Source organism: Streptomyces coacervatus, assembly GCF_029223485.1.
GTDB lineage: Bacteria > Actinomycetota > Actinomycetes > Streptomycetales > Streptomycetaceae > Streptomyces > Streptomyces coacervatus.
Window position 1 is genome coordinate 1 of sequence record NZ_JARHTP010000012.1, and the last position, 230686, is coordinate 230686.

189 protein-coding genes and 5 pseudogenes (1 of these 194 cut by a window edge) are annotated in these 230686 nt (G+C 68.3%); 111 read left to right on the top strand and 83 right to left on the bottom strand.

The window, feature by feature from the left end; translation table 11 throughout:
• The 4 genes and pseudogenes from P2Q00_RS28055 to P2Q00_RS28070 form a co-directional block, all read right to left on the bottom strand.
• Positions 1-459: pseudogene (locus tag P2Q00_RS28055) on the bottom strand (ISKra4 family transposase); the annotation flags it as partial.
• Positions 460-480: 21 nt separating this feature from the next.
• Entirely contained in the window at positions 481-1131 is a 651-nt protein-coding gene (locus P2Q00_RS28060) for a hypothetical protein (protein WP_439145904.1), read from the bottom strand.
• Positions 1132-1330: 199 nt separating this feature from the next.
• Positions 1331-1510: a hypothetical protein gene (locus P2Q00_RS28065; protein ID WP_275775697.1), complete on the bottom strand. Its 180-nt coding sequence runs from the start codon at positions 1508-1510 to the stop codon at positions 1331-1333.
• A gap of 107 nt (positions 1511-1617) precedes the next feature.
• A complete protein-coding gene (locus P2Q00_RS28070) occupies positions 1618-2349 on the bottom strand; it encodes a hypothetical protein (RefSeq protein WP_275775698.1) in 732 nt (243 codons plus the stop codon).
• 413 nt (positions 2350-2762) lie between these two features.
• Here P2Q00_RS28070 and P2Q00_RS28075 point away from each other — a divergent pair, with 413 nt between their 5' ends.
• The gene (locus tag P2Q00_RS28075; protein ID WP_275775699.1) at positions 2763-3443 is read left to right on the top strand and encodes a hypothetical protein; all 681 of its coding nucleotides are present in this window, start codon (positions 2763-2765) and stop codon (positions 3441-3443) included.
• A gap of 3473 nt (positions 3444-6916) precedes the next feature.
• Here the strand turns inward: P2Q00_RS28075 and P2Q00_RS28080 are convergent.
• Complete coding sequence (locus P2Q00_RS28080; protein ID WP_275775701.1) at positions 6917-10291, bottom strand: amino acid adenylation domain-containing protein; 3375 nt, start codon at positions 10289-10291, stop codon at positions 6917-6919.
• A gap of 171 nt (positions 10292-10462) precedes the next feature.
• Here P2Q00_RS28080 and P2Q00_RS28085 point away from each other — a divergent pair, with 171 nt between their 5' ends.
• The 10 genes from P2Q00_RS28085 (at position 10463) to P2Q00_RS28130 (ending at position 27506) form a co-directional block, all read left to right on the top strand.
• Positions 10463-10633 carry a hypothetical protein gene (locus tag P2Q00_RS28085; RefSeq protein WP_275775702.1) on the top strand — a complete coding sequence of 57 codons (171 nt, stop codon included), beginning with the start codon at positions 10463-10465 and terminating at the stop codon, positions 10631-10633.
• Positions 10634-11352: 719 nt separating this feature from the next.
• A complete protein-coding gene (locus P2Q00_RS28090) occupies positions 11353-12987 on the top strand; it encodes a type I-E CRISPR-associated protein Cse1/CasA (RefSeq protein ID WP_275775703.1) in 1635 nt (544 codons plus the stop codon).
• Positions 12984-13535 carry a type I-E CRISPR-associated protein Cse2/CasB gene (gene casB, locus P2Q00_RS28095; RefSeq protein WP_275775704.1) on the top strand — a complete coding sequence of 184 codons (552 nt, stop codon included), beginning with the start codon at positions 12984-12986 and terminating at the stop codon, positions 13533-13535. Before P2Q00_RS28090 ends, casB begins: the two co-directional genes overlap by 4 nt.
• Positions 13532-14869, top strand: coding sequence for a type I-E CRISPR-associated protein Cas7/Cse4/CasC (locus P2Q00_RS28100; RefSeq protein ID WP_275775705.1), 1338 nt, complete (start codon positions 13532-13534; stop codon positions 14867-14869). Before casB ends, P2Q00_RS28100 begins: the two co-directional genes overlap by 4 nt.
• The gene (locus P2Q00_RS28105; protein ID WP_275775706.1) at positions 14866-15771 is read left to right on the top strand and encodes a type I-E CRISPR-associated protein Cas5/CasD; all 906 of its coding nucleotides are present in this window, start codon (positions 14866-14868) and stop codon (positions 15769-15771) included. Before P2Q00_RS28100 ends, P2Q00_RS28105 begins: the two co-directional genes overlap by 4 nt.
• A 62-nt stretch (positions 15772-15833) precedes the next feature.
• Complete coding sequence (locus P2Q00_RS28110; protein WP_275775708.1) at positions 15834-16478, top strand: type I-E CRISPR-associated protein Cas6/Cse3/CasE; 645 nt, start codon at positions 15834-15836, stop codon at positions 16476-16478.
• Positions 16479-19116: 2638 nt separating this feature from the next.
• Positions 19117-19551, top strand: a complete 435-nt coding sequence (locus tag P2Q00_RS28115) for a hypothetical protein (RefSeq protein ID WP_275775709.1) — start codon at positions 19117-19119, stop codon at positions 19549-19551.
• A 5058-nt stretch (positions 19552-24609) separates the two neighbouring features.
• Entirely contained in the window at positions 24610-24984 is a 375-nt protein-coding gene (locus P2Q00_RS28120) for a hypothetical protein (protein ID WP_275775710.1), read from the top strand.
• A 1564-nt stretch (positions 24985-26548) separates the two neighbouring features.
• Positions 26549-27187 (top strand): transposase family protein, encoded by a 639-nt coding sequence (locus tag P2Q00_RS28125; RefSeq protein WP_275775711.1) that lies wholly within the window; start codon positions 26549-26551, stop codon positions 27185-27187.
• A complete protein-coding gene (locus P2Q00_RS28130) occupies positions 27153-27506 on the top strand; it encodes a site-specific integrase (RefSeq protein ID WP_275775712.1) in 354 nt (117 codons plus the stop codon). Before P2Q00_RS28125 ends, P2Q00_RS28130 begins: the two co-directional genes overlap by 35 nt.
• Positions 27507-27755: 249 nt before the next feature.
• Here P2Q00_RS28130 and mycP read toward each other — a convergent pair whose 3' ends face one another.
• The 3 genes and pseudogenes from mycP to P2Q00_RS50820 all read right to left on the bottom strand — a co-directional run.
• Positions 27756-29117 (bottom strand): type VII secretion-associated serine protease mycosin, encoded by a 1362-nt coding sequence (gene mycP, locus P2Q00_RS28135; RefSeq protein ID WP_275775714.1) that lies wholly within the window; start codon positions 29115-29117, stop codon positions 27756-27758.
• 91 nt (positions 29118-29208) lie between these two features.
• Positions 29209-29373: a hypothetical protein gene (locus P2Q00_RS28140; RefSeq protein WP_275775715.1), complete on the bottom strand. Its 165-nt coding sequence runs from the start codon at positions 29371-29373 to the stop codon at positions 29209-29211.
• 215 nt (positions 29374-29588) lie between these two features.
• Positions 29589-29711 (bottom strand): annotated as a pseudogene (locus P2Q00_RS50820) (IS630 family transposase); the annotation flags it as partial.
• 250 nt (positions 29712-29961) lie between these two features.
• On the opposite strand from P2Q00_RS50820, the gene P2Q00_RS28145 reads away from it, so the two are divergent.
• Positions 29962-30594 carry an SMI1/KNR4 family protein gene (locus tag P2Q00_RS28145; RefSeq protein WP_275775716.1) on the top strand — a complete coding sequence of 211 codons (633 nt, stop codon included), beginning with the start codon at positions 29962-29964 and terminating at the stop codon, positions 30592-30594.
• Between the two features lie 71 nt (positions 30595-30665).
• On the opposite strand, the gene P2Q00_RS28150 is transcribed toward P2Q00_RS28145, so the two are convergent.
• Complete coding sequence (locus P2Q00_RS28150) at positions 30666-32720, bottom strand: hypothetical protein (protein ID WP_275775717.1); 2055 nt, start codon at positions 32718-32720, stop codon at positions 30666-30668.
• A 735-nt stretch (positions 32721-33455) separates the two neighbouring features.
• Here P2Q00_RS28150 and P2Q00_RS28155 point away from each other — a divergent pair.
• The 3 genes from P2Q00_RS28155 to P2Q00_RS28165 all read left to right on the top strand — a co-directional run bounded on the left by P2Q00_RS28155 (position 33456) and on the right by P2Q00_RS28165 (position 36167).
• A complete protein-coding gene (locus P2Q00_RS28155) occupies positions 33456-34649 on the top strand; it encodes an alpha/beta hydrolase family protein (RefSeq protein WP_275775719.1) in 1194 nt (397 codons plus the stop codon).
• Positions 34650-34843: 194 nt separating this feature from the next.
• The gene (locus P2Q00_RS28160) at positions 34844-35308 is read left to right on the top strand and encodes an NUDIX hydrolase (protein WP_275775721.1); all 465 of its coding nucleotides are present in this window, start codon (positions 34844-34846) and stop codon (positions 35306-35308) included.
• 301 nt (positions 35309-35609) lie between these two features.
• Complete coding sequence (locus P2Q00_RS28165; protein WP_275775722.1) at positions 35610-36167, top strand: hypothetical protein; 558 nt, start codon at positions 35610-35612, stop codon at positions 36165-36167.
• A gap of 75 nt (positions 36168-36242) precedes the next feature.
• Here the strand turns inward: P2Q00_RS28165 and P2Q00_RS28170 are convergent, their stop codons facing one another.
• A complete protein-coding gene (locus tag P2Q00_RS28170) occupies positions 36243-43055 on the bottom strand; it encodes an RHS repeat domain-containing protein (protein WP_275775724.1) in 6813 nt (2270 codons plus the stop codon).
• A gap of 479 nt (positions 43056-43534) precedes the next feature.
• On the opposite strand from P2Q00_RS28170, the gene P2Q00_RS28175 reads away from it, so the two are divergent.
• Positions 43535-47059: a DNRLRE domain-containing protein gene (locus P2Q00_RS28175; protein ID WP_275775726.1), complete on the top strand. Its 3525-nt coding sequence runs from the start codon at positions 43535-43537 to the stop codon at positions 47057-47059.
• Between the two features lie 265 nt (positions 47060-47324).
• On the opposite strand, the gene P2Q00_RS28180 is transcribed toward P2Q00_RS28175, so the two are convergent.
• The 4 genes from P2Q00_RS28180 to P2Q00_RS28195 form a co-directional block, all read right to left on the bottom strand.
• Positions 47325-48029 (bottom strand): hypothetical protein, encoded by a 705-nt coding sequence (locus tag P2Q00_RS28180; protein WP_275775728.1) that lies wholly within the window; start codon positions 48027-48029, stop codon positions 47325-47327.
• 401 nt (positions 48030-48430) lie between these two features.
• Positions 48431-48877, bottom strand: coding sequence for a helix-turn-helix domain-containing protein (locus P2Q00_RS28185; protein ID WP_275775730.1), 447 nt, complete (start codon positions 48875-48877; stop codon positions 48431-48433).
• Between the two features lie 273 nt (positions 48878-49150).
• Positions 49151-49705, bottom strand: a complete 555-nt coding sequence (locus tag P2Q00_RS28190) for a flavoprotein (RefSeq protein ID WP_275776019.1) — start codon at positions 49703-49705, stop codon at positions 49151-49153.
• A 5-nt stretch (positions 49706-49710) separates the two neighbouring features.
• A complete protein-coding gene (locus P2Q00_RS28195) occupies positions 49711-51033 on the bottom strand; it encodes a helix-turn-helix domain-containing protein (RefSeq protein WP_275775731.1) in 1323 nt (440 codons plus the stop codon).
• On the opposite strand from P2Q00_RS28195, the gene P2Q00_RS28200 reads away from it, so the two are divergent.
• The 3 genes from P2Q00_RS28200 (at position 50923) to aspS (ending at position 54205) form a co-directional block, all read left to right on the top strand.
• A complete protein-coding gene (locus P2Q00_RS28200) occupies positions 50923-51507 on the top strand; it encodes a creatininase family protein (protein WP_275775733.1) in 585 nt (194 codons plus the stop codon). The two genes, P2Q00_RS28195 and P2Q00_RS28200, sit on opposite strands and share 111 nt — an antisense overlap.
• Positions 51462-52529, top strand: coding sequence for a DNA polymerase III subunit beta family protein (locus P2Q00_RS28205; RefSeq protein ID WP_275775734.1), 1068 nt, complete (start codon positions 51462-51464; stop codon positions 52527-52529). The genes P2Q00_RS28200 and P2Q00_RS28205 overlap by 46 nt, the downstream gene beginning before the upstream one ends.
• Before the next feature lie 353 nt (positions 52530-52882).
• Complete coding sequence (gene aspS, locus P2Q00_RS28210) at positions 52883-54205, top strand: aspartate--tRNA(Asn) ligase (protein ID WP_275775736.1); 1323 nt, start codon at positions 52883-52885, stop codon at positions 54203-54205.
• Between the two features lie 61 nt (positions 54206-54266).
• Here the strand turns inward: aspS and P2Q00_RS28215 are convergent, their stop codons facing one another.
• The 4 genes from P2Q00_RS28215 to P2Q00_RS28230 are packed head-to-tail and all read right to left on the bottom strand — an operon-like array spanning position 54267 to position 57623.
• Complete coding sequence (locus P2Q00_RS28215; RefSeq protein WP_275775737.1) at positions 54267-55052, bottom strand: cupin domain-containing protein; 786 nt, start codon at positions 55050-55052, stop codon at positions 54267-54269.
• 7 nt (positions 55053-55059) lie between these two features.
• Entirely contained in the window at positions 55060-55965 is a 906-nt protein-coding gene (locus P2Q00_RS28220) for a radical SAM protein (protein ID WP_275775739.1), read from the bottom strand.
• Complete coding sequence (locus P2Q00_RS28225; protein WP_275775741.1) at positions 55962-57263, bottom strand: radical SAM protein; 1302 nt, start codon at positions 57261-57263, stop codon at positions 55962-55964. Before P2Q00_RS28225 ends, P2Q00_RS28220 begins: the two co-directional genes overlap by 4 nt.
• 3 nt (positions 57264-57266) lie before the next feature.
• Positions 57267-57623 carry a hypothetical protein gene (locus tag P2Q00_RS28230; RefSeq protein ID WP_275775743.1) on the bottom strand — a complete coding sequence of 119 codons (357 nt, stop codon included), beginning with the start codon at positions 57621-57623 and terminating at the stop codon, positions 57267-57269.
• 548 nt (positions 57624-58171) lie between these two features.
• On the opposite strand from P2Q00_RS28230, the pseudogene P2Q00_RS28235 reads away from it, so the two are divergent.
• Positions 58172-58953: pseudogene (locus P2Q00_RS28235) on the top strand (IS5 family transposase).
• A gap of 63 nt (positions 58954-59016) precedes the next feature.
• On the opposite strand, the gene P2Q00_RS28240 reads toward P2Q00_RS28235, so the two are convergent.
• On the bottom strand, positions 59017-59334 hold the full coding sequence (locus tag P2Q00_RS28240; RefSeq protein ID WP_275775745.1) for a hypothetical protein: 318 nt from the start codon (positions 59332-59334) through the stop codon (positions 59017-59019).
• 637 nt (positions 59335-59971) lie between these two features.
• Here P2Q00_RS28240 and P2Q00_RS28245 point away from each other — a divergent pair.
• From P2Q00_RS28245 to P2Q00_RS28260, 4 genes are all read left to right on the top strand, one after another.
• Positions 59972-60442 carry a hypothetical protein gene (locus P2Q00_RS28245; RefSeq protein WP_275775746.1) on the top strand — a complete coding sequence of 157 codons (471 nt, stop codon included), beginning with the start codon at positions 59972-59974 and terminating at the stop codon, positions 60440-60442.
• A 203-nt stretch (positions 60443-60645) separates the two neighbouring features.
• On the top strand, positions 60646-61407 hold the full coding sequence (locus tag P2Q00_RS28250; protein WP_275775748.1) for a transposase family protein: 762 nt from the start codon (positions 60646-60648) through the stop codon (positions 61405-61407).
• Positions 61408-61898: 491 nt separating this feature from the next.
• Positions 61899-62300: a hypothetical protein gene (locus P2Q00_RS28255; RefSeq protein ID WP_275775749.1), complete on the top strand. Its 402-nt coding sequence runs from the start codon at positions 61899-61901 to the stop codon at positions 62298-62300.
• Positions 62301-62416: 116 nt separating this feature from the next.
• The gene (locus tag P2Q00_RS28260; RefSeq protein WP_275775751.1) at positions 62417-62740 is read left to right on the top strand and encodes a hypothetical protein; all 324 of its coding nucleotides are present in this window, start codon (positions 62417-62419) and stop codon (positions 62738-62740) included.
• Positions 62741-62890: 150 nt separating this feature from the next.
• Here the strand turns inward: P2Q00_RS28260 and P2Q00_RS28265 are convergent, their stop codons facing one another.
• The 4 genes from P2Q00_RS28265 to P2Q00_RS28280 form a co-directional block, all read right to left on the bottom strand.
• Positions 62891-63394 carry a hypothetical protein gene (locus P2Q00_RS28265; protein WP_275775752.1) on the bottom strand — a complete coding sequence of 168 codons (504 nt, stop codon included), beginning with the start codon at positions 63392-63394 and terminating at the stop codon, positions 62891-62893.
• A gap of 54 nt (positions 63395-63448) precedes the next feature.
• The gene (locus P2Q00_RS28270; protein ID WP_275775754.1) at positions 63449-63958 is read right to left on the bottom strand and encodes a hypothetical protein; all 510 of its coding nucleotides are present in this window, start codon (positions 63956-63958) and stop codon (positions 63449-63451) included.
• A 649-nt stretch (positions 63959-64607) separates the two neighbouring features.
• Positions 64608-65309, bottom strand: a complete 702-nt coding sequence (locus tag P2Q00_RS28275) for a 2'-5' RNA ligase family protein (RefSeq protein ID WP_275775756.1) — start codon at positions 65307-65309, stop codon at positions 64608-64610.
• On the bottom strand, positions 65251-66666 hold the full coding sequence (locus tag P2Q00_RS28280; protein ID WP_275775757.1) for a helix-turn-helix domain-containing protein: 1416 nt from the start codon (positions 66664-66666) through the stop codon (positions 65251-65253). The genes P2Q00_RS28275 and P2Q00_RS28280 overlap by 59 nt, the downstream gene beginning before the upstream one ends.
• A 427-nt stretch (positions 66667-67093) precedes the next feature.
• Here P2Q00_RS28280 and P2Q00_RS28285 point away from each other — a divergent pair, with 427 nt between their 5' ends.
• Together P2Q00_RS28285 and P2Q00_RS28290 are read left to right on the top strand one after the other, a co-directional pair.
• Positions 67094-67981 (top strand): phosphotransferase, encoded by an 888-nt coding sequence (locus P2Q00_RS28285; protein ID WP_275775759.1) that lies wholly within the window; start codon positions 67094-67096, stop codon positions 67979-67981.
• Between the two features lie 106 nt (positions 67982-68087).
• The gene (locus P2Q00_RS28290) at positions 68088-68969 is read left to right on the top strand and encodes a phosphotransferase enzyme family protein (protein ID WP_275775761.1); all 882 of its coding nucleotides are present in this window, start codon (positions 68088-68090) and stop codon (positions 68967-68969) included.
• 37 nt (positions 68970-69006) lie between these two features.
• On the opposite strand, the gene P2Q00_RS28295 is transcribed toward P2Q00_RS28290, so the two are convergent.
• From P2Q00_RS28295 to P2Q00_RS28310, 4 genes are all read right to left on the bottom strand, one after another.
• Complete coding sequence (locus P2Q00_RS28295) at positions 69007-69879, bottom strand: IS3 family transposase (RefSeq protein WP_275775763.1); 873 nt, start codon at positions 69877-69879, stop codon at positions 69007-69009.
• 94 nt (positions 69880-69973) lie between these two features.
• The gene (locus tag P2Q00_RS28300) at positions 69974-71299 is read right to left on the bottom strand and encodes an IS110 family RNA-guided transposase (protein ID WP_275775765.1); all 1326 of its coding nucleotides are present in this window, start codon (positions 71297-71299) and stop codon (positions 69974-69976) included.
• Between the two features lie 231 nt (positions 71300-71530).
• A complete protein-coding gene (locus P2Q00_RS28305; protein ID WP_275775767.1) occupies positions 71531-72595 on the bottom strand; it encodes an IS110 family RNA-guided transposase in 1065 nt (354 codons plus the stop codon).
• Between the two features lie 216 nt (positions 72596-72811).
• Positions 72812-73174: a transposase gene (locus P2Q00_RS28310; RefSeq protein ID WP_275775769.1), complete on the bottom strand. Its 363-nt coding sequence runs from the start codon at positions 73172-73174 to the stop codon at positions 72812-72814.
• A 364-nt stretch (positions 73175-73538) separates the two neighbouring features.
• On the opposite strand from P2Q00_RS28310, the gene fxlM reads away from it, so the two are divergent.
• On the top strand, positions 73539-75875 hold the full coding sequence (fxlM, locus tag P2Q00_RS28315; protein WP_275775770.1) for a methyltransferase, FxLD system: 2337 nt from the start codon (positions 73539-73541) through the stop codon (positions 75873-75875).
• Between the two features lie 94 nt (positions 75876-75969).
• Positions 75970-76515, top strand: a complete 546-nt coding sequence (locus P2Q00_RS28320) for an IS1096 element passenger TnpR family protein (protein WP_275775772.1) — start codon at positions 75970-75972, stop codon at positions 76513-76515.
• Positions 76516-77086: 571 nt separating this feature from the next.
• On the opposite strand, the gene P2Q00_RS28325 is transcribed toward P2Q00_RS28320, so the two are convergent.
• From P2Q00_RS28325 to P2Q00_RS28395, 16 genes are all read right to left on the bottom strand, one after another.
• The gene (locus tag P2Q00_RS28325) at positions 77087-77551 is read right to left on the bottom strand and encodes a hypothetical protein (RefSeq protein ID WP_275775774.1); all 465 of its coding nucleotides are present in this window, start codon (positions 77549-77551) and stop codon (positions 77087-77089) included.
• A gap of 37 nt (positions 77552-77588) precedes the next feature.
• Positions 77589-78140: a hypothetical protein gene (locus P2Q00_RS28330; RefSeq protein ID WP_275775776.1), complete on the bottom strand. Its 552-nt coding sequence runs from the start codon at positions 78138-78140 to the stop codon at positions 77589-77591.
• Positions 78141-78184: 44 nt separating this feature from the next.
• Complete coding sequence (locus P2Q00_RS28335; RefSeq protein WP_275775778.1) at positions 78185-78682, bottom strand: hypothetical protein; 498 nt, start codon at positions 78680-78682, stop codon at positions 78185-78187.
• Positions 78682-88170 (bottom strand): LamG-like jellyroll fold domain-containing protein, encoded by a 9489-nt coding sequence (locus P2Q00_RS28340; protein ID WP_275775779.1) that lies wholly within the window; start codon positions 88168-88170, stop codon positions 78682-78684. Before P2Q00_RS28340 ends, P2Q00_RS28335 begins: the two co-directional genes overlap by 1 nt.
• A gap of 242 nt (positions 88171-88412) precedes the next feature.
• Positions 88413-89045, bottom strand: a complete 633-nt coding sequence (locus P2Q00_RS50970; RefSeq protein ID WP_369293689.1) for an RICIN domain-containing protein — start codon at positions 89043-89045, stop codon at positions 88413-88415.
• Between the two features lie 152 nt (positions 89046-89197).
• Complete coding sequence (locus P2Q00_RS28345) at positions 89198-89416, bottom strand: hypothetical protein (protein ID WP_275775780.1); 219 nt, start codon at positions 89414-89416, stop codon at positions 89198-89200.
• A gap of 238 nt (positions 89417-89654) precedes the next feature.
• Positions 89655-91127: a DUF6177 family protein gene (locus P2Q00_RS28350; RefSeq protein ID WP_275775781.1), complete on the bottom strand. Its 1473-nt coding sequence runs from the start codon at positions 91125-91127 to the stop codon at positions 89655-89657.
• The gene (eccCa, locus tag P2Q00_RS28355; RefSeq protein ID WP_275775783.1) at positions 91124-95134 is read right to left on the bottom strand and encodes a type VII secretion protein EccCa; all 4011 of its coding nucleotides are present in this window, start codon (positions 95132-95134) and stop codon (positions 91124-91126) included. Before eccCa ends, P2Q00_RS28350 begins: the two co-directional genes overlap by 4 nt.
• The gene (locus P2Q00_RS28360; RefSeq protein WP_275775785.1) at positions 95131-96198 is read right to left on the bottom strand and encodes a MinD/ParA family ATP-binding protein; all 1068 of its coding nucleotides are present in this window, start codon (positions 96196-96198) and stop codon (positions 95131-95133) included. The genes eccCa and P2Q00_RS28360 overlap by 4 nt, the downstream gene beginning before the upstream one ends.
• Before the next feature lie 319 nt (positions 96199-96517).
• Complete coding sequence (gene eccD, locus P2Q00_RS28365; protein ID WP_425579647.1) at positions 96518-97867, bottom strand: type VII secretion integral membrane protein EccD; 1350 nt, start codon at positions 97865-97867, stop codon at positions 96518-96520.
• A gap of 13 nt (positions 97868-97880) precedes the next feature.
• Entirely contained in the window at positions 97881-98174 is a 294-nt protein-coding gene (locus tag P2Q00_RS28370) for a hypothetical protein (protein WP_275775788.1), read from the bottom strand.
• A 100-nt stretch (positions 98175-98274) separates the two neighbouring features.
• Positions 98275-99129 carry an immunity 49 family protein gene (locus P2Q00_RS28375; protein ID WP_275775789.1) on the bottom strand — a complete coding sequence of 285 codons (855 nt, stop codon included), beginning with the start codon at positions 99127-99129 and terminating at the stop codon, positions 98275-98277.
• Positions 99130-99134: 5 nt separating this feature from the next.
• Entirely contained in the window at positions 99135-101603 is a 2469-nt protein-coding gene (locus P2Q00_RS28380; protein ID WP_275775790.1) for a hypothetical protein, read from the bottom strand.
• A gap of 2 nt (positions 101604-101605) precedes the next feature.
• On the bottom strand, positions 101606-102004 hold the full coding sequence (locus tag P2Q00_RS28385; protein ID WP_275775791.1) for a DUF6507 family protein: 399 nt from the start codon (positions 102002-102004) through the stop codon (positions 101606-101608).
• A gap of 53 nt (positions 102005-102057) precedes the next feature.
• Positions 102058-102366, bottom strand: a complete 309-nt coding sequence (locus P2Q00_RS28390; RefSeq protein WP_275775792.1) for a pore-forming ESAT-6 family protein — start codon at positions 102364-102366, stop codon at positions 102058-102060.
• Positions 102367-102389: 23 nt separating this feature from the next.
• Positions 102390-102719 (bottom strand): hypothetical protein, encoded by a 330-nt coding sequence (locus P2Q00_RS28395; RefSeq protein ID WP_275775793.1) that lies wholly within the window; start codon positions 102717-102719, stop codon positions 102390-102392.
• Between the two features lie 740 nt (positions 102720-103459).
• Here P2Q00_RS28395 and P2Q00_RS28400 point away from each other — a divergent pair.
• From P2Q00_RS28400 to P2Q00_RS28425, 6 genes are all read left to right on the top strand, one after another.
• A complete protein-coding gene (locus P2Q00_RS28400; RefSeq protein ID WP_275775795.1) occupies positions 103460-104122 on the top strand; it encodes an HNH endonuclease family protein in 663 nt (220 codons plus the stop codon).
• A 44-nt stretch (positions 104123-104166) separates the two neighbouring features.
• Positions 104167-104385, top strand: coding sequence for a hypothetical protein (locus tag P2Q00_RS28405; protein WP_275776022.1), 219 nt, complete (start codon positions 104167-104169; stop codon positions 104383-104385).
• A gap of 646 nt (positions 104386-105031) precedes the next feature.
• The gene (locus tag P2Q00_RS28410) at positions 105032-105232 is read left to right on the top strand and encodes a hypothetical protein (RefSeq protein ID WP_275775796.1); all 201 of its coding nucleotides are present in this window, start codon (positions 105032-105034) and stop codon (positions 105230-105232) included.
• A complete protein-coding gene (locus tag P2Q00_RS28415; RefSeq protein ID WP_275775798.1) occupies positions 105229-105816 on the top strand; it encodes an RNA polymerase sigma factor in 588 nt (195 codons plus the stop codon). The genes P2Q00_RS28410 and P2Q00_RS28415 overlap by 4 nt, the downstream gene beginning before the upstream one ends.
• A gap of 6 nt (positions 105817-105822) precedes the next feature.
• Positions 105823-106563, top strand: coding sequence for a hypothetical protein (locus P2Q00_RS28420; protein ID WP_275775799.1), 741 nt, complete (start codon positions 105823-105825; stop codon positions 106561-106563).
• Positions 106564-107044: 481 nt separating this feature from the next.
• Positions 107045-107182, top strand: a complete 138-nt coding sequence (locus P2Q00_RS28425; protein WP_275775800.1) for a hypothetical protein — start codon at positions 107045-107047, stop codon at positions 107180-107182.
• A gap of 348 nt (positions 107183-107530) precedes the next feature.
• Here the strand turns inward: P2Q00_RS28425 and P2Q00_RS28430 are convergent, their stop codons facing one another.
• On the bottom strand, positions 107531-108022 hold the full coding sequence (locus P2Q00_RS28430; protein WP_275775802.1) for a universal stress protein: 492 nt from the start codon (positions 108020-108022) through the stop codon (positions 107531-107533).
• 27 nt (positions 108023-108049) lie between these two features.
• Complete coding sequence (locus P2Q00_RS28435) at positions 108050-109306, bottom strand: SLC13 family permease (protein ID WP_275776024.1); 1257 nt, start codon at positions 109304-109306, stop codon at positions 108050-108052.
• Positions 109307-109777: 471 nt separating this feature from the next.
• On the opposite strand from P2Q00_RS28435, the gene P2Q00_RS28440 reads away from it, so the two are divergent.
• From P2Q00_RS28440 to P2Q00_RS28455, 4 genes are all read left to right on the top strand, one after another.
• Entirely contained in the window at positions 109778-111208 is a 1431-nt protein-coding gene (locus P2Q00_RS28440; RefSeq protein ID WP_275775803.1) for a family 2B encapsulin nanocompartment shell protein, read from the top strand.
• 5 nt (positions 111209-111213) lie between these two features.
• Entirely contained in the window at positions 111214-112497 is a 1284-nt protein-coding gene (locus tag P2Q00_RS28445; RefSeq protein ID WP_275775804.1) for a family 2 encapsulin nanocompartment cargo protein terpene cyclase, read from the top strand.
• A 67-nt stretch (positions 112498-112564) separates the two neighbouring features.
• Positions 112565-113440 (top strand): geranyl diphosphate 2-C-methyltransferase, encoded by an 876-nt coding sequence (locus tag P2Q00_RS28450; protein WP_275775806.1) that lies wholly within the window; start codon positions 112565-112567, stop codon positions 113438-113440.
• A 436-nt stretch (positions 113441-113876) separates the two neighbouring features.
• Positions 113877-115229, top strand: coding sequence for an NAD(P)/FAD-dependent oxidoreductase (locus tag P2Q00_RS28455; protein WP_275775808.1), 1353 nt, complete (start codon positions 113877-113879; stop codon positions 115227-115229).
• Between the two features lie 1082 nt (positions 115230-116311).
• Here P2Q00_RS28455 and P2Q00_RS28460 read toward each other — a convergent pair.
• The 11 genes from P2Q00_RS28460 to P2Q00_RS28505 all read right to left on the bottom strand — a co-directional run bounded on the left by P2Q00_RS28460 (position 116312) and on the right by P2Q00_RS28505 (position 131302).
• Positions 116312-118009, bottom strand: a complete 1698-nt coding sequence (locus tag P2Q00_RS28460; RefSeq protein ID WP_275775810.1) for a hypothetical protein — start codon at positions 118007-118009, stop codon at positions 116312-116314.
• 178 nt (positions 118010-118187) lie between these two features.
• Positions 118188-119294 (bottom strand): glycosyltransferase family 4 protein, encoded by a 1107-nt coding sequence (locus P2Q00_RS28465; protein WP_275775812.1) that lies wholly within the window; start codon positions 119292-119294, stop codon positions 118188-118190.
• Positions 119295-119497: 203 nt separating this feature from the next.
• The gene (locus P2Q00_RS28470; RefSeq protein ID WP_275775814.1) at positions 119498-120994 is read right to left on the bottom strand and encodes an NHL repeat-containing protein; all 1497 of its coding nucleotides are present in this window, start codon (positions 120992-120994) and stop codon (positions 119498-119500) included.
• Positions 120995-121891: 897 nt separating this feature from the next.
• On the bottom strand, positions 121892-122941 hold the full coding sequence (locus P2Q00_RS28475) for a PLAT/LH2 domain-containing protein (protein WP_275775815.1): 1050 nt from the start codon (positions 122939-122941) through the stop codon (positions 121892-121894).
• Positions 122942-123610: 669 nt separating this feature from the next.
• Positions 123611-124438 carry a hypothetical protein gene (locus P2Q00_RS28480; RefSeq protein ID WP_275775817.1) on the bottom strand — a complete coding sequence of 276 codons (828 nt, stop codon included), beginning with the start codon at positions 124436-124438 and terminating at the stop codon, positions 123611-123613.
• A 1376-nt stretch (positions 124439-125814) separates the two neighbouring features.
• Positions 125815-127068: a glycosyltransferase family 4 protein gene (locus P2Q00_RS28485; protein ID WP_338059353.1), complete on the bottom strand. Its 1254-nt coding sequence runs from the start codon at positions 127066-127068 to the stop codon at positions 125815-125817.
• A gap of 626 nt (positions 127069-127694) precedes the next feature.
• Positions 127695-127946, bottom strand: coding sequence for an NUDIX hydrolase (locus P2Q00_RS28490; protein WP_275775819.1), 252 nt, complete (start codon positions 127944-127946; stop codon positions 127695-127697).
• 64 nt (positions 127947-128010) lie between these two features.
• On the bottom strand, positions 128011-128223 hold the full coding sequence (locus tag P2Q00_RS50975) for a ClpX C4-type zinc finger protein (RefSeq protein WP_369293690.1): 213 nt from the start codon (positions 128221-128223) through the stop codon (positions 128011-128013).
• A gap of 96 nt (positions 128224-128319) precedes the next feature.
• On the bottom strand, positions 128320-130194 hold the full coding sequence (locus tag P2Q00_RS28495; protein ID WP_275775821.1) for an AfsR/SARP family transcriptional regulator: 1875 nt from the start codon (positions 130192-130194) through the stop codon (positions 128320-128322).
• Positions 130191-130994 (bottom strand): trypsin-like serine protease, encoded by an 804-nt coding sequence (locus P2Q00_RS28500; RefSeq protein ID WP_275775822.1) that lies wholly within the window; start codon positions 130992-130994, stop codon positions 130191-130193. Before P2Q00_RS28500 ends, P2Q00_RS28495 begins: the two co-directional genes overlap by 4 nt.
• Positions 130991-131302 (bottom strand): CU044_2847 family protein, encoded by a 312-nt coding sequence (locus P2Q00_RS28505; RefSeq protein ID WP_275775824.1) that lies wholly within the window; start codon positions 131300-131302, stop codon positions 130991-130993. Before P2Q00_RS28505 ends, P2Q00_RS28500 begins: the two co-directional genes overlap by 4 nt.
• A 291-nt stretch (positions 131303-131593) precedes the next feature.
• Between P2Q00_RS28505 and P2Q00_RS28510 the strand changes: the two genes are divergently transcribed.
• From P2Q00_RS28510 to P2Q00_RS28530, 6 genes are all read left to right on the top strand, one after another.
• Complete coding sequence (locus tag P2Q00_RS28510; RefSeq protein ID WP_275775825.1) at positions 131594-131965, top strand: hypothetical protein; 372 nt, start codon at positions 131594-131596, stop codon at positions 131963-131965.
• Positions 131955-132374 (top strand): DUF6093 family protein, encoded by a 420-nt coding sequence (locus P2Q00_RS28515; RefSeq protein WP_275775826.1) that lies wholly within the window; start codon positions 131955-131957, stop codon positions 132372-132374. The genes P2Q00_RS28510 and P2Q00_RS28515 overlap by 11 nt, the downstream gene beginning before the upstream one ends.
• Before the next feature lie 8 nt (positions 132375-132382).
• Positions 132383-132772 (top strand): HK97 gp10 family phage protein, encoded by a 390-nt coding sequence (locus P2Q00_RS50980; RefSeq protein ID WP_369293691.1) that lies wholly within the window; start codon positions 132383-132385, stop codon positions 132770-132772.
• Entirely contained in the window at positions 132769-133008 is a 240-nt protein-coding gene (locus P2Q00_RS28520) for a hypothetical protein (protein ID WP_275775828.1), read from the top strand. The genes P2Q00_RS50980 and P2Q00_RS28520 overlap by 4 nt, the downstream gene beginning before the upstream one ends.
• Before the next feature lie 14 nt (positions 133009-133022).
• Positions 133023-133436: a hypothetical protein gene (locus P2Q00_RS28525; RefSeq protein WP_275775829.1), complete on the top strand. Its 414-nt coding sequence runs from the start codon at positions 133023-133025 to the stop codon at positions 133434-133436.
• A gap of 417 nt (positions 133437-133853) precedes the next feature.
• Positions 133854-134783 carry a hypothetical protein gene (locus tag P2Q00_RS28530; RefSeq protein ID WP_275775831.1) on the top strand — a complete coding sequence of 310 codons (930 nt, stop codon included), beginning with the start codon at positions 133854-133856 and terminating at the stop codon, positions 134781-134783.
• Between the two features lie 803 nt (positions 134784-135586).
• Here the strand turns inward: P2Q00_RS28530 and P2Q00_RS28540 are convergent.
• The 3 genes from P2Q00_RS28540 to P2Q00_RS28550 are packed head-to-tail and all read right to left on the bottom strand — an operon-like array spanning position 135587 to position 137996.
• Complete coding sequence (locus tag P2Q00_RS28540; protein ID WP_275775833.1) at positions 135587-136462, bottom strand: phosphatase PAP2 family protein; 876 nt, start codon at positions 136460-136462, stop codon at positions 135587-135589.
• A complete protein-coding gene (locus P2Q00_RS28545) occupies positions 136459-137319 on the bottom strand; it encodes a polyphosphate polymerase domain-containing protein (RefSeq protein WP_275775835.1) in 861 nt (286 codons plus the stop codon). Before P2Q00_RS28545 ends, P2Q00_RS28540 begins: the two co-directional genes overlap by 4 nt.
• Positions 137316-137996: a DUF4956 domain-containing protein gene (locus P2Q00_RS28550; RefSeq protein ID WP_275775837.1), complete on the bottom strand. Its 681-nt coding sequence runs from the start codon at positions 137994-137996 to the stop codon at positions 137316-137318. Before P2Q00_RS28550 ends, P2Q00_RS28545 begins: the two co-directional genes overlap by 4 nt.
• Before the next feature lie 147 nt (positions 137997-138143).
• Between P2Q00_RS28550 and P2Q00_RS28555 the strand changes: the two genes are divergently transcribed.
• The 6 genes from P2Q00_RS28555 (at position 138144) to P2Q00_RS28580 (ending at position 143431) form a co-directional block, all read left to right on the top strand.
• Positions 138144-138833 (top strand): response regulator transcription factor, encoded by a 690-nt coding sequence (locus tag P2Q00_RS28555; protein ID WP_275775839.1) that lies wholly within the window; start codon positions 138144-138146, stop codon positions 138831-138833.
• The gene (locus P2Q00_RS28560; protein ID WP_275775840.1) at positions 138830-140215 is read left to right on the top strand and encodes a HAMP domain-containing sensor histidine kinase; all 1386 of its coding nucleotides are present in this window, start codon (positions 138830-138832) and stop codon (positions 140213-140215) included. Before P2Q00_RS28555 ends, P2Q00_RS28560 begins: the two co-directional genes overlap by 4 nt.
• A 202-nt stretch (positions 140216-140417) precedes the next feature.
• Positions 140418-141107, top strand: coding sequence for a DedA family protein (locus P2Q00_RS28565; protein ID WP_275775841.1), 690 nt, complete (start codon positions 140418-140420; stop codon positions 141105-141107).
• Positions 141108-141176: 69 nt separating this feature from the next.
• Positions 141177-142013 (top strand): undecaprenyl-diphosphate phosphatase, encoded by an 837-nt coding sequence (locus P2Q00_RS28570; protein ID WP_275775843.1) that lies wholly within the window; start codon positions 141177-141179, stop codon positions 142011-142013.
• Positions 142014-142123: 110 nt separating this feature from the next.
• Positions 142124-142501, top strand: a complete 378-nt coding sequence (locus P2Q00_RS28575) for a BlaI/MecI/CopY family transcriptional regulator (protein WP_275775844.1) — start codon at positions 142124-142126, stop codon at positions 142499-142501.
• 3 nt (positions 142502-142504) lie between these two features.
• Positions 142505-143431 (top strand): M56 family metallopeptidase, encoded by a 927-nt coding sequence (locus P2Q00_RS28580; protein ID WP_275775846.1) that lies wholly within the window; start codon positions 142505-142507, stop codon positions 143429-143431.
• Positions 143432-143657: 226 nt separating this feature from the next.
• Here the strand turns inward: P2Q00_RS28580 and P2Q00_RS28585 are convergent, their stop codons facing one another.
• Complete coding sequence (locus P2Q00_RS28585) at positions 143658-143879, bottom strand: hypothetical protein (protein ID WP_275775847.1); 222 nt, start codon at positions 143877-143879, stop codon at positions 143658-143660.
• Positions 143880-144141: 262 nt separating this feature from the next.
• Entirely contained in the window at positions 144142-144318 is a 177-nt protein-coding gene (locus P2Q00_RS28590; RefSeq protein ID WP_275775849.1) for a hypothetical protein, read from the bottom strand.
• Between the two features lie 300 nt (positions 144319-144618).
• Between P2Q00_RS28590 and P2Q00_RS28595 the strand changes: the two genes are divergently transcribed.
• The 3 genes from P2Q00_RS28595 (at position 144619) to nicT (ending at position 146963) form a co-directional block, all read left to right on the top strand.
• Positions 144619-145203 (top strand): 2Fe-2S iron-sulfur cluster-binding protein, encoded by a 585-nt coding sequence (locus P2Q00_RS28595; protein ID WP_275775851.1) that lies wholly within the window; start codon positions 144619-144621, stop codon positions 145201-145203.
• On the top strand, positions 145182-145508 hold the full coding sequence (locus P2Q00_RS28600; RefSeq protein WP_275775852.1) for a DsbA family protein: 327 nt from the start codon (positions 145182-145184) through the stop codon (positions 145506-145508). Before P2Q00_RS28595 ends, P2Q00_RS28600 begins: the two co-directional genes overlap by 22 nt.
• Before the next feature lie 378 nt (positions 145509-145886).
• A complete protein-coding gene (gene nicT, locus P2Q00_RS28605) occupies positions 145887-146963 on the top strand; it encodes a Nickel transporter NicT (protein ID WP_275775853.1) in 1077 nt (358 codons plus the stop codon).
• A gap of 47 nt (positions 146964-147010) precedes the next feature.
• Here the strand turns inward: nicT and P2Q00_RS28610 are convergent.
• The 3 genes and pseudogenes from P2Q00_RS28610 to P2Q00_RS28620 all read right to left on the bottom strand — a co-directional run.
• Positions 147011-147412, bottom strand: a pseudogene (locus P2Q00_RS28610) (SAM-dependent methyltransferase); the annotation flags it as partial.
• A 232-nt stretch (positions 147413-147644) separates the two neighbouring features.
• Positions 147645-147902 (bottom strand): annotated as a pseudogene (locus tag P2Q00_RS51165) (Chromate resistance protein ChrB); the annotation flags it as partial.
• A gap of 56 nt (positions 147903-147958) precedes the next feature.
• Positions 147959-148747 carry a phosphatase PAP2 family protein gene (locus P2Q00_RS28620; RefSeq protein ID WP_275775855.1) on the bottom strand — a complete coding sequence of 263 codons (789 nt, stop codon included), beginning with the start codon at positions 148745-148747 and terminating at the stop codon, positions 147959-147961.
• Positions 148748-148928: 181 nt separating this feature from the next.
• Here P2Q00_RS28620 and P2Q00_RS28625 point away from each other — a divergent pair, with 181 nt between their 5' ends.
• The 4 genes from P2Q00_RS28625 (at position 148929) to P2Q00_RS28640 (ending at position 152247) form a co-directional block, all read left to right on the top strand.
• A complete protein-coding gene (locus tag P2Q00_RS28625; RefSeq protein ID WP_275775857.1) occupies positions 148929-149579 on the top strand; it encodes a DedA family protein in 651 nt (216 codons plus the stop codon).
• Positions 149580-149688: 109 nt separating this feature from the next.
• Positions 149689-149892, top strand: a complete 204-nt coding sequence (locus P2Q00_RS28630; RefSeq protein WP_275775859.1) for a hypothetical protein — start codon at positions 149689-149691, stop codon at positions 149890-149892.
• A gap of 211 nt (positions 149893-150103) precedes the next feature.
• A complete protein-coding gene (locus P2Q00_RS28635) occupies positions 150104-151438 on the top strand; it encodes an MGDG synthase family glycosyltransferase (RefSeq protein ID WP_338059354.1) in 1335 nt (444 codons plus the stop codon).
• Entirely contained in the window at positions 151438-152247 is an 810-nt protein-coding gene (locus P2Q00_RS28640; protein WP_275775861.1) for a polysaccharide deacetylase family protein, read from the top strand. The genes P2Q00_RS28635 and P2Q00_RS28640 overlap by 1 nt, the downstream gene beginning before the upstream one ends.
• Here the strand turns inward: P2Q00_RS28640 and P2Q00_RS28645 are convergent.
• On the bottom strand, positions 152204-152875 hold the full coding sequence (locus P2Q00_RS28645; protein ID WP_275775863.1) for a hypothetical protein: 672 nt from the start codon (positions 152873-152875) through the stop codon (positions 152204-152206). The genes P2Q00_RS28640 and P2Q00_RS28645 overlap by 44 nt on opposite strands.
• A 754-nt stretch (positions 152876-153629) precedes the next feature.
• Between P2Q00_RS28645 and P2Q00_RS28650 the strand changes: the two genes are divergently transcribed.
• The 14 genes from P2Q00_RS28650 (at position 153630) to P2Q00_RS28710 (ending at position 170484) form a co-directional block, all read left to right on the top strand.
• Positions 153630-154130 carry a phage tail tube protein gene (locus P2Q00_RS28650; protein ID WP_275775865.1) on the top strand — a complete coding sequence of 167 codons (501 nt, stop codon included), beginning with the start codon at positions 153630-153632 and terminating at the stop codon, positions 154128-154130.
• A gap of 136 nt (positions 154131-154266) precedes the next feature.
• The gene (locus P2Q00_RS28655; RefSeq protein ID WP_275775867.1) at positions 154267-154854 is read left to right on the top strand and encodes a hypothetical protein; all 588 of its coding nucleotides are present in this window, start codon (positions 154267-154269) and stop codon (positions 154852-154854) included.
• Between the two features lie 26 nt (positions 154855-154880).
• On the top strand, positions 154881-155201 hold the full coding sequence (locus P2Q00_RS28660) for a hypothetical protein (protein ID WP_275775869.1): 321 nt from the start codon (positions 154881-154883) through the stop codon (positions 155199-155201).
• A 37-nt stretch (positions 155202-155238) separates the two neighbouring features.
• Positions 155239-160206 carry a phage tail tape measure protein gene (locus tag P2Q00_RS28665; RefSeq protein ID WP_275775871.1) on the top strand — a complete coding sequence of 1656 codons (4968 nt, stop codon included), beginning with the start codon at positions 155239-155241 and terminating at the stop codon, positions 160204-160206.
• Complete coding sequence (locus P2Q00_RS28670) at positions 160203-161093, top strand: phage tail family protein (RefSeq protein ID WP_275775873.1); 891 nt, start codon at positions 160203-160205, stop codon at positions 161091-161093. The genes P2Q00_RS28665 and P2Q00_RS28670 overlap by 4 nt, the downstream gene beginning before the upstream one ends.
• A gap of 21 nt (positions 161094-161114) precedes the next feature.
• The gene (locus P2Q00_RS28675) at positions 161115-162047 is read left to right on the top strand and encodes a hypothetical protein (RefSeq protein ID WP_275775875.1); all 933 of its coding nucleotides are present in this window, start codon (positions 161115-161117) and stop codon (positions 162045-162047) included.
• Positions 162044-163135 (top strand): hypothetical protein, encoded by a 1092-nt coding sequence (locus P2Q00_RS28680; RefSeq protein WP_275775877.1) that lies wholly within the window; start codon positions 162044-162046, stop codon positions 163133-163135. The genes P2Q00_RS28675 and P2Q00_RS28680 overlap by 4 nt, the downstream gene beginning before the upstream one ends.
• A gap of 20 nt (positions 163136-163155) precedes the next feature.
• Positions 163156-165444, top strand: coding sequence for a phage tail protein (locus P2Q00_RS28685; RefSeq protein ID WP_275775878.1), 2289 nt, complete (start codon positions 163156-163158; stop codon positions 165442-165444).
• Positions 165445-165462: 18 nt separating this feature from the next.
• A complete protein-coding gene (locus tag P2Q00_RS28690) occupies positions 165463-166794 on the top strand; it encodes a glycoside hydrolase family 6 protein (RefSeq protein WP_275775880.1) in 1332 nt (443 codons plus the stop codon).
• A 6-nt stretch (positions 166795-166800) separates the two neighbouring features.
• Complete coding sequence (locus P2Q00_RS51170; protein WP_425579648.1) at positions 166801-167013, top strand: Mu transposase domain-containing protein; 213 nt, start codon at positions 166801-166803, stop codon at positions 167011-167013.
• A gap of 1325 nt (positions 167014-168338) precedes the next feature.
• A complete protein-coding gene (locus tag P2Q00_RS28695; protein WP_275775881.1) occupies positions 168339-168698 on the top strand; it encodes a hypothetical protein in 360 nt (119 codons plus the stop codon).
• A 60-nt stretch (positions 168699-168758) separates the two neighbouring features.
• Positions 168759-169697, top strand: coding sequence for an N-acetylmuramoyl-L-alanine amidase (locus P2Q00_RS28700; protein WP_275775883.1), 939 nt, complete (start codon positions 168759-168761; stop codon positions 169695-169697).
• A 122-nt stretch (positions 169698-169819) separates the two neighbouring features.
• The gene (locus P2Q00_RS28705; RefSeq protein WP_275775885.1) at positions 169820-170035 is read left to right on the top strand and encodes a hypothetical protein; all 216 of its coding nucleotides are present in this window, start codon (positions 169820-169822) and stop codon (positions 170033-170035) included.
• A 107-nt stretch (positions 170036-170142) separates the two neighbouring features.
• A complete protein-coding gene (locus tag P2Q00_RS28710) occupies positions 170143-170484 on the top strand; it encodes a histone-like nucleoid-structuring protein Lsr2 (protein WP_275775887.1) in 342 nt (113 codons plus the stop codon).
• Between the two features lie 605 nt (positions 170485-171089).
• Here the strand turns inward: P2Q00_RS28710 and P2Q00_RS28715 are convergent.
• Both P2Q00_RS28715 and P2Q00_RS28720 read right to left on the bottom strand, forming a co-directional pair.
• Entirely contained in the window at positions 171090-171614 is a 525-nt protein-coding gene (locus tag P2Q00_RS28715) for a hypothetical protein (protein ID WP_275775889.1), read from the bottom strand.
• A 32-nt stretch (positions 171615-171646) separates the two neighbouring features.
• Entirely contained in the window at positions 171647-177703 is a 6057-nt protein-coding gene (locus P2Q00_RS28720; RefSeq protein WP_275775891.1) for an RHS repeat-associated core domain-containing protein, read from the bottom strand.
• Positions 177704-178338: 635 nt separating this feature from the next.
• Between P2Q00_RS28720 and P2Q00_RS28725 the strand changes: the two genes are divergently transcribed.
• Positions 178339-178932: a helix-turn-helix domain-containing protein gene (locus P2Q00_RS28725; protein WP_275775892.1), complete on the top strand. Its 594-nt coding sequence runs from the start codon at positions 178339-178341 to the stop codon at positions 178930-178932.
• Positions 178933-179927: 995 nt separating this feature from the next.
• Here P2Q00_RS28725 and P2Q00_RS28730 read toward each other — a convergent pair.
• Entirely contained in the window at positions 179928-180827 is a 900-nt protein-coding gene (locus P2Q00_RS28730; protein WP_275775894.1) for an IS5 family transposase, read from the bottom strand.
• Between the two features lie 14 nt (positions 180828-180841).
• The gene (locus tag P2Q00_RS28735; RefSeq protein WP_275775896.1) at positions 180842-181693 is read right to left on the bottom strand and encodes a methyltransferase domain-containing protein; all 852 of its coding nucleotides are present in this window, start codon (positions 181691-181693) and stop codon (positions 180842-180844) included.
• 190 nt (positions 181694-181883) lie between these two features.
• On the opposite strand from P2Q00_RS28735, the gene P2Q00_RS28740 reads away from it, so the two are divergent.
• The 31 genes from P2Q00_RS28740 (at position 181884) to P2Q00_RS28890 (ending at position 205999) form a co-directional block, all read left to right on the top strand.
• Complete coding sequence (locus tag P2Q00_RS28740; protein ID WP_275775898.1) at positions 181884-182336, top strand: hypothetical protein; 453 nt, start codon at positions 181884-181886, stop codon at positions 182334-182336.
• A gap of 662 nt (positions 182337-182998) precedes the next feature.
• Positions 182999-183565, top strand: a complete 567-nt coding sequence (locus P2Q00_RS28745; protein ID WP_275775900.1) for a SigE family RNA polymerase sigma factor — start codon at positions 182999-183001, stop codon at positions 183563-183565.
• A gap of 495 nt (positions 183566-184060) precedes the next feature.
• Positions 184061-184624, top strand: a complete 564-nt coding sequence (locus P2Q00_RS28750; RefSeq protein ID WP_275775902.1) for a hypothetical protein — start codon at positions 184061-184063, stop codon at positions 184622-184624.
• Positions 184625-184783: 159 nt separating this feature from the next.
• Positions 184784-185122, top strand: coding sequence for a hypothetical protein (locus P2Q00_RS28755; RefSeq protein ID WP_275775904.1), 339 nt, complete (start codon positions 184784-184786; stop codon positions 185120-185122).
• Between the two features lie 55 nt (positions 185123-185177).
• Positions 185178-187022 carry an LAGLIDADG family homing endonuclease gene (locus P2Q00_RS28760; protein WP_275776028.1) on the top strand — a complete coding sequence of 615 codons (1845 nt, stop codon included), beginning with the start codon at positions 185178-185180 and terminating at the stop codon, positions 187020-187022.
• Positions 186985-187266, top strand: a complete 282-nt coding sequence (locus tag P2Q00_RS28765; RefSeq protein WP_275775907.1) for a hypothetical protein — start codon at positions 186985-186987, stop codon at positions 187264-187266. Before P2Q00_RS28760 ends, P2Q00_RS28765 begins: the two co-directional genes overlap by 38 nt.
• Positions 187267-187415: 149 nt before the next feature.
• Positions 187416-188477, top strand: a complete 1062-nt coding sequence (locus P2Q00_RS28770) for a hypothetical protein (RefSeq protein ID WP_275775909.1) — start codon at positions 187416-187418, stop codon at positions 188475-188477.
• Between the two features lie 91 nt (positions 188478-188568).
• Positions 188569-189438 (top strand): hypothetical protein, encoded by an 870-nt coding sequence (locus P2Q00_RS28775; RefSeq protein ID WP_275775911.1) that lies wholly within the window; start codon positions 188569-188571, stop codon positions 189436-189438.
• A gap of 106 nt (positions 189439-189544) precedes the next feature.
• Entirely contained in the window at positions 189545-189889 is a 345-nt protein-coding gene (locus P2Q00_RS28780) for a hypothetical protein (protein ID WP_275775913.1), read from the top strand.
• 65 nt (positions 189890-189954) lie between these two features.
• On the top strand, positions 189955-190383 hold the full coding sequence (locus tag P2Q00_RS28785; RefSeq protein WP_275775915.1) for a hypothetical protein: 429 nt from the start codon (positions 189955-189957) through the stop codon (positions 190381-190383).
• Positions 190384-190406: 23 nt separating this feature from the next.
• The gene (locus tag P2Q00_RS28790; protein WP_275775917.1) at positions 190407-190904 is read left to right on the top strand and encodes a hypothetical protein; all 498 of its coding nucleotides are present in this window, start codon (positions 190407-190409) and stop codon (positions 190902-190904) included.
• Between the two features lie 30 nt (positions 190905-190934).
• On the top strand, positions 190935-191399 hold the full coding sequence (locus P2Q00_RS28795) for a hypothetical protein (protein WP_275775919.1): 465 nt from the start codon (positions 190935-190937) through the stop codon (positions 191397-191399).
• Positions 191400-191545: 146 nt separating this feature from the next.
• On the top strand, positions 191546-191893 hold the full coding sequence (locus tag P2Q00_RS28800; protein ID WP_275775921.1) for a hypothetical protein: 348 nt from the start codon (positions 191546-191548) through the stop codon (positions 191891-191893).
• A gap of 80 nt (positions 191894-191973) precedes the next feature.
• A complete protein-coding gene (locus P2Q00_RS28805) occupies positions 191974-192282 on the top strand; it encodes a hypothetical protein (protein WP_275775923.1) in 309 nt (102 codons plus the stop codon).
• A gap of 77 nt (positions 192283-192359) precedes the next feature.
• Entirely contained in the window at positions 192360-192680 is a 321-nt protein-coding gene (locus P2Q00_RS28810; RefSeq protein ID WP_275775924.1) for a hypothetical protein, read from the top strand.
• A gap of 178 nt (positions 192681-192858) precedes the next feature.
• Positions 192859-193299: a hypothetical protein gene (locus tag P2Q00_RS28815; protein WP_275775926.1), complete on the top strand. Its 441-nt coding sequence runs from the start codon at positions 192859-192861 to the stop codon at positions 193297-193299.
• A gap of 79 nt (positions 193300-193378) precedes the next feature.
• Positions 193379-194071 (top strand): hypothetical protein, encoded by a 693-nt coding sequence (locus P2Q00_RS28820; RefSeq protein WP_275775928.1) that lies wholly within the window; start codon positions 193379-193381, stop codon positions 194069-194071.
• On the top strand, positions 194068-194304 hold the full coding sequence (locus tag P2Q00_RS28825) for a hypothetical protein (protein ID WP_275775930.1): 237 nt from the start codon (positions 194068-194070) through the stop codon (positions 194302-194304). Before P2Q00_RS28820 ends, P2Q00_RS28825 begins: the two co-directional genes overlap by 4 nt.
• The gene (locus P2Q00_RS28830) at positions 194301-195293 is read left to right on the top strand and encodes a DUF3560 domain-containing protein (protein WP_275775932.1); all 993 of its coding nucleotides are present in this window, start codon (positions 194301-194303) and stop codon (positions 195291-195293) included. Before P2Q00_RS28825 ends, P2Q00_RS28830 begins: the two co-directional genes overlap by 4 nt.
• A gap of 171 nt (positions 195294-195464) precedes the next feature.
• A complete protein-coding gene (locus P2Q00_RS28835; protein ID WP_275775934.1) occupies positions 195465-196259 on the top strand; it encodes a hypothetical protein in 795 nt (264 codons plus the stop codon).
• Positions 196256-196804: a hypothetical protein gene (locus tag P2Q00_RS28840; RefSeq protein ID WP_275775936.1), complete on the top strand. Its 549-nt coding sequence runs from the start codon at positions 196256-196258 to the stop codon at positions 196802-196804. The genes P2Q00_RS28835 and P2Q00_RS28840 overlap by 4 nt, the downstream gene beginning before the upstream one ends.
• Positions 196805-196830: 26 nt before the next feature.
• Positions 196831-197301, top strand: a complete 471-nt coding sequence (locus P2Q00_RS28845; RefSeq protein ID WP_275775937.1) for a hypothetical protein — start codon at positions 196831-196833, stop codon at positions 197299-197301.
• 62 nt (positions 197302-197363) lie between these two features.
• A complete protein-coding gene (locus P2Q00_RS28850; RefSeq protein ID WP_275775939.1) occupies positions 197364-197933 on the top strand; it encodes a hypothetical protein in 570 nt (189 codons plus the stop codon).
• Positions 197934-198111: 178 nt separating this feature from the next.
• Positions 198112-199191: an N-6 DNA methylase gene (locus P2Q00_RS28855; RefSeq protein WP_275775941.1), complete on the top strand. Its 1080-nt coding sequence runs from the start codon at positions 198112-198114 to the stop codon at positions 199189-199191.
• Between the two features lie 113 nt (positions 199192-199304).
• Positions 199305-199676 (top strand): hypothetical protein, encoded by a 372-nt coding sequence (locus P2Q00_RS28860; protein ID WP_275775943.1) that lies wholly within the window; start codon positions 199305-199307, stop codon positions 199674-199676.
• Positions 199677-199738: 62 nt separating this feature from the next.
• A complete protein-coding gene (locus P2Q00_RS28865) occupies positions 199739-200356 on the top strand; it encodes a hypothetical protein (protein ID WP_275775944.1) in 618 nt (205 codons plus the stop codon).
• A 72-nt stretch (positions 200357-200428) separates the two neighbouring features.
• On the top strand, positions 200429-202051 hold the full coding sequence (locus P2Q00_RS28870; protein ID WP_275775945.1) for a ParB/RepB/Spo0J family partition protein: 1623 nt from the start codon (positions 200429-200431) through the stop codon (positions 202049-202051).
• A gap of 90 nt (positions 202052-202141) precedes the next feature.
• On the top strand, positions 202142-202744 hold the full coding sequence (locus P2Q00_RS28875; protein ID WP_275775947.1) for a hypothetical protein: 603 nt from the start codon (positions 202142-202144) through the stop codon (positions 202742-202744).
• A 16-nt stretch (positions 202745-202760) separates the two neighbouring features.
• Positions 202761-203576, top strand: a complete 816-nt coding sequence (locus P2Q00_RS28880) for a hypothetical protein (RefSeq protein ID WP_275775948.1) — start codon at positions 202761-202763, stop codon at positions 203574-203576.
• A 31-nt stretch (positions 203577-203607) separates the two neighbouring features.
• Positions 203608-204153, top strand: a complete 546-nt coding sequence (locus P2Q00_RS28885; protein ID WP_275775951.1) for a hypothetical protein — start codon at positions 203608-203610, stop codon at positions 204151-204153.
• Between the two features lie 823 nt (positions 204154-204976).
• A complete protein-coding gene (locus P2Q00_RS28890; RefSeq protein WP_275775953.1) occupies positions 204977-205999 on the top strand; it encodes a Gfo/Idh/MocA family protein in 1023 nt (340 codons plus the stop codon).
• Between the two features lie 57 nt (positions 206000-206056).
• Here P2Q00_RS28890 and P2Q00_RS28895 read toward each other — a convergent pair whose 3' ends face one another.
• The 3 genes from P2Q00_RS28895 to P2Q00_RS28905 form a co-directional block, all read right to left on the bottom strand.
• Positions 206057-207241, bottom strand: coding sequence for a cytochrome P450 family protein (locus P2Q00_RS28895; RefSeq protein WP_275775955.1), 1185 nt, complete (start codon positions 207239-207241; stop codon positions 206057-206059).
• Positions 207242-207423: 182 nt separating this feature from the next.
• Positions 207424-208089, bottom strand: a complete 666-nt coding sequence (locus P2Q00_RS28900; RefSeq protein ID WP_275775956.1) for a response regulator transcription factor — start codon at positions 208087-208089, stop codon at positions 207424-207426.
• Positions 208090-208136: 47 nt separating this feature from the next.
• Positions 208137-209369 carry a histidine kinase gene (locus P2Q00_RS28905; RefSeq protein WP_275776029.1) on the bottom strand — a complete coding sequence of 411 codons (1233 nt, stop codon included), beginning with the start codon at positions 209367-209369 and terminating at the stop codon, positions 208137-208139.
• Positions 209370-209566: 197 nt separating this feature from the next.
• On the opposite strand from P2Q00_RS28905, the gene P2Q00_RS28910 reads away from it, so the two are divergent.
• Positions 209567-209767: a hypothetical protein gene (locus P2Q00_RS28910; RefSeq protein WP_275775958.1), complete on the top strand. Its 201-nt coding sequence runs from the start codon at positions 209567-209569 to the stop codon at positions 209765-209767.
• A gap of 57 nt (positions 209768-209824) precedes the next feature.
• Here the strand turns inward: P2Q00_RS28910 and P2Q00_RS28915 are convergent, their stop codons facing one another.
• From P2Q00_RS28915 to allB, 5 genes are all read right to left on the bottom strand, one after another.
• Positions 209825-210223 carry a ribonuclease gene (locus tag P2Q00_RS28915; protein ID WP_275775959.1) on the bottom strand — a complete coding sequence of 133 codons (399 nt, stop codon included), beginning with the start codon at positions 210221-210223 and terminating at the stop codon, positions 209825-209827.
• Between the two features lie 132 nt (positions 210224-210355).
• Entirely contained in the window at positions 210356-210982 is a 627-nt protein-coding gene (locus tag P2Q00_RS28920) for a dihydrofolate reductase family protein (RefSeq protein WP_275775961.1), read from the bottom strand.
• Between the two features lie 95 nt (positions 210983-211077).
• Positions 211078-211896, bottom strand: coding sequence for an AIM24 family protein (locus P2Q00_RS28925; protein WP_275775963.1), 819 nt, complete (start codon positions 211894-211896; stop codon positions 211078-211080).
• 226 nt (positions 211897-212122) lie between these two features.
• Complete coding sequence (gene alc, locus P2Q00_RS28930; protein ID WP_275775965.1) at positions 212123-213238, bottom strand: allantoicase; 1116 nt, start codon at positions 213236-213238, stop codon at positions 212123-212125.
• Positions 213239-213307: 69 nt separating this feature from the next.
• The gene (gene allB / locus P2Q00_RS28935) at positions 213308-214645 is read right to left on the bottom strand and encodes an allantoinase AllB (protein WP_275775966.1); all 1338 of its coding nucleotides are present in this window, start codon (positions 214643-214645) and stop codon (positions 213308-213310) included.
• Positions 214646-214898: 253 nt separating this feature from the next.
• Between allB and P2Q00_RS28940 the strand changes: the two genes are divergently transcribed.
• Positions 214899-215681, top strand: coding sequence for an IclR family transcriptional regulator (locus P2Q00_RS28940; protein ID WP_275775968.1), 783 nt, complete (start codon positions 214899-214901; stop codon positions 215679-215681).
• Between the two features lie 127 nt (positions 215682-215808).
• On the opposite strand, the gene P2Q00_RS28945 is transcribed toward P2Q00_RS28940, so the two are convergent.
• Complete coding sequence (locus P2Q00_RS28945; protein WP_275775970.1) at positions 215809-216096, bottom strand: DUF5955 family protein; 288 nt, start codon at positions 216094-216096, stop codon at positions 215809-215811.
• Between the two features lie 215 nt (positions 216097-216311).
• Between P2Q00_RS28945 and P2Q00_RS28950 the strand changes: the two genes are divergently transcribed.
• Entirely contained in the window at positions 216312-216911 is a 600-nt protein-coding gene (locus P2Q00_RS28950; protein WP_275775972.1) for a nucleotidyltransferase family protein, read from the top strand.
• 215 nt (positions 216912-217126) lie between these two features.
• Positions 217127-218752, top strand: a complete 1626-nt coding sequence (gene aceB, locus P2Q00_RS28955; protein ID WP_275775974.1) for a malate synthase A — start codon at positions 217127-217129, stop codon at positions 218750-218752.
• A 15-nt stretch (positions 218753-218767) separates the two neighbouring features.
• On the opposite strand, the gene P2Q00_RS28960 is transcribed toward aceB, so the two are convergent.
• From P2Q00_RS28960 to P2Q00_RS28975, 4 genes are all read right to left on the bottom strand, one after another.
• Positions 218768-219058, bottom strand: coding sequence for an Rdx family protein (locus tag P2Q00_RS28960; protein WP_275775977.1), 291 nt, complete (start codon positions 219056-219058; stop codon positions 218768-218770).
• Positions 219055-219969 (bottom strand): HipA family kinase, encoded by a 915-nt coding sequence (locus P2Q00_RS28965; protein ID WP_275776031.1) that lies wholly within the window; start codon positions 219967-219969, stop codon positions 219055-219057. Before P2Q00_RS28965 ends, P2Q00_RS28960 begins: the two co-directional genes overlap by 4 nt.
• Positions 219970-220097: 128 nt before the next feature.
• Positions 220098-221084 carry an agmatinase gene (gene speB / locus P2Q00_RS28970; protein ID WP_275775978.1) on the bottom strand — a complete coding sequence of 329 codons (987 nt, stop codon included), beginning with the start codon at positions 221082-221084 and terminating at the stop codon, positions 220098-220100.
• 72 nt (positions 221085-221156) lie between these two features.
• On the bottom strand, positions 221157-222758 hold the full coding sequence (locus P2Q00_RS28975; RefSeq protein ID WP_275775979.1) for an acyl-CoA carboxylase subunit beta: 1602 nt from the start codon (positions 222756-222758) through the stop codon (positions 221157-221159).
• A 576-nt stretch (positions 222759-223334) separates the two neighbouring features.
• Here P2Q00_RS28975 and P2Q00_RS28980 point away from each other — a divergent pair.
• The 4 genes from P2Q00_RS28980 to P2Q00_RS28995 all read left to right on the top strand — a co-directional run bounded on the left by P2Q00_RS28980 (position 223335) and on the right by P2Q00_RS28995 (position 229530).
• The gene (locus P2Q00_RS28980; protein ID WP_275775981.1) at positions 223335-226145 is read left to right on the top strand and encodes a helix-turn-helix transcriptional regulator; all 2811 of its coding nucleotides are present in this window, start codon (positions 223335-223337) and stop codon (positions 226143-226145) included.
• Entirely contained in the window at positions 226126-227058 is a 933-nt protein-coding gene (locus P2Q00_RS28985; protein WP_275775983.1) for a metallophosphoesterase family protein, read from the top strand. Before P2Q00_RS28980 ends, P2Q00_RS28985 begins: the two co-directional genes overlap by 20 nt.
• Positions 227055-227732, top strand: a complete 678-nt coding sequence (locus P2Q00_RS28990) for a 4'-phosphopantetheinyl transferase family protein (RefSeq protein WP_275775984.1) — start codon at positions 227055-227057, stop codon at positions 227730-227732. Before P2Q00_RS28985 ends, P2Q00_RS28990 begins: the two co-directional genes overlap by 4 nt.
• 139 nt (positions 227733-227871) lie before the next feature.
• Positions 227872-229530: a flavin monoamine oxidase family protein gene (locus P2Q00_RS28995; protein ID WP_275775985.1), complete on the top strand. Its 1659-nt coding sequence runs from the start codon at positions 227872-227874 to the stop codon at positions 229528-229530.
• A gap of 129 nt (positions 229531-229659) precedes the next feature.
• Here the strand turns inward: P2Q00_RS28995 and P2Q00_RS29000 are convergent, their stop codons facing one another.
• A protein-coding gene (locus P2Q00_RS29000; protein WP_275775987.1) for a class I adenylate-forming enzyme family protein crosses the window boundary here: on the bottom strand, positions 229660-230686 show its 3' portion. It continues 377 nt past the right edge of the window; the window shows 1027 of its 1404 coding nt (coding positions 378-1404); its start codon lies beyond the right edge, outside the window — the gene reads right to left on this strand; it ends in the stop codon at positions 229660-229662.

Genomic DNA, 230686 nt, shown 5'->3' on the forward strand with positions numbered 1-230686 from the left:
AGCCTCCAGCACGGCCAGCCGGCGCAGGCCCAGGCTGTGCCGCTCGTGCGGCAGGCCGAGTACCGCATCGGCCGGGTAGCAGTTGGACAGGCCCGGGGCGCGCAGGGCGCACCGGGTGACGGTCACCAGCCCCATCACGGTGGCCAGCATGCGGTGGTGGCCCTTCTCCAGCCGGGTGCGGCCCCCGGCCAGCGCGGCCCGCCCGCCGGCGTCGAGGGCGGCCAGTCGTTCTTCCTCCCGCCGGGCCCGCAGATCGAGTTGGCCCTGCAGAAGCAGTCGGCCCAACTCCCTCATGCCGCACTCGACTTCCGCCTCCGTCTTCTCGTGGGGCGCATCGAGCGCACCGGGGTCGCTGAGGCGGGCGACAAGGGAAGTGAGGAAAGAAAGTACGTGGTCAAAGGGGTCAGCCGTCGTGGTGGCCGCATACGCTCCGTTCATCGGGCTCTCGCTTCCGGGCACGAATGGGTGGCACCTTCGACGCTAGGGACGAGGGCCCGACCCCACACCGGCGCGGCGGCGCGCGGCGGAGGATTCCGCCTGCTCCGGCGCATCCCCGGCCGCTGTCAGGGCCTGGCACGGCGTGAACAGTCCCGGCCCCTCCTCCGCCAGCCAGCCCCGCTCGACCAGCCGCTTCAGCTTCGACCGGAAGCCTTCCACCTTGCTCTTGTCCGTCGACAACCCCAGCGCGGCACACAGGTGATGCGCCCGCATCGGATGCACCGCGTCCTGGAGAACCTCGACGATGTCCCGGTACGAACCCGGCAGCACCTTCACCGCCAGCCCGGGCGTCCACTGCGGCACCAGCCGCACCCCGACCGGCGATCCCGCCGCGGAGCGGTACTCCTCAACAGCCCCCGCCCCGCCGGCGTCCGCTTCCACCCCGCCAACCGTGACCGTCTCGTCACCGGACAGGATCTCGGTCATCGTCTCCCGCGTGATCTCCAGCCGGGACAGCACCTCCTCCCGCTCAGCAAGACGCCTGGTCAACTCCCCAATTCGGTCCCGCAGTTCGGCGATCTCCTCCCGCGCGGCAGCCGCCCGCCGATCGAGCTCCTCCAACCACGACACCATCGCCGCCTCCAAGACCGCGTCCTGGGACACGACGATCCGCCGTCCAACCACGAACGGCAACGGCGCACGGCATCACCAGCTCACGGCAGAAGAGCGGCACCCAGCCAAGATTCCGAAGCCTGCACGACGGTTCGAACCGAACAACGAATCGCTCTCGACCACTGCCAGGGGGACGTTGTGCGACAGCCTCCCGGTCTTCATGCGCACGTTCCCGAACCCCCTGCGAACGCGGGAGGGCGACAGAATGTGCAGCGAGAGACTAGGCAGAGACGCTCATCAGCAAGAGCACCACGGCAGACACCGCCGTGATCCCCGTACGCCTCGCCCGCAGTCCCACGCCCATGCAGGCAAGCAGCAAAAACCCGAGCCCGCCGGCCACCGAAGCAAGGGAACCCATCACCAGCGACAGAACGTGCTGCAACAGCTCAAGGACAATCATCGCGTCACCCCTTCGCGAGGATGCCCAGGGCAAGCCATGACCATCCGCCGTGCCGGCGCGAATCAGCCTGAGGTGCCGAAACCGCACGCTCGCTGTTACCAGCTTCGTCAGGTATACAGTCGCATGGATCGCCTTTCCGGCACGGAATCCCGCGTTCTGAGCGCCTCTAGATCCATGGCCTCGAGGAGATTCCGCCCGTCGGTGATCCAGTCGGGCCCCCTCTTCCCGCTCAGTTGCGTCAACGCCTCATCGAGTGCGATGGAGTTGGCGAATGCCCTCCGCCACAGTTCACCCAGCTCATCGATCTCTCCGGGCTGGAATTCCCTCACACGCCCTCGCGCGACAGGGAGCAGCCTGACCTGGACCTGCGTCAACTGCTCCGACTGAAGGGCGATGTCCTCAAGGATTGCCGCACTCTTGTCCGTCCCGGTCAGTAGAGCCGCCCACCTGGCCATGATTACGCGGATTCCATGAGAGCACCCTCGCAGCAGGTCGTATGCCGTCTGGGCCCACTCCGGATCGTTGGCGAGCACGCTGATCCGCGATGCCATCCCGGGCGGCACCGCCACCTCATTGATGGCATCGTTCTCCTTGATCTCAGGAAGACCGTGGCGAGTCAGAATCGCCCTGATCCGGTCCGCCGATTCACGATCGAGTCGGAAGTCGGCATCCTCAAGGAAGTGTCCGCCATTCAGTGCGAACCACATCACCCGCCGCTGAGCCAGAGGTGCTCGCGCCAACGCCCCACAAGCCACGAGTATGACCAGCCGCAGCCGAGCCTCGTCGCGGCGCGCAATCCACTCCTCGACGAGCGTCGCGCCAAGAGCCAGAAAGAGCACCGAGGATAGCGAACCAGCCAGAAAAGCATGCTGATTCCAAAAGCTCCGAAGACTCCCCTGGGGCCAATCGGTGGCGGTCAACCCCGCGATGACGACCACAAGCCCGCCACTGACAACGGCCCCCCGACGGCTCGGGGACAACCCTCCCCACAAGGACCCCACCTCCTTGCCCAGGGTGGCCGTCTGCATCCCTTACAGCACGGCATGCGCGCCCAGAGTACGGTCCTGCACATAAAGAGTGAGTGCAGTTCAGCGATCCGATCCCGTGAAGCCGTCTCCCGCCGCTCCAGTTCCTCCAGACACGACGCCATCGCCGCCTCTCAGCTCCGAACTCTGGACACTACGATCCGACAAACGACACCCGGCAGCAACAATCCACCACGACGATCTCACTCAAGGAGAGCTACACCCTTATGCGTTGCACCCGCCGTACCACGTCGTCCGTGGTGTTCACGTGCCTGCTGCTCGCCGGCTGCTCGCCTACATCGCTTGGCGGCTCGAGCTCGGGTGCGTCAGGGGGCGGGAGCCCGGCCGCCGGTCCGTCTGGCACGGGCTCTCAGGGCGGCAGTTCGGGATCTGCGATCGCGGTCGGGGCGGGTCCGCAGAAGCAGTACACGGTGCAGCAGCAACCGGCTGCGGGCTCCTGCCACTACCGCCACGAGCACGGCGAGCCTCTGGAGGACCCGAAGTGCACGCCGGGCGTGATCTCCCCGGCGGTCACCCAGGCGAATTTGAAGTCGACGATCTGCCGCACGGGCGGCTACACCTCCGGCATCCGCCCCTCCGCGTACGTGACGGGCAAGGAAAAGAAGCTGAACGCCGCCTCCTACGGCTACACCGGTCGCATGGGCGATGCCGAGTACGACCACCTCATCAGCCTGCAGCTGGGCGGCGACCCCAACGACTACCGCAATCTGTGGGTTGAACCCGCCGACCCCGGCCACCGCTCGGGTTCCGGGGTGAACAACAAGAAGGACCCGGTGGAAACGAAGCTGCACACCGCTGTCTGCAAGGGCCAAATCGCGCTCGCGGCCGCGCAGAAGGCAATCGCCACCGACTGGACCAGCGCCCTGACCACCCTCCACCTCGGCTGATGTGATGAAAAGGGGCGGGACCTCCCCGCCCCTGCCGGGTGCGCAAGGTGCTCGACTCAGGCAGAAGTGCGACTTCGGGCAGGCCTGGGTGGTGGGGGGACCATCCCCGCGGGTGCGGGAAGCAGCGCAGCACGTCCAGGCACTGCCGACGGATCTCGGGACCATCCCCGCGGGTGCGGGGAGCAGCGCGCCCTCCTCGCACCCGGCTGCCCCGCCCAGGGACCATCCCCGCAGATGCAGGAAGCAGAGGATTTTCCGTTTCTGCGGAGTGCTGCCGATGGGACCATCCCCGCGGATGCGGGGAGCAGCCGCCGAGCCAGCTCGCGCGCTTCTTGATGGCGGGACCATCCCCGCGGGTGCGGGGAGCAGGACATGCTCGCACCGGTCGTCGCGTGGGACCAGGGACCAATCCCGCGGGTGCGGGGAGCAGCCTCCCTCGGCCGCCCCGTTGTCCCAGGTGCCGGGACCAACCCCGCGGGTGCGGGGAGCACTTCTGCACGCCGTCGACTTGGAGCCAGAACTCGGGACCGTCCCTGCGGGTGCGGGGAACACGCCCCGACCGCGGACACGGTGACGGTCTCCTGGGGACCATCCCCGCGGGTACGGGGAGCAGTGGCCGGGCAGAGCCACCGGAACCGGCTCGTGGGGACCATCCCCGCGGGTGCGGGGAGCAGTCGACCCCGCGGGTGCGGACAGCACAGCACAGTGCTCTCGTTGGGAGGGCGTTCGGCGGGACCAACCCCGCGGGTGCGGGGAGCACCAGGCGATGGCGTCCTTGACCGAGCGGGGGTTGGGACCAGCCCCGCGGGTGCGGGGAGCACTTCGGCATGTCGGCGGAGAAGTACCACTGTGCGGGACCAACCCCGCGGGTGCAGGGAGCACTTCGCCACGAGTTCCTCGTCGACGTCCGCCTTGGGACCAACCCCGCTGGTGCGGGGAGCACTTGAAGTCGGCGCGGGTCACCGCTGCCGGGTGGGGACCAACCCCGCGGGTGCGGGGAGCAGGACACCGACCCGCAGGCCATCCCAGCTCTCGGGGGACCAACCCCACGGGTACGGGGAGCAGCCGATCCACTTCTCGGCCAGGCGGACGGTGTCGGGACCAACCCCGCGGGTGCGGGGAGCAGACGGTGTCGTAGTTGACCGGCTCGTTGAGCAGGGGACCATCCCCGCGGGTGCGGGAGCAGCCCGACGCGGTCTCAGACCAGCCCCGCTACGCGGGACCATCCCCGCGGGTGCGGGGAGCAGGCCGGCGGCGGGGTGGCCGGGCTGAAAGCCGCGGGACCAACCCCGCGGGTGCGGGGAGCACGCCATGACTGCCGCAGGCCAGACCATAGGCGTGGGACCATCTCCGCGGGTGCGGGGAGCAGGTCACCGCCTGGCAGAGCGGCACGGTCTTCCAGGGGTCGCCCCCGCGGCTGCGGGGAGCAGGACGGATTGACCTGGCTGCGCACCAGTTTGTAGGGACCATCCCCGCAGGTGCGGGGAGCAGCGCCCGGCCGGCTCCCAGGCACCGGTCTTCTCGGGACCAACCCCGCGGGTGCGGGGAGCAGACCACCCCGCTGGCGACCGCCCAGTCCGTCGGGGGACCATCCCCGCGAGTGCGGGGAGCAGCTCGGGCATGCCGTCGCGCTTGATCTTCGCGAGGGACCATCCCCGCGGGTGCGGAGAGCACATCGGCAGACACGTGACGAGCGCCCGATGGTGGGGACCATCTCCGCGGGTGCGGGGAGCAGGCGTCGGCAAGGTGGCGTGCGGCCGATGCCATGGGACCAACCCCGCGGGTACGGGGAGCAGTCGCGGTCGTCCCACTTACCCCACTTCTCCGCGGGACCAACCCCGTGGGTGCGGGGAGCAGGGACCTCGGCTCTGCGCAGGCGGCCGCGGCCAGGGACCAACCCCGCGGGTGCGGGGAGCACGCCGCATGCAACTCGCCCTCGTGGCGGGGGCTGGGACCAACCCCGCAGGTGCGGGGAGCACATCACCGACTAAGACCAGGCGGCCGTCGACTCGGGACCATCCCCGCGGGTGCGGGGAGCACGTGATCTTCGAGGAGATCTTGCCTGCGATGGTGGGGCCAACCCCGCGGGTGCGGGAGCACGGATGGACCGTCGACCCCACCGTGACGGCCGCGGGACCAACCCCGCGGGTGCAGGGAGCACATCAGCCAGCCCGCCGGGGCGCGCGAGGTCGAGGGACCACCCCCGGGTGCGGGGAGCACGTGTGCCGCCAGGCGCTGGCGTCCAGTCCGTGGGGACCAATCCCGCGGATGCGGGGAGCACACCTCGACGGGCGGCCCCCTCAGCACGGGCCAGGGACCAACCCCGCGGGTGCGGGGAGCACGCAATCATCATCGCGTTCCTGACGATGATGCCTGGACCAACCCCGCGGGTGCGGGGAGCAGGGCGCCCCGTTCCTCAGCCCGGTCTCCAGGTAGGGACCAACCCCGCGGGTGCGGGGAGCGGAGGTGGTCCAGCGAGACCGACACCACCGTGAAGGGGCCAACCCCGCAGGTGCGGGGAGCAGCCTTGTTCGCCACACGAGATCCCAAGGGTCTGGACCAACCCCGCGGGTGCGGGGACCCCCCGGTTGCCGCCGGCCGAACAGTTCAATCTTGGGGACCAACCGAGCGGGCGCGGGGACCACACGACGCACGCGTCGGCCGCGTCAATAACCGCGGGACCATCCTCGTCTGTGCGGGGTCCACTAGAGCTTGAGCAGGCCGGTCACCGTGCTCTCGGGACCAACCCCGCGGGCGCGGGGAGCAGTCCTCGGCCGGGACGAGGGGCGTTCCGGCGGCGGGACCATCCCCGCGGGTGCGGGGAGCAGTCCCCGGCGGCGCTGGCGACCGTGTCGCACGGAGGACCATCCCCGCGGGTGCAGGGAGCACTCGCCGAGCGGGACGGGACCCATGCAGTCGTCGGGACCAACCCCGCGGGCGCGGGGAGCAGAAGCCCGGCGTCCTCGGCGCGGACATCGACACGGGACCAACCCCGCGCGTGTGGGGAGCACAACTCATAGATCAGCATCCCCTGTTACTGGTGGGGACCATCCCCGCGGGTGCAGGGAGCACGGCGCGCTGCTGCCCCGCGGCCAGTACGTGAAGGGAGCATCCCCGCGGGTGCGGGGAGCAGCCCACCTCGTCCTGGTCCACCATCCACCGCTCGGGACCATCCCCACGGGTGCAGGGAGCAGACGGCGGTCGGCCAGTCCAGCGCGCCGACCCAGGGACCAACCCCGCGGGTGCGGGGAGCAGACTTTCGGGCCTGGCCCCAGACCGACCGGCTCGGGACCATCCCCGCGGGCGCGGGGAGCACAAGTGGTGGCCATAGGGCTGCTACTCGCCCTTGGGACCAATCCGGCGGGTGCGGGGGGGCACTTGCCGACTCCCTGTTCCTGCCAGCCGAGATAGGGAACACCACGGCATGCGCGGAGAGTGGGCGTTGAATACCGAGGCGACGGGACTGGAGGCGTTCACCATCTCAACTGCCGCGCCTGGTGATGCTGGTCGAGGATGTTGACGATTCTATGCAACGTTTCGGGGATCTCGCGGCTGAGCACCGGCAGGGCCCAGTACCAACTGCTGGTTCCGAGAGCTTCGTTGACGAGAGTTTGCACAGTCGCGTCGTGGCCAGGACCGGACGGATGGGCATGGTGGGCGAGGACTCGGAGTACGGACAGTGTCCAGAGATCCTCGTCGGCGGTCACGTCCAGGTACGCGGGGATGCCGGCCAGGTATCCGGCCAGGGTCGCTTGTGCCACTCCTCGGGCGGCAGCGTCCGGCAGTGCGGCGGTCAGGTCGGCGGCGCGCTCGGTGTCGCCGTGCACAGCGTAGAGCAGTGAGAGGCCAGTGGCGATCAGTGGCTCCGTGTCGAGTCGAGCGCGTGCGATGCCTTTCAGGGAGGTGATCTGAGCGTCTGTGTGGGCTCCGGCAACTATGCGGCTCAGGGCGGCCAATAACTCCTTTCCAGCTGCGCTGAATCCGATCAGCGACGGATTGTTGTTGAGGATTCTGGTCATGGTGGCATTCGGGGCGAGGCCCATTTCAACGGCCAGGGCCGTGCGCCGGTAGCAGATGCCTGCCTTACCGATTGGCCGACGCCCGTGGGGTGGGGACGCCCACTGGGCAGCCTGTTCGGCATCGCCCAGGTGCGCGAACACCTGGGCAATGGTTAACGTCTCGGGCGGCCCGGGAGCCGTCATGGGCTCCGCCATTTCCGCCGCCAATGCAGCGCACCGCAGTGCTTCGTCGTGCTGGCCCGCGTCCGCATGCACCAGGGCTGCCGAGGTCAGAACCCGTATATGCATGTCTGTGTCAGGCAGCATGCCTCGCAGGCGGGAGAGGAGATTGGTGTCAACGTCGTTGCAGGCATCCGCGAGGGCTTGCGACAGGAAGGGCAGCCAGTCTGTTGCGGGGCTCCGCCTCGCGGTCGCCTTCATGAACTGGTCAAGGCAGCTGTGCAGTTGGGCGCTGTCGCCAACGGCCGACAGACGCTCCATGTCCCTGATCAGTTGCTCTCTTTCATTCGCTTCAGTGAGCAGAGTGCGTATCTTCTCGGGCGCCTCCCCGACAGCAAGTAGCTCTTGTTCCACCCCGGTTGGCGTCCCGTGGAGTTCGTCAAGCAGAGCGTTCCCGGCCTCGGCTGCTGAGGCATCGGCAGGAAAGGCCTCGGGGAGCCCAGGGCCAGGAAGAGCGGAACCGTCTGATGCTTCCGGACTCGCGGATTCTTCGCCTGGCTCTCGGGAGAGTTCCCTGATCTTGCGGCGGGCCGACTCGGCACGTCCCGGGTCGGCTCCAGCGACGGCCGCCCAGATGTGCATCGCGAAGGCCGGGCTGCCCTCGCCGGATTCAGCCTGATATTCCGCCTCGGACGTCAACTCGTCGAGTAACCACGCCGCGAACTCCGGGGCGGACTCACCTAGCAGAGCCGCTACCTCGGCAGCTGACGAGACGTGTTCCGGTCGGCAGATGTCAACCGTCCTCAGCATGTGGATAGCTGGGACCGGCTGCCCCGTGGCGGCGAGTGCGACGGCGGTTCTGGAAACGACGGCCTCGGTGTCTGGCTCGGCCGAGGGCATAGTCACCAGGTTCTGCTGCCATGCCCGTTGGGCCCATACGGCGGCCTCACGCGCCAGATCCGCTGCCTGATCGGCGGCTTTCTGGGTCTTCATGGTCTTGAAGCCTTTGACGACTTCAAGGAGGCGCACGGCTTTGGAGGCAGCGTCCGTTGGTGCCAGCGCGAGCGCACGCGCACGCGTGACATCGCCGACCAAACACAGCATCCGCAGGACCTCGCGCGGCACCAGCGGGTTCCGTGGCGACAGGAGCGAGCGAGAAGCAGCTGCTGCCGCCAGGACAGATGGTGTGGGTGTCACCTGGGTGACGTGATCGAGCGAGGCCAGGGCGACGTCGGGACGGCCCCGCTCGGCGAGGCGCAGCAGACGACGGTGGTCGAGCGCGAAATGGGCCCAGCGGTCGAGTTCGCCAGTCTCCTTGAGGAACTCTGGGTAGTGGTGGAGCAGGTACACGGGAGTGGACTCTGGCCAGCCGTCGGCCCGGTAGCTGTCAGCCCACGTGTGCAGGCGCTGGGCCAGCGGGGTGAGTATCTCGGGGCCGAGCTCGTCCGTGACTGTTCTGTACAGCGCCTCGTGCGCCAGAACGAACGTGTCCGGCTCCAGGTCCTCAGGGCCGAGCACCCGGCCGGCCACACTGCGTAGCAGGTCCTCAAGATTGAAACGAATCGGCGCGTGTGCATGTCCGCCGATTCGCACCAGGTCGACCAGGTCCCGGTGGCTGAGCCCACCGTTGGCCAGGGCCAGCAAACCGATGATCTCGTGGACCCACGCCCGGGAATCGCGGAACAGTTCGGCCAGATCGTCGAGAGCGATGCTGCGTAACACGTCAGCTTGAGGGGAGGGCTGGAATCCGGGGATCTGCGTGGCTCGGCGTAAGGGGTGGTGGCCGGGCACGTCGCCGGGCAGGGGCGGGTGCCACCGACGGCTGACCAGGACCCTGAGGCCCGGATACAGCTGTGGCGGCAGTAGTGAGGCAATGCTCGGTTCTCTTCCGATGCCTGCCTCGGCGTCCTCGTCCAGGCCATCGATGATCAGGAGCAGGATCCGACCACGCCCGGCACTCTTCCGAGCTGCCTCCTCGTACAAAGCAAGAAGGGTGGCCGTGTCGGCTCGAACTGGCTTCCCACCGATGTGCTCATTCAGCTTGGACACCATGACCTTGGTGAAAGCCCTTGCGTTGTCCGTTCCGTGCCTCCACCGGACGAAGTACGCGATGAGGTCGATGTCTTCCGCGGCGTGATTCGTCGCGAAGGTGGCGAGGAAGGCGGTCTTCCCAGCCCAGGGCGGCGCGACAAGCGCCAGGTAGCCCGTCTCCTCCTTGCGGATCAGCGCCTGCAACTGCTCGGATTCGGCCTCCCTGCCGGTCAGCTCCTGAGGCCGGTACATCTCGGCGGTGTGGCTGAAGCGGAAGGGCGCCATGCGTCGGGGGCGAGACGTCTTGGGGGGCCGCCCCACACGCTGCTTGCTGTCGCTCTCCGCCATGGCGCTCGCGATGAGGCGATCCCACCCCCCAGTGCGTACAGGAGACCGTCCAGCACGCTCTTCCAGATAAGCGATCAGCGCGCGGTACTTGCAAAGTTTGTCCTCTGACGGCGCATAGACCCCATGCAGCCAGCCACCGAGCGTGCCTCTGGGGAGCTCAAATTCTTCGGCCATTCGCCTGTATGTGACCGATGCGGGTCTTGCCTTCTGTGCTTCGTCGTACAGCGACTTCAGGCAGGCGCCGAGTCGTTCGACGGCGCTCTGAGGTTCGTGGGTGTTCTCGGCGCTCAATCCGTCTCCTCGTCGGAAAGTCCCCGGACACTTTCTAAGCAGCCTACGAGCAGGGCGAACGCCGCTCGACCGGCATCGCGGAAGTCGCCGGAAACTCACCGGACGCGGGACAACTGCCTCACCCGCCGCCGGAGAACCCGCTGGCAGCCTGTCTGGGAGGAACCCCTCATCATGTCCGCACTGTTGACCAACGTCGCGGCGCTGGCCGCCGCATCCGGCCTCAGCTACTCGGTAGCCCTACTCAGCGTCGCCCTCGTCTCGGTCGTCTCGCGCACCCCCGCACGGCGCCGCGACGCACGGGCGACCCTGGCCCTCCTGCTGCGACGAGCACCCCGAGCATGACGCCCCGTCGACTCTGCCGAACTCGGTAGCGTGTGTTACGTGGAACGTGGAACTCGGTGGAGTTTGTGTCAGGCGGTTCCATCGAACCGAGGACGCGCCTCGGCGTGACGTGGCAGCCTTGGCTCTGGCGGTGCTCAGAAGACCTCCCGCTGTTCCGCTTTCTGGCACGGACCAGAGAGCGGAGCGCAGGAGGAAGGCGGACGGTGAGCGATCACTTACGGCGCTGGCTGGGGACCTGCCAGATCGACGCGAGGAGGTGGTTACGGAGACGCAGAGGCGACTTGGCCTGGCTGGTGATTGAGGCTGTCGTCGCGACGACGATCGCACGTCTCATGGCACTCAAGTAGAAGAGGTCTCTCCCGGCATTGGACCTGCCGGGAGAGACCGTCTGTGGCCACGGCCAGCCTGGCACTGCTGAAGAGTCAAGGCGTCCCAACCATGGCAGCTCGGGGTGCTACTCGGACGATACCGGAAGCCGTCGTCCGTGAGTTGGCATGCCTCCTGCACGAGCAGGGATGAACCGTCGGTGGCGTTCGTTGGCACACACGCCTCAACCGTTTCCCCGCGTTTGCGGGGATGGAAGTCCCGGTGGCCCGCGACCTGTCGTGAGTCCTTGTTGCAGACCAGCCGCGTTTACGGAGGCTTTTGATCAGAACACGCTGCTTCGCGCAACCCTTCGGCCCCCGCCCCGAACGCCTGCTACTTTCTTGCCCCTTCAGGTGGACATCCGCGAGACACCGAGGTCACACGCCATGCACCTGGCTGATTTACCCCCGTCCCACGGCACGAGCACGCGCCCTCGTTGGGACCCCCGCGAACACCAGTGCGCGCGGGCCCTGTCACTGGACGGCGAGGTGTTGGAACGGAACCTGGCGGAGCTATTCACCCAGGCCGAGAAGACGGCGGACATCGACGGCGACACCCCCGGAGAGAAGATCGCGCTCGTCGAGTTCCTGCTCGCCCTCTGCTACACCTCTGGTACTTACCCCACATCCACAGAGCAGTGGCAGCAATGGGTCGAGGAGCCCTACCCGTTGGGCGCGGTTGCGTCGTGGTTGGAAAGCCAACCGGACGAGGACTGGGACCTGTTCCACCCCGAAAAGCCCTTGGGGCAGAACGCCCTCCTCGCAACATTCCTCGAGGAGCACGGCACGGGGCCTGCTCAACTGGTCATTGAACGTGCCGGGGACTACAACCAGTTCGCCGATCACCACCATCTCGAACATCCCGATCCACTGCCAGCGGCCAAAGCCTTCCGAGCCATGTTGACCCAACACGCCTTCGGTCTCTCCGGCCGTGCCCGAATCTCGGGCAAGGCGACCCTCGGGCCCGCCATCACCAACCTGGCCACCGGACGCCTCGGCGGCCGGATCCGCGTCCTCGCCGTGGGCCGAACTCTGGGCGACACCCTGCGCCTGAATCTGGTGCCAACCACAGACGACCCTCGCGTCCTTAACCTGACCTGGACCCAGGGCCCGATTGAGCGCAGGGGTTTTAAGGCCAAGCCACCGGCCCGTGCTGTACGAGGCTTTGCGGACCTGCACAGCTACCTGGGCCGTTCCGTGCTGATGCGGCCGAGGGCCGGACTCGACGGCGATCAAGCCGTCGTCGACCGGGTGTTGATCGGGGCCGGTGAACTTCTGGACTTGGATGCGGAGGTGCACCTCCAGGACGCCGTCATGTCCGTCACGCGCACCGGGGAGAAGAAGCCCCTATGGCCGTCCGCCACCCGTGACCTGTGGCGCGAGGCGCATGCCCTCTATGCCGCGGTGGAGACGGAGTCGGGCGGGCTGTATGCGCGTCTGGCGAGACTGCCCAAGCAAAAAGGAGCCGATCGGCATCCCTTCGACCTGCTGGCGGTCGGACTCCTGTCCAACAAGACCACCCCCATCGGCTGGGTCACCAGCGTCTTCCCTTTCGCCCCGGGCCTGGCCCCGGTCCTCTACCAGACGTCACTGCGCGGTTCCCAGGTGGCGGAGCACATCGCGCGCAGCTTGGACCGGGCGGCGTATGCGGCCTGGGAGATCATGTATCCCAACCCCAAGCCCAGCGACAAGAAGGCGCAACTCGCCCGCTTCGACGCCCGCGGCGAGCAGTGGAAAGCGACCGAAGAGCCCTTCCACACCCTGCTGTTGGACGTGGTCGACGGAGCGATGGTCACCGACTGCATGCCCGGATATGTGGAGTGGCTCGTCGAGATGGCACGGGATTTCCTGGGGAAACGCCTGGACTCGCTGCCGAAGAACGGACAAGGCCTGCGCGCCCGCGCTGCTGCCCTGAGGCGTTTCACGAGCGAACTCACCAGCCCCCGGGCACCGGCCGACCTCACGGCGTTCAAGGACGGAGAATCATGACCAGCGTACCCGGGCGGCAGACCACGCAGGAAGGCGCAGCCCAACTGACGGACTGGCTCGCCTCGTTGGTGCACAACCGTCAGTACGGCGACCTCGCCCAGCTTCGCCGCGTCACGGCCGGTACCGCCACGAGCATCCAGGCAGGCTGGTACGCCCCACGCGAGGACAGCCGAGAGATCTACGAACAGGTCGCCTTCCTGTTCGCCGTGTACCACCGGGGGGTGGGACGGCCAACACGGGGCTTCGGCAGCCTCGGCTCAGCGGCCCGAAGAATCGGTCGGCCCGGCGGTCGAGGGCCCGAGGACCCTGGAGCAGTACGACTGGTAGACCGGATCGTGGCCAGCCGGCGCATCCCCTGGCGCCACCTCCAGCACGCCATCACCCGGCTCCGTGCCTGCGAACAGCAGCCTCCGTCCTGGACAGACCTCGTTATCGATCTTGACCTGTGGAACGACCGGAAGGCCCGCATCGCCTACAGCTGGGCGGTCGACTTCCACGCTCCGGCCGGCGAAGGCCGCAAGACCTCCCAGAAGGGCAGCAGCACGTGACCAAAAGCACCGCTGAACGCGGCCAGTTCCTGTCTCTCCACCTGTTGGAGACGCTTGTCGCGGTCTTGCCGGTACGCGATGAGAACGGTTCCCCGAAGACCATCGTGTATGGCGGCGCGGAACGGCACATGATCACGAGCCAGGCGCGGCGCCGGGCAGAACGGGTGCACACCCGTAACCGGGCCAACGCCGGGGTCGGCCCCCTGGCCGGGCGCACAACCGGGCTGCGCACCCGAGAGTGGGCGCTACTGACCGCGCGCGAGTTGGAAACCGCGCACGGCTGGGAGAAGGACGAGGCCCTCATCACGGCACGGGCCGTCCTGGAAGCGACAGGTCTGAAGTTCGGTGACCCGGCCAAGAAGACCGTCGCCAACCTCACCAAGGTCCTCCTGTTCGCCCCCGCCGACACCGGCGAGCGGATCGCCGCCCACATTGCGGCACAGGCCGAGCCGCTACGCGCATGGCGGGATGAATATCTCGCCGCACAAAGTGCCCTGGCGAAGCCGAAGCGGGGCGCTCGCACGGCGCCCGAAGATGCTGAGAACGCAGACGCCGAGGCCACCGACGCCAAGAGCCTGCCTCCGCTGCCCAAGGAGTCGCGCACCGCGGCTCTCACCGCACTTGCCCCACGCGACGCCATCGACATCGCACTGTACGGCAGGTTCCTCGCCGAGATCGCCGAGTCACCCAACGTGGACGGCGCCGTCCAGAGCGCACACGCCTTCACCATCCAAGAAGCCGAACAAGTCGACGACTTCTACGCCGCAGCCGACGACGCCAAGCTTGAGCGCAAGAAGAACGCGCTCGACTTCCTGGATGCCGCCGATGACGCCGGCGCAGGCATGACCGGCTACCAGTCCCTCATCTCCGGCACCTTCTACCGGCACGCCGTACTCGACCGCCGCCAGCTGAAGACCAACCTCCAAGCCGCCGGCATGACCCCGGAGGAAGCGGCAGAGGCCGCAATCGCCGCGGAAGAGGAGTTCGTCACCGCATTCGTCGAGGCGTTCCCCGAAGCGAAGAAGAACTCCACCGCCTCCACCGGCTCCCTGCCCGCCCTCGTCCTGGCCTTCGAAGGCGAACGCCCCTACAACTACGCGGCCGCATTCCAAAAACCCGTCGACGAAAACCCAGAAGACAAGGGCGGCGAAGGACCAGCCGGACCGGCCGGCGTAAAACGGCTGCTCCACCACCACGCGTTCATCGGCCAACGCCGCCCCGACATCCGCACGGCCCGCCTGCTCACCTACGACCCTCAGATCGACGTACTCCTCGACAGCCTGGACGTCCCCGAAGCGACCCGGGTGAACACCATCGAGGACCTGACGCCATGACGCACGTGCTGCTCATCCGGCTAGCTGGACCCCTGCAATCGTGGGGCACGGCCAGCCGTTTCCCTGCGCGCCGCGACTCACACAGCCGACCCACCAAATCGGCAGTAATCGGAATGTGCGCAGCCGCCCTCGGCCTGCCCAGAAGCATGGGCCTCAAGCAACCGGACAGGCTCACCGACGATAAGGACCAGGCGAAGCTGACTGTGCTGGGTGAACTGGCCCGGAGCCTCTTCGGAGTGCGCGCTGACCACCCCGGCGTCCCCGTCCGGGACTACCACACCGTCGGCGCCGGGACCTACCCACTGCGTCCCCGCGACCTCATCACAGACCACCGACGAGCCGCCGCCGTCTCAGCCGGCCTCGACGCCGCAACCGGCGACCACTTCGGCCACCACACGCTCACCGGCTGGTACGGCGCCCCCAAAAGAATCGCGACCGACCCCCGCTCCGGCGTGCTCGTCTCCGGCGAACTGACCCGCTCCGCACTCATCACCGAGCGGTGGTACCTCGCAGACGCCACCTTCCTGGTAGGGCTCCAGCACAATGACGCGGCCCTCCTGCAGTCCGTGGCCCGCGCGCTGGAACACCCGCAGCACCTGTTGTGGCTGGGCCGCAAGTCCTGTCCCCCATCCGGGACTCTGACCCTCAAGACCGTTGCCGGCGACCTCGATACAGCGTTCCGCAACCATCGGCTCCTGCCCGGCCCCGACGGCACCGCCGACCCCACACGCAAGCCCTGGGCCTGGCTCCAGACCCTGCCGTCGCAACACGGGGCCACACCCGTGCAGGACCAGCCGGTGAGTTTCGACGCACTCCAGCCCGAGCACACCACCCGCTGGGAGACCCGACGTCGGATCACGATCAGCCCCAACGCCTCCGACTGGGAAGACATCATCCCGTGAACCATCCCCCGCACACAGGCACGGCAACGGCCCGCTGCGTCGCGACGCACTCTGTACTGACCTTGGACGCGCGGCACCCCTACGTATCGAAGTCGCTGATCGACGCCCACGACATGCACCGCACCGTGATGAGCGGCTTCCAAGGATGGGTCGATGACGGCAGCCGCGACGCCCGTGCTCAGATGGGCGTGCTGTCGACGTGGGCTCTGGACCTCAAAGCGGCCGCCCTCGTCCTCGTCGTGCAATCAAAGGTGGCCGCAGACTGGGCACACATACCAAAGGCCGCCCTGCGGGAGGCACCCCACCTCATCACGGTCGACCGTACCTACCGTACCGGCGACACCGTCGGCTTCCGCACCGTCGTCAACCCCACCTACAGCAAGCCACGAACCGGGCCCGACGGACAGAAGATGCGCGGCCAACGGGTCGCGCACACCAAACCAGACGGCGTCCGGAAATGGTGCGCTCGCCTGTTCGGAACCTGGGAATCCCCGGGCCGCATTGGCGCCGCCGCAGAACCCGACACCATCTCGGTGCGCATGCTGCCCACCGTCTCTAGTCCCGCTCCCCACAAAGGTCTCAAAGTAGTCCGCGCCGAACTGCGGGGAACATTGACCGTCACCGACCCCACGGCGTTTGTCGCCGCGCTCTCCGACGGCATCGGCCACGCCCGAGCGTACAGCTGTGGACTCATCCTGACCCGATGACCCCGCTGTAGACGATCTATCGGTCTCGGCCGGGAACCGGACGAACGTCCGTGCATCCACGGGCTGCTCCCTCGACACATCCATGATGGCGACGAACGTCATGTAGTCCTGCGCCTACAGAGCTGTTCTTCCCGGCCGCAACGGTGGCACCGGGGGGGGGAGGCAGATAGCGGTCCCCCGCCCGTGGGGGCCGGTCCCGCCCAGAAGGAGATGGCGCCGGCCTGTCCCTGGACACCCGTCAGGATCGCGATGGTTTCGTCGTGCTCCCCGCACCCGCAGGGCTGATCCCCTCAACGCCAACCAGTGGAAGATGACCGTGAAGTGGTCCCCGCGCCCGCGGGAATGGTCCGCGACGGCGGCCAAGCCGCAGGACCTCGTACCCTGCTCCCCGCATCCGCGGTGGGGATGGCCCCGCCATCGCCAAGGCCGCGGCGATCGAGAACGACTGCTTCCGACACCCGAGGGGATGGTCCGCGGGCCACCTTCAGGGCGTCGCCCGTGATCTTCTGCTCCCCGCGCCCGCGGGGATGGTCCCGGGTCCGGCTCGGGTGCAGGGTGCTCATGATCCTACTCCCCGCGCCCGCGAGGATGGCTGTCGGCGTCGGCTGAACTCGGACCCACATTCGGCCCAGAACTCACGCGCCGTCAGAGGGGCAGCGTTCGGCCGTCGTCGAGAATGGCCCCTCATGCAGCTTGTCGATGACGGCGCCGTTCTCTGCTCCCCCGGCCCGTGGGGATGGTCCCTGCACACGTTCGGAAAGTGAATGTAGATTGCCCTGTTCCCCGCACCTGCGGGGATGGTCCCCGCGCCTGGCGCGAGGTGAGAGACGCCCTCCACTGCTCCCTGCACCCGCGGGGATGGTCCCAAGGGCGACATCGTCTACCTTGCCGGGACTCCCAACTGCCCGCGCCCGCGGGGATGGCCCCACGCTGATCCGAGCGGACATCGACCTGCTCCTCACCCCCGAGGGAATCCCCCTCAACGGGCCCACGAGACGGGCGTGTTGACACTGCCCCGCACCCGCAGGGATGGTCCTGCGGTACTCGGCCACAACGCCGAGGGCGCCGGTCTGCTAGGGAGTCCCACGGCCCACTTCAATCCGCTCAACACCACCCACTGCTCCCCGCACCCGCGGGGATGGTCCCCTGCGCGAGCCCTACCGCGTGTACGTCGAAAACTGCTCCCCGCACCCGCAGGGATATGGGCCCCGCAGTCACCCCGCGCCGCGAAGGAGCCGAAGCTATTCAATCGCCCCAGGGGGATGGTCCCTCGGCGAGGTAGACGCGAGAGTGGTGGGCGAGTTGCTCCCCGCGCCTGCGGGGTTGGTCCCCGGGCGTTCCCATCCGTGTTGGCCTCATTGGGGTGCTCCCCGCACCCGCTGGGATGGTCCCAACCTCGACGTGCTGGAGAAGAAGCAGGAGCAGTGCTCCCCGCACCCGTGGGGGATGGTCCCACCGACCGCAACTACCGGTCCCAGCGCGGCATGTGCTCCCCGCCCGCGAGGATGGTCCCAGCCGGCCGGTGGCCATGGCCGCGCTGTAGAGCTGCTCCCCGCGCCAGCGGGGATGGTCCCCAGGGCACGCCCGCGGACCGTAAGGAGTTCATCTGTTCCCCGCCCCCGCGGGGATGGTCCCCGTGCGAACGCGGTGACCGCGCAGGAGCACTTCTGCTCCCCGCGCCCGCGGGGATGATCCCGGGGTAGCGTCCTCGGGTTCGACGATCCGCTCCTGGTCCCCGCACCCGCGGGGATGGCCCCGACATCAAGGCCGCGGGTAGCGCCTTCACTGGTTGCGCCCCGCGCTCGTGGGGTGGTCCCGCCATACTGATCGTCCTGGTCTCCATGTTGCGTGCTCCCCGCACCTTCGGGGTTGGTCCCTACTCGGGAGCGACCGCCACGCTCGACGGCAACCGCTCCCCGCGCACGCGGGGTTGGTCCCAACGACGTTGCATACGACCGGACGAAGCGGTTCTGCTCCCCGAGCCCGCGGGGTTGGCCCACACGTCGTGCGAAGGAACTGGCGTCGCAGGAGTTCCGTACCCTGCTCCTGCGGGGTTGGTCCCTCGGCCTCGCTCTGCGCCGACAGGCGATCAGTGCGTTCCCCGCTCCCGCGGGTATGGTCCCTGGTCGTCCTACAGCAGGCCCGGGTTGACGGCGTGGTCCCCGCACCCGCGGGGTTGGTTCCCGGTGAGGGCCCGCGTTCCTCCGCGCGGCGTCGTGTTCCCCGCACCCGCGGGAATAGTCCTTGATGTTGACAGTGGCGAGCCCGTACCGGCCCTGCTCCCCGCGCCCGCGGGGATGGCCCCTACACCGACCCGGCCGGCGGGCCCGACCTCGTCTGCTCCCCGCACCAGCGGGGATGGTCCCAAGGCCGGCGTCGAAGGGTCCAAGACGGTCGTCTGCTTCCCGCACTCGCGGGGATGGTCCCGTTCCTGCGCGCCCCGTGTGAACCCGCACCGCCTGATCCCCGCGCCCGCGGGGATGGTCCCTGGGTTGACGGGCCGGGGTGGCGCTCCCTCGCCTGCTTCCTGCGCCCGCGGGGATGGTCCCGGCGCCTACTGCCTGGACCTTCTCTGCACCAAGCGGCGTTTCGCGAATCAAATAGGTAGCAAGCTGGCGATATGGAGTGGACAGCACCAGTGAGTACCGCGATCGGCGGTTTGATCGCTCTGGGATCTTCGTTTCTAGTGGATCGCCACCGATCGCGTAGAGACCGGGAGTTACACAAACGGAGCGAACTGCGGTCGGCTTACGCGGCCTTTCTGCAGGCGACGACAGAAGCGAGTGAGATCTTATGGAACATCAGCCAAGGCCACGACAACGATGAGACTGCACGAGCCCGCGCATTGACAGTGCTTCGGGACAGCAGTGTGCTTGCTCGGCGCTTCGAGCTCTCGTTGGTGACGAACGATGAAATGACGGCTTCGACGAGTCAATTGATTAAACTCTTGATCGCCTACCGTGACGCAGTAGGCCGGGGCATTCCGTACAACGACGAAGAGCTCAGCCGTCCGCGCAAGGAATTCAACCACGAACGCGAACGGCTGATACGCGTGATGCGGGAGACTCTCTGACCGCCACCAGGTTGAGCCAGCTGTTGGTGCAGTCAAGTGACCAGGCCTGGCACCACTGCTCCCCGCACTCGCGGGGATGGCCCCAACGCCTGGCGCCGAGCCGAAGCCGCGCTCGACTGCTCCCCGCGCCCGCGGGGATGGTCCCCGGCCCCGGCTGCGGCACCTGGACGGCACGTCCTGCTCTCCGCGCCCGCGGGGATGGTCCCGGCATCACTTGCAGCGTCGTGTTCGGTTCGTCCTGCTCCCCGCACTCGCGGGGGTGGCCCCGGCGCCGCCCTCGACCTCGACCTCGACCTGACGGACGTCTGCTCCCCGCGCCCGCGGGGATCGTCCCTCCGTCGCCGACACCTCCGCCGCCCTGCTTTTCGCGCCCACGGGGATGGTTCTCGACGACGGCCCCGGCCATCCCGAGTGATCGGGGTGCTCTCCGCGCCTGCGGGGATGGTCCCGAGATGGCGATGCTGGTCGCTCCCCTCGGCGTCTGCTCCCCGCGCCCGCGGGGATGGACCCACCTGCTGGTAGACGACACGGTCCTGAGCCGAGTGGTCCCCGCGCTGACGAAGTTGATCTCTGGCAGGCCCCGGACGGGCTTTCCCCTAGTGTGAGGTCCCCGTGCCCGCGAGGGTGGTCCCCAAGTGTCCGGCGCGGCTCACTGCGCCCGCGGGGTTGATCCCGGTCCGCCATAGGCCCGGTACGTCAGCCCAATGCGCTCCCCGCGCCCGCGGGGATGGTCCTCACGTGGCGATGCTGAGCCTTCAGGCCACGCAGTGCTCCCCGCGCCCGCGGGTATGATCCCGGCCACCATGACGTCCCGTCCCCGAGATGCTGTGGTCCCCGCACCTGTGGGGTTGATCCCTGTCAGCTCGTCACCAGAGAGGCAGATCCAGCGTGGTCCCCGTGCCCGCGGGGATGACCCCTACTCGATCTACGGCAACTGGCCCCGCACCGAGTGTTCCCCGCGCCCGTGGGGTTGATCCCGGCCACCAGGAACTTCCCGTTGACCTCGGCAGGTGGTCCCCGCGCCTGCGGGGTTGAATCCCGGTAACGTTCGGTGGCGTAGACGGTGATAGCCGTAGTCCCCGCGCCCGTCGGGATGGTCCCATCGCGATGGGCCAGGAAGATCTTCGACGGTAGTGCTTCCCACACCCGCGGGGGTGCTCCCGTCTGGGTGTCTCCCGCGGTACGGTGCAGCGCCCGTTTCCCGCACCGGCGGGGATGGTCCCAACTCAATCCGGTCCAGCGCCACCCCGAGTTGCTGCTCCCCGCATCCGCAGGGATGGTCCCAACTCCAAGATCCTGGTGAACTCGGCCTTCAACTGCTCCCCGCCCCTGCGGGGATGGTCCCGCCCGGATGCTCACCGTCGCAATCGAGCAGACCTGTCCCCGCGCCCGCGGGGATGGTCCCCACACGCCGGGGCACTGCCAGGTCGTGGCTGCCTACTCCCCGTACCCGCTGGGTTGGCCCCACAACGGTCTCGTTCGCCTCCATGCCGTCGAGGCGCTCTCCGCACTCGTGGGGTTGGTCTCGCCTCGGTGGCCGCAGAACCGCTGGGCATGGGGTACTCCCCGCACTCGCGGGGATGGTCCCAGGACCGGCGGGAGGTCCGGGTGATGCTTCTGGTGCTCCCCGCAACCGCGGGGATGGCCCCGACAGGGTGACCGTCGACGTGGAGCCGGTGGTGTGCTCCCCGCACCTGCGGGGTTGGCCTGAGGGCCCCGCCGACCGCGACCTTCTCGCCTCCGTGCTCCCCGCACCCGCGGGGATGATCACCCGTCCACGGCCCATGCCCGGCACGACGACCCGTGCTCCCCGCAATTGCGGGGATGGTCCCTACGTCAGGTCGATATCAGCCCTGGCCGATCAGTGCTCCCCGCACCCGCGGGGGATGGCCCCTCGTACCGGATCGGGGGCGGATGCGGTAGAACTGCTCCCTCGCGCTCGCGGGGGTGGTCCCCAGGTGTGCTCGACCAGCACGGACATCCAGGCATGCTCCCCGCACCCGCGGGGATGGTCCCGTCTCCCGTAGAGGGATACGGCCGATGGTCAGTTGCTCCCATCACCCGCGGGGATGGCCCCTGGAAGGTCTCCCAGGGCTCCATGAACCTGAACTGCTCCCCGCACCCGCGGGGGTGGACCCGACGAAGCAGCCATGCAAGGCATCCGCGGCACCTGCTCCCGGCACTCGCGGGGTTGGCCCTGTCTACCTCGGCCTGCCGATCCGAACCGCCGGCTACTCCCCGCACCCGCGGGGTTGGTCCCGGGATGTACAGCTTCACTCCGGTCGGGATCGCGTGCTCCTCGCACCCGCGGGGTTGGTCCCATGGCCACCTCGTTGAGGTATGCGGTGGCCCAGTGCTCCCCGCAATTGCGGGGTTGGTCCCTTCGCGTCGTCGATACCGACACCGATCAGCTTGTGCTCCCCGCACCCGCGGGGATGGTCCCTGGGCGACCCCCGTTCAGATCGTGCTCGACGAGTGTTCCCCGCAACTGCGAGCTTGGTTCCGTGTTCTCGTTGGCGAAGCCGAAGGCACCGAAATGCTCCCCGCACGCGCGGGGTTGGTCCCACGTCGTACTCGGGGTGCTGCTGCCAACCAGTGGAAGATGACCGTGAAGTGGTCCCCGCGCCCGCGGGGATGGTCCCAAGCGGAACCGGTGTTTCGGGTGGCTGTCATGCTGCTTCCCGCACCCATGGGGATGGCCCCAGGTCGTGCGTCGAATCGAGCGGGTCGAACCACTGCTCCCTGCATCCGCGGGGATAGTTCCTGCCAAGGCTCGCCCGCTCGGTCTCCGTCCGGGTGCTCCCCGCAGCCGCGGGGTTGGTCCCCGCCGGGCGTCCTTGAGGGTCGGCAAGTTCTTCTGCTCCCCGCACCCGCGGAGGCGTGAGCGACGACTGGTCGGCCTTGTCGGATCCCTGCTCCCCGCACCCGCGGGGATGGCCCCTGCACGTACAGCGGCGTGAGCGTCTTCGCGATGTGCTCCCCGCACCGGCGGGGATGGTCTCTGCTCCGCGATCCGACGAGCGAGATCGGTGCTGTGCTCCCCGCATCCGCGGGGATGGTCCCCCGAGCTCCTGGGCCTGGCCTTCGTTTTCGCCGTGCTCCCCGCACCCGCGGGGGACGGCCCCACCGACTCCGGGTGGCCGAGGATGTGGAGGACCTGCTCCCGGCGCCCGCGGGGATGGTCCCGGCAAGGGCGGCGTTGGAAAGTCGAGTCTGGCCTGCTCCCCGTACCCGCGGGGATGATCCCAAGCCGACCCTCCGAGTACCGTGCCCCACGTTCTGCTCCCCGCACCCGCGGGGATGGTCCCCGTTCGATGTCGCGGAACAGGACCAGGTTCGCCATGCTCCCCGCACCCGCGGAGATGGTCCGATTGAACGGCCGAGCGGCCAGCTGTTGAGGTCGAGCTCCCTGCACTCGCCGGAATGGTTCCCAGCTTTCATCCGGATCGGCTGGCGGCACGATGTGCTCCCCGCACCCGCGGGATTGGTCCCGTCAAGACCGAGATGTCCCTACTGGAGCGCCTCTGCTCCTCGCACCCGCGGGGTTGGTCCCTCGTTCCTGACGTCCGTACGCCCAAGCCACTTCTGCTCCCAGCACCCGCGGGGTTGGCCCCTGACCTCGTGGTTCGGCGTGGACGCCCTGTAGTGCTCCCTGCGCACGCGGGGTTGGTCCCGACAGGCCGATGCCGCGGCCCCGCTTGGCGAGGTGCTCCGCGCACCCACGGGGATGGTCCCGCCGTTCGTGCGTCGGCCAGCATGTGCAGGCTGTGCTCCCCGCACCCGCGGGGATGGTCCCGGATAGGGCACCGGACTACGGATCCGGCAATCCTGCTCCCCGCACCCGTGGGGATGGTCCCGGGATCTTCGCGCCGCTCGGAGTCGTCCTCCTCTACTCCCCGTACCCGCGGGGATGGTCCCTCGGTGGTGCCGAGCTGGGTGGAGCCGGTGTCCTGCTCCCCGCGCCCGCGGGGTTGATCCCTGCGGCCCGGTCGAGGGCATCCAGCACTGGCCGTTGTCCCCGCACCTGCGGGGTTGATCCCCTCCTGAGCGTCCAGCAGGCCGACTTCGAGACGTGGTCCCCGCGCCCGCAGGGTTGATCCCCCTGAGGGCGCTGCCCTCGGACCACCCAGGTGGTGGTCTCCGCGCCCGCCAGGTTGATCCCGACCGCTCTACGCTGGGTGCGCCACGTCGTCAGTGGTCCCGGCGCCCGCGGGGATGGTCCCGACGTGGTCAGCGTCGGGATGATCGCAACGTGCTGTTCCCCGCGCTGGCGGGCATGATCCCTTCGCGATCGTCTACGGGGCTGGCCCGGCGAACTGCTCCCCGCACCTGCGGGAATGGTCCCCGGTCGGCGATGTCGGAGGAGGCGATGCCGCTGTGCTCCCCGCGCCCTCGCGGATGGTCCCGCGCCGGTCACACTGCCGAAGGTCGCGGCGATGTGCTCCCCGCGCCCACGGGGATGGTCCCTTCGGCGCCGACACGATCGCCGCCGTTCACTGGTGCTCCCCGCGCCCGCGGGGATGGTCCCCGGCCCACGTCGCCGTCGAAGTCAGAGGTGCGCTGCTCCCCGCACTCGCGGGGATGGTCCCTCGTAGTAGTCGGAGAGTTAGAGGCCGTGGTGCTGTTCCCCGTGCCCGCGCGGATGGTCCCACCGGCGTCGTCATCCTGCGCTCGTACGGCGACTGCTCCCCGCGCCCGCGGGGGTTGACGCCGCCCTGCTCCCCGCACCCGCGGGGTTGGCCCCATCCGGGGCGGCTACTTCGTCGAGGGCACCGAGTGCTCCCCGCACTCGCGGAGTTGGTCCCTACTGGCACTGGTCCGAGGCCCTGCCCGATCACTGCTCCTCGCGCCCACGGGGATGGTCCCCGGCTCAGGTCGCCGTCGAAGTCCGGCGTCCGCTGCTCCCAGCACCCTCTGGGACCACCAGGGGTTGGAACGGCTCAATGCCGCGGCGGTTATGCGCCAGCGTTGGCATGATGGGGCTGGTTCCGAGGGGTCCGGCGCGGGGATTGACAAGATCAGTGTGCCGGATCAGACCTGGTTGGGGAGGAGCATAAAATGAGCGCCGATGGTCTGGAGGCGGCCGCGGCCCGAACCGTCTTCGGCCCGTTTCCGGAGATCCCCGAGGATCGTCGCATCGCGGTCGAGCGGTTCCTCGCCAAGCGACCCGAGCTCGTGCCGTATGCCAGGAACCTCCTGCAACGGCCCGACATCGCGCCGCTCGCGGTCGATATGTTGCTGAAGTTTGAGGAGTTCGAAGCGGAGGAGCAGACACGGCGCGAAATCCCTCCCAAAGCCCCAAAGGCTGTCGGCACTGGCAGGCGTAATGCATGGCTGGACCACGTCGCTGCTTTGCCGGCTGATGATCTCCGGCGCCTCGCCGTCGAACTGGACAGCGGGATCGGCCAGCACAGTGATCTCGCTGATCAGTGACCGCTGACTGCTTGGAAGGCGAGTTGAGCGGGGAGTTCGTCCCGCTGATCTTGTTTGCTTTGGTGCGGGCCAGACGGTAGGACTCCATGCCGGTCTCGATAAGGGTGGCGTTGAAGGTGAGCCGGTCCGGTCCACGATGGCCGCCCAGAGCCGGGGCTGCTCAACGCCGCCTAGCCACCCTGCGGACTGCCCGTCACCGACACCTACTGCGTTGCTCACGGTGCCCGCGGGGATGGCCCCAACTCCAAGATTCTGGTGGACTTGGCCTTCCAGTGCTCCCCACACCGGCGGGTTGGGTTCACGGCAACGTGGCGTGGGACGGTCATGGTCACGTGGTCCCGGCACTCGCGGGGTTGATCCCCGGGTCGACGCGCTGACCCGCCTCAACCGGCAGTGCTCCCCGCACCCGCGGGGATGGTCCCCAGCGGAACTGGTCGTACCAGTTCGGGTCCTCGTGCTCCCCGCACCTGCGGGGATGGTCCCTTCTCGTGTGCGCTCTGCTTGCTCGTCATGAGCTGCTCCCCGCGCCCGCGGGGTTGGCCCCTGGCCCGGTCCGATACCGAGGCGGAGTACGCCGTGCTCCCCCCACCCGCGGGGATGGTCCCGGCAAGCCTGGGGCAATGAAATCTTTCGTTGCGTGTTCCCCGCACTCGCGGGGAAGGTTCCCAACTCCAGCTCGATGGACGGGAGTTGCACGAGTGCTCCCCTGCGCCCGCGGGGATGGTCCCCCGCTCAGCGTCACCGCGCCGCGCAAGTTGTGTGCTCCCCGCACCCGCGGGGATGTTCCCTGGCCGGACTCCGAGCGGAGCTGGCCGTTTGCTTCCTCTCCGCGCCCGCGGGGATGGTCCCACGGGCGTCTGTATCACCGGTAACGAGAAGACTTGCTCCCCGCGCCGGCGGGGATGGTCCCCACTTGACCGCGGCGTGGGCCGAGGAGACCCATTGCTCCCCGCGTCCGCGGGATGGTCCCACGTTCGGCAAGATCAAGGCCAAGAACGCGATCTGTTCCCCGCACCCGCGGGGATGATCCCGGCCTCCACAAGGGCTACCTGTACGACGAAGGCTGCTCCCCGCGCCAGCGGGGATGGCCCCCCGCCCTATTCGTACCGTGTAGCTGAGTTCATGTGCTCCCCGCGCCTGCGGGGATGACCCCAAGGAGCGGGCGGAGAAGTTCGACCGGGCCGTGTTCTCCCTGCGCCCGCGGGGATGGTCCCACCCCGGCACCGCACGCCGAGTCGATGGAGAGCTGCTCCCCACACTCGGCGGGGATGGTCCCGACTTCTTTGAGGTGCTCGGCGGCATCCTGACCTGCTCCCTGCATCCCGGGGGGATGGCCCCCGTCTACGAGGTGGTCGTGGGACGCAGTAACGCCGCTTCCCGCGCCCGTGGGGATGATCCCGGCGCCTGCGTGGAGATAGCCGAACCTTCATCCTGCTCCGCTCACTCCGGGGAGAACTGAGGCTCTTCGGCACTTTCCATGAAGCAGTTGATCTTGGGGTAGCCCTTCCTGGTGGGGGATCATGCTTGTGGCCTGCTGAAAGTTCTGATGCCGTACCTGTCGGCCGTGGCCGTCGACCAAGTGGTCAAGGTCGGCAGCGCCCTGCGTATCACCGCCAGGTGCACGGCGCCGATAACCCGATGCACCGCGTGCGGGGTGTCCTCAGGGAGGGCGCACAGCCGGTATGTACGAAGACTTGCCGACACGGCCATCGGTGGGCAGGCGACCGGGATCGACCTGGAGGTCCGACGCTTCTTCTGCGACAACTCGGAGTGCCCCAAGAAGACGTTCGCGGAACAGGTCGACGGACTCACCTTCCGCTACGGGCGCCGGACGGTGCCGATCCAAAAGGTCATGGAGCGTCTGGCCTTGGCACTGGGAGGACGGGCCGGTGAACGCCTCGCGATGCACCTGTTCGTCCCGGTCAGCGACTCGACGCTCCTGCGGCTGATCCGGCGCCTGGAACTGCCCGTGATTGGCGAGGTTGAGGTTCTCGGCGTCGACGAGTTCGCTTTCCGCAGGGTTATCTATAGCCGCCCGGAGGGCGTCCTTGATGTCGTTCAGGCTGCTGTGAGTCCCGGTGATCTGCGTGATGGAGGTGGTTATCTACGGCCGTCCATCACGCGGAACTCCGGGAGGGGCCATGCTTGTTCAGCGAGTCGTGTCGCCGATGACACGGCAGGAATCGTGGACAGTACTGGGTGACGACGATGCGCCGGTCGAGCCGATCGAGCGGTACTTGTCGTACCTGACGGACATCGAGCGGTCACCGAACACCGTCAAGGCGTACGCACACGACCTGAAGGACTACTTCACCTTCCTTGCCCAGCATGGTCTGGACTGGCGGGAGGTACGCCTTGAGGATTTGGGCGAGTTCGTGGCCTGGCTGCGCCGACCGCCGGGGACGCGCGACAGCCGTGTCGCGGTGCTGCCCTCGGTCGAGGCGCACTGCTCGGAGGCGACGGTGAACCGGAAGCTCTGGCGACCACAGAACCACTCAAAGAGTCACGAACCGTCCTCTTAACGGCGTCGCGACAATCGACAACTCGGCCAACGTCGCCGCGCTCGAGAGACAAGCCGCCCAACTCAGCGCGGCGACTGCTCCCGACGACCCGCCCCTGCCGGACCAAAACACGCTCACGACCGTGCAGTTGAGCTCTCGGCCCCGCCGGTAGAGCCGTCGACCGTTGCCGCAGGGGCTCCCAGGGAGAATTCGACAGGACAAGCCGGATGCTCCCCTGGCTACCCCACGGGCAGGGGAGGGAATCGCCTCCTACTGCCCTTGGTACGGCGGCTGTTGGGCGTAGTGGTTGGGGTGCTGCGGGGACTGCCCCTGAGGTGTGGGGTACCCCTGGTTGGAAGCCGAGCTGGGGTACTGCTGATAGCCGGTCGAGGACTGGGGCGGGTAGCCCGTGCCGCGGGGAGGGGTTCCGCCGCCGGAGCCGGGGCCCCCGTCGCCGCGGTTACCTCGGCTGCGCATCACCGCAAAGATGATGCCGCCGATCACTGTTACCGCCGCGATGCCACCGATGATGAGCAGGATGGGCAGGCGGCTTGAAGAGTCCTGCTCATTGGCCTGAGTTGAGCCGTCTTCGGTGCCTTCGGTGGCGCTGCCGGTCTTTGACTCTGTATTGGACGGGAGTTGCCCCAACGGGCCATTCTTGGGGCCCTTGGGGATGTCCATCGTGAGGGCCTTGTTGGGGCGGAGGATGCCGTAACCGTATTCGCGATCAGGAGCCTTCAATTCCTTGTGGTCAAGGAATGAAGCTGACTTGATGAGGCGGTTGATTACCTGGCCTGCGGTGAGGTCGGGGTACTTGGATCGGACCAGGGCGGCGGCAGCGGATACGAAGGCAGTAGCGTCTGAGGTTCCGTCAGAAAGGCTGTATCCCTGTGACGACTCGGGGTCTGCGGCGAGAACCTGGACACCGGGGGCCATGAGGGTGAGCCCCTTGCCGCTATTGGAGCCAACCCACCGGTTTGCCTTTTCATCCACAGCACCGACAGAAACGATACCCGGGAGTGCTGCTGGCTCCTCAACAGCAACAGCTCCAGTGTTTCCGGCGGCTGCAACAACTACGACATCGTGGGCTTGCGCATACGCAATCGCTTCGCGACCTTCACTTGAGGTCTTGCCGCCATCAGCGCCGAAAGACAAATTAATGACCTTCGCACCCTGGTCGACCGCGTATCGAACAGCTTCACTCCACACGTCATCCGGATTCTTATCATTTTCCTTTTGATACGTGCGAAGCGGCAAGATCTTCACCTTGGGCGCAAGTCCGATCATGCCGGAGTCATTTCCCGCTCCATGACCGTGCGCAGCGATAATGCTTGCCATAGCAGTCCCATGCCCGAAGACGTCCTCTTTGGCGCTCCCACCACCAGTGAAGTCTTTCCCTTGGAGGACTTGACCGGTCAGATCAGGCTGACTGCCATCGACACCTGAATCGACGACGGCAACAGTGACTCCCTCACCTTGAGTCAACGCCCAAGTTGCGTCCATCTTGAAGGCATCCAGGACCCACTGCTGGTCCCGAACGTAGTCGGCCGAGGCAGTCGGTGCTGAAGTGAGGAGCAAGGCTCCTGTCAACGCCACAACACCCGTCGTGGACCAGACCCGCTTGGCACCCATGTTCCTTGCTCCTCACTCAACAACGGCTGGTTCCGGCAGCCTTCATACGGGCGAGCCGCACGGAGATCCCGTGCGGCTCGCTCAGGTGTGCCTACGCAAGGTTGCGCGGCACGTTGCGGTTACGGTCTTCCTGTGAGATCCAGATCTCTTCGTCCTCGACCAGGTAATCGGGACGCTCGCCCCCGTTCCCCCCTTCACCACGACGCTTGTTGCCACCGCGGCCCATGCCGGTGATGCCCTTGGCCGTACCGACCACGCCGCCACGCGCCTTCGCGAGCGCGCCACGGCCGCAGCACCGCTACCACCACGACCGGAGGCGCCGGTTCTCCGGCACCACCACCCCATGCCAGCCCGGCCTCCGGTACCGCGGGCAGCTCCGGAGCCACTCGCGCATCTTCGACGCCCCCGCGAATCTCACGACAGTTTATGACCTTCACAGACGCAAGCGGTGTCCCGCCCCACATAGTTCATTGCCAGGAGCCTCAGCGCCCGGTGATAGCGCACCGAGCTGGTGCTACCCCGACGCACGATCTGCTGCAGCTTCTGCTGCCCTTCCCGGTCGGACACTCTGCGCACCCACTCAGGCTCGGCCACCACACCTCGGCGGTCGGGAACGGACGTCACGAAACATCCAACCGCTGCAACCGCCAACCCGGCGAACCTCTGCGGTCCCAGCACCAGGGGGGGACAAGAGCAGATCTGTCCGACTCGATGCTGAGTTATGACTCCGATGGTGGTGAGGGAGCGAGCCGTCAAGCTCTCGGCCCGTACCAAAGCCGAAGGGGGACGAAACGCGTACGGCGCGCTAGACGTTGGCGTCAGTGCCCCCGCTACGGTGGCCCTCATGACCGATGACATACAGCGTCTGCACGCTGCCTGGGCGCGTATCGAGGGGTGGTTGCGTGAGCATGCTCCCGCGTCCGCTGCCAGCCTGCGTTCTCCGGCATCGGAGGAGCAGATCGCGACGGTGGAGAACGCCATCGGGTACCGGTTCCCGCCGACGCTGCGTGCCTGGTATCAGCTGCACGACGGCGTTGAAGATGTCGTGGAGGGCGGTGCCGGCAACGATTTCCTGCCGGAGCAAAACGGCTGGCTGCCGCTCGACATCGTCCAGGAGCAGTACCGGCTGCGCACTGAGGGCGGATTTCACGGCCCCGGCGCGATCCCTTTCTGCTATCGCACGGGTGATGGCTGGTGGGGCTACTACGTCGAGGCGCGTGAGGGTGAGCCGTCGTACGGAAATCTCGGGGCGTGGTCGGCGGACTCGGCTAACGAGCCGTACCCCTACGGAACGAACGGCTGGCCGCTTGCCGACTGGCTCGACGAGATCGCTTCCTCTATCGAAGAGCGCCGGTGCCTGCAGCATCCGGACGGCAGCGAGGACGCCGATGCCCATCCTGCCCTGTCGGATGGCGGGTTGATCTGGGCCGATCCCGATGACCTGCCGGACGACGCGCAGTTGCTGCGGGACGTGTAGGAGAAAACGATGGCGGCCGGCCCAGCAGGGGGGTGTCTCTGCCGAGCCGGCCGCTTTCGTCTATCCGTGCCTTACGGCTTCGGAGTGCACGTCACCGTCGCCTTGCCGGCGTCGCAGCCGGCGAACTCGGGGAAGGCCATCCAGTATGGGTCTTTGTCCAGGAGCCGGTTCGGCTGGCTGAACGTGGAGGGGAACGGCTGCATCGACTGCGTGTTGATCCAGTTGGACATCGAGGACCGTCCGCAGACCTCCTTCCATGTCGGTGGGGCCTGGCGGGTGTCGTCGTAGAAGTGCCACTCGCCCTGCGTCACGCGTGTCGCGTAGGTCTGTACGCAGGCGTCGCCTGATGTGACAGGATTTAGGCCGCCGTTGGCGGTGGGCATGCCCCCGCTGTTGTAGGTGGACGCGTAGGCGAACTCGTCACACGATCGCGTGTCGTTGGCTGCGAAGTCCGGCAGCAGGGTCGTGTCCGGGTTCCCCTTGGCGACGGCCCAGCCCTTGCTCTGGCCGTCGACCTTGACTTTGGGGCATATGACGTCCCGGTTCTTCGTTGGTTTCCGGCCGCTGCTACCGCCGTCGGCGGGGAGGAACAGCAGTGGTTTGTCCGCCGCCTGACTGCCCGGATGGTTGGGCAGCTTCGACTGGATCAGCCATGCGTGAGCGACGGCCGGTGCGAACTTCTTGAAGTTCATCACCCACGTCGGTTTGTACGCGGAGAACACGCAGCCAGGCTGGGTGTTCGCGACGGTCTTGTCACAGCGGATGTTCAGATCCGGTACCGACGTCCCCAGGTCGCCGTCCCAGCCCGTGATGTCGCCAGGAGTCGTGGCGTCCCACTTCCAGACCAACTGGACGGAGTAGACGTCACTGGTGTCCAGACCGGTGGCGGTGTGGGTGAACGTGGCGTAGGTGTTGTGCATGTCGACACCGGTCGTGCTCCACGTCGGGGGCGCGGACCAGGTGGGTGCACTGGTCGTGCATTGCGGGGTGCAGGTGAACTCGGGTTTCAGCGTCAGCGGCCCCCATTCGGACTGCTTGCCTTCGAAATCCTTGAAGTACACCGGCACCATCCACCACCGCTGCTGGAACGTGGTCGACTGCGGGTCGAGCTTCAGCTGGATCTCGGAGGCGAACATGGCGTCGCCGACCTGGATGATCTCCCCGTTGGGGAGCTTGCTGTAGAAGTAGGCGTGGAGAGGCGTGGCCCGCTTCAGACAGGCTTCGGTCCGCTTGATGTAGTCCTTGCCCGTGTTCAGGTTGTCGCACCAGTCGAACAGGTCACCGTCCGAGGCGCGCAGCCGCTGCTTCACGGCGGACTGCTGGGACTTCGTCAGTTCACCGGGTTTCCCGACGACCAGGCACTTGATCTTGTCGTGTGCGATCTGGGTGCAGCCCTTGCCGAGCGGCGCCGGAAGCGTGTTCTTCTTCAGTGCCGACGGTGCGGGGGCCGGGTCGGGCATGTTGCGCCGGGCGACTTGCGGGTCCTGGTACTTGGCCAGGTCGACGCCCGGCGCGTTCTTGTCCGGCTCCGGCAGCTTGATGTCCACGGCGTGGCTGCGGACGTGGAACGTCGCCCAGGGGGACCAGTCCGTCTCGTAGAGGCTGCCGTCGTAGGCGGAGGTGCGGAAGACGTACGTCCAGCCCGGATGCAGCCGCCCGTAGTCGACGTTCACTTCGGCGGTCTTGCCCGAGGGCACCATGTCGGAGACCAGCATGCCGTACTGGTTCTCGTCGGTCAGCTTGACCCGGTCCTTCGCCTTGCCGTTGGCGTCGACCGTCCAGACGTCGAAGGTCAGGTTCGCCTTGTCGCCGTCCGGGTCGGTCACGTTGTTGCGCAGGGTGACGGTTGAGCGGTCGGCCTCCCACACGCCGGACACTTTCTTGAACTGTGGGCCGGCCGACGGATCCTTCCCCGACTCCGGCCGCCCGTTGGCCGCTGCTGCTGAGAAGGCAGCCTTTTCCGGCCCGGCCGCCGGCGTCGCCGACGGCCGGGTGTCGGTACTGGAGGCGGCTGGTCTGGTCGTCTGCGCGGACGCTTCGCTGGTCATGGCGAAGGGGACCACGGCGAGGAGCGCCGCGCCGATGGCGAGACGGCGAACTCTCCACCGCTGTTTGGATGGTTGCACGATCTCTCGTGTCCTTCCCCGTAGGAACATTCAAACGTGCGTGCGAATACACGCACGAGCCCAGGACCCTACGGGGGCACTCACCAGGGTTAAAGGTGATTTGAAGACAACCTGTCAACACGCCGGGCCAACCTGGGTTGCAGCACAGCGGCAACCTCACGGGAACAACCGAAGCCCCGCTCCTCCTGGTCATGGAGGGCGGATAACAGCGACCGGCAGGGACATGGCCACCCGTCACTGACAAACCTGACGAACCCCGTTCCCGCAATGACCCTGCTTGTAGGCGTCCCTCCTGGGAGTTACACGTCGCCGGGGTGATCTCTCCGGCGATGGCGGACGCGTCGAGAGTCCAGGGGCGGTCCTCCGGAGGAAGATGCAGAGGCTTCACTGTTCGCGGTCAACGGTCACAGGAGGCAACCGGCAAGGATCGGCACCTGAATGGGACGCAGGCGTTGCCCCGAAGCTCTCTACCCACAACCTGTGGGTAGAGAGCTCGTGTTGATATTCAGGAGCCGATGTCGGGGGTCCGTGTGACGTTCAGCGATAGTTGGCCCCTTACAGCGATATTTGGCCAGTGCGCTGGAGGAGCAGCACCGATAGCGTCCCGATGACGCGTCGGTGGTCACGTACCAGCGGGCTAGGGGAGCGCTCGTGGCAAACCCCTACGGGCAGGCGTCGTGTGTGCCCGTCTCCGGGCTGATGCCGAGTCAGGGAGCCCGAGCCACATTGGACGCCATGAGACGAACTCATCGCATCGCGGCGTCCTGCACGCTCGCGATCGTGCTCTCCCTTCCGTTGTTCCTGTCGGCCGCCTCGTCGCAGGCGGCCACCCCGGCCCCGGCCGTCACCGCCGCCGTCACGGACGTCCACCTGACACTGCCCCGCCCCACCGGCCCGCACGCCGTCGGCCTCAGCACCCTGGACCTGGTGGACACCCACCGCCAGGACCCCTGGGTGCCCTCCGCCGGTCCGCGCCGGCTGATGGTGTCGGTGTTCTACCCTGCACGGCCCGGCACCGGCGCACCCGCGCCCTACATGACCGCCGAAGAGGCCGCGCTGCTGCTGCAGAAGCAGGCGCCGGGTGCCGGCCTCCCGCCCGGCACGCTCAGCGGCACCCGCTCTTGGGCCCGCACCGGCGCCCGCCCGGCCCCCGGCCGCTTCCCGTTGGTCGTGCTCTCACCCGGCTTCACCCTGCCTCGCACCACGCTCACGAGCCTCGCCGAGGACCTGGCCAGCCGTGGCTACGTCGTCGCCCTCGTCAACCACACCTACGAGGACTCCGGAACCACGTTCCCCGACGGCCGGACGCTCGCCTGCACCATCTGCGACACCCTTCCCCCGGGCGGCTGGGTCGCCGTGAACGAGAGCCGAGCCGAGGACGTCTCGTTCGTCATCGACGAGCTGACCGGCCGTCATTCCCCGTGGCCTTACCACCGGACGATCGACCGGAACCGCATCGGCATGGCCGGCCACTCCGGCGGCGGCAGCGCAGCCGCCTCGGCCATGGCCGCCGACCGGCGGGTGCGCGCCGGTGTGGACATGGACGGCACCTTCGACGTCCGTCCCCCCGCCGCGGGCGTGGGAGTGCGACCCTTCCTGCTGCTGGGCACCGAGGTCGGGCACGCCCCGGGCAAGGACACCTCCTGGGACCAGGCGTGGGCGGACCTCGGCGGCTGGAAACGCTGGCTGACCGTCGCGGGAGCGGTCCACTTCAACTTCACCGATCTGCCGGTTCTCGCCTCCCAGGTGGGCATCCCCCTCCCAGGCGAGACCATCGCCGCCGAGCGCGCGGCGGCGATCACCCGCGCCTACGTCGGCGCCTTCTTCGACCTCCAGCTGAAGGGGATTCCGCAGCCTCTCCTCGACGCCCCCTCCCGGGCTTACCCCGAGGTCACGTTCCAGCACCCTTACGACGCGGTCGGCGATTGAGGTTGGGGCGTGCTCTCCTCCGCGCCGAAGACGAGACCTCGGTGGCCAACTATCTCTGAGAAAAATGGCCAACCACCGTTGGGCACCCACCGCTCACCAGCGGGATTTCAGCCGTCTCTGGCCACCTATCGCTGGTGGTCACACTCCGCCCGAGCCAGCCCTCTCTGTCGACTCGCCGGCCAAGGAGTTCCTGCATGCCCCGAGCGCCATTCCAAGTTCTCGTCGTTCCGTTCCGCCGAGTCGGCGATCAGGTCGAGTTCGCTGTTCTGCGACGCGAGAACATGAACGTCTGGCAAGCCGTGGCCGGAGGTGGTGAAGCCGGCGAGAGCCCGGAGGAAGCCGCAGCGCGCGAGGCCCGCGAAGAACTCGGCCTCGACAGGCCTGTACCGCTGTATCCGCTGCAGATCACAGCCAGCATCCCGGCACAGTTCTTCGCCGAACGCGACAGCTGGCCCCCCGGAACCTACGTCGTACGAGAGCACTCGTTCGCCATCGACCTGACCGACGTGAAGATCAAAATCTCTCCCGAACACACCGCCGTCAAGTGGCTGGACTACCAGGCGGCCCACGCGATGCTCCGCTTCGACAGCAATCGCACCGCTCTTGGCGAGCTGCACGAGCGACTGCTGGCCGCCGACTTGCCGCTTCCGGTCGATTGATCACGCATGACTGAATCCCCCCGAGTAGTCCGTACGGTCATACCCGGTGCACGCAGCCCGCGAGTGCGCGCGATGACGTGGCAGCCCGTACGACGGCCGCCTGGCGACGGACCCGGAGCCGGAGTAGGCGGCGGGGGCACCCGAGGCGCGAAGAACATCGCCGCAGCCCTCCGACAAGCCGCCCGCGACTACCGCCGGTCTCTCTCCGCCCTCGGACTCACCTGACGAAAACGGGACAGAACTTGATCAGGCAATGACCCTGGCCAGCGGCCGTTGAAGTTTCGGTGGCAGAATCTCAGCCATGTCCAACTCATATGCGCAGCCCATCCTCAAAACGGCTGACCTCTCCGAAGCATTGCGAATTGTTGAGCGGTTGCTCGGGATCGCCGATCTCCGGGATCTCGAAGTCGATTTCGAGGTGAGGATTTCCTCGGAGCAGATCCTGACTCCGCTGCTGGATCTGTTGCCTGATGCCGAGTGGTGGGCCGAGGACGGCGGGGGCGGTTCGTCGGCGAAGGGAGACGAACCGTTGGCGCACCTGCCCGTACGGTTGCGGGGCTGGGCCAGTTCACCGGAGACCGTGAAACCGTTCCTCGCTCTGGTGGGCGACAGTCCGGCCACGGTGCGATGGGACTTCATGGGCTGGCCCGAGGCCCCTGAGGTGGGCCTGGGCATCGGCGGGGCCAGAGGCGCGTTCGTGACGCTGTGTCTGCACGCCCGCGACCTCGAACTGGAAGAGCCCGCGACCGATCACACGGTCTTCGTCCACGTCAAGCAGGACGAGGCCGAACGCGCACCGTGGCTGGCCGCGCAGATTGGGTTGCAGGTGATCGGTGACCTGGTGATGGCTCCGTACTGAGCACCTCCCGGGAAACGGCGCTGCGCCCCCGCCGGACAGTTCCGGCGGGGGCGCAGCGATCGGATCGGGAAGGACTCAGGCGCAGTTTCTCGGATCGCAGGCGCCGTTGTAGGTCGGGGTTTCCACGGCCTCGTGGAATCCGAACGGGTCGAAGAAGTCCTTGCCCATCTCCCAGAGGCCACCCCAGAGTCCGTAGCTCCGCACGTAGCTGTTGGCCTGGGCGAATGGCATCAGCGAGCCCGCTATCCCCAGCACACGGCCGCGAATCCTCGGGCTGACCCGGGCGGAATTCGCCTTTCCGGTCACCGCGTTGAAGACCCTGCCATTGTCGAATCCGGTGTCGGGGTGAATCACCCGGACGCGGGAGTCGTTGGCATAGCTGTTGGAGACGTCGTTGGCCTGGGTGGCGCTTTGGGCCACGTACACTACATTGTTCGCCTGCCCCTTGCCGTTGGGGTTCATTTTTCCGTTGATGTCGCCCTGGATGTAGTGGAGTTCCTTTCCGTCCTTGGAACTCGTCGCGTCGAAGTCGATCACGTCGACCATCCTTCCGTCCTTGTAGGTGACCCGGATGAAATCGGACGTGGTTCCGTTGAGCCTGGTCTCTCCGTTCTTGTCCGTGAACTTGCCCTTGCCCACGATCGGGTTGGTGTCATCTTGCATGAGGTAGATCTCGCCGGTTCCCTTGTTGGCACCGTCGGTGTAGAGCCCGGCCGCCTTGAGGTCGTCGTTGAGGTACTGCAGAGCGCGTCTCGCGGCTTCGTTGTCAGGCTTCGTGCCGATGACGTGTCCGATGCCGTACTCGTCATAGATCGCCTTGCGGCCGTCCGGCAGCGTCGTCTGCGTCAACCTGGGTGTGGGCTTGCCGTTGTTGCCCGGCCCGCCGCCCATGCCGGCGCCGGGGATGAGGATGGGGCTCAGCCCGGTCGGGTCGCTCTTGCTGATCGGGCTGTTGTTGCTGTACGAGTAGCCGTTCATCTGGAGTGGGTCGGTGATGTCGATGAGCGGGTCAGTCGAAAGGAAACGGCCCGAAGCCTGGTCGTATTCACGTGCCCCGATGTGGGTCAGGCCGGTTGCCGCGTCGTCGATACCGACACCGAGATAGCCGCGCCTGTTGGGCCAGCTCGACGGCTTGGTGCCACGGATCTCACCGTACGGCTTGTAGGCGCGGCGGGCCACCGGCTGGGTGCCGGACAGTTCGACCATGGTGGTGGCCGTGCCGAGGTGGTCGGCGAGCAGCACGTTGATCTTGTGACCGGTGGTCCCACCGTTGACCGTGCTCCGGACGACGGTCGGAGCGCCCTCCTGGGCATAGGCCCGGGCGGCCTTGGTGATTGTCCCGCTCGCGTTCGTCGTCACCTCAGTCTCGCCTAGGTACAGGGTCGAGCCCGTCGCCGAGTTCTCCAGGAGGCGGTTGCCTTCGGCGTCGTAGACGTACGTCGTCTTGTTGCCGTCGTCCGTGATGGTGTCGAGGCGGTTCTCCTGCGTCCAGGTCAGGTTCTGCGTGGTGGTGGCAAGATCGCGGATCTCGGTGTTGCCGGCCGCGTCGTAGGTGTAGGAGCTGCCCTTGCCGGACGGGCTGGAATCGATCCTGTCCACGGTGTGGGGCTGCTTGCTGTCGTAGTTGTAGCTGTAGGAGATGTTCTTCGTCGCGTCTGCGGGATCGTGCTCCGTCAGAGAGGCGCGGTTGCCGAGCCAGTCGAAGGTGAAGGACTGGCGGTAGGCGGTGGCTCCCGTGGCGACGGTCGCGGCGTCGGGAGCCGCGGCAGCCAGGGTCGAGGTCAGTGAGGCGTCGGGGCTTGAGGTGTCGGTCGCCGCGTCGGGTGCGTCGGCCACTGGACCGGTGGAAGCCTCGTAGTCGGTCCGGGGGCCCCAGGTCGTACCGTTCGATGCCTTGCAGCCGGTGGCCTTGCCGTCCGGGGTGACGGTCGACGTCCAGGCATTCACCATCTCGCCCATGACGTCGTAGGTGAAGCACTGGGTGTCCCAGGTGGTTCCCGAGACCTCGGTCAGGCTGCGGGCGTTGGACGTGATGGTGCCGGAGGCGTCGTACGAGTAGTAGCTGTCGGCGATGCGGTGCGGGTCCGCGGTCTCACGGTCGGCGACCGTGCGTTGGAGGCGGCCGGTGTGCGGGTCGATGAAGTTGGTCGTCCACACGCGGGCCGGCTGGGAGCCGGAGACCGTGCGCAGGGGCTCGCCGAACGGCGAGTAGGTGACGTCCGAGGTGTACCAGGCGCGTCCGGAAGTGGACTCGGCCAGGCCGTCGCTGTTGTACCGCGTGATGACCTTCTCGGCGGCAAGGCCGCCCACGGCGGGCAGCGTGACCGACTGGGGCTTTCCGCTGACCGGTGTGTAGGTGAACGCGTAGGTGTAGGTGCCGGAGAAGCCCGCGGTCATGGTGTTGGACGGGATGACCGTCTCACGGCCCGTGGGCCGGTACTCGGCGTCGTAGCCCGTGACCCGGTTGATGTAGTCACCGTTCGCAGTGTGCCTGGTGGAGGCCACCGGCCTGCCGAGCCCGCCGGGCAGGGTGTCGTAGGTGAACTCCTTGACCGGCGTGGCGGTCTCGGATCCCTCGCGGACCTTGGTGGTCCGGCCCAGGTCGTCGTACTCGGTGTAGGTCGACTTCCCCCGCGAGTTGGTCACCTTGTTGGGCCGGTCGGCGGCGTCATACCAGGTGTCCGTCTTGCCGGCGTCCGGATCGGTGGCGGAGGTCACGCGGCCACGCGCGTCATAGACGTACGACCAGATGTTGCCCGCCGGATCGGTGACCTTCGTACGGTTGCCGCGGGCGTCGTACTCGTAGGCGGTCGAGCGCCCTGTGTCGGAGGAGCCGGAACCGCTGTAGTGCTTCACCGAGGTGACCCGGCCGAGGGCGTCGGTGTAGGTCCGGGTGCGCGCGGCGGTTCCGCCTGCCGGATCCACATACGTGCTGGTGTCGCTGTAGGACGTGTACGTCGCGTACCGGTAGTCGCCGTCGAAGTAGGTCGACTGGCGGACCGGCCGTTCCATGCCGTCGTATCGGGTCTTGGTCCAGCTTGGAATCGAGCTGGTGGACTTCGGAGTGAACAGTTCGGCCGCGGGTTCGCCCTTGGCCAGGTAGCCGGCGGTCTGCTCGTCGACGAGGCCGTGGTCGTCGTACGAAATGTCCGTGACGATCCTGCCCGGGCCGTGGGCCTCCTCCTGGGTCTGGACCTTGCGCATCAGGCCGTCGTAGATCGTGACCTGCTTGCTGTAGGTTCCGTCGTCCTTGAGTGTTCTGACGGTGGCCGCCGCCGGGCGCGTCGTGTCGGAGGTGGCGACGGCGCTCTGGTAGTCGATGAGGACGTCCGGGGACTTTCCGCCGGACGACCGGGATGCCGACCAGCCCTTCACCGAGCGCCCAAGGGCGTCGTACTCGGTCCGCGTCACCCGCCCGTTGGGGTCAGTGACCGTGAGCGCCAGGCTGCGGCCCGGGTCGAAGGTAGTGACGGTGGCGTGGCCCAAGGCGTTGATCGCCTTGATCTGGGTGACCGGACCGCCGTCCTCCGGCGTGTACTGGGTCTCGCTCGTCCCCTCACCAGGCCGGGTCACGGTGCGCTTGCGGCCCAGCGCGTCATAGGTCGTCGCGGTGACCTTCGAGTACGAAGTGCCGGCGCCGTCGATCTCGGCTTCGGAGGTGACGTCGCCGTGCGTCGGGTCCGTACCGTAGGCCTGCTTGTCGTAGCTGTAGCGGACCGCGGACTTGAGCTGCTTGGCAGGGTCCGCCGTGTCGTAGCCCGCGCAGGAGGTGCCTGTGGTGCGCTTCTCCTTGGTCAGACCGATCAGCCACACCGAGGTGTTGTGGACGTACGACGTCCTGGTGCAGGTCTGGTCGGAGAGGGTCTCTCCGCCGGATCCGTTGGGCTTCACCACGGCCGTCTCGACCTGGTAGGGCAGGCCGTAGGTGTCCTCGAACGACGTGAGCGTGCGCACGGACCGCCAGCTCGTGTCGACCGTCTGGATCTCCTCCATGCGCTTGATGCCGGCGCGGTGGGCGAGGAGCGGTTCGAGATCCGTGCCGGTCTCGGCCTCGCGGGCACGGGACGCGGTCTGCTTCGACCAGGGGTAGTTCAGGGTGCGGTTCTGGACTCGCTTGTCCGAGTTCAGATAGGCGATGGTCTCCGCCGCCAGGCCCGCGTACTGCGGCGCGTCGTCCTCCACCAGCGTGTACGTGCCCGTGGAGTCCTTGACCACGCCGCCGACACCCTGGAAGTAGCGGGTCATGGAGTACGACTGGGACTGCGGGTCGCCCTGCTGGGAGGTGGACTTGCTGCCCTTGGTGACGGCCACCTCGCGGTAGCCGCGCCAGTCGCTGTAGGTCTGCAGCGCAGGCCGGGTGAACTCGTCGACGCTCTTGGCCCAGGCGGGGCTGCTGTACGTGTACGTCGTGTGGATCGGCTTGCCGTGCGAGGTGACCTTGTCGGTCTCGGTCACGGAGTGGACCACGTACTTGTTGAACCAGGCTTTCGCAGGCGTTCTCTCGTCGTCGTCGGGCGACCAGCGCACCGGGAAGCACGTGCCGTTGTTCCTGCCCTTGTCCTCGGCCGGTTCGCTCGTGCAGCCGCCCTTGTACTCGACCTCGATGTCGCCGCCGTACTCCGTGGAGACGGTGCCGATGCGGGGCCGGGTGAACCCCGGGCGCTGATCGTTCGAGCCGCTCGGCACCAGGTTCGGAAGCTGACGGTCCAGCAGGCGGGTGCGCAGCGGCGACCTGGGGCCCACCGAGTACTCGGCGAAGCTGACGCCGTCCTTGTGCTGGAGGGTGCCGGTGGTGTCGCCGGGAGCGAAGCCACGGCGGGTGATCGAGTTCAGCCAGAGACCCGGGGAACTGTCGTACCAGTCCTCGGGAAAGGACTGGTGGAGCTCGTAGGTGTCCACCTTGCCGAGACCGGTCTGGCCAGCGCGGGCGCCCTTCGTCGTGACCGTGCCCAGTCGCTTCTGAGTCCAGAAGGACGGGAAGGGCGGGCAGAGCTTCGACGACGACTTGCAGTTGAGGTTGCCGGGGGTGTCCCACCACGGACGGTACGCGCCGGGGTCGTCGGTCCTATCGAAGTTGGCCGCGGCGCAGGCCGCCTCCGACTTCAGGCAACGCTCCTCCACACCGAACTCGACCATCGCCGACGGCTTGGTCAGGTCCGAGCGCATGCCGTACTCGATGACCGTCGGGTAGGCGAAACGGTCGTACTGCTCGGGCGATTTGAACTTCTTCTTGACCGCGTAGTAGTTCGTCTCCTGCCTCCAGGAGACGACCATCGTGTTGCCGTGCACGTCGACGACCTTGTCCAGACCCCAGCGCCAGGCCTGCTGCTTGCCCGCGCCGCAACGGGAGTCGGCGAAGGCCGTGGCGTGGCAGGGCTCGCCCGGGTGGTTGCCGAAGACGGGGACGGTGGAGACCGAGTCGGTGTCGGCGTGACCGCCGCCGACCTGGTTGAGGCCGTAGTAGTACTTGGTGCCGTCCACGGTGGTGACGACCCAGTACTCACCGTTGTTGTCGCCGTTGCTGCCACCGGTCTTGTGCTCGACGCGGGTGCCGTCGTCCTGCTGGGGCCGGTAGACCTCGGTGTCGGTCTCGGGGTTGCTGCCAGCCGCCGCGTCCCGGACCAGTTCCGTGGTCTTGCCCGCGAGGGACATCACCGCGTTGTACGACGCCCAGCACAGATCGGACGTCTTGTCCTTCTTTGCGGTGTTGTTGGGGGTGCCCGAGTTCAGCGTTTTGCGGTCGTCCTTGCAAGTCCGGTAGCGGCGCTCGATGTGGCCTGGGTCGTACTCCCAGCCCTCACCGATCCAGGAGGACTGGGGCGAGGCGATCGCGGTACGGCCGTCCACGGACTGGGAGTTGTAGGTGAAGGAGATGCCGGGGACCGGACCCGCTGGCGCCGCCGGAATCGCCAGCGGGTACGACCACATGAACGCGCCCGAGGAACCGCCCGCCGCCCACTTGCCGTTGGAGGCCAGGGGCGTGGCCTTGAAGGTGCCGCCCGCGCCGCCGCCGGAGTCGACCGCACCGATCACGGCGGAGTCGCCGGTCGCCGCGGTCGGCGTGCCCGAGGCGGTCTTCGACGTGCGGTAGGCGGCTTGGACTGCCGACGGACCGCCTGAGAGCGCCGCCCCGGCGGCCGAGGCCTGGGAGACCGTCCCGTCCGCCGCCGTGTCCACCGTCGCCGTGATCGACTGCGACTTGGTGTCGTTAGTGGTCTCCAGTTCCTCGTACTCCTGGCACTCCTCGACGTCCGGCGTGGTCAGGTAGCACTCGGGGAACTGCACGAAGCGCAGCCGGGAGGCCCAGTCGGCGCCGTAGAGGTTCTTGAACCTCGCGTAGTCGAGTTTGACGGAGATCGGAACGGAGCCGGTCGCAGGGGCCTGTACCTTGACGACGGCACCGTCGACGCCCTGGGACACTGGGGCGGCGCGGTCGTAGACCTGGACGCTCCATGTGCCGGTCGGCGCAGCCTGGTCCGGGGCCTGGCCGAGGCTGACGGGGAGATCCCCGACAGGGGTGAGGCCGACTTGCCGAGCCGATGTACTGGCCTGGCTCGTGGTCGCCGTCGAACCGAAGCTCACCGTGCCGGCGTCTGGTGCGGGAGCCGTGGCTGTGCCGGCCGGGGCTTGTTCCAGGTCCTCGGGAACCTCGACCTTCAGGGACTCCAGGTCTCGCTCGAAGGTCTCGCCTGTAATGGTCTCCTCCTGCTCCAGTGCCTCCAGGTCGAGAGTCGCACGGCCCTTCTCGGCGACCGACGGATCGGGGGGCAGGGCCAGTGACTGGGTCGGGAGCAGGGTGACGAGCAGGGCCGCGCCGATCGTCGATACGACGACTGTGCGCAGACGGCGCACATAGCGACGGCGGACATGCGAAAAGCGACCGAACACGGCGAGGTCCCCCCGGACCATTCGAGGCGGGACCAGGAACGGACCACGCGTGATGGCTTATCAGATACCGGGATTCTGTGGTGCGTATGTGAAGTTCCGCTAGGCGATCCGCGCGGGTGTGATGATCACCACGGTGCGTAACAGGGTCAAGCGTAAGTAAATATCATATCGGGAATCCGTTAAGTATTGGCAATCACTTCCCCATTGCAGCCAACTGGGCAATTCGCAGATTTCATTGCAAATACTCTTTGAATTCATCCCATTGAGCCCGATTTGCGTCTTTTTCCTCTCAGGGCAGGTGATCGACAAGGAAGTTGTCGGCTGCTCACCCACGTCCCCCCTGCGGCCGGCCCGCTCGATCCCCTCATCCCCGGCCCCGGCTGCGAAGCGTGACGGCGGCCCGCTCATGGGTCATCATCGGCTCGCCCGGCCGAGCAATGTCCCGCGCCGGTTCCAAGGGGGGAAGGGGAACTCGCCCGATGACGCGCAAGGAGCGCCGACGTGGTGTGCCCGCAAGACGGACCACGGCCACCGTACTGACCGCGGCTCTCGCCGCAACCGGCATCACCTTCATCGGCCTCGGCCTGGACCACTCCGGAGCCGGGGGCGAGTCGAAAGACAGCCGGAGGACCAGGCCGGTCACCGAAGCCGCCGCACTGACGAAAGCGGCGAAGACCGGGAGGGCCATCGAGGTCACAGCCTTGCGTACCGCGCGGTCGACTACCTGGGCACGGCCCGACGGCTTCCTAGCGAAGAAGCTGTACTCCACCCCGATCCGGGCCAACGTGGGAGGTGAGTGGAAGCCCATCGACTACAACCTCCGACGCACGAAGGCGGGCTGGGAGCCGAAGGCGACGAACTCCCGGATGGTGTTCTCGGCGGGATCGAAGACGAACGGCACAGACTCCCGGACCGCCTCCGAGGCCGGTGACTCCAAGACGGCACACAGCGGCAGCGACCGCGCCTCGCGCTCCGGCATCCGCCGTATCTCCCTGGTCAAGGGCCTCCGCACCGCCACCGCGGCCGACACCGCGAGCCCTCTGGTCTCCCTCATCGTGGACGGTCACACCATCCAGCTGACCTGGCCGGGCACGATCCCCACTCCCGTCATCGACGGCTCGCGCGCGCTGTACCCGGAGATCTTCCCGGGAGCCGACCTCGTCCTGACCGCCGACGACGAGGGCTTCGCCCAGCTGCTCGTGCTCAAGAACCGCGCGGCCGCGGCGGATGCCCGGGCCAAAGAGCTGTCGTATGGCATCACCTCCGCCGATCTGACCTTCCGGCTCGACCCGGTCAGCAGCGTGCTGACGGCTGAAAACGCCTCCGGCGACGAGATCGCGGTCTCGCCGACCCCGCTGATGTGGGACAGCTCCGGTTCCCCTGCGGTCACCGACGGCGATGTCGGAGCCACCGCACAGCCGACTGCCGAGGAGAGCCCGCAGCCCAGCTCGCCGGCCTCCGACGATCCGAGCGACAGCACGAACCCGACCGAGCAGTCGATCGAGACCGACGAGCAGGGCGACACCACCCCAGAGACCCTCCCACCGGCTACTGACGGCCCCGAGCCCACGGTGCCGGAGTCACCTCTGCCGTCCGTCCCGCCCGAGCCGACTCCCGCGCCCTCGCAGACCGGTTCCTCGGCCACGCTTAGCCTGTCCGCACTCGACGGACCTTCGCCGGACTCGCGCGGCGAACTGGTCGAGAGCGATCTGTCCGGTGCGAACTGGTTGATCACCCCGAATGCGGACTTCCTGGCCGACCCGGCGACCAAGTACCCCGTCTTCATCGACCCGTCGGTGAAGAAGCACACACAGAACTGGACGACGGCCTACAGCCGCCACCCCAACGCCACGTTCTACAACGGCAAGGGTTTCAACAAGGGCGGTAGCCACGAGGCCCGGGTCGGCTTCGAGTCGGATACCTGGGGCACGTCGCGCTCGTATTTCAACATCGCCTTCGACAAGGACCTCAAGGGCACGAAGATCACCAGCGCGAAGCTGCGAATGCTGGAGACCTACTCCTGGTCGTGCAGCGCCCGTTCGATGAGTGTGCACCTCACGGGCGCAGTCAACAGTCACACCAACTGGAAGAACGCGCCCAGGCTGTACGACGGCAATAAGTTCGCGTCTAAGAGCTTCGCGCACGGCTACAAGTCCGGATGCAGGGACGCGTACGAGACCTTCGATGTGCGCAAGGCCGCGCAGAAGCGGGCCGACGAGGGCAAGGACTCGATCACGTTCGGTCTGCGGGCCACGGACGAGCACTCGCAGTACGCGTGGAAGAAGTTCCAGGCGAACGGCGACAGCGCCCCGGTCCTGGAACTGACCTACAACCGCAAGCCTGCCATCGACTCCAGGTCGCTCGACCTCGGCCCCGATGCCAAGTGCACCACCACTGAGCCGTACGTCCGCGTCGGCGCGGGAAACCTGACGTTCACCGCCCGTGGTTCGGACAAGGACAAGAACCTCGACCACCTGGATTTCGACCTATGGCCGCAGGGCAAGTGGCAGACCACCGGTGACCTGCTCGGCTCCACGGGTACGGTCTCGGTGGGCGGCGACAAGGACACGGCGCTGCGCACCACCAGCGGCTTCCCCACGAGCAAGCTCACCAACGGCACCCTCTACTCGTGGCGGGTGCGGGCCGTGGACGACGCGAACGCCAGCTCCGCGTACACGCCGGCCAAGACGCCGTGCCGCTTTGTCCTCGACACCACCGCGCCCAGGCCGCCGAAGGTCAGCTCCACCGACTTCCTGAACGCCGACGGCGCCGAGAACGGCTTCGGTAACGACGCCGAGGACGCAAACTGGTCCACGAAGAAGTTCGGTACGGCTGGTTCGTTCACCGTACGCGCGCTCAACACGGACGTCGTTCGCTACGAGTACGGCTTCAACTCGGCGAACTACCCCTTCTCCCTCAGCCGCACCTCCGGTACGGCCACGAGCGTCAGCGCGACGCTCGCGAACGCGAAGCCGCCGACGGCCGGACCCAACGTGCTGTATGTGCGGGCCGTTGACAGCGCGGGCAACACCTCGCAGCCGACCAAGTACTTTTTCTACGTCACCCCGCGAGACCAGGCCGACTCCCCAGGCGACGTCACCGGCGACAAGCTGCCCGACCTGATGGTCGTCACCGACGCCGGCAACCTGGCCATGTACCCCTCCCAGGCCACCACCGACCTGGCCAAGGGCACAGGCGACCTGGACTACTCGATGCCGGGTGGCTACCGGGCCAACCCCGACAAGGACCCCAACGGCGACGACCTGCCACCGTTCGTCTCCGCGCCCTCGGGGCACTTCAAGGGTGCCCTGATCACCCACAACGGTGACGTCTACGGCGGTGACGGCCTCCAAGACCTGGTCGTCCGCCTCGGCGACAAGCTGTGGGTGTACCCCGGCGACGGGTACGGCGCGGTCAACATCGACCGCCGGGTGGAGATCCTCCTCCCGGCAGGTGCACCGAACCCCGCGTCCCTCACCCAGTTCGTCTCCGCAGGCGACGTCACCGGCGACGGCCGCACGGACTTCTTCGCCACCATGGGCGACGAACTGTGGGCCTTCACGGGATACCACGGCGCCAGCATCGACCAGGCCATCCGGCTGTCCTCCTCATCCTGGACCGACCGAGACATCGTTACTGTGGCCGACGTAAGCGGCGACGGTGTAGCGGACATGGTGTACCGGAGCGATGCATCCGGGCGGCTTCTCCTCCGCAAGGGCATCAAGGCAAACGGCGGCGGCACTGACCTGAACTCCCTGGCCGCCGCCAGCAATTCCGCCGACGGAGAGGACAGCGTTTACGGCGCCTCAGGCTGGGGTAGCGGCAACATCTACCTGCTCATCGGCACGCCGGACGCCAATGGCGACTCCATCCCCGACATTTGGACAGTCCACACCAACGGCACCGTGCGGTTCTACTCCGGCAGCCGCACGGCCCTGTCCGGCTCGGGTACGGAGATCATCGGGACGGCGAGCTACTGGAAGAACCGCATAGCCATCGGCTGAGGCACGTTCAGGGGAGCTCCCGGGGGCCGACCGCTTGCTGCGCGGTCGGCCTCCGCGGCGCTCTCTGCATTGTTGGGAAAACGCCGGAACTGATCGGCGTCCTCGCCAGAGGTAGCGGACACGGACGTAACCGGACGCGTCGCCGCCCTCAACATCCATGCCGACGCGCGCGACATGCCGCACTAGCTCGTGCTTGCGCTGCTTCCCAGGGCTGCCGTCGCGCATCACTGGGGCTCAGCAGCAGCATGCCCCGGCGATAACGGGTTCACGAGCACGTGGTGTTGCGGGCCGTGCGGATGTTCGGCAGCTTGCTGTCAGAACGTCCAGCTGCGCCGGTCGGCCAGCCATCGCAGAGTGACTTCGCCGCACCATGTCTGATGCTGGCGAAGGTGCGGTGACCTGTCCGCCGGGGACTGTGCACCGGAGGCCAAGAAGAAGCCAGAAAGCGCGGCGAGGGCGGCGTCGAGTTGCTCGTCGGCGACCCCGAGGGCGGTGGGATGTGCCGCGAACAGGGTCGTGGCGTCGTGGCCGTCAGCGAATGCGGTGGCCAAGAGGAGGACGAGGTCGAACCAACTGGCTCCGAGGCACGGCCAGTTCCAGTCGCAGAACACGCGCCGTTGCTGGTGTCGATGAGGACGTTGTCCTGGCGCAGGTCGTGGTGCAGGACAGCCGTCCCGGCTACCGCCGACCCCAATACCGATTCCAGCTCGGCTAGCGCACCCAGCTTGTCGAACGGCATCCAGCCTGGAACGGAGAGTGTCGGGTCGAGGGTACCGGCGGCCAGGGTGCGCCAGTCGTCGAAGTCACCGCCGTCACCGACCGGCTTCAGGCCAACCTGCTGGAGTTCCACAGACGGTACTGCGAGAGCCTCGGCGGTGACGGCGTACGCGGCAAGGGTGACGTTGAGGTCGTCGGTCTTCCAGGGCGCGGAAGGCATGCGGCCGCCCTCGACCACGTCGAAGCCGAGCACGAGCCATCCGTCGTGCTCTTCCGTCCACCGGATGCGGGGGGGGCCGGAACGGACGCCGGGAGAGCCTCGTTGACCAGTGCTTCCCGCCGGTAGCAGTCCGCCACCGCGCTGTTGGTCACGGCATCGACCGCTTTGATGAACTGGGAACCGTCGGCGCCTCGGATCACAGCTGCGTATCCGCTGGTGAAGCCGCTTCCGGCGCTCTCCTCAGCTCGTGCGGGACCGCCGAGGTGGCATTGAACGCGGTCGCGGACGTGCTGAGGAAGCTCGGACCAGCAAGGGCGAGTAGCGGTCGCACTGTACTGAGGCCGCGGAGTGAGGATCTTCGGCATGCAGCCAGGGTGAGGGGCAGCTCGCCAGTGCGCGACAGGTTTCTGAAGGCGGCGACGATCACGGCGAGGTCAGGATCGCGAAAGGGACGTTGGAGTGGAGCCAGCGGGCGGATGGTGCAGGTTAGGCCGCAACATCGGTCCGGTGAGTTCTGGTGGAGCTTGTAGGCCATCCAGCAGCTGAACGATCTTGTCGATGTTGGTCAGCTTGCGGGCTCCGGACTCGAGCATCGACAGGAAGGGCTGGCTCAAGTCGGTGAGTGCGGCTATGTCGTCCTGCCGGACCCCGCCATGCTGTCTGATCAACTGGCACAGGTGCCCGAATTCGCGGTTGATGAGGGCCTGCCGGACATCAGGTAACTGCCAGATGTCGATGGGGATGCTGCGCGCGGTCGGCTGGTTCTCACGGGTACAACCGGAGCACACATCTTCCTTGTTGTACCGGCTCAGACGGCATCGGCAGAGCTTGCAGATCCGGGTGCCGCTGGCTTGTGTGGGGGTGTTTCTCGCGGCGCTCATGGCGTGCTCCGTGCTCGACGGTGCTAGGGCGGCATCTGGCGAGCGCCAAGACGAGTGGCCGCTGCCACCTATCGCGTCCGTGCGCGCGTCCGGGCAGCTCTTGGATGTGCCACCCCTGGGCTTCAGGCCGGGGAGCGTTGCGCTCAACCTCTGATCGGGCATCCGTACCCTCCGTTAGGCGTCGATGCCTCAGAGTGGCGTCAGTTAAAGCGAAGGACCCGGACAGACTGTCTGGGTCCTATTCCTTGAGCTATAAGCGTTATTGATGGACAGTCAGGACAGTGCCCTGCCTGCCTCATCGAGTACGGCTTCCCAGGGGTACTGGCGTCCCGGCATCCCTGCCCGCGGCTCGGCGAGTGGCCATACCTCGGTCCCATAGATCAAGCGCACCCCTGAATCATGAAGGGCTTTGATGTGTCGCTCCCAGGCGGGGTGTCGGGCGTGCGCGGCGTTCACCCGGGGCCAGACGACCACCGGGAGGTTCAGTGTCCCGATGGCTTCGTTGACCTGTGTCAACGCCTGGTTGTCGGAGATCCCTAGGGCGAGCTTGGCGACGGTGTTGGCGCTCGCCGGGGCGACGACGTAGCAGTCCACTGGCGGATGGGGCCGGGAGTCGTTCGGCAGGCGTGGTTCGGACCGTATGGGAAGGCCGGTCAGCCTTTCGAGCTGTGTGGTCTCCCCGCTCGTGCGGAGCCACTGCCCTGCGGTTGGCGTGAGCGTGACCGCGACCGTCCAGCCCCGTTCGAGCGCCGGGGCCACGAGCCCTGTACGCAGTTCCTCGATCCCGCCGGCGCTCGATCCGACGACGCCCAGCACCTTGCCCTGCATCGAACTCACTGCACCGCCCTGCATCGTTGGGCCATGGCCAGCAGCTCGGACGAGTGGCTGCCGCCCGTGACCGGGGACTGCTTCCTCAAGTCGCGAAGGGTCTCGCGTACGCGTGGATTGTTCCGCACGAGCTGCGGCGAAGTGCGTTCGGCCTCCCGCAGCTCGCTGAAGGACTCGTCGACGCGGCCCCTGAAGCAGAGGGCGCGAGCGTAGTCGATGCGATGGGACACGGCGCGTTCCGCCGGCATGTGGGAAACGTCGATGCCGCCATGCTCGACGACGTACGGGATGTTCTCCAGGTCAAGCTCGATCGACAGACGGTGCAGCACGACGTTCGTCGGGCCGAAGCACGTCTGCCAGTGGTTCTCGTCGGACCCGAGCCGTTCGGCAAGCCGATTTGCTTTCTCCAGCAGGGAGTTGGCAGTTGGGCGATCCTGGTGACGTGCGGCGGCCACAGCGGCTCGCAGATGAATCATTCCCAACAGGCTCAGGGCGGCTGGATCGTCGTCGTGGACCTGACTGGCGAGCCAAGCCGCTGCGGTATCTCCGAGTTCGAGGGCGTCCGCGTAGCGTCCGTTAGCCAGCAGTGCGTGCGTACCGGAGCGCGCGGCGGAGACAAGCGACAGCGGGTCCTCGGATTCGTCGGCGGCGCGCATAGCGCGCTCTGCCGCGAGCCACGACAGGTCGGACTCGCCGATCTTGGCGAGGGTGGTTGCCGCCAGGTGATGCGTACGAGCCGAGACGGCGAGGCCGCGTCTCCGCTGATCGCCAGGTGGAAGGTCTTCCAGCTCCTGGGCAGTTCTCAGCAGGCCGGGCAGGGCGGCGATGACGTTGCCAAGGACTCCAGCCTGGTAGTCGCCCCAACTGCGCTCGACGAAGACCTGCGCCTGCTCTGGCCGCGGCAACTGCCGCTCCGCCGTGGGACCGAACAGCGGCTTGGAGAGCCGCCGAGGGCTCATCAGCGCATCGCGGACGGCCGGCACGTCCTCCATGTGCCTCTCCCCGTCCTCCAGAAGGACTGCCTGTCCCATCAAGTCGCCGAGTGGGACCCGCAGCACATGAGCAAGCTCAGCGAGCTTGTCGATCCTGGGCGGCTTCCGTACGCCTCGCTCGATCTTCGACAGCCAGTCGGTGCTGTGCCCGACGAGACCGGCGAGCACGGGCTGCGTGTAGCCCCGGCGCTCGCGGTAGAACGCGATCCGCTCTCCGATGGTCAGGTGATCACCAAGACCACGCATGCGCGCTGCCTCCCCCACTTCGAGTCCGTCATTCACGGTAGCGGCCAAGCAAGCCGCGAGATCGGGAAGCGATTCGGGCTGCGATGCCATGGTCAACATCCGCCCTCGGGCCTAGAACAGGCCAGACACTTTGTCCGGCTACATCCACGAGCGAGGCAGCACGTCGAGCTGGTCTCCGACCGGCACGGCGACATGCACGCCGGGGAGATCGAGACTTCCCTTCTCCTGGATGTCGCCCCGGAGCTGGTACGGCCCGGCTACGAGAGCACCGATCACAATGGCGGCTCTCGATGCTTGCTTCTGACTCTTGGGACAGGCTTCTACACGGGATCTAGCGTGATCGGTCACCCCTCCTGTGCCACTGCGGGCAAGGGCAAGGCGATCTCGAGCGGCCTCGAGGAAGGCTTCGCTGATCATCTACCAGCATTGGGCGAGAACAGCTACCGCCAGATCCGCTCCGGAGTCGGGTTGACCCTCGACTTTGTACAGGGCCCAGAGTGCTGGGTGTGGAGAACGACATGCGCAGCATTGGTGAGATGGCCCGCGACAGCGGTCTGGGCGTGAGCGCCCTGCGGTTCTACGACCGTGCCGGTGTGCTGGCCCCGGCCTGGGTGGATCCAGTGAGCGGTTACCGCTGGTACGAACCCGAGCAGCTCGAAGAGGCCCAGCTGCTGGCCCACTTGCGCCGGGCCGGAATGCCATTGGCGGACATCCGGCTCGTGCTGGCCAGCTGGTCCGGCGCGGACACCGATCTGGTCCGGAAACTACTCAAGGCGCACCTGCGCCGCCTCGAGCAGGGACTGTCCGATGCCCGCAGCGAGTTCTCCGCGCTCCGAGCACTACTCGATCACAGGGAGAACGTCATGACTTCGCTCCGCATCGCCGCCGTCCGGCTCTCCATCGCCGCGCCAGAGCTGGCAGCCGCGCTGGACACGGTCCGTTTCGCGGCGAGCACCGACCCGGAACTGCCGATGCTCGGCGGGGTCCTGTTCGACATCGAGGGCGAGAACCTCCACGTCGTGGCCACCGACCGGTACCGAATGGCTGTCGCACAGGCCGCTGTCGCCGGGCACGACGGGAGCCGAGTGCAGGTCATCGTGCCCACCCCGCTCACCGACGCGATGCGGGTGCTACTGAACAGCGCGGGACCCGTACGGCTCTCTGTCGACGGTGACCGCGTGACACTGGAGGCCGGGGACAGGCAGGCAGCCGGTCAGTGCCTCGACCACGACTTCCCCGACTACCGTCGCCTCCTCCCCCAAGCCGCAGGGCGCCGCACCGTCGTCGAGGTGGCGGCCTTCCGGAAGGCCCTGGAGACCGGTCCTGTCCGTTCCGGAGAGGCCGGAGCGCACAACCTCAGCGTGCTCAGGATGGAGGACGGCGGCACGGTGACCCTCTGCACCGACGGTGACGAAGACTCGAACCGCATCGCAGTCAACCGTGAGTTCCTGCTGGACGCACTGGCTGCCGGGGCCCGGGACCGACTGATTCTGGAGCTCGGCGCCCCCACAGCGCCGATCGCGATCCGCCGGCCCGACGACGAGGACACCTTCTCGCTCCTGATGCCGGTCCGCCTGGAGGACTGACGGTACGTTCACCCGACAGGCCGACCTGTTGGCGTGATCTTGCTGTCGTATCCCTGCCTGCCCCGCTATGCTCAACGGCAACGCATTGACGGAGACGAGTAGCCACGGGATCACGTGAGCAGAGAGAGCCGCCGGTAGCTGGGAAGGCGGCCTTACGCCCCGAGGTGAAGACCCTCCTGAGCGCGGGGAGGAACGGCCTCTTGGAAGGCCCAATGCCCCGCCGGCTGGCCCCCGTCATCGGGCACGAATGAGGCCGCCGCTCTCCGAGCAGCGGTAAAGGCGTGGTGGCACCGCGAGTACCCTTCTCGTCCGCGCCCCCAAGGGATCATGACGACGCCCCTGGGAGGGCTGCGATGATCCACACGACTAGCCGTGTACTGGTGTCTGGCCTGCGAGAACATGTCGGGCAGACCGTTTCTGTGTCGGGCTGGGTGAACACGCTCCGCCTGCAGAGCAAGATGCAATTCACCGTCGTGCGCGACCACACTGGAATGGTGCAGGTCACCCACAAGCGCGGCGGTGAAGGCGACGAGGTCGAAGCTGCGCTGGAAGAGCTCACACCGGAGTCCGCGGTCCGGATCACCGGTCGCGTGGTCGACAACCCGATCGTGAAGCTCGGCGGCCTGGAGATCGTCCCGGAATCAGTCGAGGTTCTGAACCGGGCTGAGACGCCGTTGCCCATCGATGAGCAGACTGGACTCGAACACCGCCTGGACTGGCGGTTCCTCGACGTGCGGCGTCGGCCGCAGGCGCAGCTGCTGTTCGCTGTGCAGACCACGTTCGAGCAAGGGATGCGGGAGTACGCCTATCGGCAGGGCTGCACTGAGATGCACACCCCGAAGCTGATGGGTACCGCATCCGAGTCCGGTGCCGAGGTGTTCAAGCTCGGTTACTTCGACCGCTCCGCCTACCTGGCGCAGTCGCCTCAGTTCTTCAAGCAGATGGCGATCTCGGCCGGGGTTGACAAGGTCTTCGAGATCGGGCCTGTCTTCCGCGCTGAGCCATCGTTCACGTCGCGGCACGCCACTGAATTCACTGGTGTGGACGTGGAGTTGGCGTGGATCGACGGGGTTGAGGACGTGATGGCGTTCGAGGAGCAGATGCTCGCGCATGCCATCGCCAAGGTCGCCGACGCACACGGCGAGGCGATCCGGGAGACGTTCGGTGTCGAGGTCACGGTGCCGGCGACGCCGTTCCCGCGGATCACGATGGCCGAGACGCAGGAGATCCTGCGGGCCAAGGGCTGGGACCCGGCGGGCGTGAAGGAGGACCTGGACCCGGAGGGCGAGCGCGGGATCGCAGCGCACATCAAAGAGCAGACCGGACACGAGTGGGTGTTCGTCACCCACTATCCGACGAGCATCCGGCCCTTCTACCACATGCGTCCGGAGGACGACCCGAGTGTGACGCTCAGCTTCGACCTGCTGTGGAAGGGGTTGGAGGTCACGACCGGTGCGCAGCGCGAGCACCGGTACGACGTGCTCTTGAAGCAGGCTGCGGAGAAGGGCATGAGCACCGAGCCGATGCAGGACTACCTGAACGCCTTCCGGTACGGTTGCCCGCCGCACGGTGGTCTGGGTATGGGGCTTGGGCGGGTCCTGATGGTGATGCTCGGCCTCGACTCGATCCGGGAGGCCACGTTCTTGTTCCGTGGTCCGAACCGGCTCACCCCGTAGTCACGGCGAAAAGGCGCCGGGGCCGCTGCTCCCCTGAAGGGTGCAGCGGCCCCGGCCTCGGTCAGTAGCGGACGTTGCGCAGATCGAGCTTCCATGCCTCGTCGGGGTGCTGGTCCCAGTAGGCGCGGAGTGCCATTTCCCGGTCTGCGAAGCGGCCCTGGTGGCACAGGCCGCCGTGAGCGAGGGTGACGCTCATTGCGAGCGGGGACTCGGTCGTCACCCAGTGCGGGGTCAGGGCATGGCTCCACAGCAGGTCGCCCGGCCCCATCCGTACCGACTGGCGGTCGGCCGGGTTGTGTTCGGGCGGTTCCTCCGCCGTGGTCTCGCCCACGACCGCGGCCTCGGCCGTGAGGTGTCGGTCGGGATCCTTATAGCTGTGGAAGGTCTTGGTCCCCTCGATCTGCCACACGAGTCCGTGTGAGTTGTCATTGTGGTACGTCGAGGAGGCGCCTCCCGTCGAAATGAACAGCAGCGGCGCGCACCGTTGCCACGTGAACCCCCAACTCGACAACTGTGTTCGCCAGGGGATCATGACCTGCTCCTGAAATCCGCTGAGGAGCCCGTCGTAGAAGCGGGTCAGGTTGAAGTGGACGAGGCGGAAGGCCCAGGTGGCCACTTCTTCGATCGGGGCTGTGCGGAAGGCCGACGTGCGGTCCATGCGCCCGGACCAGTCATCGTCTCCGAGGATGGTGAAACGCACCTCTTCGTCTTGCCGGATGGCGTCGAGGACGTCGAGGGCAGGCGGAAAGGTGAAGCCGGTGGCGGTGAGGACGTTGCTGACCCGCAGGTTGGGAGGGGTTCGCCACCGTTCGATGAACTCGTCTGGTGTGGTGACTGAGGTCGTCATCGTCCGCTCACGGGATGTCGGCGGCACGGCAGATGGCCGCGCACTCGGGTGTGGTCCGGTCGTCCGATTCAGCGTGGAGGAAGCGACTGATCTCCGCGCGAGCTGCGCGGACGCTCACCCCTGATTTGCTGTAGGGGCACCGTCGTATCTCGCCGCTTGCGGACACGTACAGGGCCGCGGATGCACAGGAGGGCCGCCCCTCGGGGTACAACTGCATGGCTCGCAGCGCGGTGAGGTACTCCTGGAACCGCTCCGAGAGCTGGAAGAAGCGACCGAGAAGATCGGCGTCCTCCCGCTGCCGGGCAAGGTAGTCGTAGAAGGTATAGCCGGCGCGCTGTCGAGCCGTGCTGTCGAGCGCCACCGGGCTGATCTGGATCTGGATTCCTGACTTGTCGATCTGCTCGTAGATGTCCTGGCACTCGCTGGCTGTGAGGTTCCAATACGTGACGTGGAGAACTCTCTCTCCCGCGGGGACCTGTTCCAGCGTCGCGATCGCCGACGCCACGGATCGGGTGGTGCGCCCGAGTTCCATGGCGCCGATTGAGTCGGCGGACACGGTGACGTTCGCCAGCAGGCGCGCAATGTCGGCCAGGCGATCGACGTCTTCGGGGGCCCGGGCCGAGGTGACCACCGACACAGGAATCCCGAACTGATGGGCAAGCCGAACGAGTTGGCGGAGTTCGGGGTGGTGCGCAGGTTCGCCGCCGGTCAGGCAGATCGCTTCGACGCCGGTCTCCTTCAGCCTGGACAGTGCCCGCGTGTAGGTGGGGATGTCGAGGAAGCCGTGGGCCCGGTCGGCTCGGAAGCAGAATCCGCAGGCGATCTTGCAGTGGCCGGCGGTACTGATGAGCGCGGAGCGGAACCGTTGCCGGGCTGACGCGGGAGGGCTCTCGGGGTGGGTGATGGTGTTCACTGCACCCCCGTGCTGTCCCACACCGCGATCTCCACGGTCCTGGTGTAGAAGTCGCACATCTGCGCATCCGGCCGGTCTCCGCCGATGAGGAGTTGTTCATTTCGGGAAGGTCCACCGCAGATCGCAAGGGCGGGGCACTGGGCGCATTCGGGGATGGGGGCGATGTTCTTGGCGATGCCGCCGAGCAGGTTCGGGTCCGCTCGCAGCTCGTCGAGGGTGTGCAGGAAGGAGGGGGCGGTGAAGTTGATGTCGCAGAGGCTGACTCGGCTGCCAGGCAGCAGGGCGACGTTCAGACTCCGGTCGCTCTGCATGTGATCCAAGAGCATGGGGCGGCGCCGGTCGAGGGCCTGGAATGCCCTGTCGAGGACCGAGAACATCATCCCGCCACGCCCGAGGGCGACAAGGCGTGCCTGATACAGCTCCTGAGCCAGTTCTCTGCCCCTGACCGTCCATCGTCCGCTGGTGGGTATCGGCGTGTTGGCGTAGATGAACTTCAGCCCGAGGTGGTCGATGATCCAAGTGACGGTCTCGGCCAGGCGGCCTATGTTCGCGGACGTGGGAGTGAGGTTGCAGCCCACATGGATGCCGCCTGCATCGAGGAGCCGACGGACGTTGCGCTGGATCCTGTTGTCGGCCGGTTGCCCGCCCAGGAGCCTGCGGTTCTCGGCGTTGATGGCGGGTGGTCCGTCGATGGAGATGCCGACGCCGTACTGGTAGCGGGCGAAGTGGTCGATCATGGCGTCGGTGATGCGGGCGCCGTTGGTGACGACTGTTCGGCGGACTCGTTTGACGTCGTACTGCTCGGCGAGGGAGTCCGCGAGGGTGTCCCCGTACTGCATCAGGTCGAACCGGGTTGTCGGTTCGCCGCCGAACCACTGGATGGCTACCTCGTCGCGGCCGGCGTTCGTCTCGAAGAGGTAGGTGAGGCCGTCGGCGATTTCCTGCTCGGTCATGTCGGGCTTGCTGGTGTTGGTCTCGACGAAGCAGTAGCTGCACTTCATGTTGCAGGCGTCGGTGAGGACGACGCGCAGGCCGCTGATCCGTACGGGAACGGGATCCAGGCCGAGTTGGTGGAGTCGGGTGCGGAGTGCTTCACGCTGGTCGACGTCGGGGCTGTCAGGCGTGAAGCCGAGCTCGGCGAGAGCTTTGTGTGTCGCGGTCGGGGGAACCGCGGAGAGGTCGGTGACCTCCCCGCGGTCGAGGTACACGCTGTCCAGCGTGACCGGGTCGAGGAGGGCGCCCTCACCGTCCCGGATGTACTGGATGTACTTCCCCCACAGGAGTTGGGAGGAGGTCACGTGTTACGCGGCTTCCTCTTCGACGATGCCGCGCTCGGCCATGACCTTGCGGACGAGCTCCTCGCCGGCGGCCTGCAGCTGTGCTGAGGCCTCCGGTGAGCCTCCGTCGGCGAGGACGATCACGCCGGGGAGGGTCGGGTTCGGCGCGATGAACGTGATGCCGGCGGGCTCCGTGCTGACCACCATGATCGCGTTCTCGACCGGGACCCAGTCCGCCTGGTCCTTCACCGCTTCCAGGATCTCGGCCTGCTTGGTCTGGAAGGCGTCACGCTCGCCCATCCAAACTCCAGCCTTCTGCTTGGAGTCCACGACGTCGGCGTAGAGCAGGTGATCGTTCTTGGCGCGACGAGGAGTCGGCATGCTCTCTCTCCCTTCGATTGCTCTGTTTCTGTCGACGAGCGATGTTGCTGAGTGCAGGGCCCTGCAAGGCTCTGCGTCGAGTAGCTTTCCGCACCATGGGGATCGAGAACATTCCGCGAGTGATATCACCACAGTGATATGGATTCAGTGGCCTGATCCGTTGGAACTCGAAATGGCATGTAAATACCGCAGCCGCGGCAGCAGAGTTCAGCAACAGCTCGCGCTGCGACTCCTTAGCGCGCTTTTTTGACTCTCGCATATCACAGCCGTGATATCCCCCTGCGTTCCAGCGTCATCCGCTGGCGGAAGCAGTGAGCGGTGGCCAGTGCGTCTGCGGTCTCCGCTGCGTGCTGACGCCCTGGCCTCGATCGCAGAAATCCGGATCCGTGTCTCACCCGTCGTCCAGTCGCCTGTCACGGGTGCACGCCGCGCCGTCTTCCAGGTTGTACTGGCTAATAGCTCGTAACACAATCTTGTGGTTTGGTGCTGGCGGGCGTGTCCGGCGTGACGATTCGGCTGTTCGTGAGGGTGTGAGCAACAAGCCGTGGATCGTGGACGATGCATTGTGGGCGGTGGTCGAGCCACTGCTTCCGAAGTGGCCGCCGCGATCGCCGGGACCGCGTCCGGTGGATGACCGTCGGTGTCTGCAGGGCATCTTGTTCGTGCTGTACACCGGGATCACCTGGCAGCAACTGCCCTTGGAGCTGGGCTTCGGCTCGGGGCAGACCTGCTGGCGGCGGCTGGGCCGGCGGCACGAGGCGGGCGTCTTCGGCAAGCTGCACCGGATACTGCTGGCCGAATTGAACGCGACTGACCGGATCGACTGGACACGCGCTTGCGTGGACGCCTCCCACGTGAAGGCGAAAAAAAGGGGGCGAAGCGACCGGCCCATCGTCCGTCGACCGGGGCAAGACCGGCAGCAAACGCCACCTGATCTGTGACGGCAATGGCACCCCGTTCACGGTCATCACCACCGCGGCCAACGTCAACGACGTCACCCAGACGCTTGCCCTGGTCGACGGCACCCACCGGTTGCCGGCCGCATAGGGCGTCCCCGCACGCGCCCCGATGCCCTGCTGGGCGACAAGGGCTACGACAGCAACCCCAACCGCCGGGAACTGCGCTCCTGCCGGTCATCTCCCGCAAGGGCAGACCGAACATCAAGGGTCTGGGCAAGCTCCGCTACGTCGTCGAGCAGACCTTCTCCCTGCTGCACCAGTTCAAGTGCCTCGCGATCCGCTGGGAACGACGCCTGGACCTGCACGACGCCTTCGTCTCGCTCGCCTGTGGACTCATCTGCTGGCGTCGACTCCATCGAAGGCCACGCTGATCACGATGTCCACACCTCGCAGGGTGCCGAGGCGCATCGACGCGCTCGCCGTGGCCGGATCTGTTACTGCTGTACCTGCCTGGAACCGGATGAGTCCGCCTCTGCCTGATAGGCGGTGAGGATGAGTCGTCCGTCGTCTGCTGCTGCGACGTTGACCAGCAGCGTGCTCTCCTCGTCGAAGCGCAGGGTGAAGAGCAGATCGAGCTTCATTAGGAAGTCAAAGCTTTCCCGGTCCTCCGCAGACAGGGGAGGTTCGACGAGCGCCTCGCACGTCCAGCCGTTGCCGGTGACCAGGACCGCAACTCGTACACCGACCCTGCTCAAGCACGTCGATCCGTTGGCCCACCACTCAAGCGTCGCGGTCCCCTCGTAGCTGTCCATCGCCCAAGTATCGCGGGCAGGTGGGGGCCACGCATCAACGGTGCAGCGTCTGAAACCACAAGATCGTGTTACGAGCTCTTGGGGGATCGAATTCGCCAGAGCGTTTCGCGAGCTGCATCCCACATCCAGCCGGACACGTCTCACGGGGAGTGTCCAAAAAGGCTCTCTATTCATTAATTGTTTTTCGAACGCGCATCGCATCGCACAACCATGTCAATAGATTCGGCATCGATGGCGGTAACTAGATAGTTACACGAGATGGGTTGACGCTCCGCGAAAACGTCGCCACGCTAATGGAGCTGACATAGTGGCAGCTTCCCTTCTCCGGGGGTACAGATCATTCCGGAGGATGGCACTTTTCGGCGAGTAAGCGTAGAAGCACTGGCCAAATTACGTAACCCGAGCGGCGGCCCTGAAGACTTCAAGGAAGATTGCCTTCGGCGTCGGTATTGAAAAAGGCTCCAGGCATGTGTCCGTGTGAGTGCACGCCATCAGCCAACGGAGTCCAAGGGCGGTAGAACGGGTTTGCGGGCTGGTTGGCGCACAAATCAGATGTGGAATGTACCAGAGGCGTTACCGCGCTGGCGGTCGTACTGTTTCGCGAAGATCAGGGCACCCCCTAGGCTCCGGAGGAATCGTGCACCGACGTATCGTCACCTTGATCGCAACACCTGCACTAGCCTTGTCAGGGATCTTGGGCCTGGCCGCGCCGGTGCACGCACAGGCGCCGGGCATCACAATCGACTTCGATTACATCGACGCCGATAGCGGCTGCACCGTGATGGGCGGGAAGGTCACCGGTAACGCATCCGACAACGGATCGATCACAACTACGAGTACCGACCTGTCCCGCGTCGACATCGGCACTGACACGATCAGCGGCCAACTGTCCACGACGCCGTCGAATTGGCTCGACGTCGACTGCGGTCAGCAAGCGTATCGGGACGGTGACCAGGTCATTCTCAGGGCGGTCAAGGCCGAGGCGACGCAAGCCGAGCGGGTTGAATATCTTGAACGCAATATCCGTCCCCAGGATCTTCGCTGCCGCAGGGGCGGATTTGTCAATCTAGACACCAGCAACTGCATGCCGCCCGGAATTCAGGGGTGAGCATACCGGGGCCGAGTCGCCTCTTAGTGCTCCAGTGGGACTTCACCATTCCCGCTGGTCAGGGGCGGTCTTTCGACCTTAGCGGGGTGACGGTGAGCCTTTTCCAACCTCCGTAGAGAGTTTGCCCGTTGCCCTGACAGGACGGCGAAGCCCCTGGTAGATGGGTTTTCTGCCAAGAGAACCGTCTCTACCGGGGGCTTCATGTGCTTGTCTACCCGTCCGGCGTCGACGTCGCCTCCTCGACGTTGCGTCTGCTGTCCGCCCAGCTGCGCACACGGCGCCACGAGCGCGGGACCCGATGGCGGCGTCTGACCCCAGGACGTCAGGCCCCGCTCGCCCTCGCTCACCTGCGGTGCGGGCACACCTACGCCCAGCTTGCAGCCGGGTTCGGCATCGGCACCGCCACCGCCTACCGGTACGTCGTCGAGGCTGTCGAGTTGCTCGCCGCCCTCGCGCCCACCCTGGCCGAGGCGGTCCGCGCCGCGACGACGAAGGCGTACGTCATCCTCGACGGCACCCTGCTGCCCATCGACCGGATCGCCGCGGACCGGCCCTTCTACAGCGGCAAGCACAAGAAGCACGGCATGAACATCCAAGTCCTCACCGATCCGTTCGGCCGCCTGCCGTGGGCCTCCGCCGCGCTGCCCGGCGCCGTGCACGACATCAAGGCCGCTCGCACCCACGGAATCATCGACGCCCTGGCAGAGGCCGACCTGCCCTGCTGGGCGGACAAGGGCTACCAAGGCGCCGGCGCCACCGTGCGGGTCCCCTTCCGCGGCAAGCACCGCAACCTGCCCTCCGGTCAACAGGCCGTGAACACCGCCCACGCCCGCATCCGGGCCGTCGGCGAGCAGGCCATGGCCACCCTCAAGAGCTGGCGCCTCCTTCGCAGACTGCGCTGCAGCACCACCCGAATCACCAGCCTCGTCCAGGCCGTACTCGCACTTCACCTCGCATCATCCTGAGGTTGAAAAGGGCGCACTGCATCGGCATGGCTGCCGACCCGTCGCGCAAGGACGAGAATCCGCTCCCCTTCCCGGCTCTTCCTGGACGCCACCCCTCCCCGCCATGCTCTTTGCAGAGGCAGTAGGGAGCGCGCATGCCAGACGGGGGAGCACCGAGGCGGACGAGATTGCGCCTGGCTCGGCACGGGCCAGGCCCAAGCCGGGTACGGGCCCGAGAGCGAGCCGACGAACCCGAGGCCAGCAGTCGGCTGGGTGGGCTGAACCTCCTCGCCCTCGGCGCGGCCGTCACCATTGTGGCGAGCCTGGGCGGGCTGGTAACCACGGGCATCGGCACGATCTGGAGTGCCCGGGTATCGGCTGACCAGTTGGCGCAATCCCGCGAGCAGGCAGAGGAGAAGCAGCGGGAACAGGCTGCGCGTGTGTCCTTATGGGAGGACGTAGGACCGAAGGGCGAGAGCCGCCTCCACGTGATGAACAGGTCTCCGGACCCCGTGTCGAACCTGCACATTGTGTTCCTGGTCTCGGAAGATCCGCCTGGCGACGTGGCGTTCCGGGTGGCCCTTCCCGCGCTGCCCCCCTGCTCGGCCTTGACCATCGAGGGCAAGACCCTGAAGTACGTGGAGGATGATCCGGAGAACCAGAACGAGTATTGGGTGCCTTGGTTGGAGGCTGAGGCCAAAGGCGTCGACCTCGGGGACTTCGAGGACAGCGTGGGTTTCCTGAAGGCAAGCGTCGGGTTCCAGGACCGCAACGGTGCGTACTGGGCTCGCGTCGACGGCGCACTGACCAGGGGTGATGTCTCCATCGATCGGACGCCAGCCCGTCACGGCCAGGTGGTCGGATGGCCGCAGGTGAAGCTCGTCGACAACTGCGGAGACGACGGGGGAAACTGACACGGCTAGCTAAGAGGGCCTACGGCCGCGAACTCGTGCCGCACGTCGTCCGAGCCATCATCACCCTCCATCTGGCCTGCACGAACTGAGGTTGGAAAAGGCTCACTGCGGCAACCATGGAGTTCACCGTCACCAAGTGCGAGGACTCGGGCGGCCTGGCAAGCGGGACGACGACCAGCCTGAACGGCACAACCACAACTGCCGGGGACTTCCTCTTCGGGGCGAGCGTGACCCCGGGGCCGTCGGTTGCCAGCACCGCCTCCCCTGGCTGGTACGAGATCCATCAGAACGCCGATCTCAAGACCTGCCTGGCGACAAAGTGGTCCCCGTTCTGCTTCCACAACAAACTCCGCTTCTCCACAGGGCTGCTGCCACACGGAGAGATCGACGCGGCCGCGTCGTCGGAGACGAGCGATTGGGAACTAGTGCGCACCCGCTGACCAACGTGCCAGCACGAGCTGGGCGCACGGATCGTGCGCCCAGCTCACGCATGCGCCGGTTCTTCAACCCGCCCGTGCGGGTACCCAGGGGCGTTGTGAGTCCCAACGGCCGTCGGGGGCACTGCGGTTACGTCCACGCCGCGGCGGCTGTCAAGACGTAGGCCAGACGAGGTCACCGAGGGTCTGCCCGGCCCCAGGGACGGCATCAGCGGCAGCACGGATCATCATGGCGGCCTCTTGCACGAGTCGCTCCAGCGACAGGGTGCTGCGAGGCGTAACGGAATAGGACATGAGGCGCAACTGCTCGATCCAGCGGGCGTCCTGGTCGGCCAGTGTGGCGGGCAAGGCGGCGAAGAGTTCGTGCCGGGGCCGCGTCCGGAGGGACTCAGCTATCGAGTGAAGACCGAGGCGCCCCAATGCCACGCGCGGCTTGTTCGCCTCGTTCCATGCGTCATCTCGGACAGCAGCGTGGACACCCAGCAGAATGAGGGTCTCCGTAAGAGCCTGGCCTGTTGAGGGATCGATCTCCCAGACTGCAAAGCGTTCTTGCTGCTCGTCTCGGAAGCCGGGCGCTTGGTCGGCCTCGGCGATGAGCCGACCGGCCGCCTCCTTCGACAGTGACCAGTGGGTCGCGTTGGCCTCAGCAGGGTTCATTCGGGCATTGTGCACGGGCGCCGGCGGACCTGCGCCCGTGCAGAAGAGCCATTCTCAGACGCACCTCAGGTACAGGACGTCGCTCTGGGTATGGCCGGAGTCGTGGCTTGAGCCGTACACGATGGTGCCGGTTGTGATGATCTTGTAGCCGTACTTGGGGTAGCTGCTGCTCTCATGGCATTTCTGACTGGAGGGAGCGGTGCGGCGGGGCGGCGGACAGGCGGTGTTCTTGCCGGGCGAACCCGCTGGGGCCCACTGCTGCTCGTAGGGCATCCATATCCACAGCTCCGCTTCGGTGGTGCAGGCATCCGGCCTATGTGGCGTGCAGTTGTCGATCCCGCCGACTCCCGTGACCACTCCACCGCTGTAGTTCGGTTTCTGTGCGATGAGGTCGCACGTGACGATGTCCTCGGTCCCGGCAGGACCGGCGGCCAGATGCGGCTTGGGCTTGGACGGCGGGCTGGGGTGGGGAGCGGCAGCAGCGAGCGACATACTCCCGGCCAGTGCCATCGCGGCAGCGCCGCTGCCCAGCAGTGTTCTTCTTCGTACGTTCACGGTTCTCACGACCTCTCTCGGGAGAGGGCATGTTCATGCCCTGAATGTGAAGAAGCGCCAGGCTAGGCACGCGAGCCACTCCCGCGACACAGGAACCACACATTCCATTGGCAATTGACCTAAACCGGTGCTCTGCCCAGCGTCGGTCACAGCCGAGTGGTGAACCGGCCATCGGGCAATTTGCACAGCAGCCACAATCGGCCAGTCTGACCAGCTTCCCGCGCAGCGGTTCCAGCTTGGCCCGCACGCTGACGTCCACTCCCAGCCTCGCCGACCTGCCGAGCCATGACCGGTCCGGCAGCCTGCCGGGCGGCGGCGAGAATGCGCTGATACTCAGGCGGGAGCGTGGCCTCCTCCATACCCGGCGTGCGGTGCGGCACCAGCGTCACCGCCGGGAGGAGCGAACAGCTCGCCGTCGAACCAACTGTTCTTCGAGTTCGTCCAATTCCGAACGCCGCGCGGTGATCCGCTCCAACAGCTCGGGATCCAGCATGTACTAGATCGCAGAAGCTGCTCGACCACAGCAGGTGGGAACCAGCGAGCCGACCGCACCGACAGACGATCTACTTCGCAGACTGCCGCCCACGACCAGCATGAGAACCCTGAGGGCCGCTCACGCAGCCCTTTGACCTGGGTTTTCAAGTTGACGGAGGCTCACTCACCGCAATTCCACTGAGTGGATGACCTGCCAGCGGTAGGCCCGGTCTTCACGACGCAGCTCGACTAGCCGAACCCGCCGCACTGGCGCATCCACCGCATCGAGCTTCCGGAGGGGCCGTATAGCGTCGCGCACGATTTCGGCGGACATAGGGCGGTTGCAGTAGGCGATGCCCAGGTGAGGGCGAAGAACTGATGTCGGCTTGCGCGGCGGAATCCCCGACTCAGCGCCGGCCACGGATAGTGCCGCATGCAGTTGGATGACGGGAGCCCAAGGGGCGACGCTATAGCGGATCGCGCCGCGGGATGCCGTCAGCGGCACCGCCCGGAGGGTAAACCGCTCTGGCCTGCGTTCATGTGCCTTTGCGGCCAAGCGGTCCAGATACCCGAAGTCGATCTCGTCGATGCGGCCGATGCGCCCCAGGGTCAGGTGCAGGCCGTCAGGTTCAATGTCGTCGAAGGCGAGGTGGCGCAACTCCTTCTGGCATTGACCTGCGTGGTTGATGAGTGGGGTCGCGTCGGGGAAGGTGAGCATCCAGTAGTAGGCGCGGGTGGAGGACGTCCAGCCGGGCCGTTCCCAGTGGTCTTTCATCTCCTCGACTGCGTCGAAGGCAGCCCAGTCGTGCTCGGCGATCAGCGTCGCGTCAGTGGTGCTGGGTGGAGGGCTGGGAGGAAATGCGCCCGGGTCGGCTGTGAGCTGCATCCGCTGGCCCTCTCGTCTGCTCCGTCGGGCGTGTCATTTTGGCAGACTTCGCCAGGTCCCTCGTTTGCGGGGCGGCCTGCCAGGAGCGCAGGGCGTCGCCGTACTCCCGCACGGCCGGCAGATCCTGCCAACTTCTCGCACCAGCGTGGAGCTCACCGGCGCGTTGGACCACGGAGCGGATGGGTGGGCCGCCACCGGCTTCGAGGACCTGGCGGCCGAGAACCATGGCGTGCTCGACGTCCGGGCGTGGGCCGGCCAGGAGAGCGGTGGCGACGTCGAGACGGACCAGGGCCTGGCTCCAGGCGGAGTCGGACTGCTCGACGAGTTCGTCGATCGCATCGGCGTAGGCGAGAACCCGTGGGGCGTTGGCGAGGGAGACATGGACGGTCGCGGCGTTGGCCAGGGTGCGGGCCATGCCGTACGGCTTGAAGGAGATGCACGAGGTCAGCCCAACAGGGACCAGATGGCGACTGCTCAGTTCCTCAGCCGCGGCAATCGCGCGTTCCGCGCCGGAGCGGTCGCCGAGCTTTCCCAGGGCCCGCGCGCGTCCATTCGATTCGAGTCGGATGGCTTGCGGGTGGTCAGGGTCGATCTCGAGGCCCGCGTCTGCCCAACGGACAGCTTGGTCATAGTGGCCTGCGTAGTAGGCGTTGAGTGATCGCGTACCTTGGATCCACATGATCAGCTCAAGGTCTGCGATCCCCTTCGCCAGTTCCTCTGCTTCCTTGCAGTACGCCTCCGCTACGGCTTCGCGGCCGGCATTGACGGCCATGTAGCCGAGAAGTCCTGAGGCTTGAGCTGCCAGCCGGAACAGGGATTCGCGCTGGCGAGGTGGCTGCCGACCGTCCAGTCGGCCCTGGATGAAGTTTCGTAGATCGACAGCTTCGGGAGCGAGGCGGTGCGGTCCTTCGGTCTCATAGCGGTCGACGAGGTCCGTCACGCCTTGTTCCAGGACCGCGACGGTTGCCGGATCGGTGTTGGACGACGTGGTGGCGTTCAGCCTCTTCGCGATGTCGAGAGGGCTTTCCCACCCCGGAGTAGGTAACAGAGTCGGCTGTGTGCCGGAAGTCTGGGGCCGATTCTGAGCAGCGGATCCCGGGACAGGAATCGGCGCCACATGCGGCGGGACACCGAGTCGCTCAAGGACGGGGATGATCTTGTCGATGTTGAGCAGCCGCCGTGTCCCGGATTCGAGCGTGGACAGGAATGACTGACTCAGGCCAGTGATCACTGACATGTCTTCCTGGCGGAGCGACGCAGCCTGGCGGATCAGGCGGAATGCTGTGCCGAAGTCCCAGTCGGCCAGAGCCGCCGTAACCGCGGGGTTCTGCCACACGTGTTCCGGCAAGCTCGGCAACGCCGCGCGCTCATTGCCCGCGGCTCGGGTACACGCGGCGCATCGCGGGTCAGTGTTGTACCGGCTCAGGGGGATACCGCACCGGGTGCACCGACGATCGTCCTCGTGTGCCACTGCCGCCTCCCAACAGGGCCGAGATCCTGGCAAGGGATCTTCATCGGGCGCAATCACCTCAGTGATATCACCGGGCTGATGTGCCAACGCGGGCTTTCCGTCAGACCCTTGGCTCCCCGCCAACAAGAACGCGCAACCATCGGACCACTCACAACGTGCGGGTGATCGTCCCTCCAAGAGATCGCCCCAGCCGCATTGTCAGTGGCGGCTGGCAAGCTGCACACCCACAGAACAACACCCTGCACAACCAAGCGATCACACAGGGTGTCGCAGGTTGCTTTCGCGAGCGGGAGGATGCCCCACAGTGACCGACATGCCCGAAACGGTCCACCGCTTGGTGACGTCACTGACCAGCGACTTCCGCATCGTCGCCGACCATTCATCGGCCGGCGAAGGACGGCCTGCCGTGCGGGAGGTCGAGGGTTCCGACGGCCGCCGGTGGTTCGCCAAACACAACCCCGGGCCCAAGCTGTATCGGCGTGAAGTAGACGCCTACCAGCGAGGGTGGGCCGCAGCACTCGGGAGGGACCGGGCCCCTCTCCTGGCCGCCTTCGACGGCGAGGCGCGCACCATCGTAACGACCGCCGTCCCCGGCCGCACCGTACGCAGCCTCCGCCTGGACTCGAAGGAGGAGCAGGAGGTGTACCGCCAAGCCGGCCTGCTCCTGGCTCGGCTGAACACGGCGGAGGCCGACGCCCCCAGATCGGGGGCATGTGCGATGAGCTGGGACGAGTCCGTGGAGAAGATGCTCGTCGGCGCCTCCCTGTACCTGACGACGAACGACATCGCGATGCTCCGCGCGATCACCAAGGACGCCCCACCAGTGCTGCCTCGTCTGGTGTCACATGGCGACTTCATGCCCCGGAACTGGCTGTGGGACGGGACCGAACGGCGTCTGCGGATCATCGACTTCGAGCGGACCTGTGTTGAGTCCGCTATGTGCCGCGACTTCCCGCGTCTTGTCTACCGCATCCTGCGTGCCCGACCCGATCTGGAAGCGGCGTTCGAAGCGGGATACGGGCGCACTCTCACCGCCGATGAGCGCCAGGCATTGTCCACGTACGCCGCGCTCGATGCGGTGAGCGCCCTGCGCTGGGGCATCGAGCATCGCGATATCGAATCCATCGACGAAGCCCACACCATGCTGCGGCATCTCCACGCCGAGTACAGCGTCCGCTCCCGGAGGGACACGAGCGGATGAGCGAAGTTGCCAACGCAGCTGACTGCCGCTGGCAGTTCAAGGCCAGTACCTCCGACGCGATCGCCACTGCTCGTTGCCCCTACTCACGCGGAAGCCGGTGAGGAGCATGGACGACCCGGACTGGGATGAGGAACTGACGGCTGACGTGCTAGCAGAACGATACGGAGTGACCGCCGAGACGGTGGAGCGTGTGTCGATGGACACGGACACCATCACCCGGCGGGTCGTGACATCCGATGGTCACAGGTTGTCCGTGAAGGAGTACCTATCGACTGCTGACTTGGATGCGGCCAGGTCAGCGTGGGACATGTCTGAGTTCTGCCGGGCGGCTGATCTTCCCGTGCCGCGTGCCTGGCCCGGCCGCGACGGCGATCTGGTTGTCTTGGCCGAAGGGAGCGCCTGGGCCGTGGTCGACGAGTCTCCTGGCCGGGTGGCCACCTCCGCGATGAGCGTGGCGCGCGCCGAACACATCGGCATGGTGCTTGGGCGCATGCATCGGGTTCTCGCTGCGTATCCCCTGCCGAGACGCGTGCAGCCGTCTCGATGGCGGACACAGTCCGTTCAGGACGCTGTGACCAAGTGCAGCAGGGTGTTGTCCTTGGCCAGGCGGCAAGGACATGGCGATCTGGCGCAGTTGCATGACCAACTGGATCAGCGCCGTCAGGACCTGCGGAGCCACGTCGGCAGGCTCCAAGCCGGGCTGCCGGAAGATCTGGTCGAGCAGGCGCTGCACGCGGACTTCACCCGACCCAACATGCTCGTGCTCACCGATGTGGTCACGGGCATCGTCGGCTTCCGTGGTGCGAAGGCTTTTCCAGTTTGGGAGTTGGGGCGCGCGGCGCTCGACCCTCGCACAGTCGCCACCAGTGACCTGTGGCCTGCCTGCGCGACAGCGATGGTGTCCGCGTATCGCTCGGAGAACCCCACCCTCCGCCTGGCCGATGTCCTGGCCTGTTTTCGGGTCGCTCTGCTCTACCTGCTGTTCTGAGCTTGTTCCGCTTTGACGGACACCATCGGTGTGGTGGTCAGGCTGCGAGTGCGGTCTCGTATTCGGCGGGACTGCGGTAGCCGAGGCTGCTGTGCAGTCGGTGCAAGTTGTACCAGCCTTCGACGAAATCGAAGATCGCGGTTCGCGCGGCGGCCCGGCTGGGCCAGGCGGCGGTGTCGAGCACCTCCCGTTTGATGGTCGCGAAGAACGACTCGGCAAGCGCGTTGTCCCAGCACTGCCCGGTGCGGCCGACGGACAAGCGGACGCCGAACTCCGTTGCCAGGGCGGCGAATTGCTGACTGGTGTACTGACAGCCGCGATCCGAGTGAAAGATCACTGGCTGGGTGGGCCGACGCTGTCGGCAGGCCGCCGTGAGGGCGTCGGCGACCAGATCGGTTCGCAGGTGATCGGCCGTCGCCCAGCCAATCACCCGGCGGGAGGCCATGTCGATGACGGTGGCCAGATAGAGCCAGCCCTCCTCCGTCGGGACATAGGTGATGTCGCCGCACCAGCGAGTGTCGACGCCGACTGGGTCGGGATCGAACTGCCGCATGATGAGGTCGGGCCGGGCGGCGGCGCGGGGGTCGGGGACAGTGGTCAAGTGCCGTCGTCTGCGGTGACGGCCCTCCAGGCCCGCCGCCCGCATCAGTCTGGCGATGCGGCGGCGTCCGCAGACCGCGCCCTCGCGTTTCAGCACGGCGTGGATGCGTGGAGCGCCGTAGGTGCCGCGCGACTTAGCGTGGGCCTCGGTGATCTGCCCGGTCAGCTCCGCGTCACGGATCGCCCGCGGGCCGGGCTTGGCGGTGCGGCGGGCATAGAAGGCGGTGCGGGAGACCTTGAGCAGTTCACACGCGCGCTTGACGTTGTGACCGTCTCGCTTCTCCGCCTCGATGAACGGGTGCACCGTCACCGGGTCTCCTTGATGCTGATCGGAAAATCGAGGTTCGGGAGGGCAGGCGGCAGCATCCGGGCCGCTTGCGGACCGGATGACGGGGTGGGGTCGGTCAGGCGGCTGCTGGTTCGAGGGTGACCTGGTGGCCGAGGGCCTGGAGCTGGCGGACGAGGTCGCGGGTCTTGCGGGCGGGGTTGAGGTGGCGCTGGTGCCAGTCGGAGCCGAGTTCCTGGTAGGAGGCGTCCGGGGCGTTGATCAGGTGCCAGGAGATGACGAGTATCGAGCGGGCGACGGCGACCAGAGCTTTGGCGTGGCCGCGGCGTTTGACGATGCGCCGGTAGCGGGCGCCGAGGAAGGTGTCGGTGCGGGCAGCGGCGCTGGCGGCCTCGCCGAGGGCGCCCTTGAGCCAGGGGTTGCCCTGTCCGGCCGGACCGGACGTGTTCTTCGTTCCGGACTGGATCGTGCGGGGGCACAACTTGGCCCAGGACACCAGGTGTTCGGGGGTCGGGAAGCAGCTCATGTCCGCGCCGATCTCGGCGAGGATGATCTGCGCGGTGGCCGGGCCGATGCCGGGGACGGCGTCCAGCTTCTCGGCCAAGGCTCCGGCGCTCACGCCGCCTGCGGACGGTTCTAATCCCGAGCCGTCGTGCGGGGTGGTGATGTCTTCCAGCGTGTGGGCGATGAGCCGGTCGAGTTCCTGGATCTGTGCGGTGAGATGGTCGATGGTGCCGAGCAGCACCCGTAGCAGCCGTGCGTGGTGCCCCTCGAACTGGCCGGTCAGAGCCTCGATGAGGGCGGGCTTCTTCTTGACCAGGTTGCCCTTGGCCAGATCGGCGAGAGTGCGCGGGTTGCGTTCGCCGGCGACCAGCGCGTCGAGCATGGCCCGTCCGGACATGCCGAACAGGTCCGAGACGACGTCGGACAGTTTGATCTGCGCGTCCTGCAGGGCCTTGTCGACGCGGTGCTTGTGCCGGGTGCGTTCCTGGACGAACACGGTGCGGGTGCGAGTGAAGTCCCGCAGCTGCCTCACCGGCTTCGGTGGGACGAAGGAGGCACGGACCATGCCGCGTTCGGCGAGCTTGGCCAGCCAGACCGCGTCCAGCTTGTCGGTCTTGGGCCGGCCGGGGACGTTCTTCACGTCGCGTGCGTTGACGAGCCAGCAGTCCAGGCCGCGGGCCTCTAGCAGGTAGAAGAACGGGCGCCAGTACGAGCCCGTGGCTTCCATGACCACCCGCTCGACGCCCTGGCAGACCAGCCGGTCACCGAGTTCGAGGATCGTGTTCGTAGTCGAGGCGACCGTCCAGACCTTCTGAACGCGACGGCCCTCGATAGTGTCGTGTGGGACGCGCAGGCAGACCATCCCGGATGCCTTGCCGATGTCGATCGCCGCGACCCTGGCGACCGTTCCGTCGTCGTGGTCTTCTCGCAACTCCTCCATGACGTACCCCCTGTTGCAGTGGCGCAGGCAGGGCTGCCCGGGAAGCCAAAGGGGTAACGGAGAAGCTGATCGGCGTGCTCAAGGCGACAGTGTGCGGCCCCCTCGGACGGCTCCCTCACCAGACTCCTATGCGGGCTCACAGCCCAAACATCAAGCGGCGTCGGCGGACAGCCCCTGTACCGATTTTCACGCCTGCGGGGCGTCACCGCAGGTGAACGGTCGACTCCTATGTCAAGCAGCCAGGCCCATGGGCGTCTCTGGTAGTGGGTTGCAGGGTTCGCCGAGGTCGGTTTGGTCGGCGAGCAAGGCTCGGTAGACACGGTCGGAGATGCGGCGCCGCAGCAGTCGCAGGGCCTCCGTCTTGGTCTTGCCGGCGGTGAGTTGTTTGGCGAAGTAGGTGGCGCCTTCGCCGTCGCCTCGCACCTGGGTTACGGCGATCATGTGGAGAGCATGGTTGACGGTGCGGTTGCCGCCTCGGTTGAGCCGAACGCGGACCTTGTTGCCTGACCAGACGGGGATCGGGGCTGTGCCGTTGAACCGGGCGAAGGCGGCCTTGGAGACGAACCGAGTGGCGTCGGCGGCCTCGCCGATGATGACCGCGGCACCCAGAACGCCGCAGCCGTGGATCGCCAGCAGATGTGGTGCTCGGGCGGTGACCAAACGACGGATCTTGCTCTCCAGCGCGTTGATGCGTTCCGAGAGACGGCGGCAGTCCGCGACCAGTTCGGCAGCGATGGCCGCGAGCGTCCCGTGATGCTGGATCAAGGCTTGGGCCAGGTGGTCCAGGATGCACAGGCGGCGCAGGCCGCGGGAGGCGACGGCCAGCTCCGGGTCTAGCTCGTGCAGGAACCAGCGCAGCTTGTTGCCGATTGCGGTGCGCTGGGCCACAAGCGTGCGCCGATGGTCGACCAACAGCTTGATGTCCCGACTCGGACCGTCCAGGCATGCCTTGGGCAGGTCGGGCTCGCGCAGAGCGACCCGGGCCACCGCCTCGGCATCGATCGGGTCGGATTTTCCGCGCTCCCGAGCCGAGCGTCGTGCGCCGGCCATCAGCCGGGTGTGCACCCGCACCACCGCGTGCCCACTGTTGAGCAGGTCGGCCTCGAACCGGCGGGTCAAGTGGCGACAGTCCTCGACTGCTATCAGCACCGGACCGAAGCCGTGCAGCCAGGCCAGTGCCTTGAGATGGCCAGCAGGTCTGGCGGCCACGGTCAGTTCCGCCAGCCGCTTTCCCAGCGGGTCGACCGCCACCAGCGTGTGCGTGTTCTTGTGTCCGTCTATCCCGACGACAATCAACGTGCCTCCCTGCGACGATGCCGGATGCTCAGGCGATCGTCCGGCGCCGGGGGCACGCCTCAATCGGGCCAGCGGCACGCTCCTATCAAGCCACACCGCACCGGACGGCCTGCGACCGGCGGGCGGCACATCGCCGACAAGCCACCGCCGTACGGGGCAGCGAAGAAACGAGCCAGCCCGCCGGTCGACAGGATCCTGCCACCGGAGAGCGGCACATCAAGGACCAACCACCAAAGGCGGCTTGGGCCCGTGTCCACCCGCCGATCGCCAACAGCCTGACATTGACGCGAAGAAAGCCGTGGCCCGCTTGAGGATGTCGACGTCCTCGCGCAGTCGGCGGTTCTCCCGCCGCAGCGCGGCCAATTCCTCGCGTTCGCTGCTGGTCAGGCCGTCGCGTTCGCCCGTGCCGACCTCGGCCTGGCTGACCCACAGCCGCACCGCCGTCTCGGTCAGGTCGAAGTCCCTGGCGATCTGACCGACCGAGCGGTCACCGCGCCGGCACAGCTCGACGATCTCGGCCTTGAACTCCGGCGTGAACGAACGGCGAGGCCGAGGCTTCTTCTTCCCCATGCTCTCCATGATGGACATCCTCCCGGGGCAGAACCCCTGATCTCGGATGTCCGTCAAAGCGGATCAAGCCCAGTTCAGCTTCTACGGCGCGACCACCGGAGAGTACGACCTGCCCCAAGAGGCAGCGGCCGACCTAAAGCGGCACTGGCAAGACCGGCAGACCACGATCCGTCGTCTCCTCAATAACTTCGACGACCTCGAGGACGTGCTGAACACCTCGGCTCCCCGTCCCGGGGACCGCCGATGACCGCAGATTCCACACGCTGATGGGCACCGCCCATCAGGACGACACCAGAACCGTCGTGTCCTCCGCTCGCAGCGACACCTTTATGTGACCAGCCATCTTCCCCCGACACGGCAAGGAGACCTCACGGTGGGATACACCACGCCCGAGGAATGGGACACGCACTACACCGACGGCAAGACCTTCCGCCAGCTCGGCGACGGAGAGCGCCGACTGCTCGCTGAGCACGCCCCGCCCCCCGACAGCGGAGTTGCCCTGGACGTCGGATGCGGTGACGGCGAACTCGCCCGCCACCTCGCGGACAGCGGCTACCAGGTGGACGCCATCGACTACGCACCCGCCGCCGTCAACCTCGCCCACGAAGCCAGCGACGGCACCAGAGACATCACCTACCGGGTGTTCGACATCGAACGGGACTGCCTGAGCGACCTGCCCCATCCCACCTACGACCTGATCACCTTCCGGCTCAGCTTCGCCTTCATCCGCGACCGCACGCGCGTGATGAACCGGCTACGCGAGCGGCTGCGCCCCGACGACACCGTCTGTGTGATCACTCCGTTCGCCACCGCTGTGCCGGACAGCAAACGCAGCATCGCACTCGACGAGGAGGAGATCGGGCTGCTGTGCGCGGGCTGGACGGTCGCCGAACGTCACGACGCGGACGGGCTCGCCTTCATTGTTCTGCGCGCTCCTGCCTCCGCCCAGGTCACCTGCGTAGGGAAGAAGCGGCCTTCCCCACACGCCCTGACCGGCGCCGGCGTCGTCGTCACTGACCCCGTGGGGCGGGTCCTGCTGGGCTGGTCGGCGCGGCGCAAGGTCTGGGAGTTGCCCGGCGGAAAAGACGACGCTGACGAGGACTTCGTCGACGCGGCCATGCGGGAACTTACGGAAGAGACCGGGCTGAAGGCCGACCCCGCAAGCGCGCGGCTACTGGCCCTGTTGATGGACTCCCCCCACGGCATCCAGCGCATGACGGCCGCCGTCCGCGTCACCAGCTACACCGGCGAACCAGCCGTCACCGAGCCCGACTTGATCCGCCGCTGGGAGTGGCACGAGGCCGCGGACCTGCCCAGTCTCGCCCAGCCGCTGTTCACCCCGAGCGCGCACGTCATCGACACCATCTGGCCCGGCCTACTCACCGGACTGCCACCCGTCCACCGCTACCCGATCACCCCCACCGCCGTATCCGAGCCTGTCCAACAGGCAGCGGAGGCAGCCCAGTTGCGGCAGGCGATGGCCGAGCGGCTGATCGAGGACGGCTGGATGGACGCGGGCAGCGCGATCGAGGCCTCCGTCCGGCGCGTCCCACGCCACCGCTTCCTGCCCGGCGTCGCCCTGAAGGACGCCTACGACCCGATGCAGGCGCCCGTCACCAAGCGCACCCCAGGCGGGGCTGCCACCAGTAGCGTTTCAGCGCCGTGGCTGCAGGCCGTCATGCTCCGCGACGCCGCCCTCCGCCCCGGCGACACCATGATCGAGGTCGGCTCCGGCGGCTACAACGCCGCCCTCGCCAAGGAGCTTGTCGGCCCGCACGGCACCGTGATGAGCATCGACATCGACCCCTTCGTCACCGACCGCGCCCGCCGCCACCTCGACGACACCGGCTACGACCGAGTCCGCGTGCACCTCGGCGACGGCGAACAGGCCCCGGCTCACCTCGCGGCGCCCGGGAGCGTGGACGCCCTCATCGTCACCGTCAAGGCCCGCGACATCCCGCCCGCCTGGATCGATTGCCTCGCCGAGGGCGGCCGCCTCGTCGTACCGCTGCGCATCCACGGCTACACCTGGTCCATCCCCTTCACCAAACGCCGCGGCGTCCTGGTTGCGGACAGCTACACGGTCTGTGGGTTCGTCCCTCTCCAGGGCCCCGGCTATCGCGAGGACCACGCCACCCTGCTCCGTGGTGGCGAGGTCACCGTACGCTTCGCCGATGGCACCCCTGCCGACACCAGCCGCCTCGAAGCTGCCCTCGACATGCCCCGCTCCGAACGCTGGACAGGGGTCACCATCGAGGGCAACGTGCCGTTCGACATGCTCATGTTGTGGCTGGCGACCCACTTCGACAGCGGGTTCGCCCGCCTCGCCGTCGACGCCGACCTCGACACCGGCATCCTCCATCGCCCTGGAGGCTGGGATGCCGCCACCCTCATCTGCGACGACTCACTCGCCCGCCTCCTGACCCGCGCACTCCCCGCCGACGAATCCGGCACAAAGCTCTGGGAGTTCGGCATCCACGCCCACGGCCCGCACGCGGACGAACTCGCCGACACCATGGCCGACCTCGTCGTCACCTGGGACCGCGACGCCCGCAACACCAGCCCGCAACTGACGGTGTACCCCGCCGGAAGCGCGGACCCAGGCCAAGGGCCGCTCACCATCGCGAAACGACACGCTCGCCTCGTTTTCGCCTGGGAGGCGCCTGGCCTCTCTCCCGCCGCGCCCACGTCCCACCGGGACTCCATCTGATTCCCCACGTACGAACACATACATACCCCACCAGCCAGTCACGCTCAGTAGCCTATTCGGTGGTCCGGATACCTGTCCGTGAGGAGTAGCCGTTGTGGCACGCACCTGGCTGTCTATCCGTGTGGAGCTCGTATCCGGGGGTGGCACGGACATCTGGCCGCGTCCCGGACGGATCTTCGCGGCCTCACGCTCCCATTCCTTCGCTCAGCTTGCCGAAGCCGTCGACGCTGCGTTCGGGAGGTGGGACCTGTCGCACCTGCACCTGTTCACTCTGGCTGACGGAACCGGAGTCAGCCCGTTGGACTGGTGGGGAGACGAGGTCCCTGATGACACCGTGGATGGCCGCGCCACCAAGCTCAGCAGATTGGAGACCGGCGAGCAGTTCGCCTACGTCTTCGACATGGGAGACGCCTGGGCGCATCTGTGCACCGTGGGCGAGAAACGCATCGACCCTTTGGAGGCTCTCGGCGACACCCCGAGCCGCCCGGCTCCTTACTGGGGTTGGGGCGCGCTTCCCGATCAGTACGGCCGCCGCTGGGATGGTGACGACGGCGAGTCTCCACAACCCAGGCGGCTTGCAGGAAATTTGAGCGACCTGCCTCCGATCCTGCCCTGGTGGGGCGATCAGCGCGCTCGCTGATCGCCGCGCACTTGCATCGGATCGGTCGCCGGGGGGTCAACCGGGCACAACCAGGCTGCCGAAGCGCGTGGCGGAATTGGGCACAAGAGGGAACGGGCAAGGCTGGTCGGTGGATCCGAAGTCACCGTACGGAGCGATAGCCCGCCGCGGGTCATGCATGAGGGGAGGGATCGGCGACGTCCCGGACGGCAATGGGATCGGCGTATTGATGATTCGCGAACTCGATGCCGCTGGCGGTGAGGATCCCGGCCAGGGCGCCCTCCATCGCAGCGTTGGCTTCCGAAAGAAAGATGAAAGCTCCCTATCCGCATGTAGTTTCCAGGCATTTCAGGCTGTGCACATTAGTGAAGAATGCCAGCGAAGCCTATTGAAACGGTCAGGGCACATCAACATCAAATGCCCACTCAGGGCTCGGCAAGCCAGAACTCAACGAAGTACAGCCACGCCCTAGTTGCGCCAAGGAGGTGGCAGGAGGGCACTCGGTCCCGGTTTCAGACCAGACGCCCTTGGGCGAGGGCGCGGAAGCCCCTCAGATGGGGCTGCGCGAGCAGGTGGACCGGGCCGGCGCCGCTCACCGGCTCACTACGCGGGCCAGGACCGACGCGCTCACCGCGTCCGGGCTCAGATGCGTAGTGCCGGTCACCGGTCGATCGGCGACGACCACGAAGCGGACGTTCGGGATGTGTCCGTCGACCAGACGGGACGCCACGGCGGAGCGTGCCGCGGTGCCGGTCGTGACGATCGTGGAGCAGCGCAACTGAACGAGGGTATTGACGTAGGCGGCGGCGTGCGCCGACGTCGGTAGGCGGTAACGCTGCACGACGGTGTTCGTGTCGCGCGTCCTGGCCACCTCCTGAATCGCCGCCCAGGTGCCTGTTGTGTCCGTGTCTGTGGACGTCAGAAGACAGGCTCGGGTGGCAGTGTCAACGTGCGAGACCGGGGCGGGTGGCGTCGCCCCGTCGCTGGAGTCCGGGCGTAGGAGCAGCGCCACGACGCCGGTCACGGCCAGCAGCGCGGCGGCACCCGCGCCGAGCACGACCCACAGCCTCCTGCGAGACGGGTGTCGGGCTCGATCAGAAGCCTTCAAGTTCGCCGCCCTCCTCGTCGAGCCGACGCCGTTCTTCCTCGCGCCATGATGCGAACGTCGCCGGCAGCTCCAACTCGGCACCCAACGGCGGACGGATGTCGCTCTGGACCAGGCGGAGCAGGAACTCTGCCATTCCCATGTCGTATTCGTGCTCCCGACGGCGGTCCCTGGGCCGGAAAACCACCCGCCATTGGTCCGCCCCACCGGTGCACCGCCACAAGAAGTCGTCACCGGTTTCGTTCGACCCCCAGGTCAACGTCCCGTCCACCGGCGGCCACTCAGCGCCATAGAGCAGGTGGTCCCCATACGGATAGCCGTCGAAGGGGGGCGTAAGGATGCCGATCGAGTCGCTGATCCCACCCTGCCCGTACACCGCTACGAAGTCGCGGTAGTCAGCCGGGAGCTCCCATCCCGTCTCAGCGCGCAGCGCATCCCAGTCGACCGTGTCGCCGCCGTCCCTGGGTGGTTGCATGACGCGGCGAAGGTCTTCCACAGCCCAGTGCATGGTGTCCTCGTACCGATCCGATCCGTTCGTCATTACGCGGGAACGTCCCTGCCCGATAGGACATCGACACGTATCCTCTAGTCCACGAGTTCCAGTTCGTACGGTGCCGTCGGCCACTCGGGCATCCAGTCCGTCTCGATCTCGCCGGCCAGCATCCGAGGAAACCACTCGCCGAATTCCAGGTCGGTGTCGTACCAGTCGTGCCAGTTGCGGCGGAACGCCGACACGGTCCAACGACCTCCACCCCGGTCGACGAGAAACAACTGGTCGCCCTCGATGGTGTTTCCCCACAGGAGCGCGCCCCCCGGTGACGGAAGCACCCGGTGCGGCACGGTCCTCGACTCCTCCATGGCCGCCGCCATCAGGTCGGCGTACTGCCGAAGACTGCGCCCTCCGCACAGGAGCAGGTACTCGCAGATGACGACGTCGCCGTAACGGCTCGCGATTTCCACGAAATCACTGGGGAATCGCACACCCCAGTCCGCCGCTACCTCATCCAGTTCCTTTGTGCTGTCCGGACGCATCGGCCGGCCCAGCAACTGAACCAGATCGGCACCGCTCTTCGGTTGAGTCATTACCACATTCCTTGCTGACAGTAGCTGCCTGCGGCCGTCGCATTGTTCTTGATCACACATTCCTCTTGCACGGAACCCGAGGTGAAGTACTGGACCGCAGTCGGAACCGTCGACTTCTTGTTCCCGTAGATCGGGTATGCCTCGACGTAGACGCTGCCGCCGCCCTTGATGGCCTCGACCACCGGGTCCTCGGCATGGTCGTACATCCACTGATTGGCCCTCTGGTACATGGGAACGAAATTCCTGGTGTCCGTGTTCGATCCGCCCATCGCGAAGCCTATGAGATGCGCCCGGGAGCGGTTCAGCGCGGGCAGTGAGTTCAGCCCCGGCAGGGCGAAACCGAGCTTCGGGCGCGGTGGTGGCGTGTAGTTGGCCTGGGTGAGCTGGGCGAACGCGCCGGTGGCCACGCACTCGCCGGCCTGCTTGTGGCGCGGCAGGTAGACGATCCCTGGGTTGGTGAAACCGGCTCCGGTGTTGCAGGAGTCCTTCTTCTTCCCCTGGTCATCGTCGTCTCCGGAGCAGCCCCCGGTGACTACGCAGACGGCGGCCGTGGTGAGCCCGGCTGCGACGGCCGAGGCCGCGTTGCGAACTGAGTTGCCGATGTTGATGCGGACGGTCGGAGGTTCGGCTGCAGTGGAGATCGAGTGGATGGTCAGGTGTGCCTTGCCGATGGACGCGGTGATCTTGATGGCGTGTGCGCGGATCGCCGCGCGGCGGGCGGCCTCGGCCGCTGCTGCCGCCGCCGCTGCCCTGGCGGCCGCAGCGGCCGCCTCCGCAGGGCTGACTCCGCCACCACCGCAGTAGTAACAGGTGCTGCCGGAACCGCCGCCGCTGGAGGTGGTCCTGCTGTAGCGGGTCTGGCAGGCCATCGACCAGTAGTCGACGCACTCGCCGGACGCGGTGTGGGCGGAGCTGGTATAGGTGGCGCCGGACTCGTGGGTCAGTGGGTGGGAGTCCTGGAAGTACTCGTACCCCGCGGCGCCCAAACCGATCACCGCTATGCCACCGGCAGTGGCCCAGCCGACCGGGTTCCAGTCGTCTGCGAGGTTCACCCCTTCAGCCCCGAACATGCCTTCCAACGCAGACCAGGCAGCGCCGGCGTCGTGACCCGTCACATCGATCAGCAGCAGCGGGTCGCCGTTGGCGTAGGTGTAGGGGTTGGCATTGGCGGAGTCGCCGACGGGGCTGTTGTTCTGGGTGTCGGCCGAGTTGAAGCCGCCCGTGCTCGGGCTGTACCAGCGGGCGTGCATGTTGACGTTGCCTGTGGCCGGGTCGGTGTACTCGCTCTGGTAGCCGGCGCTGCCGGTCAGGGTGGACGCGGTGGTGGTGCCCCAGGGGTCGTAGCTGGCGGAGCCGGTCAGTGTGGTGCCGGTCGCGGTGAATTGGCCGATGACGTCGGTGTGCAGGTCGGTCCAGGCCAGGGTGGTGCCGGTCGCCGAGGACTCGCCGGTGAGGGCGCCCGATGGGTCGCGGCTGTAGGTGCTCGTGCCGTCGGAGGCGACCGTGTTGTCGGTGCCGGAGTAGGCGAGCGTGGTCGAACCGGCGGTGATCGCACGGCCCAGCGCGTCGTACGTGTACGCCGTTGCACCGGCCGTGACTTGCTGACCGTAGGCGTCGAAGGTGTACGCCGTGGAGCCCTTGGCGGACAAGGTGCCGCGGGCGGTGTAGCTGTAGTTGAGCGTGCCGTCGGAGGTCAGCTGGTCACGGGCGTTGTAGGTGTACGTCGTGGAGCCCGCGGTCAGGCGGTTGCCGTCGGCGTCGTAGGTGTAGCCGGTGGTCGTGGAGCCCGAGGTCCAGGACGTGAGGCGGTTCGCGTAGTCGTAGGCATACGAGTTCGCCGAGGCGCCCTGTACGCCGGTCGTGGTCTTGGTGGTGAGGTTGTCGTTCTTGTCCCAGTCGTAGGCGACCTTGGCCACCGTGGTGCCGGAGGCTGTGGTCAGGGTGTCGGAGGTCAGGCGGTGGAGCGTGTCGTAGCCGTAGTTGCGCACGTCGCCCGCCGAGCCGTATGTGGCCGACTTGGGCTGGGAGAGGGAGTTGTACTGGTAGGTGAGGGTGGTGCCGGTGGATGCGTCGGTGTCGGTGTTGAGGCGGCCGTCGGTGTCGTAGGTGTACGTGTTCGTGCCCGAGGCGTCCGTGCGGGTCGCCGGGGATTCGTCGGCGTTGTAGGTGAAGGACGAGCTGCCCGCCTGGCCGGAGGTGGTGAGGATGTCGCCGAGGGCGTTGGTGTCGTAGTACTCCGAGGTGTTGCCGACCGCGGAGGCGACCAGGTGGCCGTTCAGGGAGTACGTGAAGTGGCGGTCGGCGGTGGTGGCGTCGGCGCCGGTGCCGGTCTGTGCGGTCAGGTCGTCGAGGGCGTCGTAGGTGTTGGTGAGGGTGACGCCGCCGGGGTCGGTCTGGGTGACGAGGCGTCCGCGTTCGTCGTAGGTGTAGGTGGTGGTGCGGTCGGCGTCGCTGGTGTAGCCGGTGACGGCCGGGACTTCCTTGCTCGCGGGCAGGCCGAGGGAGTTGTACGTGGCGTACGTGGTGTCGCCGTTGCCGTCGGTGTAGGAGGTCTCGTGTCCGGCGGCGTCGTAGCCGTACCTGGTGACGATGGAGGCGCTGTCGGTGACCGGCTCGGTCTGCTTGGTCAGGTCGCCCAGGGCGTCGTACTCGTAGCTGGTGGTGTGCTGGCGGGCGTCGGTGACGGTCTTCAGCTCGCCGTCGTCGCTGTAGGTCGCCGATGTCGAGGACAGCACGGTTCCGCCGGAGTCCAGGTTCGCGGTGGCGGTCTTGCGGCCGGCCGCGTCGTAGGTGGCCGTCTGTGCGGTCTGGTCCGGCAGGGCGGTCTTGATGACGTCGTCGCGCAGGTCGTAGCTGTAGGTGGTGGTGTCGCCGGTGGTGTCGGCGGTGGTGTGGGGGCGGCCCAGTACGTCGTAGGTGTACTTCGCGGTGACGCCGCTGACCGAGGTGGTGCTCGCGACCTGGCCGGCGGTGTTGTAGGCGGTGTCGGTCTCCTGCTTCGTCTGCGCGCTCGTGGAGGTGTAGACGTACGCCCAGGTGCTGCTGTCGCGGCCCAGGTCGTCGAAGGTGTGGTGGGTGACGGCGCCGTAGGGCGAGGTCTCGGTCAGGCGGTTGCCGGCGAGGTCGTAGGCGTAGGTGATGGTGCCGCGGGTGTCGGTGCCGGAGATGCTGATCGCCGGGTTGGTCTGCTGGACCAGGTCGCCCAACTGGTCGTAGGCGTAGTCGGTTTTGCTCTTGGCGTCGGTCTCGGTCAGGACGTCGCCGGATGCGTCGTAGGTCCAGGCGGTGGTGGCGGATGTGCCGTTGTACGACGGGAGGGTGGTGCCGGTTTTGCGGCCGTCGCGGTCGTAGGCGGTGGCCGTGATGTGGCCGTTGGCGTCCTCGGCCGCGGTGCGGTCACCGAAGGTGTCGTAGCCGTTGAATGTGGTGGGGTAGAGGGTGGCGGTCGCGCCGGTGCCGGGTGTGGTCGTGGTGATCGCGGGGCTCGTGGTCGTGGTCGGCCGGCCGGCCTCGTCGTTGGCATAGGCAGTGACGTTGTTCTGCGCGTCGGTCGAGGTGACCTTCAGGCCACGTTCGTCATAGGTGGCCTTCGTGGTGAGGGTGAGGGAGCTGGAGACGTACTGGGCGGCGGACAGCGTGTCGCCGGCCGCGTCGTAGGTGTACGTCCACTTCTGTGCCGGGTCGCCCGCCGCGTCGGTCTGCGTCGAGGTCAGCGGCCGGGAGTCGTCGTCGAAGGTGTACGCAGTGGTCCGGGCCAGGGTGTTCGGGTCCACGCTGGTCGCCGTGGTGCGGTCGGCGGCATCGACCGTGTACGACGTGCTGAGGGTTCCGTTCGCGGTGGTCTTCGCGGTGAGGTTGCCCGCGTCGTCGTAGGAGTCCTGCTCGTCGACATAGGCCGTGTCCGAGGAGCCGGTCCGCGTGATCTGCTTGGTCAGCCCGTTGTCGTAGTAGCCGTACGTGGTGGTGACGCCGATGCCGTCAGTGATCGTGTACAGGCGGCCGCCCGCGTCGTAGGCCCGCTGCTCCAGTAGCTTGGCGGCGGCCGTCTGCGAAGTGGCCGAGGAACCGGTGTAGTTGGTGAGCGTCGTCGTCAGCAGATTGCCGTTGGCGTTGTGGGTGAAGGCATACACCTGGCCGTCGGCGTCGGTTTCGCCCTGCTTGTTGCCGTAGGCGTCGTAAGTGAAGCCGGTGCTGTGCTGCTCGGCGTCGGTGACGGTCTTCGGTTCGCCGAAGTCGTTGTAGACGGTGCTCGTGGCGCGGGCGGTGTCGCCGCCGGTGGTGTCGGAGACAGTGGTGGTGAGGGTGTTGCCGTCCGCGTCGTACGTCTTGGTCGTCAGGGCCGTGTGGACGACGGCCTGGTTGACGGCGTTCGTCGTGCCGGGGTCGAGTTCGGTGAGGACGCGGCCCAGCGGGTCGTAGGTGTAGCGGGTGACCAGGCCAGCCGGATAGGTGTCGGAGATCTCGGTCTTCGTCAGGACGCGGCCGAGCGCGTCGTAGGTGTAGCGGGTGACCAGGCCGAGTGGTGAGGTCTCCTGGGCGAGGTCACCGTTCGGGTGGTAGACGTACGACGTCACCGCGCCGCCCGGTGTCGTCGTGGAGGCCAGCAGGCCGGCCGGGGCGTAGATGCCGGAGGCCCAACTGGGCGTGTTGGAGCTGGTGTACGTCTTCTTCGTCGTCAGGCCCGCGCTGTGGCCGGTGACCGCCGGGGCCGTCTTGGTGAGCGGATTGCCGTTGGTGTCATAGGTGTTGACGGTCTGGTACGTCGTATCCGACGAGCTGGAGGAGCGGCCGTCCGAGGAGGTCAGCAGCTGGTCGTTGCGCGGGTCCGTATCGGAGTTGGCGTTGAGGTAGTACGTGAAGTACGACGTCGAGCACTTCGAGGCGGACTGGTCCTGGCAGGTCGTGCGGGAGACCACGTCGCCGCGGGAGTTGTGGCCGGTGGTGGTCACGTTCCCGTTGCCGTCGGTGGTGGTGTGAAGGAAGCCGGAGGTGTCGTAGCCATAGGAGGTGGTGGCTCCGGTGCCGTCCGTGTCGGTCAGCATCCGGCCACCGTTGGACAGGTCATAGGTGCTGGTCAGGGTGTTGTTGCCGGGGTCGGTGACGGCGACGGACTCGGTGGCGACGGTGCCCGTGGACTGCTTGTAAGCGTTCCACTGCGTGGCGACCTGAGCAGACGTCAGATTGTGGTCGTAGAAGGCGGCTTCCGCGATCGAACCCTTGAAGTGGCTGACGTTTCCAGGCGAGTCGATCCAGCCCTTGGCGAAGCCCGCGCCGATGTAGGTGATGCTGTTGGACTGGTCGGCCGGGGTGCCGGAGAAGGTGTCCTGCTTGGTGCCGTCAAGGAACAGCGCCTGACTGTCGACGTCGCAGCTGAGCACCGCGTAGTGCCACGCGTTGTCGGTGACCGTGCCGGTGGAGCCGAAGTCGGCGCTGCCCGAGCCGCTCACACTCCACCAGTGGCCGTGCAGCTTGCCGTCGGATCCGACGTACAAGACCGGGGTCCAGGTGCCGGAGGCGTCAGTGGCCCCGTCGATCGCGGTGGACTGGTCGCCGATCAGCACGCCGGAGGTAGTGGTCTTGAACCAGATGCCGATGCTTCGCTTGGTGTCGGTGTGCAGCAGGTCGGCCGGTACGGAGACGTACGAGCTCGTCCCGTCGAAGGAGGCTGCCGTGCTCGCGGTGCTGTCCTTGGCGCTGAACGGGCCGCTGACGCCGAGGGTGACGTTGTTGTAGGTGCCGTCGCCGCCGTTGACCTCGTCGGCCGCGTACGTGGCCGCGCCGCCGGTGTTGTCGTCGCCCAACTGCCAGTATCCGGCCGGGTCCGCGCCGAGCACAGTGCCCCGGTAGACCGCGCTGGAGCCGGCCACGCTCGGCGTGCCCAGCTTCCAGGTGCCGCCCTTCTCGTCGGTGACCTGCGTCAAACGGTCGGCGTCGGTGTCGTAGGCGACGGCCGCAGTGGTACGCCCGACGGGGCTGGACGCCTTGGTGAGCAGGGCCGCGCTCGCGGTGCCGTCGGCGTACAGGTCGTCGACCTGGGAGGCGGTGATCGGGTGACTGTAGAAGGAGACGTCGGAGATGGAGCCGGTGAAGTAGCTGACATCGCCGGGCGAGTCGAGCCAGGAGGTGGCGAAGCCGGCGCCGATGTAGGTGTAGGCGTTGTCCTGGTCGTCCGGGGTGCCGGAGAAGGTGTCCTGCTTGGTGCCGTCAAGGTAGAGGGTCTGGGTGCTGCCGTCCGAACTGAGCACGGCGTGGTGCCAGGTGCTGTCGGTGACGGTGCCGGTGGAGCCGAAGTCGGCGCTGCCCGAGCCGCTCACGCTCCACCAGTGGCCGTGCAGCTTGCCGTCCGAACCCACGTACAGGACCGGCGTCCAGGTACCGGTGGCCGTGGTGCCGGCGACCGCCTTGGACTGGTCGCCGATCAGGACGCCCTTCTTCGACGTCTTGAACCACAGGGACAGGGCGCGGGTGGTGCTGGCGTGCAGCAGCCCGGCGGGGACCTTCGCGTAACCGGTGCCGGCGAGGGTCAGAGCCTTCGCCGTCGAGCCGGTGAGCGGCCCGGTGGTGCTGCCCAGCGTAGCGTTCTTGTAACTGCCCGCGTCCGTCTGCTCGTTGGCCAGCACGGAGGAGGCCGCGGTGGTGCTGCCGGACGACTCGTCGAGGCGCCAGTAGCCGCTGGGGCCGGCATCCAGCGCCGCCGAGGAGTAGTTGGAGCCCGCGATGTAAGTGTAGGCGTAGCAGGACGTCGACGCCGTCGACGGACTGGTGGTGGACGGCGGGCACACGGCGGTGAGCTGGTCACCCGTGTAGCCATACGTCCACAGAGCTGCGGTGGAGGTGTCTCCGCTGGTAGCGGCATCGGTGGTGACCGTGTGGACGTGGTAGTGAGCGGCACCGGAAGGCTTGGACCAGGTGAAGTACAGGGTCCGGCCGGAGACATCGTTCTTGATGGTGCTCAGCCGGTACGAGGAGTCGTAGGTCAAGGTCTCGGTCAGCCCGGCGTGCGTCTTGATCTGCGACAGCAGCCACATGTTGGTGCCTCCCGCGGTACTGAAGGTGTACGTCGTGCCCGAGGTCTCGGTCAGCGAGTAGCCGGAGGACAGCGCCTTGAAGGTGCCGTAGGTGCCGGTGGGCGAGGTGTACCCGGAGGACGAATAGCCCCAGCGTTCCTGCTTGCCGCCGTCATCAGTGACCACCACGCTCTTGGAACCGTCGTCGTCCATCACGGCCCGCATGTCGGCCAGCGCCGACCAGCCAGCGCCGAAGGCCCCCGCGGTGCTGGTGTCCAGGGAGTTGTAGGAGCGGGTCACCTCCAGGGACGGGCCGACGGTGGAGACGGAGGCGTCGGTGGCCGAGGTGGTGTAGTTGCCGGCCTCCTCGTCGTAGCCGTGACCGCCGTTCTGCGCCAGCCGGGACGCGACCAGTGGCTGCGCCACCAGCGTCGACAGAGGCTGGCTGCTGCTGGTAGTGGTCGACCAGCCGTCGTACGCCGACACCGTCCAGTAGTACGACGTCGACCAGCCCAAGTCTCCTGACGGAACAGTCCACTTGGTGGAGGACTGCCAGCCGGAGGTATCGATCTGCTTGCCCGCCGAGGAGTACACCGCGAAGTCGTACTTCAGCGGAGAGGTGGGCCAGGAGTCGGGGTCGACGGCCTTGACCTGCAGCTGCGGGCGCAGGGAGGGGGAGGTGAAGTTCGCTTTGGGATAGGTGTGTTCGATGTCCGGGGCGGAGTTCTTGCTGTAGGTCACCGTGACGTACGGGGCGTGCGAGTCGACCTGGGAGGAGTCGAACTTCTTCCACTGAGATGAGCTGGTCCCCGAGGAGAACACCGACAGACCGTAGTTGCTGGTCTGGCCCAGGGCGATCTTCTGGAAGTAGTCCGTGTCCAGACTGGTGGTCTGCCACTGGCCGGTGCCGGTGGACACCGAGGTGTTCCCGCACACCGTGCCGGACACCGTGCCCGACCAGGTGCCTATGGAGGCGGCCGTCGCCGGCCGGTCCGACCAGGACTTCTGGCCGGTCACCCACCACTGCTGCGTGATCGGCATGACGTTGTACGACGTGGAGGAACTGCAGGTGTACGCCCACACGTCGAACAGATGCAGGTCGGCGGCGGTGATGTGGTAGCCGTCGGTGTCCGGCAGCCCGAGGAACTTCATGAACGCCTGGCCGATGTACGCGCCGCCATCCGGGGTACCGACGCGCATGATCGTGTCCGACGAGTAGTCGGCGGTATTCGGGTAGTACACATACGTCGTGAGGGTCTGGCCGGCGGTCGACACCGTCATCGTCGGGTCCACCGTCACCGGGAAGGCGATGTCGGAGCCGGCGAGCCAGGAGGGGTCCAGCGACATCTTCACGGCCGGGGCGCCGTCGACCTCGGTGACGCTGTACGTCATGCCCCAGTTGTCGTGGGACTCACCGGTGGCCGGATCAACGTAGGAGTCACGGGCGAACGGCTGGGGCAGCGTCGCGGCAACCGTACCGCTGCCGTCCACCAGCTCCACCGTGCCGTCGGACGCCGTGGTCAGCGTGACGCCCTTGAGGGACATCGGGAAGACCCAACTGGTCGGCGCGTTCGCCGACGTCAGCACGAGGGACTCCTTCACGCCGTCCGCGGTCGACGCGAGGACGAGGTTCGTGTCGGTCAGCACACCGTCGTACTCGACGCCGGAGCCGGAGGCCGTGCCGGTCACGGAGTTCGCGCCGGCCAGCGACCAGGACACCGACTCGGAGTCGGAGATCGTCAGGGTCGCCAGGTCGCCCTGGGCGGAGGCCCCGGAACTGACCGTGGGGCTGGGGGTGGCCGTCGGGTCGTCGGCGTAGTCGGCCTGGAGGGCGGAGCTCGTCGGCTTCCAGGCCAGGGCGGCGGGCACGACCGAGCCCGCGCCGCTCCCCCGCAGCGCGGACTGCCGTACGGAACCATCCGTCGCCGTGGAGGGCGCGAAGGACACACCGAGGGAGTTGGCCCTCTCGTGCCAGCGGCCGTCGGCACGCTTCGCGACGGTGGTGTCGATGGACTTCCAAGTCCCGGAGGAATCCCGGTAGTTGATCCTGGACTGCGACATCCTCCGGGTGAACGACCCGTCGGCGTTCTGGAAGTAGTCGAACTGGGCACCGGACCTCGCGGCCACACGCTTGCTCGTCTTCGCGTTGAAGCCCACGGATGCACTGCCGGAACGTTCCTTCTTGGCCTGAGTGCGCGGCGCCTTCCAGGCGGCCAGCTGCCCCTTGCCCTTGCCCGGCGCCTTCCCGGAAGGCTGTCCCTTGCCGGCTTTCGCGGTGCGCACGTCGTGCGCCGAGCCGGTCTTCGACCGCGGCCCCGAACCGTCCGAGCCCGACAGCCACTTCCACACCTGGTCCAGCCCGGCCCCCAGCGAGGCCGACGGACGCGTCGCCGCGTAGGCGGCCGCTCCGTCCTGAGCCCAGAAGGACAGCACCAACGGCACCACAGCCAGCCACACACGCCACCGCGACAGCGGACGCACCCCACCCACCGACCCTTACCAACGCACCGCACAGAAAAGGACCAGCCGATGCGTCACGTCGTCACCGCGATCACGCAGGCTGCGGCACCAAGTTGTAAGCGCGGCGTGAGGAAAGAGACAAGATCTCTTGTGAAGACCTATGGCGTCCCTTTACCAAGCCGCGGGAGAACCCACCGGCTCGCAGTCTTCCGTTCATTGTTCTGTCACTCCAGCACCATGTGGGCGACGGCCAACCGGGTGACCTACCGACGCCCCCACGTATCACTCGACGGCAAAGCGATCCGTGTCCCGTCGAGGCCGTATTCGATCGCGTCGGAGGGGCCCGATAGGCCGACCTCATGCCCCGCGCTGTCCGCCCTGCGGCTACCAGATGATCGCGTCGACGCCGAGGATGAGTTCCCGATCATGCTCGGACCAGAAATGAGGTCGCTGCCGAGCCATTCCCGGTGCCAGCTGACGTCCAAGGCGTTGGTGCACGGCTTCTGCACTGCCTTGCCCCTTTGAGTGGCGCCGCCCCCTTCGATGCCGAGGCAGAGGTTTGTCTTCCCGTTCATGAGGATGACGGTGGAGCCGAATGTGGTGAACCTCCACCACTGGTTCGGATACGCGGTGGTCTGCGTGTGGCAGTTCCACTGCACCAGTCTGGCGCCGGCGCCGACGCCGGACCCACCGTAGACGGCCAGGCACAGAGGGGCTTGCCGTTGAAGATCAGCTCCGGGTAGGAGGACGCCTGGGGCGAGATGTCGGAGGCGGCGCCGGCGCATCGGCCGCCTGGCCGGGTGGCAGATGCCAGCGATGCGCAGGCCGCCAGCGTGATGCCGACACCTATCGACCCGAGGGTCACGGGTTTCATGCCGTCCGTCCTTTCCTGACATTTGTGCTTGTTGATGACCGGCCAACAGCCTCCGATCGAGTGCAGTCGAGCACGGGGGAACGCCGGTCCGCAGAGCCACTGACCACTCCGGGACCGGTTGTGAACCATCTGCGGACCGGCCCGGCCTGAGTCTGAGAGGCCGTGCCTGTCTAGTTACTGGGTCATGCCGTGCGTCGAGATCGGCTTGCCCAGGAAGAGCCACCAAGCACCTGAATGGGCTTGTGAGAACTGAGGCTGTTCGGCGACTCGTGGAGGCAGCACCGCGGGGTGGCTGCCCAGGACCAGGTGGGCGTGCTTGTCGCCGAACCTGAGGTGCTCGGGCGTCAGGTGGAGAAGACGTTCGGTGGACGGACCGAACAGTAGGGTGATCACGCCAGCAGCCCGGAAGTCCGCAGGCAGGGCATCGTCGGTCGGGCAGCGTTGGAGGAGCAGCCATCGATCGTCCTCATCGAGCAGGTTCCGGGGGCTCCGCCTCGGGATGGAACGGTCGGCGAGTTGGCGGGCGGGCCGACGGCTCGTGGTCCATTTCAGGAAGTATCGGATCAGGTACGCGTCAGTGGCCCCGTCAGTGGAGCCGGGAGCCCAGTCGAAGGCGTCGCCTCGTCAGCTGTTACGAACTGGTGCTGCCCGGGCCGTTCTTGAGGTGGATGGCGAGGTTTTGGAAGGCCGTCCAGGCTTCGGCGTCGGTTCCGTCGCCGAGCGGGTAGTGGAAGGCGGGGCAGCTGAGGGAGCCGAGCTGTCGCGGTTTCGTGGCGAGGGGTGGGCGGCGGGCGTGGGTGAGGCCGATCGTCCCTATGTCGCGTGGGCCGAGGGTGAAGGAGACCGGGAGGGGTGGGGCTTCCAGGTGCGCGGGCAGGGTGAGGTCGGCGCGGGCGTTGCGCAGGGTGGTGAGCATCGTCGTCAGGCCGTGTGCGTCGACGAGTGTCGCGGCGAGGGATTCCAGGCTGTCCAGGGGGACTTCGGCGGGGGCGGTGTAGCCGAGGGTGAGAGTCGTGTCCTCGGCGACGCCGGCAGTGGTGCGGGTGATGCGGTGGATGGCGATGGCCGGGCGGTCGGGTGAGCCGATGGCAATGAGATGGGTGGGTGCGGGGGCCCGGTTGCGGGCGAGATCGGTCAACTGGCGTCGGGACCAGGGGAGGTTGACGGGTTCTGCAGTGCCCCAGCCAGAGGGTGCCGCGCCGGTGAGGTGGCGCCACGCTGTTTCGAGGGCGTGACCGAGCAGGAGGTCGGTGTCGGCCGTATGCACCGTACGGAAGGACACGGTGAGCTGTCGTTGTCCGGTGGGTGTAGCCGATGCTGTGAAGGCGTCGGCGACGGCGGTGCCGGTCGGAGTGAACGTGCCGCCCAGCCAGGCGAGTCGGACGCCGGACAGGCCGTCGTAGTAGCCGCCTGCGGGATCTTGGATCACCCATCGGTTGGGGGCGCCGCCCAGCGCGGCGCGCAACGGAAGGCTGAGGCGGACGTGGGGTGGTGTGACGAGGTGGAGGGCGCGGTTCGCCTGCACGGTGGTGCGCAGGATGTCCGAGAGCCAGCTGGTGAGGGGGACGAGCGGGCGGTCGGCCAGGACGACTGCCGTCGAGTCGGTCAGGACGTCGACAGCGGGGAGGACAGGGGTGGGAGCCGAGGCGGCTGTCTCGGTGGGGTTGTCGTCCGCGGCGCTGGGGGGCGTGGGTGTGTGCGGCTGCGCGGCTGTCGCGTCGTCGGGGGCTGCGACACGGGCGGTGTGGGCTGCACCGGGCGGCCACGTCGTCCCGCCGAGCAGCATCGTCAGGCGTCCGCACACCGACCCCGCCAGGGCTTCCGCTTCGGGGACGGCCGTGGAGGCGCGGGTCTCGGTCCACCAGAACGGCGGCTCGGGCGCGGTTGCTTGAGGGCCGAGGAGGCGTTCGGCTTCGCCGGGTGTGTGGACGAGCAGCGGGGACTCGACCGAGACCAGCGGGCGCCCGGCCGCCGTGCACAGTTGGATGACCGCGCCGTCGTCGGTGGCGGTCAGGTTCAGCTCGGGGCCGCCGGCGTGCAGGGCTGCCAGGAGTGAGCGGGTGTCGGGCATCTTCTCGGTGAGCGCGATGACGTCCTTGGTCACGCCGGGTTCTCCACAGGGTTGGTCTCGGCCGCGAGGGCGGTCTGGATCAGCAGGTGGCGCCGGCCGCGGCGGACCAGGGTGCCCCGGCCCGGCGGCTGCGGAGAGGCGTACAGGCCAGGGAAGAGCTGGCCCTCGGTGCGGTCGCCGGTCATCACGAGGGCCGTCGCACCGGTCTCGCGCAGCGTCGTCAGGAACGGCTCGTACAGGGCGCGCGAGGCGCCCGCGACGCGGCGGGCGACGACGAAGTGCAGGCCGATGTCCTGGGCCGAGGAAATGTACGGCAGGAGCGGATCGAGGGGCTGCTGGCCGGCAGCGGTGAGGATGTCGTAGTCGTCGACGACGATCACGATCCGCGGCCCGGTGAAGGCTGGCTCGTCGCTCACCGCGTCGGGGTCGGCGGTCTCCGGGAGGCGCTTTTCCAGTTCGGTCGCGATGCCGGTGGCGAGGGCGGCGGACAGTTTCGCGTTGTGCGCGTAGCCGCCGCGGTACGGCTCCGGGATCACGCCGCGCAGGCCGCGCCGTGGGTCGAAGACGCCGAAGACGAGCTCGTCGTCGCTGTATCGGTCCACGAGCGCACGGGAGATCAGCTGGAGGAGGTTGGTCTTGCCGCATTCGTTGTCGCCCAGGACCAGCAGGTGCTGGTCGGTGCCGAACAGGTCGAGGACAGCCGGGGACAGGGACTCCTGGTCGACGCCGATCGGTACCGCGTGCGGTACCGCGACAGCGGACGGCAGGCGCTGCGCGGGCAGCCGGGTCGGCAACACCCGTACGGGAGCCGCCAGTTCACCGTGCCAGGTCGCGCCCACCGAGCGTACGGCGTCCTCGAGCGCGGCCCCCAGACCGACGGGCGAGGCGAGGGCGTCCAGGCGCGGCAGGGCGACGTGCGCGAACAGCTTGCCGTCGGTGAGGGCGCGGCCCGAGGTGTCGGCCGACAGGGTCTCGGACAGCTTGCGGTCGACGGAGGAGTCGGCGGGATCGTTGAGGCGCAGTTCGATCCGGCTGCCGAACATCGACTGGGTGGCGATGCGGACATCGTTCCAGCGGAGCATGCCGGCCACGACGTGAATGCCGTAACCACTCCCCCGCTTGAGCAGGTCCGCGACCGCGTCGTCCAGGTCGGCGAACTCGTCCCGCAGCGCGCCGAACCCGTCGATGAGCAACACCACCTCCGTGGAGCCGAGTTCGGGCAGCTCGCCCCTCTCGCGCAGGACACGCAGCTGCTCGACGGAGTCGATGCCGTGCTCGCGGAAGACGGCCTCGCGCTCGGCGAGCATGGTGCGCACCTCGGCGACCGTGCGGGCGGCACGTTCGTGGTCGGCGCGCCCGGCGATCCCGCCAACGTGCGGCAGGCCGGACAGCGCGCTCAGACCGCCGCCGACCAGGTCGAGGCCGTAGACGGCGACCTGGTGCGGCGTGTGGGTGACGGCGAGGGACAGGGCCAGGGTGCGCAGCAGGGTGGTCTTGCCGGACTGCGGGCCGCCGATGACGGCCGTGTGCCCGCCGGCCGTGTTCAGGTCGTGCACCCACCGGCCCTGCCACTGCCGTGCCGGGCCGTCGAGGACACCGAGCGGCACCCGCAACGGGCCGTCCCGACGGGCGAGTTGCAGCCCGTCCGCCGACGCCTGCACCGGTCCGGCCGCTCCCGTCAGCGTCACCGTATCGGGCAGCGGCGGCAGCCAGATCCGCCGCACCGGCTCGGCCGCGCCCGCCAGCTGGTCCACCACGGCGGACAGCATGGTGGGCCCGCTGTCCCGCTCGCGCGGCGCGGCGACGCCGTCGTCACCCACCGCCGCCCCTGTCGGCATGGCCAGGGTGTTGTACGGCGGATACGCCCACGCCGACGGCTCGTCGGCGGCGACCGCATCGCGTACCGCGGGCCCGCGGTACGCGCCGGAAACGAAGCCCGCCTTGAACCGCGTGTACGTGGACGTGTCGACCTTCAGATAGCCGAAGCCCGGCAGCGGCGGCAGATTGAAGGCGTCCGTGGTCTCCAGGACCGTACGCGACTCGTCCGCCGAGAACGTGCGCAGCCCGAGCCGGTACGACAGATAGGTCTCCAGGCCCTTGAGCCTTCCGCCCTCGATGCGCTGGCTGGACAGCAGCAGATGCACGCCGATGGAGCGGCCGATGCGGCCGATGGAGAGGAACAGGTCGATGAAGTCCGGTTTGGCGGTGATCAGTTCACCGAACTCGTCGATCACGACGAACAGGTGCGGGAGCGGTTCGAGGTCCGGGCGGGCGGTGGCGCGCAGCGCCCGGTAGTGGCCGATGTCGGAGATGTTCCCCGCGTCCTTGAGGACCTGCTGACGGCGTTTGATCTCCCCGGCCAGCGAGGTGTGCACGCGCTCGACGAGACCGGCCTGGTTCTCCAGGTTGGTGATGACGCCCGCCACGTGCGGCAGGCTCGTGAACGGGGCGAAGGTGGCCCCGCCCTTGTAGTCGACGAGCACCATCGCCAGATCCTCGGGCGGATGCGTCGTCACCAGGGCGAGCACCAGGGTGCGCAGCAGCTCGCTCTTGCCGGAACCGGTGGCGCCCACGCACAACCCGTGCGGCCCCATGCCGAGTTCGGACGACTCCTTCAAATCCAGGAGCACCGGCTCGTGCCGGTCGTCCAGCCCGATCGGCACCCGCAGGAAGTCACGGTCACCGCGCGGCACCCACTGCCGGGCCAGGTCCAGGGCGGCCGGATCGTCGATACCCAGCAGTTCGGGAAAGTCCACCGGGCCGGACACCGGCGTGCCGTCGGCGGCCGACTCCGGGGACAGGCGCAGCGGCGCCAGCATGCGGGCCAGCCCCTCGGCGCCGGCGGCACTTGCCGGATCAAGGACGCCCGAGACCCGCACGATGTGCTCGCCCCGCAGGTCGTCGACCGTGACCTGCTGTCCATCGACGGTGATCCGCACGGACACCTGATCGGGCTCGTGCACCTGCTCGGCGAGCAGGTGCAACACGGTCACGCCCATGTCACCGAGGGCAACCGCCGCATCCGGCCGGGGCAGTTCGGCAGCGTTCTGTCCGTACTCGTCACTGACCAGGAGCAGTCGGCTGCCGAGACTCAGCGCCGTGCGGTCGGACAGGCCGCGCCGCACCTCGGCGGCGTAGGAGGCACGCTTTTTGAGGTCCACGCCGATGAGGCGGGCGAGCTGAGCGAGATCGGGCGCGATACGGCGGGCGGCCACCGGCCCGTCGAGCTCGTCGGTATCGAGGACATGGGGCAGCCATTTCACCCATGCCCACTCCTCGACATGCTCTGCGGGTACGCCGAGCGCGAGCGCCATGTCGTCCGGCGCATGCGCGACGGCGGCCTGCACAAGCAACGCCCGGGCGACCCGCAGCACGCCCTCGCGGTCGCCGAGTACGGTCACGTTGCCCACGCGGTCCAGCGGCACCGTCAGTGGATGGTCGGCGGTGGTCGAAAACCGCGCCTGCAGCGCCCGTGCCTCGTTCAGCATGAACGGATCCGGCGGCGTGAGCACCCCGCTCGCCGAGTTCTGCCCGACCACCACGTCCTGCACCGGTACGTCACCGACACCTACGCGTACGCGCAGGAAATCGGCGTCCGTACGCCGCCGCTCCCACAGCCGCGCCGGATCGCGCACCAGGTCATACAGAGCCGACGGCGGAGGGTTCAACTCCCGTGCGGCGCGGCGCCGTTCCCGCTCGGCCGCGCCCAACTCCTCACGCAGCTCCTCCAGATACTCCAGATACCGTTCGCGCTGCACCCGCCGCTGCCGCTGCGCCTTGCCGCGCTGCGACAGGAACAGCGCCACGGCCCCGAGCAGCGCGATGACCAGCACGACCGCGCCGAGGCCCGCGAACTGGCTGGAGCGGATGACGGTCATCATCACCACGGACCCCATGACACCGGCCATCGGCAACAGGGCCGTGGCCGCGCTGCCCATCTTGCCCTCGGGCAGGTTCGGCGGCGGCTCGATGGTGCGCGCCCCGGCTGGGGGCAGCGGCCGGGTGGCGCGGGCGGGGCGGTGGACCAGATGCTGCGTCAACGGACCTGCACCGCCCGCTGCAGCGCCTCCGCCGCGAGCCGGGTGGCCGCGCCGCGCGTGACCAAGCCGAGCAATTCCGTACGGATGGGCCCGCCGGCCGCGAGATGCCGGTCGTAGGGCAGGTGCACGATGGTGACCCCTGTTTCACGCAGATGCGCTGTGGCCGTCTTCAGGTCGAGGTTCAGATCGGGTGTGCCCGAGGTGAGGGCGACGACGGTGGACGCGAGAGCCTCGTGCGGCAACTGGGCCAGCCAGTCCAGGACTATGCGCGTGCCGCCCACGCCCTCCGCGGTCAGCGGGGCGACCACCACGCGGCCGTGTGCGGTGTCCATCGCGGTACGGGCCACCTCACCTGGCAGCGCCTCGCAGTCCACGACCGTGACGGCGAAGTAACGGCGCAGCGCCAGCGTCACCGTGCGGTAGGAGCGGATGTCCAGCGGGGCGCCGAGGCGTCCCTGGCTCGCGGGCAGCAGCCAGCCGCCGCCCGTGACCGGCACCAAATAGCCGGTGATGTCGGTGAGTTGCATCGACGGCGTCAGGATGTGGGCCAGCTCGGCACACGACCAGCGCACCGACTCCGCGCCGAGCCGCACCGGCAGCGTGCCCAGCGCGGCGTCCGCCTCCAGCGCGAGCACCGGGTCGTGCCGGTAGTGGGTGAACGTACGGGCGAGCAGCGCGGCGGTCGTCGTCTTACCGACACCGCCCCGGATCGACGTCACAGCGATCACCCGGCCGGTGGTGACCGGCTGCTGCAACTCCCGCCCGATACGCGTCTCCTCGGCGACCTCCTGGGAGGCCGACGAGGTCAGCCGCCGGATCGACTGCCCGGTCCGCCGCGCCACGGAATCCCCGCGCAACGGCTTCCCCAGCGCGAGGGCGAGCCGCGGGTCGATGGTGGGGACGGACTCGGGGGTGGAGAAGGGAAGGCCGGGGCCGGTGGGACGGTGGCGGACCACCGGTGTGCCGCTCTCCTCGGGCTGGGCCGCGGAGGGAGCCGAACGCGCAGGCGTGGGCGGGGTGGCTGCGTAGGGAGGCGGCATGGTGGGCAGGCGGGGCAGGGACACCGGTTGCGAGCCCTGCTCAGGCAGCGGCGCCGGGTGCTCGGGTCGATACTGCGGTACGTCACCGTGGGGTGCCGCCGATGCGGTGCGCGGGGCAAGTGGCTGTCCGGGGTTGGGGCTCTGATCGTCGGGGTGACGGACCGGGAGAGGTGTCTTGGCGTCTGTCCCTGGCTTCTGGTCCGCCGAAGCCCCGTACTCCGTCGCTTCGTTCGCGTTCGCCGCAGCAGCTGGACCCGCCGACTCGGACGCGGCGCCCCGCAACTCTCGCAGCACCTCGTCCTGCCAACCGCCCTCAGCCCGGTTCATTCCTGCCGCCTCACGCTCACGCGAAGGTGCCGAGCAGCCGCCCGTACACCCCGAAGACGCCAAGCACCAGCGGGAACAACGCGATCACCCCGACGGACTCGAGCACATCGCCAAACCGGCGCAACCGCACCCGCACATGCTCCGGCGGCTGCACCACGAGCACGGCCAGCGGCACGACCGCCAGCACCACCAGCACCGCGAGCGGCCCGGCCGTACCGGATCGCTCCAGCCACACCCAGGCCAGCCGCATCACCACCACCGCGCTGGCCGCGAGCAGCGCGACGACCTCAGGGACCAGCGGATACGCCCGTGCCCGCAGCGCGAGCACCAGCGCGACGGCCACCGTGAGCAGTACCGTCCACACCGTGGTCGTACGCAGCACGAGCACCCCGGCGACGGCCGCGGACACCGCCGTCGCGATCGTCGCGAGCGCGAGCCCGCGGTGCGTGGCCGCGAGCGCGGTCGACACCTGATAGCGGCTCACCGACGCGCCGCCCGAGCGCCGGTCGTCGAGCCCGGAGAGCCCCGACGCCATCAACGCGAGCCGCGGCAGCAGCCCCAAGGCCACCACCGAGATGACGGCGAGCAGCGCCCCGGCCCGCCCCGCCGGCTGAAAGGCGAGCGCACACTCCCAGCACACCCCTCCCCCGACGGCCGCGGCAGCGCCGAAGACCCCACCGCGTCCCAGTGGCGAGCACCATCCCAGTAGCAGCAACGCGAGGGCCACCACCCCGGCGACGCCGGCGAGCCGCACAGGGCCCGACCAATCCTGGGCATCGCCCAGGCTCCACGCCCCGAACACGCCGAGCGCACCGCCGGTGACGACGAGCGTGGCAGCGAGCCCGCGCACCCCGGCCCGGCCGAAGACCGCACCCGCGACCACGCCGAGCCCGGCGACGACGAGCAGCACGACACCCACGCTCTGCGCGGCGAACTCCTGCCGCGCGAGGAAGGCGGCGCCCAGCGCCCACCCGACCGTCGCTCCCCCGGCGACCGCGCGGCGCGCGGCGGGCCGCCACCGCCAGGCCCGCACATCGAGATCGTCCGCGGCCTCATCCGTCACATCGTGTACGACGGGCGCGGACGGCGCGTCCTCGACGCGCACCAGCCGCAGCACCGCACCGTCCACCACACCTGCCGACTCCAAGGTGGCGTCCGGGTCCAGGACAGTGCCGTCGACCGCCACCAGATGACGCGTTTGCGGCCGCGCACCCACCTGATCGTCCAGCAGCCGCATCACTTCGGGAAGCAGCCGCCCGATCGGCTCCTGCGACGGCAGCACAAGATCGACCCGACGGCGCTCGCCAACCAGAGTGACCCGGCTCAACGCCAGTCCCGTACGGCTCATTGCCCCCGCAGATATCACGCGATTGAACCTATCACCGGGCAGATGAGGCAACGGTCGGTGTCTGGGCGGGCGGTGTGGACGGGACCGTGGTCGAGGTCCCGTAGGGGCTCGTGCTCGCGCCAAGAACCCGATGCGAAATGAATGACCACCCCACACAACCGGCGCACACCACCGCAGCGATCACCACACCCGCAAACACCTTGCCCAGCCGCTCGTCCACGGTGCGCCGCTGCCGCTGCCCACCGAACAGCACAGCATCACGCAGCCGCCGACGTCGAACCGAGACCGACTCAAGAAGCTGACTGTCGTAGTCCTGGGCTGACATGGCTCAACTCCTCGTAGTTCCACGGGCTGCGCTGAGGCCTGAATGAGAGCATGAGCACGGTGCACCGAGGCTCGTCAGCACAGGGACTCCTCGGGTCCGATCACGTCTCGAACTCGCCCACCCAGGCGCGTTCCAGGAGAGCCTTGGGCAGGTAGTCCGACTCCACCGTGACCCGGATACCGGCGTCATACGCGAAACAAGCCATGGCCAACGGGCCGAGAGCGACAACCCCGGAGCTGAGCTGGGAACGCTCCTCGTCCGCTGTCCAGTAGTCCCTGTGCCATTGCACGGCCTCAGCCAAGGCGTTGTTGAACTGGCCATGGTCCTGTCGAAGGAGCTGATGCAATAGCTCGATCGGGGGCCAGACGATCTTCGATAGCAATTCAGGGCTGGCGATCCGCGCGGCTTCCGGCCTGGTGCCCTGAGCCGCGGCCACCAGCTTGTTGCTCAGGTCTGGTCGGCCGAGCCAGTACGCTTGAAGCGCCTCGACCCATGCGTACATGTAGTCGTCATACTCGGCGCCCGATGCGCGGAGCAGTGAAGTCGGCACCTGGCACAGCTTGGTGATCCGTTCCTTCTCGCGGCAGACCACGCACAGCCAGAAGGTCGTGATCCAGTTAGCTGCATTCGCATGCGGCTGGGGTCCAGTCGCAGGGACGGTCCACACTTCACGTGCGATGCGTGCCTGCACGGTTCCTTCGACCGCTTCAGCCGCAGCGAAGAGTGCGCAGCCGGCCTGTACCGCGGTGACCCAGGCCTCCCATGTCTCGTGCTGTCCTGCCTGCGGATCTTCGATGCACAACGTCTCGGCTCGGATCAACGCCGATTGCAGCGCATCACTGATCGCCTCCGGAGCCTCCTCCAGGTCTTCCAGTGCCCAGGCCACGCTCCGGTCGAGCGACGCGACATCGGCTGCCACGTCGCTTCGCTGGAGGGTGTGACGGGAAATCACCACGGGCACTAACTCTCCTCAAAGATCTTGAAGTAGCTCACGGTTGCACCATTGTAGGTGCCCGTATGCGGGTTGGCCTGGATGAGGATGTACTGCACCTTCTTGCGACGCATCGCGCGCCTCAGTTCTGCAGCCACCTCAGCTTCCTTGCCACCACGCCGTTCCATGAGCTCCACTATTGTCTGGGCATACTCGAGGGTTCCCTGCTTGACCCGCATGTGAGCATAGGGGCCAGCCCCCTGACGCCACCCCAACCTCCCGTCAGGCGCTTTGTCCTCGACGAGGAGGAAGTGCCCATCCGCTTGCTTAAGCCGATAGATCTTGTCGAATTCATCGGCTCCGTTGGGAGTTCGCGGCAGTACGACCTCTTCGGCGTCGGGGAACAGCTTGGGGATGGCGTGAAGTTCGGATGCCTTGGTTCCGAGGGCTTCACCAAGCTTACTATTCCTAGGGTGATCACCAAAGGCTGCGTGAGCTTTTTCGAGTGCGTGAGAATTCTCATGAGTTGGAGCAGCCTCGAACGCTTTCTCGGCCACATTGAGTTCGTGGTGCGCATGGTGCACCCGAGTTACCTCGGCGAGCTCATCCTCCGCGTGCGGCGGGACGGAATCGGGCCCAACGTTCTGCGGCCTCAGCAAGTACCCTTCCTGCGGCCCGTGAGGCATATCGCTGGCCGCAATCCACGTACCGTCCGGTTGCTCCTTAATCTGCGGAAGGAAGTTACCGTTCTCGTCCTTCGCATAGATACTGCGCCGCTCACCATCTTTGCGGTAGTACTTATGGCGCCAGTCCGGATCGGCGTTCACCTTGTGAATCTGCTCTTCGACGATTCTCTTGTGCTCTTCAGGGGACAACTCGCGCCCCGAGTCACTCCCGTGAACATCTCCGCCCCCGCCTCCGTGATGACCGGCGGTTCCACTGCCCCGGTCTGCGCCGCCCGATGCATCGAGGCCGTGCCCGGTGGTGTCCACGTTCGCCGCCGAGTCCCCAACTTGACGTGCGTCGCCACCGGTCGCATGACCTGTGGCATGCCCAGCATCTCCGGCGCTGTTGGCCCCTGCATGCGCGCCAACCAGTTGGCTTTCGTGGTTCCCGCTGCTTGCCGCCTGGAGCTGGGAGCGGTCGGCGGGGGACAGTTCGTGCGCCGCTTCGTCCGCGTGCTGGCGCACGCTGCCGTCGGCGTTGAGGACGTGGCCGTCCTCGGTGAGATAGACCGGGTCGCCCTTGGCGTCGATGTACTCGATGGCGCTGTCGGGTACGGAGACCGGGCGTTCCGCGAGGGGCATCGGGTGTTCGGCGGGCGTGTACCTGTCGGCAACGTTCGCCATGTCCAGGTACGTGCCGGTATGGAGATTCTTCAGCGTGGCGAAGGTGTCGCCGACCTTGACGAAGGCGAACTTGCCCACCTTGCCGATATAGGTCATCGGGTCGACGGCCCGGCCGACCTTGCCGGCCACCGACAGGGCACGGGCCGCAGCACCCGCCTTGCCCGCACCGCTTGCCGCGCTGCCGACGCCCTCGGTACCGGCCACGGTCAGCACGTTGAAACCGAACGCACCGGCCGCGCGGGCCGGGTTGGTCTTCCACTGGTCGTAGGCGACGAAGCCCTTCACCGCCTGGTTGTGGACCTTGCGCGCATCCCGGAGCCAGGAGGGCAGTTGGTCGTCCGGGACCAGCCACCAGGCACCCAGCGTGGAACTGGTGAGGAAGGAGGCGGTGCCCAGCTTGGCGAGGTTGTTCCAGGCCTCGCCGGCCGCGCCCCAGCCGTCCGAGCCGAACAAGGTGCCAAGCCCGTGGATGGTGCCGATGACACCGTCGTGCCAGACGCCGTCCCACACCTGCTTGCCCTGGTGGACCAGCCAGGACCAACCCTCATACTCCCGCTCGACCGGCGCTCCCCAGGGGGTTTCCTTGGCATGGTCAAGGTCGTCGGCCCTGTAGCCGTACATGTTCTTGCCGTGGGAGCCGTCGTCGGCACTCAGCCCGGCTCCGCCGATCAGCGCCATGATCTTGTTGTAGGCGGTGCGCTCGGCAGCCTGGAAAGCGGCGACCGCGTGGTTGACGTCGTGCCACAGGTCGTTGTTGTGGTCGACCTTGTCCTGGTCCTTGCGCCAGTCGTCCCCGGCCGGCAGCGCGTTCACAAACGCCGTGGCATCCGCCTTCAGCGCGTCCAACTTCTGCACCAGCGGCTGGACTTCGAAGCTGTAGTCCGAAAGGGCCGCCGTGACCTTCTCCAGGTCGTCGGCGAACGCGTCCGACTTCTGCTTCACCGGCAGCGTGGTGGCGAACAGCTGCTCCGCCTCCGGCGCGTGGTAGAACGCCGACAGGCCCTGGAACTCCGTGTGCACATCCGAACCGGACGCCCGGAACTGACCCGCGTCCGCCGTCAGCAGCATCACATCGGTGTCCAGCGTGGCCAGGTCGCCGATGAAGTGCGGGATGCCGGACGGGTCGATCAGCTTCGCCTCGTCGCCCACTGCTACTGACCCTCCGTACGACGGCCCGTTCCGCCCTCGCCCGGCATGTGCACCGTCGGCTCCTTGGCCGCCGCCCGCTGCGCGTTGCCCGCCTGCTCCAGAGCACCGGCCAGGTAGTGACGGGTGGCCTCATCCGCTCCGTGCAGCGACTTCGACGTCCGCTCGGCGATGTACTGCAGATCCCGGCCCCAGTGCTGCGCGAACTGGCTCAGCGCCGAACCGACCAAACCGGCCGTGCTGGTGTACGGCCCAAACTGACTCGTCAGCGTCCCCGCCGCGGAGGCCGCTTCCTCAAGATTGCCCTGCATCGCCGAGCCCGCGTCCGACATGTCCTTCGCCGCGGTCCCCGTCTTGGACAGCACGCTGTACACCCCGGCCGGATGGATGTCCCACCCCGTCACAACTTTCCCCCTCATCCCCGCCGGACACCGCCCGGCATGCAACTGCCGTCGTATCAGCCGATGTTGTCGACCGCGGCCCGGGCCTTGGCCAGGGTGGCCTGTGCAGTGCCGTCGTTCTGCTCCAGCGTGGTGCGCACGAGCTGGATGATGTTGCGTACCTCGTTGGCCGCCTTGTTCCAGCGGACTTCCTTGCCGTGGTACTCGTCCGAGACGCCGTCGGCCTGGAAGTCCGCCATCGCGGCCTTCACCGCACGGTCACGCTCGCCGAGCACGGTCTCCAGACGGCCGATGATCCCCTGAAGACTGCTCTGTACGTCGGCGGAGGCGCCGGTGTCGTAAGAGCGACGGTCCAGATTGGCCATGCTGCTCACATCCCCCTCGTGGTTCAGCCGTGGAAGCGGGCCGCGTCGAAGTTCGCGGCGCTCATCGTCTTGTGCGCGTTGTCGGACTGTTCCTGATCCCCGGTGGCGAACCCGGTGTCCATCCCGGACTGGCCGCCCAGGATCGACGACAACGACCCGTTCAACGCGGCAGTGATCTCATCGGCGCGCAGCTTGAACGAGTCGAACATGGCCTTGCCCTCGCCGTTGAATTTCCCCTCCAACGGCTGCGCCGCGGCGATCAACTGCTGGATCAGCGTGCCCAGATCGTCACTCGACCCGATCGTGCTCTTGGTCAGAGTCGCAAGCGTCGTTGACCCCATGTCGAATTTCATGGAGATGTCCCCCGCACCCGTAGTCCAGATCGTCGACATGCGAGACGTCGCAGCGTGCTCGGACGCCACTCGCGTCACATGCCCAAGTGCTCATCGTCACCTACGAGGAGTTGCTGACGCAACGCCCAACGTGTGGAGTGGCTTGATTCACAAGCCTTCGCTGCCGAACGGGCGGCGGTGACGTGGCCGTCTCTTCCGGTCGGCCGGATGAGTAGCCACACTTTGGTCAACTGTGTCGCGCAGTGTGCCCAACCATGCCGCCGCCATTGCGTGCGAACCAAGCTGAACCCGACTTGATCCGGTCGTGGGGGCGTGTCCGGGACGAAGCCCGGCGATCCCAACCGGCGCCGTCTCTGGAGCCGGAGGATCCCGGTTCGTCTCCCGCAAGTCCTGATGGCCAGTGAAGTCGGTCCGCTCGGCGCCTGCCCGGATGCGAGGCGGAATTGGGCAGAGGAGACAACGGGCAAGGCCATCATGTCCGGTGAAAACGCGGTCCCCAATGCTCGGAGTGGCCCACCCCTGCTCACTGGACCTCCCCCCACAGGCCACCTGGCCTGCGATCGGGCGTCGGATTGCAGGGCCCAGCCGATGAGCCGTGGAGGGCGTTGACCTTGCGCGGGCGAGCGGCATGTCGCGGGGCGGCCGGAATACCGTTTCTGCGGTGATGACGTCCCGCCATCTGGGTGGGCTCGTTGCGTTCCGGGCCGGTGAGGTGCGGGCTGACCGATATGAACGCGGGCGTGATCAAGCACCTGTCGCGCAGTACGGCCGCGCTTTCCCTCGCCGTCGTCGCTCTCGCTGGCCCCGCCTCCGCCTCGCCCTCTGGCCTCAGCAGACCGGTGGCATCACTCGAGATGCCCGAGCCGCCGGCGGCCGCGGTCGCGATCGACGAGCTACAGACCCTCACCGTCGAGGCCCCCCATCCGATGACCGGCTACAGCCGGGCCAAATTCCCGCACTGGGCAACGCAGTTCGGCAAGTGCGACACCCGCGAGGTCGTACTTGCTCGCGACGGCGTCAACGTCAAGCAGGACGAGGAATGTCGTGCGGTCTCCGGGACCTGGCGGAGCCAGTACGACAACAAGACGGTCACCACTGCCAGTCAGATCGACATTGACCACATGGTGCCTTTGGCCAACGGTTGGCGCTCCGGAGCCGACACGTGGACTACGGCCAAGCGCAAGCAGTTCGCGAACGACCTGGAGCACTCGCAGCTTATCGCGGTCTCAGCGGCGTCGAACCGGTCGAAGGGCGACCAGTCTCCAGATCAGTGGGCGCCGCCGAATAGCGCCTACTGGTGCACCTACAGCCGGGCCTGGACACACGTGAAGTCGCTCTATGGTCTCTCCGTCACCGCCCGGGAGAAGTCGGCCTTGCAGAACATGCTGGGCACCTGTCCGTGAGCAAACGGCTGGAGTCCACCGTGACGGCAGGATCGGGCGGGGCGATGACGGTCGAGGTCGGGGTCATCACCGGTGACCTCACCATCGTCACCACCGCCCTGCCGCAAGGCCGCGCAACCGTCGCGATCCAGTACTTGGGCGCCGAGGAGTGGTACACGCTCACCGGCAGCCCCACTCCCCTGCCGGACGGTGGGCTGGAGGCCCTGCATGCCGTAGTGCTGGACCAGGTACGCAGCGGTCAAAGCGCGGAAGTGCCACGCTGAACTCGAGAGGCACGGCCCCGGATCAGCGGGTGGGTCCGGGGCCGCATCACATTCAGTTACGAATGGGCAGCCCCGGCTCCGGGCCCGCTCCGCGCTCGCTCTCTCCTCTGTCCGAATTCACGGATCGTTATCAACCGTTCGGGGGTTCGTGGGTGAGCTCGGCGAGCGGGAGGGATCGTTCGACCGGTTTCCTCGGCGTCAATGTGAGGGCGGCGCGAGGGCCTGGCGGCGATGCAGCTCCCGAACCGGTACCGGCAGTCCAGTCCCCCTCTTCCAAGCGGAAACCTCGGGCCGCCGCGATGACCGGCACGATCAAGTTGCGCTCGCAGATCTGAGCGGTTGCGCTCGAATTGAGGGCTGCGTCATACCCATGGGCTCCGTGCGTCGGGGCGCTGCGAGGGCTCGCCGTACGTGAAGGGGCGCGCTGCAGGTCAGTGGCCCATTCCGAAGGGAAGGGGTTCACGGGGAGCCGCCTAGTCGAACTCGCGGTGAGTCACCGGGAGTTGACTCTCCGAAAGAATCTCGCGGAGCCGTTGCACGATCGCCCCTGTCGATCGGTTTGCTGATCCCGAGAGCGACGGGACTCTCCGGTGCCCCGCGAGGGGGAACACGGCACCGCCCACTGACGATTAAGGACCTCATAGCCGTGAATGACGTAGCCAGCATCTCGCTGGCCCTCTCCGGGGTCACCGCGCTGCGCGTGTTCGCCCCCGCAGCCCGCACGCTGGCGCGCCGCCTGCTCGGCGCGACGGTGCGGATCGGAGCCGAGTCCCTCGCCGAACGGCGTGCGGCTCGCTTGGCTCCAGTCGCCTCGCAGAACGTCGACGAGAACGGGGACAGTCTGTGACTGGTCCGCAGCAGCCACCACAGCGCGTGGTCCGTGCGATGACGACCGAATTGCCCACGGCCTTCTGGGCGTTCCACAACCTTTACCACCGGCCTTATCTCGAATACGCACATATCCAGCTCGGCGATGAGCGTTCGGCCGGGGAGCTCGTCCATGCCACGTTCATGGACTTGGCCCTGAACTGGCCGGACATGATGGAGGACGCCAACCACGAGGCGTATGCGTGGGCACTGTTGCGTGAGCGCATCGCTGACGAGCTCCGGCTTCAGGGCCGTGTCCCGGCGACAGTGGAGACCGCAGTGTTCGCCCGGGTCAACCGGGCCGCGCTGGAGTCCGTGCGCGATCAGCTCGCCGACATGGAGAGTGCCCTGGGCCTGTACGCGGCCATCTCGCGGCTGCCCGAGCGGCAATTCGACGTGATGGTGCTGCTCTACGTGCTCGGTTATCCCACCGAGCAGACTGCCCACATCCTTGGCGTGACACCGGCGACTGTCCGCTCGCAGGCACGGCACGCCAAGCGGAAGCTGGCCAAGGACCTGGATCTGACCGTCGACCTGACGGCGGACCGCGACGACGCGGAGTGACCACCCATGCGACTGAAGTCCCTTGAAGAGGCCCTTGCCGATGCTCGTGTCTTGCAGGGCGAGTACGACACCTACGATGCGGCAAGAGCGCGCCACCGTATCGCCAAAGAGGCTGTCCATTCGCGCTGGGAGAGGCTCTTTGAACTGAGGCTCCCGCGAGTCTTGGCTCAGCGCCGCTGCCGCGACAACCCCCTCGCCCCTCGCGTCGACGACGGGGCACGACGTCGCATCCCCCGCCATGCCGAGGCTGCTCAGGACCTGCGCGCGTTCTCCCAACTCGTCATCCATGACAAGGAGGCGTCGGCCTACGTCGCTCGCTTCGTCAACGACCGCCGCATCGAACCGGACGGAGCCTTGATCTTCGCTTGCCTTCTCGATCTCGCACAGCAAGAGGAGGGAGCGCAGTTCTGGTGGCAGTTCGCCGCGGGCGCCGGCAGCGCCACCTCCGCCTACTGCCTGTATCTCATGCACCTTCGTCGGGGCGAACTGCGCGACGCCGAGCACTGGGCAGAGCAAGTCGAACAGCTCGACTCCGTCGCAAGTCAGTACCGTCCTCGCGTACTTCAACTGACGACCTGGCACATGGAGACGCCAGCCAGGGACCTCGCAGCGTCGGAACCGCCAAGTGCGGCGCTGCGGGACGCGATCGACCATCTCGGCAAGGGGTGCGACGAAGACTATGGCCTCGTGCCACAGCCTGATCCGGCACTCGCCGAACGGCTGGAGGAGTTCGCCGCGGCCAGCTGATCTGGACTCCGGAATGGATTCGGATGAGTGGGATCGCCCGGGATGCTCCGCCCCTTGTCTTACTGAGGGGCGAAGCATCGTCGAGCGATGCAGCCAGCAGCTCGGATGGGACATGCTTCACGTTACGGCAGCGAACGTCGGCCACTCTGAAGGGAGCAACTGCCCCATGAGGGACGGCAAGCCGTCCGTCCTGGTCGGCGAGGCCCTTCGCGCGGACGGACCGCCGCCAAGCCGCGCAGATCCGTCTTCGGCCTGTCCGCAACCACCGCGGTCAGGGCCTGCTCGCCAACCGGCCCACCACCGAGCAGGTCGCCGACTGGTTCCGCACCGGCGCCTGACGCGGACGCCCCGAGCCGCTGCCCAGACCCCAGCCCGCCTCCCCGCCTCCGGGTCCCGCCTTCTGGGCATCCGAGTCCTCGCCGGCACGTGCGGTGCCGGTGAAAAACGACGACGGAGACCGGGCCCGCCACGATGTCTCACCGTGCGACGGCGCACGGCGCTGCGTCGGCCCGCCGTCGGCGGGGGGGGTGGCGCCCTGGCTGGGCGCCGCGCGAAGACCGCCGGCGTCCTGGCGGCGTCGGTGCTCCTCGTCGCGTCCCTGCTGGCCGGCATGGCCTGATTCGCGCCGGGCGGCAGTGCCGCGAAGGCTCCGCACGCCAACCCGGCCGCCACGGCAAGTACAGTCGGCAGCCTCACAGCCACGTCCCCGCCTGACGCGGCCTCCTCGTCCGGCCCGACCAGCACAACCCCGGCGGCGTCCGCGACCGCGGCAACCGCGAGCCCGCAAGAGAGCGCCCCCGCCCAGCAGCCGGTGAAGGACAGTGCGCGCCCCGCGAAAGGAGAAGCACGCCGGAAAACACTGACCCGGTACGACGTCTGCGAGCAAGGTCGCAGACGCAGTCCGGTGGGCGTCCGCGCCCCTTGCAGGGCGCTGCCGCGAGCAGCCGGTGTGGTCAGGCCGGCCGCGCTACCGGTGGTGCGGGGGTGGCGGTGGGATGTTAGCCAGTCCCGGGGTGGGTTCGGGCCAGACCAGTAGGAGCGGGCAGGGTGCGTGGTCGACAACGAAGCGGCTGGCCGGGCCCAGGCTTTTCGGGCCCAGGCGGCTGCGGTCGCCGTCGCGGGCCACGATGAGCAGGTCCGCGTCCTGCGCGACGATGACGACCTCGCGTTCGATGCGGCCGGTGCGCTCCATGCGGGTGCAGGGGCGGCCGAGTCGGTCGGCCGCGTCCTGGAGGAGCTGCTGGGCGGAGGTGGCGGCGAGCTGATCGAGCCGGGTGCCGGGGTCGCGTTCGGGATGGCCGCGCCCGAGCAGCCCGGCGAACGCGCCGTGCGCGACGTCCGGGATCACCTGGCCGGTCACATGCAGCAGGACAACGTCCGTCTCCTCGGCGGCGTGCGTTCGGGCGGCATCCACGCAGGCGTGCCAGGTGCCTTCGACTATCCAGACGATGACGGCCATCCGCTCACCTTCCTGCTCCCCTGTGGGTCATGTGCCGATCAGACGCAGCGCGCCCCACAGCGCCACCACCGAGCAAGCCAGGGCGGCGGGCACCGTGTACAGGCCGAGTCGGGTGAACTCGCCCAGCTCCACGTCAGTGTCGTGGTCGCGCACGATACGCCGCCACAGCAGCGTCGCCAGCGATCCGGCGTAGGTGAGGTTGGGTCCGATGTTCACGCCGAGCAGCACCGCCAGCACCGCACCCGGGCCGGCCGGGGCGGTGAGCGGGAGCAGCACCAGGACCGCGGGCAGGTTGTTGATCACGTTCGCCAGGACAGCGGCCAGGGCCGCGATGCCCAGCAGCGCGGGCAGCCCGGCGCCGGCGGGGATCAGATGCCCCAGGGCGTCGTCGAGCCCGTTGTCCACCACTGCGCGTACCACGATCCCCAGCGCCAGGACGAAGGCGAGGAAGGGGACCGCGGCCGCCCGCACGATGGCCAAGGGCGTCGTTCGGCGCTGGGCGAGGGCACGGGCCGCGAGCACGAGAGCGCCCGCGAGGGCCGCCCACGCCGGGTTCACCCCGATCGCGGAGGTGAGGACGAACCCGGCCAGCGTGCTGGCCACCACGACGAGGGCGAACAGCGGCAGTTCCGGCGGCTCGTCGCCGGTCAGGGCCTGCGCCCCGGCATCCAGGTCGATGGCGAAGAACCGGCGGAAGACCACGTACTCCACGCCGATGGCGACCACCCAGGGCAGCGCCATCAGTGCGGCGAAGCGGGTGAAGTTCAGCCCGCTGGCGGTGAACGCCAGCAGGTTGGTCAGGTTGGACACCGGCAGCAGCAGCGAGGCGGTGTTGGACAGGTGGGTGCAGGCGTACACGTGCGGTTTGGGGCGGGCGCCGAGCCGGGCGGTGGTGGCGAACACCACCGGGGTGAGCAGCACCACCGTGGCGTCCAGGCTCAGCACCGCCGTGATCACCGACGCGATGACGAACACCTGCACCAGCAGCCGGCGCGGCCATCCCGCCCCGGCGCGGGCCATCCAGGCCCCGCAGGCGTGGAACAGTCCCTCGTCGTCGCAGAGTTGGGCCAGCACCAGCACCGCCGCCAGGAACCCGATCACAGGCCCCAGCCGGGCCGCCTCGGCCTGGGCAGCATCCGACGACACCGCTCCGGTGGCAACCACCAGCACCCCGGCTGGCACCGCGACGACTGCCTCCGGCCAGCCCCAGGGGCGCACGACCGCACAGGCCAGCACCAGGACGAGCAGGGCGGCGGACAGGACCTCCGCGAGCGAGGTGTTCAGGGCCAGGTCCTTCCGGACGGCGACAGGGCAGCCCTTTCATTGAACCCCGTCGTACCCCGTCGGTGAGAGGGATGCTGCAGCACGCCGGTCACGGACGTACGCGGCGCCCGTCCCGGCACCTTCGAGCAGGGGTCTGACCCGACCGTCCCTGGCGTTGATGCGACGGGACTGGTGCCCTCGCTGGTGACCGCGGTGGCGGTGTGCGGTGTTTGTGACGATGCCAACGTTCGCTGCGCCGAGCACGCCGTGTTGACCTGTCGGCGTCACCTGCTGGCTGACGCACCTTCCTCCTGAACAGCCTGTTCTGTCGGGGTGGGGGTGTGAGGGGCGCGCTCCGGCGTGGGCAGTGCCCTCGCACGCCATCCGCACCAATTACTCACCGTGACCGATTGCTGCTAGTTCTATGCACGGAGCGTGACGACCCGGACGGTCGACACGTCGATCGCTCGTGCGAGCAGGAAGAGGTGTGTGATGTCGGTCGAGACCCGTACAGCCCCGGCTGGAGGAGCCGAGGCGGCCCAGCAGCAGGAGCAGCAGAGCCTGAGCACCGCGGCAGCGCGCAATCTGGCCACGACGACCAAGTCCGAACCGCAGATGCAGGGGATCAGCTCACGTTGGCTGACCCGGATGCTGCCCTGGGTGAACGTGCCGGGCGCGACCTACCGGGTCAACCGCCGGCTGTCGTACACCCTGGGTGACGGACGGGTGTCGTTCGTGAAGACCGGCGAGAAGGTCCAGGTTGTTCCGGCCGAGCTCGGTGAACTGCCGTCGCTGCGCGGCTTCACGGATGACGACGCGCTGGGCGCGCTGGCGGAGAAGTTCGTGCAGAAGGAGTACGAGCCGGGCCAGGTCATCGTGCAGGCCGGCCGCAAGGCCGACCACGTGTACCTGGTCGCGCACGGCAAGGTGGAGAAGATCATCGAAGGTCCCTACGGCGACGAAGCGGTCGTCGGACTGCTGGCCGACGGGGACGCCTTCGGCGGGCAGCTGCTGGCCGAGCCGGGCAAGAAGTGGGAGTTCACGGCGCGCACGGTGACCGCCACGACGATCCTTGCGCTGCCGCTGACGGCGTACAAGACGATCGCCGAGCGGCACGACGGACTGCGCGCGCATGTGCACATGATCAGCTCCAACGGCCACCAGAAGATGAACCGGTCCGGTGAGGCAGAGATCGCGCTGAGCTCGGGCCACGTCGGCGAGGCCACCCTGTCGCAGACCTTCGCCGACTACGAACTCGCCCCGCGCGAATACGAGTTGAGCGTGGCCCAGACGGTGCTGCGGGTGCACAGCCGGGTCGCCGACCTCTACAACGAGCCGATGAACCAGACGCAGCAGCAGCTGCGGCTGACCATCGAGGCTTTGCGGGAGCGGCAGGAGTACGAGCTGGTCAACAACAAGGACTTCGGCATGCTCAACAACGCCGACTTCGACCAGCGCATCTCCACCGTCTCGGGCCCGCCCTCCCCGGACGACCTGGACGAACTGCTGTCCATGCGGCGCAAGACCCGCTGCTTCCTCGCCCACCCCAAGGCGATCGCCGCGTTCGGCCGCGAGTGCAACAAGCGGGGCATCTACTTCGGCGGCGTGGAACTGCACGGAAACAACCTGCCCGCCTGGCGCGGGGTGCCGCTGCTGCCGTGCGGCAAGATCCCGATCAGCGAGCAGGGCACGTCGTCGATCATCGCGATGCGCACCGGCGAGGACGACCAGGGCGTGATCGGCCTGTACCAGACGGGCATCCCGGACGAGGTCGAGCCGGGGCTGAACGTGCGTTTCATGGGCATCGACGAGAAGGCGATCATCTCGTACCTGGTCAGCAACTACTACTCGGCGGCCGTGCTGGTGCCGGACGCGCTCGGCGTCCTGGAGAACGTCCAGGTGACCCGTACGAACGGGAACTGACAGCCGTGTCCTTGATCTCCCGGGCCCTCGCGCCCGCGGCGGACCACGACGTGGCAGGGCTGGTACGGGCTCTCCTCTCGGCGCAGGCATCGGCACCGCCGCGGCTGCCGGCCGCACCGGTGGCAGCGCGCGGCCCCCGGCTGCCGTCCGCGCCCACGGGGTTGGGCACATCGGCGGCCAGAATTCCCTGGCGCTCGCTCCCATTCGCCGTGCCCGACGTCGTACGGCCACCTGCCCCCGTACTGCCCACCGGCCCGACCGGCCTCGGCACGACGGCCGCCCGGCCACAGCCTCCCGCTCCCCGGCAGGCACCGGCACCGTCCGACCCGGTCGGCAGACTGCACTGTCCGCCCGCCGTACGGGACGACCCCGCACTCGGCGAGACCGTCAACGAGCGGCTGGTCGAGTGGGCCGAGGAGGTCGGGATCTATCCCGGCAAGCTCGACATGGTCCGCAAGGCCGGCTTCGGACGCCTCATGATGCTCGCCCACCCCGAGACGGACGACCCCGACCGGCTGCTGGCGGCGGCGAAGTGCGGGCTGTCCGAGTGGTCCGTCGACGACCACTACATGGACGGCGAGGTGGAGGAGGCCCGCCCCGAACTGCTCGGGCAGCGTCTCGCGATCGCCCACTCGGTGATCGACCAGGCTCACCTCCCGCGGGCGTACGCGCCACAGCTGGAGGCCGTCGTACGGGCCGACCCCGTCATGCGGGCCCTGCGCTCCGGCCTGGACAACCTCGCCCGGTTCGCCACCACCACACAGGTGCGCCGGCTCCGCCACGAGCTGGGCATCATGTTCGTCGCCTACAACCAGGAAGGCGTCTGGCAGAACACCGGACAGACACCGCCCGTCTGGGAGTTCCTGATGCACCGGCACGAGAACAGCTTCATCCCGTGCATGGTGCTCGTCGACGCGATCGCCGGATACGAGCTGCCGCAGGGCGAGTTCGCCGACCCCCGGGTGCGCCGCGCGTTCACCATCGCGGGCTCCGCGAGCGTCATCGTCAACGACCTGTACTCCATGGGCAAGGAGAACCCGACGGACTTCAGCCTGCCCCGGCTGATCGCCGCCGAGGACGACTGCTCCCTGGAGGAGGCCGTCGACCGCACCGTCAACATCCACAACGAGCTCATGCACACCTTCGAGGCCGAGGCCGCCGCCCTCGCCATGGCCGGCTCCCCCGAGCTGCGCCGGTTCCTGGCAGGCACCTGGGCCTGGCTCGGCGGCAGCCGCGAATGGCACGCGACCAGCGCCCGCTACCACGGCGACGACGCGAACGCCGCCTGACCACAGGCCCGTTCACGCTCCGCCCCCACCCCATCCCCCCCCACACGAGTAAGGACCCGCACGACTCATGTCCCGCATTTCGACGCAGATGGAGGACTTCGCCATGGGCGACGTCCTGCGCACCGACTACCAGAAGTCCGTGGCCGCGTACTGGAACGCCGAGAAGGACCCGGTCAACATCCGCCTCGGCGAGGTCGACGGCCTCTACCACCACCACTACGGTCTCGGCGAGTACGACCCCTCCGTCCTGGCCGGTCCGGCCGGGACCCGCGAGCAGCGCATCATCGAGGAGATGCACCGCCTGGAGACCGCCCAGGCCGAGGTTCTCCTCGACCACCTCGGCGACATCAAGCCCGGCGACCGCCTCCTAGACGCCGGCTCCGGCCGCGGCGGCACCAGCTTCATGGCCAACGCCCGCTACGGCTGCCACGTCGACGGCGTGAGCATCTCCGAGCAGCAGGTCGCCTTCGCGGGCGACCAGGCCGGCAAGCGCGGCGTGGCCGACAAGGTCCGCTTCCACTTCCGCAACATGCTCGACACCCGCCTGGACACCGGCTCGCGGCGCGCGATCTGGGCCAACGAGACCACCATGTACGTGGATCTCTTCGAGCTGTTCGCCGAGTTCTCCCGGCTGCTGGAGTACGGCGGCCGGTACGTGTGCATCACCGGCTGCTCCAACGACGTCACCGGCATGCGCTCCAAGGCCGTCAGCAGGATCGACGAGCACTACACCTGCAACATCCACCCCCGCAGCGAGTACTTCAAGGCCCTCGCGGCCAACAACCTCGTCCCCATCCAGGTCATCGACCTGACCCCGGACACCATCCCGTACTGGGAGCTGCGCGCGAAGTCCTCGGTGGCCACCGGCGTCGAGGACCCCTTCCTCACCGCCTACAAGGAGGGCAGCTTCCACTACCTCCTGATCGTCGCCGACCGCATCTGACCCATCGCGTTGCGGCCCGGGCATCGCCGATGGGGCCCGGGCCGCACCGCCGTTCAGTGCAGGAACTTCACCTGGGGAAAGCGTGTGGACGTCCCAGACCCGAGCTGTTCGGAGGGCATCAGCATCACCGGCCGCTCCAGGACCGCGTTCCCGCACCGGCCGCGGCACGGGGACGTCGGGGGCACATCCGGCCCGGACAACATCCGATACCCCGGCCAGACCGGCGGGCGGCGAGGGGCGCCCGGCATCCGGGTGCCAGAGCACAGGGGGTCGCCAGTCCGCGTGGAGATCGGACGCGCCTGCGCGTGGGCCGGGCTGCCGCGGCGTTGAGGCCCGGTGATCCCGCCGGTGACGGGTTGACCGGCCGTTTCGCAATGATCGGGGCAGGCGTTGATCCGCGTGATCCGCTCTGCCCCCGGCAAGCATGGGAGACGACATGAAGACGAACCGCCCTTGGGGCAAGGCCGTTGTCATCGGCGGGAGTTACGCGGGGCTGGTGACCGCACGGGTGCTGGCCGACTTCTTCGCTGAAGTCGTCCTCGTGGAGCGGGATGCCATGGACGAGGACACCGGTGCTCATCCGGGTGCGCCGCAGGGCTATCACGCGCACGCGATGCTGGCCAAGGGCGGCGAGATCCTGCAGCGGCTGTTTCCGGGGCTGCGGGAGGAGCTGCGGGAAGCCGGTGCGCCGGTGTTCGACTACGGGCAGGGGATCGACTTCCTGCTGCCGACCGGCCTGGCACCCCGGGGACGGACGGGGGTGCAGATCCAGTCGTTCACCCGTGACGAGCTGGAGCGCCGGCTGCGGCGCAAGGTGCTCGCGCTGGCCGGGGTCACGCTGATGGACGCCACGCAAGTCTCGGGCCTGACCTGGGACACCTCGGGGCGGGTGACCGTTGTGATGTGCCGGCAGCAGGGCGCGGAAGCGGTCGACCTGGCCGCCGATCTGGTCGTCGACGCCTCCGGGCGGTCCAGCTCGCTGGAGGACTGGCTGGGCGCGGCTGGCGTCACGGTCCCGGCGAAGCGGACGGTGAAGGCGAAGGTCACCTACACGTCGATGAACTTCGACCGGCCCGAGGAGGGCCACCCGAGCCACCCGGACTTCTACATCGCGTACCAGATGCTGTTCGCTCCCCGCGTGCCCCGGGCCGGGGTCCTGCTGGCCGTGGAGCGCAACCGGTGGACGTGCTCACTGTTCGGTTTCCAGGACCAGCCGCCGACCGACGACACGGGCTATCTGCGGTTCGCCGAGAGCCTGGACAACCCGCGCCTGGCCCAGCAGATCGGACGCCGCACGGTCCAGGAGCCCACCCATCGCTACACCAACGTCGACAACCAGTGGCGTCCCTATCACACCGTCAAGAACTGGCCGGACCGACTGATCGCTATTGGGGACGCGGTCTGCGTCTTCAACCCGGTCTACGGCCAGGGGCTGACGGTGGCCGCGATGGAGGCGGAGCTGCTGCACCGGATGCTGGCCCGCCGCAGCGCGTCCGGGAAGCAGCTGGACGGGCTGGCCAGCGGATACCGGAAGCGGGTGGGTCAGTTGCTGCTCGGCCCGTGGACGCTCTCCACCAATTCGGACCTGATGTGGAATCCGGACCGACAGCCCCTCGACGCGAGGTTCGCGCACTGGTACAACACCAGGCTCTTCCGTGTCGCGGTGAAGGACGCGGCCGTCTGGTCGAGGTTCGTGCGGGTGGTGAACATGGTGGCGTCCCCCGCCGTGCTGTTCCATCCCACCGTGGCCCTGAAGGTCCTGTCCACCGCGTTCACCCTGCGGGACTGACCTCTCAGAAACGCGACTCGGCGAGCAGGTCGCGAACGCGGCCGCGACGGTCATGCCGTGGCGGAGGCCCTTGGAGATGGTGAACTTCTCGCTCCAGTTCGCGGTGTTGGCCTTCAGCGTCATCTGGTGCTTGACGCTGAAGTCGGCCGTGCCCTCGACGACCGGGTCCCCGTCGACGATCTTGATCACGTCGACATGGACGGCCTCCCACTCGCACTCGCTGTACCGGTTGATCGTGATCTTGTTGATGGTGCAGGTCGCCGCGGCGGCCACACCGGCCGTTGCCGCACTGGCGTGGGCCTGCGGCGAGCCGACCGTGACCCGCAACTGCGCGCTGCCGGTCTGCTCCGCCACCGCCGACGGAGTGCCGGCCGTAGCCAGCACGCCTACCGCCACGGCCCCCGTAGTGAACAGCGTCCTCAACTTCAAGTGGTACCGCCGGTGTTGGTCGAAACGGCGAGGGCACAGGCGTCAACTCAGGCGTTCCCCCGCCGCGTTGACCTCATCCAAGCACTCCCCGCACACGGGCCGCACACCATTTTGATCACCCTTGGCCAGGAGCGAACGGAGTCGTACCGTCCTGGGAATATCCGGTGCTCAAGCAGAGAAGACACGACCGGTTCCGCTACGGCGAACGCCATCTCTGCACACCACCGCCGTCCTGGTCCCGCTCACCACAGGGCTGAAGCTCGGCAGTCCTGGCCCTCTTCGAGCAGAGCGGGGACGGACTGCGCGCCAAGCTGAAACGCCTGGTCAATCGCGGCATCCTCACCGAACCCGAACTCGGCCCGTTCGCCCCCACCAAGCCGACACGGGCTACCCCAGAGACCAACTCAAGCCGAAATCGGACGAAGCGTCACGGAATGCCCACTGGCAGGCGCATCTCTACGCAGTCTTGGCCTCGGTGACGGTCAGGGCGGGGTCGACGGAGGTCTCGGTCGAGGTGCAGCAGGCGTTGACGCCGCGGCAGGCATCGGCAGACTCCGCCCCCTCTGGAGAGGCGCTGGTGGCCGGCGGCCCTGAATCCGTCCTCACCGGACACGCGGGTTGCTTCCGTGGCAGTGGGCGGTTGTCGCGTGTACTCAGATGACTTCGATGGCAGTGGACGGCGAGATGCGGTCGCCGACCGTGAACTCGACGCTGGTGGGGCCCGAGGGTGTGTCGTCGGCCGCGCTCACGCAGACCCACATGACCGACCGTGATCCGTTCTCGGGAATTCCCAGGTCGACGTCGGAGAAGGTCAGTGTCTGGTCGTCGTCGGAGATGCTTCCCCTGTACACGGTGATGTTTCGGGCGGCGTCCCAGACGGTCAGCTGGTGATCGGGGTTGCCTTGCGTACCGAACCGCATGCGGGCATCGGTCGGCAGAACTGCGGTGACTGTTTGCAGCGGGATGGCTTGCGTTCCGTTGTTCCGCACCTCGACGCCCGGGTATACGGGCGCTCCTCCCCTCTCTGCGGTCGCCGGGGCGCCGCCGGGCGAGAGGGTGAAGCCCGGTGTGACGACGATCGTTGTGGAGGGGGAGGTCTTTCCTCCGACGGTGAAGGTCAGGCTGGTGGATCCGAGCGGGGCATCGTGGCCGGCGCTCACGGCGACCCACATCACCGTCGTCCCGGGCAGTTCCAGGTCCACGTTGGAGAAGACGAGCGATGTTCCGTCCTCTGACAGGCTTCCGATGTACTGCCTGGTTTCCTGGCGGGCGTTCTGGACGGTCAGCTGGTAGTCGGCGAGTGTCTGCGTGCCGAAGAGCAGACCGCGGTCGGCGGGCAGGGCGACCGTCACCGACACCGGGTCGAACGCCACGTTGGCTTCGACCCGTACTCCCGGGTACCCGACCCCTCCGCCCTGCCTCAGTTCCACGTCAGGCGGCCCGCCGGACGTCATCGTGAACTCCGCCCACTGCAGCACCACCTGGCCGCGGTTGTCCGCGTCGCCGACGGGAGACTGGTACAGGGGATCGTCTTTGCCGCCCGCTTGGGTGCCATTGCCGGCCAGGGTGCGTCCCCCGGTGACTCCAGGGCCGTTCACGAAACTGCTGCCACCAGCCCCGCCACTGTAGAAGGCGCTGGCCGAACCGCCGATACCGAGGCCGCCACCGCCGCCCGCGTAGCCGGCGCCCCCACCGCAGGAGCCGCCGTAGCCTCCACCTCCCCCTCCGCCCATGCCTGAGATCGGCACCTGGCCCCCGGGGCCCCCTTTGTCGGCGCCACCGTTCTGGCCGGTGTTGCCGCCGCGCCCCCCATAACTGGTGTTCGTGGAAATGGCCCCGCCGGCGCCGCCCGTTGAACCCGACGCTCCGCGCGCTGGCGGCCCGGTCCACCCGCCCCACGAGCCCGTCCGTGCGTCGGATCCGCTGATGCCGCCGCCTGCACCACCACGCGCATCAGCGTTATCCAGCGAGCACGCTCCACCTCCTCCGGCGATCAGAAGCGTCTGCCCCAGCCGCTGGCTGAACAGGCCACTCATACCGCCCCCGCCGAAGGGGCCTCCTCCCAGGTCGACAACGACCCGCAGTGTCTCCCCCGGCACGACGGCGATGTCGCCGGTGGCGAAACCGCCCCCGCCCCCATCGGTGGGTCCACTGCCCCCGCCGCCCCAGCAGCGGGCGTTGATGGTGGTGACCCCGGGGGGAACGGTGAAGTTCTCGACGCTGCCGGAATAGTTGAAGCGCCGGCTGTGGGTGTAAGGAGCGATGGGTGCGCTTGTGGACCGCGCAATGGCCGCACGGGGCTGGACCTCGCTGGCGGGTTCGAGGGTGGAGGCAATGGTTTCCTGGGTCATGGCGTGCCGTCCTTTCGTTGCAGATTGAGCGGATTCCCATGGTTCGCCGTGCGGGCAGACAGTTCCGCAAGGGAAATGCCCAGCGCGTGCCGGGAGTTCTTCCGGGGCTGCCGCCGTGGATTGCGATGTCGTTGCCTGGGGCGGCGAAGCCGTGGTCCGGCTCCGCCGCGCAGTGCCGTCAGGGACACGTGTGTCTTTCGGCTCCCGGGTCCGTGACGCCGCCCCCAGGGCTGCGGCCCATCTCGCTGGCATCGACGAGCGCGCCCATTGCGCGCCTGCGCGAGCCGTTCCGCGCCCTGGTCTTGCTCAGGGATTCAACGGCGTCGCACCAGATGTCGAGGTCGGGAGCTGCACTCAGTTCGATGGAGCGGGCCTTGGCCCGGCGGGAGGCCCGGGCCCAGTTGCCCGGGTCCCGCAACGATGTCAGGGCATGGATCCACGCGTTGAGGTCGTCGCGGTAGGCGAAGATCCCGGCTTCGCCCAGGGACTCGACGAGCCCGGGGGTGGGATGTGCGATGACCGGGATGCCCGAGGCGAACGCCTCCACCGCCACCCGTCCCCAGGACTCGTACAAGCTGGGCATGAGCATCACGCGCGCCCGGCTGTAGACGTGCTCGCGCATCTGCTGTCCGGGCACCGAGTCGACTACTTCACAGTTGGGCAGCCGTGGCGGTGGCATGATCTGCTGCCCGTAGGCGCCGCGGACACCGAGGAAATTCCATTCCGGCGTCCATGCGGCGATCTGCCAGAACACCTCGCCGCCCTTGTCGGAGTTGAGATTGACGAGGGTCGCGCAGCCGCCGGGCTCCGTGCGGTACTCCTCCGCGATCACCGGCGGACGGACCACGATGCTGTGCCTGGGCAGGAATTCCCGTGGGTAGCGGGCGTAGAAGATTTCGCCGTCCCGCCGGATCCACTCGCTGTTGTACACGACGAGATCAGCGCCCGCCGCGTTGTGAAAGCTCGTGGCGAAGTTGTCGTGGCAGATCACGGCCAGGGGAATCCGACGGTCCCGCGCGAGCCCCGCCACCAGGGGTACGTTCTCGAAGTGGGACAACAGCACATCCACCGTCTGGGCGCGGGCGGCGAAGTCCATGCCTTCCTGATAGGGGACGACCTGCACCCCGTCGATCTCGTAGCTCTTCTCGATCCTGCCGGGGTGCGACAGCCAGACCGTCACCCGGTGGCCACGCTCGGCCAGAGGGCGGAGCATCGAGTGCAACATCCACTCGGAGCCGGCGTTGTGGTCGGGCGGATACCCGTACACCCGGGCCGCGATGGACATGCTCCGCGACCTGGCCGGTGCGGCCAGAGCGGGCCTGTGTGGGCGAGACGCCACCGTGTCCACCTGTTGGTACTCCCTCCGGACGAAGACAAGACGACAGTAAGGCGGCGGACGCCCTCGCACAGCCCGCCGGCACGGGTCCGCAGGCCGCGGCCCCGCACCCTGTCTCTCGTGGTGGCCCTTCGGCGGGAAGGCCCCGACGGTCACCCCGCCTGCGGATCCACGACGCGGATGGCCGTGGAATCCGAGGATCGGTCGCCGATGCGGAACCTCAGCTGGATGTCTCCCAACCGGGCGTCGGCGGGGGCTTTCACCGCGACCCATGCCGCGGACACCGAATCCCTTCCCGACAGGGCCAGGTCGACGTTTTCGAAGGCGAGGCTCTGCCCGTCCGGCGACACAATCCCGTAGGAGTAGCGCGGGGTTCCCCCGGCGGGCTGCACGGTCAGCTGGTACCGGGGCTCGGCCACGAACTGCAGACCCACACCGCGAGGGAGATCCACGCGGACGCTCTGCGCAGGGATCGCGCCGTCCTCGTCAGCATGCACTTGCACACCCGGGTAACCGGTATTGCCGGCCCGTTCCAGCCTCACACCCGGCGGCCCGCCAGGCGCCACCGAGAACCGGACGGTGGCAGCGACACCGCTCACCTTCCGCACCCGATGGTTGTCGTAGTCGGCGATGTAGAGGTCGCCGCCGGAATCCACCACAACACCGAGGGGATGGTGGAGTCGGACATCGATGGCCGGCCCGCCGTCGCCGTTGAAGCCGTCGGTGCCGTTCCCGGCGACCGTGGTGATCTGCCGGCTCGTCGCGTCCACCCTGCGCACCCGATGGTTTCTGGAGTCGGCGATGAAGAAGCTGCCGCCCAAATCCACCGCGACACCGTACGGATACTTGAGTCGGGCGTTGACGGCGGGCTGGTTGTCGCCGTTGAAGCCCTCGGTGCCGTTCCCGGCGACCGTGGTGATCTGCCCGGTCCTCGCGTCCACCTTCCGCACCCGATGGTTGCGGTATTCGGCGATGTAGAGGTTGCCGCCGGAATCCACCGCGACACCAATGGGAGAGTTGAGTTGGGCGTTGACGGCCGGCTGGTTGTCACCGTTGAAGCCCGCGGTGCCGTTCCCGGCGACCGTGCTGATCTGCCGGGTCGTCGCGTCCACCCTCCGCACCCGATGGTTGCCGAGGTCGGCGATGTAGAGATTGCCGCCGGAATCCACCGCGACACCATGGAGAGAGTTGAGTTGGGCGTTGACGGCCGGCTGGTTGTCACCGTTGAAGCCCGCGGTGCCGTTCCCGGCGACCGTGGTGATCTGCCGGGTCGTCGCGTCCACCCTCCGCACCCGATGGTTTTCGGTGTCGGCGATGTAGAGATTGCCGCCGGAATCCACCGCGAGACCACGGGGATGGTTGAGTTGGGCATAGACGGCCGGCTGACTGTCGCCGTTGAAGCCGGCGGCGCCGTTCCCGGCGACCGTCGTGATCTGCCGGGTCCTCGCGTCCACCCTCCGCACCCGATGGTTGCCGTAGTCGGCGATGTAGAGGCTTCCGCCGGAATCCACCGTAACTTTCATGGGAAGGTTGAGTTGGGCACAGACGGCCGGCCCGTAATCGCTGCTAAATCCAGAAGTGCCGTTACCCGCGACCACGTAGATGGCGGGCTCACGCGCGTCGACACGCACGGTTTCAAGATCGGTCACAGCATTTCTCTTTTCTCTCGGCCAGGGGGATTTCTCCAGCGCAGCCCAGCGTCACGCGCCGCAGACAGCACGGCTGCGCGAGGGGCAAAATAAACGAAATAGGGGATGAAACCGCCGGGCACGGATATCCGGTTCACGCGACCGGATCACAACCAGCGTTACCTCAAAGAGCGGGCTATCGGCTGCGCTATGCCGCTTTTACGCATGCGCACACCTCCTATTGCCCGCCTTCACAGATGACTGCGAAAATGTTCGAATATGCAGTCTTTTATCGTGCTCGAAAAGACTGCCCGGTTCCAGGCTTCTACAAAAGGGGCATCTGTGCGCACGATCACCGATCCCGCCACAGGGATAGCCCGCCGAGCTCGCATCAGCTGACGTCACCTTTCACATGCAGACCGCGCGAGCTCCGCGTCACGCTCTCAGGCGCCCCACAGCACAGCCCCAGCCCCTCCGTGACGCCGGACACCCCAAGCCGAAGCGATTCACAATGGCCGGAAGCCGCTCGTACATGACAGACGCAGGACAGGGGTGCTGGCCCTGCCTTTGCTCTTGGTGATGACGAGCCGGGCGGTGATATCGCACAGACTCATCTCCTCCTGCTCGCGTGTGTGCCGGACCGCGGCGGGATACCGCGGGACACCCCGGATCACACGGGCCGTCCGCACGGCGGCTCTGGCCAACGGGCCGTCAACGGCGGGCTGTTGACACACCGCGTTCGAGGGGCGGCTCCGCCATTATCCGGTCCGCACCGGTGGTCGTGAGCAAGTGATCAACTCCCGCCTGTGGCCACGCCTGGCCGCGCCCGCAGTGCCGCTGATCAGGTGGCTGGTCTGGGCGCCTCGGCCCGGTCTCGCACGCGATGACGTACGCGATCGGGCCGGGCGACTGCTCAGGCTAGGCCCCCTGGCCTGGCGGCAGCATGCCCCCACTTGCGAGGAAAGCCTCACCGTCCGGGTTCGATTCGCCTTCTACTGCCCACTCGCCGGGGCCGAGGAAGAGGCTCACCTCGTTCACCGCCCAGTAGTAGCCGTCTTCTTTGTCGTCCATCGTTTTCGCGTCCTGGGTGAGCCACACCTTGGTGGAGTTCAGCAGCGGACAGTGCCAGATGGACTTCCCGTCCGGGCTGGTCACGTTGATCCACTTGAGCAGCCAGTCGTCGGTGCCGCTCGTCTTGAACTCGATGCGTTTGGGATCGCCGAAGTCTCCTGGTGCGGAGATCCGGTAGGTGTCGTCGAAGCCCCGCCGGAGGTCTCGCTCGCCCTTGAGATCCAGCAGCACCCAATCCGATTCGCGGTCGCCCCTGCGAAACCGCACGTGGATGTCATCGGTGGTGCCGGCCTCGTGCTCGTCCGCCGTCAGGATGCGGACCGCGTACACGACCGGCGTCGCCGCCTTCGCTGCCGCCGCCTTCTCCGCGGCCGCCACCTGCTCCGACTGCGTGTCCTTGCCGGCCATCTTGCCTCCGGACGCCACGAAGCCGAGGTCGGCGAGGCCGCCGAGCGGGCCCGAGGAGCCCTGGCCCTTACCGCTGTCCTTGTCGACTGAGCCGCCAGCCGTCTGGTAGCCGAGTCGGCGGAAGCGGTCGAGCAGCCCCGACGACGGTGGGTCGCCCAAGCGTGTCGAGGAGACGACGTCGTTCAGCCCTCTGCCCTTTTCGTTCCTGACTTCGCGCAGGTCGTAGGGGCCACCGGGCGGGATGTCCAGGCGTTCGCCGGTGCCGTTCCCGTGCTCGTAGAGTTGCAGTGTCCGGGTGGTTTTGTTCACCACACTGGTCACCGAGTCGTTCATGCTCCCGTCCCCGGCTTCGCCGAAGGATCCGACCGACTCATCGGCCACCAGAACCCTGCCGGCGACGGAGTTGTTGCAGTTCGGGTGGTCGTACAGCGCGTAGTGGCCGCGCGGGCACGCGTCGGAGCCCTTAGCGCGGATGATCTTCTTGGTCACAGGAAACCCCTTCGATCATGTGATCGATTAACTCTCGGTGGCTCCCACTATGGGTATACGCCCGCTGCCCGGCACCTGGACTGCGCCATCCGAGTGACGCCGAGCACCTTGGGCGACCAGCTGTGCGGCCACAGTTCAAATCAAGCAGGCCGGACCAACTTGCGCCCGCCGCAAGCGGCCGGCCCCGCTCAATGTTCTCTACGTTGTTCCGCGAGAAGCTCGCTACCCATACCGGGACGCATTTATCAAATCCAGGCCTGCATGACGACTGCGTGTACGGGGAAATCTTCACCACGCGAGAACAGCCGGACGGCCTCGCCCTGGTCTTCGGGGCTACCAGCTCCTGCGAGATCCCCCAGGAGCTGGTAGCACCTCGAAGGGACAACGGCCGCGACTGATCGTTTGACATCCAACCTGGTCGCCCCAGGCCAGGACACCGCAGCAGACTGACTTCACTACGTTGTCCGGGAGGCGGTGAGCCCTTCGTATGGCTCATCCACCCAGGGGCGTCGGGCGGGGCCGACTAACTTCTGCCGCCGCTACGGGGCACCGGCGGCCTGGTGCGTGACGGCCGCGCCTTCCCGCGCTTCGGCGTGCGACCGCTCATTGTGGTGGGTCCCGGGCGCGCGGGTCGCATTCGTGGTGGCCGACGGGATGCCGACGCGTTCTTCAGATGACGTTGATGGTCGTGGACGGCGATGTCCGGCCGCCGACGGAGAACTCCGGGCTGGTGGGACCCTGCGGGGCGTTCTCGGCGGCGCTCACACAGACCCACATGACCGACTGTGACCCGTCGTTGGGGATTTTCAGGTCGACGTCGGAGAAGGTCAGGGTCTGTCCGTCGTCGGAGATACTTCCCCTGTAGACGGTGATGTTTCCGCTGGCATCCATGACGGTCAGTTGGTGATCGGGGTTGCCCGGCACACCGAACCGCATGCCGGCGTCGGCCGGAAGGACCACGATGACCGTCTGCAGCGGGATGGCCTGCGATCCGCTGTTCCGCACCTCCACACCCGGGTACCTGGGCCCTCCTCCTCGCTCTGCGGTCACCGGGTCGCCGCCCGGCGACACGGAGAAGCCCGGTGTGACGACGATCGTTGTGGAGGGGGACGTCTTTCCTCCGACGGTGAAGGTCAGGCTCGTGGATCCGAGCGGGGCATTGTGGCCGGCGCTCACAGCGACCCACATCAGTGTTGTCCCGGGCAGCTTCAGGTCCACGTCCGAGAAGACCAGCGACGTTCCGTCCTCTGACAGGCTTCCCATGTACGGGGTCGTCTGCCCGTCGGCGGTCTGGACGGTCAGCTGGTAGTCGGCGAGTGTCTGCGTGCCGAAGAGCAGGTCGCAGTCGGGGGGCAGGGCTACCGTCACCGACACCGGGTCGAACGCCGCGTCGGCTTCGACCTGTACTCCCGGGTACCCGACCGGTCCGCCTTGCCTCAGCTCGACGTCCGGCGGCCCGCCGGGCGTCATCGTGAACTCCGACCACTGCAGTACCACCTGGCCGCTGTAGCCTGCGTCACCGACGGGAGAGTGGTACAGGGGATCGTCCTGACCACCTGCTCGGGTGCCATTGCCGGCCAGGGTACGTCCCCCGGTGACTCCAGGGCCGCTCACAAAGCTGCTGCCACCAGCCCCGCCGCTGGCAAAGGAGTCGACCGAGGAGCGGATAGAGAGGCCGCCACCGCCGCCCGCGTAGCCAGCGCCCCCACCCGTATTGCCGCCGTAGCCTGCGCCCCCGCCTCCACCCATGCCTGGGATCGGCACCTGGCCCCCAGAGGTTCCGTTCACGTTGGCGCCGCCGTTCTGGCCGGTGCTGCCGCCACGCCCCCCATAGCTGCTGGAATCGGAAATGGCCCCGCCAGCGCCGCCGGTTGAACCCGAAGCACCACGCGCCGGCGTCCCTGTCCACCGGACGCCGCCCGCCCGTGCGTCGGATCCGCTGGTGCCGCCGCCCGCACCACCACGCGCATCAGTTTCCGTCCAGCCCCCGCCACCTCCTCCGGCGATCAGAAGCGTTTGCCCCAGCCGCTGGCTGAACAAGCCACTCATACCGCCCCCGCCGTACCCTCCTCCTCCCAGGTCAACAACGACCCGCAGTGTCTCCCCGGGCACGACGGCGATGTCCCCGGTGGCGAAACCGCCCCCGCCCCCAACGCTGGCTCCAGTGCCCCCGCCACCCCAGCAGCGGGCGTTGATCGTGGTGACGCCGGGAGGAATGGTGAAGTTCTCGACGCTGCCGGAATGGTCGAAGCGCCGGACGTGGGTGTAGGGAGCGATGGGTGCGCTTGCGGCCCGCGCAATGGCCGCGCGGGGCTCGATGCTGCTGGCGGGTTCGGGGGCGAGGGCAGTGGTTTCCTGGGTCATGGTCATGGCGTACCGTCCTTTCGTTGCAGCTCGACAGCATTGGTTATGGTTCGCGCGTGTTTCGTAGCACCGTGTCCGACGCGGGTGCGGTTCGGCCCCCCGGGGCCGCAACGGCGCCGCGGCCCTTCTCGCTGGGATCGAGGAGCGTCCCGATTGCGCGCCTGCGGAAGCAGTGCCGAGGGCGCGTCTTTGCTTGGCGATTCGAGGGCGTTGCGCCAGATGTCGAGGTCGGGAGCTGCACTCAGGTCGATGAAACGGGCTTTGGCTCGGTGGGAGGCCCGAGCCCAGTTGTCCGGGTCTTGCAGGACGTCAGAGCGCGGATCCACGCGTTGAGGTCCTCCCGGTAGGCAAAGATGCCGACGTCGCCCAGGGACTCGAACGAGCCCGGGAGTGGGGTGCGCAATCACCGGGGTGCCCGAGGTAAGCGCCTCCGCCACCACGGTCCTCGGTCCCCGGCTGGGAAGTTTCGACTTCACTCCAGCTCCTCCGGCCGAGATCGAAGCGGTCGGTCACCTGTTCGCTCTGATCGTCGCTCGCCACGGGAGTCTTCTCCTGACGGGTTTTGGGGATGGGGTGGCCACCGTTGCCGGGGTGGACGGCGAGGTCGTGTTGGAAGACTGAGGGTGGGTGACGCTCGGGGGCACGTCGGCTCCTTGAAGTGGGCACCGGATGGGTGTGGGCGGCGCTTCGATGGTGATGGAGGTCCGTCGGCGCCCGTGGCGGAGCGATTCGATGGCGTCGCACCAGGTGTCGAGATCGCGGGTCGCGCTGAGTTCGGCGGAGCGTGCTTTGGCACGGTGGGAGGCTTTTTCCCAGTTGTCGGGGTCGCTCAGGGATCTGAGGGCGTGGGTCCAGGCGTTGAGGTCGTCGCGGTAGGCGAAGATTCCTGCTTCGCCGAGGGACTCGACCAGCCCGGGGGTGGGGTGGGCGATGACGGGGATGCCGGATGCGAAGGCCTCGACTGCGACGCGGCCCCAGGACTCATAGATGCTGGGCATGAGGATGACGCGCGAACGGGCGTAGACGTGAGTGCGCATCTGGTCTCCGGGCACTCCGTCGACGACTTCGCAGTTGGGCATCCGAATCGGCGGCGTGATCTGCTGGCCGTATGCGCCGCGGACGCCGAGGAAATTCCACTGCGGTGTCCACGCGGCGATCTGCCAGAAGATGTCGCCGCCCTTGTCGGGGTTGAGGTTGACCAGGGTTGCGCAGTCGCCGGGTTCAGTGCGGTACTCGTCCGCGATGACGGGAGGGCGGACGACGATGGTGCGCCTGGGGAGGAATTCCTTCGGGTAGTGGGCGTAGTAGATTTCGCCGTCCCGCCGGATCCATTCGCTGTTGTAGACGACGAGGTCGGCTCCCGCCGCGTCGTGGAAGCTGGTGTTGAAGTTGTCGTGGCACAGCACGACGACGGGGATCTTGCGTGCTCTGGCCAGTCCCGCGACCAGGGGAACGTTTTCGAAGTGGGAGAGGAGTACGTCCGCTTTTTGGGCCTCGGCGGCGAAGTCACCGCCCTCCTGGTAGGGGATGACGCGTACTCCGTCGAGGTCGTAGGTCTTCTCGATGCTTCCCGGGTGGGAGAGCCAGACCGTCACGTGGTGGCCGCGGGCGCTCAGGGGGCGGAGCATGGAGTGCAGCATCCATTCGGATCCTGCGTTGTGGGCGGGCGGGTACCCGTAGACCCGGGCCGCGATGGACATGCTGCGCGATGTGGTGAGTGGGGTCAGCGGGGGCCGGAGCGAGCGGGACGCTGCCGTGTCCACGTGGATGGACTCCCTTCGGTCGCGACGGTGCGAGGGTAGAGCGGGCACGGGCGCAGCACGCCGTAATGCGTTCCGCCCGCGAGGGGGGCCGGTTCCCGTGACTTTGGGCGCCTGGGCGGGCGGCACGTCCCGTGCTGCAATCCGGTGCGGGTCACAGCAACGGACCGACCGTGATTGGCCGTTCAGCTCACGACGTGGATTGGAGTCGAGGGCGTTGTCCGGTCGCCTACCTGGAAGGTCAGATGCGTGTCTCCCTGCCTGGAAGGTTCCGCGAACGCGGCCCGCGGCGAGCCGCACGTCGCCGCGACCATCGAGGCAGCGACCGAGCAGCCGTTGAACACTGGAATGCCTAATGCATATGCCGGTGGAAAGGAATTCATGTTCTAGTTCTCCACGGTCATCCGGCTGCCGCAAGCGGTGCACACCCAACCGAGCGACTACTGCCTGCAGGCCCACCCTTCGGATACATCAGCGGGCGGAGACCTGGCGCAGACATCGGCGCGTGAACCTCATGCCGCCCCGCCGGCTGACAGAACCGTCCACTCGAGACATTGAAGACCCAGTACACGGTGGTGATGCACAGCGGCGCATGACTGGGCCAGCCCACGGCACAGGGGTGCGCCTGCTCACGTCAGGGACGCACGCGCGCAAGCCAGCCGGGAGCTGCCCGCCCCACGCTGACGTCGCTGAAGGTAGAAGTCGTCCCCCACCAGAACAACGCGGCCCTGATCGTCGAGAGCGACGACGCGGACTCCGCCATCGGCTGCGACGTGCTCGTACGCGCCGAGACTCCCATCGGGGCGGAGCACCGAGTCACGCAGCAGCGAGATGTAGGGGCCCTGGTGGATCACCTGGCTCGCCAGTCCTGTCCATCTCATGGCCGCTGTACCTCTCGGGGCTCTGTGCCGGTGACCGCCGCACGCGCTGCGTCGTGGCAGGTCATCAACGGGTGCTGCCGGCATCGGCGGATTGGGCGAGGATCTCGCTGGACCGGGCGACGCATTCGGCGCAGATCCATACGTCGGGGCCGGCGACCAAGCGGCGTTCCTCGCTGCGGGGGTGGCCGCAGAACGAGCAGCGGTCAGGCTGTTTCTTGCTCGACGCCTCACCGCTAACCGTGCACGAGCTCGATAGGTCCTGTGCCGGCCGGATCACTATCTGGGTGACATCCCCACGAGCTGGAAGTGGACCCTGTTCAAGGTGTACAAGCGAACCAAGGACGGTACCAAGACCCGACCGGCGGGGCGGCCGTCACGGCCTGTCCTCACGCATACGGCGCTCCAGATCCCGCAACGACGCGTCCGGGCTGTCCCCGAGCGCGTCGGCGAGGAGGCGTCTTGCGGCCGAGTACTGGTCGACTGCGTCGGCCTGCTGCTCGCTGCGGTGCAGGGCGAGCATGAGGAGCTTACGCCAGCGTCGGCGCTGTGGATCCTCGGCGGTCAGTTTGGTCAGTTCGGCGATGGCCTTCTCGGGCTCGCCCAGTTCGAGATCCAGCTCCAGGCGTGTTGCGAGGAGTTCCAGCCGCCATTCCCGGAGCTGTTCCCGTTCCTCCTCGGCGTCCGGGACTGGCAGTGCTTCCAGCGGGTCGCCGGTCCACAGGGCCAGTGCCTGGTTCAAGAGCCCCCTTGATTCTTCTGCCCGCCCGGCCGCGCGACTCTCCCCCGCTTGCTCTACTAGCTCCCGCGCTCGATGGAGATCGAGAGACCCAGGCGCTAGGCGGAGCAGGTAACCCGGGGGTTTCCTGACCAGTGCGTTAGGACCGAGTCGACGCCGGAGCCGCGCGACGTGGACGTGAAGAAGCGCGGTCGAAAGCGCCGGAGGACTGTCACCCCATACGGCGCGGATCAGCACGTCCGTGGGGACAACGCGCCCTTCGTGCAGCAACAACGTGGCAAGCAGGAGGCGTTCGCGCAGTGACCCGATAGTCACGGTCAGACCGTCGCGCCAAACGCCGACCGGACCGAGCATGCTGAAGGTCAGCGTCGAGACATCAACTGCCTCATCGGGCTGCAGTTGTAGCACTTGGGCCTCACGAGGGGCGGCCTCATCGGGCTGCGGTAGTAGCACTTGGGCCTCACGAGGGGCGGCCTCATCAGGCTGCGGTAGTAGCACTTGGGCCTCACGAGGGGCGGTGGGCCGGCGCAGCCCTCCGTTTTCGGCGGCGGCCCTGGAACGTTCCTGTGCCGTGTTCATCAGGGCCTCTGATCGCGAGAGACGCTGGCTGTCCTCCGAATCTAGGGCGACGAGGCCCTCTGCCGCGGCGAGACTCGACAGCGCGGTCACCGTCAGCGGATGACGGCCTCCCGCGGACGCCGCTGCCTTCTGTGCCGCTATGAGCAGTACGTCGACGGCGCGTTCCGATCGGTCGCGATCCCCGGACGCCGTCGCGGACTCACACTCGGCAAGAGCCAGTGTCACCAGCGCGGACAGTGACTTCGGGTGCTCTCCGCCGAGCAGCCCCACCAGGCTACGGGCGATCTCCGCGATCTCGTCGAGTCGGGCCTCGACAGCCGCATGCTTATTCCGGGCGCGCGCTGTCGTCGCCTTAAGCGAGGCTACGCGCAGCCGCAGTTCGAGTTGTGCTACGGGGCGGCCGTCCGACTGTGTAGAGGCGGGGGCCATACGAATGAACTGCGCGGCCCGGTCAGCGGACCTGCCCGCCGCGTCGACGTCGTTCAGCCCGAGTTCGACCGCCGCGAGATTGGCAGAGGTGATAGCCAGGGCAGTGTAGTCGCTGTCAGACCGCCGCCACGGCGTTTTGATTGCCGCAGACAACACCTGTTCCGCGGCGGTCAGTTGGCCGCGGTTCGCGAGTGCGACGGCGATCCGGTTGAGGGACCGTTGGCGGGAGCGCACATCGGTCCCTTTCGCCGTCAGACGGGACACCACCTGCCGCAGCAGCGCCTGTGAGACCTCCGGTTCTTCGAGGTCGTTTAGGAGCCCGGTGAGACCGGTGACGGCCTGGCCGAGATCCCCGATCGACAGTAACTCCGGATCGCGGGACAGCCGTTGGACCGCGTCCTTCACCTGATCACGCGCTGCTGTGTCGCCGGACTGTGCCCGCTGAGCCAGGGAGAGCGTGGTGAGCCATGCCTCAGGGACGCGCGGCTCCGGACCACCTGTCATGCGCCGCCCCCGCCCATTTCCCGTTCGATGAGCCGCTTGACGGTCAAGACCTTCAGCTCCGCGACCTGCGCCGGATCGATCAACTCGCGCTCGGCCCAGTCGTCGAGTTGGCGCAAAAGCTCCTCGGCGTCGTCGAACCGTTCACGCGTCGCGGCCTGCTGCCGGTGTCCCGACCGGGGCGGCCGGAGTACGTCGATGAGGTGCGCGACGTCGAGATGGTCGAAGCGGCGCATCGCCTCCCCGATAGTGGCGGCGATGAGCACGTTCGCAGCGCGGGAGGCGTCGGCGCGGTCCGGGGTTTGCTCAATGAGGATGCCCAGCACCGCAGGCTGCCGCTCCGTGCCCTCCGGGACGCCCTCGACGGGGCCGCCGGAGTAGCCGGAGTAGTCGCCGAGGTGCTGGTCCGTGGTCAACTGAAGGGCCTCGATGGTGGCGCCGCCGACGCAGTGGTGGCGGGCCGTACCACTGACGAGGCCGCTGAGGTGGATGTCGGCCACAGCGGGGCGGTAGGGGCCGCGCCAGCGGTCGCCGTCGCGGGCGCGGTCGGCCGCGGGGATCGGCAGGCTCACGCGATGGCCGGCGGCGATCTCGATGAGCGCCATATCCGCCTCTTTGTCCTGTCGGCAGAACCGGCCGTCGACCCGCTCGCCATCGGCGAGTTCGATGTCGACCTGTTCCTCGAGAGCCAGGTCGCGCAGGCAGTGCAGCGCCGTGAGCACGAACCGGCGCGTGAGCAGGAAACCGCCGCCTAGCCGCTGCCCGGCCCGGTGAAGGTCGACCCAGTAGTCAGTTGCGGTCACGGTGTCCCCAGTGTTCGCTCCACGGTGAGGGTGACCTCGAACGAGGCCTCGGCCGACGCCTTGGACAAGATGACGCCGGCCTCGGCAGCCAGAGTCAACCCGAAGGTGACGTCCAGACTCTTGACCTGCCAGCCGGCGCGCTCGGGCACCTGGTCCAGCGACCGCTGAGCGATGGCCGACGCCTGGACGATGGCCTCCTCGATCTCGGCAGCACGCTCGCCGAGCGCGGCGGTAGGGCGGGCTCTGCTCGCGATCTGTCGCATTCCCGCGGCGTCGAGCGCCACCGTCTCGACCCTGATGTTGGCCATGACCGTTCTTCCCCCGTGTACTAGACGCCCTCGACGGGGCGAAACCTGATCTCAACGGAAGGATATCCGGGCAGAGTTGGCGCAGACGAGTGCTGCGGAGACAAGTGAGCGCAGCGACGCCCCCCGGCGCGGGGCAGGAGAGGCGGCGGAGATAGCCATCCGAACACTACTCGGGCCCGATACAGCGCCTCCGCCTCCTTGGCATAGGCGTTCTCGATCGCCTGGCGCTTCAACTTCAGTGAGTCTCAATGACGCAGGGAGGCTGCCCTTGGCACACCTAGGGTCGAGGTCATGAGTGTGAACGAGGACTCCCGCCGTGTACGGATCGCCGCCGCCCCCGGAGACGAGACAGTCATCGAGATCGACGGCCACGACGTGGCCCATGCGGTGGAGGCGTACCGGATCACGCAGACCGTCGACGAGGGGCCCGAGGTCACTCTGTACGTGGCGCAGGGCTGGAAGGGCATGCAGTTCGAGGGCCTAGCCGAGGTGCTCGTGGAGCCGGCCGACGTACGGCACGTCGTCATCGGATTCCTCGACAGCGTGGACTGGCAACAACTCGACGATGCGGCGCTCGGCCGCGGCGACCTGGACGGGAAGCCGGGTGAGCTGACGCGTGGTGTACTGACGCAGCTGAGGGAGTGGGCTGCGGGTGCCGCTTGATCAGACGGGCATAGCCCGGTTCGCAGAACGTCACCTCATGCCGGACAGAGTGAAGATCACCCGCAGTCGCGGCGAAGACCGGCTGGACCCAGAGACTGGTGATCTGGTCCCCGCCCCGCCTTCCCGCGTGTACGCCGACAGGGCTGGCCTGTATGCGCACCAGGAACGCATCCGCGGCAAAGGCAGCCACGACGGAGCCTGGCTGGAAGAGGTACGGCCCGGCTACCGAATGCTGCTGCCGCTTGCCGCCCCGGAGCTGCAGGAGGACGACTCCGTCCTGGTCGTCGAGGCCCGGGACGAACAGGCGGTTGGCCGCACGTACCGGGTGACGGCCCTCGGTGAGGTTTCCTCGTTCCCTGTGCTGCGGACGGTGTGGCTGGAGGAGCACAACCGGAAGGCCGTCCCGTGAGCGGAGGCGTGTTCACGGACGCGGGAGCGTTGGCTTCGGCTTTGGACCGCGGGGCGCAGCGTTCGCTGTCGGCCACGGAGACGGTCATGCGTCACAGCGCCCAAGCCCTGATGAAGCGTGTGCAGCACAATGCTTCAGGGCGCCCTGGTCCCCGCGTGGTCACTGGCAAGTACAGGGCTTCGTGGACGAGCGACGTGCACCGCGCGGGCCCCGTTGTCGTTGGCGAGGTGGGCACCGCAGCACGGCAAGCTCGGCGTCTGGAATTCGGCTTCGTCGGCGTCGACAGCCTCGGCCGGCACTACAACCAGCCGCCTTATCCGCACCTCGGACCGGCTGTTGACCAGACGGGGCCAGCACTGGTGCGGGCTCTCGGGCACGCCGTGACGGAGGCATTGTGAGTGCGCTGACCGTGGACATGGAGCAGTCGCTCGCGGCGGTCCTGGCCGAGCACGAGCGGGGCATGCTGGCCCGCGCCGTTGTCATCGCCGAGCTTCTGGACGACGAAGGCGAGCGATCGCTGTCCGTGCTGACGACTCCCGGCATGCCGGAGTGGGATGCGCTGGGCCTGTGCCGCTACGGCGCGCTGTCCATCGAAGGGCCCACTGCCGCGTTCTTCACCGAGGCCGGCGAATGATAGACCGCGCGCCAGTGTCCGAGGCGCTCCAACACCTGATCGTGAAGGCGACGGGCCGACTGTGTGGCCTCGGCGCGCTGCCGTTGGTGAACGGGAAGCCTGCCGAAGTGCCGTACACGGTGCTGTATCCGCTCGGCGGACCGGTGGGCGGTGCGCCGCTGGCGGATGCGTCGGAGGATGCCGAACTCGTGTATCAGCTGACCTCGGTCGCGGTCCGAACCGATCAGGCGGAGTGGATGGCCGACCGGGGGCGTCGAGCCGTCCTGGAGCGCGCGCCGTCGGGCGCCTGGCGGTATCCGCTGAAAATACCCGGAGTTGATGTCTGGGGGCGCGAGCTGGATGCCGACGACGGCACGGACACCACTGCCTCCGCCCAAGGCGTGGTGACCAGCTCGCAGCGATATCGGCTGAGCGCCACCAGTAGGTAGGACCTGACCCTCCTGCCACTCGACCATCAGGGGCCCCACCTGTGCGGCGGTGGCTGAATCGCACTCTCTCCTCTGCTCCCTTCCGCCCCCTTCTCGTGTCACTGGTGTCACGTTTCGTAGGGCAGACACCCCCATGGGATCGGTTTTGGGGAAGGCCGCCGATGCCCGTCACGTTCGCTCTCGTCCACAGCGCGTACGAGTCAGGGGAGGCACATCATGGTGCGGGCTTTGATGAACCGGCAGAAGCACGCGAGCCTGGGGAGACGGGTCGGCGTAGGTGTGGCGGCGCTGGTGGGCGGACTGCTCCCGCCGATGGTGGGCGCTGACAGCGCGGCTGCGCAGCCGAATCAGCAGACGAGCTTCTCTACTCCTGGCGTGTTCACCTTCACGGTTCCCGGCAATCGCACTGACGTGAAAATGCTGACCATCAGGGTCTGGGGCGCCGGTGCCGGTGGGGGCGGCGGGGCCGGTGCGGGCGGCGGAGGCGGTGGCGGAGGTGGCGGCAACGCCCTTCTCGCGCTGGGCGGCGGAGGCGGTGGCGGCGGTGGTGGGGGCGGAGGAGGCGCCAGCGGCGGTGGCGGAGGCTCCGGCAGCTTCGTGAAGTGCACCGAGGTACTTGTCGGCGGCGTGACCTTGACCGTCGTGGTGGGGGCGGGGGGAAGTGTCGGCGGCGCGGGGGCCGGCGGAAATGGCGGGGCCGGCGGCAGTGGTGGCGGTCCCTTCGGTGGCGGTCCCGGCAGCGCAGGCGGCTCCGGCTCCCTCGGTGGGTCTGGTCAGGACAGTTCGGTAGGCCTCACCACGGTGGACCTGGCGTTCGCCTCCGGCGGTGGCGTCGGTACCCGGGCCCCGACGGGCGGGAGGGGTGGTGGCGGCGGCGCTGCCGGCGGGGCCGGCGGGCTCGGCGGTGGTGGGGGCGGCGGCGGTACCGTCACCGGATCCGGCGGTACCGGCGGTGGCGTATCACGGTGTCTGGGTATCCCCACCGCCGCGCTGAACGGCAATAGCGGCAACGCCGGTGCCGTAGGCAACTCCGGTACGGCCGGCGGCAGTGGCGCAAGCCAGCAGAGCGGCACAGGTGGGGCCGGCGGCAGTGGTGGCACCGGCGGCGGTGGCGGCAGCGGCGGGACCGGTGGTGTCGGCATCACCGCCGACGGGTTCACCTTCGGTGCCGGCGGCAGCGGTGGCGGTGGCGGCATGGGTGGCATCGGCGGTGCTGGTGGCACCGGCGCCACCAGCGGCGGTGCTTCGGCCGCCAATGGGGCTGCCGGTAGTGCCGGGGACAACGGCGTGGCCGGAATCGTCGGCGGAAACGGGGCCGTCGTCATCGACGTGACGCCGGTTCCCTGACCTGGGACCGGGTGTCCGCAGAATACGCCATGTACTTGCCGGCGTCGTTCGGTTCTGCCATCAAATGATCTCGTTTCCTCGTCGGTGGGGGTCCGGTATTCCTCGCTGGGGCGGGTGGTGCGTCGGCGGGCGATGAACGCGCGGTGGCCGTTGATGACTTCTTCGGGGTAGACGGCTGACGGTAGCGTCGGTTATCGGAACTCGCGGAATGGCCCGAGTGTTCGTCACCGGACCAGTCCGTCGATCTGTCGATCGCGTAGGCCGCTGTCCGTCCGGTCGGTCAAACCGCCGTTCGACTTCGAGGCAAACAGGCAACAAGTAGGTTCGTTCCGCTTCTTCGCGCTCATACACGGCGAGGTGATGAGCAGCTCCGACGCCCGCAGGGGCCCGCCTACGGCCCACCCCTCACAGCACCCTGGCCGCCCATCACCGGCACTGCGCCGATGCGGACAGCCTCGGGGTGAACTCCACACCCCTCCGCGACGGGCTCGCGCTCGGCTGGTTCTGCGAACTCGAGCTCCCCGATCGCGTAGTCGGCAGCGAACCCGCGCGCCGTCATGCCCTCGCTGGCCAGATCGGCGGCCAAGGCGTCGCCCCTGCGGTTGCGTACGAGGAGCGCGACATTGACGCCCCGACGGCCGAGCTACCGTGCGACTGCGATTCCCAGTCCGGAGCCCGCTCCATGGACGGGATGGTTGTCCTTTTCTCTCCTGCGTGCGGCACGGTCAGGTCGGGCCCGATTCACGGTCGCGCCCGGAATCCAACCCTGCCTGCCCCACCGATCCGTATCCCTCAGAGCAGTCCTATGCGGTGTGGCCGCTGGTGGTGAGTACGTAGTCGCCGACGAGGTCGCCGAGGAGGGCGCCGGCGAGGATGTCGCTGGGGAGGTGGCCGGCCATGTAGAGGCGGGAGTAGGCGACTTCGGCCGCCATCCACTGGTACTCGGAGGCGCGCTGCGGGTTGAGGTTGCTGAGGTAGGTGACGGCGGTGGCGGAGAGGGCGCCGTGTTTGGAGGGGTAGGAGCAGGGGCACTTCGCGCCGGCCTTGATGTGCTTGTCGGGGCGCAGGGAGGTGTCGAGGACGTAGGGGGCCGGGCTGTTGTACCGGGCGACGAGCTGCTTCGTGATCGTCTTGGAAAGGGTGAAGGCGGCCTTGAGCTGCGTCTTGTCGGTCTTGCCCTCTGCGGCGGGAAGGAGGTCACGCTGGTCGTGGAGGTAGACCTTCCAGATGTCCTTCTTGCCGTAGACCTCCAGCCAGGTCGCGGCCTTCTTGCCCGCCGCAGTGCGGGTGCGGGCAAGTGTCTGGACCTGCTTGAGCTCGGCGGCACGCGCTGTGCTGCTGGGCGGGGCGGGGATGTGGGCTTCGGCCCAGGTGGTGAAGGCGTGGTCGTCGCGGGTGGTGCCGTGGGCCTTCTTCCATTGGGCGAAGAGGGTGTCGGCGGTGTGCTTCTGGGCCGTCAACTGCTGGGCGATGTGGGCGATTTGGGCGTTGGTGAAGAGGGCGGGCGGGGGGTTCTGCTTGACCTGGTCGGTGGCCGAGAGCTTGGTCTTGGCCGAGGCGGCGGGCGTGGCGTCGGCGGTGACCAGGGGGCGTACGAGCCCGAAGGTGGCGGCTGCGACGGCGGCGACGGCGATGACGGGGTACTGCCATTTCACGCGGCGGGCGGCAGTGGCTTTCATGCGGCGGTGGTCCTTCCAAAGGCGTGCGAGGGTGTGCTGGTGGTGAAGTAGGTCCGGGCGATGCGGCGGAAGTCGTTGCCGGGGAGTCCGGGTACGAGCAGGGAGAGCCCGATGGCGTACTTGCTCACGGAGACGGGCCGGGTGCCGAGGTCGAGCAGGAGCCGGTCGGCCGGGGCGGGGCGCAGGCCGCCCTTGGTCTCGACGAGGACGTGACCGGGATCGAGGGCGGTGGTCCCCTCGTCGCGGTGGCAGGTGAGGAGGGCGTCGAGGGTGACGCGGGTGCCGCCTTCGAGGTCGGCCAGGGCCGCCCGGTGGTAGCGGATTTCGCCGGCCGGGGTCAGATCGGTGGCCGGGACGGAGGTGATCCCTGCCCGGCCGAGCATGGCGGCGACGAAGTGCGTCGCGGCGCTGTCGAGGCGTCCGTAGGCGTCGGCCTCGGTGCCCAGGGCGTGCTTGACGGTGGCGCCGCGGCCGTCCTTGGTCTTGACCTCGACGCGGCACAGTCCGTCCTCGGCGTAGAGCCGGGTGCGTACCTTCCACCGGCGGCGGCGGCCCTGGACGTGGGCGTGCCAGGCGGCGAGTTCGGGAGTGTCGAAGTAGGTGCTGCGGTAGTCGGTGGTGCGGCGGCCCGCGATGTCCAGGACCCGGTGTGTGGCGGCGAGCGCGGTCACCAGCCGTGCGGCCACGGCGAGGGGGACCAGGTACTTGCGGTCGACGCGGTGCTGCAGCGCGGCCGCCGCGTCGACCTCGGCGAGGGTGGCGCCTGGCAGGCGGGACAGGCCCAGGGTTTCGGCGAGCGATTGCGGTCCGGGCGCGGTCGGTGTCGGGGCGTGCAGGACGCTCGTCGCGGGCGTCATGCGGGCTGCCGTTCCGCGGTACGGGGGGAGCGTGGCGCGTCCGGGTCGATCTCCTCGGGCATCTCGGCCTCGGCCGGGTCCTGGAGGGGGAAGCGGACGGAGACGCGGGTGGTCTCGCGTACGTAGTCGACCTCGTCGACGGTCACCGACAGCGGCGGGGCGCCGAGCCGGGCGGCGACGTCCAGCCGGATCTCCGCGGGGTCGCGGTAGACGCGGTCGAGGGTGACGCGTACCACGCGGGTGGGCCGGTGCGCGGAGGGGTCGTCCACCAGGGCGACGGCGATCAGCAGCAGGACGTCGAGGGCGACGATCAGCCAGGTCTGTCGCTGAGGCAGTCCGCTGGCCAGGCCGATGACGAGGGCGACGAAGGTGTAGGCGACGTCGCGGAGGGTGAAGGCGGCGCTGCGCAGCCGGACCATGGACAGGATGCCGAAGAGTCCGAAGCCGACACCGGCAGGGAACTTCCCCGCGGTGATCGCGGTCATCGCGGCGAGGAGCCCGAGGTTGAGGGCGGTCAGCACCAGCGGGATCTCAGTGACGGAGCGGCGGCGCCGGTAGAGCCAGCCGACCAATATCATCAGCACGATGACGTCGAGCCCGGCCCGGGTGATCATGTCCGTCGCCGTCAGATGCGCCGAGAGCCCCTTCGCCGCGAGCAGCGATATCTGGCTGTGCATGCTTCTCCTCCCCAGCGGACACGGTGATCGATCCGCTGCAAGGTGAAGGACGCTAGGGATTTCACATGAACGCACCATGAAGGTTGAGATGACGACGAGCGGTGGCCGGTGTCCGGGGCCGCCCGGATCCCGCATACCCTTCACGCCGTGCACTTCTTGGTCATCGACGATGAGATCCGCCTGGTCGAGCTGATCGTCCGCTACCTGCGCGAGTCCGGTCACACCGCCGACAGCCGCCACGACGGCCCGGGCGGGCTCGCGGCTGCCCGCGACCCGCGGGTGGACGCGGTCGTACTGGATGTGATGCTGCCCGGCATGGACGGGGTGGAGGTCTGCCGCACCCTGCGCCGCGAGGGCAACAATGTGCCCGTGGTCCTGCTGACCGCCCGCGGCGCGGTCGCCGAGCGGGTCGCCGGGCTGGACGCGGGCGCCGACGACTACCTGGTCAAGCCCTTCGCGATGGAGGAGCTGCACGCCCGGCTGCGCGCGATATCCCGCCGCCGTCCGGGCGCAGACGGCCTCAGCGGTCTAGACAGCCGCCTGGAGGTCGGCGACCTCGTCCTGGACCCCGAAGCGCAGCGCGCCTGGCGGGACGGCACCGAACTGGAGCTGTCCAGGCGGGAGTTCGCCGTGCTGCAGGTGCTGATGGAGAACGCCGGGCTGGTGGTCAGCCGCACCCGGCTGCTGGACGAGGTGTGGGACGGCGAGTTCGACCTCCGCAGCAACGCCATCGACGTCCACGTCTACAAGCTCCGCACCAAGGTCGACAAAGCCTTCGGCCGCAGTGACATCACGACGCTGCGCGGCCGCGGATACCGGCTGGAGACCGCGCCATGACACCGCCGCCCGGCCGCGCACCGCGGTGGTGGCGGCCGCACCGGCTGCCCATCGTGCTGCGGCTGCTCATCGCGGTCGCCGCCGCGATGTCCGTCGTGCTGACCGGAGCGGCGGGCCTGGTCTACTGGCGCGTCGAACAGGCTCTGGACCAGCAGCTGAACGAGGACCTCGCCAAGTACCGCCGCGGTCTCAGCACGGCCCTGCGCAGGGACGGAACGCTACCGCAGGGACCGGCCGGAAGCCTCTACCAGGTGATCGACGCCCGTGGCCGGATCACCATGGCCAGCGACGGCCAGCACACGACGCCGCTGCTGACCGCTGCCGAGCTGCGCGCGAGCAGGGCAGGGACGACCGTGCGACACGACATCGGGCGTCTCCTGCCGATCGAGCCGACCTCGCTCCGGCTGGAGGCCAAGCGGGTCCGCCTCCCGGACAGCACGACCGTGGTGGCCGTCGCGGCGATCCAGCGCGGCCACCGCGACGAGGCGCTGCGCGAACTCCTCGGCCAGCTCGCCCTCGCCGCCGGCCTGACGCTGGTGGCCGCGTCGTATGTCGGCTACCGCACCGCCCGCGCCGCTCTCGGCCCGGTGGAACGCTACCGGTCCCGCGCGGCGACCCTGGCCGACGGCGCCTCCGGCCTGCGCCTGCCGGTCCCCGACGACCGTGACGACGAGCTGACCCGGCTCGGCCACACCCTCAACCGCATGCTGGACCGCCTGGAAGCCGCCGCCGAACGCGAGCACCGCTTCATCGCCGACGCCAGCCACGAGCTGCGCACCCCGCTCGCCCTGCTGCGCGCCGAGCTCGACGTCGCCCTGCACCGCCCCCGCACCGCAGCCGAACTCACTGACACCCTCAGGGCGGTCGACGCCGAAGTGCAACGGCTGGTCGACCTGTCCAACGCCCTCCTCGACCTGGAGGAACTCGGCAGCACGCAGCACCTCACCCGCAACCCGGTGGACCTGGCCGACCTGGTGAACGCCGCCCTGGAGCGCCACCGGGGCGCCGCCGAGCGCGAGCACCGTACCCTGAGCGCCGACATCACTCCCGCGACCGTTTCCGTGGACGCCCGCTGGATCGGGCCTGCCCTCGGCAACCTCCTCGGCAACGCCCTGCGCCACGGCGCGGGCGACATCCGCGTCACCGCCGCCGTCCACGAGGGGCGGCTCCGTCTCGCCGTGGCCGACGAGGGGGCGGGCTTCCCCGTCGGCTTCCTGCCCCAGGCTTTCGACCGCTTCAGCCGGGCCGAAGCCAGCCGGACCACCCCGGGCTCCGGCCTCGGCCTGGCCTTCGTGGCCGCCGTCGCTGCATCGCACGACGGCATTGCGCGGGCCGAGAACACCGGACGCGGCACCGTCGTCACCATCGAATTCCCCTGCTGACCTCCGTTCCCCGGAACGCGCCTGCGCACCCACGGGGCGAGGCCAAGAGTTCACCCATACGGGCTTGGCGGGGTCTCGGCCGATCCTCTACAGTCGCACCGAACTTCTACGTGATGTAGTACTACCCTCTGTTCTCCGCGCACCCCTCTCCGGCCGCCCGCTCGCGACGGCGGGGACGGCCGCTTCGGCACACAAGGACCCCATGCCCTCCCACCTGTGGGCCGCCGTACCACACACCGCGGTACTGGCCCTGAACCCGCTCGACACCACGTCCGTGCTCACCAGCCTCGGCGCGCTCGGCGTCTTCGCCGTGCTGTTCGCCGAAACCGGCCTGCTGATCGGCTTCTTCCTGCCCGGCGACTCCCTGCTGTTCACCGCCGGGCTGCTGTGCACCACCACGACCGCGGGTGTGCGCCTCTCCCTGCCCGCGGTACTGGCGGCCGCCGTGGCCGGGGCACTGCTCGGCGCGCAGACCGGGTATGTCATCGGCCGACGGGCCGGACGCCCGCTGCTGGAACGCAGCCGCAACCCGCACCTGACCCGTGGCGCGGCCCGGGCGGAGGAACTGCTGGCCGGCTACGGGCACGGCAAGGCCATCGTGCTGGCCCGCTTCGTGCCCGTGGTGCGTACCGTCCTCAACCCGCTCGCCGGGGCTCTCGGTGTCCCGGCGCGTACGTTCGCCGTCTGGCAGGTCGCCGGCGGGCTGCTGTGGTCGGTCGGGGTCACCTTGGGCGGCTACCTGCTCGGCTCCACCGTCCCGAGCGTCGACAAGTACCTGCTGCCCGCCGTCGCGCTGTTGGTCGTCGTCTCTCTCATTCCCGTAGCCCTGGAGGTGCGCCGCCACCGCCGTAGCGCCGCGGCCGCTCCGCAGCCCCCGGGGCCCGTCGCATGACTCGCGCCGCCTCCGTCGGTACGGCGTCACCGCTGCAGTCATTCTTCGAATAGCGCAGGGACAGGACCAATGAGTGCGATCAGTGTCGGACAGGCCGCTGTGCTCGGAGTCGTCGAGGGGCTGACCGAGTTCCTCCCGGTCTCCTCCACCGGCCACCTCAAGATCACCGAGGGGCTGATGCACATCCCGGTCGACGACACGGCCGTCGTCGGCTTCACGGCCGTCATCCAGGTCGGGGCCATCGCCGCCGTCCTGCTCTACTTCTTCAAGGACATCGTGCGCTTCGCCGGCGCCTGGGCGCGCGGCATCACCCACCGCGACGCCCGCCACAGCCACGACTACAAGTTCGCCTGGTGGGTCATCTACGCCACCATCCCGATCGTGGTCGTAGGCCTGGCCGCGAAGCCCCTCATCGAAGGCTCGCTGGCTTCGCTGTGGGTGGTGGCCGGCTCCCTGATCGTCGGCAGCGGCTACATGTGGGCGGCCGACCAGATGGGCCGGCACAAGCGCGGCGAGGACGATGTCACGGTCAAGGACGCGATGATCGTCGGCTGCTCGCAGATCCTCGCCCTGCTCTTTCCCGGCTTCTCCCGCTCCGGCGCCACCATCTCCACCGCCCTCATCCGCGACCTGGACCGGGTCGCCGCCACCCGGCTCTCCTTCTTCCTCGGCATCCCCGCCCTGACCGGCGCCGGCCTGTACGAGCTCAAGGACGCCCTCGGCACCGGCGCGGGCGCCGCCCCGCTGGCCGTGGGAACGCTGGTGTCGTTCCTCGTCGCGTACGCGTCGATCGCCTGGCTGCTGAAGTTCGTCGCCAAGCACTCCTTCAACGCGTTCGTGCTCTACCGGATCATCATCGGGCTGGTGCTCTTCGGCCTGCTGGCCACGAACGTGCTCAGCGCATAAGAGCGACACCGGCCTGAGCTCATACTGGCCTGAGCGCCGGATTCGCTCTCTACGTCTCGTAGTAGTTTGGGTGTCCAGCCCAGTCCGCGTGCGGAAGGAGCGACAGCACAGTGAGCGATCAGGCAGCGGCAGGCCGGCGGGCGCGCGGAGAGCTGGAGAGCGAGGTGCTGGCGGCCCTGTGGGCTGCCGGTGAGCCGGTGGCGGCAGGCGCGGTGCGCGAGCAGCTGCACGGCGATCCCGCCCTGACCACGGTGCTGACGATCCTCACCCGCCTGCACGGCAAGGGCCTGGTGACCCGGGAGCGGGCGGGGCGCGCCTACCTCTACGCCCCGGTGCGCGACGAGGCGGCGCACACGGCGGCCGGGATGCGGGCGCTGCTGGAAAAGGGCAGTGACCGGGCCGCGGTGCTCGCCCGGTTCGTCTCCGAGCTGGCGGCGGAGGACGAGCAGGTGCTGGAGCGGCTCCTGCACGGACACCAGGGGGATTGACGCGTGCGGATCGACGTGTACCTGCCGCTGCTGCTGAGCACGCTGTTCGCTGTGGCGGCACCGTGGGCCGTCCGCAGACTGCCGCCCCGCGCCGCCACGTGGCTGCTGACCTGCACCGCGGTGATGGCGGCGGGCACCTGGGCGACGGCGCTGGCCCTGCTGGCCTTCACCCTCGTGGGCCAGATACCGCTGGTGGCCTCCGAAGGGCCGTGGTCGGCCGGGGTGCTGGCGGCGAACGATCCGGTGCACCGCCCGGTGGCGCTGATCTGCGCTCTGGTGCTGCTGGCGTCCGTGGCGGGGCTGACGGTGGTGTCCTGGCGACGGGTACGGATGCTGGTCGACGGGTGGCGGGAATGCCGGGAGCTTCGGGCGGCCGGGGATCTGGCCGTGGTCGACGACCCGGTACCGACCGCGTTCGCGCTGCCCGGGACGCCGGGCCGGGTAGTGGTCTCCTCCGGCATGCTGCAGGCCCTGTCCGCCGACGAACGACAGGCCCTGCTCGCCCACGAACGAGCGCACCTGCGCCGTCGCCACCATCTGTTCCTGCTCGTGCTCCAACTGACGGCGGCCGTCCATCCCCTGTTGCGCCCGCTCGCCCGGGAGGGCGCCTTCACGGTGGAACGGTGGGCGGACGAGGAAGCCGCCGCCGAGGTCGCGGACCGTACCCTGGTGGCCCACGCCGTCGCCCGCGCTGCCCTGGCCACGAAAAGGGCACCGCAACGCGCCCTCCCGGCCACCGGCGGCCCGGTCCCGCGACGCGTGCAAGCCCTGCTGATTCCGCCCACGCCCTTCCGGCGGGGTCCGGTGCTGGTGTGTGCCGCATTGACGCTGGCCTGTTGCGTGAGCCTGGCCGAGGCCGCCCACGACACCGAGCTGCTCTTCGAGAACGCCATGCACACCAGCGCCGCCACCCGCGAGCAGCCGCGCTGAGTTCCGCGGCCACGTCCGCCAGCCGCTGGTCGCAGCGCAGTACCGCCAGCACGATCGCGGCGATCCTGCCGGGCGGCCGCGCCGACCACCGCGAACCGATCTTCTTCACGTGCCGGCGCAGCAGGTCGGCGAGGAAGGCCAAGGCGGTACTCGACAGCGGCAGGCGGGCTGCGTAGACAAGGCCGTCAGGGCCCTCGACGACGTTGTTGTTGTTTCGCACAGACCCTCAACTACCGCCGGGGGCCCGCACGTTACACCCGCCGCGGGGGTGGCCATTACGGGCGGTGAACCGGCCGTCGGCCAGTTTGCGCAGCCACCCGCGGTCGGCGAGCTTGGTCTTCCCGCGCGGCGGCTCCAGCCTTCCGCGCACCGCCACATCCGGGCCCACCTCGGCGCCGACGTCCTTGACCTGCATCGGGCCGCCGGCGGCCCGCACGACGGCCCCCATCTTCTGGTAATCGCCGGGCGGCGCGCCCTCGTCGGCGACATCGCCGTGGTGCGGGACCAGGCACCGCCAGACCTGCGACCTGCGGCTTCACGATGCACTGCGCTCACTGACCTTCGCCAGCGTCCACGACCGTACGCAGTACCCCTCCAAGCCCAGCTCAGAACGTCCCTGACCTGCGCCGTACGGCCGATCACCACCCGGCGGTGGCCCGGGCCGAGGACCACCTGCGCCTGCTTGCCGCTGACCCGTCGGCGATGAACGTCTAGAGGTATCCCTCTCCCTGCTGCGCAGGGGCGGGGTCGACGGATGTGCCGGGCGGGCTCGACGGTGTCGCCGCAGGGACGGTCGAGTTCTGCCCGCGTCGTGCCATCAGTACGGCCGCCGTGCCGGTGAGCAGGGTCCCGATCCCGGTGGACAGCGCACCCAGTGCGTTGATCACGTCCGATGTACCGCTGGCCTCAGGCTCGGGAGGCGCCCCGGACGCGGAGCTCGGTTCGGTGGTCGGTTCGGAGGAGGGCTCTGTGGTCGGTTGGGTGGTGGGCCGGTCGGACGGCGTAGCCGAGGAGGAACAGCCGCTGCTCGGGCCGCACTTCGCCCCGCCGGCTGGAGCCGAGGCTTGGTTGAGGATCAATGCGATCAGCCCCGCGCAGAACAGGGCGACACCCAGGGCAACGAGCGCCCGGTAACGCGAACGACCGCTCAACAAGGCCGACTTGGGTGACATACGCACGCACGAACATTGCCACGGCTGCTGCACGCGGACAACATCCACTCGTCGCCGCGCCTCATCGAGGACCGCTTCCATGCCCTCGTCACCCGGCACGCTCCCGACGTCGCCCAGGCCGACGAGGCGTTCCTGTGCGGGCCGGCGGAGATGACCGACGCAATCCGCACGGCACTCGTCGGCCTCGGCATGCCCACCGACCGTATCCATGCCGAACGCTTCACCGGCAGCGCGCCCACACCTCCCGAGGCGGAGCCGAAGGCGACCGCCGCGCGCGAGGTGACCGTCGTTGACCCGGGCGCGAAGACCACGGTCCCCGTCCGCTCCGGCGAAACCGTCCTCGACGCCGGGCTGCGGGCGGGACTGGACCTGCCGTACTCCTGCCAGGAGGGCATCTGCGGCACCTGCCGCGCCAAGTCCACCGGCGGCCCCCGTACGACTCGACGAGTGCGACCTCGACCCGGCCGAGATCACCGCCGGCTACGTCCTGACCTGCCGTACGCGCCCCGTGGACGCCACCGCCGTCATCGACTTCGACCAGGCGTGAGCGGTGCCACCGTGCGTGTGATCCTGGAGGCATGGAGATCGAGGTCCTGGTAGTGCCCGGCTGCCCCCACCGGCAGCTCGTCGAGGAGCGACTGCGCCTGGCGCTGGACGATGCCGGGCTGGATGTCACGGGCTTCACCACACGGGTGGTCGCCGACCAGGGCGAGGCCGAGCGGTGCGGCCTCACGGGCTCGCCGACGATCCTGATTGACGGCTGTGACCCGTTCGCCGAGCCCGGCACCACCCCGTCGCATGCCTGCCGCATGTACCGCACCCCGCACGGCCTGGCCGGCGCGCCCGAAGCCGAGCAGCTCCGGCAGGCTCTGGCAGCGGCTGCGGAGGACGGCGGCCGGCTGTAAGCCGTATCTCCATCGGGCCCCGGGCGGCGCTCGGTACTGCACGGTCACCGTCGACGGGCACGCCGATCCGAACGCAGCCGTGCACTACCGGCGCTGTGGCGCCCGGCAGTTGTGGGTACACGAGCCAGGTCGCCGGCTCCGGGAACGCCTCGACCAGCACACTTTCCGTCTCGCTGACTGAATCCGGACGCCGGCTTTACCGCCATCGACTTGTTCTTGCAACTCATGGGCAGAAACCTGAAGGGTGCGGCTGAAAACAGCCACTCGCCCAGCAGTAAGGCCCACGTCCCCATGACCTCCGCTCCCGATGCCACCTCCGCACGCCCGGCCGTCCCGGGCGCCGGAGGCGGTTTTTCGTGGCACCGCATCCGCACGTCCATGACCCGTAAGGAATGGGCGAGCCTCGGCGGGATGGCCGCGTTCATCCTGGCGCTGCACGTCATCGGATGGTTCACGCTCGTTGCGGTCGTCGCCCCTGAGCACTACAAGTTGGGGACGAAGACGTTCGGGATCGCCATCGGCGTCACTGCCTACACGCTCGGCATGCGGCACGCCTTCGACGCCGACCACATCGCCGCCATTGACAACACCACCCGAAAGCTGATGAACGAGGGGAAGCGACCGCTGTCGGTCGGCTTCTGGTTCTCCCTCGGCCACTCCTCGATCGTCTTCGCGCTCGCCTTCCTGCTCTCCCTGGGAGTGAAGGCGCTGGCCGGGCCCGTGGAGAACGACAACTCCACGCTGCACAGCGTCACCGGCTGGATCGGGACCATGGTCTCCGGGACCTTCCTCTACGTCATCGCGATCATCAACATCGTGATCATGGTCGGCATCTGGAAGGTCTTCCGGCAGATGCGCACCGGTCACTTCGACGAGGCCGCCCTGGAGGAGCAGCTCAACAACCGCGGTTTCATGAACCGGATCCTCGGCCGCGTGATGAAGTCGATCACCAAGCCGTGGCAGATGTACCCCGTGGGCCTTCTCTTCGGTCTCGGCTTCGACACCGCCACCGAGATCGCGCTCATGGTCCTCGCCGGCTCGGGCGCCGCCTCCGGCCTGCCCTGGTACGCGATCCTCTGCCTGCCGATCCTCTTCGCGGCCGGTATGTCGCTGCTCGACACGATCGACGGCTCGTTCATGAACTTCGCCTACGGCTGGGCCTTCTCCAAGCCGGTCCGCAAGGTCTACTACAACCTCACCATCACCGGCCTGTCCGTCGCCGTCGCGCTCATCATCGGCACGGTCGAGCTGCTGGGCCTGGTCGCCGAGAAGGCGGACCTGCACGGCCCGTTCTGGGACTGGGTCTCCGGCCTCGACCTGAACATCATCGGCTACGTCATCGTCGGGCTGTTCTTCGCCACCTGGGCGGTGGCCCTGCTGGTGTGGAAGGTCGGCCGTATCGAGGAGAAGTGGACGGCGGGGCTGGCCCAGCCCGCCGAACAGGGCGCCGAGTAAGGCCGGTCGCGGCGCCTCGGTCTCCCCTGCGGAGGCGCCGCACACGTTCACGCCTCCGGATACCGGCGGGGCGTCCAGGCGATCTCCTCGCCGTCTCCCCGTCGTACGGCCTGCGTCCGCGACGAGCCGACCAGCAGGATCGTGCGCATGTCCACCTCTGCCGGATCGAGGTCCATCAGACGCACGATCCGCACCCGCTCACCGGAGCCGCCGACATCGCGCGCCACCACGACCGGAGTGTCCGGCGCCCGGTGCTCCAGCAGCAGTTCACGGGCCTTGCCGACCTGCCAAGTACGGCTGCGCGAGCCGGGGTTGTACAGCGCGAGCACCAGATCCGCCGCGGCCGCCGCGCGCAGCCGCCCGGCGATGACCTCCCCCGGCTTGAGCCGGTCGGACAGGGAGACGGCGGCGTAGTCGTGCCCGAGCGGAGCGCCCGCGCGGGCCGCGCTCGTTGGGATGGGCCACCAGCGCCAACTGGTGTTCGTCATGGGGTAGTTGGGCAGCGAGCAGGGAGGGCAGTCCGGGGTGTTGCCGGATGAGGGACTCGGGCCCCCAGGTGGAGACCAGAACCAGCAGCTTGCGGGCCCCGGTGCCCAACGCGGCCCGGTAGCGGTCGCGTAGCGGCTTCGAGGCGAGGACGCCTTCCAGAGTGAGATCGCCGATCAACTTCGCCTGCCGGGCGGTGGTGAACAACGCCTGGAAGCGGGCGGCTTCGGCGTCACTGCGGCCGATGACCTCAAGGACGACCGCTTCGCCCGCGGCCCGCTCGGTCAACCGCAGCGCGCGCTCCACCCCCTCGGCGAATACCGGGACGTCGGGCACAGCCCAGACGCCCTGGCCACGGGACAGGGCACCGACCCGGCTCAGCTCACGCCACACCGCCACACGGTGCCGGGACGGGCCCGCAGGCAGCCTGACCAGCAGCAGCACCCACCGCACACGCTCTCCCTCGCTTGTCGCGCTGGAAAGTGCATCCGGCGTTACATGCAGAGGCGTTACGGCGTGAGTGGCTGACTCATCTGACTCTCAGCCGCACCCCTGGGGAGCGACTCTTGTGCGTCCTGCGTCGCGGCGGCGGGAACCTCGTCGTCCGCCCCTCGGCCCGCGGCGACCGGCGGCCCGAGGGGGCCGAAACGGTCCAGGAAGGGAACCAGGTGCAGCCGCGGCAGTAGCCAGGCGTGCCAGACACCGGTCAGGCAGACGATCGCGGAGGCGCTGACCAGCACCGAGCCCAGGACGTCGATGGGATAGTGCGCGCCGATGTACAGCCGGGAGAACGCGATGAGCGCGACCGCGGCGGCGCCGCCGAGAGCCGTCGGCCACTGCCAGCGGGTGCCGCGGGCCAGGAAGTACGCGGCGATCGCGGCGGAGACGGTGAAGGCGACGTGCCCGCTAGGGAAGCTGTTGGAGCCGGTCTCCGGGTCCAGGGAGTAGACCGCCGGGGGCCGGTTGCGCGCGATGATCAGCTTGGCGATCTCGGAGCTGTTCCAGCCGACCGCGACCACCAGGAAGGTGGAGAGCGCGTCGACCGGGTGGTGACGGCGCAGGAGCAGCCAGCCGCACCACAGCGACAGGATGACCAGCCCGCCGACCGGGGAGACGATATTGCTGACCCCCAGCATGACCGTGTTCAGCCATCCGATGCGGGTGTCGTTCTGCAGGGCGCGGTCGAGACGCAGCTCGTCGGGCTGCAGCAGACTCGTGTGTGCGGCGACCAGCCCGAGGGTGATCGCCAGCGCGAACACGATGAGCGGGTTGCGCAGCCAGTGGCGCACCTGGGGCATGGAGTGGTCCTTATGTGAGACGCGGCGGGGCTCTGGCGGCCGCCGCCCCGCACGTCGACGGGGATACGGGGCCAGTTCATGACGCACGAGTGAACTCCTGGCGTCCACCCGGCCAATCTACTACATGTTGTAGAGTGGGCGTCCGGGGTGCACCTCACGTTCCGCGAAGGGGAGTGGAGGCATGCACGCGATCACCGACTGGCTGGCCGGACTGTCCGGCCCGGTGGTGTACGCCGTCGTGGCAGCCCTGGTCTTCTGCGAGGACGCCCTCTTCTTCGGCTTTGTCCTTCCTGGGGAGACCGCCGTGGTGCTGGGCGGGGTCCTGGCCAGTCAGCACCACGTCTCCGTGTACTGGCTCGCCCTGGCCGTGGTGCTCGCGGCGATCGCCGGGGACTCGGTGGGTTACGAGGTCGGCCACCACTTCGGGCCCCGGATCCTGGCTACCCGCCCGCTGCGCCGGCACCAGGACCGGATCGCCGACGCCCAGGCACTGATCCGCCGCCGGGGGCCCGCGGCGGTCTTCCTCGGCCGCTTCATCGCCTTCTTCCGCGCGATGATGCCCGCCCTGGCGGGCGCCTCGCACATGCGCTACCGCACGTTCCTGCTTTTCAACGCCCTGGGCGGCCTGGTCTGGGGTGTCGGCTTCAGCCTGCTCGGCTACTTCGCCGGTTCCGCCTACACGCGGGTCGAGCACACCGTCGGCCGGGCCCTCGCGCTCGTACTGGCCGCCGTCGTGGTCGCCGTCCTGGTGGCCTGGCATCTGCGCCGGCGCACCTACCGAGGATCTGGCGACTCCGACCATTCGGCGGGTGGCGTGCACGACGGCTCTTGAGGCCCGGTCCAGTTGAATGCCGCCCTCGGCGATGCCCTCGCGCCTCGCGTTTCTACGCCATGCAGTAGGTTGCGCCGCCCCCCTCCTCCCGTCGGCCGGAGTCCAAGTGATGCCCTCGTCGAGTCCGCACTTCCTCGCCTCGGGCATGACACTCGCGGTCCAGGCCGTCGCGGTGCTGACCCTCACCGCCGCACTGCTGGTCGGTGCGACACTCGGCGTGCGCGAAGTGCGCAGGCAGGCCGGGATCGCGGGATACGTGTTCGCGCTGGCGCTGTCCCTTCTCGCGCTGGTCACCGCATACGCGGCCAGGTGACGGACACCCTGCCCACCCCCCTGGGGCGCCGGAATTCCGGGAAGGCCATTCCCTAACTTCTACGTGATGTAGTAGTTTCTGCCTCGGCCCCGGGGCCCTACCTGGTCACCGCAGATCACCGCGGGACGGAGGCACCCCACGCACTCGGCGTGCAGATCGCGGGCGGCCCTGGAGCATCACCCGTGTTACTCATCCCAGGAGTTGATCGGCTGTGTCCTACCGCGACAACCCGGCGGACAAGCACGCCTCTGCGCCGCCCGCCGCGACGGGGTACAGCCCTACACACCCGCGCATCGTCATCGTCTCGGCGAGCGTGGGCGCCGGGCACGACGGCGCCGCCACAGAGCTCGCCCGCCGCCTCACGGCGCTCGGATTCGCAGTGGACCGGCACGACTTCCTCGACTTCCTCCCCGCCGGCCTGGGCAGACTGCTCTCCGGCAGCTACCACCGCCTGCTGACCCTGGCCCCTGCCGGCTATCAGCGGATCTACGCCGCCACCGAACACGCCGCACGCCCCGGCCCTGCCGTGCGTGCCATGTTCCGCAGCGCGGAGCGCCGGATCCTGCGGGTGATCACCCCCGACACCCGGGCGGTCGTCTCGACCTATCCCGGCGCCAGCCAGGTCATCGGCGCCCTGCGGCTGCGCGGCAGGCTGCCCGTCCCGACGTTCACCTACCTCACCGACTTCTCCGTCCACGCCCTGTGGGTTGCCCCCGGTATCGACGCCCATCTCGCCGCCCACGCCATCCCCGCCAGCCAGGCAATTGCCCAGGACGCAGCCGGAGTTGCCGTCACCGGCCCCGTCACCGATCCCCGCTTCGCCCCCGCCACCCCGGCCGGGCGGCACGCCGCCCGCAGGCGGTTCGCCCTGCCGGCCGATGCGCCCCTCGCGCTGCTGGTCGCCGGGTCGTGGGGCGTCGGCCCGGTCCGGCAGGCCGCCGCCGAGATCCGCGACAGCGGCGTGGCGATGCCTGTCGTGGTCTGCGGACGCAACCAAGCCCTCGCCGACCAACTGCGCGCCGACGGCATCGAGCACGTCCACGGCTGGACCGAGGACATGCCCGGCCTCATGCACGCCTGCGACATCCTCGTCCAGAACGCCGGCGGACTCACCTCGCTCGAAGCCCTCGCCTGCGGGCTCCCCGTCGCCAGCTACCGCTGCATCCCCGGCCACGGCCAGACCAACGCCGCCGCCCTCGAAGAAGCCGGCCTGGCCGTATGGATCCGCGAGGCTGGGCAGCTGGGCCCGACGCTCGCCGAACTCCTCGACGGCCCACGCGGCCAAGCACAGCGAGCGGCGGGCCTCGCCCTGCACCAATGCCGGCCAGGCCCCGCCGAGACCATCGCCGCCGCAGCCGTCCACCGGCCACCGGCCTCCGCAGCCCGCGCGCGGGTGCGCCGCCCGGCCCGGCGCCGTATCGCCGTCATGACCGCGGCCATGGCGATGACCGTCTCCCTGGGCATCGGCGCACCGGTCGCCTACGCCTACAGCGGGGCCGGCGCCCACCTCAGCGCCGTCGCCCGATACTTCGACAGGGACGACTGATGACCCCGGGCCGCTTGACACGCACCACCCTCACAGCAGGCGCGGCGCTGCTGCCGACGCTCGCGGCCCTCCACGGCGCACCCGTCATCTCCACCTTCGGGCCGCTGCGCAACCGGACCATGCCCCGCCTCGCCGGACAGGGCCGACCCGACCACATCGCGCTGACCTTCGACGACGGCCCCGACCCCCTGTCGACCCCGCACTTCCTGCGTGCCCTGGAGGCCCGCGGAATCCGCGCCACGTTCTTCCTGCTCGGCTCCATGCTGGTCCGCACCCCCGGTCTGGCCCAGGAAATGGCCGCTGCCGGGCACGAGATCGGCATCCACGGCTGGCACCACCGCGCGCTCCTGCTACGCGGCCCCCGCGCCACCCACGACGACCTCGCCCGAGCCCGCGATCTCGTGGCCCAGGTCACCGGCGAGCTGCCCAGGCTCTTCAGGCCGCCGTACGGGGTGATGACCACCAGCACCCACCTCGCCTGCCGACGACTCGGCCTGACCCCCGTCCTGTGGACCGCCTGGGGCGAAGACTGGCGCAGCCGGGCCACCCCACGCTCGGTCCACGACACCGTCACCCGCGACCTCCGCGGCGGCGGCACCATCCTGCTCCACGACTCCGACTGCACCTCCGCGCCCGGCTCCTGGTGCACCACCCTCGCCGCCCTGCCCCGCATCCTCGACACCTGCGCCGCCCACGACTGGCACACCGGCCCGCTCCGCGACCACGGAACGCCCAGGGCGAGCCGGGACGACCCGGACGTCGTGGTCAGAAACCGACACGCTGGTCCCGCTGGTAGGCCCGCAGCGTGACGGAAGCACCCGTCCACGGCTGCCGAACGGGCCGGAGCCGGCGCCAGTCGTACGGCGGATGCCCGAGCCTGGGACGCGAACGGTCGTAACCGTTGCTGACCACCCAGCACCCGACACAGACAACGATCAGGACCCGCGCCACGAGATCGGCGGGACCGGACCCCGGCGCCATCAGACCACCGACCCCGGCCGTCCACAGCCAGTAACCCAGCAGTGGATAGACGATCAACTGATGCCAGATCTTCGTCGGGGCGACGGCCTGCTCCCGGGTGAAGAACCCCGCCCGCAGCTCCCCACACCACTGCACCAGACCGAACCCGAACCACACTACGAGCGATGCCAGCCCGAACCACGGCCCCGCCAGCCCGCCCGGCGCCCTCCCGTGCATCCGTGCGACCCCGAGAGCCACCGCCGCGGCCAGCAAAGGATCACCGAGCAGAACCGCCACGAAACCGCTGCGCACCCCCATCAGCCGCCGCTCCAGCACCAAAGCCAACAACCACAGTGCCCCCGGAGTGACGGCAAAGGTCGTGGCGGCCGCGACCCAGGGGCCGTGCTCCAGCGGCACACCGAGCCAGGGAAGATAGAACCCGCTCACAACAAGTACCAACCGCGGCAGGTCGACCATGATTCCGTCGGCACCCGCCACAAGGCCTCTGGGGCCGTCTCAGTGCGCTGCTGAAGTGGGGCGGGTGGGACTCGAACCCACGGCCGACGGTTTATGAGTCCCAACTCGACATCCTGCTCGCCCACGAGCGTGTCCGCCTGCCCGCGCACCACTACGCCTTCGTCGCCCTGGCTCGGCGCCGCCGCCAACCCCCTGCTGCGCCCGCCTGCCACCGCCGTCACCTACACCATCGAACGCTGGGCCGACGAGAACGCCGTTACCCCCACCGGCGACCGCACCCGCGCCGTCGGCAAAGCGGCCCTCGCCGCCCATCACACCCCCGGGCGCCGCCTTCAGCAGCCTTCGGCCACCGCAGCCCGCTCGCCGCCACCGTCGCGGTCCTTACCGCTGCGACCTGCGCCACCGCCGAAGCCGCACACGACCTCCACCTCCTGCTGGAGACCGTCGGAGCGTGGTAGCCGTTCTGACCGGCTGCCCGTAGCCCGCCTCCTGGAATCGGAAATCCGTCCGCCCAGGCAGAGCAGAGGTGGCCATCATCCAGCGCCTTGAAATCTCGTTGACGGCAGTATCGTGATCTACGTGCTGTAGTTCGGGCCCGCCGCTGCGAGTGCCGGTACAAGCGCCCTTACCGCGGAGGCCCCGCGCGGACGCCCACCCGATCCCAGGGATGGGCCGGTTCCCCGACACGTCGTCGAGGGACGGGGCCACCCCAACTCGCACGTCTGGCTGCCGTCCCGGAATCGGACAGCAGACCTTGCAGGTAAAGAAGTATTCGCGGCGCGGCGTCACCCGCGTCCTGTGGCTGAAGACAGTCGCCGACCCGGGCCACGTACCGACCCGTCCAGAGCTGACCGCCGGCACCGACCTCACCAATGCGATCGCGGCGATCGACGGCTGGTCGCTGTCGAACCAGGCGATCGAGACACCGGACCTGGGCAGCACCTTCGAGTCGAAGATCCCCGGTACCGATCAGGCGGACGACTCGTCCCTCGGCTTCTACGAGGACAAGGTGTCGGACGAGATCGAGCAACTGCTGAAGAAGGACGACACCGGCTGGGTCGTCTTCCTCCGCAAGGGAGACGTGCCCACCTCCCGGTCGATGGACATCTTCCCCGTCCGGATCGGCTCACGCTCACCGAACTACTCGACGGACAACGAGGCCGCGAAGTTCACCGTGAACTTCTCGATCACGGAGAAGCCGACTCAGGACGCCGAGATCCCGGCCGCTGGCGCCCAGCCGAAGATCGAGAAGTAGCCCGGCCGCCCACATGAACTGCCCGGCCGGGCCTGCACGTTGCAGCGCCAACCCCCTCCGTTCCGGCGCTCCGCCGCACAGTCCGGCCGGGCTCCCCACCTGTTCCCCCTCATCGCGCTTCTGTGTGGAGTCCTGCATGTCCAGCACCACCCGTCCCACCCCTGCACCGCCCGCGAACGCTGTTGCCCGTGACGCTCATTGGGCCCGCAAGCTGGCTCGTCTCCGTGCCCGGCAGCTTCCGGAGCACACCCTGCAGATTTGCGACGACCTGGCCGCAAAAAAGCGCCTCGAGCAGGCGAAGCTGGAGGTAGCTCGCTGCCGCATGGCCGACGCGGAGGCCGAGCGCACGACCAGCGCGGAGACGGAGCGGGCGGAGCACGACCTCACGGTGACTCAGGAGGCGTTCGACGAGGTCTCCCTGGCGCTGACGTTCAAGGCTCTGCCCCGGCCCGTGCTGGACGGGCTGATCAAGCGGTTCCCGCCGACGGAGGCGCAGGCCGAGGACGGGGACGCCTGGAACCCGGAGACGTTCCCCGCGGCGCTGATCGCGGCCGCGCACATCGAACGTGACGACGTCGGCAAGGCTGTCGAGGGAATGACCGAGGACGACGCCCAGGACCTCCTGGACTCATGGCCGGTGGCCGAGTCCAATGCGCTGTTCGCCGCCGCGTGGCAGGCGCAGCAGATCGTCCGTACCAGCACCGTGGAGCTGGGAAAAGACTGATCGCGGACGCACAGCTCCGGACGGAGTTGGAGCTGTGCGACCGCTACCGGATTCCGCACAGCTTCTTCCTCGGCGCGGGTGACGGCCGCTGGTCGGAGACGGACCGGGCGAAGGCGCTCGCGTACGAGGCGTACCGGGCCAGCGTGTGCGCGAACTGCGGGACCAGGGCGGCGGAGTGGGACGAGGCCCAGGGTGGTGACCGGTATGCGTACGTCACCACCACGGTGCGGTGCGTCGGCTGTGAGCTGATCACCGCCGAGCAGGAGCAGGTCCCTGATGGGGCCGATGGGTATGGCGTGCGGATCGGCCTCGTTCCGCGCGTCCAGTGGGAGCAGCGCCAGGGGTAGAGCGGGAAAGGGGCGCGGGGAGTAAGGGCACCGGCAGGTGTCGAACTACACGCTCAGCGTGCAGATGCGCGCCGACGCGTCCCGGCTCCTGTCCGAGGTCCGGCAGGCATCGCGCGCTGTCCGCGCACTGGGGCGGGACGTCACTGCGCTGAACCGGCAGCTCGGCCAGACCGGCTCCGGTGCCCGCGGCGCCGCATCCGGCCTGCGCACCCTGGGCCGGCACGCCGACGGCGCCCGCGCTGGTCTGCGCCGCGTCGGCTCGGACGGGCACGCCTCGATGCGGCAGCTGCGGCACGGGCTGCTCGGCGCCCGTCAGGAAGCGCATCACCTGCGCAATCTCGTCGTCGGTGGCGGCATCGTCGCCGGGCTCGCGGAGATCGCGAAGGAGGGCAACGAGTACCAGCGCGCCATCAACAAGTGGGGCGCGGTCACCGGTGCGTCCGGCCAGGAGATGGTGCAGGCCGCGGCGAAGGCCCGCGAGCTCGGCGCTGACCTGAACATCCCTGGCACGTCTGCTGCGAAAGCTGCGGACGCGATGCTGGAGCTGGCGAAGGCGGGCCAGACCTCCACGTCGTCGATCGCGAACGCTCGTGCGGCGATGCAGCTCGCCACAGCGGACAACCTGTCGGCTGCGGAGGCGAGCCGGTACCTCGGCGACGTGATGGACCAGTTCGGTCTGTCGTCGAACAACGCAGGTCGGGCTGCGGACGTCCTTGCCGCGTCCGCGAACGCGGCGTCCGGTGGGTTGCAGGACATCTACTACGCGATGTCCTACACGGGCCCAGTCGCGGCCCAGTTGGGCATCTCGATCGAGGACACCTCGGCCGCGGTGGCGATGCTGGCCCGTTCCGGCATCCTCGGCTCGAAGGCAGGAACGTCGCTGCGCGGCATGCTGACGAACCTGGCCAAGCCGACCGCGAACATGCGCAAGGGCCTGGCCGAGCTCGGCATCGAGGCCTGGGACACGCAGGGCAACTTCAAGGGCCTCCGCACGGTCATCGAGGGCTTCGAGCAGGCCCAGCACCGGATGCCGCAGAAGGACTTCCTGGGGGCGCTCGCCAACGTCGTCGGCAAGCCCGCCCTCGCCGGGGCGTCAGCCCTCGCGCATCAGGGTGTCGAGGCGTACGACCAAATGCACACGGCAATCGCCCGCACCGGAGCAGCGGAAGAGATCGCCGCCTCCCAGACCAAGGGGCTGTCGGGCGCGGTCACCCAGCTCAAGACGCAGTGGAAGAACACCGGCCAGGTTCTCTACACGGCCGCCGCTCCCGCGCTGGAGAAGGTAACGCGGCTGGCCACGTCCGGCCTGCAGGCCGCGACACCGCCGCTCGCGAAGGCGATGGACTACGCCCGCGACCTGTACACGCTGGCCAGGCCCGGGCTTTCGTCGGCGGCAGCATCCGGTGTCGACGAGCTCACCGACGCGTTCAGCGGGATGGGGAAGCCGCTGAAGGAGCTGACGTTCGACGCCGCCGCGGCGGGTTTGAACGTCCTGGTCAACGGCGGCCGCGCGCTGATCGAGATCCTGCGGAACGTCGGCTCCGCCGTCTCCCCCGTCGCCGAGGCGATCGGGGACCTGGGAGACGAGTCGGACGCCGGGGCGACGGGGCTCGACATGATCGTCACGGCCTTGAATCTGGTCTCTTCTGCGGCCGGCGCGGTCTCCGGGGTGCTCGTGCCGATCGGGCACACGGTCGCCTGGCTCGTTCAGGGGTTTGCTGCGCTGCCCGGGCCCGTTCAGACGGCGATCATGGCGATGCTGCTGGCCCGTCGTGTCACGCCGATGTTCATGAACCTGGGCCGCACCGTGTCTGGCCCGGTGACGGGGGCCTTCCGGTCCTTCGGTGACCAGATGCGGGTCCAGCAGCAACTCGCTGCCGCATCCGGGCAGTCCATCGGCCGCGTGGGGCAGGCCTTGGCCGTCCTGCAGACGCGGATCCCCGTTGTCGGGCAGATGACGGCCGCGTTCCGCAGCGCCTCCGGGCCGGTCTCCGGTCTGACGCGGGCCATCGGTACCGGGCTCGGTGGCGCTGCCCGCGGGCTGATGGGCGCGCTCGGCGGGCCGTGGGGCGTTGCCATCGCGGCCGCCGGTGTGGGGCTGTCGATGCTCGCCTCCCACCAGCAGAAGGCAGCCCAGGCTGCGGCCGAGCACCAGTCGAGGATCAACACTCTCACCCAGGCGCTGCGCGACTCCAACGGGGCGGTCAACGACAGCGTCCGCGCCGCGGCCGCGCAGTCGATCATGGACACGAAGGTCTTCGACGGGAAGAACCGGCTCGTCGACGTCATGTCGAAGGCCGGCGTCTCCGTCAGGGATCTCACGGAGGCCTACCTCGGGCAGGACGGCGGTCTCAACGCACTCCAGAAGCGCCTGAACGAGACGGCCGAGGCCAACGTCGAATGGCTCGCCACTCAAGGTGGCGCGGCGAAGGCGTACAACGACCAGGGCCTGGCCGCAGCGCGGGCTGCGGATGCACTCGGCTCGGTCAAGGGCGAAATGTCGCAGGCCGTCAAGGACGCCAAGGACCTCGCCGACGCCACCGGCTCCGGGGGGCGCTCCGCAGCAGACGCCGTTGGCCCGTTCGGGAAGTTCTCCGACGCGATGCGCCGCCTGTCCGACAACACGGCGGACGCCGACTCCCGGGCGCGCGCACTGCACGACGCGCTGAACATCCTCGCGGGCGGCTCCGTGAACCTCTCCGCGGCCGAGGCCCGCCTCAACCGGTCCGTGTCTGACGCCGCCGAGTCTTTGAAGGGTGGCGTCGATCAGGCGCAGGGATACGGCAAGTCCCTGCTGAACATGGATGGTTCGCTGTCCACGGTCACCCGCAACGGGCAGAAGCTGTACGACCTCCTGCAGGGCTTGTCGACGAACTCGGCGGATGCCGCGCTCGCCGCGTATCAGTACGCGGAGGCCAACGGGAAGTCCGTGCCGGAGGCCTTGAAAGCCGCCCAGGCGCAGATGGCGACCGCCCGCGAGTCGGCGATCGCCACCGCCCAGGGGTTCGGGCTGTCAGCGGAACAGGCGGGGAAGCTCGCCGACGCTGCCGGGCTGGTGCCGGAGCAGGTGTCGATCCTGCTGCAGACGGCCGGCATGGACGAGGTGATGGCCGAACTCATTGCCGTCCAGCAGGCGTTGAAGGCAACCCCGGACAACAAGACCGTCACCATCGCCACCCTGTCCAACGAGGCCCGCGAGGACCTGGAGAAGCTCGGCTTCAAGATCAAGGATCTCAAGGACCGGCGCGTGCAGGTCACCGCACCGACCGACATGGCCCGCACGGACCTGGATGCACTGATCGCGAAGATCGCTCAGACCCCGGGCAGCAAGCACCTCAAGGTCACCTCCGCCATGCAGGAGACGATCAACAGCCTGGAGGTGGTCAAGCAGAAGATCGCCGGAGTGCCCGCGGGCAAGACCGTGACCGTACGAGCGCCCACCAGCGACGCGCGCGCCCAGCTCGAAGCATTGGGCATCAAGGTCACCGACGTCCCCGGCAGCAAGAACGTGAGCATCACCGTGCCGACCGGCGGGCCGATGTCGGCCATCGGCAGCATCCAGGGCGCGATCAACAACATCTCCGGCCGGATCATCGGCGTCGGCGTCTCCCTCAGCGCCACCAGTTGGGACCGGGATGGGAACGGTGTCCCGGACGCCATCCAGGCCCGCGCCACGGGTGCCGTGGTCGACTACTACGCCGACGGCGGCGTACGCAACGAGCAGCACATCGCGCAGATCGCCCCGGCCGGAAGCTGGCGGATCTGGGGAGAGCCGGAGACCGGCGGCGAGAGCTACATACCGCTCGCTCCCAGCAAGCGGACGCGCTCCCGACAGATCGCTGACGAGACCGTACGGCGTCTCGGTGGCGGCCCCGTCACCTGGTACGCCGATGGCGGCCTGTCGAACTGGTCGTACCAGCCCCTCGGGGGCTCGGGCTTCTCTGTCTCGGACCTGGTCTCGAAGTCGCAGCGCAAGGGCAAGGGCGGCAAGGAGCAGTTCGACCTCGGCGTGTTCGAGCGGAACCTCCGCAAGTCCGTCCGTACCGCCTCGGCTTGGCGCAACGACCTGGCGACCGTGTCCCGTCGCGCGGGAACGGATGTGGCCAAGGCCCTGGAGGAGATGGGCGAAGAGGGCGTCGCTCTCACCCGGAAGATGGCTCGCGGCTCCAACAAGTACGTGAAGTCGATGGCCGCCCAGCTCACCAAGCTCGCCGGCACCGCCAAGGCAACGTTGGGCGACTACACCGGGCAGCTCCAGAACGCGGTCAAGGATTCCACCGCCTTCCAGAACGACCTCGCCAAGCTGGCCTCCAGCGGCTACGGCGCGCTCGCCGGGCGGCTGGCGGAGCAGGGCGACGAGAACGCCGAGGCCCTCGCCGCCCAGGCCGTGCGCGACAAGAAGAAGGCGAAGCAGGCCAACAGCGCGGCCCAAAGCGCGGGCAAGACCCTCGACTCAGATCAGCTCGGCGACTTCGTGAAGCTCGTCGGCGCTCTGGCGAAGGGCCGCGGCATCCATGCCGTTGCCGAGTCGACGGGGATCGACGAAGACCGGCTCATCGAGATCGCTAACCGCTCCAACGGTCAGATAAGGAAAACGGGCAAGGCGGACCGGTTCCTCGCCGACCTGGTGAAGGCCAACGCTGGGAAGGCGTACGCGAATGGCGGCCTGTGGGAGCCCGGCGTCTATCCGCCGTCGGGGAATGGGCTGATCAAGTTCGCCGAACGCTCGACGGGCGGGGAGGCGTATCTGCCTCTCGGGACTGCCAAACGTGGCCGGGCGACGGCCGTGCTGGGGCAGGTCGCTGACCGGTTCGGCTACGGACTCGCGCCGAAGAAGCTGATCGACGCGGCAGGCGGGAGAGCTCGGGTCGTAGTCATCCACCAGGCGCCGGCCATCGGCAGCCAGACCATCCACGTCGCGCAGACCGGCGCGACCGCGCGCGACATCGCATCCACGGTCGCCTACCAGGTGCGGCGGGCGAAGCGCGGAGGCGTCTTGCGATGAGTACCGCTGAACTGAAGGATTTCCAGCTGGACTTCGGTGGCATCGTCCTCGGACACGACACCGTCATCCCGATCGCGGAGATCGAGGGCCTCGGCCGTCCGGGTACGCGCGGCGAGCTGGTCGAGCAGCCCGGTGCGGACGGCGCATGGGGGGCACCGGACTGGTACGAGGCCCGCACCTTGCGCATCGATTGCGCGATCAAGACCCCTGGGGATCCGGCCGCTGCCCGGCAGGTCCTCGCCGACCTGGAGTCGGTCGCCGACGACAGGAAGATCCGCACGGTCGGTGGGGCGGTGATGCCGCTGCGCATCAAGTGGCCCGGCTCTGCGGTGCGGGTCCTGTACGGGCGGCTGAGCAAGCTCGAACCGTCATGGGAGAAGGCCGCCTTCGGTTGGGTGCCTCTCGATGTTGAGTTCGTGGCCCCGGATCCTCGTTACTACGCCGACTTCGAGCAGGGAGCGCGTCTGCGGCTCGGGTGGCTGTCCGGCGGTGGGTTCACTGCGCCTGTGCAGGCGCCGATCCGGGTCACCAGCGGTAGCCCGAACGGGCAGAGCCGCCCAGGTTGGGTGACCAACGGCGGTGCCATCGACGCGCATCCGGTGATCACTGTGCACGGGCCGTGTGCGAACCCCGTCATCACGCACGTCGGCACCGGCCGCTGTGTTGATCTGCCGGTCACGCTCGCTGCCGGCCAGTGGGTTCGCGTCGATACCCGGCCCGGCCGGATCCGCGTGACCCGTGAGAACGGTGGTACTGCGCCGACCACATCTCGCCTGGACACGTTCGTGCTCCCGCCGGGGCGCAGCGAGATCCGCTGGACCGCTTCCGATCCCACCGCCACCGCGCGCCTCACCGTGGCGTGGCGCGACGCCTACATAGCCCTCTGAACCGAAGGAATCCGTACACCGATGACGCTCGCGCAAGCCCCCCTGCTCGTCGACGGAGCCACCCACTCCGCGCAGACGTTCCGCATGATGATCAAGGACTTGAGCCGGGGTGGTGAAGGCATCACCGAGGCCGCCGATCTGAAGGTGACGCCGCTTCCCGTGCCCGGTGCGGGCGTGCAGGTCGCGGACGGGTCGGCGGTGATCCGCGGCAAGGCGAACATGTGGCAGGGCTCGTACACCGCGTACAACATCGGTGTCGCGCCGGTGCCGGTCGCACCGACTGGTGCAACGCCGCGCTCGGATTTGATCGTGCTGCGGATCACGGACCCGGAGTTCGAAGGTGGTCTCGATCCGGCGAAGGACCAGATCAACGTCTTCGACGTCATCCCCAATGTCGCTGGCACGGCCACCGCCGTTCCTGAGGGCGTCACGGGGATCGCGATCGCGCGCCTCGACATCCCGGCGAACACTGGCACCATCACGGCGGCGATGATCCGCGACCTTCGCAAGGTTGCCAATCCCCGCCGCGAACGCACCCTCTACACCGCGTATCCGAGCAAGCTGACCAAGGCATACAAGGACGATGACAAGTGGCATAACTGGCCGCCCGAGGCACGCTGGACGATCCCGGTCCCGGACTGGGCCACCAAGCTGATCCTCACCGTGACGATTGCCGGGCTCCGTATGGACTTCGACAGCCTCTACGGATACCTCCAGCCGGTCTTCGGCACCATCGAGGGCCAGGACACCATCGTGGACGACAATCAGGGCAAAGTCGTTCGCCGGGGCACAGCTGTCGTTGCCGACACCATCATCCTGCCCGCCTCTTACCGGGGCACCAGCCAGGCTCTGTACCTCCAGACCAAGATGTCGAAGGACTGGAAGGGCGACCTCGGCGCGGACTCCGGCACCAGCATCATCGCGGACGTGGAGTTCACCGAGGGCCCGGTGTGACCTACCGCTACCTCACCCAAAATGCTCTGACCGGCGAGTGGCTCTCACCCCACCTGCCGCTCACCGACGTCGAGTTCGGACCTGAGCTCAACGGGCCTGGCCATCTGAAAGGGACGCTCTCGCCACGGTTGGCGTGGCTGCACCCCGAGCTCGCGGATCCGGGTAACACGCTCATCTACGCCGAGCGGAACGGGCATCTGCGGTGGGGCGGGCTCATCTGGCAGGCGGAGCCCGACGGTAACGCGCTCAAGGTCGAAGCAGCAGGCTGGTCCTCGTACTTGCACAGTCGGCACGACCTGGACGGCGAGCTTGGCGGGCGCGGCCCGTACGTACGCGCCGATCCGTGCAAGGTTGCCCGAGACATCGTGGCCTACGCCCAGTCCATCCCCGATGGGAACCTCGGCCTGACCGTCGACTCCACGGTGTCGAAAGCGACGGTCGGCACCCCGTCCGAGCCGTGGCACTCCCGATGGTGGGAGACCCCGGTCCTGGGCGAGCAGCTCGATGACCTAGTGAAGGGGCCGGACTCCCCCGACTACACCTGCACGACCTGGTGGGACAGCAGCCGCCGGCCGGTGCGACGCATTCAGCTCGGCTATCCGCGTCTCGGGGCCCGGCGTACGGACATTGCGTTCTCGAGCGGCATCAACATCATCGACAGCCCTCCGGTCACCTACAGCGCGGACGAATACGCGCAAGTCGTTATTGCCACCGGCACCGGCGAGGGCCGCTCCCAGCAGCGTGCCATCGAGGCCGTCCGCAACCGCAGGCTGCGCCTGGAGCGCGTCCTGGAGCTCCCCGAGGTACGCGGCCGCGACGTCCTCGCCCAGCGTGCGAAGGCGGAACGGGCATGGCGGCAGGTCCTCGGTCAGGTCGAGGAGATCACCGTCCGCGACCACCCCTCCGCGCCCATCGGCTCCTGGCAGATCGGCGATGACGTACGGGTCACCGTCCGAGACCAGTGGACGAACTGGTCCGGCTGGTGCCGCATCACGGGCTTCACCATCCGCCCCGATACCGAGGCCGGCGAGACGGCCACGCTTCAGCTCGACCCGGCGGGCGCCCACCAGTACGGCACCTCCGCATGATCACCCTCAAGGAACATCGCTTGCCCACCGACATCGGTACCCGTCTCGCCCGGCTGGAGAAGCTCCTGCGGAGCGCCGTCCGCGCTCCCAAGCTGGTCAACGCCAGCATCGAGAGCGGCGCGGTCGACGTGTACGACGAGAGCGGCTCGCTGCGCGCGGTCATCGGCCAGCAGCCGGACGGCACCAGCGGCGTGGTCGCCGTGAACGGGCCGCGCCCGCCGATCCCGTCCGTGCCAGAGGTGGAGTCGGTCCTCGGTGGGCTGCGCATCACCTGGGACGGCGGCTTCGCCGACGCCGAGGCTGCGCCGCTGGATCTGTCTCGTGTGCAGGTTCATGTCCTGACGTCGGCGAGCGCGGTGCCGGATGCACGGTGGCCCTCGGCGACGATCGAGGCCGCGTCGGGTGCCTCGGTCACTGTCGCGGTCAATCACTACGGCCCTGTGTGGGTGCGGCTGGTCGCGGTCAACACTTCCGGCATCCCCAGCCTCCCCTCGGATGCCGTCCGAACGATGGCTCGCCGCGCCGTCTCGGGCGACCTGGGCAACGGAGTGATCCAGCAGGGCCACATCGCGGTCGGCGCAATCGCCACCCCGCATCTGGCGGTCGGCTCGGTCACCCCCGACCAGCTCGCGGTGGGCCAGGGCACCAATCTGATTCCGGACCCCGGGTTCGAAGGGGCGGCCACCGCCAACACCGTCGCGGCTGGTGGGGCCGCGTGGTCGCTCGCCCCCGGAAACCGTACGGGCGTGGGTATCCGGCTCGACTGCACGGCGGACGCCCCCACCTACTTCACGCTGCCGCTGGCGACCGTTCCGGTGCTGGCGGCCTCGCAACTGTTCCTCGGCGTCGATGTCCTGGCCTCCGAAGGACTTGCCGCTCAGGCGGTGAAGATCCTTGCCCGGTGGGAGACCACGGCGGGCGAGGTGCTCGGCTACGGCGTCGCCGAACAGGCCGCCCCTGAGGCGGGTGTGTGGCGGCGCGTGACGGGGCAGGTCGCTGCCCCGCAAGGCACGACTCGCGCTGTCTTGTGTCTGGAGGCCTCCGCAGCCACGGCCGGATGGTGCGTGTTCGACAACGCCGAGGCGCACACGATCTTCGGTGATGCCACTGGGGGTGCCCGCGCCGAGATCGGCCCGCGCGGTCTTCGCCTGTATGACGAAGACGGCGAGGAGGTCGTGTCGTTGGTCTCCGGTCAGGCCAACTACCTGACCTTGCGCAACGGTACGACGCGGGTCGCCGCGATCGGCTCCACCGGCGACGCCTCGTTCCAGAACCTCAACGTCGCCGGAACGGTCACTATCGGCGGCGACGACCTCGCCACCCTCAACAACGGGCCACGTGGCCTCGTCGCCATTGACTGGATGGCAGCGTCGGTCAAGACCACCACAGGCACCGAGATGGGCTACATCGAGCTGGCCTTCGATGCCGAGGCCGGTCGCATGTACCGGATCGCCTACGACGGGTCCGCGGAGTGCTCTGCCGCAGGGGGTTCCTTGGTGCTGCGGCTGCGCTCCGGCTTCGCCGCCGCTCCGCTAGTCAAGTCCACCCAGCTGCAAGAGGCTCGCTTCCCTCTTTCACAGACCGCCCGCCGTCATGTCCGACTGGAGTTCACGGGCGTGTGCGCGCCTGACGATCTGATCCGCCCCGGACGCAACCGGCTTCTGCTCTCGTTCACCAGCGACAGTGGCGCTCCCGCCGGCCAGCAGGTGACGTTGACCGGGGCCAAGGGACGCCTGGGACAGATGACGGTGGAAGACGTCGGCGAACAGGTCGCCAAGACCGGCGTGTACAACACCGGCGGGGCGGTGGTCCCTGACCCGCCCGTCAAGGTCACCCGCACCTACAAGGCCGCCTGGTCCGGTAGTTACGCGAACCGGTCCGGCTACAACAGCTACTACGGCAACCAGATGGTCGGCGGCTACTACTCGTCGAACAACGGCATCCAGGCCGCGTTGGTGGGTTTCGGTGGCAGCCTCGCCTCCGACCTGTCCGGCGCGAAGCTGCTCAAGGTCGAGGTGTACCTGTACGCCAACCACTGGTACTTGGCCTCCGGCGGCACGGCTGTCCTCAAGGCGCACGGTCACGCCTCTCGGCCGGGCAAGTTCTCCGCCGATCAGAGCGACTCGAAGGCCATTACCGGCTGGGCCCGTGCCAGCGGCCGGTGGGTCGACATCACGTCGATCTTCGACTCGACGACGTTCCGCGGTATCGCGGTCGACCCCAACGTCACCAGCACCACCAGCTACGGGAAGTTCGACGGCGTGGGCAGTTCGCACCCTCCGCAGCTTCGCGTCACCTACATCAAGTAACCGGAGGAACAAGCAGCTGTGGCCGCCCAGTACGGAGACCTCGTCACCAACGGCACCTTCACTACCGGCACCACCGGCTGGTGGTCCGGCGACCCCGCCATGGTCACCCTCACCGCGCCCGGCACGGGCCTGGAGGCAACCGCCACCACCGACGCCGCCAATCTGTGGGATGCCCCGTTCGGGCAGGACAACATCACCCTGCGCCCCGGCTGCGCCTACACGCTCATGTTCACCGCCCGCGCCAGCCAACCGGGCACCACACTCCGCACGCAGGTAGGGCTCGGCGCAACCCCTTGGACACCCGGAGTGGACCGTACGGTGACGCTGTCGGCGGTGGACACGCACTTCGTCCTCACCTTCACCTCGCCTCTCGACACCGCGGCAGGGCAGGTGAGTTTCCAGTTCGGGCAGGGAACAGCGGTCACCGTCTACCTGACCGAGGTCCGCCTCACCTGCTCCACCGTCCGCGAAGGCTTCTACGCCGACCCGGATTCCAACGCCGCGAAGTGGGTCGCCGCGAACCCCGCCGATCCCCGGGCCGCGAAGATCGCCCGCTCACTGGTACCGCGGCCGACCGCGAAGTGGTTCGGCAACTGGAACAAGGACATCCAGGCCGACGTGGACGCCTATGTGACGGCTGCGGCAGCGGCCGGGCGGCTGCCGATCCTGGCGGCCTACAACATGTTCAACCGGGACAACGGCGGCCAGTCCAGCGGCGGGGCCAAGTCGCCAGAGGAGTACCGCACATGGATCGACGCCTTCGCTGCGGGCATCGGCGACCGGCCTGCCGTGGTCATCGTCGAACCGGACTCCCTCAGCCAACTGGGCAGTCTCCCCACAGAAGCGGCGCGAGCAGAACGCACGGCCCTGGTCGCGTACGCGGCCAACGCGCTCGCCGCGCGCCCTCTCGTCCGCTGCTACCTCGACGGGGGCAACGCCACCTGGATCAGGCCTGACGACATGGCCGCCCGGCTCGCGGCAGGCGGGGCAGCCAGCGCAAGGGGCTTCGCGATCGGTGTGGCGAACTACGACTCCACCGACGTCTCCTGCACCTACGGTCACCAGGTCGCGCAGGCTCTTGCCACACTCGGCGTACCCGGTGCACGGTTCGTCATCGACACCTCCCGCAACGGCAACGGTGCCATGGACGAGAACGGACAGCACGTCGACTACTGCAACCCGGCAGGCCGCCGCCTCGGCGTCCCCTCCTCGATCGGCGTCGGCGGCGCCGAATACCTGCTGTGGATTAAAGTCCCCGGCGACTCCGACGGCATGTGCGGCGTGGCCCCCGACGTTCCTGCCGGCTCGTTCTCCCCATTCCTCGCCGAGCACCTCATCGACGGCCAGTAGAGCCCAGTGCCGGTACGGCTGCTCGGACGGCGGGTGAGGGTCCTGCTGCACGCCTCCGAAGTGGTCATCTACGACGGCCGTACTGAGGTCGCCTGCCATGAACGCCTGGTCGCCAAGGGTGCCGTCCGGCTGGATCTGGACCACTACCTCTGCTGCGGCTGCCCACCAGCCGCGCCCAGTTCCCCAACCTTGTCACCGCCGCCGCCCACGAGCAGATGACCTACCCCGGTTTCCTCCTTAGCCTCGGTCGCATCCGAGGCGTTCGGTGGACGTCTCCACAGCGAACGCGTGTCGGCGCTCGCTTCCATCGGGCGTCCTGCGCCTGATGACCGCCTCGCCACGGCGTTTTCAACCGAGTTACTGAGCCGCAGCGCGTACGACACATCATCCGACGGGACCGTCGGGGCTACGCACCCGCTCGATGCATTGGGGCCTGCGGAGCGTTGTGTGGTGGCACGTTCCCCTCGAACCCCTGATGTCGCAGCCCTTGCTACCAGCGTTCGAATCCCGAAAAGAGCGTCCCTCCCGTTCACCGGAGTCTCTGGTTACTGAAATGAAGGGCTGCGGGCGGATGCTGCCCTCAGGCACTGAATCTCGGCCACGAAATCGTCGGAGAGGAAGCCCATGTCCTACAGAGATGCCCCCCGCCGTAGCGACCGTATGACCGATGCATCGGGGCAGGTGTACGGACAGCAGTCGTACGGGTCCCGCGAGTGGACTCCGGTCGTCGGCCCCCTTGGGACGCCAGTCCGCAGTGTCGATAGATTCGGCCGCGCCCTGGTCCGTGATCCGGGTCTGTTCCAGGAGCCCCGTCCCGGGAGGGACCAGCTGGGCTACGAGATTTCGAGCCGCTCCGGCCAGCCGCTCTACGAGTTGCCGCGGAAGTACGTTGTGCCACCCCAGCCTGCACCTGCGCCGACGGCTGCACCGGAAACCGAACTCCCAGATGCCGCTTTGGCTCACGCCATCATCACGCGCCTCTTCGTCGCGCACCGCAATGGGACGCTCGCCCCCGGCGAGTGGCTAGCGACCATGGCTTACCGCTACCGCTACGCCAAATTCCTCTAGAAGGACCGACCGGGCGCTCTCACGCGGTCGTGGGCCATGAGACCGGTAGCGGCCCATCGGCTCCGGTCTCGAACGGATCCGCGACCGCGCGCCCGGACTCGCCGAGGATCCTGTCGACCTCGACGGACACCTGGGCGTCGTCTCAGTCCGGATGCACCATCCACACGAGGGTGTCCGTGGACGCGGCCTCTGCGCGGCGCAGCCACTCGGCCGTGATGGCCAGCTCGGTCGGGCCCTCGCTGATGGAGTCCTGGATCAAGAGGGGCTAGCTCACGCTGTCGAAGCCAGAAGGCGAGCATGACTTGCCCGAGCAACTCGATCCCGTGAGTTTCAGCAGCATCCAGACAAGCTGGCAGGAAGACGGCGCGAACTGCCACTGGATTACTTTGCTGGCGATCACGTCGGCGTAAGATTCATCGGCTCCCTTGGGCCCCGTACGATCGAAGCAGGGCACGGGGCCGCCGGGAGTGATTGCGGTGTCCGTGCCGCCGAGTGCCGAGCCCACACTGTGGGAGCTGCACCGTGCCGTCTCGCAGTTGCGTGAGGACCTTCGCGGCGACCTCGCACAGCTCGCCGCACGGCTCGATCAGGTCGTCACCCAAGACGTGTACCGGGCAGACCAGCGGGCGGTCGATCAGCGCATCAACCAGGTCGAAGCAGGTCTGGCCGGCCTGCGCAGTGAACATGACCAGAGCCTGGAGCGTGCGGAGTTGCAGCGGCGCGAGGACCAGACGCAGGCCGCCGCGACGAGGCGGCTGGTGATCTCGTCCTTCGTAGCCCCGCTGCTCCTCATGGCCCTGCAGCTGTGGATCGTCTCGCGCGGGACACCGCCGTAGGCAGAGGGTCGAGCAGTCTCAATTTCAAGATCGGGCGCGGGGAGATAACGAGCGCCGACGTTGGCAACACCCCTGAATCCTGACCGGCTAGTCGCGGCACTGCGCGCAGAAGGCGTGCGGGTCGTCGAGCGTTCCGGCTGGCGCACCCACAACCGAAACCACAAGGGCCCGTGGGGCCCTGTCCGCGGCGTGATGATCCACCACACGGTGACGTCCGGTACGAGTAACACCGTCAGCATCTGCGAGCGCGGGTACGAGGGCCTTCCGGGACCGCTGTGCCATGGCGTGATCGCGAAGGACGGCACGGTCCATCTGGTCGGGCACGGCCGCGCCAACCATGCCGGCCGTGGTGACGGGGACGTGCTCCGTGCGGTCACCGCGGAGCGACCCCTTCCTTCGCCGAACCAGGCCGACACCGACGGCAACACGTCGTTCTACGGCTTCGAGTGCGAGAACCTCGGCGACGGTCATGACCCATGGCCTGCAGCACAGTTGGAGGCGATCGAGCGAGTCTCGGCCGCACTGTGCCGCGCGCATGGCTGGGGCTCGGCGAGCGTGATCGGGCACAAGGAATGGCAGCCCGGAAAGGTCGACCCCAAAGGCTTCACCATGGGCTGGCTCCGCGGCCGGGTCGCCGCGCGCCTGAAGTCGAAGCCCTCCGACGGCAATTCAGATACGGGATCGAAGGATGGCGGGGCAGCAACGTACGCCGTCAAGAGCGGCGACACGCTCTCCAGCATCGGGAAGAAACTCGGTGTCAGCTGGGAGCGCCTTGCTCAGGCCAACAAGATCACGGCCCCGTACGTCATCAAGGCTGGGCAGAAGCTCACGATCCCCGGGAAACCCGCAGGTGGGACGTACACGCCGCCTCCGTTTCCGAACGGTTTTGCTCCGGGCCGCTCGTCACCGTCTGCGAAGGGCCTTCAGCAGGCGCTGAAGGACACCGGCTGGCTCGACCGCTCGGTACCGCTCTCCGACAACTACGGTCCGCAGACCTAGAAGGCTGTGGCCAGCTTCAACCGCAAGCACAACCTCTTCACCACCGGCCGCCCCAACGATCCTTCGATCGGACACCGCGGCTGGGACCTCCTGCACCAACTCGCCTACGGGAACTGATCACCTTGATCGACTTCATTCACGCCCACAGCACCCGCCTGTACGCCATCGCCGCCGCGACACTGTCCCTGATCGCCTACTACGTTCAGGACCTGCCGACCGGACTGATCCTCGCCCTGGTCGCCGCGGTCCTTGGCACCGGCGAAGCCATTCAGCGCATCGAGGATCGAAAGACCCACCAAGCTCTACTGCTCGACCCTCCTTACGCCGACAGGAGCTGAAGCCTGAGCGCCTCGATGCCTTGGTGACGGGACGGAGAGATAGCAGCGCCGGAGCCCAGCTGCTTGCGATTGCGGGATGTGCCTCTGCGTGTCCTACGATCCCCCTCATGGCCCAGAAGGTAGTCACAACATATGTCGACGATTTGACTGGCGAGGAATCGTCGGAAATCGCCACGCACAGCATCCTCATCGACGGAGCTGGGGTCGAGATCGACCTCACGGATGAGAACTACGAGAAGCTCCTTGAGATTTTGAACCCCTATCTCCATGCTGACGGCGCTCGCAGGATTCGTGGTGCCGCGAAGGCGAAGGGGACGTCCAAGGCGTCGGCTGGCGGCAGGGAGGACTCGTCGGCGATCCGGGCTTGGGCGAAGGCAAACGGCTTCGAGGTCAGCGATCGCGGTCGTGTTCCGGCCGCCGTCCGCGAGGCCTACGAAAAGGCTCGCTGACACTCGTCGAAAGATGGTGGCCCCTGCTGTTGCGGGGGTCACCGCGCATTCCGGGGTCAACGACAGTACCCGGTATGCACGGCCTGGCGACGCCAATGCCAGGCTTGCACTCAGTCCGCGTGCGGGTAGTTATCACCAATCATCGACGCCTCCGGCATTCCGCAGACAACCGCCGGTGTCGCGGTCGCAATCGCCGCCGCGGGCGGCATCACCCGAGTGATGGCCCTGCCAGCGGTGCACAACCTCTGCCGGACTGGCTGTACCGCAGCAAACCCGAGCCATGGCCCTCTCCGGGGGAAGCCACGCTGCCCAGCGACGCTTAAGCATCCGCCGCTGGCTCCCGCGCCCGACTTGGGGTGGGGGCATTCGTTTCGGCCACGATGGGCAGGAGGCTGATCTTTGTCGCCTTCGACCTGCTCCGGGCGGGCGCCGATCGGCCTGCTGCTCCCACGGCCGCCCACGGTCGTCGTCGACTTGGTCGCTGTGCTCGACGAGATGGTCGTCATCACCGCACGTACGCGCGACGACTCGACTGGATCGGTGTCTACCGCACCATCGTCCGTTCGCCCTTGAGCCGTCTCCGGCTCAAGGGCGAACGGATTTACTCAGGCTCTCCGCGACAGGTTGCTCTGGATGTCGGAGATCAGTGAAGCGATCTTCTTCATCCGGGGCGGGCTGCCCGGGAAGAGCAGCGGGTGCCGTGGTGCGGCCTCGAGAACGATCGATTCCCGGGCGACGCTGACGGTGATGCGCGCGAACCATCGGACGCTTGCACCCATGTCGATTTCCCAGGAATCCGAGCGGTAGAGCGTCAACCCTCTTACGCCGGGCATGGACCGGATGGATTCCAAGGCGTGATCACCCTGTTCAGCGGCTTCGGCTGAGCTGAACGTGACGCGGTGGACCGACCGCAGCGAGGCTGCTGTGATCCGCTGCGTTCGGTGTACTCGTACGAAGTGCGCTCCGGTGATCACTGCAGAGATCACGGCGGCCATGATCGGAGCCCTCTCCAGGGCGTGTGCTCCGGCCTGGGGAACGGGGTAGTAGAACACCCCTTCCAGGAACAGGAGGACCGTCAGGCAGAGGAACAGGAACGCGAACTGTGCGGCCAGCATGGCGATTCCGAACATCACCATGCTCCTCACTCCCGCGTCTTCCCTGGTCACCAGCAATTTCTTCCTCCCACCGATTCGGGATAAAGGGGGAAGAAGAGGATCCCGATCGCATGCCACTGGGGGAAGGTGGTTTTCATTGCGAAACATATGTGGTGATTGTGGGCGCGGTCCGCTGCATCGATGATGGCCGACGTCATGTAGCCGAAGTAGCCGGCGATGAACGTCGCACAGTACGCGTTCCCCTCACACATGGCCAGCCCCAGCAGGGCGCCGACTGCCGCGCCTACGGCTGCGGTGGACCAGCCCCAGTCCGCCATCAGGTTGTACAGATGGTTGCTTCCCCAGTGGCTCAGGTAGAAGGTGCAGGTGACGTACCCGCACGTGGCGTGGCCGTGAGGGAAGGTCCAGCGCCCGGAGATGTCGCTGTTGTTGACGGGGTTCTGGTCGGCGAAGTCGTAGGCGTTGGCGCTGCCTCCGGGAACGGGGTCGCGTTGGTCGAAGCGGCCCAGGTAGGGGTTGTAGCCTCGCACGCCCATGAGTATCTGCCCGGCTTGGCCGGTGCTCTCGCGCTGGGCGCCTGCCGCCCATCCGTACGAGGCCGCCGGGCCTGCTTCCACCATCCCGAACTCGGTGTACGTGGAGGTGGAAGCGACGGAGTTGCTTGCGAGATCCTCCGTGGCCATGAGGTCGCCGTGCAGATCCATCAGCTGCAGCGAGACACCCGATGCCGTGACTGTGGCGGCCAGATGGTCGTCCGGCCCCAGCACGTTCCGCGTCCACGCGCCGTTGGACGCGGTGATCAGATCAGGCTTGTCGGATTGGTTGGCGAAGTCGTTGGTGAAGGTGATGCCGCTGCTCGCGACGGTAGTGGTGGACACGCGAGTGCCCGTCGGGTCCAGCGTCCAGCTGCTGGTGTTGCCGGCCTGCGTCTGGCTCGCGAGCATTCCGTTGGCGTAGTAGCCGGCGGTCAGATCGCCAGAACCTCCGGCATCGGCGGACGGGGTGGTCGTGATGTCACCGAGCGTGTCATAGGTGAATCCCGCGTCGGTGATCCGGTCCGCTGCGTCGTACGCATGGTTCTCAATGGAGCTGGTGCTGGTCTGACACGTGCCGTCCGCCTTGGGGGCGCTCGTCGTCAGCTTCGTACGGTTGGAATCAGCCTCGTAGCCGTAGGCACGTGTGGTGCACTGGCCCGACTGCGTGTCGGCTACGGCGGTCAGCCGGTCCGCAGCGTCGTAACTGTACGTCTTGGTGTTGGACAGCTCCGAGCGGCTGGTCCAGTCTCCGGCGTCGTTGGTCTGGACGGAGTCCGTCAACGAACCGGACCAGTTGCTGTTCGTGTAGGTCAACGAGGTTGCGGTGCCCGTCGCGTCGAATGTGTAGGTCGCTGTGGTGCCGCCGGGGTAGGTCTCGGTGACGAGGTTGCCGTCCGCGCCATAGGCGGCGCCGAAGTTCCCGGCTTGTGCGTCCGTCTCGCTCGTGAGACTGCCATCGTGCACGCTCCCGCCGTTGTAAGCGTAGGTCGTGGTGTCACCGCTGTTGCTGCGGCTGATGACGCGTTCGGCAAGGTCGTAGCTGTAGTTGGTGACCCTTCCGGTGGCGTCCGTGTAGCTGCTGGGGTCGCCGAAGTCGTCGTAGGCGGTTGCCAGGTCCGCCGTCGCGTTCCCCGAGGAGTCCAGGCTCTGCAGATCGGTGGGCAGGCCCGTCGTGGAGCTGTAAACGGTCTTGGCCGGAGCCACCGCGGATCCCATACCGGTACCGGTCGTGGAGACGGCACTGCGCGTTGTACGCCCGGCCGCATCGTAGGTGGTGGTAGTCGTGCGGGTGGCGGTAGTGCCGTCAGCCTCGGTGTACGTCTCGGTCTTGGTCAGTGGTTGCAGGTAGACGTTGTAGGTGTAGGTGGTGACCGGAAGGCTCGCGAGGCCGGACGTGTTCGGCTGGGCGGCGGGTTTGGTCTTGCAGATGAGGTCGGCCCAGACAGGCTGGTTGCCGCAGGCCCCGTCGACACTGTTCGTGCCGGCGGTGTAGTAGATGGTCTTGGTGGTGCCGGCGGCGGTCCCGGCGGTGTCGCTGGGCTGGCTGCTGGCGATCTGCAGGGGCTCGCCGCCGTACAGGCTGCTGTCCTCGTTGAATGCCACGGTTTTGGTGATGTTGAGGTGGCCGGTACCTGGGTCGGTCACGGTTTGCAGCGGGGTTCGCAGCGTCCAACCTTCGTTGTCGCTGCCGTTGTCGTACTTGTACCGGGTGGTGCGTGCGTCGACGTCTCCGTTCCCGGGAACCGCCGTGCCGAGGCTGGCACTGACGGTCTGGGTAGTCACCAGGTCGTACGGGTTGCCGTTGGCGTCCTGGTCGTTGTTGGGAGCGCCTTCGTCGTAGACCTGGTGTGTGTGGGTGCGGATGAGCTGGCGGTCTCCTGCGGCGTTTGCCTGGTGGGCGGGTCCGTAGCTGTCGAGCGGTTGCGTACCGTCCGCGGAGTAGACGGTTTCGGTGTCGAGTTGGCGGGCGACGCCGGCGGAGTTGGCGCCCGCGGCGAGAGCCGTTGCGCGGTTGGCCGCGGTGAGTTCGCGGACGTCGTTGCCGTAGGAGTCGTATTCGGTGGTGTTGATCTTCCAGCCGTTGATGTAGCTGGCGGTGTTCACCTCGCGGCCGTCGGCGTCGTAGTAGTAGATCTGGGCGTAGGTCCAGTCGGAGGGCGGGGTGCTGGTGGGGGCGTGGTCGGGCGGGAAGACGGCGACCGCGGAGGTGGGGATGTCGCTCTGGCCCCAGGTGGCCACGGTGCTTGCGTCCATGTCGGCCGGCCCGCCTGCGGAGACGGTGAGCGGGACGCTGTAGGCGATGACGCTCTTGGCGGTGAGGCCGCCGTTGGCTGTGTTGTGGGTGCGGCTGACGTAGGCGAGTTTGCCGTAGTCCCTGCTGCTGGCGGTGTCGTTGTAGGCGAGCACCCAGGGTGCGAGGGAACCGGGGGTGGACTGGGCGGGGCTGATCTGGGTCAGCCGGCCGAGATCTGCGTCTCCGGTGGTCTCGTCGTAGGTGTAGGTGGTCTTCAGGTCTGGGCTCGTGCGCGGGTCCCACTCGGCGACCAGGCGGCCGCTGCTGTCGTAGCTGTACTTGGCGACCGCGGTGCTGGTCAGGTCGGTGCCGTCAGAGGTGAGGAAGTCGATCTCTGAGACGTTCCCGGTGGTGCTGTCGTAGTTCAGCTTCAGGCCGCGGCAGCCGGTGCTCCAGCTGCTGCTGGTGGCCGGGTAGGGGCAGGCGGCGGTGCTGGACTGGCTGACCGCCGCATCGGGGGCCACCACGAGCATCAACTTGCCGTAGGTGGAACTGCTGCTGGAGGGGTCGTAGATGTAGCCGGTGGAACGGCTGCTGCCCGGCTGGGTGACGGTGGAGGGCAGATACTGGCCGCTGGTGCCGCCGGCGGGGGTTTTGAGCACCACCTGAGTGCCGGTGCTGTCGGACAGGGTGAAGCCGGCCGAGTTCTTGGTCAGTGTGAGCCCGCTGGCTGCGGCCGAGCCCAGCGGCATGTAGGAGGTGACGCCGCCGGTGGTACTCCCGGCGTCGAAGGCGAGAGTAGATCCGTCGCTACCGGTCAGAAGCGCGTAGCTGCCCTTGTCGGTGATCGACGACCAGGAGGCGGAGGTGCCGGCGACGGGCAGGCTGGAGGTCCAGCCGGGGCCGAAAATACTGTTTGTGTGGGGATTGAGGGAGTTGAAGGTGCGCGAGACGCCCAGTCCGCTGCCGTAGGTGGCGATCGACACGTCGGTTGCGGACACGGCCCCGTTGCCGGACTGCAGGCCCACCGTCACGGGTCCGACCGTGGTGGTCCCGAAGTCCACGCCGCTGCCCAGGCGGTCCAACGTGGTGGTAACCGGGTCGGTGGTCACCGTGGTGCTGCCGGAGTCGTTGGTGAAGACCGCCTTAAGCTGGATCGGTCCGTCGTCGCTGAGGGACTCGGTCACCTTCCAGGTGAGATAGGGCGACTGCACGCCTTCGGCGTTGCTGACCGTGGCGATGGGCCACACGTTGGAGCAGCCGCAGTCGAAGGTGGTCTCCGAGGGCACGTCCTGGAAGGATCCGCTGGTGCCGAGGCGGTACTTGAAGGTGACCTTGGTGTAGCCGTCCGGGGCTGCGGCCTGCAGCAGGATGCCGGCGGAGGTCTGGGATCCGTCGGCCGGGGAGAGCATGGCCGAGGAGCCGACGCCGAACGTATAGGTCGCCGGGTCGGACTGGACGCCGGCGTCGTCGACCATGGAGACCTCGAGGGTGTACAGGCCGGCGGCGGTGGGATTGATGGTCACCTGGGAGCCGGTCGTCCACTTCCAGGTCACCGGGTCCGAGCCGTGGCGCAGCCCGTAGGAGTAGCCCTCGACGTAGGAGGAGGTGTCGGAGAGGGTGCAGGTGGTGCCGCCGGAGATCAGGGTGTGCCAGGCTCCTGTGGTGTAGCCGCTGCAGGAGATGCCGGGTTTGGCCGGGGTTTCCACATCGACGGTGAAGGCGGTGGCGGCGGACCAGCTGCTGTACTCGGTGCCGTCGTAGGCGCGGACCTTGAAGGAGTAGTCGCCGTTGGCCAGGGCCGAGGCCGAGGTGGGTGTCCAGGTGCCGGTGGCGCCGGAGGCGACGAAGCTGCTGGCGCCGGAGGCCACCACGGAGGAACCGGAGAGCACCTGGAACTGGTACTGCAGCGGGTCGCTGTCGGCGTCGGTGGTCGAGGCGGAGAAGGTGGGGGTGGCGGAGCTGCTGTACTGCTTGCCGTTGGAGGCCGGGTTGTCCGGGGTGAAGGACGTGGTGCCCACCGGCCATGGGGTGTGGTCGTAGGTGAGGGTGAAGGTGGGGTTCTGGCTGAAGGCGACGAATCCGTTGGTGTTTGTCTCGTTCTGGTTGACCAGCCCGGCGGTGAACTGTCCGGTGTACGTGGAGTCGGTCAGGATCGACTCGACGTAGCTGCCCACGTCCCACGAGACGTTGGTGTCGGGTGCGGTGCTGCTGGTGGTGAACGTGGCGGTGGCGGGGCCTGCCAGCTGGGTGGGCTGGTTGTTCCACGTGGTGGCGTTGGAGATGGAGCCGGTGGAGTAAAGGTTCACCGAGTGCGAGGCGCTGGTGGCCATGTCGGTCTTGGTGACCTCAGCGGTCACCGTCGCGGACAGGACCTTGGAGGTGGCGCCGTAGGCGTCGCCCGGCAGACCAAAGGAGTAGTAGGAGCGGTCGATGCCGCTGCCGTCGTACCCCACGCTCATGTTGCCGTCGAAGGTCCAGTACCAGTCCGACGCCGTCGGATACGCCGACTGCACCTCGACGAAGGAGAGCCAGGTCGGCCCCACGGTGTAAGAGGGGTCCACGAAGACGGGGTACTTCGTCGCCGAAGCAGACAGGAAACTCGACGGGATCTTCAGGTGCTCACCGTGGTGAGCAATGCTCACTCCGACAGCGGCGCGGTGTGCTCCCTGGCCTGGGTGCACGACGGTGGATTTCGTGGGATCGGCTTTGCCCACGGTCGAGTCCCAGGCCGTGGGGGCCGGGGACTTGAAGACAGTCGAGCCCTTGGCCGTCTTCACCTTGACATTGCCATGCTTGTCAGATTTGGCCGTCAGGCCCTTGCTGGCAGACATGCCCAGTGTGAGGTGGGTCAGCGCCTTGTTGGCTGCCGCCGCCCTGTTCTTGACGACCAGCACCTCTTCAAAGCTTCCCGCCGCTTTCGCGGTCAGCACGAGGTCAACGCCAGGCAGCACATTCGGGTAGGTCGCGCTGGCCCCGCTGGCTTTCGGGGCGGGAAGTTTGGAGGGCCAGGACAGCGACAGAGAGCCCGCGCGCGAGTCCATCGTCGCCAGCGTGGTGTTTCCGCCGCCCGAAAGCTTGAGGCCGGACTCGGCAGCCTTCGGTGCCCAGGATCCGTCCCGGTTCTTCACCAGGGTGGGGTCTACCGGCACCCAGGAACCGGACTTCTTCACCCAGCGAGGCTCGGCACTGGCCTGGTAGGTCATGGTGCCGTTGGGGTTGGCGAAGGTCTGGGCGAACGGCGTGCGATCCGACAGGACCTCTACCCGGTGATGCTGCTTACGTGCCGCCATCATCGCCGCCACAGCATCCGGCCGCTTCTTGACCTTCTTCACCGTGGCCGAGTGAGCTTTAGGCGCCGCTTTGGCTGACGCCGGGAAAGCAGCCGCCGTCCCAGCAAAGGTACCGATCAAAGCGGTCGCGACCACGACGGCCGTCGAGCGTGCCAACGGCAAGCATCTCAGTCGCCTCCTCATGAACCTACGCGCGTGCATGACACCCCTCCGCACTAAGCCCTTACAGAAATCACACAAGCGCGGAGATCATGACAGACGGCCGAGGGGCGGAAAGAGGCCTCGCCAGGCTCAGGCGGCACCGGCGGCCACACAGCCTCTCAGCAGGCAAGACGCCAGCCGAGGACCGATAGCCCAGGGTAACTTCAGGCGCGGCAATGCCCGATATGCACCCTGCCCTCGTCTCGAAATGACGCACAGTCAGCGAAACCTGCACCCTCAGTCGAGGGGGAACGGATACGAAACCATTGCAGAACTTTTAGAGGATAGGTCAACGAAAGGGTACGAAGGCATCACTTATGGCTTGACGTAGCAAACATCCTTATAGCGATCCTTTTCAACTGGCTGCCTGATCGGGTGCCTTCGCGTATCGCACAGAAGTACCCGGAGAACAGGCGAGGCTCCCGAGCGATCGAGTGCGATGCCTGAAGCCGTAACTCGTCTGCCAGGAAGCCTCGTTGACCGTCTACCATGCCGCACGCAAACTGCCCCATGCCCTCGTCGAACTGGTCGCCATGCTCATCGTCACCGTTGATGGTGACCCGAACTGCAGGCTCCGTCCGCACCAACGCGCCCTGGTCGCGCTGGCGTACCTGCACAAGCACGAGACGCCGGCCCCGCTCGCCGCCGGCTTCCGGATCAGCGTGGGCACCACCCACGCCTACGTGCACGACGTCGTCAACCTGCTCGCCCGCCACGCACCCACGCTCGCCGAGGCGATGCGCGAGGCCGACCCGGGCTTCCTACTGCCGGACGGGCCGGTCACCAAAAGCGACAAGCTAAACGACGGCACCACGGACTACAGCGGCAAGAAGAAGTGCCACGGCGTGAACATCCAGGCCGTCACTGCCCAGGACGGGGGCTCGTGTGGTTCTCGCCCGCGTGGCCCGGCCGGGCCACGACCTGACCGCCGCCCGCGAACAGGGCATCATCGCCACCTGCGCAGCACGGGGCATCGCAGTCCTGGCCGACAAGGCGTATGCCGGAGCCGAGGGCACGGTCGAAGCACCGAGCAAGGCTCAAGCGAGCTGCGGACTCCCGGACAAACATAAGCAGTTCAACAAGGTCCATCCCCGTCTCCGGGCCATCACGTCGGGACATGGTCCGGTCGCCGGCGCCCCTCGGCCTCACGTGTTCCCGCCGATCGCGAGAACGACGGAACCCTGGCACGAGCGTCACCAACGTCATGGCCAGCAACACCTAGAGTTAACTCGCGCCGTTATCCGAAACAGATTCCACGATGACAGTGCCCGTCAAGACAGAGTATTTCCCGTTTTGTTCCTCAGACCAAGCCCAAGTACCGACGGGACTCCAGCCCAGTTGCTTCAATGCAGCCGCGCGCCGAGGGCTGCTTGGAGGAAGTCGCTCACGTTCGAAGGTGTAGGACGCCCCAAGCGAGACCTTGACTAGCCAGCAACCCGACGCTCGGTCGAAATAGGTGTAGGCAACTGAAGTGGCCTCGGCACTCAAGCCCTTGCCCCAATCATCGATCTTCATAAAATCTTCGTCTATGCTCCAGCCAGACTTCTGTATTTCTGCTGGTCAACGGCCTGCCGGTGGGGAGTCTAGCGGGGGTTTGACGTACGCGGGCCGGACTTGGCCCGGCTGTGCCACCGACTGGTGCCCGCGCCGCATGTAGTGACAGTGCAACGAGCAGTCCGTTGTTGTGATCCACGATGCACCAACGAATGCTTGGGACCTGGAACTCGAAGAACTCTTCCTGCGGACCTGAGCCCGCTTCTCCCGGGTGAAGGACGACGCCGGATGCGGGGCTGTGTCCGCGGGCTGCTTGGCCTCGGTGTGCCGAGGAATAGCTGGCAGCTCGCAGCGTACGCAGGCCCCCACGGTTTGCGGCACCCGCTCTCCCGCAGCCGGTGGGACTCCGATGGCCTGCGCCACGGCACCAGCCGCACTCCGACCGGCGATCCCACCCCGAACCGGCTCTCCTCTTTCTTCGTCGGCTGCCCGAGGCATCCGCTGGTTCGGCGTCCCCCGGTTCGACCCCGGGGTCGGGCTCCATGACCGCCTCTCCGCTAGGTCGTGTCTCTCAACTTCGTAGCCAGGTGATGACGGCCGCCAGTACGGCTGCAGAGCGATAGACGATCGCGAGTTTGTCGTAACGGGTGGCCAGACCTCGCCACTGCTTGAGCAGGTTGAAAGATCGTTCCACGACGTTCCTGCGCTTGTAGGTCTCGGTGTCCAGAGCGCGGGGGCGTCCGCCGCTGCGGCCCTTTCTCTTGCGGTTGGCCTGCTGATCGGCGCGTTCGGGGATCACCGCGCGGATGCCACGGGCTGCGAGGTCCGCACGGACCTGCTTCGAGGAGTACGCCTTGTCTGCGAGCAGAGCGTCCGGTGTAGTGCGCGGCCTGCCGCGGTCGAGTCGCGGAACCCGGATGTCGCCCAGAAGGAGGGGAAGGACCTGCGCGTCGTGGACCTGGCCCGGAGTGACTATGACGGCCAGCGGGCGGCCGTTGCCGTCCACGGCGTGATGGATTTTGGTCGTCAGGCCGCCGCGGGACCGGCCTATTGCGTGGCCCGCCGGCTCACCCCTGGTGGCAGGGGCTTCGCTCTTGCTGTGGCGGGTGGCGGCGCCGGTGTCCTTCTCCGGCCGGGCCGTGTTCGTGGCGTGCTGGTGGGCCCGGTTGATCGTCGAGTCCATTGAGACCGTCCAGTCGATCCCGCCGATTGAGTCCGCCTGGGCGGTCAGCTGCGTCAGAACCGTGTCCCAGGTGCCGTCCGCTGCCCACCTGCGATGACGCTTCCACACGGTCTGCCAGGGCCCGAACGCTTCGCGGGGCAGGTCTCTCCAGGGGATTCCGGTGCGGTATCGGTAGATGATTCCTTCGATGATGCGGCGGTGATCGGCGAACGGGCGCCCTGCCTTCCCTGCGTTGCGGGGAAGGCAGGGCGCCAGGCGAGCCCATTGCTCGTCGGTCAGCAGGCGCATGCGCCCGCTCGTGGTCACCGAGGCTGGTAGGCGGTGGCCAGCACGGAGACGGTGACCTCATCGGGCAGGAGGCCGTCATCGGTCAGGTCTGCACGGCTCACGTGGCGTGCGCTCGGCGTCATCGTCACCAGATCCAGGGCATCCAGCCTGGTCAAGGGTGCGGTGTACTCCACTTGTTCGGTGACGGTGCCCTCGAAGAATGGGTCCAGTGCCCGGTGCAGGCGCTGTTCCTTGGCCGGGTCGATCGTGACCATCGCAGGCAGCCGGTCACGCAGCTCGGCCAGGTGCCGCTTGGTGGGACGGACCACGATCAACCGGCCGGTCGGGCGCAGCACGCGGTGGAACTCGGCCGGGTTGCGCGGGGCGAACACGTCCAGCACGACATCGGCCACCCCATCGGCGAGGGGGAAGGGACGAAAGACGTCCCAGGCCACCGCCGCGGCTCGTTCGTGGGCTCGGGCTGCCGAGCGCAGTGCACGCACCGAGGTGTCCAGGCCCAGACCACGGGCGCCGGGCAGCCGGTCGAGTACGCCGGCCAGGTAGTAGCCCGTGCCGCATCCCACGTCCACGACCGTGGCCTGCTCAGCGGCGGCGTCGGCCGCCAGGCGGGCGCCGACGTTGCGGATGGGCGCGTAGGTACCGGTGGACAGGAACCGGTTCCGGGCCTGGACCATGGCTGTGTCGTCGCCGCTGGTGGCGCGGGTGCCCGTCAGCAGGCCGGCGTAGCCGTGGCGGGCGATGTCGAAGGTGTGGCCTCCCGGGCAGCGCAGTGCGCCGCGGACGGGGTGCAGATGGCGCGTGCGGCACGTCGGGCAGCGCAACAGGCCGAGGGAGAGTTCGAGGGCAGGGGGAAGCGACACGGGCACGAGGCACTCCTGGCAACGGTGAAGGGAAGAGACCGTGCCTGCGCGTGCTCGGAGCCTCACTGCCTCCGGAAGAGACGGGCAGCGTCGGGCGCGTGGTTCATGCAGCAGGCACACCAAGGAGGGCGACGCCGTCCGGCATCGCCCTCAATGTCTTCCGGTCACAGGAAGCAGCAGTGCGGGGTGCTCATGAATGCCACGTCATGTCTACGAGCATCCGCGAAGCCCCTCACGCCCCAACGGAGTTGGGAGACACGACCTAGTCGGTGGTCTCACCCTGACGGGCATCGGCTCCGCCGAGGCGGACAGCATCCAGCAGCACATCGCATCACAGACGAGCAACGTCGCCCACGCCGTCAGCGGTGCCTCTGCGGCCTCATCGGGGTGGTACGACTGCAACGAGCGCACCGGCACCTGGCACGACAAGAACACTGCGGGCGGCTTCTGCAACGGCAAGGGCCCGCACTGGTCCTACCAGACTCACGCCCAGTGCAAGGACGGAACCCTGAAAAGCGGGGCACGGCGGTGGGCCGGCGACACCCGCTGGTCGTACGCCTACTGCGCTGGGCACCGCGGCCTCCGCCAGGCCTGGGTGAACATGTACTACGACGGCCAGTACAGGGCCAAGAGCATGGACATCCTCTGAGCCCTGGCACAGCGTCAGATCCGAGCGGGGGCACGGCCTCCTGACGGAGGCCTGCTCCTGTTCGACTTCAAGGTGCGCGACCGCCCAGGGCACATCGGTGACGTCTTACGACGACACCCGCGTCCACATCACCTGATGCCCGGCAGAAGGGCACGCAGTGCACTGGCAGTAACGAGACGTACAGCCGCATGCTCATCGACGCGGCCGTGACCTCCTGGGGCTTCGCCGACGCTCACATCGGCGACACCCCGTACGAGTTCTCCGCCACCACGCTCTCGTACTGACCTACTCCCTGACAGACGACCGTTCATGACGGGACGTCACGCCAAGGGGCCGGGGTACCGGCCGACGCGAGGGGATCGGCCGGCACACCGGGCCCGTCCGCAGACCGGTGGCCTGCGGACGGGCCTCGTCTGCCCTCCAGGTGACCGGCTCCCCGCCTGCTTGGGAAGGCGCCGACGGAAGTCCCCGGGCTCCTTCCCGAGCACGACGGCCGGGCGATGCTGTCGAACTGCCGCGTTCCAGCGCCTCGGCCATCCTCCACCGTGATCAAGGGGCGACCGAGGAACAGACGGCGCCGGGGTCGTACCTCGACCCGGTGCCTTTTGCCGTCAGCCCACGCCGCGCATCCCTGCCGCCCTCTCACGAAAGGAACTCCACGCATGAACCGGCGCAAGCACCTTGACGAGGTGCTGGAATTCGAGGAGTACGTCCGTACACGGCATGACACTCTGCTGCGCAGCGCCCGGCGCCTGGTCCCCAACCCACTCGACGCTCAGGATCTGCTGCAGACGGCACTCGTACGGATGTACCGCCACTGGGAGGGCATAGCGGACAAGCAGTTCGCGGATGCCTACTTGCGCCGCATCATGGTCAACACCCGCACGGAGTGGTGGCGAGCCCAGAAGCTGAAGGAGCTCCCCGCAGAGCAGCTGCCGGAGGCGAGCATCGAGGACTGCACCGAGCAGTGCGCCGACCGCGCGCTGCTCATGGACGTCCTCAAGGTGCTGGCGCCCCAGCAGCGCGCGGTTGTCGTGCTGCGGCACTGGGAGCAGATGACCACGGAAGAGACGGCCACCGCGCTCGGCATGGCGCCCGGAACCGTCAAGAGCACACTTCACCGGGCGCTCACCCGGCTCCGCGAGGAGCTGGAGGCCCACGGCCTCGGCACTGAGTCGACGTCAGCCGCTGGTCGTGGCTACGCAGCGGCCGACCGTCAAGGCTACTGACGCGTAATCGCCGTAGCAGCTCGTGGGCCCGGGCGAATCCGGTGCGATCTGCCGTCTTCGTGGCGGGGCCTCATCTGCGGATGCATCACCTCATGAAAGCCGACGGGCGGCGAAGCACCAGCTCGTGTCAGCGGCGAGCCGTCGCCCCAGGCCGACCACCGGCAGAAGCCCCGGTTCCCCGAAAAGTCTCGCGGTATGGGCGGATAGGGGCAGAGCACTTGTGCACAAGGTGCTCTGCCCACGCCTGTCGCCTTCGATGCTGCCTCGCACCCGCGGCCGGGTTTGGGTGCATTGCCCGTTCCGAGTCCGTGGCCGACACAGAGCATGGTGAAGGCCCCCGAGCATCGGCTAAGTGGGCTACAGAGGCCTTCTACACCACTTCGAGAGTGCGGCTTCAGCCTAACAGTGCCCAGCTCAGGGGTCTCGGCGCTCGAATCCGCGGCGGCTGTACATATTCTGCTCTTCCAGGTACGTCATAGTGGGAGGGAGGCCGTCGTGGCGAAGCCGCTGATCGTGGGCCGTAAGGAGTTCGCGAAGATCTACAACGTTGCGCCGACGGCGGTCAGCGACCGGTGGATCCCGGCCGGGATCGTCTCCTACGAGGAAGCTGTGATCGTCTCGGGTAAGCCGTACTGGCCCGGTGGTCTGGCTGTGGACTTCGCGCTGCCGCCGGGTAGTCGCGGCCGGCAGTTGGACGAGTCGCTCCTTGCCCAGTTGGAGGAGGAGCAGCAGGCGACGGTCCGCCCGATGAAGAAGGGCGAGCTGCCGCCGCTGGTGGGGCTGCAGGAGTACGCGGCGCTGTTCGGTGTCAGCCAGCATGTGGCGGCGAATGCCCGCAATCGGGGCGGCGGGATGCTGCCGGCGGAGGATTACCTTCTGGGTGGCTCTCCTGTGTGGCTGTTGTCGACCGTCCTCGAGGGCGCGGAGCACACGATGGCGCAGAGTCGTGGCGGCGTGTGGCAGTTGCAGGAGGATGTTGCTGCGGCGTTGCGGGAGGGCCGCTACGAGGGGCCCGGGTCGGCGATCGCCGCGCGAGGCAAGGCAGCAGCGGGGTCGTAGCGTCGTCGCGTCCGCCGGATTCGCTGTCTTGGAGCGGTTCGGCGGAGTTGCCCATCCCTCAATACATAGTAGAATTAACCTCATCCACTAAGGGTGCATGCGTGAGCGGCAGCGACCGCATGCAAAATAGGCTGCGACACATCGAACGAGGAGGGGTAAGTGACCGTGCAGCTAGAGCTGCCCATCGCGGCCATACAGCAACCCGAGAATCCAGGCGGCAAGCTGACGATCCAGGAGCGGTTCGAGGCATTCGACCAGCTCAACCCTTGGATCCTCAAGCACCTGGAGAGCCTCACCGCCGACTGCGTCGAGCGCGGACTCGGGCGCATCGGCATTGGGATGCTATTCGAGGTCCTGCGCTGGCAGTACGGACTGGCCACCCGCGGGGAGCCCTGGAAGCTCAACAATGACTTCCGGAGCCGCTACGCGAGACGCCTCATCGACCTGCACCCCGAGTGGTCCCCCCTGTTCGAGATCAGGAAGATCCACACGGCCTAGAAATAGGCCAGTGTCTACCCTCCTGTGAGTCTCTTGGAGATGTTCTGTGTCCAGCATGACCGTGCCACGCCTGCGCACCCGCAAGCCCACCGGCGTCATCCCCTGGCCGATCGTCCTGATCGAAGGCGAGGAGAAGAGCGGGAAGGCCCAACCACTCACTTCTCTCATAGCGACGCCAACCGGCTGGACACCGATGGGCGAACTCCAGCCCGGCAGCACGGTGCTGGGTTCGAATGGGCGACCCACCACGGTCACCGCTGTCCACGACCGCGGCGTTCTGCCCATCTACCGGCTGACCACCTCCGATGGAGCCTGCGTCGAGGTCTCGGGCGATCACCTATGGCAGATATGGACAACCCGGGATAAGCACCGCCAGAAGAACGGGCGAAAGGTCTCTCATCCCGGGCGAGTGCTCCGCACCGACGAGATCCGAGAACGGCTCACCCACGGCGAGATCATGCACCTGCCGATGGTCAAGCCGGTGCTCTACATACCCACGCCCGAAGGTCTGGTGGTAGAGCCGTATCTACTGGGTCTTCTCCTCGGGGACGGCGGGATGACACAGCAAAGCACGGTGAGCTTCACGAGCGGCGATGAAGAGTTGCATGCAGCCGTGAGGGCTGCGCTCCCTCCAGGCGACCAGCTCAAGATGCGCGACGACGGCGTCCATGCGCGCATCACCGGCGGCTCCACACTCAAGCTCATTAAGGCCCTTGGTCTGCATGGCAAGCGCAGCGAAGACAAGTTGATCCCTCAGCAGTACCTGAGGGCGACTCCGGACGCGCGCCTGGCACTCCTGCGCGGTCTGATGGACACCGACGGCGGCATGGAAAGCGCAGCGTCAACCTACTCGACATCCTCGCCCCAGCTCGCCACAGATGTGCGCGAGTTGGTGGAGTCCCTCGGCGGCACGGCTTCTACGACTACCAAAGCAACTTCGTGCCGCACGCCGGACGGACAGCGCCGCAACGGGCTGACCTCGTACCGAATGCGGGTGCGGTTGCCTCAGGGGGTTTGCCCGTTCGCCTTGCAGCGGAAGGCCGATCAGTGGCAGCGAACCCGACCCACATTCATCACGGGTCCGGTTCGGACGATCACCGAGGTCAGTTTCGTCGGCAACAAGGAAGCACGCTGTATTGAGGTTTCCGCCAAGGATCATCTGTACGTCACGGAGCACTTCCTCGTCACCCACAACTCCCATCAGGCTGCCGCATTCACCGGCTCCGAGCAGACCGGCCAGGCGTACTGGCTGGAGCTCGGCGAAGACACGGCCGATGAGTACGCGAACGTGCCAAGTGCGGACTACCTGCTCATCGAGCACAACGGCAGCTACCGCGACATCCTCGGCCAGATTGAGGCCGTGCACGCCGAGGCCAGGCGCGCTGCCGCGGCGAAGGAGAAGCCGGTCGTCCTGGTGATCGACTCGGTGTCGATGCTGTGGCGGATGCTCGTGAACTGGACCAACGAGCGCGCCCACCGCACGCCGAAGAACGAGGCGAAGCTGCGCCAGGACCCGGATGCCGAGATCAGGCCCTCCATGAATCTGTGGAACGACGCATCCGAACGGTGGCAGCGGGTCATGTATCTCGTGCGCACCATGCCGGGCATTGTGATCCTGCTCGCCCGTGGCAAGGAAGTGGCTGCCGTGGACGGCAACGGCGATCCGATCCCGAAGACGAAGGACTGGCGGGTGGAGGGCCACAAGTCTCTCGCCTACGACGCGACGGTGTGGGTGCGGCTACAGCGCGACAGCGATCCGCAGATCATCCATCGAGAGGCTGGTGTTCGGCCTGATGGGCTGCTCGATCCACAACCAGCCCAAGGTCGCCCCGGAGCTGACCGGGGATCTGGCGCAGCAGTGGATGCCGAAGGTCCACAAGGCGGCCGAGCAGGGCGTTGACGGCCTGAAGAAGCTATGGCGGCAGGTCGAATCAGACGAGAACCTCAGCCGCAACGAGGTCCTCGTGGTCCGCGCTGCCATCGAGCGCACGGCCGCCGAGGTCAAGAACCCGAAGAAGTTCAGCGACCCCACAAGCGATGACGTGGCGCGGCTGCGGGCAGCTGCAGCTGAGCAGCAGGACCAGGCCGCCGAAGACCCGGGCGACTTCGAGGAGCTGCCGCCCGACGAGTTCACCGCCGCCTGACCTTCGCACCCTGCCGGGGCCCGCTGTGACGGGTCGGGCCCCGGCGTGCCCTCTTGGAGACTGCTGTGACCGCCACCACCTTGAGTGCGCCTGCTTCCTTGTCGATCTGGGATGCCGCGAACTCCGCTGATGCCCGCCGACCCCGTTCTGTGCAGAGACAGTTGGGGGCGTCGGACACGATCTGCTCACGCCGCGCCGGATACATCCTGGCCGGCACGGAGCGCACGAACGCCGGGGACAAGCGCGCCGCGATCCTCGGCACGTACATCCACCAGGGGCTGCTCGAAGATGCCCGCCGCGAGTACGGGTGGCTCACAGAGCGGACCGTCGCGGACGGGACCCTGCGCGGGCACATCGACGTCGTACAGCTCGACGCCGCCACGGCAGCGCGGCTGCCCAAGCGGCATCGTCCTGCCGAGCCTGCCGCGCACCTGACGGTGGAGGACGTGAAGACGAAGTCGAGCCGCGTCTGGGACCGGGTCGTGAGGTTCGGGCCGACAGCAGCAGAGATGCGGCAAGTCCTCCTGTACGCCGACCTGTTGCGCACGGTCGGGTTCGCGGATGTTCCTGGCCAGCGGTACCTGCACAGGCTCGGCCCGATCGACGTGCAGCGCATCCGGTTCCGCTTCGTATGCCGGGATACGGGCGAGGAGCACATCGAGGAGTTCGTCTTCGACGAGTGGCTGGCTGCTCAGGCTCGTTGGTGGGTGGACCGTGTCGTGGAGGCGGACTCTCCGGAGGAGCTGCGGCGCGACCATGACGGTCCCGGCCTGTCGGTGATCTGCGACAACTGCCCGTTTGTTCATTCCTGCTGGCCGGGCGTGCCGCCGGGTCGGCCCGCGCAGACGATTCTCGTCCACGACGACGAAGACCGCGCGAAGGCGCTCGCCGACTACGTGCGCGCTCACGAGCGATTCCGGGAAGCCAAGCGGGTCAAGGAGATGGCTCGGGCGATGCTCGACGACTCCCCGGAGGGCAACTACGGGGACAACCACCTGGGGTGGGGCGGCGGCAACGACAAGGAAGAGTCGGATGTCGCTGCGATGGTCGAGCTGTTCGAGGACGCCGACTTGGTCGTGCCCATGGTCCCGGACGAGAAGGCCATGATCCAGATTCTTCGCCGGGCCGGCATGGTCGTGCCCCGGCGTAAGGCGGCCGGTCAGAAGACTGCCCGCACCATCAAGGTCAGCCGGGCCCGCAAGACCTCCTGACGGCCTCTGTGGCGGCCCCGCACGGACGGTGTGGGGTTCGCCTTCTCTTTTGATCTTTCGAAGTCTTATTACCGCCTTGGAGGCATGCTCCGTGTCGATTCTGCGCCGCCACCTCAGCACCGGGTTCACCGTGCTGCCGACGGCCACCCTTGAGGATTCCCGTCTGTCGTTTCGGGCTCGGGGCGTGCTGGCGTTCCTGATCTCGAAGCCGGATGCGTGGAGGGTGCGTGCCGAGTCGATCGCGAGCGCGGGCAAGGAGGGTAAGGAGGCGATCAAGACGGCGCTGCGCGAGCTGAAGGACTTCGGCTACTACCGGGTGGTGACCGAGCGGCTGGCGGACGGGACGCTGAGCCGTATCACCGAGGTGTACGACACGGCGCAGGAGTGGGCGGCCGAGGAGTACCGCAAGTTGGAGGCGCGGCGGGTGGCGTGCAGGCTCAAGAAGCGGCTCGATCAGGTCGATGCGGCCGCCGACGAGGAGTGGCCCGAGGGGGGACGAGGCAGTGACGGGGAGGAGGCCGGTGGCACCGAAGGCGGGTTTTCGGGCGCCGGTTTTCCGGACGCCGGATCTTCGGGCGTTCTAGTTAGTAACCAGAGCCAATATCCAGAGAAGAACCCCCCTACCCCCACAGCTGGCGCTGCAGGGGAGCCGGGTGACGCTCCGCTCGACGAGACAGAGGAGGGTTCGTGCCCGACGCATCCGGATAGGCCGGGCCGTTCGTGCCGGGGCTGTGGCACGAGTCCGAGGCAGCTTCGGGCGTCGCAGCAACGGGCAGAGAAGGAGCGGTTCAAGGCCCGTGAGCGGGAGGCGAATGAGCGGGTGTTGGCGCAGGTGCGGCGTAAGCCGGGGGTGGAGGGGTTGTCGGAGGTTGCGCGGCAGCAGCTTGCTGCCATGCGGAGCAGGAGGCGGGAGGCTGCGGCTGGTGGCGGGGAGGTAGAGTCGCCGTCAGAAATAGGCTGATGTATAAATGTGCAGCGGTTGCCGCTCGGGGGATTTGCCACCCCTGCCGCACATAGTAGAATTAACCCTATAAGCAGGAAGGGTCCGTTCACCTTGGGAGGCACACATGAAGTACGGCTCCATCTGCCGCGGGATCGCTTACATGCCCGACGACGAACTCATTGACGCTTTCACCAGGGCGAGGATGTTCCAGGTGGCCTGCCGGGGCGACGAGGTGCGCGTGATCGCCTATCACGGAGAGAGCTCCGTTGAGGCTCAGTGCCGGCCGGGCGGCAAGGGGTGGGAGGCGTTGGCGCTCACGCAGCAGCCCAAGGGCGATCTGCCGTTGACGGGGGTGCTCTTCACGGACATCCCGCAGTGCGCATGGAGCACGCTGGACCTGGCGGTCAGTGTGCTGCGGAGCCGGTTTGGTGACCACTTCACGAAGCGCGTGGCGCTGAAGGTCAAGTAATCGCAGCTGGTTGTGCACTGGCCAAAAATAGGCCAGTGCACAACCAGCGTGGAGGATGGATAGACATGCTTGATGTGACTGTCGAGGTGGCCGCGATCCGTGCCGACTACGGGCCGGACGAGCATCGCGCTCTCGCCGTGTACAGCGACGTGCACGTCGCCCTCGAAGAGGCCGGGCTGCACCCGTACATAGAAACCCGCGGCGGTTTGGCCATCTGCGCCTTCGCCGACGACGGCACGCTGTTCGTGGTTGCCTGCGAAGACGCCCTGCCGTTCAACCGCTGGGCGCCCGGGGCGCTCGCGGGCTGGCACCTGAGCCACGTGCCCGAGGATGGGCCGGCGCCCGCCTGGCGGTGCGTGGTCTACGACAGCCTGCCCCCTCATCCGTGCCACTACGAGGCAGGAGACCTGAACCTTAGGCCCCTCGTCGAGGCCGCGACGGCCCACCTCGCCGCCTGCCCACATCTCCGCGACTTCGACGGGGCTAGGGCGTGAACCTCAACGAGGACGACCTTCAGATGGCGGTGCGTGACTTCTTCTCACCAGCGTTGCTCCTGGAGTTCATCGACCTGCCGGATCTTCGCGCCCGCATCCGGTGGGGCGAGAAGCAGTTCGATGAGGGGCAGCGCGATCGCAGCGTTCGGCGCCTCGAGGGAGAGCCGGATGCCGGATGCCTGACGCGCTGGGCGGCCATGCCCAGCGGGTGCGGGTTTCGCTACGACGTCGAGGCTCGTGGCGGTGCGCGGTCCGGATTCGTGTACTGGCAGGACGTACATCGGACGGTGAACTCCCGTCTGACACCCGTTCGTTACGGGTTTCTGCGCGCGGCGGTCGAGGCCGTAGCAGCGCACGAAGCCGCATACATTCCGGGCCCGGTCCCCTTCCGCACGCCCGAGTTGTGGACGTCCCTGTTCTACCGCCCGTGGGCACGCCGGGCCAGCGGCCTGGAGCTGAAGGCGTCGGCCGCCCTGGATGCCATCTGCCCGCCCGCCAAGGCGCAGCCCGCCTTGTTCTGATTCCACGCGACAACGAGAAGGCCCTTCCCCGTGATCACCTCCACCACTTCCGCAGCCTGGACTGCCGCCGCGCCGTGCGCCGGCCTCGACGGGTACGTGCCCAGCGAGGAGCTGGTCCGCAGCAGACCCAGTGACGTCATGAAGGCCTGCGGGCCGCTCATGGAGGGCTGCGCGCAGCTGTGCCCGTTCGTGCTGGAGTGCTACGAGCGGGTGCGGCCGGAGGCGAACCGGTTCGACGGGGTGTGCGCGGCGCGTACGTGGGTCAACGGACGGGCCGTCGCTGTGGCCGCAGGTGCACCTGCTCTGTCGAAGCTCGCCTCGCAGGCGGGTACGTGCGGGACGAGCAGCGGGGTGAAGGCGCACCAGCGGCTCGGGGAGCCGTTGTGCGGACTGTGCCGGGTGACGTCACAGCGGGCGGAGGTGCGGCGCGCGGGTGCGGCGAGCATCCGCAAGCGTGCCTCTCGCACCGGCCGCGAGGCGCGCGCGGCAGCGTAGAGGCACGCACAGCGAGGCGCCCACCGAGGCCCTGACCTGCACAAACGCAATTGACACCCCCTCTACAGATAGTAGAATTAATCCCAGTTGGGAAGGGGAAATGCGCCCAACTCCCTCTTGGAATACGAGAAAAGGAAGCACCCCTGATGCGCACGATGACGCCGGACCCGCTCGCCGTTCTGCAGGTCGCCACCATGCACAACATCACCGAGGAGCAGGCCGCGACCGCCATCAACTGGGCCGCGCACATGACGGTGCACGCCTGGGAGGCGTACGCGGACACGCTGGGCCTGGTGAAGAAGGACGGCGCCGCGATGGAGGCATGGTTCGGCACGCTCGGCCCGGACCTGCGCAGCTCCGTACTCGAGGACGCGGTCACCGCGGTGGTCGGCGCCGACCGTGTGCTCGCCGAGATCTACAGCAAGCAGGACGGCCATCAGCCTGCCCGCGCACGAGTCATGCGCACCAACCGGCCTCGCGTTCACATCCACTGACGCTCCGCGACTTCGGCCCGCCTCGTACCGGGGCAGGCCGCGCCATGCCGCCATCCCAACTCAACGGAAGGAGCCGCCTCATGGGCGCTCTCGACTTCTACACCACCGCCACCGGCACCGACATGCACACGGCCTTCAACACTGCTCGCGCGCAGGCCGAATGGGAGTACGGGACCTCCGGCTTCACCGGCACCATCGCCGAGAAGGACGAGGTGACGCTGCTCGACGAGCCGAAGCGCAGCGAGCAGGACGCTGTGGGGCGCGCGAAGGAGCTGCTCGACGGCGAGGATCCGCGGGTCAGCGGCAAGTACGGGCCCGCCGGCGCACTGCCGATCACGGCGGTCGACGGCTCCGGTGCCTGGCTGTTCTTCGGCGTGGCCGCCCACTGATGCCCGCCGCGGGGCTGTGACGCAGCGCAGCCCCGGCCAGTCCAGCCTGTCCAGATCCCCGAAAGACGATGACCACCGTGCTCGACAAGCACCTACCGCTGGATGCTGCCGCCGACATCATCGGCGAACTCGGCCTGAAGGGCGGGCAGATCCTACGCGCCAACCGAACCATGCAGCGCATTGTCCGCAACGCCTGGACCCGGCTCCCCTCCGCGCGGCGGCCACCCACCTTCGACGAATTCGCCAACGGTGTTCCTGCACACCACTGGGCGCTGATGTTCCGTGTGTGCGCGCTGAGCCAGTTGGGCCGCACCAGCGAAGCGTGCGCTGTGATCACCGCGGCCCGCCATCGCACGGCCGCCCCAGGCGACGGCGCCCGGCGATCGGCCAGCTCATGACCCGGCACCTCCTGCCGGACGGCACCGACACCTCCTCAACCGCCAAGGCCCGTGGCCGGATGGCGGAGGGCAGTGCCTGGGGTCCTGCTGCTCGCACCACCCGGCCCGGGCAGCCCTGAGTCCCGTACGACGTGGTGGCCCTACGCCGCCACTCCCGCATCAACGAATCGGAATTCCCTTGAACGACCACACTCCCACCCCGGACCGCATCGCGCGGGAGGCCCACTCCATTCACGAGTTCATCTCCTGGGGCCTGGCCGCTTGCGACGGACACCTCCAACAGGCCCGCATCACCTTCGGGTTCTCATCACTGTGGGCCATCACCCGTCCAGAGGTCCGCCGGTACGTGCTCCTGCTCGTCGCCTGGGAAGCCCGCAGCGCCACCGTGGACTTGGCCGAAGCACCCTCGATCACCGGCCCATACGCGCGGGATTTCATCCAGAGCGCCGCAGAGTGGACTCGCCAGAACCCGGGCGACACGGTGGAGTTGTTCTGCACCAGCCAGCACTCGGCGTACAACGTCGCCAGCTCCCTCGCCTTTGACCGGGACGATCACGCGGTATCCCTGCAGACCGTGCTCCTGCTGGCCGCCCTCGCCCCCAAGTCGGAGGCGCAGTGAGTCGAGACCGCCAGCGCACGCAGACCGGCATCGCTGCCTTCTTCGCGCGCTCCCCTGTCCCCGACGAGGCCGATCACTCATGACCCGCCACCCCCTGCCGGTCGGCACGCGGGTTTCGCACATCAACCAGCAGTGGGCCCGCAGTCTTCCGGACGGTACCGCCACGGTCATCGACCGCAAGGGCCCCTGGCCGGACGGCTCGTGGGAGTACCAAGTGCGCGCGGCCTGCGACTTCTCGCGCCAGCCCGGCCCCGACAATCCCGAGTCCCGCACCACGTGGTGGCCGTCCTGGGCCACCACCCCGTCACTCACGAAGGAAGAGCCCGTGAACAACAACACCAGCAACAGCGAGAGCGAGGACGGCGAGCAGGAGATCGTCTCGCTCCACCGTCTCCTTGCCCGGGCCATAGCTGCTGTGGACAACAACGTGGAGGAGGCGTTCGTCGTCTTCGGCCTGCCCAGCCTGTGGTCTCTGACCAGCCCGGAAGTGCGACGACAGGCGCTTCTCCTCGCCGCCTGGGAAGCCCGCTCCGCCACAGCGGCCGAGCTCGAATCTCCGACGTCCGCAGGCCAGTACGCGTGGGCTTTCACCCAGTACGCGTCCTCGTGGGCCGAGCAGCACCCGGGCGGGGACGCGGAAGGGTTCTGCGCCGGGCCGCACTCGGCACGCCATGCCGCGTCGTCCCTCGCCTTCGACCGCGACGACCTCCTGGTGTCCCTGGAGACGGCGCTCCTGCTGTGCTCCCGCGCGGAAGCGCCGGAGGAGTCATGAAGGTCGGCGGATACGTGTGGCTGCGCGGACACGGCAGCAAACCGTTGCGCGACACGCACGGTGAGGCGATCGCGTTCCGCGTCACTGACTCCAAAGCCCTTGTCGGCCACGGCACTTGGTATCAGGTGCGCACCGCTCACCGCGCGGCGCAGGACATCTTCGGCGGCTGGCACACCGGTCTGGCCCTCATCCCCGTCTCCCTGGCCGAACTCGCAGAAGGACCCCGCCAGTGACCATCGAGATCATCCATTCACGCAGCGAAGGAACGCTCATCGAGGGCAGCGCGAAGGGTGATGGCGTCTACGAAATCGTTCGCCGGCACGGCTTCCGCTACATGCCCTCCATCGGTCAGCTCGGCATCCGGCAGTCCCGCGACCGCGCCGCGAAGACCTGGTACATCAACGCGGCCGCGGCCGCCCTGCGCGAGGCCGGCTTCGAGGTCAACGTGACGATCGACGAGAGCAACCGGCGTAGTTTCGCGGAAGCCGAGGCGGATCGCGTCGAGCGCGCTGAGGGGCGGGCCGAGCGGTTCAGCGGCTACGCCGACAATGCCGCGAACCGCTCCGAGTCCGCGTACCAGCACGGCCACCAGGTCGCCGACGGCATCCCCATGGGGCAGCCGATTTTGGTCGGCCACCACTCCGAACGACGCGCCCGCCGCGATGTCGAACGCATCGACCACGCGATGCGGACCAGCATCAGCGAAAGCGAGAAGGCTTCGTACTGGTCCGGACGCCAGAGGGCGGCCGAAGGATACGAGCAGTTCCGTAAGGCGCCGCGGCGGACTCTGCGCCGCATCGAAAGGCTCCAGGCCGACCTGCGGCGCGTTCAGAGGCGGCAGCGCGAGGAGTCGGCTGAGGGCTCCGGCCGGGACGTGACCAATCAGGAGCTCGTGATCCGGCACGAGGAGCTCACCGAGGAAATCGCCTACTGGGAGGCGGTCATCGCCGAGGCCGAGAAGAACGGCTTCAAGGTGTGGTCCAAGGCCGACTTCAAGAAGGGTGACTTCGTCCGCCGGGGCAAGACCTGGTTCGAAGTCCTGCGCGTGAACGCCAAGTCGGTGACCATCCCGCACATCCACAACGGCATTGGCGGGGGTGTCGTACGCGCCTCGGACAACAAGCTCGACGGCTGGACGTGGCTGCTCACCTACGACGAGGTGTTCGGACGCCGTAGCGCCGAGGAGATGGAAGCCGCGCTCGCCGCCTCCACCACCGAGTAACCCCCCTCCTGGCCTGGCCTTTCGCAGTTGACCCCACCCCTAACCATAGTAGAATGACTACTAACAAGGGGGTGCTGGACAGGTTTCACCAGCACCCCCTTCACCATGCCCACAGCCGTCCGCTCACCGCAATCGCCGGATACGGAACGGCACTTACGAAGAAAGCACTCCATGCCCTACGACACTCAGCTCGTCGCTCCAGACCTGCTCACGCTCTCCGAGCAGACCGCCGCCGCGCTCGGATCGGAATGGGCCGTGACCGGGCTGCTCGGCACGGCGATCGTGACCCACCCCCTCGGCCTGCGCTGCAGCCTCCAGACCCGTGACGGCCTGCTCAGCGTCAGCGCCTTCGTCTCCCAGGACAGCGAGCCACGCCATCCCGCCAAACCGTTCACCGCGACCACTCCGATGGAGAACGCGAGCGGCCAGAAGGTCGCCGAGCTGATCCACAGCCACGTCTTGCCCCACTTCGGACGCCGCGACGCCCTCGCGGCACTGCGGCTGCTGAGCCTCCCGCTGCGCGATGCCCGGCTGCCCGCCATGGCGGAAGGAACAACCGCACGCTCAGAGCTCGCGCTGGAGGGCGGGGACAGCACCAACCCGTCCCTCCGCATCCAAATCCGCTCACCACGCCCCGGCGCCGTGAGCGTGAACGTTCAGATGAACCGGCTCACCGCCGAGCAGGCCATCCGATGCGGGCGCACTGCGCTGACCAGGCCCCCGTCCCACCTCGAAGGCGAAGCAGACCCCTTCCCGCCGGAGGTACGCGCAGTCCTCGACGCCCTCCCCGAAATCAACGGTGCACCGCCGCGGGACGGATTCACGAACCTTTACCCGACACACGGACCGCTCGAGATCCTCCACGACGCGAACGCCGCCGAACCGGGCGCGCCCTTCTCCCTGCGTACCAGCGACACCTCCATCGCCGCCGCGTACGCCGTCCTGCGCGCCTACACCGCCGCATGATCCGGCCCGGGGACACGGCGACCGTGATCAGCAAGACACCCCTGACGGGCACCGTCGACGGAGCCATAGGTGATGAGCTCGGCACCTATCTTTCCGGGCTGGGCCCCACGCTCCGCAACGTCACCTCCGCCGCCCTCGCTGTCGCCCGCATCGACGAGCTCGGCTGGGCGCCGCTCGGCGGGTATCCGGGCAGCGACGTGTTGTGGCCCGTCGCCTGCCTGATGTGCGGCAAGAGCGTCCTGCGCTTCTACAGCCATCTGCGCCGTGCGCGCCCCGCGATGCGCCATCGCGGTTGCGTCCCGCAGGGCCAGCACTCGTATCTGCTCACGGCGCTGTCCGCGCACATCGCAGATACCTGCCCGTGCCGGCGGGGACACGCCACCACCGTGGACGACGTGGCCCAGGCCTTCGAGGGCCTGCAGCGCGCCGTCCGCAGGGACGACCACGGCCAGGTCGTCGCCCGCGTGAGGGCTCTCACCGGCCCCTGCCCCGCCACAGCAGCCCGCGCTGGCGCCATCCGCGCCCTCCAGAGCGCATCGAAGTAACCACTACAGAACAGGAGTTGCCTCACATGAGTGAGTACGAGCGCGGTGATCGCGTCGCCGTCCTCTATCTGTCGAAGGCGAACGGAACGTGCCTGGCGTACAACCGCACCGTCATCGACGTCGAACCGCACGCTGAGCACGGCCAGCGCGTCTGGGTGAACATGCCGCACGACGCCTCGGTCGGCAGTCCGCACGACTTCTTCGCCGACGACAGCGAGGGCATCTGGCCCATGGAGGACGAGCCTGTCGAAGACCAGCTCCCCGTGCGGCTGGCCGCGAACCTCGACTGGTACATCGCGGCTGCCGCACCCGACTCCAGCCGCCTGACGTGGCCGTCAGGCCGGGGGCACCTGCCGGTCCGGGTTCCCTTCGCCGACAAGGCCCGCGCCCTGCACGCCCGCATGGCCTGCCACTACCTCCACCAACTGCGCGCCGTCGACCCGCGCGCTTTCGAGAACTGGGTGGCCCAGCACAAGGCCACGCCGGTGCCCCAGTAGACGTGCCGTCCGAACACCAGCACCAGACAGAACAGCGCGACCAGCAAGGAGAAAGAAAGCACATGCGGGGCCTATGGGAAGTGACGTACACGCACCCGGAGCACACCAGGACGACGTGGAACTATCTGATTCCCGTGTGGGACGCTCGGACGGAGGCCGCAGCTCGGGAGCGCGCCCAGGCGAAGCACGATGCGAACGCAGCCCACTTCGGGGCGCGGATACAGGCGGACGACACCTCTGAACTTGAGGTGCTGAACGTGATGTTCAAGCCTGCGGTGCTCTCACGTGAGCGGGCGGCGGCCTGGATCGCGCTGCAGCAGAACGGGGCGATCACCGAGCGGGGATGGCTGCTGTCGTACGAGCGCGGAGAGCGCCGTCGTGACGAGGCGTGGCGCACCGAGGTTGGCGAGCTGCACATGAGTCTGCGTGAACGCGTCCACGGTTTCGGGGAGTCGGTCGCCGAGATCCTGCAGTCGCCGGAGGCGGCAGCGTCGGCGGCCTGGGCCGTCGAGGCGCACACCGACCGCTTCGGGCGGGTGTGGTGGGACAGGGTCCGGGCCGAGATCCATAAGGCGGGGCTGTCCTGGCTGTGGCAGACCCCGTACGGCATGACCTGGATCGATCAGGCATAACCCCCCTCCTGAGCTGGGCATCCGTGGTTGACCCCTACCCCAACCATAGTAGAATTAACTATCGAGGGGGCGGGGGGGAAAGCCCGGACCCCGCAAGAAGCACCCTCATCGCCGCGACCCGCCCCGCCCGGGGCGGGTCGCCTTATACCCAACCCCACCCACGGAAGGCGGCTACGCCGTGACCCAGCAACTCGACCTGTTCGCAGAGATCACCGCCGACCCCGAGCCGATACCCGCCACCTTCACCGCGGCACCGAAGCCCGCACGCTCCGCCCATTCGGCGACACCACCGAAGCTGGCGTCGCCTGCCGGACCTTCCGCTCCGCACGTCCGGCAGGCGTCTCGCCCGCACCCTGTGCGCGATCCGCACCGGCGCGCGTTGGAGATCGGCGAAGCAGTGGCCGAGCGGTGGCACAACCGGCACGGCGGCACGGCTATCGAGGTGCCGATTGGCGTCGTTGCCGCCCTCGCACTCATCCGCCAGAAGGACCCGAACGGCCCGGACCTCAAGATGCAGATCCTCACCCAGGACGGCCCGCAGCTGATCGAGATGCTGCGCGAGATCTGGTCGATGCACTGGATGTACCGCCCCGACCTGATCGAACGTGCGCGGATCCTCCATGAGTGGCTGAACGACGAGGTCGACGAGTACCGCATTCAGGCGGTGCGGGCTGTCGCCGAAACAGCTTTGAAGCGCGGCCTGTTCGACCTGACCGCCCACGAGGACCCGTTCCTGCGCTCGGCAACGGACGTCCTGTCGCCCGTGATGATGTGCCTGCGCTCGCACGGCGCCCGGCAGGGGCTCGGCGAGTATCACACCCCGGCGCCGGTGGCCGATGCCATGGCCGACATGCTTGCCGCCGGGCAGGTCATGGACATCAGCCTCGCGGTCGACGCTCCGCGCGGCGGCGAGCACATCCACGATCCGTGCGCCGGCAGCGGAGGGCTACTGCGCTCGGCCGCCCAGCACCTTCGCGAACGCGGGCACGATCCTGCGGACTTCCAGTGGTCGATGGTCGACATCGACCAGATCGCCGCCGCGTGTTGCGCTGTGAACGCGATGGTCTGGGAGCTCGGCCCGCGGGTGACCGTGGCGTGCGCGGACACACTGGCCAATCCGAATGCCGTCACGGATGCAATGAAGGAGGCGCGCACCGTCTTCGAACACCGCGACGAGGTGCTGGGCAAGGCACGAATCATCGCCGCCGTGCGCCAGGCCGAGCGCCTGATAGAGCAGGCCCTCTCGCCAGCAGCGTAGCCCCGCCCCCCTTCTGACCTGCATAGACGTAGTTGACCCACCCCTCATACATAGTAGAATTAACTTAGAAGTTGAGGGGGCCACCTCACCGACCACACGCCAGAAAGGCCGTCATGCCCGACACCGTTCACGCCCTGCTCGTCGCCACCGACGGCACGATCACCGACCTGCAGGTGAGCACCAACGACAACTCCCAACGTGCGCAGATCCAACAGGCACTCGGCGACTACGCCGAGGCCCTGCGCTACGTACGCCGCCCGGACGGCTCGCACACCGTCGCCCTCGCAGCCGAAACCCGCGACGGCCAGCCCCCGAACCTGTGCGCGGCCATCGCCTTGCACTTCCTCCTCGGCGAGAGCCTGATCGCCGACATTCAAGGTCCCGTGATCTTCGTGGGCTTCAACCGGCAAGGCGCCCTCACCAGCCTGACCGAGGACGCCGTGCGCACCATCCGCACCGCCTCCGCCATCCCCGCCGTCCGCTGAATCCCCGCCCGGCAACCCTCAACACCCTTTGCCTGAACGCCTCTTGAAGCAGGAGCACTCTCTTGAGCAGCACAACCATCGCCGAGCTCGAGGCCGTAGACCTCACCGACCCGGAGTCGGCGGACTCCGAGGCACCGGAGCCGGCCGTTCTCAGCGAGGTCGACCTCTACCTGCTGGGCAAGCCCATCGCCGAGGCCCTCGCCGACGGATGGAGCGAGGTCCCTGAGGACCACCCGGCGGGCTTCGCGGACAGGTCGATCCGCCTCGTCCACCCCGACGGCCGGTCCATCGGCATCCGGCACCTGTGGCAGGGCCGGGCCGTGCAGACCTTCGCCGTCGGCGGCCCCGCCCACGAGCAGGCGGCAGACGCCGATGGTGCGGCCGGTGAGAACACCCAGCTGCCCAAGGGGGTGCGGTACAGCACCGGGGTCCGCTTCACCACGGCCTCGCCGCTGGAGGAGATCCTCACCGCGATCCGCACCGTGCTGCTGCCCGCCTTCGACGGGACTCGACTACGGCTGCGTGCCAACGGCACGCCGATCCCTCCCGCCGTCCAGCCTCCGGCCGAAGACAGCACCGACGCCCCTGCCGCGAAGGCCAAGACCAAGCCGAAGAGCACAGCTCACCGCTCCACCTCGGCCAAGCGCACGACCAGGCGCCGCACCCCGGCAGCCGCCTGAACCCGACCCCGCACCACATCAGGCGGGCGCACTTCATCTCGCGCCCGCCCCATCACGTGAAAGACCACCACCATGAGCACCACCACCGCCGCACGCCCGGAAGCCGTCGAGGGATTCGTCGGCCGCTTCGTCTGGGTCGATCCCCACGACCTTGTTGTCGACCCGTACAACCACCGCAAGGACCGCGCCGAGACGGACGGCGAGGACACCACCCAGCCCGACCCTGAACTCCAGGCCAGCGTCGATGAACTCGGTGTCCTCACGCCGCTCGTCCTGCGCTCGCAGGAAGGCGAACATGAGGGAAAGCTCGGGATCATCTTCGGGCAGCGCCGCAACAACGCGGCCCTGGCCGCCGCGAAGAAGGCCCGGGCGAAAAAGAAGCCGTACCGGCTCGTTCCCGCGATCGTCCGAGACGACCTTGCAGGGGTGGACGATGCGGCGCTGACGGTGTCGTTCATCGAGAACAAGCACCGCCGCCAGGCCACCGTCCGCGACGACATCGAAGCCGCCCGTCAGCTCTCCCTCATGAACATCCCCAAGGCCCGCAAGGTGCGCAACGCGCGCGCCATGGGCTTCAAGCCTGCCGAGCTCGGCGCCGCCAGCAAGGCCGCCCAACTATCCGACGCGTCGCTCGCCGAGGCGATCGAGGAAGACTTCAACCTCATCGAACTGGCCGAGTTCCAGGAAGTCGAAAGCGTCGAGGACGCTCTGTGGACCCTGACGCGGGCCAAGGCGCGTGACCAGCGGGAGAACAACACCAAGCGCGGCCACTGGAAGCACGCCCTTGCCGGCCTGCGCGCCGAGAAGAAACTCACCGACAAGTGCGCCCAGCAGGCCGCCGAGCTGACCGCCGCGGAGGTCACGGTCGTCGACTGGCGCTGGAACTGGTCCGCCACCAGCACGAGGCCGCTCACCGACCTCCTCACCGATGACGGCGCCCCGCAGACCTCGCAGACCCACCACGCCTGCCCCGGTCACGCTTCGTGCGTCTCCCCGAACGACGCCGAGGTGATCTGGCTGTGCACCGCCTGGCACCGCCACGGCCACCCGCTCACCACCGAGGCCGCCCAGAAGGACACCGCCCAGGCAGGCCCGGACAAGGAGGCGGCCAAAGCGGAGCGGCGCCTGGTCATCGCGAACAACAAGGCGTGGAGGCAGGCCCGCGAGGTCCGCGCGGACTTCATCAAGGACCTGTGCCAGCAGCCCGAGGCGAGCACCCGCGTGTGGCCGCTGATCCTCTCGATGATCACCGGCACCAGCTACGCGTACGAGAACTACGTCAGCCGTAAGAGGACCGACCTGACCGCACGCTTCCTCGGCGTCGAGGACCCCAACGAGGGCAACAGTCAGTGGACTCGGGTGGGCGACCCGTTCGGCGCGGTCATCTCACGCACCAGCCCGGCGCGCTCCTGGAGGGTCCTGCTCGCCCATGTCGCTGGCGCCTACGAGGTGGAGCACATGGACGACGCCGCCTGGCGCAACCGCATCAATGAGCAGACCGTCGCGTGGCTGACGTTCCTGCAAGCGGAGGGCTACGCGCTGAGCACCGTCGAAGCGGAGACCGTGGCCAAGGGCCGCGCCCAGCAGGAGGAAGAGAAGGCGGGCGCTCGGGAGGACGACGAGCCCGAGCAGAACGAGGACACCGAGGACCTTGAGGACAGCCAGGAGCACGAGCCGATTGCGGCCGCAGCCTGACGTCCTGCGGCGGGAGGCTCCCGCCACGGGCCTCCCGCCGGCCTCCAGCCCACCGTCCTCCTCTTCCCACCGCTTCGAAGGAACCGCTCCATGCGCACTGCTCGCTCCGCGCTCGGCTACACCCGCATCCTTGCTGCCCTGCTCGGACCCGACTGGACAGCAGACAGCTGCGGGCACAGCGACCTCGCCGTCCTGGGCGGCCCCGCCATGTCACTGGAAGTTGCCACCCCGACGCCAGTACGCGCGTCCGGCACCGTCAAGGTCTCCCTGTCTCATACGCACGCCTTCGTCTGGCCCCGCCGCAGCGACCACCGCCACGAAGTGATCGGCACGATCGGGGATCCGCAGGCCGTCGCCGACGCCATCCTCACCACGGGCCTGCCCGCGTGGACCAGGCTCCTCGCCGACCTCAGCGTGCGCACCGACCGTACGCTCAGCGCACTCAAGGCGTTCATGACCACGGCTGAGCAACTGGCTGGCCCCGAGGCGCAGGTGGCCTACGGGTCCGTGCCCGGCGTCGCAGATCTGCGCTGGCCCGGCGGCAGGGCCACCATCCACGCCGACGCCGAAGGCGGCATCCGCATCGCCTACCTCGACCTGTCCGACCTGACCGCCAGCACCTTCGTGAACGTGCTCCGCACCGTGACCGGCGCCGAAGTCCTCGCCCCCGCTGCCAGCACCACCGCTTCCTGAACGGCACAAGACACCCATGAAGATCAACCGCCGCAAGGCCACCTGGTATCCGAAAGTCTCCAAGCACCTCTCACAGGCCGTCACGACCAGCGGCGCCTGGACCGTACGCGCCGAAGGGGACGAGCTGATCCCCACTGAATTCGCCCAGCGCAACCCGCACATCGTCGACCCCATGCCCGACGAGCAGGATTACGTGCGCTTCCTCCGTCTGCACACCGTTCACGACGGCCGTGAACTGATCACCGAAATGACTCCCGGCTACGCGGAGGACCTCGGATACGCGCTCATCGACAAGGGCGCACGGACCAGGGTGGCCAACTATGAGCAGCAGGACGGCTTCACCACCGACCGAAAGCCGTGGGAAGCGGCGGTCGCCTCCCACAAGAGGGCACAGACCGCTGCCGTCGACCGGGCGGTGGAGCTGATCCAGATGGTGTGGCCCGCGCTGCAGGCCCGCTACGGGAACATCCTCAGCTTCGACAGCGAGGTGCTCGGCCGCTGGTACATCATGGTCGACAACGAGGGTGCGACCGCGAGGGTCGAAGCCGCACGCGTGCCGGCTCGGGCATGGGGCACGTTCGTCGAGGCGGCCATGGATCGCAACTGGTTTCAGAAGGGGCGCTTCCACGGCGCCGAGGACTGGACACGTGCCAGGCCAGGGCACTACGAGGCGAAGTCGCTGCGGGCCCAGTACAGCGACCGCCTTCACGTCGGCACTGACGGGCAGGCTGTCGAGCTGGTTCTGTTCAGCAGCGAGGTCCGCAAGCTCGCCCGAGGACTCGCCCTGATGCTCACCGCCGTCGAGCGGCACACGGACAGCACGGACGCCTGAGCCGAAGCCTCACCCGCACGGAAAGACCACCATGAGCACCACCACGCCGACCAACGGCTTCATCGTCACCATCGAGCAGACCGCGACCATCCAGGCCACCGCCCTACGCGAAGGCGACACCTTCACCCTCGTCGGCAACGACAGTCCTCTGACCATCCTCGCCCGCCGGCGCCACCTCCAGCCGCTGTGGCTGCTCACCCTCGAAGGCCAGGACGCGCCGATCACCCTGCGCGACGACGAGCCGATACAGCCCCTACGCATGCTGCGCACCTTCGACCTGACCTGCCAGCTGTGCGGGCGCACGGCCCGGCATGTCCTAGACCTCCCCGTCCACGGCATCCCCCAGGCCTGGGTGTGCGGCCGGCCCTGCCCCGACCAAGCAGCCCACTACACGCCGCCCGCACCAAGGACACACGACCATGCCCTCGATCGACCGCACCATACGAGTCGGCACCGTCAACGTCACCGTTCGCACCAGCAACATAACCACGCTCGACGTCACCGCCACCAGGCGCGGCGACATCGTCGTCCGCGGCCGCCACACCACCACCGACACGGACGCCGCCGCCCTCGTTGAACCACGCCGCGCATGGATCTACCAGCGCCTCACACACCTCGACGGAGACCCTGCCGCACAACCCGCTCAAGCACCTCACCAACGGCGAGGAATTCACTGTTCTCGGCCAGCCGTACGTTCTGCGGATCGCCCCGACACCAGCCACCAACGGCCGCTCATCTCCGTACGAGAGCCTCATGCCAGCGACGGGATCCACCTCCGCCACAGCACGGTCCTGAAATCGGATAAAGCCCAGCGAACCGTCATTAACTTCTACGCCGAGACCGGTCGCGAATGACTGAAAGGCTCCCGTCCTCAAATACGCGTAAATGCAGCAAATTTGGATCTATTCGTCAGCTTCTCCACCCACATGCGCACCACATGGGCCCACCACCACAACAACCAGCTCACCCCCCACTGGGCGACAGCCCAGCTCCCGCCCCCACTCCTGAGCGAACTCATCCACCGCACCCTCAAGGCAACAGTCGCGAACGTGGACCGATTGTCAGTCCAACCCTTCCCAGTCGGTGACCGGCGGCTTTGCTCTACCTGACTCCCTGTGGGGCAAGCGAGCGTGTCACCGGGGGGCACGTCGGGGGGACAGGCGGGGGACAGCAGCCTGACAACAGGTAGGGAAAGCTAGGGAAAGATCAGGCAGGAGCACCTCCCGCTATGGGCGACCACCCTGCACGTAAACGACCCCTGACCTGCATCAATGTGACTCTGACCTGGCCAGAGTCCGGATGCTTGCCTTGATCGCGGGAGCGAGATCAACCATTTGTGTAGTTCGATTGTCCGGACATATGCATTGACAGCGTACGCACTGAACCCTCACTTTGTTTCCATGCGCATCGGGGTCATCGGTACGGGGCGAATCGGCACCATTCATGCGAACACGCTCAGCCGCAACCGTGAGGTGGGGTCGCTGATCCTCACGGATGTGGATCCGGCGCGGGCCCAGGAGCTCGCGCTTCGCCTCGGGGAGACGGCGGCGCCGGGCGTGGACGAGATCTTCAAGTGGGGTGTGGATGCCGTGGTGATCACCACGGCGACGTCGGCCCATGCCGAACTGATCGGTCGGGCAGCACGCTCGGGGCTGCCGGTGTTCTGCGAGAAGCCGATAGCGCTCGATCTGCCCGGCACATTGCACGCCATCGCGGAGGTCGAAGCAGCCGGGACGATTCTGCAGATGGGGTTCCAGCGCCGCTTCGACGCGGGCTACGCGGGCGCGCGCGACGCGGTGCTCTCGGGCCGGCTCGGGCGGCTGCACACCGTACGGGCGCTCACGTCCGACCAGGCCCCTCCCCCGCCCGGGTGGCTGCGGCTGTCCGGCGGGCTGTACCGGGACGCGCTGATCCATGACTTCGACGTACTGCGGTGGGTGACGGGGCACGAGATCGTCGAGGTGTACGCGGCCGGGTCCGACGCGGGGCCGCCGATGTTCCGGGAGGCGGGCGACGTCGACACGGGTGCCGCGCTGCTCACGCTCGACGACGGCACCCTCGCCACGGCCACGGCGACCCGGTTGAACGGCGCCGGTTACGACGTCCGCATGGAGCTGGCCGGGGAGCTCGACCAGATCGTCGTCGGCCTGGACGACCGTACGCCGATCGCGTCCACGGAGCCGACCGGGCCGCCGGCCGCGGACAAGCCGTGGTCCGGCTTCCTGGAGCGCTTCGGGCCCGCCTACGAGGCCGAGCTGGCCGCGTTCGTCGAGGTGGTGCTCGGGCAGCGCGCCAATCCGTGCGACGGTCGCGAGGCGCTGCAGGCGCTGCGGATCGCCGAGGCCTGCGAGGTGTCCAGACGGGAGCGCAGACAGGTCGCGCTCGCGGAGATTCCGGGCCGGGCCGAGTCCGCGTTCAGGTGAGCGGTCGTATCGCGTAATCGCCCGTAGCGCCGTATCGCCGTATCGGGAAGGCCGTGGCTACCAGCGCACCGGCAGGGTGCGCACGCCGCGCATCAGCATGCCGGGGAGCCAGTCGCCGGGCGGGCCGTCGAGGGCCAGGCCGGGCGCGCGCTCCAGGAGAGTGCGTATCGCCGTGCGGGCTTCGAGGCGGGCCAGAGGGGCGCCCAGGCAGTAGTGGATGCCGTGGCCGAAGGCCAGATGGCCGCGGGTGTCGCGGCGGATGTCGAAGCGGTCCGGGGCGGGATAGCGCAGGCCGTCGCGGTCGGCGGCGGTGAGGCCGATCATCACCGCGTCGCCCCGCACGATCCTGGTGCCGGCGATCTCCAGGGTTTCGGCGGCGAAGCGGAACGTGGCGTTCTCCACCGGGCCCTCGAAGCGCAGCGTCTCCTCGACCGCACCGTCGACGAGGCTCAAGTCGGCGCGTAGAGCGGCGAGTTGGTCCGGGTGGGTGAGCAGGGAGTGGACCGCGCTGCTGATCAGGTTGACCGTCGTCTCGTGCCCGGCGATCAGCAACACGAAGGCCATGCCGCGCAGTTCGCCCGGGGAGAGCCGGTCGCCGTCCTCGGCTGTGGTGCGGATCAGATCGCTGAGCAGGTCGCCGCTCGGGCCCGCGCGGCGCTTGTCCTCGATGAGTTCGGTGAGGTACTCGGCGAGCCGTACGAAGGCGACGTGTTCGCTGTCCGAGTCGGTCGGTGCGACCGCCTCCGTCGACATCTTGCGGAACTCGGCACGGTCCATCTCGGGTACGCCGAGCAGCTCGCAGATCACGGTGATCGGCAGCGGGTAGGCGAACGAGTCCACGAGATCGGCGCGGCCGCGCGGCAGCATCGCGTCGAGCAGTTCGTCGGTGATCTCCTGGATCCGCGGGCGCAGTTCCTCGACGCGGCGCATGGTGAAGGCCCGTGAGACCAGGGCGCGCAGGCGGGTGTGCTGGGGCGGGTCGGTGCCCAGCAGGTACTTGCCGATCAGATCCTCGTCGAGGAACACCATGCCGATCTTGCTGCCGTCCTTGGACAGACGCGGGTCGGCGAGCGCGGCGCGCGCCTCCTCGTACCCGACGACCAGCCAGGTCTCGTGATGGGCGTCGACCCCGGGCAGCCGCACCCGGTGCACCGGCCCGCGCTCGCGCAGTCGCGCGTAGAAGGGATGCGGGTCCGTGCGAAACCCGTCGCCGAACTCCCCCAGGTCGATCAGTTCCGCCATGCTCTACCTGCCCTCCCCCGTCCCCCGCCCGGTTCTCCCGGTGCACGGAGAACGCACGGGGAGCCCCGCTAGTGCCCTTGACGAAGTCCGGTGCGGTACCGCGCCCGTTTTAAGGGGCGCGGGGAACTGCGCGACAAGCCCCCACCGGCCCGCAGGTTCATCACGCGCATCCAGCGGAGCGCTCACGCTCCGTCCAGAAGCCCCGCGTCGTACGCCAACAACGCGATCTGCACACGGTTGTTGAGGTCGAGCTTGGCCAGGATGCGGGAGACATGGGTCTTCACGGTGGCGACGCTCATGAAGAGCGCGGCGGCGATCTCGGCGTTGGACAGGCCCCGGCCGACCGCGACGGCGACCTCGCGTTCGCGGTCGTTGAGGGTGTCGATGCGCACGCGCGCGTGCGTGCGCCGTATGTCGGTGCCGGAGCCGACGGCGTGCTCCATCAACTGCCGTGTGACGGTGGGCGACAGCACGGGGTCGCCGACCGCGACCCGGCGCACGGCGTCGACGATCTCGGCGGGCGGGGTGTCCTTGAGGACGAATCCGGCGGCACCCGCGCGCAGGGCACGCAGCACCTGTTCGTCGGCGTGGAAGGTGGTCAGGACCACGACCTGCGGGGCGTCCTTGCGCTCCCGCAGCCGCTCGGTGGCCGTCAGGCCGTCCACCGACGGCATCCGGATGTCCATGAGGACCACGTCCGGGCGGGTGCGGTCGACGAGTTCCTCGACCTCGGCGCCGTCGGCGGCCTCGCCGACGATCTCGATGTCGTCGGCGCCGCCCATCATCAGGGACAGCCCGGCCCGCACAAGGGGGTCGTCGTCGACGAGGAGCAGTCTGATCGCAGTCATGGGGCTTACGTAATCACGGCGGGCAGGGCCGCCGCGCGCGGGTCGGCTCATCCCCAGGGCAGCCAGGCCCGCACCCGGAACCCGCCGTCCGGCTCCGCCCCGTGCTCCAGTCGGCCGCCGGTCAGCGTGGCCCGTTCCGTCAGCCCGATCAGCCCCTGCCCGGAGCCGGGCACCAAGGGCACATCCCCCTCCGGAGCGGGATTTCGTACGTCCACGACGAGGCCCTCGCCCGGGCTGCCCGTGACGGAGACCGTGACCTCCGTGCCGGGGGCGTGCTTGCGGGCGTTGGTCAGGGCCTCCTGGGCGATGCGGTACGCGGTGCGGCCCACGGAGGCGGGGACCGCGGCGGGGTCGGTGACGCGGCTGGCGAGGGTGACCTTCATGCCGGCCTCGCGGCACTCGGCGACCAGGGCGTCCAGCGCGCCGAGCGTCGGCTGCGGGCGGCCGGCATCGTCGGGCTCGCCCGCGCGCAGCACGCCGATGATCTCCCGCAGGTCCTGGAGGGCCTCATGGGCGCTCTCGCGGATGACACCGGCCGCCCGCGCGATCTCCTCCTGGGGTGCGTCCGGGCGGAACTCCAGGGCGCCCGCGTGCACGCTCAGCAGCGTCAGCCGGTGCGCCAGGACGTCGTGCATCTCGCGGGCGATGGCCTCGCGGGCGAGCCGCTGCGCCTGCTCGGCACGGAGCTGTGCCTCCGTCTCGGCACGCCGGGCACGGTCGCGCAGGCTCACCATGAGCTGGCGCTTGGACCGGACGAACATGCCCCAGCCGATGACGGTGAGGGTGAACAGCTCCGCGAACGCGACCGCCCCCGCGTACGGCAGGTCTGGATCCGGGCGCAGCCAGAAGAACAGCGGGATCAGCGCGAGGGAGATGCCGCCGATCCAGGCGACGTACCGGAAGGGCCGGTGCACGGCGAGGGTGAAGATGACGACCATGCCGGCGCCGCCCGCCGTGTTCGACACAAGACCGACGGGGATCATCGCGACGGCGAGCCCGAGCGGCCAGCGGCGGCGGAACCACACCGCGGCGCAGGCCAGTGCACCAAGCAACTGGTCGACGACGGCGAGGGCGTGCGGGGTGTGAGTGTCGCCGTTCAGGGTGTCCGCGGCCGCCAGACCGATGGCCACGGCGAGCAGGAAACAGGTGAAGTCGACGATCCAGTCCCGTACGGTGCGCCGGGGCCGCCCGGACCGCCCGGCGTCGGGGTCGATCTCGTGGAGCACGGCCGACGGAAACAACCATCTGCGGCGGCCGATGATCCCCGCGGCGGCCGGCATCGGCTTGTCATCCCTCACGGTCGACAAATCTACGCAGGGACGGCCCCCGTCACCCCGCCACGCGGAGGATCCCCGACCAAAGTTGCATCACTGGATACTTTCGGCGAGCCCGGCCCCACCGGACGGGGAACTTCCGTGGGGCACGACTCGCCCCGCGGCCGATGGCTGTGGGGGGTCCGCGGGGCGAGGGTCATGGCATGAAGCAGCTGCTGGAGTTACTCGGATTCATCGCTCTGGTGCAGGGCGTGCTGGGCCTGGTGGACGAGTTCACCCACTGGCATGTGGGCCTCGTGCAACGGCTCGGCTTCCTCGACGGCTACGGGGTCTACGCGAGCGTCGCCCTGGTGGTGCTGGCGTTCGCGCTGTTCGCCGCCGCGGAGAGCCGGAAGCCCGGATGAGCGCGGACCGGACTTCCGGCTGGTCGCACCGTTCCTGGGCCGAGCGGGGGAAGTCGCTCAGCAGCCGAAGTCGATCAGGTTGAACGTGGCGTAGTGGTCCGAGGTGTAGTAGTCCTCCTGGGTCTCCTCGCCGGTCACGATGCGGCGAGCTCCGCGCGTAGACGAACCGGGCGTGATGACCGTGTACTCGTGGTAGTACCCGGACGACTGGCTGGGCAGGACGCCCTCACGGTTCGAGAAGACGGTGCCGTCCTGCGAGTACGGGTACGGCCCGCCCTGCGCGATCAGGTCCAGGGTGTCGTACGCCTGGGAGGGCAGGGCGCTGTAGCAGATGCTGCCGACGGAGTCGGCCGCGGCGTCCGCAGTGGTGGCGGTGACTGCGCCGCCCACGAGGAGGGCGGACAGGAGAGCGGCTGCGGCGCCGATGCGGGTGGCGCGGGTGTGGGGGAATGTCATGCCCTCATGATGACGCGCGTAGACCGTGGCATGTCAATGTCAAGCCCGGAGATTTTCCCGTGAAGTCCGATGAGTTTTCCGCGAGTTAACGTGGGGCCGTGCGCCGCCACACGGCCCCCACAAAGCGTTCGGCTAGGCGTCTTCCGGGAGCTCGTACGAGCCGTAATCGGGCCGTCCGGCCACGTCGTACGACTGGATGGAGACCCCGGCGGAGGTGATGCTTCCGCCGGTGTGGCGGAACTTGGTCGGTACGGCGCCCTCCACGAAGAAGCGGCGGCCGGAGCCGAGCACCACCGGGAACGTCAGCAGATGGAGGGTGTCGACGAGGTCGAGCGCCAGCAGGGACTGGACGAGGGCGCCGCTGCCGTGCACCTGGAGCTCGCCGTCGGTGCGTTCCTTGAGGGCGGTGACCTCCTTGGCGAGGTCGCCGCTGATCACGGTGGTGTTGGCCCAGGAGGGGTCCGTGAGGGTCGACGAGGCGACGTACTTCGGCAGGGCGTTGAGCTTGGCGGCAATGATGTTGGAGGGGTTGGTCACCTTCGGCCAGTACGCGGAGAAGATGTCGTATGTACGGCGGCCGAGGAGGAACGCGGCGGGGCGCTCGAAGACCTCGGTGACGAACCTGCCGAAGTCCTCGTCGCCGAACACAAAGCTCCAGCCGCCGTGCTCGAAGCCGTCCCGGGTGTCCTCCTGGGGACCGCCGGGTGCCTGGTAGACGCCGTCGAGGGTGACGAAGATCGTGGAGACGAGCTTGCCCATGGCGGGTGCCTGCTTCCTGGTGTGGGGTCTGTTGTCATCAGCTCAGACCCCACCGGCACCCGCAACTCATCGGTCGGTCGTACGACGCGCGGCGCCTACCCGGCGTGGGTCGAGAACAGACCGCCCGTCGGGCCCTGCTTGTCGCCGCCCTGGGCCTTCTTCAGGGCGTTCGCCAGGCTCTCGATGGTGAGGGACTGCAGGATGACCCGGCCGTTGCCCTCCAGGGTGGCCAGCGAGAGGCCCTCGCCGCCGAAGACGGCGTTCATCATGCCCTGGCGGTTGAGGCCGCCGATGCGCTGGACGCCGTACTGGATGCCCTCCTCGAAGGCGACGACGCAGCCCGTGTCGACCTCGATGCGGCCGCCGAAGTCGGCCGGGTTGAGGTCGATGAAGTTGCCGGCGCCCGCGATGATCACCGTGCCGTGACCGGTGAACTTCTCCAGGATGAAGCCCTCGCCGCCGCTCATGCCGGTGCGGCCGCCCTGGAAGGCGATACCGAAGTCGACGGTGGACTCGGCCGCCACGAAGGCGTCCTTCTCGGCGAACCACGCGCGCGTGCCGTCGAGTTCCAGGGCGCGTATCTCGCCGGGGAGCACGCCCGCGAAGCCGACAGTGCCTTCGCCGCCCTGCGCGCTGAAGTACTGGAACGCCAGCGACTCTCCCGCGAGCACGCGCTGGCCGACCTGCATGGCCGTGCCCATGGCCTGGCGCAGCATGCCGCCCATGCCGCCGCCTCCGCCCTGGGGCTGGCCGCCGCCGTTGTTGTTGGACGGGCCGGAGAGACGGGTCTCCATGGTCACGTTCGTCGTCTTGAACAGGAACTTGCCGGCTTCGCAGTACACGGTCTGGCCGGGGTGCAGGTTGACGACCGCCATCTGCATGGCGTTGCCGACGATCTCTTGCTGAAGGGTCACTCCGTGGGAACGCGGCGGGGGTCGACCGAGTTCCGGGTGCGGGTGTGCTGTGGCTCGCGTACTGCTGGGGGCTCCGCCCCCAGGCCCCCGTTCGGCCCTGAAGGGGCCTCGTCCTCAAACGCCGGACGGGCTGGAGTGCCCGACCGGCGCTTGAGAAGTGAGGCCTTGAGACGTGAGGTCTCGAGAAGTGCGGCCTTGAGAAGTGAGGCTCAGCCGCCGAGCCCGCTCAGCCGCCCAGTTCCTGGTGCCGTGCCGTCAATGCGGCCGTGCCCTGGTCCGTCAGTGAGCCGTACAGGCGCAGGCGGGAAATGCCGCCGTCCGGGTAGATGTCCACGCGCGCGTGCGTGCCGACCGCCGGGGTCGGGAGGACGAAGCGGTGGTTGGTGTCGGGCTGGAGGCGGGTGCGCGGGAGGATCTCGTGCCAGTCGCCGTTCTCGCCGTCCTGCACCGACACCGACGCCCAGCCCGCGCTGTTGCCCTTGAGGTATGCCGTGTCGATCTCGATCGCGCGGATCCGGGACTGGGCCGCGAGGCGGTAGCGGATCCAGTCGTTGCCCTGGTCGCGGCGGCGGCGCGTCTCCCAGCCGTCGTCCATCTTGCGGGAGCGGCCCGGCTGGATGGTGTTCGTGGCCGGGGAGTAGAAGAGGTTGGAGGCGTCCTCGGCCTGGCCGCCGTTCTCCAGGGCGACGACGTCGAAGGTGCCCAGCGTGGCCAGCCACTCGGGATCCGGGACGACCTCGCCGTACACCCGCAGGCGCGCGATGCCGCCGTCGGGGTGCTGGTTGACGCGCAGGTGTGTGAAGCGCTGCTCCACGGAGACGGAGAAACCATTCGCCGCGTGGCCGCCGACCGGGGTGCGCGGGACGAGGGTCGTCCACTTCACGTCGTCGCCGAGGAGTTCCTCCGGTGAGGGGGATCCCGGCACCGAGGTGCCCTCGACCGACACCGCCTGCGGGTAGTTGCCGCGGAAGTGGGCCGTGTCGACGACGATCCCGCGGATCACTCCGGGCGCACCCAGGCGGACCAGCGCCCAGTCGTGGTCCTCGGCCGTGGGCCAGGGGTGGCCGGCCGAGGCGCCGCGCCGGCGGCGCGTCTCCCAGCCGTCCATGATCTTGCCCTTGTGCCCGAAGTGCTCGGGGTCGAACTCGGCCCGCTCGGGCACCAGCAGGTTCTCGCGCTGGGCGAAGAACTCGTCGTTGGCGGCGATCACACCGGCGCCGAGCTGCCGGTCGGCGAGGTTCGCGTACTGGGTGAAGGGGAAGTCGGCGGTGCGGTAGTCCGCGTACGGGTCACCGCCTCCGTAGGGGTTCGCGTCGCCGGTGAAACTGGGTATCGCCGTCACGGTGATCAGATCGTCCTTTCGGGGTCGGCCGCTGCGGATGCGGGTGGGAGTGCCCCCTTTGGGGGGAGGTCAGTGGTCGCGGGTGAGCAGCTGCCCCTTCGGCTCGGTGAACTCGCCGTCCGCCACGATGCGTTCGCCGCGCAGCCAGGTGGACTTCACGACGCCGTACAGGGTCTTGCCCGCGTAGGCCGTCACCCGGTTGCGGTGCTGGAGGGCCGCCGGGTCCACGGTGAACGTCTCGTCGGGCGCGAGGACCGCGAAGTCGGCGTCGCGGCCGGCCTCGATGGCGCCCTTCCGGCCGAGACCGACCAGGGCGGCCGTACGGGCGGACATCCAGCGGACCACGTCCTCCAGGCCGTGGCCGCGCCTGCGCGCCTCGGTCCACACCGCGGCCAGGCTCAGCTGGAGGCCGGAGATGCCGCCCCAGGCGGTCGCGAAGTCGTCCGTCTTGAGGTCGGCCGTGGACGGGGAGTGGTCGGTGACCACGCAGTCGATGGTGCCGTCCGCCAGCGCCTGCCACAGCAGGTCCTGGTTGGCTGCCTCACGGATGGGCGGGCAGCACTTGAACTCGCTTGCGCCGTCCGGGACTTCCTCGGCGGTAAGGGTGAGGTAGTGGGGGCAGGTCTCGACGGTGATGCGCACGCCCTCCGCCTTGGCCTCGGCGATCAGCGGGAGCGCGTCGCTCGACGACAGGTGAAGTACGTGCACGCGCGCGTTGAGGCGTTTTGCCTGGGCGATGAGCTGGGCGATCGCCGTGTCCTCGGCGTCGCGCGGGCGGCTGGCGAGGAAGTCGGCGTACTTGGGGCCGCCGTGCTGCGGGGCCGCGTCCAGGTGGTGCGGGTCCTCGGCGTGCACGATCAGCAGGCCGTCGAAGGAGGCGATCTCGGCCAGGGACTGGGCGAGTTGGTCCTGGTTCAGGTGCGGAAACTCGTCGACCCCGGACGGGGACAGGAACGCCTTGAAGCCGAAGACACCGGACTCGTGCAGCGGGCGCAGGTCCTTGACGTTGACGGGCAGGGCGCCGCCCCAGAAGCCGACGTCGATGTGCGCCTTGTCTGCGGCGACGTCCTTCTTCGTACGGAGGTTGTCGACCGTCGTGGTCGGCGGGAGGGAGTTGAGCGGCATGTCGACGAGGGTGGTGATGCCGCCGGCCGCCGCCGCGCGCGTGGCGGTCCAGAAGCCCTCCCACTCGGTGCGGCCGGGATCGTTGACGTGCACATGCGTGTCGACCAGGCCGGGCATCAGGACGTCGTCGCCGAGGTCCTCCAGGCGGGCGTCCGCGGGTACGTCGGCGTCGTACGGGAGTACGGCCGTGATCCTGCCGTCCGCGACCGCGACCGTGGCGGGACGCGTTCCCTCGGGCGTGATGACGCGCGTCGAGCGCAGCACCAGTTCTACGTCGGACACCCGGACCCCTCTCAGCCGCCGCGATTTACTTCCACGTAACGGAATTCAACTTTCTGTTGAAGGAGTCTTCACTCCCGCTTCCGTGCCGTCAAGGGCACACTTCTCCACAGTGCACCCCTTGCCTGCACTCTGGACGTTTCCACAAAGCGGAATTAGAATTCCAGCACGCAGAACGTAGCTACGCACAAGCAGGGAGTCAACCGACCGGCGGGTAGGCTTCTGCCCTTCCCGCCAGCCCCGAAAGGAACGCGCCGTGCCGACGTCCAGCGCCAGCACCACCGACTCCGCGAAGTCCGCCAGCGGCGGAGTCCAGTCCCTCGAGCGCGCCTTCGACCTGCTGGAGCGGATGGCGGACGCGGGCGGCGAGGTCGGGCTGAGCGAGCTCTCCGCGAGCAGCGGACTGCCGCTGCCCACCATTCACCGTCTGATGCGCACGCTCGTGGCCTGCGGATACGTCCGCCAGCAGCCCAACCGCCGGTATGCGCTCGGCCCGCGTCTGATCCGCCTCGGCGAGTCCGCCGCCCGGCTGCTCGGTACCTGGGCCCGCCCCTATCTGGCCCGTCTGGTCGAGGAGACCGGCGAGACGGCGAACATGGCGCTGCTCGACGGCGACGAGATCGTGTACGTCGCCCAGGTGCCGTCCAAGCACTCGATGCGGATGTTCACCGAGGTCGGCCGACGGGTGCTCCCGCACTCCACGGGCGTGGGCAAGGCCCTCCTTGCGAACACCCCGGACGACGAGGTGCGCGCCCTGCTCTCGCGTACCGGCATGCCCGCCGCCACGGAGAAGACGATCATCACGCCGGAGGGCTTCCTGGCCGCCCTGGAGGATGTGCGCCGGGCCGGTTACGCGGTGGACGACAACGAGCAGGAGATCGGGGTGCGATGCCTCGCCGTCTCCGTGCCCAACTCACCCACTGCCGCCGCCATTTCGATCTCCGGTCCCGCGGGCCGGGTCACGGAGGCGGCCACGGACAAGATCGTTCCGGTGCTGCAGCAGGTGGCGGTGGAGCTGTCGGAGGCGCTGGCGAGCTAGGCGCTCCGCTGGAGGCCCGGCGATAATCCTGCGGGTCGGTGGGGGCTGGTCGCGCCCACGCGGCGGAGCCGCATATCGATACAGCCCCGCGCCCCTTGCGGGGCGCGGTACCTCCACGAAAAGCCACTCAGCCGCGCGGTGGTTCCCCGAACAGGTCCACCGCGTTGCGTACCTCCGACAATCCCCTGGCCAGTGCGCTCATGGACCCGATCGCGCCGGCGATCAGCAGCAGCGATCGGCGCAGTCGGGGAATCTCGGGGGAACCGTCGATCGTCATCGCGGCGAGGGCGGCCAGTTCGTCCTCGGCTATGCCGCGGTCGGGGAACTCGGCGGGGTGCGCGGCGAGTTCGCGGCGCAGCCGGGACACCGCGGTCCGCAGTTCCGCCACCCTCGGGTCCTCGTCGCTGCCGGTCACTGGCCTCTGCCCCAAGCTCCGCAACACAGCTCTCCCCCTCGCACGTCCTCGTGCGCAGTCACGTCGTGCTCCCGCAATGCAGCCCCGTGGCGTTGGTCGGGCGCCGGGGGACGCGGGTCAGTAAACGCCAACCGATGCCGGGTGCGCCACCGTGCGGACCGAAATTCAGCCCCTGGAAACCGGGCACTCGCCCGGGCGTCAGGTATGCAGGACGCATGACGGAGAACGCACAGCAGGTGGCCGGGCTGCTCCTCGCCGCCGGCGGCGGGCGACGGCTCGGCGGACGCCCCAAGGCGCTGCTTCAGCACCTCGGACGGCCGCTCGTCGAGTACGCGGCCGGCGTGCTGCGCGCGGCCGGCTGCACCCGCGTCCACGTGGTCCTGGGGGCGCGGGCCGACGCCGTACGGGAGCGAGCGGAGCTGGCGGGATGTGTGCTGGTGGAGAACCCGGAGTGGGAGCAGGGCATGGGCAGCTCGCTGCGGGCCGGGCTGGAATCGCTCGCCGGGACGGGGGCCCGGGCCGCACTGGTCTCGCTCGTCGACCAGCCGGGGATCGGCCCGGAGGCCGTGCGGCGGGTGCTGGCCGCGTACCGGGACGAGACATCGCTCGTCTCGGCCGCCTACGACGGCGTGCGCGGCCATCCCGTCCTCTTCGGCAGCGCCCACTGGGCGGGCATCGCGAAGACCGCGACCGGGGACCGCGGGGCCCGCGCCTACCTCAAGGCGCACGAGTCGGCGATCACGCTCGTCGAGTGCGGGGACGTGGCACAGCCGTACGACATCGACACGGAGGCCGATCTGATCCACCTTGAATGAACCTGGAGTGAGCCAAAGGAACCTTGAGTGAGCGGGGTGGCACTGAGCGCCACCTTCCCTCGACCCGGAGAATCTCGATATCAACAAACCATTGAAGTTCCACAATGAGGAAACTAGTATCCACTGTTCAGAAGCGCCCTACCGCTCCAAGGGCGCCGCTCGCCGTACCCGGTTCGACTGGCACCCGGTGCCACCGCTGAAGGAAGTGACAGCTCATGTCCGCACCAGCGCCGTCCCCGCTGGCCATCGTCGACGCCGAGCCGCTGCCGCGGCAGGAGGAGGTCCTCACGGAGGCGGCCCTGGCCTTCGTGGCCGAGCTGCACCGGCGGTTCACGCCCCGGCGTGACGAGCTCCTCGCCCGCCGCGCGGAGCGCCGCGCCGAGATCGCCCGCACCTCCACGCTCGACTTCCTCCCGGAGACGGCCGCGATCCGCGCCGACGACTCCTGGAAGGTGGCCCCCTCCCCCGCCGCCCTGAACGACCGGCGCGTCGAGATCACCGGCCCCACCGACCGCAAGATGACCATCAACGCCCTCAACTCGGGCGCGAGGATCTGGCTCGCGGACTTCGAGGACGCCTCCGCGCCGACCTGGGAGAACGTGGTCCTCGGTCAGGTCAACCTGGCGGACGCGTACACCCGCAACATCGACTTCACGGACGAGAAGTCGGGCAAGTCGTACGCCCTGCGCCCGAACGACGAGCTCGCCACGGTCGTCATGCGGCCGCGCGGCTGGCACCTGGGCGAGCGGCACCTGGTCGACGAGAACGGCGGTCAGGTCCCGGGCGCCTTCGTCGACTTCGGCCTGTACTTCTTCCACAACGCGCAGCGGCTGCTGGACCTCGGCAAGGGCCCGTACTTCTACCTCCCGAAGACGGAGTCGCACCTCGAAGCCCGTCTGTGGAACGACGTGTTCGTCTTCGCGCAGGACTACGTCGGCATTCCGCAGGGCACCATCCGCGCCACCGTCCTGATCGAGACGATCACGGCGGCGTACGAGATGGAGGAGATCCTCTACGAACTCCGCGACCACGCCTCCGGGTTGAACGCCGGACGCTGGGACTACCTCTTCTCCATCGTGAAGAACTTCCGTGACGGCGGCGCCAAGTTCGTCCTCCCGGACCGCAACGCGGTGACGATGACGGCCCCGTTCATGCGGGCGTACACCGAACTCCTCGTCCGCACCTGCCACAAGCGCGGGGCGCACGCGATCGGCGGCATGGCGGCCTTCATCCCGTCGCGCCGGGACGCCGAGGTCAACAAGGTCGCCTTCGAGAAGGTCCGCGCCGACAAGGACCGCGAGGCCGGCGACGGTTTCGACGGTTCCTGGGTGGCCCACCCCGACCTGGTCCCGATCGCCATGGAGTCCTTCGACAAGGTCCTCGGCGACAGGCCCAACCAGAAGGACCGGCTGCGCGAGGACGTCCATGTCGAGGCCACCGATCTGATCGCCGTCGACTCCCTGCACGCCAAGCCGACGTACAACGGCCTGATCAACGCCGTCCAGGTGGGCATCCGGTACATCGAGGCCTGGCTGCGCGGCCTCGGTGCGGTCGCCATCTTCAACCTCATGGAGGACGCGGCGACCGCCGAGATCTCCCGCTCGCAGATCTGGCAGTGGATCAACGCGGGCGTCGAGTTCGAGAACGGTGAACTCGCCACTCCGGAGCTGGCCCGCAAGGTCGCCGCCGAGGAACTGTCCAATATCCGCGCCGAGATCGGCGAGGAGGCCTTTGCGGCCGGCCACTGGCAGCAGGCCCACGACCTGCTGCTCCAGGTCTCCCTCGACGACAACTACGCGGACTTCCTCACGCTGCCCGCGTACGAGCAGCTGAAGGGCTGACCTACCCCGGCCGGCCTACTCCTGCGCAGCCTTGTCCGAGTGGCCCAGGGATCTTCCCGGGGCCACTCGGTCGCGTACGGCCTGCTTCACGGCCGTCGGCTCCGGGAAGCCCTGTTCGCGGCGGTCCCAGACCACCTCGTCGTCGACCCGGACGACGAAGACGCCGCCGGTGCCGGGCTTGAGCGACAGCTCGGTCAGCTCCGCCTCGAAGGTGGTGAGCAGCTCCTGTGCCAGCCAGGCCGCGCGGGGCAGCCAGCGGCACTGGGTGCAGTACTCGATCTGTACTACCTGTCCAGCGCGGTTCATTTGAGGTGCACCGACCAATCCCGTTCCGCTGCCGGTTTGCCGTGCAGGTCGGGGACCTGTTTGAGCCACTTCGGCCGGCCTTGTTGTGTGCGTGCCGCGCGGAGGGCCTCCTCGGCGGCGAGTTCCTCCCGGGTCGGGAAGTCGGTGGGCAGCCAGGCCGCGGATGCCTGCACGCGCGCGTGAAGGTAGTCCACGTACGCCGTCCGGATGTCGTCCGGCGTCGCAAAGCCCTCCTCGCCCGCCAGCCAGGCGTCCGGGACCTCGGCGGCGATGTCCCGCAGCAGCTCCCGTGTCACCTTCGGTGCCAGTTCCGCGTCGGCCGCCCGTACGTCGGGGGCGTAGTGGCCGAGGGCGTGGTGCCGGAAGTCGTAGCGCTTCGCGGGATCCGACCCGTCCCAGCGGTGGTGGAAGACGAGGGCCGCGCCGTGGTCGATCAGCCACAGACGCGGGGGCGCGATACCGAGCGTCGGCCAGATCATCAGGTTCGAGCTGTGGACCGTGCGGTCCACGTTCACGGTGAGGGCGTCGAGCCAGACGATCCGGCCCGCCTCCAGCGGGTCGACCGGGAACGTCTTCGCGAGGACCGGGGTGAAGTCCTTCGCGCCCGGCAGGTAGTCCATGCCGAGGTTGATCCCCGCGCTGGCGCTGTGGAGTTCCCGCACTTCCTGGTGGGGCTCGCCGTCGGCGATCGCCGGGTCGAAGTGGACGAGGACCAGTTCCGGGAAGCGCAGCCCGAGCGCGCGGGCCAGTTCGCCGACGATCACCTCGGCGACCAGCGCCTTGCGGCCCTGCGCGGAGCCGGTGAACTTGACGACGTAGGTGCCCAGGTCGTCGGCCTCGACGACGCCGGGGACGGAGCCGCCGGAGCGGAGGGGTGCGATGTAGCGGGTTGCAGCGACTTCCCTCAACATCTTCGAAGTCCCCTCGCCCATCGGTCCTACAGCGGTGCGACCCTTGCTCGCGGCCTCCGGCATGAAGTGACCATAGTAACCGAGCGTGACAGCCGCGGGAGGAGTGCCGGAGCCGTCTTCGGCAGGCGTTACTTGGCCCCCCAGCGGGCCGGGCCCATCTGGCGGGACATGATCGTGACGAGTTCGTAGGCGATGTGGGAGGCGGCGACCGAGGTGATCTCGGCGTGGTCGTAGGCGGGGGCGACCTCGACGAGGTCGGCGGAGACCAGGCGGCAGTCGGACAGACCGCGGATGATCTCCAGCAGTTCGCGTGAGGTGAGACCGCCGGCCTCCGGGGTGCCGGTGCCCGGGGCGTGCGAGGGATCGAGGACGTCGATGTCGACGGAGATGTAGAGCGGACGTTCACCGACGCGCTCGCGCAGCTGCTGGACCACCTCGTCCACGCCGCGTCGCATCACGTCCGCGGAGCTCACGATGCCGAAGCCCAGCTTGGCGTCCTCGGTCAGGTCGTCCTGGTGGTAGATCGGGCCTCGGATGCCCACATGGGACAGCGCAGAGGTGTCGAGGATGCCCTCTTCGACCGCGCGGCGGAACGGTGTGCCGTGGGCGTACTGCACGCCGAAGATGGAGTCCCAGGTGTCCAGGTGGGCGTCGAAGTGCAGCACAGCCACGGGACCGTGCCGGCGCGCCACGGCCCGCAGCAGGGGCAGGGCGATGGTGTGGTCGCCGCCCAGCGTCATCAACCGCGCCCCGGTGCCGAGCAGTTCGTCCGCGGCGGCCTCGATGGTCTCCACCGCCTCCTCGACGTTGTACGGGTTGGCGGTGATGTCACCGGCGTCCGCCACCTGGGCGAAGTGGAACGGGTAGACCTGCTGGGCCGGGTTGTACGGGCGCAGCTGGCGCGACGCCTCGCGGATGGCGTTGCCCCCGAAGCGGGCCCCGGGCCGGTAGGAGACGCCCGAGTCGTACGGCACGCCGACCACGGCGATGTCGGTGTTGTCGACCTCGTCCAGCCGGGGCACCCGGCCGAAGGTCGCCGGACCGGCGTAGTGGAGGGTCCGGTCGGACTCCTCCGGGCCGCGCGGCGGGACGATGCCGTTGGGGTGGGCGTTCATGGTCGGTTCAGGGCCTTTCTCGGGGGGCGGTACGGTGGCGGGCCCGGGCGGGGCCGGCTTCGAAGTGCGCCGTCAGATCGGGGGGTTGCCGTGCTTGCGGGCCGGCAGGTCGGCGTGCTTCGTGCGCAGGACGGCGAGGGCACGGATCAGCACGTCGCGGGTGTCGGCGGGGTCGATGACGTCGTCGACCAGGCCGCGTTCGGCCGCGTAATAGGGGTGCATCAGCTCGGACTTGTACTCCTTGACCATGCGCTCGCGCATGGTCTCGGGGTCGTCGGCCTCGGCGATCTGGCGGCGGAAGACGACGTTCGCCGCGCCTTCCGCGCCCATCACCGCGATCTCGTTGGTCGGCCAGGCGTAGGTCAGGTCCGCGCCGATGGACTGGGAGTCCATGACGATGTAGGCACCTCCGTACGCCTTGCGCAGGATCAGTGAGACGCGCGGCACCGTCGCATTGCAGTACGCGTACAGCAGCTTGGCACCGTGCCGGATGATGCCGTTGTGCTCCTGGTCGACGCCCGGGAGGAACCCCGGTACGTCCAGCAGCGTGATCAGCGGGATGTTGAAGGCGTCGCACATCTGGACGAAGCGGGCCGCCTTCTCGGACGCCTCGATGTCCAGGACGCCCGCCAGCACCCGGGGCTGGTTGGCGACGATTCCGACGACCCGGCCGTCGAGCCGGGCCAGGGCGACGATGACGTTGGCCGCCCAGCGCTCGTGGACCTCCATGAACTCGCCGTCGTCGACGAGCTCCTGGATGACCTCACGCATGTCGTACGGCCGGCTGCCGTCCACCGGCACGAGCTCCAGCAGGACGTCGGAGCGGCGGTCGGCGGGATCGTCGCCGACGACGTCCGGCGGCATCTCGCGGTTGTTCTGCGGCAGGAGCGACAGCAGGTATCGCACCTCGGCGATACAGGTCTCCTCGTCGTCGTACGCGAAGTGGCAGACGCCGGAGGTCTCCGCGTGGACGTCGGCGCCGCCCAGGCCGTTCTGGGTGATCTCCTCGCCGGTGACCGCCCTGACCACGTCGGGGCCCGTGATGAACATCTGCGAGGTCTCACGGACCATGAATACGAAGTCCGTCAGGGCGGGGCTGTAGGCCGCACCACCCGCGCACGGGCCCAGCATCACGCTGATCTGCGGGATGACCCCGGACGCCTTGGTGTTGCGCTGGAAGATGCCGCCGTAGCCGGCCAGCGCCGAGACGCCCTCCTGGATGCGGGCACCCGCGCCGTCGTTCAGCGACACCAGCGGCGCCCCGGCCGCGATGGCCATGTCCATGATCTTGTGGATCTTGGTGGCGTGGGCCTCGCCCAGCGCGCCGCCGAAAATCCGGAAGTCATGGGCGTATACGAAGACCGTGCGGCCCTCCACCGTGCCCCAGCCGGTGATCACACCGTCCGTGTACGGCTTCTTGGCCTCCAGGCCGAAGCCGACCGCGCGGTGCCGCCGCAGCTGCTCCACCTCCTGGAACGACCCCGGATCCAGGAGCAGTTCGATCCGCTCCCTGGCCGTCAGCTTGCCCTTGGCGTGCTGCGCCTCGGTCGCCCTCTCGCTGGGGCCCGCCACGGCCTGCGCACGAATCGCGTGCAGCTCAGCGACCCGGCCGCGGGCATCGCCGGCGGCGGTCGTCGGGGCCGCCGACGGCTGCGTCGCCTCTGTCGTCGTCATTGGACCAGCTCCACCCCGGGCCCGGCAGCAGTCCGGGCGACATCATGGTCCGCGACCCCGGCGGGCTCGCGCTCGATGATTGAAGCCCGTACCCGCCGGCAGTTCCACCTGCAACTCCCCCTAACCTTCGCCGGCAACCCCTAATCGCCGTTGCAGGACACAGCGTTGTCACAGTTTGTGAATGTCCTTTCACATAACACGACGTCACTCCAAGCGGATTTACTTGACGGGGCCCAGTCGTTGCTAGAGTCACCATCCCCGGCCTCGCGCAGAGGTTCGGAACCGACGCAACCGGCCCACCGTAAAAGCAACTGAGCAGCGCTTTCCGGACATTGACGTCGACTTCAAGACTCATGGGGAAGCGCCGGGCAGCCACGGCCGTCGGCTTCGCCCGGGTGAAGACCGTAAGGGTTTCGTAACCGACGCAACCGACCCACCCCAAAAGCAACTGACCAGTGTTCCAAGGACATTGACGTCGACATCGAGGCGCATGGAGAAAGTGCGGACAAGTGCCCGGCGACATCTCTCGTGAGCTACCTCAATTGTTTGCGCGCATTTGACGGGAAGGATTTGACGATGTTGCTGGAACGGGATAAAGAGACCGCGAGACTCACCCGGTTCCTCGCCGGAGAGGCGCACGGCCGGGGCCGGGTCGGTGTCGTCGCCGGCGCCGTCGGATCGGGCAAGACCGCCCTGCTGCACCGTGTGGCGGAACACACCACGTCCTGCGGTGCGCGTCTGCTGAGCGCGGTCGGGGCCCCCGATGAACAGGCCTTCCCCTACGCGGTCGTGGAGCAGCTGATGCATGCGCTTCCACCGGAGCCGTCGGGCCGGCCGACGGCCGCCACGCAGAGTGCACCACCGCAGCCGGTGGCAGCGCGGACCGAGGCGGCCCGTCATCGCGCCCTCCCCGAAGCGTTCCGGCAGCGGCTGACCCGGGCGGCGGCGGCCGGGCCGGTGCTCATCGTCATCGACGACGTGCAGTTCGCGGACCCGGAGTCGCTGGCCTGCCTGATGGATATCTGGGAGCTGCTGCCTGCCGAAACGTTCTCCCTGCTGGTCGCGCTGGGCTCCCCGGAGGCCGCGCTGCCCGCCGCGCTCGCGGAACTCCCGCACCGGGCCCGGATATGCGACGTCCGGCTCGGCCCGCTGACGGTGACGGGCGTCCAGTGCCTGCTGGCCGGGACATACGGCACAGCGCACGCCGCCCGGGTCGCGCCCGTGTGGCATGCGGCGACCGGTGGCAGTCCCCTGCTGCTGCACGCGCTGCTGGACGACGCCTCGGGCCGCCCCCGCACCTCGTGCTGCGCAGACCGGGACGGGGCGGCCCCCGAAGCCGGTGAGATGTTCCGACAGGCGACGCTGGCCTGCGTGCACCGCCATGGAGCGGCGGGGATGCAGGTCGCCCGGGCCGTCGCCGTGCTGGGCGACGCGGAACGGGTGCCGCTGGTGTGCGCGTTGACCTCGCTCGAGGAGCCGACGGTTCGCGGCTGCCTGGTCGCCCTCACCAGGGCGGGCATCCTGGACGGCACCGGCTTCCAGCACGAGGCCGCCCGACGTGCCGTGCTGCAGGACGTACCCGCGGAGCAGGCCGGCCGGTTCCGCGCGGACGCCGCGCGATGGCTCCACGAGAACGGAGCCCCGGCGGTGGAGACGGCCCGTCAGCTGATCGCGCACGAGTCGGTCGTGCCCCAGGAGGCGTGGGCGGTCGCGGTCCTGCGGGAGGCGACGCGGCAGGCGCTCGACGAGGACGACACCGACCTCGCCAAGCAGTGCCTGCAGGCGGCCGAACGCAGCAGCACCGACGAGCAGGAGCGGCTCACCATCCAGGCGGACCTGGCCCAGCTCATCTGGCGGCTCAAGCCCTCGGCGTCCGGCCCGCGGATGCAGTCGCTGACCGAACCGGCCCGGGCCGGTCTGCTGGCGCCCGCCCAGACGCTGCGCCTCGCGGTGGGGCTGCTGTGGAACGGGCACACGGACGATGCCGCGGCACTGATCCGCCAGGTCGACGAGGCGATGTCGGGCAGACCCGACCCGGTCCTCGACACCCAGGTGCGGACCGTCCAGATGATGCTGGCCACCACTTATCCCGACGCGCTCGGGGCGATCCGGGAGTTACTGCAGCGACTGGACGGCGCACAACGTTCGCCGGCAGACACGGCCGGCGGCGGCAAACTGCCGTCGTTCCGCCTGCTGTACGCCGCGCTCTACCAGAAGTGGGACGAGTCCACGACCGCCGAAGCGGACCGGCTCCTCGAGGCGAGCCGGCCGACGGAGCAGGGCTTCGACGAGGTGCGGGTGGCACTGCTGGCGCTGGTCTACGCCGGCCGGCTGCAGCAGGCCACGCGATGGTGCGAACGGTTCCTGGCCGGGGCGGAGGGCCCGTCCTTCCCGGGCTGGCAGACGGCGCTCGACGCGATCCGCGGGCAGATCTCGTTGCGCCAGGGCCGGTTGACCGAGGCCGCCGAGCTCGTCGAGTCCGCGCTGGAGCATCTGCCGGCCCACGCCTGGGGGGTGGCCGTCGGCATGCCGCTGGGCACGCTGGTGGAGGCCAGGACCGCGATGGGCCACCACAACCGCGCGGCCGAACTCCTGGAGACGCCGATGGCGTCGACCATGTTCGCCACCCGGTACGGGGTGCACTACCTGTACGCGCGCGGCCGTCACCAGCTGGCCACCGGCCGCCACGACGCCGCCCTCGCCGACTTCCTGGCCTGTGGCGAGCGGATGACCGCCTGGCGGATGGACACCGCCTCCCTCGCACCCTGGCGGCTGGGCGCGGCGGAGTCCTGGCTGGCTCTGGGCGACCATGCCAAGGCCGCCGCCCTGGCCAAGGAGCAGCTGGACCGGCCCGGACAGCCGGCGACCCGCGGCCCGGCGCTGCGGATCCTGGCCGCCACCCGGCCGCCCTATGAGCGGATCGGACTGCTCGGCCGGGCCCTGACCGCGCTGCGGGAGCCCGGGGACCGCTACGAGACCGCTCGCGTCCTCGCCGATCTCGGGCAGGCGCACCGGCGGGTCGGCAACGCCGCACAGGGCAGGCAACTGGCCCGCAACGCAAGGGAGTTGGCCGACTCGTGCGGCGCCGAGGAGCTGAGCCGCTCCCTGCAGCCGGAGCCGGGTCGGGGCGCCGCGCCGGAGACCGGGCGGGACGGCGCGGACGCGGTGCAGCCGGACGCCGCGGCGCTGGCCTCGCTGACCGACGCCGAGCGGCGGGTCGCGGCGCTGGCCGTCTACGGCCACACCAACCGGGAGATCGCCGCGAAGCTGTTCATCACGGTCAGCACGGTCGAACAGCACCTCACCCGGGTCTACCGCAAGATGAACATCAGTCACCGAGAAGACCTACCGGTCAGTTTGGACAGCGATGTCGCACACACCGCATGACATACCGTCGCAGCCCGCCGACCCGGTGAGATCCGGCGGGCAGTTGCTCGCCGTGAGCGATCTGCACATCGGCATGGCGGACAACCGGCCCATCACCGAGTCGCTGCGGCCGGCCTCGGAGGGCGACTGGCTCCTGGTCGCCGGAGACGTGGGCGAGCTGACCACGGACATCGAGTGGGCGCTGCGGCTGCTGTCGCAGCGGTTCGCGAAGGTGGTGTGGGCGCCCGGCAACCACGAACTGTGGACACCGGGCGAGGACCCCGTCCAGCTGCGCGGCGAGCGGCGGTACCGGTACCTGGTGGAGATGTGCCGGGGCCTCGGCGTGGTCACCCCGGAGGACCCTTACCCGGTGTGGGAAGGGGAGGACGGGCCGGTCGCGGTGGCCCCGCTGTTCGTGCTCTACGACTACTCCTTCCGGGCGCCGGGCACCGCCACCAAGGAGGAGTCGCTGGCCCGGGCGCACGCCACGGGAGCGGTGTGCAGCGACGAGTACCTGCTGCATCCGGACCCCTACCCCACCCGGGAGGCGTGGTGCGCCGCCCGGGTCGAGGCCACCGAACGGCGGCTGGCGGCACACGATCCGTCCGTGCCGCTGGTGCTGGTCAATCACTATCCGCTGGTGCGCGAGCCCACCGAGGTGCTGTGGTACCCGGAGTTCGCCCAGTGGTGCGGCACCGTGCGAACGGCGGACTGGCACCGCAGGTTCCGCACCGCGGCAGTGGTCTACGGCCATCTGCACATCCCCCGTACGACCTGGCACGACGGGGTGCGGCACGAGGAGGTCTCGATCGGCTATCCGCGTGAGTGGCGGCGCCGGGGACATCCGCGGGGGCTGCTGCGGCGGATCCTGCCGCATCCCCCCGCCCCCGCGGGAAGCGGCGCGGACGGCGTGCGGCAGCGGGAGAGCGTGTGATCGGCGAGCTGATGCCGGAGACGGTCGTGTGCGCCGAGGCATTTGAGGACCGGGACGAGGAGGCGCTGTTCCCCGAGGAGCGCCGGGTGCTGGGGCAGGCGGTCGAACGCAGGCGCCGGGAGTTCACCACCGTACGGGCATGTGCCCGGCAGGCGCTGGCCGGTCTGGGGCTGCCCCCGGCACCGGTGCTGCCCGGGGTGCGCAACACTCCGCAGTGGCCGACCGGAGTCGTGGGCAGCATGACGCACTGCGACGGCTACCGCGCCGCCGCGCTCGCCCGGGCGTCGGACGTGACCGCCGTCGGCATCGACGCGGAGCCCGACGGGCCGCTGCGGCCAGGGGTGCTGGAGTCGATAGCGCTGCCTCGGGAACTGGCCTGGGCGCGGACTGCGTCGCCGGTCCCGGTGCACCGGGACCGGCTGCTGTTCAGCGCCAAGGAGTGCGTGTACAAGGCGTGGTTCCCGATGATGCGCAGCGAACTGGACTTCGAGGACGCGGAGATCACCTTCTCGCAGGCCGCGGGGCCCGGGCCGGGCGCTCACGGTGCCTTCCACGCGCGGATCCTGCGCCCGGCACGCAACTCCCTGGGGCAGCAGGTGGGGTCCTTCTCGGGACGCTGGTCGGCCCGGCGCGGGCTGCTGGTCACGGCGATCGTGCTGGCGGCTCCGTCCTGAAGTCGCCGCGGCCCCCAAGGCGGCGGCCCGGGGTCGGTAGGGGTTGTCCGCCCGGAACGGCCCTCCCTAGCGTGAGAGCGCCGGGGCGATCTCCGATTCCGCGGCCCCGTTGCCGACACGGCCGAGAGGTTTTCCCACCATGTCGACTGCCGGCCCCTCTCCGACCACCATGCTGGTGCCGGACTTCCCCTTCTCCTACGACCGCTGGCTCAGCCATCCGGCCGGGCTGGGTGCTCTCCCCGAAGCACTGCGGGGCACCGAAGTCGCGGTCGTCGGCGGGGGCATGGCCGGGATGACGGCGGCGTACGAACTGATGCGGCTCGGGCTGCGGCCCGTGGTGTACGAGACCGGGCAACTGGGCGGCAGGATGCGTTCGGTGCCCTTCCCGGAGGATCCGCGGTGCGTGGCCGAGATGGGCGCCATGCGCTTCCCGCTGTCGGCCCGGTCGCTGTTCCACTACGTCGGCATGCTCGGTCTCGCCACCCGTCCCTTCCCCAACCCGCTGGCCGACTGCACCCCGAGCACCGTCGTCGACCTGGGCGGCAGCCGGCACCTGGTGCGGTCCGCGGACGAACTGCCCGGGCTCTACCAGGAGGTGGCCGAGGCCTGGGCCAAGGCGCTGCAGGAGCGTGCCGAGTTGTCCACCGTGCGGGACGCCATCCAGCGGCGGGACACGGAGACCCTGAAAGCCGTGTGGAACCGGCTGGTCACCGAATTCGACGACCAGTCCTTCTACGGCTTCCTCGCCACCACGCCGGCCTTCCGGTCGTTCCGGTACCGGGAGACGTTCGGCCAGGTCGGGTTCGGCACGGGAGGCTGGGACACGGACTTCCCCAACTCCTTCCTGGAGATCCTCCGCGTGGTGTTCACCGAGGCGGACGACAACCAGGTGCAGATCGACGGTGGCGCCCAGCGGGTGCCACTGGGCCTGTGGCAGCACGTTCCCGCCGATCCCGTGCACTGGCCGGCGGGCACGTCCCTGGCGAGCCTGCACGGCGGGTCGCCGCGCCCGGGAGCGGTCGGCCTGAGGCGCACCGCGGGCGGCATAGCGGTACGGGACGCCGGCCAGGAGGAGCGCGAGTACCCGGCGGTCGTGTACACCCCGCATGTGTGGACGCTGCTGCACCGCGTCGACTGCGACCCGGCGCTGCTGCCGGCCGCGCACTGGACGGCGGTCGAGCGCACCCACTACATGGGGGCGTCGAAGCTGTTCGTGCTGGTGGACCGGCCGTTCTGGCGGGACGTCGACCCGGTGACCGGGCAGCACGTGATGAGCATGACGCTCACCGACCGGCTGCCGCGCGGTGTCTACCTGTTCGACGAGGGCCCCGACCGGCCGGCCGTGATGTGCCTGTCGTACACCTGGAACGACGACTCGCTGAAGGTCGCCACCCTCTCCGCCGAGGAGCGGCTGCGGGCGCTGCTGGCGCGGCTGGCGGAGATCTACCCGGACACCGACATCCGCTCGCACATCATCAGCGAGCCGATCACCGTCACCTGGGAGACCGAACCCCACTTCATGGGCGCGTTCAAGTCCAACCTGCCGGGCCAGTACCGCTACCAGCGGCGGCTGTTCACCCAGTTCGTGCAGGAGGGCATGACCCCCGAGCAGCGCGGGTTCTTCCTGTGCGGGGACGACGTCTCGTGGACGGCCGGCTTCGCCGAGGGCGCGGTGACCACGGCGCTCAACGCCGTGTGGGGAGTCCTGCACCACCTGGGCGGTGCCGCACACCCCGCCAACCCGGGGCCTGGTGACCTCTTCGAAACGCTCGCTCCCCTGGAGCTGCCGTACGCCTGAGGCGAGGGCGCGGCCGGCCGGTGGTGATCAGCCCGGCCGGCCGTGCCCCGATCGACGAGCACACCCGGAAAGCCACCGACGCCGCCGGCCTCACGGCCGGCGGCGTCTGCGTCTCACCGCACTTCGGGACTACTGCTGGGCGAGCTCGGCCAGGCGGTGCTTGTCGGGCTTGCCGTTGCGGTTGAGCGGGAAACTGTCGAGAACCAGGACGCGGTTGGGCTGCTCGAAGGCGGGCAGCAGGCCCGCCAGCACCTCGCGCCAGTGTGCGGCGTCCCGCCCCTGCTCGTCCTCCACGAAGAACACCAGCTGGGTGCCGCGCCGCTCGTCCGGCAGCGGAACGATCCGCACCGGGCAGTCGGCGGCTTCCGCCTTCCGTTCGATCACCTCGGGATAGAGGGTGTAGCCGTTGCGGTGCACGGCGAGCTTGCGGCCCAGGACGACCAGGTTGCGGTGCTCGTCGAGATAGCCGAGGTCGCCGGTCGCCTGCCAGCCGGGCGGCACGGGAGCAACGGTTCCGTCCTCGTCCAGATGGCCCTCCAGGCCGTCGGGGGTGTCGACCTCGATCTCTCCCGGCTCGCCCGCGCCCAGCGGGAGCCCCGCCTCGTCGACGATCCGTACCTCGATGCCGTCCATGGCCCGGCCGCAGGCGACCGGGTTGTCCAGGGTGGCGAAGGCGATGTTGCCGAGTTCGGTGCTTCCGTAGCTGTCCAGCAGCGGCAGGCCGAACTCGGCCTGGTAGCGCGCCACCAGCGGAGCGTCCAGCGGGGCGGCGCCGACGCAGAACATCCGCACCGACTCCAGGTGGCTGCGCAGGGCCGGCTTGCGGGTGACCAGGTTGAGCATGCTGCGGTAGCTCGACGGTGTGGTGTCGATGACGGTGGTACCGGTCTGCCCGGCCATCCGCAGCGCGTGGTCGAGCCGCCGGTAGGGGGCGATCACCAGTGAGCAGCGGGTCAGCCAGGCGATCAGGACCATCGACAGTCCGTACTGGTGCGCGAAGGGCAGCAGCGGCAGCAGTACGTCGTCGGGGCGGTGGCCCACCTGTGCGGCGTTGCGTTCCAGGTTGCGCAGGAACTTCGCGCCGTTCTTGACGACGCCCTTGGGGGAGCCGGTGGAACCGGATGTCCACATGATGAGTCCGTCGGGCAGCTCGCCC

Coding starts and splice junctions, on each gene's coding strand:
- P2Q00_RS28300 (WP_275775765.1), bottom strand. CDS start 71,299: ATGGAGGAGTTGCGAGAAGACCACGACGACGGAACGGTCGCCAGGGTC.
- P2Q00_RS28240 (WP_275775745.1), bottom strand. CDS start 59,334: ATGGACAGCTACGAGGGGACCGCGACGCTTGAGTGGTGGGCCAACGGA.
- P2Q00_RS28465 (WP_275775812.1), bottom strand. CDS start 119,294: ATGTCCATCGCGGCCCGGGTGTACGGGTATCCGCCCGACCACAACGCC.
- P2Q00_RS28275 (WP_275775756.1), bottom strand. CDS start 65,309: ATGCAGCTCACAGCCGACCCGGGCGCATTTCCTCCCAGCCCTCCACCC.
- P2Q00_RS28995 (WP_275775985.1), top strand. CDS start 227,872: ATGTCGACTGCCGGCCCCTCTCCGACCACCATGCTGGTGCCGGACTTC.
- P2Q00_RS28950 (WP_275775972.1), top strand. CDS start 216,312: ATGACGGAGAACGCACAGCAGGTGGCCGGGCTGCTCCTCGCCGCCGGC.
- P2Q00_RS28565 (WP_275775841.1), top strand. CDS start 140,418: ATGCCCTCCCACCTGTGGGCCGCCGTACCACACACCGCGGTACTGGCC.
- aceB (WP_275775974.1), top strand. CDS start 217,127: ATGTCCGCACCAGCGCCGTCCCCGCTGGCCATCGTCGACGCCGAGCCG.
- aspS (WP_275775736.1), top strand. CDS start 52,883: ATGATCCACACGACTAGCCGTGTACTGGTGTCTGGCCTGCGAGAACAT.
- casB (WP_275775704.1), top strand. CDS start 12,984: ATGACCAGCGTACCCGGGCGGCAGACCACGCAGGAAGGCGCAGCCCAA.
- P2Q00_RS28230 (WP_275775743.1), bottom strand. CDS start 57,623: ATGCCGACTCCTCGTCGCGCCAAGAACGATCACCTGCTCTACGCCGAC.
- P2Q00_RS28710 (WP_275775887.1), top strand. CDS start 170,143: ATGGCCCAGAAGGTAGTCACAACATATGTCGACGATTTGACTGGCGAG.
- P2Q00_RS28310 (WP_275775769.1), bottom strand. CDS start 73,174: ATGGAGAGCATGGGGAAGAAGAAGCCTCGGCCTCGCCGTTCGTTCACG.
- P2Q00_RS28190 (WP_275776019.1), bottom strand. CDS start 49,705: ATGCAGGGCAAGGTGCTGGGCGTCGTCGGATCGAGCGCCGGCGGGATC.
- P2Q00_RS28835 (WP_275775934.1), top strand. CDS start 195,465: ATGCCCTACGACACTCAGCTCGTCGCTCCAGACCTGCTCACGCTCTCC.
- P2Q00_RS28145 (WP_275775716.1), top strand. CDS start 29,962: ATGACCGATGACATACAGCGTCTGCACGCTGCCTGGGCGCGTATCGAG.
- P2Q00_RS28870 (WP_275775945.1), top strand. CDS start 200,429: ATGAGCACCACCACCGCCGCACGCCCGGAAGCCGTCGAGGGATTCGTC.
- P2Q00_RS28570 (WP_275775843.1), top strand. CDS start 141,177: ATGAGTGCGATCAGTGTCGGACAGGCCGCTGTGCTCGGAGTCGTCGAG.
- P2Q00_RS28790 (WP_275775917.1), top strand. CDS start 190,407: ATGGCGGTGCGTGACTTCTTCTCACCAGCGTTGCTCCTGGAGTTCATC.
- P2Q00_RS28540 (WP_275775833.1), bottom strand. CDS start 136,462: ATGAAAGCCACTGCCGCCCGCCGCGTGAAATGGCAGTACCCCGTCATC.
- P2Q00_RS28640 (WP_275775861.1), top strand. CDS start 151,438: ATGACCCCGGGCCGCTTGACACGCACCACCCTCACAGCAGGCGCGGCG.
- P2Q00_RS28980 (WP_275775981.1), top strand. CDS start 223,335: ATGTTGCTGGAACGGGATAAAGAGACCGCGAGACTCACCCGGTTCCTC.
- P2Q00_RS28910 (WP_275775958.1), top strand. CDS start 209,567: ATGAAGCAGCTGCTGGAGTTACTCGGATTCATCGCTCTGGTGCAGGGC.
- P2Q00_RS28175 (WP_275775726.1), top strand. CDS start 43,535: ATGACGCGCAAGGAGCGCCGACGTGGTGTGCCCGCAAGACGGACCACG.
- P2Q00_RS28805 (WP_275775923.1), top strand. CDS start 191,974: ATGGGCGCTCTCGACTTCTACACCACCGCCACCGGCACCGACATGCAC.
- P2Q00_RS28065 (WP_275775697.1), bottom strand. CDS start 1,510: ATGATTGTCCTTGAGCTGTTGCAGCACGTTCTGTCGCTGGTGATGGGT.
- P2Q00_RS28105 (WP_275775706.1), top strand. CDS start 14,866: ATGACGCACGTGCTGCTCATCCGGCTAGCTGGACCCCTGCAATCGTGG.
- P2Q00_RS28395 (WP_275775793.1), bottom strand. CDS start 102,719: ATGAAATTCGACATGGGGTCAACGACGCTTGCGACTCTGACCAAGAGC.
- P2Q00_RS28900 (WP_275775956.1), bottom strand. CDS start 208,089: ATGACTGCGATCAGACTGCTCCTCGTCGACGACGACCCCCTTGTGCGG.
- P2Q00_RS28165 (WP_275775722.1), top strand. CDS start 35,610: ATGTCCAACTCATATGCGCAGCCCATCCTCAAAACGGCTGACCTCTCC.
- P2Q00_RS28625 (WP_275775857.1), top strand. CDS start 148,929: ATGCACGCGATCACCGACTGGCTGGCCGGACTGTCCGGCCCGGTGGTG.
- P2Q00_RS28185 (WP_275775730.1), bottom strand. CDS start 48,877: ATGAGCGCCGCGAGAAACACCCCCACACAAGCCAGCGGCACCCGGATC.
- P2Q00_RS28335 (WP_275775778.1), bottom strand. CDS start 78,682: ATGACTCAACCGAAGAGCGGTGCCGATCTGGTTCAGTTGCTGGGCCGG.
- P2Q00_RS28895 (WP_275775955.1), bottom strand. CDS start 207,241: ATGGCGGAACTGATCGACCTGGGGGAGTTCGGCGACGGGTTTCGCACG.
- P2Q00_RS28195 (WP_275775731.1), bottom strand. CDS start 51,033: ATGGCATCGCAGCCCGAATCGCTTCCCGATCTCGCGGCTTGCTTGGCC.
- P2Q00_RS28850 (WP_275775939.1), top strand. CDS start 197,364: ATGCGGGGCCTATGGGAAGTGACGTACACGCACCCGGAGCACACCAGG.
- P2Q00_RS28675 (WP_275775875.1), top strand. CDS start 161,115: ATGACGCTCGCGCAAGCCCCCCTGCTCGTCGACGGAGCCACCCACTCC.
- P2Q00_RS28985 (WP_275775983.1), top strand. CDS start 226,126: ATGTCGCACACACCGCATGACATACCGTCGCAGCCCGCCGACCCGGTG.
- P2Q00_RS28420 (WP_275775799.1), top strand. CDS start 105,823: ATGCGACTGAAGTCCCTTGAAGAGGCCCTTGCCGATGCTCGTGTCTTG.
- P2Q00_RS28390 (WP_275775792.1), bottom strand. CDS start 102,366: ATGGCCAATCTGGACCGTCGCTCTTACGACACCGGCGCCTCCGCCGAC.
- P2Q00_RS28290 (WP_275775761.1), top strand. CDS start 68,088: ATGGACGACCCGGACTGGGATGAGGAACTGACGGCTGACGTGCTAGCA.
- P2Q00_RS28455 (WP_275775808.1), top strand. CDS start 113,877: ATGAAGACGAACCGCCCTTGGGGCAAGGCCGTTGTCATCGGCGGGAGT.
- P2Q00_RS28600 (WP_275775852.1), top strand. CDS start 145,182: ATGGAGATCGAGGTCCTGGTAGTGCCCGGCTGCCCCCACCGGCAGCTC.
- P2Q00_RS28885 (WP_275775951.1), top strand. CDS start 203,608: ATGAGCACCACCACGCCGACCAACGGCTTCATCGTCACCATCGAGCAG.
- P2Q00_RS28120 (WP_275775710.1), top strand. CDS start 24,610: ATGAGCGCCGATGGTCTGGAGGCGGCCGCGGCCCGAACCGTCTTCGGC.
- speB (WP_275775978.1), bottom strand. CDS start 221,084: ATGAACGCCCACCCCAACGGCATCGTCCCGCCGCGCGGCCCGGAGGAG.
- P2Q00_RS28860 (WP_275775943.1), top strand. CDS start 199,305: ATGCCCGACACCGTTCACGCCCTGCTCGTCGCCACCGACGGCACGATC.
- P2Q00_RS28760 (WP_275776028.1), top strand. CDS start 185,178: ATGACCGTGCCACGCCTGCGCACCCGCAAGCCCACCGGCGTCATCCCC.
- P2Q00_RS28620 (WP_275775855.1), bottom strand. CDS start 148,747: ATGCCCCAGGTGCGCCACTGGCTGCGCAACCCGCTCATCGTGTTCGCG.
- P2Q00_RS28670 (WP_275775873.1), top strand. CDS start 160,203: ATGAGTACCGCTGAACTGAAGGATTTCCAGCTGGACTTCGGTGGCATC.
- P2Q00_RS28765 (WP_275775907.1), top strand. CDS start 186,985: ATGCCGAAGGTCCACAAGGCGGCCGAGCAGGGCGTTGACGGCCTGAAG.
- P2Q00_RS28825 (WP_275775930.1), top strand. CDS start 194,068: ATGAAGGTCGGCGGATACGTGTGGCTGCGCGGACACGGCAGCAAACCG.
- P2Q00_RS28440 (WP_275775803.1), top strand. CDS start 109,778: ATGTCGGTCGAGACCCGTACAGCCCCGGCTGGAGGAGCCGAGGCGGCC.
- P2Q00_RS28585 (WP_275775847.1), bottom strand. CDS start 143,879: ATGGGGGCCGTCGTGCGGGCCGCCGGCGGCCCGATGCAGGTCAAGGAC.
- P2Q00_RS28155 (WP_275775719.1), top strand. CDS start 33,456: ATGAGACGAACTCATCGCATCGCGGCGTCCTGCACGCTCGCGATCGTG.
- P2Q00_RS50970 (WP_369293689.1), bottom strand. CDS start 89,045: ATGTCAGGAAAGGACGGACGGCATGAAACCCGTGACCCTCGGGTCGAT.
- P2Q00_RS28075 (WP_275775699.1), top strand. CDS start 2,763: ATGCGTTGCACCCGCCGTACCACGTCGTCCGTGGTGTTCACGTGCCTG.
- P2Q00_RS28510 (WP_275775825.1), top strand. CDS start 131,594: ATGAGTGTGAACGAGGACTCCCGCCGTGTACGGATCGCCGCCGCCCCC.
- P2Q00_RS28715 (WP_275775889.1), bottom strand. CDS start 171,614: ATGTTCGGAATCGCCATGCTGGCCGCACAGTTCGCGTTCCTGTTCCTC.
- P2Q00_RS28530 (WP_275775831.1), top strand. CDS start 133,854: ATGCTGACCATCAGGGTCTGGGGCGCCGGTGCCGGTGGGGGCGGCGGG.
- P2Q00_RS28560 (WP_275775840.1), top strand. CDS start 138,830: ATGACACCGCCGCCCGGCCGCGCACCGCGGTGGTGGCGGCCGCACCGG.
- P2Q00_RS28205 (WP_275775734.1), top strand. CDS start 51,462: ATGCGCAGCATTGGTGAGATGGCCCGCGACAGCGGTCTGGGCGTGAGC.
- P2Q00_RS28550 (WP_275775837.1), bottom strand. CDS start 137,996: ATGCACAGCCAGATATCGCTGCTCGCGGCGAAGGGGCTCTCGGCGCAT.
- P2Q00_RS28880 (WP_275775948.1), top strand. CDS start 202,761: ATGAAGATCAACCGCCGCAAGGCCACCTGGTATCCGAAAGTCTCCAAG.
- P2Q00_RS28490 (WP_275775819.1), bottom strand. CDS start 127,946: ATGAGATGGACAGGACTGGCGAGCCAGGTGATCCACCAGGGCCCCTAC.
- P2Q00_RS28915 (WP_275775959.1), bottom strand. CDS start 210,223: ATGACATTCCCCCACACCCGCGCCACCCGCATCGGCGCCGCAGCCGCT.
- P2Q00_RS28495 (WP_275775821.1), bottom strand. CDS start 130,194: ATGACAGGTGGTCCGGAGCCGCGCGTCCCTGAGGCATGGCTCACCACG.
- P2Q00_RS28505 (WP_275775824.1), bottom strand. CDS start 131,302: ATGGCCAACATCAGGGTCGAGACGGTGGCGCTCGACGCCGCGGGAATG.
- P2Q00_RS28215 (WP_275775737.1), bottom strand. CDS start 55,052: ATGACGACCTCAGTCACCACACCAGACGAGTTCATCGAACGGTGGCGA.
- P2Q00_RS28840 (WP_275775936.1), top strand. CDS start 196,256: ATGATCCGGCCCGGGGACACGGCGACCGTGATCAGCAAGACACCCCTG.
- P2Q00_RS28160 (WP_275775721.1), top strand. CDS start 34,844: ATGCCCCGAGCGCCATTCCAAGTTCTCGTCGTTCCGTTCCGCCGAGTC.
- mycP (WP_275775714.1), bottom strand. CDS start 29,117: ATGGGTGCCAAGCGGGTCTGGTCCACGACGGGTGTTGTGGCGTTGACA.
- P2Q00_RS28545 (WP_275775835.1), bottom strand. CDS start 137,319: ATGACGCCCGCGACGAGCGTCCTGCACGCCCCGACACCGACCGCGCCC.
- P2Q00_RS28260 (WP_275775751.1), top strand. CDS start 62,417: ATGGAGTTCACCGTCACCAAGTGCGAGGACTCGGGCGGCCTGGCAAGC.
- P2Q00_RS28630 (WP_275775859.1), top strand. CDS start 149,689: ATGCCCTCGTCGAGTCCGCACTTCCTCGCCTCGGGCATGACACTCGCG.
- P2Q00_RS28785 (WP_275775915.1), top strand. CDS start 189,955: ATGCTTGATGTGACTGTCGAGGTGGCCGCGATCCGTGCCGACTACGGG.
- P2Q00_RS28780 (WP_275775913.1), top strand. CDS start 189,545: ATGAAGTACGGCTCCATCTGCCGCGGGATCGCTTACATGCCCGACGAC.
- P2Q00_RS28370 (WP_275775788.1), bottom strand. CDS start 98,174: ATGTCAGCCCAGGACTACGACAGTCAGCTTCTTGAGTCGGTCTCGGTT.
- P2Q00_RS28130 (WP_275775712.1), top strand. CDS start 27,153: ATGACACGGCAGGAATCGTGGACAGTACTGGGTGACGACGATGCGCCG.
- P2Q00_RS28965 (WP_275776031.1), bottom strand. CDS start 219,969: ATGTTGAGGGAAGTCGCTGCAACCCGCTACATCGCACCCCTCCGCTCC.
- P2Q00_RS28085 (WP_275775702.1), top strand. CDS start 10,463: ATGTCCGCACTGTTGACCAACGTCGCGGCGCTGGCCGCCGCATCCGGC.
- P2Q00_RS28285 (WP_275775759.1), top strand. CDS start 67,094: ATGCCCGAAACGGTCCACCGCTTGGTGACGTCACTGACCAGCGACTTC.
- P2Q00_RS28655 (WP_275775867.1), top strand. CDS start 154,267: ATGTCCAGCACCACCCGTCCCACCCCTGCACCGCCCGCGAACGCTGTT.
- P2Q00_RS28265 (WP_275775752.1), bottom strand. CDS start 63,394: ATGAACCCTGCTGAGGCCAACGCGACCCACTGGTCACTGTCGAAGGAG.
- P2Q00_RS28460 (WP_275775810.1), bottom strand. CDS start 118,009: ATGACCCAGGAAACCATTGCCTCCACCCTCGAACCCGCCAGCGAGGTC.
- P2Q00_RS28975 (WP_275775979.1), bottom strand. CDS start 222,758: ATGACGACGACAGAGGCGACGCAGCCGTCGGCGGCCCCGACGACCGCC.
- P2Q00_RS28330 (WP_275775776.1), bottom strand. CDS start 78,140: ATGACGAACGGATCGGATCGGTACGAGGACACCATGCACTGGGCTGTG.
- P2Q00_RS28405 (WP_275776022.1), top strand. CDS start 104,167: ATGACGGTCGAGGTCGGGGTCATCACCGGTGACCTCACCATCGTCACC.
- P2Q00_RS28820 (WP_275775928.1), top strand. CDS start 193,379: ATGACCCGCCACCCCCTGCCGGTCGGCACGCGGGTTTCGCACATCAAC.
- P2Q00_RS28645 (WP_275775863.1), bottom strand. CDS start 152,875: ATGGTCGACCTGCCGCGGTTGGTACTTGTTGTGAGCGGGTTCTATCTT.
- P2Q00_RS28960 (WP_275775977.1), bottom strand. CDS start 219,058: ATGAACCGCGCTGGACAGGTAGTACAGATCGAGTACTGCACCCAGTGC.
- P2Q00_RS28450 (WP_275775806.1), top strand. CDS start 112,565: ATGTCCCGCATTTCGACGCAGATGGAGGACTTCGCCATGGGCGACGTC.
- P2Q00_RS28845 (WP_275775937.1), top strand. CDS start 196,831: ATGAGTGAGTACGAGCGCGGTGATCGCGTCGCCGTCCTCTATCTGTCG.
- P2Q00_RS28430 (WP_275775802.1), bottom strand. CDS start 108,022: ATGGCCGTCATCGTCTGGATAGTCGAAGGCACCTGGCACGCCTGCGTG.
- nicT (WP_275775853.1), top strand. CDS start 145,887: ATGACCCGTAAGGAATGGGCGAGCCTCGGCGGGATGGCCGCGTTCATC.
- P2Q00_RS28740 (WP_275775898.1), top strand. CDS start 181,884: ATGCCACGTCATGTCTACGAGCATCCGCGAAGCCCCTCACGCCCCAAC.
- P2Q00_RS28890 (WP_275775953.1), top strand. CDS start 204,977: ATGCGCATCGGGGTCATCGGTACGGGGCGAATCGGCACCATTCATGCG.
- P2Q00_RS28800 (WP_275775921.1), top strand. CDS start 191,546: ATGCGCACGATGACGCCGGACCCGCTCGCCGTTCTGCAGGTCGCCACC.
- P2Q00_RS28905 (WP_275776029.1), bottom strand. CDS start 209,369: ATGCCGGCCGCCGCGGGGATCATCGGCCGCCGCAGATGGTTGTTTCCG.
- P2Q00_RS28875 (WP_275775947.1), top strand. CDS start 202,142: ATGCGCACTGCTCGCTCCGCGCTCGGCTACACCCGCATCCTTGCTGCC.
- P2Q00_RS28745 (WP_275775900.1), top strand. CDS start 182,999: ATGAACCGGCGCAAGCACCTTGACGAGGTGCTGGAATTCGAGGAGTAC.
- P2Q00_RS28920 (WP_275775961.1), bottom strand. CDS start 210,982: ATGGGCAAGCTCGTCTCCACGATCTTCGTCACCCTCGACGGCGTCTAC.
- P2Q00_RS28730 (WP_275775894.1), bottom strand. CDS start 180,827: ATGCGCCTGCTGACCGACGAGCAATGGGCTCGCCTGGCGCCCTGCCTT.